The sequence below is a fragment of the Burkholderia stagnalis genome (genome assembly GCF_039848545.1).
Taxonomy (GTDB): Bacteria; Pseudomonadota; Gammaproteobacteria; order Burkholderiales; family Burkholderiaceae; genus Burkholderia; species Burkholderia stagnalis.
Genome location: NZ_CP156685.1, coordinates 566,425 through 789,426, shown reverse-complemented (window position 1 = coordinate 789,426; position 223,002 = coordinate 566,425). Strand labels below are relative to the sequence as shown.

The 223,002-nt window shown below is 68.7% G+C and carries 212 protein-coding genes, 2 tRNA genes and 5 pseudogenes (2 of these 219 cut by a window edge); 108 read left to right on the top strand and 111 right to left on the bottom strand.

Annotated elements, in window-relative coordinates:
• On the top strand, positions 1–1,225 hold the 3' portion of the coding sequence (locus tag ABFO07_RS03755; RefSeq protein ID WP_059922987.1) for a Na+/H+ antiporter. It extends 443 nt beyond the left edge of the window; only the last 1,225 of its 1,668 coding nucleotides appear in the window; its start codon lies off the left edge, out of view; it ends in the stop codon at positions 1,223–1,225.
• A gap of 328 nt (positions 1,226–1,553) precedes the next feature.
• On the opposite strand, the gene ABFO07_RS03750 is transcribed toward ABFO07_RS03755, so the two are convergent.
• The 3 genes from ABFO07_RS03750 to ABFO07_RS03740 all read right to left on the bottom strand — a co-directional run bounded on the left by ABFO07_RS03750 (position 1,554) and on the right by ABFO07_RS03740 (position 8,872).
• Entirely contained in the window at positions 1,554–5,126 is a 3,573-nt protein-coding gene (locus ABFO07_RS03750) for an indolepyruvate ferredoxin oxidoreductase family protein (RefSeq protein ID WP_347468355.1), read from the bottom strand.
• Between the two features lie 2,110 nt (positions 5,127–7,236).
• Positions 7,237–8,268: a hypothetical protein gene (locus ABFO07_RS03745; RefSeq protein WP_124492333.1), complete on the bottom strand. Its 1,032-nt coding sequence runs from the start codon at positions 8,266–8,268 to the stop codon at positions 7,237–7,239.
• A gap of 115 nt (positions 8,269–8,383) precedes the next feature.
• Positions 8,384–8,872, bottom strand: coding sequence for a hypothetical protein (locus tag ABFO07_RS03740; protein ID WP_059906678.1), 489 nt, complete (start codon positions 8,870–8,872; stop codon positions 8,384–8,386).
• A gap of 336 nt (positions 8,873–9,208) precedes the next feature.
• On the opposite strand from ABFO07_RS03740, the gene ABFO07_RS03735 reads away from it, so the two are divergent.
• Complete coding sequence (locus tag ABFO07_RS03735; RefSeq protein ID WP_059566422.1) at positions 9,209–9,823, top strand: glutathione S-transferase family protein; 615 nt, start codon at positions 9,209–9,211, stop codon at positions 9,821–9,823.
• 43 nt (positions 9,824–9,866) lie between these two features.
• Here the strand turns inward: ABFO07_RS03735 and ABFO07_RS03730 are convergent, their stop codons facing one another.
• Complete coding sequence (locus ABFO07_RS03730) at positions 9,867–10,820, bottom strand: ion channel (protein WP_060149073.1); 954 nt, start codon at positions 10,818–10,820, stop codon at positions 9,867–9,869.
• 212 nt (positions 10,821–11,032) lie between these two features.
• Positions 11,033–12,049 carry a sulfate ABC transporter substrate-binding protein gene (locus tag ABFO07_RS03725; protein ID WP_059891212.1) on the bottom strand — a complete coding sequence of 339 codons (1,017 nt, stop codon included), beginning with the start codon at positions 12,047–12,049 and terminating at the stop codon, positions 11,033–11,035.
• 448 nt (positions 12,050–12,497) lie between these two features.
• Between ABFO07_RS03725 and dapA the strand changes: the two genes are divergently transcribed.
• Positions 12,498–13,379, top strand: a complete 882-nt coding sequence (gene dapA, locus ABFO07_RS03720; protein WP_059566420.1) for a 4-hydroxy-tetrahydrodipicolinate synthase — start codon at positions 12,498–12,500, stop codon at positions 13,377–13,379.
• 21 nt (positions 13,380–13,400) lie between these two features.
• Here the strand turns inward: dapA and ABFO07_RS03715 are convergent, their stop codons facing one another.
• The 3 genes from ABFO07_RS03715 to ABFO07_RS03705 form a co-directional block, all read right to left on the bottom strand.
• Entirely contained in the window at positions 13,401–13,781 is a 381-nt protein-coding gene (locus ABFO07_RS03715) for a type II toxin-antitoxin system VapC family toxin (RefSeq protein WP_059985107.1), read from the bottom strand.
• Positions 13,781–14,008 (bottom strand): type II toxin-antitoxin system Phd/YefM family antitoxin, encoded by a 228-nt coding sequence (locus ABFO07_RS03710; protein WP_059566580.1) that lies wholly within the window; start codon positions 14,006–14,008, stop codon positions 13,781–13,783. Before ABFO07_RS03710 ends, ABFO07_RS03715 begins: the two co-directional genes overlap by 1 nt.
• 95 nt (positions 14,009–14,103) lie before the next feature.
• Positions 14,104–15,255: a LysR substrate-binding domain-containing protein gene (locus ABFO07_RS03705; RefSeq protein ID WP_347468351.1), complete on the bottom strand. Its 1,152-nt coding sequence runs from the start codon at positions 15,253–15,255 to the stop codon at positions 14,104–14,106.
• A 105-nt stretch (positions 15,256–15,360) separates the two neighbouring features.
• Between ABFO07_RS03705 and ABFO07_RS03700 the strand changes: the two genes are divergently transcribed.
• From ABFO07_RS03700 to ABFO07_RS03690, 4 genes and pseudogenes are all read left to right on the top strand, one after another.
• On the top strand, positions 15,361–16,626 hold the full coding sequence (locus ABFO07_RS03700; protein ID WP_060016024.1) for an MFS transporter: 1,266 nt from the start codon (positions 15,361–15,363) through the stop codon (positions 16,624–16,626).
• Positions 16,627–16,834: 208 nt separating this feature from the next.
• Positions 16,835–16,957 (top strand): annotated as a pseudogene (locus tag ABFO07_RS34675) (LysR substrate-binding domain-containing protein); the annotation flags it as partial.
• Between the two features lie 164 nt (positions 16,958–17,121).
• Complete coding sequence (locus tag ABFO07_RS03695) at positions 17,122–17,394, top strand: hypothetical protein (RefSeq protein WP_059922995.1); 273 nt, start codon at positions 17,122–17,124, stop codon at positions 17,392–17,394.
• Positions 17,395–17,436: 42 nt separating this feature from the next.
• Positions 17,437–19,554 (top strand): phosphocholine-specific phospholipase C, encoded by a 2,118-nt coding sequence (locus ABFO07_RS03690; protein ID WP_347468349.1) that lies wholly within the window; start codon positions 17,437–17,439, stop codon positions 19,552–19,554.
• Positions 19,555–19,727: 173 nt separating this feature from the next.
• Here ABFO07_RS03690 and ABFO07_RS03685 read toward each other — a convergent pair whose 3' ends face one another.
• Entirely contained in the window at positions 19,728–20,351 is a 624-nt protein-coding gene (locus ABFO07_RS03685; RefSeq protein WP_059906684.1) for an RBBP9/YdeN family alpha/beta hydrolase, read from the bottom strand.
• 180 nt (positions 20,352–20,531) lie between these two features.
• Here ABFO07_RS03685 and ABFO07_RS03680 point away from each other — a divergent pair, with 180 nt between their 5' ends.
• The 5 genes from ABFO07_RS03680 to ABFO07_RS03660 are packed head-to-tail and all read left to right on the top strand — an operon-like array spanning position 20,532 to position 23,598.
• Positions 20,532–20,969 carry a VOC family protein gene (locus ABFO07_RS03680; RefSeq protein WP_059566414.1) on the top strand — a complete coding sequence of 146 codons (438 nt, stop codon included), beginning with the start codon at positions 20,532–20,534 and terminating at the stop codon, positions 20,967–20,969.
• Positions 20,970–20,974: 5 nt separating this feature from the next.
• Positions 20,975–21,916 (top strand): 2-hydroxyacid dehydrogenase, encoded by a 942-nt coding sequence (locus tag ABFO07_RS03675; RefSeq protein ID WP_059883185.1) that lies wholly within the window; start codon positions 20,975–20,977, stop codon positions 21,914–21,916.
• Positions 21,917–21,946: 30 nt separating this feature from the next.
• A complete protein-coding gene (locus ABFO07_RS03670) occupies positions 21,947–22,879 on the top strand; it encodes a hydroxymethylglutaryl-CoA lyase (protein WP_059566412.1) in 933 nt (310 codons plus the stop codon).
• Positions 22,880–22,903: 24 nt separating this feature from the next.
• A complete protein-coding gene (locus ABFO07_RS03665; protein WP_059803371.1) occupies positions 22,904–23,410 on the top strand; it encodes a YbaK/EbsC family protein in 507 nt (168 codons plus the stop codon).
• Positions 23,407–23,598: a DUF1289 domain-containing protein gene (locus ABFO07_RS03660; RefSeq protein ID WP_059566410.1), complete on the top strand. Its 192-nt coding sequence runs from the start codon at positions 23,407–23,409 to the stop codon at positions 23,596–23,598. The genes ABFO07_RS03665 and ABFO07_RS03660 overlap by 4 nt, the downstream gene beginning before the upstream one ends.
• Before the next feature lie 446 nt (positions 23,599–24,044).
• Here ABFO07_RS03660 and ABFO07_RS03655 read toward each other — a convergent pair whose 3' ends face one another.
• Positions 24,045–24,947: a DMT family transporter gene (locus ABFO07_RS03655; RefSeq protein ID WP_060292194.1), complete on the bottom strand. Its 903-nt coding sequence runs from the start codon at positions 24,945–24,947 to the stop codon at positions 24,045–24,047.
• A gap of 113 nt (positions 24,948–25,060) precedes the next feature.
• On the opposite strand from ABFO07_RS03655, the gene ABFO07_RS03650 reads away from it, so the two are divergent.
• Positions 25,061–25,552 carry an Lrp/AsnC family transcriptional regulator gene (locus ABFO07_RS03650; RefSeq protein WP_059886466.1) on the top strand — a complete coding sequence of 164 codons (492 nt, stop codon included), beginning with the start codon at positions 25,061–25,063 and terminating at the stop codon, positions 25,550–25,552.
• A gap of 17 nt (positions 25,553–25,569) precedes the next feature.
• Here the strand turns inward: ABFO07_RS03650 and ABFO07_RS03645 are convergent, their stop codons facing one another.
• Positions 25,570–26,466: an alpha/beta fold hydrolase gene (locus ABFO07_RS03645; RefSeq protein WP_322240371.1), complete on the bottom strand. Its 897-nt coding sequence runs from the start codon at positions 26,464–26,466 to the stop codon at positions 25,570–25,572.
• A 290-nt stretch (positions 26,467–26,756) separates the two neighbouring features.
• Here ABFO07_RS03645 and ABFO07_RS03640 point away from each other — a divergent pair, with 290 nt between their 5' ends.
• Entirely contained in the window at positions 26,757–27,716 is a 960-nt protein-coding gene (locus ABFO07_RS03640) for an NAD(P)H-dependent flavin oxidoreductase (protein ID WP_059566406.1), read from the top strand.
• Positions 27,717–27,820: 104 nt separating this feature from the next.
• Here the strand turns inward: ABFO07_RS03640 and ABFO07_RS03635 are convergent, their stop codons facing one another.
• From ABFO07_RS03635 to ABFO07_RS03625, 3 genes are all read right to left on the bottom strand, one after another.
• Positions 27,821–28,783 (bottom strand): LysR family transcriptional regulator, encoded by a 963-nt coding sequence (locus ABFO07_RS03635; RefSeq protein WP_059803378.1) that lies wholly within the window; start codon positions 28,781–28,783, stop codon positions 27,821–27,823.
• 151 nt (positions 28,784–28,934) lie between these two features.
• Positions 28,935–30,008 (bottom strand): porin, encoded by a 1,074-nt coding sequence (locus ABFO07_RS03630; RefSeq protein ID WP_059803380.1) that lies wholly within the window; start codon positions 30,006–30,008, stop codon positions 28,935–28,937.
• A gap of 343 nt (positions 30,009–30,351) precedes the next feature.
• On the bottom strand, positions 30,352–30,828 hold the full coding sequence (locus ABFO07_RS03625) for a hypothetical protein (protein WP_059803383.1): 477 nt from the start codon (positions 30,826–30,828) through the stop codon (positions 30,352–30,354).
• A gap of 348 nt (positions 30,829–31,176) precedes the next feature.
• Here ABFO07_RS03625 and ABFO07_RS03620 point away from each other — a divergent pair, with 348 nt between their 5' ends.
• From ABFO07_RS03620 to ABFO07_RS03595, 6 genes are all read left to right on the top strand, one after another.
• Positions 31,177–32,205 (top strand): bile acid:sodium symporter family protein, encoded by a 1,029-nt coding sequence (locus ABFO07_RS03620; protein ID WP_347468342.1) that lies wholly within the window; start codon positions 31,177–31,179, stop codon positions 32,203–32,205.
• Between the two features lie 166 nt (positions 32,206–32,371).
• Positions 32,372–34,207, top strand: a complete 1,836-nt coding sequence (locus ABFO07_RS03615; protein ID WP_060016013.1) for an EAL domain-containing protein — start codon at positions 32,372–32,374, stop codon at positions 34,205–34,207.
• A 226-nt stretch (positions 34,208–34,433) separates the two neighbouring features.
• A complete protein-coding gene (locus ABFO07_RS03610; protein WP_059566400.1) occupies positions 34,434–35,450 on the top strand; it encodes a LacI family DNA-binding transcriptional regulator in 1,017 nt (338 codons plus the stop codon).
• The gene (locus tag ABFO07_RS03605; protein ID WP_059566399.1) at positions 35,447–36,727 is read left to right on the top strand and encodes an AGE family epimerase/isomerase; all 1,281 of its coding nucleotides are present in this window, start codon (positions 35,447–35,449) and stop codon (positions 36,725–36,727) included. The genes ABFO07_RS03610 and ABFO07_RS03605 overlap by 4 nt, the downstream gene beginning before the upstream one ends.
• Complete coding sequence (locus ABFO07_RS03600; protein WP_347468339.1) at positions 36,724–37,632, top strand: carbohydrate kinase family protein; 909 nt, start codon at positions 36,724–36,726, stop codon at positions 37,630–37,632. The genes ABFO07_RS03605 and ABFO07_RS03600 overlap by 4 nt, the downstream gene beginning before the upstream one ends.
• Positions 37,633–37,727: 95 nt before the next feature.
• Positions 37,728–37,949 (top strand): hypothetical protein, encoded by a 222-nt coding sequence (locus ABFO07_RS03595; protein WP_059566397.1) that lies wholly within the window; start codon positions 37,728–37,730, stop codon positions 37,947–37,949.
• Positions 37,950–37,968: 19 nt separating this feature from the next.
• On the opposite strand, the gene ABFO07_RS03590 is transcribed toward ABFO07_RS03595, so the two are convergent.
• On the bottom strand, positions 37,969–38,163 hold the full coding sequence (locus tag ABFO07_RS03590) for a DUF2905 domain-containing protein (RefSeq protein WP_017334475.1): 195 nt from the start codon (positions 38,161–38,163) through the stop codon (positions 37,969–37,971).
• Positions 38,164–38,175: 12 nt separating this feature from the next.
• Positions 38,176–39,366 carry a class I SAM-dependent methyltransferase gene (locus tag ABFO07_RS03585; protein ID WP_059906864.1) on the bottom strand — a complete coding sequence of 397 codons (1,191 nt, stop codon included), beginning with the start codon at positions 39,364–39,366 and terminating at the stop codon, positions 38,176–38,178.
• A 13-nt stretch (positions 39,367–39,379) separates the two neighbouring features.
• On the opposite strand from ABFO07_RS03585, the gene ABFO07_RS03580 reads away from it, so the two are divergent.
• From ABFO07_RS03580 to ABFO07_RS03550, 7 genes are all read left to right on the top strand, one after another.
• A complete protein-coding gene (locus ABFO07_RS03580; RefSeq protein ID WP_059891203.1) occupies positions 39,380–40,144 on the top strand; it encodes an SDR family oxidoreductase in 765 nt (254 codons plus the stop codon).
• 55 nt (positions 40,145–40,199) lie between these two features.
• Entirely contained in the window at positions 40,200–40,604 is a 405-nt protein-coding gene (locus ABFO07_RS03575) for a dihydroneopterin aldolase (RefSeq protein ID WP_059566394.1), read from the top strand.
• On the top strand, positions 40,601–41,590 hold the full coding sequence (gene ttcA / locus ABFO07_RS03570; RefSeq protein WP_059566393.1) for a tRNA 2-thiocytidine(32) synthetase TtcA: 990 nt from the start codon (positions 40,601–40,603) through the stop codon (positions 41,588–41,590). The genes ABFO07_RS03575 and ttcA overlap by 4 nt, the downstream gene beginning before the upstream one ends.
• A gap of 135 nt (positions 41,591–41,725) precedes the next feature.
• Complete coding sequence (gene glmU / locus ABFO07_RS03565) at positions 41,726–43,087, top strand: bifunctional UDP-N-acetylglucosamine diphosphorylase/glucosamine-1-phosphate N-acetyltransferase GlmU (protein ID WP_059886471.1); 1,362 nt, start codon at positions 41,726–41,728, stop codon at positions 43,085–43,087.
• A gap of 52 nt (positions 43,088–43,139) precedes the next feature.
• A complete protein-coding gene (glmS, locus tag ABFO07_RS03560; RefSeq protein ID WP_059803394.1) occupies positions 43,140–44,957 on the top strand; it encodes a glutamine--fructose-6-phosphate transaminase (isomerizing) in 1,818 nt (605 codons plus the stop codon).
• Between the two features lie 33 nt (positions 44,958–44,990).
• Complete coding sequence (locus ABFO07_RS03555; protein ID WP_059566390.1) at positions 44,991–45,452, top strand: hypothetical protein; 462 nt, start codon at positions 44,991–44,993, stop codon at positions 45,450–45,452.
• The gene (locus tag ABFO07_RS03550) at positions 45,452–45,670 is read left to right on the top strand and encodes a hypothetical protein (protein ID WP_059566389.1); all 219 of its coding nucleotides are present in this window, start codon (positions 45,452–45,454) and stop codon (positions 45,668–45,670) included. Before ABFO07_RS03555 ends, ABFO07_RS03550 begins: the two co-directional genes overlap by 1 nt.
• A gap of 83 nt (positions 45,671–45,753) precedes the next feature.
• On the opposite strand, the gene ABFO07_RS03545 is transcribed toward ABFO07_RS03550, so the two are convergent.
• Entirely contained in the window at positions 45,754–46,590 is an 837-nt protein-coding gene (locus tag ABFO07_RS03545; RefSeq protein ID WP_059566388.1) for an FTR1 family iron permease, read from the bottom strand.
• Between the two features lie 12 nt (positions 46,591–46,602).
• Complete coding sequence (locus tag ABFO07_RS03540; RefSeq protein WP_347468332.1) at positions 46,603–46,935, bottom strand: cupredoxin domain-containing protein; 333 nt, start codon at positions 46,933–46,935, stop codon at positions 46,603–46,605.
• Between the two features lie 344 nt (positions 46,936–47,279).
• Between ABFO07_RS03540 and ABFO07_RS03535 the strand changes: the two genes are divergently transcribed.
• Positions 47,280–47,480, top strand: a complete 201-nt coding sequence (locus ABFO07_RS03535) for a heavy-metal-associated domain-containing protein (RefSeq protein ID WP_059803399.1) — start codon at positions 47,280–47,282, stop codon at positions 47,478–47,480.
• A 53-nt stretch (positions 47,481–47,533) separates the two neighbouring features.
• On the opposite strand, the gene ABFO07_RS03530 is transcribed toward ABFO07_RS03535, so the two are convergent.
• Positions 47,534–49,024: an aldehyde dehydrogenase gene (locus ABFO07_RS03530; RefSeq protein ID WP_059886475.1), complete on the bottom strand. Its 1,491-nt coding sequence runs from the start codon at positions 49,022–49,024 to the stop codon at positions 47,534–47,536.
• Between the two features lie 91 nt (positions 49,025–49,115).
• Positions 49,116–49,667, bottom strand: coding sequence for a cupin domain-containing protein (locus ABFO07_RS03525; protein ID WP_059566578.1), 552 nt, complete (start codon positions 49,665–49,667; stop codon positions 49,116–49,118).
• A 412-nt stretch (positions 49,668–50,079) separates the two neighbouring features.
• Between ABFO07_RS03525 and ABFO07_RS03520 the strand changes: the two genes are divergently transcribed.
• The 11 genes from ABFO07_RS03520 to ABFO07_RS03470 all read left to right on the top strand — a co-directional run bounded on the left by ABFO07_RS03520 (position 50,080) and on the right by ABFO07_RS03470 (position 62,937).
• Entirely contained in the window at positions 50,080–50,307 is a 228-nt protein-coding gene (locus ABFO07_RS03520) for a hypothetical protein (protein ID WP_081059603.1), read from the top strand.
• Between the two features lie 296 nt (positions 50,308–50,603).
• On the top strand, positions 50,604–51,386 hold the full coding sequence (locus ABFO07_RS03515; protein WP_124490434.1) for a gamma-glutamyl-gamma-aminobutyrate hydrolase family protein: 783 nt from the start codon (positions 50,604–50,606) through the stop codon (positions 51,384–51,386).
• A 28-nt stretch (positions 51,387–51,414) separates the two neighbouring features.
• Positions 51,415–52,752 (top strand): glutamine synthetase family protein, encoded by a 1,338-nt coding sequence (locus tag ABFO07_RS03510; RefSeq protein ID WP_059886479.1) that lies wholly within the window; start codon positions 51,415–51,417, stop codon positions 52,750–52,752.
• 28 nt (positions 52,753–52,780) lie between these two features.
• Positions 52,781–54,208, top strand: coding sequence for an aspartate aminotransferase family protein (locus tag ABFO07_RS03505; RefSeq protein ID WP_347468329.1), 1,428 nt, complete (start codon positions 52,781–52,783; stop codon positions 54,206–54,208).
• A gap of 71 nt (positions 54,209–54,279) precedes the next feature.
• Entirely contained in the window at positions 54,280–55,398 is a 1,119-nt protein-coding gene (locus ABFO07_RS03500; protein WP_059886481.1) for a polyamine ABC transporter substrate-binding protein, read from the top strand.
• 134 nt (positions 55,399–55,532) lie between these two features.
• Positions 55,533–56,687 (top strand): ABC transporter ATP-binding protein, encoded by a 1,155-nt coding sequence (locus tag ABFO07_RS03495; protein WP_059566577.1) that lies wholly within the window; start codon positions 55,533–55,535, stop codon positions 56,685–56,687.
• Positions 56,688–56,697: 10 nt separating this feature from the next.
• The gene (locus ABFO07_RS03490; protein ID WP_059960054.1) at positions 56,698–57,684 is read left to right on the top strand and encodes an ABC transporter permease subunit; all 987 of its coding nucleotides are present in this window, start codon (positions 56,698–56,700) and stop codon (positions 57,682–57,684) included.
• Positions 57,681–58,520 carry an ABC transporter permease subunit gene (locus ABFO07_RS03485; protein ID WP_017334496.1) on the top strand — a complete coding sequence of 280 codons (840 nt, stop codon included), beginning with the start codon at positions 57,681–57,683 and terminating at the stop codon, positions 58,518–58,520. The genes ABFO07_RS03490 and ABFO07_RS03485 overlap by 4 nt, the downstream gene beginning before the upstream one ends.
• Before the next feature lie 106 nt (positions 58,521–58,626).
• Entirely contained in the window at positions 58,627–60,207 is a 1,581-nt protein-coding gene (locus tag ABFO07_RS03480; RefSeq protein ID WP_060016005.1) for a DUF3138 family protein, read from the top strand.
• A gap of 99 nt (positions 60,208–60,306) precedes the next feature.
• A complete protein-coding gene (locus ABFO07_RS03475; RefSeq protein WP_060016153.1) occupies positions 60,307–61,611 on the top strand; it encodes an NAD(P)/FAD-dependent oxidoreductase in 1,305 nt (434 codons plus the stop codon).
• A gap of 24 nt (positions 61,612–61,635) precedes the next feature.
• On the top strand, positions 61,636–62,937 hold the full coding sequence (locus ABFO07_RS03470; protein WP_059960053.1) for an NAD(P)/FAD-dependent oxidoreductase: 1,302 nt from the start codon (positions 61,636–61,638) through the stop codon (positions 62,935–62,937).
• Between the two features lie 78 nt (positions 62,938–63,015).
• On the opposite strand, the gene ABFO07_RS03465 is transcribed toward ABFO07_RS03470, so the two are convergent.
• The 10 genes from ABFO07_RS03465 to ABFO07_RS03420 form a co-directional block, all read right to left on the bottom strand.
• The gene (locus ABFO07_RS03465; protein WP_059566377.1) at positions 63,016–63,681 is read right to left on the bottom strand and encodes a DUF799 domain-containing protein; all 666 of its coding nucleotides are present in this window, start codon (positions 63,679–63,681) and stop codon (positions 63,016–63,018) included.
• Between the two features lie 10 nt (positions 63,682–63,691).
• Positions 63,692–64,108 carry a DUF4810 domain-containing protein gene (locus ABFO07_RS03460; RefSeq protein ID WP_059906867.1) on the bottom strand — a complete coding sequence of 139 codons (417 nt, stop codon included), beginning with the start codon at positions 64,106–64,108 and terminating at the stop codon, positions 63,692–63,694.
• 55 nt (positions 64,109–64,163) lie between these two features.
• Complete coding sequence (locus ABFO07_RS03455) at positions 64,164–64,841, bottom strand: CsgG/HfaB family protein (protein WP_059886494.1); 678 nt, start codon at positions 64,839–64,841, stop codon at positions 64,164–64,166.
• Positions 64,842–65,439: 598 nt separating this feature from the next.
• Positions 65,440–66,795 (bottom strand): glutathione-disulfide reductase, encoded by a 1,356-nt coding sequence (gene gor / locus ABFO07_RS03450; protein WP_347468324.1) that lies wholly within the window; start codon positions 66,793–66,795, stop codon positions 65,440–65,442.
• A gap of 233 nt (positions 66,796–67,028) precedes the next feature.
• Positions 67,029–67,253 (bottom strand): hypothetical protein, encoded by a 225-nt coding sequence (locus ABFO07_RS03445; protein ID WP_059566574.1) that lies wholly within the window; start codon positions 67,251–67,253, stop codon positions 67,029–67,031.
• Between the two features lie 342 nt (positions 67,254–67,595).
• Positions 67,596–68,717, bottom strand: a complete 1,122-nt coding sequence (locus ABFO07_RS03440) for a porin (RefSeq protein ID WP_059566374.1) — start codon at positions 68,715–68,717, stop codon at positions 67,596–67,598.
• 400 nt (positions 68,718–69,117) lie between these two features.
• A complete protein-coding gene (locus ABFO07_RS03435) occupies positions 69,118–69,819 on the bottom strand; it encodes a YoaK family protein (protein WP_059891193.1) in 702 nt (233 codons plus the stop codon).
• 35 nt (positions 69,820–69,854) lie between these two features.
• Positions 69,855–70,196 carry a zinc ribbon domain-containing protein YjdM gene (locus ABFO07_RS03430; RefSeq protein ID WP_059566372.1) on the bottom strand — a complete coding sequence of 114 codons (342 nt, stop codon included), beginning with the start codon at positions 70,194–70,196 and terminating at the stop codon, positions 69,855–69,857.
• Between the two features lie 131 nt (positions 70,197–70,327).
• A complete protein-coding gene (locus ABFO07_RS03425) occupies positions 70,328–70,855 on the bottom strand; it encodes a chromate transporter (RefSeq protein ID WP_059891192.1) in 528 nt (175 codons plus the stop codon).
• A complete protein-coding gene (locus ABFO07_RS03420; RefSeq protein WP_059566370.1) occupies positions 70,852–71,490 on the bottom strand; it encodes a chromate transporter in 639 nt (212 codons plus the stop codon). The genes ABFO07_RS03425 and ABFO07_RS03420 overlap by 4 nt, the downstream gene beginning before the upstream one ends.
• Positions 71,491–71,586: 96 nt before the next feature.
• Between ABFO07_RS03420 and ABFO07_RS03415 the strand changes: the two genes are divergently transcribed.
• A complete protein-coding gene (locus ABFO07_RS03415; protein ID WP_059891191.1) occupies positions 71,587–72,471 on the top strand; it encodes a transcriptional regulator GcvA in 885 nt (294 codons plus the stop codon).
• A 433-nt stretch (positions 72,472–72,904) separates the two neighbouring features.
• Here ABFO07_RS03415 and ABFO07_RS03410 read toward each other — a convergent pair whose 3' ends face one another.
• From ABFO07_RS03410 to flgB, 13 genes are all read right to left on the bottom strand, one after another.
• Positions 72,905–74,212, bottom strand: coding sequence for a solute carrier family 23 protein (locus ABFO07_RS03410; protein WP_059566368.1), 1,308 nt, complete (start codon positions 74,210–74,212; stop codon positions 72,905–72,907).
• A gap of 548 nt (positions 74,213–74,760) precedes the next feature.
• On the bottom strand, positions 74,761–75,996 hold the full coding sequence (flgL, locus tag ABFO07_RS03405; protein ID WP_347468320.1) for a flagellar hook-associated protein FlgL: 1,236 nt from the start codon (positions 75,994–75,996) through the stop codon (positions 74,761–74,763).
• 22 nt (positions 75,997–76,018) lie between these two features.
• Positions 76,019–77,950, bottom strand: coding sequence for a flagellar hook-associated protein FlgK (gene flgK / locus ABFO07_RS03400; protein WP_059566366.1), 1,932 nt, complete (start codon positions 77,948–77,950; stop codon positions 76,019–76,021).
• Between the two features lie 186 nt (positions 77,951–78,136).
• On the bottom strand, positions 78,137–78,892 hold the full coding sequence (locus tag ABFO07_RS03395; protein ID WP_059566365.1) for a flagellar brake protein: 756 nt from the start codon (positions 78,890–78,892) through the stop codon (positions 78,137–78,139).
• A 222-nt stretch (positions 78,893–79,114) separates the two neighbouring features.
• Positions 79,115–80,092: a flagellar assembly peptidoglycan hydrolase FlgJ gene (gene flgJ / locus ABFO07_RS03390; RefSeq protein ID WP_059566364.1), complete on the bottom strand. Its 978-nt coding sequence runs from the start codon at positions 80,090–80,092 to the stop codon at positions 79,115–79,117.
• Positions 80,093–81,298: a flagellar basal body P-ring protein FlgI gene (locus tag ABFO07_RS03385; RefSeq protein WP_059886503.1), complete on the bottom strand. Its 1,206-nt coding sequence runs from the start codon at positions 81,296–81,298 to the stop codon at positions 80,093–80,095.
• Complete coding sequence (gene flgH / locus ABFO07_RS03380) at positions 81,292–81,993, bottom strand: flagellar basal body L-ring protein FlgH (RefSeq protein ID WP_059566363.1); 702 nt, start codon at positions 81,991–81,993, stop codon at positions 81,292–81,294. The genes ABFO07_RS03385 and flgH overlap by 7 nt, the downstream gene beginning before the upstream one ends.
• 17 nt (positions 81,994–82,010) lie before the next feature.
• On the bottom strand, positions 82,011–82,799 hold the full coding sequence (gene flgG, locus ABFO07_RS03375) for a flagellar basal-body rod protein FlgG (protein WP_059566362.1): 789 nt from the start codon (positions 82,797–82,799) through the stop codon (positions 82,011–82,013).
• A gap of 35 nt (positions 82,800–82,834) precedes the next feature.
• Positions 82,835–83,593, bottom strand: coding sequence for a flagellar basal-body rod protein FlgF (flgF, locus tag ABFO07_RS03370; RefSeq protein WP_059566361.1), 759 nt, complete (start codon positions 83,591–83,593; stop codon positions 82,835–82,837).
• Between the two features lie 20 nt (positions 83,594–83,613).
• A complete protein-coding gene (gene flgE, locus ABFO07_RS03365; RefSeq protein ID WP_059803423.1) occupies positions 83,614–84,852 on the bottom strand; it encodes a flagellar hook protein FlgE in 1,239 nt (412 codons plus the stop codon).
• 27 nt (positions 84,853–84,879) lie between these two features.
• Positions 84,880–85,659 carry a flagellar hook assembly protein FlgD gene (locus ABFO07_RS03360; RefSeq protein WP_059886507.1) on the bottom strand — a complete coding sequence of 260 codons (780 nt, stop codon included), beginning with the start codon at positions 85,657–85,659 and terminating at the stop codon, positions 84,880–84,882.
• A gap of 36 nt (positions 85,660–85,695) precedes the next feature.
• Positions 85,696–86,121, bottom strand: coding sequence for a flagellar basal body rod protein FlgC (gene flgC, locus ABFO07_RS03355; protein WP_026045251.1), 426 nt, complete (start codon positions 86,119–86,121; stop codon positions 85,696–85,698).
• 48 nt (positions 86,122–86,169) lie between these two features.
• Positions 86,170–86,658, bottom strand: coding sequence for a flagellar basal body rod protein FlgB (gene flgB, locus ABFO07_RS03350; protein WP_059906701.1), 489 nt, complete (start codon positions 86,656–86,658; stop codon positions 86,170–86,172).
• Between the two features lie 204 nt (positions 86,659–86,862).
• Between flgB and flgA the strand changes: the two genes are divergently transcribed.
• The 4 genes from flgA to ABFO07_RS03330 all read left to right on the top strand — a co-directional run bounded on the left by flgA (position 86,863) and on the right by ABFO07_RS03330 (position 90,563).
• A complete protein-coding gene (gene flgA, locus ABFO07_RS03345; protein WP_430733033.1) occupies positions 86,863–88,131 on the top strand; it encodes a flagellar basal body P-ring formation chaperone FlgA in 1,269 nt (422 codons plus the stop codon).
• Between the two features lie 103 nt (positions 88,132–88,234).
• Positions 88,235–88,573 carry a flagellar biosynthesis anti-sigma factor FlgM gene (gene flgM, locus ABFO07_RS03340; protein ID WP_059563744.1) on the top strand — a complete coding sequence of 113 codons (339 nt, stop codon included), beginning with the start codon at positions 88,235–88,237 and terminating at the stop codon, positions 88,571–88,573.
• Positions 88,574–88,649: 76 nt separating this feature from the next.
• Positions 88,650–89,090 (top strand): flagella synthesis protein FlgN, encoded by a 441-nt coding sequence (locus ABFO07_RS03335; protein WP_059563762.1) that lies wholly within the window; start codon positions 88,650–88,652, stop codon positions 89,088–89,090.
• Between the two features lie 111 nt (positions 89,091–89,201).
• On the top strand, positions 89,202–90,563 hold the full coding sequence (locus tag ABFO07_RS03330) for an SGNH/GDSL hydrolase family protein (RefSeq protein WP_347468314.1): 1,362 nt from the start codon (positions 89,202–89,204) through the stop codon (positions 90,561–90,563).
• A 284-nt stretch (positions 90,564–90,847) separates the two neighbouring features.
• Here the strand turns inward: ABFO07_RS03330 and ABFO07_RS03325 are convergent, their stop codons facing one another.
• Positions 90,848–92,698, bottom strand: coding sequence for a M24 family metallopeptidase (locus ABFO07_RS03325; RefSeq protein WP_347468312.1), 1,851 nt, complete (start codon positions 92,696–92,698; stop codon positions 90,848–90,850).
• Between the two features lie 368 nt (positions 92,699–93,066).
• On the opposite strand from ABFO07_RS03325, the gene ABFO07_RS03320 reads away from it, so the two are divergent.
• The gene (locus ABFO07_RS03320) at positions 93,067–93,864 is read left to right on the top strand and encodes a helix-turn-helix domain-containing protein (RefSeq protein WP_060292186.1); all 798 of its coding nucleotides are present in this window, start codon (positions 93,067–93,069) and stop codon (positions 93,862–93,864) included.
• A gap of 21 nt (positions 93,865–93,885) precedes the next feature.
• On the opposite strand, the gene ABFO07_RS03315 is transcribed toward ABFO07_RS03320, so the two are convergent.
• From ABFO07_RS03315 to ABFO07_RS03300, 4 genes are all read right to left on the bottom strand, one after another.
• Positions 93,886–95,127, bottom strand: coding sequence for a multifunctional CCA addition/repair protein (locus tag ABFO07_RS03315; protein WP_059803435.1), 1,242 nt, complete (start codon positions 95,125–95,127; stop codon positions 93,886–93,888).
• Positions 95,124–95,771 (bottom strand): glutathione S-transferase family protein, encoded by a 648-nt coding sequence (locus ABFO07_RS03310; protein ID WP_059563738.1) that lies wholly within the window; start codon positions 95,769–95,771, stop codon positions 95,124–95,126. Before ABFO07_RS03310 ends, ABFO07_RS03315 begins: the two co-directional genes overlap by 4 nt.
• Before the next feature lie 31 nt (positions 95,772–95,802).
• Positions 95,803–96,762, bottom strand: a complete 960-nt coding sequence (locus ABFO07_RS03305; protein WP_059563737.1) for a complex I NDUFA9 subunit family protein — start codon at positions 96,760–96,762, stop codon at positions 95,803–95,805.
• A 93-nt stretch (positions 96,763–96,855) separates the two neighbouring features.
• Entirely contained in the window at positions 96,856–98,808 is a 1,953-nt protein-coding gene (locus ABFO07_RS03300; protein WP_060015983.1) for a lytic transglycosylase domain-containing protein, read from the bottom strand.
• A gap of 8 nt (positions 98,809–98,816) precedes the next feature.
• Here ABFO07_RS03300 and ABFO07_RS03295 point away from each other — a divergent pair, with 8 nt between their 5' ends.
• Positions 98,817–99,425 carry a 5-formyltetrahydrofolate cyclo-ligase gene (locus ABFO07_RS03295; protein ID WP_059563735.1) on the top strand — a complete coding sequence of 203 codons (609 nt, stop codon included), beginning with the start codon at positions 98,817–98,819 and terminating at the stop codon, positions 99,423–99,425.
• A 118-nt stretch (positions 99,426–99,543) separates the two neighbouring features.
• Here the strand turns inward: ABFO07_RS03295 and ABFO07_RS03290 are convergent, their stop codons facing one another.
• The gene (locus ABFO07_RS03290) at positions 99,544–100,056 is read right to left on the bottom strand and encodes a winged helix DNA-binding protein (protein WP_059563734.1); all 513 of its coding nucleotides are present in this window, start codon (positions 100,054–100,056) and stop codon (positions 99,544–99,546) included.
• 149 nt (positions 100,057–100,205) lie between these two features.
• On the opposite strand from ABFO07_RS03290, the gene pxpB reads away from it, so the two are divergent.
• The 4 genes from pxpB to ABFO07_RS03270 all read left to right on the top strand — a co-directional run bounded on the left by pxpB (position 100,206) and on the right by ABFO07_RS03270 (position 103,153).
• Positions 100,206–100,862 carry a 5-oxoprolinase subunit PxpB gene (gene pxpB / locus ABFO07_RS03285; protein ID WP_059886526.1) on the top strand — a complete coding sequence of 219 codons (657 nt, stop codon included), beginning with the start codon at positions 100,206–100,208 and terminating at the stop codon, positions 100,860–100,862.
• On the top strand, positions 100,859–101,926 hold the full coding sequence (locus tag ABFO07_RS03280) for a biotin-dependent carboxyltransferase family protein (RefSeq protein ID WP_059886528.1): 1,068 nt from the start codon (positions 100,859–100,861) through the stop codon (positions 101,924–101,926). Before pxpB ends, ABFO07_RS03280 begins: the two co-directional genes overlap by 4 nt.
• A 68-nt stretch (positions 101,927–101,994) precedes the next feature.
• Positions 101,995–102,759, top strand: coding sequence for a 5-oxoprolinase subunit PxpA (gene pxpA / locus ABFO07_RS03275; protein ID WP_059886530.1), 765 nt, complete (start codon positions 101,995–101,997; stop codon positions 102,757–102,759).
• Positions 102,760–102,835: 76 nt separating this feature from the next.
• Positions 102,836–103,153 (top strand): hypothetical protein, encoded by a 318-nt coding sequence (locus ABFO07_RS03270; RefSeq protein WP_150999289.1) that lies wholly within the window; start codon positions 102,836–102,838, stop codon positions 103,151–103,153.
• A gap of 154 nt (positions 103,154–103,307) precedes the next feature.
• Here ABFO07_RS03270 and ABFO07_RS03265 read toward each other — a convergent pair whose 3' ends face one another.
• The 10 genes from ABFO07_RS03265 to ABFO07_RS03220 all read right to left on the bottom strand — a co-directional run bounded on the left by ABFO07_RS03265 (position 103,308) and on the right by ABFO07_RS03220 (position 114,729).
• Entirely contained in the window at positions 103,308–104,456 is a 1,149-nt protein-coding gene (locus ABFO07_RS03265) for a TraB/GumN family protein (protein ID WP_059563730.1), read from the bottom strand.
• Positions 104,449–105,468 carry a peptide ABC transporter ATP-binding protein gene (locus ABFO07_RS03260; protein WP_059803442.1) on the bottom strand — a complete coding sequence of 340 codons (1,020 nt, stop codon included), beginning with the start codon at positions 105,466–105,468 and terminating at the stop codon, positions 104,449–104,451. Before ABFO07_RS03260 ends, ABFO07_RS03265 begins: the two co-directional genes overlap by 8 nt.
• Positions 105,465–106,511: an ABC transporter ATP-binding protein gene (locus tag ABFO07_RS03255; RefSeq protein ID WP_059563728.1), complete on the bottom strand. Its 1,047-nt coding sequence runs from the start codon at positions 106,509–106,511 to the stop codon at positions 105,465–105,467. The genes ABFO07_RS03260 and ABFO07_RS03255 overlap by 4 nt, the downstream gene beginning before the upstream one ends.
• A gap of 105 nt (positions 106,512–106,616) precedes the next feature.
• Positions 106,617–107,534, bottom strand: a complete 918-nt coding sequence (locus ABFO07_RS03250) for an ABC transporter permease subunit (RefSeq protein WP_059891181.1) — start codon at positions 107,532–107,534, stop codon at positions 106,617–106,619.
• Between the two features lie 3 nt (positions 107,535–107,537).
• Positions 107,538–108,548 carry an ABC transporter permease subunit gene (locus tag ABFO07_RS03245; protein ID WP_059563726.1) on the bottom strand — a complete coding sequence of 337 codons (1,011 nt, stop codon included), beginning with the start codon at positions 108,546–108,548 and terminating at the stop codon, positions 107,538–107,540.
• A 112-nt stretch (positions 108,549–108,660) separates the two neighbouring features.
• Positions 108,661–110,289: an ABC transporter substrate-binding protein gene (locus tag ABFO07_RS03240; protein ID WP_059906708.1), complete on the bottom strand. Its 1,629-nt coding sequence runs from the start codon at positions 110,287–110,289 to the stop codon at positions 108,661–108,663.
• Between the two features lie 245 nt (positions 110,290–110,534).
• Positions 110,535–111,842 (bottom strand): MFS transporter, encoded by a 1,308-nt coding sequence (locus tag ABFO07_RS03235; protein WP_059803444.1) that lies wholly within the window; start codon positions 111,840–111,842, stop codon positions 110,535–110,537.
• Positions 111,843–112,025: 183 nt separating this feature from the next.
• Positions 112,026–112,343, bottom strand: a complete 318-nt coding sequence (locus tag ABFO07_RS03230; RefSeq protein ID WP_059803446.1) for a high-potential iron-sulfur protein — start codon at positions 112,341–112,343, stop codon at positions 112,026–112,028.
• Between the two features lie 164 nt (positions 112,344–112,507).
• Positions 112,508–113,617: an NAD(P)/FAD-dependent oxidoreductase gene (locus tag ABFO07_RS03225; protein ID WP_059886538.1), complete on the bottom strand. Its 1,110-nt coding sequence runs from the start codon at positions 113,615–113,617 to the stop codon at positions 112,508–112,510.
• A 131-nt stretch (positions 113,618–113,748) separates the two neighbouring features.
• Positions 113,749–114,729, bottom strand: a complete 981-nt coding sequence (locus ABFO07_RS03220; protein WP_017334555.1) for an AAA family ATPase — start codon at positions 114,727–114,729, stop codon at positions 113,749–113,751.
• A gap of 229 nt (positions 114,730–114,958) precedes the next feature.
• Here ABFO07_RS03220 and ABFO07_RS03215 point away from each other — a divergent pair, with 229 nt between their 5' ends.
• The 9 genes from ABFO07_RS03215 (at position 114,959) to ABFO07_RS03175 (ending at position 123,881) form a co-directional block, all read left to right on the top strand.
• Positions 114,959–115,678 (top strand): nitroreductase, encoded by a 720-nt coding sequence (locus ABFO07_RS03215; protein ID WP_347468301.1) that lies wholly within the window; start codon positions 114,959–114,961, stop codon positions 115,676–115,678.
• A 146-nt stretch (positions 115,679–115,824) separates the two neighbouring features.
• Entirely contained in the window at positions 115,825–116,307 is a 483-nt protein-coding gene (locus tag ABFO07_RS03210; protein ID WP_059886543.1) for a hypothetical protein, read from the top strand.
• A gap of 6 nt (positions 116,308–116,313) precedes the next feature.
• Complete coding sequence (locus ABFO07_RS03205; protein WP_059803457.1) at positions 116,314–117,129, top strand: endonuclease/exonuclease/phosphatase family protein; 816 nt, start codon at positions 116,314–116,316, stop codon at positions 117,127–117,129.
• A 248-nt stretch (positions 117,130–117,377) separates the two neighbouring features.
• The gene (locus tag ABFO07_RS03200; protein WP_059563718.1) at positions 117,378–118,025 is read left to right on the top strand and encodes a LysE family translocator; all 648 of its coding nucleotides are present in this window, start codon (positions 117,378–117,380) and stop codon (positions 118,023–118,025) included.
• A gap of 214 nt (positions 118,026–118,239) precedes the next feature.
• A complete protein-coding gene (locus ABFO07_RS03195) occupies positions 118,240–119,010 on the top strand; it encodes a ferredoxin--NADP reductase (RefSeq protein WP_059563717.1) in 771 nt (256 codons plus the stop codon).
• Positions 119,011–119,428: 418 nt separating this feature from the next.
• A complete protein-coding gene (gene rqpS / locus ABFO07_RS03190; RefSeq protein WP_059810392.1) occupies positions 119,429–120,250 on the top strand; it encodes a quorum system sensor histidine kinase RqpS in 822 nt (273 codons plus the stop codon).
• A 7-nt stretch (positions 120,251–120,257) separates the two neighbouring features.
• On the top strand, positions 120,258–120,914 hold the full coding sequence (gene rqpR, locus ABFO07_RS03185; protein ID WP_059810393.1) for a response regulator transcription factor RqpR: 657 nt from the start codon (positions 120,258–120,260) through the stop codon (positions 120,912–120,914).
• 166 nt (positions 120,915–121,080) lie between these two features.
• Positions 121,081–122,487: an amino acid permease gene (locus tag ABFO07_RS03180; protein ID WP_059563714.1), complete on the top strand. Its 1,407-nt coding sequence runs from the start codon at positions 121,081–121,083 to the stop codon at positions 122,485–122,487.
• A gap of 368 nt (positions 122,488–122,855) precedes the next feature.
• Entirely contained in the window at positions 122,856–123,881 is a 1,026-nt protein-coding gene (locus ABFO07_RS03175) for an XdhC family protein (RefSeq protein WP_059810397.1), read from the top strand.
• 25 nt (positions 123,882–123,906) lie between these two features.
• On the opposite strand, the gene ABFO07_RS03170 is transcribed toward ABFO07_RS03175, so the two are convergent.
• The 6 genes from ABFO07_RS03170 to fliE form a co-directional block, all read right to left on the bottom strand.
• The gene (locus tag ABFO07_RS03170) at positions 123,907–124,623 is read right to left on the bottom strand and encodes a PepSY-associated TM helix domain-containing protein (protein WP_059881889.1); all 717 of its coding nucleotides are present in this window, start codon (positions 124,621–124,623) and stop codon (positions 123,907–123,909) included.
• Between the two features lie 142 nt (positions 124,624–124,765).
• A complete protein-coding gene (locus ABFO07_RS03165; protein WP_059563711.1) occupies positions 124,766–125,086 on the bottom strand; it encodes an EscU/YscU/HrcU family type III secretion system export apparatus switch protein in 321 nt (106 codons plus the stop codon).
• On the bottom strand, positions 125,083–126,450 hold the full coding sequence (locus tag ABFO07_RS03160; protein ID WP_347468295.1) for a flagellar hook-length control protein FliK: 1,368 nt from the start codon (positions 126,448–126,450) through the stop codon (positions 125,083–125,085). The genes ABFO07_RS03165 and ABFO07_RS03160 overlap by 4 nt, the downstream gene beginning before the upstream one ends.
• Before the next feature lie 112 nt (positions 126,451–126,562).
• Positions 126,563–126,898, bottom strand: coding sequence for a flagellar protein FliT (locus ABFO07_RS03155; RefSeq protein WP_059563709.1), 336 nt, complete (start codon positions 126,896–126,898; stop codon positions 126,563–126,565).
• Positions 126,895–127,326, bottom strand: a complete 432-nt coding sequence (gene fliS, locus ABFO07_RS03150; protein ID WP_026045260.1) for a flagellar export chaperone FliS — start codon at positions 127,324–127,326, stop codon at positions 126,895–126,897. Before fliS ends, ABFO07_RS03155 begins: the two co-directional genes overlap by 4 nt.
• 131 nt (positions 127,327–127,457) lie before the next feature.
• Positions 127,458–127,802: a flagellar hook-basal body complex protein FliE gene (gene fliE / locus ABFO07_RS03145; RefSeq protein WP_059563708.1), complete on the bottom strand. Its 345-nt coding sequence runs from the start codon at positions 127,800–127,802 to the stop codon at positions 127,458–127,460.
• 256 nt (positions 127,803–128,058) lie between these two features.
• Here fliE and fliF point away from each other — a divergent pair, with 256 nt between their 5' ends.
• The 6 genes from fliF to ABFO07_RS03115 are packed head-to-tail and all read left to right on the top strand — an operon-like array spanning position 128,059 to position 134,845.
• On the top strand, positions 128,059–129,825 hold the full coding sequence (fliF, locus tag ABFO07_RS03140; protein WP_059881893.1) for a flagellar basal-body MS-ring/collar protein FliF: 1,767 nt from the start codon (positions 128,059–128,061) through the stop codon (positions 129,823–129,825).
• Complete coding sequence (gene fliG, locus ABFO07_RS03135; protein WP_059563706.1) at positions 129,815–130,810, top strand: flagellar motor switch protein FliG; 996 nt, start codon at positions 129,815–129,817, stop codon at positions 130,808–130,810. Before fliF ends, fliG begins: the two co-directional genes overlap by 11 nt.
• Positions 130,803–131,486 carry a flagellar assembly protein FliH gene (fliH, locus tag ABFO07_RS03130; protein WP_059563705.1) on the top strand — a complete coding sequence of 228 codons (684 nt, stop codon included), beginning with the start codon at positions 130,803–130,805 and terminating at the stop codon, positions 131,484–131,486. The genes fliG and fliH overlap by 8 nt, the downstream gene beginning before the upstream one ends.
• Complete coding sequence (fliI, locus tag ABFO07_RS03125; protein ID WP_059810407.1) at positions 131,480–133,000, top strand: flagellar protein export ATPase FliI; 1,521 nt, start codon at positions 131,480–131,482, stop codon at positions 132,998–133,000. Before fliH ends, fliI begins: the two co-directional genes overlap by 7 nt.
• Positions 133,001–133,005: 5 nt before the next feature.
• Entirely contained in the window at positions 133,006–133,464 is a 459-nt protein-coding gene (gene fliJ, locus ABFO07_RS03120; protein ID WP_059563703.1) for a flagellar export protein FliJ, read from the top strand.
• A 31-nt stretch (positions 133,465–133,495) separates the two neighbouring features.
• Entirely contained in the window at positions 133,496–134,845 is a 1,350-nt protein-coding gene (locus ABFO07_RS03115; protein ID WP_347468290.1) for a flagellar hook-length control protein FliK, read from the top strand.
• A gap of 17 nt (positions 134,846–134,862) precedes the next feature.
• On the opposite strand, the gene ABFO07_RS03110 is transcribed toward ABFO07_RS03115, so the two are convergent.
• On the bottom strand, positions 134,863–136,500 hold the full coding sequence (locus tag ABFO07_RS03110) for a GMC family oxidoreductase (protein ID WP_347468288.1): 1,638 nt from the start codon (positions 136,498–136,500) through the stop codon (positions 134,863–134,865).
• A gap of 283 nt (positions 136,501–136,783) precedes the next feature.
• Between ABFO07_RS03110 and ABFO07_RS03105 the strand changes: the two genes are divergently transcribed.
• On the top strand, positions 136,784–137,155 hold the full coding sequence (locus ABFO07_RS03105) for a hypothetical protein (protein WP_155631220.1): 372 nt from the start codon (positions 136,784–136,786) through the stop codon (positions 137,153–137,155).
• A 39-nt stretch (positions 137,156–137,194) separates the two neighbouring features.
• The gene (locus ABFO07_RS03100) at positions 137,195–138,637 is read left to right on the top strand and encodes a coniferyl aldehyde dehydrogenase (RefSeq protein ID WP_059563700.1); all 1,443 of its coding nucleotides are present in this window, start codon (positions 137,195–137,197) and stop codon (positions 138,635–138,637) included.
• 72 nt (positions 138,638–138,709) lie between these two features.
• Here ABFO07_RS03100 and ABFO07_RS03095 read toward each other — a convergent pair whose 3' ends face one another.
• Both ABFO07_RS03095 and ABFO07_RS03090 read right to left on the bottom strand, forming a co-directional pair.
• On the bottom strand, positions 138,710–139,738 hold the full coding sequence (locus tag ABFO07_RS03095; protein ID WP_060015960.1) for a serine/threonine protein kinase: 1,029 nt from the start codon (positions 139,736–139,738) through the stop codon (positions 138,710–138,712).
• 49 nt (positions 139,739–139,787) lie between these two features.
• A complete protein-coding gene (locus ABFO07_RS03090; RefSeq protein ID WP_006402972.1) occupies positions 139,788–140,000 on the bottom strand; it encodes a hypothetical protein in 213 nt (70 codons plus the stop codon).
• Here ABFO07_RS03090 and ABFO07_RS03085 point away from each other — a divergent pair.
• The 3 genes from ABFO07_RS03085 to ABFO07_RS03075 all read left to right on the top strand — a co-directional run bounded on the left by ABFO07_RS03085 (position 139,995) and on the right by ABFO07_RS03075 (position 142,026).
• Positions 139,995–140,339 (top strand): hypothetical protein, encoded by a 345-nt coding sequence (locus ABFO07_RS03085; protein WP_347468285.1) that lies wholly within the window; start codon positions 139,995–139,997, stop codon positions 140,337–140,339. The genes ABFO07_RS03090 and ABFO07_RS03085 overlap by 6 nt on opposite strands.
• A 345-nt stretch (positions 140,340–140,684) precedes the next feature.
• Entirely contained in the window at positions 140,685–141,551 is an 867-nt protein-coding gene (locus ABFO07_RS03080) for a DMT family transporter (protein WP_059920397.1), read from the top strand.
• Positions 141,552–141,840: 289 nt separating this feature from the next.
• Complete coding sequence (locus tag ABFO07_RS03075) at positions 141,841–142,026, top strand: hypothetical protein (RefSeq protein WP_059563758.1); 186 nt, start codon at positions 141,841–141,843, stop codon at positions 142,024–142,026.
• Positions 142,027–142,117: 91 nt separating this feature from the next.
• On the opposite strand, the gene mgrA is transcribed toward ABFO07_RS03075, so the two are convergent.
• Entirely contained in the window at positions 142,118–143,161 is a 1,044-nt protein-coding gene (mgrA, locus tag ABFO07_RS03070) for an L-glyceraldehyde 3-phosphate reductase (protein WP_059881900.1), read from the bottom strand.
• Positions 143,162–143,335: 174 nt separating this feature from the next.
• Here mgrA and ABFO07_RS03065 point away from each other — a divergent pair, with 174 nt between their 5' ends.
• Positions 143,336–143,542 (top strand): DUF3185 family protein, encoded by a 207-nt coding sequence (locus tag ABFO07_RS03065; protein WP_059563696.1) that lies wholly within the window; start codon positions 143,336–143,338, stop codon positions 143,540–143,542.
• Positions 143,543–143,705: 163 nt separating this feature from the next.
• Here the strand turns inward: ABFO07_RS03065 and ABFO07_RS03060 are convergent, their stop codons facing one another.
• Entirely contained in the window at positions 143,706–144,476 is a 771-nt protein-coding gene (locus tag ABFO07_RS03060) for a phytanoyl-CoA dioxygenase family protein (RefSeq protein WP_059563695.1), read from the bottom strand.
• Positions 144,477–144,834: 358 nt separating this feature from the next.
• On the opposite strand from ABFO07_RS03060, the gene ABFO07_RS03055 reads away from it, so the two are divergent.
• The gene (locus tag ABFO07_RS03055) at positions 144,835–145,176 is read left to right on the top strand and encodes a hypothetical protein (protein WP_059881902.1); all 342 of its coding nucleotides are present in this window, start codon (positions 144,835–144,837) and stop codon (positions 145,174–145,176) included.
• A gap of 70 nt (positions 145,177–145,246) precedes the next feature.
• Here ABFO07_RS03055 and metK read toward each other — a convergent pair whose 3' ends face one another.
• A complete protein-coding gene (gene metK / locus ABFO07_RS03050) occupies positions 145,247–146,434 on the bottom strand; it encodes a methionine adenosyltransferase (protein ID WP_017334589.1) in 1,188 nt (395 codons plus the stop codon).
• Between the two features lie 226 nt (positions 146,435–146,660).
• Here metK and lpxL point away from each other — a divergent pair, with 226 nt between their 5' ends.
• Complete coding sequence (lpxL, locus tag ABFO07_RS03045; RefSeq protein ID WP_260427436.1) at positions 146,661–147,584, top strand: lauroyl acyltransferase LpxL; 924 nt, start codon at positions 146,661–146,663, stop codon at positions 147,582–147,584.
• A gap of 19 nt (positions 147,585–147,603) precedes the next feature.
• Here the strand turns inward: lpxL and ABFO07_RS03040 are convergent, their stop codons facing one another.
• Together ABFO07_RS03040 and ABFO07_RS03035 are read right to left on the bottom strand one after the other, a co-directional pair.
• Positions 147,604–147,906, bottom strand: a complete 303-nt coding sequence (locus ABFO07_RS03040; RefSeq protein ID WP_059563692.1) for a HigA family addiction module antitoxin — start codon at positions 147,904–147,906, stop codon at positions 147,604–147,606.
• 13 nt (positions 147,907–147,919) lie between these two features.
• Positions 147,920–148,198, bottom strand: coding sequence for a type II toxin-antitoxin system RelE/ParE family toxin (locus ABFO07_RS03035; RefSeq protein WP_060015956.1), 279 nt, complete (start codon positions 148,196–148,198; stop codon positions 147,920–147,922).
• A 414-nt stretch (positions 148,199–148,612) separates the two neighbouring features.
• Here ABFO07_RS03035 and dapF point away from each other — a divergent pair, with 414 nt between their 5' ends.
• The 9 genes from dapF (at position 148,613) to ABFO07_RS02990 (ending at position 157,237) form a co-directional block, all read left to right on the top strand.
• Positions 148,613–149,482, top strand: coding sequence for a diaminopimelate epimerase (gene dapF, locus ABFO07_RS03030; RefSeq protein ID WP_059960034.1), 870 nt, complete (start codon positions 148,613–148,615; stop codon positions 149,480–149,482).
• A gap of 34 nt (positions 149,483–149,516) precedes the next feature.
• Positions 149,517–150,242 (top strand): DUF484 family protein, encoded by a 726-nt coding sequence (locus ABFO07_RS03025; protein WP_059563689.1) that lies wholly within the window; start codon positions 149,517–149,519, stop codon positions 150,240–150,242.
• A 23-nt stretch (positions 150,243–150,265) separates the two neighbouring features.
• Positions 150,266–151,186 carry a tyrosine recombinase XerC gene (xerC, locus tag ABFO07_RS03020; protein WP_059563688.1) on the top strand — a complete coding sequence of 307 codons (921 nt, stop codon included), beginning with the start codon at positions 150,266–150,268 and terminating at the stop codon, positions 151,184–151,186.
• 79 nt (positions 151,187–151,265) lie between these two features.
• Positions 151,266–152,474 (top strand): class I SAM-dependent rRNA methyltransferase, encoded by a 1,209-nt coding sequence (locus ABFO07_RS03015; protein WP_059563687.1) that lies wholly within the window; start codon positions 151,266–151,268, stop codon positions 152,472–152,474.
• 155 nt (positions 152,475–152,629) lie between these two features.
• The gene (locus tag ABFO07_RS03010; protein ID WP_059563686.1) at positions 152,630–153,700 is read left to right on the top strand and encodes a CobW family GTP-binding protein; all 1,071 of its coding nucleotides are present in this window, start codon (positions 152,630–152,632) and stop codon (positions 153,698–153,700) included.
• 484 nt (positions 153,701–154,184) lie between these two features.
• Positions 154,185–154,601, top strand: coding sequence for an RNA polymerase-binding protein DksA (dksA, locus tag ABFO07_RS03005; RefSeq protein ID WP_017334597.1), 417 nt, complete (start codon positions 154,185–154,187; stop codon positions 154,599–154,601).
• Positions 154,602–154,820: 219 nt separating this feature from the next.
• Positions 154,821–155,357: an ATP-dependent protease subunit HslV gene (gene hslV / locus ABFO07_RS03000; RefSeq protein WP_011353540.1), complete on the top strand. Its 537-nt coding sequence runs from the start codon at positions 154,821–154,823 to the stop codon at positions 155,355–155,357.
• Positions 155,358–155,367: 10 nt separating this feature from the next.
• A complete protein-coding gene (gene hslU / locus ABFO07_RS02995) occupies positions 155,368–156,711 on the top strand; it encodes an ATP-dependent protease ATPase subunit HslU (protein WP_059563685.1) in 1,344 nt (447 codons plus the stop codon).
• Positions 156,712–156,769: 58 nt separating this feature from the next.
• Complete coding sequence (locus tag ABFO07_RS02990; RefSeq protein WP_230965561.1) at positions 156,770–157,237, top strand: hypothetical protein; 468 nt, start codon at positions 156,770–156,772, stop codon at positions 157,235–157,237.
• A gap of 15 nt (positions 157,238–157,252) precedes the next feature.
• On the opposite strand, the gene ABFO07_RS02985 is transcribed toward ABFO07_RS02990, so the two are convergent.
• From ABFO07_RS02985 to ABFO07_RS02975, 3 genes are read right to left on the bottom strand one after another with little or no spacing between them, the layout of a single operon-like run.
• Positions 157,253–157,795: a response regulator transcription factor gene (locus tag ABFO07_RS02985; protein WP_017334600.1), complete on the bottom strand. Its 543-nt coding sequence runs from the start codon at positions 157,793–157,795 to the stop codon at positions 157,253–157,255.
• Between the two features lie 13 nt (positions 157,796–157,808).
• On the bottom strand, positions 157,809–159,158 hold the full coding sequence (locus ABFO07_RS02980) for an ATP-binding protein (protein WP_060159165.1): 1,350 nt from the start codon (positions 159,156–159,158) through the stop codon (positions 157,809–157,811).
• Positions 159,159–159,217: 59 nt separating this feature from the next.
• Positions 159,218–159,442 (bottom strand): cysteine-rich CWC family protein, encoded by a 225-nt coding sequence (locus ABFO07_RS02975; RefSeq protein ID WP_059563682.1) that lies wholly within the window; start codon positions 159,440–159,442, stop codon positions 159,218–159,220.
• A 234-nt stretch (positions 159,443–159,676) separates the two neighbouring features.
• Here ABFO07_RS02975 and argB point away from each other — a divergent pair, with 234 nt between their 5' ends.
• The 5 genes from argB to metX all read left to right on the top strand — a co-directional run bounded on the left by argB (position 159,677) and on the right by metX (position 166,598).
• Complete coding sequence (gene argB / locus ABFO07_RS02970; RefSeq protein ID WP_010090348.1) at positions 159,677–160,576, top strand: acetylglutamate kinase; 900 nt, start codon at positions 159,677–159,679, stop codon at positions 160,574–160,576.
• Positions 160,573–161,364 carry a pyrimidine 5'-nucleotidase gene (locus tag ABFO07_RS02965; protein WP_059881924.1) on the top strand — a complete coding sequence of 264 codons (792 nt, stop codon included), beginning with the start codon at positions 160,573–160,575 and terminating at the stop codon, positions 161,362–161,364. Before argB ends, ABFO07_RS02965 begins: the two co-directional genes overlap by 4 nt.
• Entirely contained in the window at positions 161,331–162,014 is a 684-nt protein-coding gene (gene slmA / locus ABFO07_RS02960; RefSeq protein ID WP_059563680.1) for a nucleoid occlusion factor SlmA, read from the top strand. The genes ABFO07_RS02965 and slmA overlap by 34 nt, the downstream gene beginning before the upstream one ends.
• Before the next feature lie 200 nt (positions 162,015–162,214).
• On the top strand, positions 162,215–165,190 hold the full coding sequence (locus tag ABFO07_RS02955; protein ID WP_347468274.1) for an autotransporter outer membrane beta-barrel domain-containing protein: 2,976 nt from the start codon (positions 162,215–162,217) through the stop codon (positions 165,188–165,190).
• A 262-nt stretch (positions 165,191–165,452) separates the two neighbouring features.
• On the top strand, positions 165,453–166,598 hold the full coding sequence (metX, locus tag ABFO07_RS02950) for a homoserine O-succinyltransferase MetX (RefSeq protein ID WP_059563678.1): 1,146 nt from the start codon (positions 165,453–165,455) through the stop codon (positions 166,596–166,598).
• 13 nt (positions 166,599–166,611) lie between these two features.
• Here the strand turns inward: metX and ABFO07_RS02945 are convergent, their stop codons facing one another.
• Positions 166,612–167,664 carry an RNA-guided endonuclease InsQ/TnpB family protein gene (locus tag ABFO07_RS02945; RefSeq protein ID WP_059563677.1) on the bottom strand — a complete coding sequence of 351 codons (1,053 nt, stop codon included), beginning with the start codon at positions 167,662–167,664 and terminating at the stop codon, positions 166,612–166,614.
• Positions 167,665–167,750: 86 nt separating this feature from the next.
• Between ABFO07_RS02945 and metW the strand changes: the two genes are divergently transcribed.
• From metW to ABFO07_RS02930, 3 genes are all read left to right on the top strand, one after another.
• Positions 167,751–168,359: a methionine biosynthesis protein MetW gene (gene metW, locus ABFO07_RS02940; RefSeq protein WP_059563676.1), complete on the top strand. Its 609-nt coding sequence runs from the start codon at positions 167,751–167,753 to the stop codon at positions 168,357–168,359.
• Between the two features lie 198 nt (positions 168,360–168,557).
• Complete coding sequence (locus tag ABFO07_RS02935; RefSeq protein WP_059563675.1) at positions 168,558–169,979, top strand: AmpG family muropeptide MFS transporter; 1,422 nt, start codon at positions 168,558–168,560, stop codon at positions 169,977–169,979.
• Entirely contained in the window at positions 169,969–171,012 is a 1,044-nt protein-coding gene (locus ABFO07_RS02930; protein WP_059882063.1) for a M48 family metallopeptidase, read from the top strand. The genes ABFO07_RS02935 and ABFO07_RS02930 overlap by 11 nt, the downstream gene beginning before the upstream one ends.
• A gap of 12 nt (positions 171,013–171,024) precedes the next feature.
• Here ABFO07_RS02930 and ABFO07_RS02925 read toward each other — a convergent pair whose 3' ends face one another.
• Positions 171,025–171,999 carry an AraC family transcriptional regulator gene (locus ABFO07_RS02925; RefSeq protein WP_059960113.1) on the bottom strand — a complete coding sequence of 325 codons (975 nt, stop codon included), beginning with the start codon at positions 171,997–171,999 and terminating at the stop codon, positions 171,025–171,027.
• Positions 172,000–172,214: 215 nt separating this feature from the next.
• On the opposite strand from ABFO07_RS02925, the gene ABFO07_RS02920 reads away from it, so the two are divergent.
• On the top strand, positions 172,215–173,267 hold the full coding sequence (locus ABFO07_RS02920) for an NAD(P)-dependent alcohol dehydrogenase (RefSeq protein WP_059563674.1): 1,053 nt from the start codon (positions 172,215–172,217) through the stop codon (positions 173,265–173,267).
• An 87-nt stretch (positions 173,268–173,354) separates the two neighbouring features.
• Here ABFO07_RS02920 and ABFO07_RS02915 read toward each other — a convergent pair whose 3' ends face one another.
• The 5 genes from ABFO07_RS02915 to gatC form a co-directional block, all read right to left on the bottom strand.
• Entirely contained in the window at positions 173,355–174,125 is a 771-nt protein-coding gene (locus tag ABFO07_RS02915; RefSeq protein WP_059563673.1) for an exodeoxyribonuclease III, read from the bottom strand.
• A gap of 49 nt (positions 174,126–174,174) precedes the next feature.
• Positions 174,175–175,014, bottom strand: coding sequence for a polyphosphate kinase 2 family protein (locus ABFO07_RS02910; RefSeq protein WP_059881935.1), 840 nt, complete (start codon positions 175,012–175,014; stop codon positions 174,175–174,177).
• 112 nt (positions 175,015–175,126) lie between these two features.
• Positions 175,127–176,599 (bottom strand): Asp-tRNA(Asn)/Glu-tRNA(Gln) amidotransferase subunit GatB, encoded by a 1,473-nt coding sequence (gene gatB / locus ABFO07_RS02905; protein ID WP_060362846.1) that lies wholly within the window; start codon positions 176,597–176,599, stop codon positions 175,127–175,129.
• Positions 176,600–176,602: 3 nt separating this feature from the next.
• The gene (gene gatA / locus ABFO07_RS02900) at positions 176,603–178,093 is read right to left on the bottom strand and encodes an Asp-tRNA(Asn)/Glu-tRNA(Gln) amidotransferase subunit GatA (protein ID WP_059906721.1); all 1,491 of its coding nucleotides are present in this window, start codon (positions 178,091–178,093) and stop codon (positions 176,603–176,605) included.
• A gap of 69 nt (positions 178,094–178,162) precedes the next feature.
• Positions 178,163–178,462 carry an Asp-tRNA(Asn)/Glu-tRNA(Gln) amidotransferase subunit GatC gene (gene gatC / locus ABFO07_RS02895; protein WP_017334616.1) on the bottom strand — a complete coding sequence of 100 codons (300 nt, stop codon included), beginning with the start codon at positions 178,460–178,462 and terminating at the stop codon, positions 178,163–178,165.
• Between the two features lie 364 nt (positions 178,463–178,826).
• Here gatC and ABFO07_RS02890 point away from each other — a divergent pair, with 364 nt between their 5' ends.
• From ABFO07_RS02890 to rodA, 5 genes are all read left to right on the top strand, one after another.
• The gene (locus ABFO07_RS02890; protein ID WP_004189550.1) at positions 178,827–179,870 is read left to right on the top strand and encodes a rod shape-determining protein; all 1,044 of its coding nucleotides are present in this window, start codon (positions 178,827–178,829) and stop codon (positions 179,868–179,870) included.
• Between the two features lie 124 nt (positions 179,871–179,994).
• A complete protein-coding gene (mreC, locus tag ABFO07_RS02885; RefSeq protein WP_347468265.1) occupies positions 179,995–181,041 on the top strand; it encodes a rod shape-determining protein MreC in 1,047 nt (348 codons plus the stop codon).
• Positions 181,038–181,550: a rod shape-determining protein MreD gene (gene mreD / locus ABFO07_RS02880; RefSeq protein ID WP_017334618.1), complete on the top strand. Its 513-nt coding sequence runs from the start codon at positions 181,038–181,040 to the stop codon at positions 181,548–181,550. The genes mreC and mreD overlap by 4 nt, the downstream gene beginning before the upstream one ends.
• Positions 181,551–181,631: 81 nt before the next feature.
• A complete protein-coding gene (gene mrdA / locus ABFO07_RS02875; RefSeq protein ID WP_347468263.1) occupies positions 181,632–183,914 on the top strand; it encodes a penicillin-binding protein 2 in 2,283 nt (760 codons plus the stop codon).
• Positions 183,915–183,925: 11 nt separating this feature from the next.
• Positions 183,926–185,074 carry a rod shape-determining protein RodA gene (rodA, locus tag ABFO07_RS02870; protein WP_059563668.1) on the top strand — a complete coding sequence of 383 codons (1,149 nt, stop codon included), beginning with the start codon at positions 183,926–183,928 and terminating at the stop codon, positions 185,072–185,074.
• A 73-nt stretch (positions 185,075–185,147) separates the two neighbouring features.
• On the opposite strand, the gene ABFO07_RS02865 is transcribed toward rodA, so the two are convergent.
• From ABFO07_RS02865 to def, 14 genes are all read right to left on the bottom strand, one after another.
• On the bottom strand, positions 185,148–185,921 hold the full coding sequence (locus tag ABFO07_RS02865) for a tetratricopeptide repeat protein (protein WP_059881943.1): 774 nt from the start codon (positions 185,919–185,921) through the stop codon (positions 185,148–185,150).
• The gene (locus ABFO07_RS02860) at positions 185,918–186,703 is read right to left on the bottom strand and encodes an HpcH/HpaI aldolase family protein (RefSeq protein WP_060015930.1); all 786 of its coding nucleotides are present in this window, start codon (positions 186,701–186,703) and stop codon (positions 185,918–185,920) included. Before ABFO07_RS02860 ends, ABFO07_RS02865 begins: the two co-directional genes overlap by 4 nt.
• Positions 186,704–186,959: 256 nt before the next feature.
• Positions 186,960–187,412: a 6-carboxytetrahydropterin synthase QueD gene (queD, locus tag ABFO07_RS02855; protein WP_010090320.1), complete on the bottom strand. Its 453-nt coding sequence runs from the start codon at positions 187,410–187,412 to the stop codon at positions 186,960–186,962.
• A 19-nt stretch (positions 187,413–187,431) separates the two neighbouring features.
• A complete protein-coding gene (queE, locus tag ABFO07_RS02850) occupies positions 187,432–188,064 on the bottom strand; it encodes a 7-carboxy-7-deazaguanine synthase (protein ID WP_059906725.1) in 633 nt (210 codons plus the stop codon).
• A gap of 70 nt (positions 188,065–188,134) precedes the next feature.
• Entirely contained in the window at positions 188,135–188,869 is a 735-nt protein-coding gene (gene queC / locus ABFO07_RS02845) for a 7-cyano-7-deazaguanine synthase QueC (protein WP_059563664.1), read from the bottom strand.
• A gap of 341 nt (positions 188,870–189,210) precedes the next feature.
• Positions 189,211–189,286 (bottom strand) — tRNA-Phe (locus ABFO07_RS02840).
• A 60-nt stretch (positions 189,287–189,346) separates the two neighbouring features.
• A complete protein-coding gene (gene esaR, locus ABFO07_RS02835; protein ID WP_059996247.1) occupies positions 189,347–190,048 on the bottom strand; it encodes a response regulator transcription factor EsaR in 702 nt (233 codons plus the stop codon).
• A gap of 13 nt (positions 190,049–190,061) precedes the next feature.
• Complete coding sequence (esaS, locus tag ABFO07_RS02830) at positions 190,062–192,485, bottom strand: sensor histidine kinase EsaS (RefSeq protein WP_347468258.1); 2,424 nt, start codon at positions 192,483–192,485, stop codon at positions 190,062–190,064.
• Positions 192,475–193,065, bottom strand: a complete 591-nt coding sequence (locus ABFO07_RS02825; protein ID WP_059563754.1) for a DUF4390 domain-containing protein — start codon at positions 193,063–193,065, stop codon at positions 192,475–192,477. The genes esaS and ABFO07_RS02825 overlap by 11 nt, the downstream gene beginning before the upstream one ends.
• A complete protein-coding gene (gene rsmB, locus ABFO07_RS02820; protein ID WP_059810459.1) occupies positions 193,062–194,459 on the bottom strand; it encodes a 16S rRNA (cytosine(967)-C(5))-methyltransferase RsmB in 1,398 nt (465 codons plus the stop codon). The genes ABFO07_RS02825 and rsmB overlap by 4 nt, the downstream gene beginning before the upstream one ends.
• 193 nt (positions 194,460–194,652) lie before the next feature.
• Positions 194,653–195,510, bottom strand: coding sequence for a zinc metalloprotease HtpX (htpX, locus tag ABFO07_RS02815; RefSeq protein ID WP_017334630.1), 858 nt, complete (start codon positions 195,508–195,510; stop codon positions 194,653–194,655).
• A gap of 106 nt (positions 195,511–195,616) precedes the next feature.
• The gene (locus ABFO07_RS02810) at positions 195,617–196,258 is read right to left on the bottom strand and encodes a LysE family translocator (RefSeq protein ID WP_059810460.1); all 642 of its coding nucleotides are present in this window, start codon (positions 196,256–196,258) and stop codon (positions 195,617–195,619) included.
• Positions 196,259–196,369: 111 nt separating this feature from the next.
• Positions 196,370–197,353 (bottom strand): methionyl-tRNA formyltransferase, encoded by a 984-nt coding sequence (gene fmt / locus ABFO07_RS02805; protein ID WP_347468255.1) that lies wholly within the window; start codon positions 197,351–197,353, stop codon positions 196,370–196,372.
• Positions 197,354–197,387: 34 nt separating this feature from the next.
• On the bottom strand, positions 197,388–197,891 hold the full coding sequence (def, locus tag ABFO07_RS02800; protein WP_059563753.1) for a peptide deformylase: 504 nt from the start codon (positions 197,889–197,891) through the stop codon (positions 197,388–197,390).
• Positions 197,892–198,080: 189 nt separating this feature from the next.
• On the opposite strand from def, the gene dprA reads away from it, so the two are divergent.
• The 3 genes from dprA to ABFO07_RS02785 all read left to right on the top strand — a co-directional run bounded on the left by dprA (position 198,081) and on the right by ABFO07_RS02785 (position 202,515).
• Positions 198,081–199,307, top strand: a complete 1,227-nt coding sequence (gene dprA / locus ABFO07_RS02795; RefSeq protein WP_059920370.1) for a DNA-processing protein DprA — start codon at positions 198,081–198,083, stop codon at positions 199,305–199,307.
• A 37-nt stretch (positions 199,308–199,344) separates the two neighbouring features.
• Positions 199,345–199,725: a thioredoxin family protein gene (locus tag ABFO07_RS02790; protein ID WP_059563657.1), complete on the top strand. Its 381-nt coding sequence runs from the start codon at positions 199,345–199,347 to the stop codon at positions 199,723–199,725.
• A 192-nt stretch (positions 199,726–199,917) separates the two neighbouring features.
• On the top strand, positions 199,918–202,515 hold the full coding sequence (locus ABFO07_RS02785) for a DNA topoisomerase III (protein WP_059881955.1): 2,598 nt from the start codon (positions 199,918–199,920) through the stop codon (positions 202,513–202,515).
• Positions 202,516–202,652: 137 nt separating this feature from the next.
• Here the strand turns inward: ABFO07_RS02785 and ABFO07_RS02780 are convergent, their stop codons facing one another.
• On the bottom strand, positions 202,653–203,702 hold the full coding sequence (locus ABFO07_RS02780) for a LysR family transcriptional regulator (protein WP_059563655.1): 1,050 nt from the start codon (positions 203,700–203,702) through the stop codon (positions 202,653–202,655).
• Positions 203,703–204,125: 423 nt separating this feature from the next.
• On the opposite strand from ABFO07_RS02780, the gene ABFO07_RS02775 reads away from it, so the two are divergent.
• A complete protein-coding gene (locus ABFO07_RS02775; RefSeq protein WP_059563654.1) occupies positions 204,126–205,139 on the top strand; it encodes a D-2-hydroxyacid dehydrogenase family protein in 1,014 nt (337 codons plus the stop codon).
• A gap of 33 nt (positions 205,140–205,172) precedes the next feature.
• Here ABFO07_RS02775 and ABFO07_RS02770 read toward each other — a convergent pair whose 3' ends face one another.
• Complete coding sequence (locus ABFO07_RS02770) at positions 205,173–206,039, bottom strand: patatin-like phospholipase family protein (protein WP_059881956.1); 867 nt, start codon at positions 206,037–206,039, stop codon at positions 205,173–205,175.
• Positions 206,040–206,049: 10 nt separating this feature from the next.
• Positions 206,050–206,454, bottom strand: coding sequence for a PaaI family thioesterase (locus ABFO07_RS02765; protein ID WP_059563652.1), 405 nt, complete (start codon positions 206,452–206,454; stop codon positions 206,050–206,052).
• Positions 206,455–206,646: 192 nt separating this feature from the next.
• Between ABFO07_RS02765 and ABFO07_RS02760 the strand changes: the two genes are divergently transcribed.
• The 4 genes and pseudogenes from ABFO07_RS02760 to ABFO07_RS34670 form a co-directional block, all read left to right on the top strand.
• Positions 206,647–206,722 (top strand) — tRNA-Lys (locus tag ABFO07_RS02760).
• Positions 206,723–206,913: 191 nt separating this feature from the next.
• A complete protein-coding gene (locus ABFO07_RS02755) occupies positions 206,914–207,906 on the top strand; it encodes an aliphatic sulfonate ABC transporter substrate-binding protein (protein WP_124490766.1) in 993 nt (330 codons plus the stop codon).
• 5 nt (positions 207,907–207,911) lie between these two features.
• Positions 207,912–208,784, top strand: coding sequence for an ABC transporter permease (locus ABFO07_RS02750; protein ID WP_059882073.1), 873 nt, complete (start codon positions 207,912–207,914; stop codon positions 208,782–208,784).
• Positions 208,781–209,251, top strand: a pseudogene (locus ABFO07_RS34670) (ABC transporter ATP-binding protein); the annotation flags it as partial. The gene ABFO07_RS02750 and the pseudogene ABFO07_RS34670, both read left to right, overlap by 4 nt.
• Before the next feature lie 127 nt (positions 209,252–209,378).
• Here ABFO07_RS34670 and ABFO07_RS34665 read toward each other — a convergent pair.
• The 6 genes and pseudogenes from ABFO07_RS34665 to ABFO07_RS02730 form a co-directional block, all read right to left on the bottom strand.
• Positions 209,379–209,588, bottom strand: a pseudogene (locus ABFO07_RS34665) (hypothetical protein); the annotation flags it as partial.
• Positions 209,551–209,754, bottom strand: a pseudogene (locus ABFO07_RS34660) (pentapeptide repeat-containing protein); the annotation flags it as partial. The pseudogenes ABFO07_RS34660 and ABFO07_RS34665, both read right to left, overlap by 38 nt.
• Positions 209,667–209,855 (bottom strand): annotated as a pseudogene (locus ABFO07_RS34655) (hypothetical protein); the annotation flags it as partial. The pseudogenes ABFO07_RS34660 and ABFO07_RS34655, both read right to left, overlap by 88 nt.
• Positions 209,785–210,543, bottom strand: coding sequence for an amino acid ABC transporter ATP-binding protein (locus ABFO07_RS02740; protein ID WP_059810482.1), 759 nt, complete (start codon positions 210,541–210,543; stop codon positions 209,785–209,787). The gene ABFO07_RS02740 and the pseudogene ABFO07_RS34655, both read right to left, overlap by 71 nt.
• Positions 210,540–211,220 carry an amino acid ABC transporter permease gene (locus tag ABFO07_RS02735; protein WP_026045276.1) on the bottom strand — a complete coding sequence of 227 codons (681 nt, stop codon included), beginning with the start codon at positions 211,218–211,220 and terminating at the stop codon, positions 210,540–210,542. The genes ABFO07_RS02740 and ABFO07_RS02735 overlap by 4 nt, the downstream gene beginning before the upstream one ends.
• Positions 211,221–211,234: 14 nt before the next feature.
• A complete protein-coding gene (locus ABFO07_RS02730; protein ID WP_059563637.1) occupies positions 211,235–212,017 on the bottom strand; it encodes an amino acid ABC transporter substrate-binding protein in 783 nt (260 codons plus the stop codon).
• A gap of 330 nt (positions 212,018–212,347) precedes the next feature.
• On the opposite strand from ABFO07_RS02730, the gene ABFO07_RS02725 reads away from it, so the two are divergent.
• The gene (locus tag ABFO07_RS02725; protein ID WP_124490764.1) at positions 212,348–212,626 is read left to right on the top strand and encodes a hypothetical protein; all 279 of its coding nucleotides are present in this window, start codon (positions 212,348–212,350) and stop codon (positions 212,624–212,626) included.
• A 95-nt stretch (positions 212,627–212,721) separates the two neighbouring features.
• Here the strand turns inward: ABFO07_RS02725 and phnY are convergent, their stop codons facing one another.
• Both phnY and phnA read right to left on the bottom strand, forming a co-directional pair.
• A complete protein-coding gene (gene phnY, locus ABFO07_RS02720; protein ID WP_060027658.1) occupies positions 212,722–214,176 on the bottom strand; it encodes a phosphonoacetaldehyde dehydrogenase in 1,455 nt (484 codons plus the stop codon).
• Between the two features lie 29 nt (positions 214,177–214,205).
• Positions 214,206–215,444 (bottom strand): phosphonoacetate hydrolase, encoded by a 1,239-nt coding sequence (phnA, locus tag ABFO07_RS02715; RefSeq protein WP_347468249.1) that lies wholly within the window; start codon positions 215,442–215,444, stop codon positions 214,206–214,208.
• Between the two features lie 158 nt (positions 215,445–215,602).
• Here phnA and ABFO07_RS02710 point away from each other — a divergent pair, with 158 nt between their 5' ends.
• A complete protein-coding gene (locus ABFO07_RS02710; RefSeq protein ID WP_347468247.1) occupies positions 215,603–215,779 on the top strand; it encodes a hypothetical protein in 177 nt (58 codons plus the stop codon).
• Positions 215,779–217,167, top strand: a complete 1,389-nt coding sequence (locus ABFO07_RS02705; RefSeq protein WP_347468639.1) for an FAD-dependent oxidoreductase — start codon at positions 215,779–215,781, stop codon at positions 217,165–217,167. The genes ABFO07_RS02710 and ABFO07_RS02705 overlap by 1 nt, the downstream gene beginning before the upstream one ends.
• Before the next feature lie 121 nt (positions 217,168–217,288).
• On the opposite strand, the gene ABFO07_RS02700 is transcribed toward ABFO07_RS02705, so the two are convergent.
• Both ABFO07_RS02700 and ABFO07_RS02695 read right to left on the bottom strand, forming a co-directional pair.
• Positions 217,289–218,020 carry a phosphonate utilization associated transcriptional regulator gene (locus ABFO07_RS02700; RefSeq protein WP_059882032.1) on the bottom strand — a complete coding sequence of 244 codons (732 nt, stop codon included), beginning with the start codon at positions 218,018–218,020 and terminating at the stop codon, positions 217,289–217,291.
• A 172-nt stretch (positions 218,021–218,192) separates the two neighbouring features.
• A complete protein-coding gene (locus ABFO07_RS02695) occupies positions 218,193–220,358 on the bottom strand; it encodes a phosphocholine-specific phospholipase C (RefSeq protein ID WP_124490761.1) in 2,166 nt (721 codons plus the stop codon).
• A gap of 234 nt (positions 220,359–220,592) precedes the next feature.
• Between ABFO07_RS02695 and ABFO07_RS02690 the strand changes: the two genes are divergently transcribed.
• Positions 220,593–221,498 (top strand): LysR family transcriptional regulator, encoded by a 906-nt coding sequence (locus ABFO07_RS02690; RefSeq protein ID WP_059563630.1) that lies wholly within the window; start codon positions 220,593–220,595, stop codon positions 221,496–221,498.
• A 19-nt stretch (positions 221,499–221,517) separates the two neighbouring features.
• Here the strand turns inward: ABFO07_RS02690 and ABFO07_RS02685 are convergent, their stop codons facing one another.
• Positions 221,518–223,002, bottom strand: the 3' portion of a protein-coding gene (locus tag ABFO07_RS02685) for an L-lactate permease (protein WP_347468245.1). The gene runs 153 nt beyond the window's last position; only the last 1,485 of its 1,638 coding nucleotides appear in the window; its start codon lies off the right edge, out of view — the gene reads right to left on this strand; the stop codon is at positions 221,518–221,520.

Here is a 223,002-nt window from a genome sequence, read left to right as displayed (position 1 = left end):
CGAAGGCGAGGCGCTGATGAACGACGCGTCGGGCCTCGTCGCGCTGAAGTTCGCGGTGGCCGCCGCGCTGACCGGGATGTTCTCGCTGCGCGACGCGTCGGTGACGTTCGTGATCGTCGCCGCCGGCGGGCTCGCGACGGGCGCGGTGGTGTCGTGGCTGTTCAGCGTGCTGTCGACGCGCTTCCTGAACGCCGAGCAGGAGGGCGATCCGGCGCCCGGCATCGTGATGACGCTGCTCGTGCCGTTCGCCGCCTACCTGTTCGCCGAACACCTGGACCTGTCCGGCGTGCTGGCCGCCGTGTCGGCCGGGATGATGATGAATTACACGAGCTTCTCGCGCAAAAGCACGGTCGCCGCGCGCGTGCGTGCGGAAAGCACGTGGGCGATGATCGAGTTCGTGTTCAACGGCATGGTGTTCATCATGCTCGGGCTGCAGTTGCCGCACATCATCGGCCGCGCGCTGGTCGACGCGCACCATACGAGCGACGCGCTCGTCGGCCGGATGATCGTCAACGTGCTCGCGATGCTCGTCGCGCTCTATGCGATCCGCTTCCTGTGGGTGTGGCTGCTGCGCTGGATCGCGAGCCGCCGCGCGGCGCGCCAGGGCCTCGCCGGCACGATGGCGGGGCTGCGCACGATCGCGGTGATGACGGTCGGCGGCGTGCGCGGCGCGGTGACGCTCGCCGGCGTGCTGTCGATCCCGGTCGCGCTCGGCGACGGCACGCCGCTCGCCGGGCGCGACACCGCGATCTTCATCGCGTCGGGCGTGATCCTCGGTTCGCTGTTCGTCGCCGTCGCCGGCCTGCCGCTGCTGCTGCGCGGCGTGCGCTCGACACGCAACCCGCACGAGGAAGAGGAGCGCAGCGCGCGCGCGGCCGCCGCGCAGGCCGCGATCCGCGCGATCGACACCGCGCACGATGCGATCTCGGTCGACCTCGACGAAACCGGCTCCGCGCGCTGCGCGGACATCGCCGCGCGCGTGATGGAGCAGTACCGGCGCCGCCTCGCCGCGCTGTCCGACGGCGACAAGACGCCGCGCGCGCAGGCCAGGCAGTCCGAAAGGATGGAGTTGCAGATGCGGATCGCGGCCGTGCGCGCGGAACGCTCGATGCTGTACAAGATGCGCGGCGATCACCGGATCTCCGACGAGACGCTCGCCAAGCTGCTGCGCGAAATCGACCTGTCGGAAACGGCGCTGTCGACGCGCAAGAAGGGGTTGGTCTGAGGTTGGTCTGAGGTTGGTCTGAGGTTGGTCTGAGGTTGGTCTGAGGTTGGTCTGAGGTTGGTCTGAGGTTGGTCTGAGGTTGGTCTGAGGTTGGTCTGAGGTTGGTCTGAGGTTGGTCTGAGGTTGGTCTGAGGTTGGCCTGAAGTTGGCCTGAAGTTGGCCTGAAGTTGGCCTGAAGTTGGCCTGAAGTTGGCCTGAAGTTGGCCTGAAGTTGGCCTGAAGTTGGCCTGACCGTTGCCGGCGGTGCCGCGATCGCGGCGTGCACGCCCGAATGCAAAACGGCGACGCCCGCTGCCGGGCGTCGCCGTTTTGCCTTGTGCAGGCCGCGCTACTTCGCGACGACCACCGGAATCCCCTTCAGCGTGCCCGCGCCCTTCACCTCGTCGAGCGCCTGCTGCACCGCCGCGCTCGTCGCCGCGTCGATGCCGAGCTGCAGCGCGAGCTCCCGCTCCGCGCGCTTCACGCCGGCGAGGTTGCGCAGCTTCACGTGGCCGAAACCGCGCACGCGCGCATGCAGGTCGGCAAGCTGCGCGACGCGCGCCGCGTTGTCGGCCGTCGTCGCGGCGAGCGCGCGGGCCAGCGTCGTCTCGTAGTCGTCGGCGAGCGCGCGCTCCATCCTGCGCTCGACGGTGCGGCCGAACGGATCGAGCCACGTGCCGCGCAGGCTGCGCACGCGCGCGAGCGCGCCGAGCACCGGCCACATCCACTGGCCGAACACGCGCTTCTTCGGCACGCTGCCGTCGCGGCCCGCCTTCGCGACCGTCGGCGGCGCGAGGTTGAACTTCACGCGATAGTCCTGCCCCGGCACGCCTTCGAACTGCGCTTCGAGCGCGGTGCGGAATGCCCCGTCCGCGTACAGGCGCGCGACCTCGTATTCGTCCTTCACCGCGAGGAGGCGATAGAACGTCGTCGCGACCGCGCGCGTGAGCGCATCGTCGCCCTTCGCGCGCGCGGCGTTCACGAGCGTGCGATAGCGCTCGACGTAGCGCGCGCCGCCGTAGGCATCGAGGCGCGCTTCGCGATCCGCGATCAGCTCGGCGAGCGTCTCGGGCGCGGCGTGCGTCGCCACCGCGTGACGCGCGTTCCACAACGCATCGAGGCCGGCCGGGTCGCCCGCCGCCATCCGGCCGATCGAGAACGCGAGCTTGTTCATCGGCACCGCGACGTTGTTCAGCTCGATCGCGCGCATCATCGCCGCGTGCGACACCGGCACGAGGCCGAGCTGCCATGCGAAGCCGAGCATCAGGATGTTCGCGCCGATCGAATCGCCGAGGAACTTCGCGGCGAGCGCCTGCGCGTCGCAGCTCGACAGGTAGCCGTCGCCGGCCGCGTGATGCATCTTCTCGAGCAGCGCGTCCGCGTGCAGGTTCGCATCGGGGTTCTGCACGAACGACGCGTTCGGGATCCGGTGCGTGTTGACGACGATCCGCGAGCGCTCGTGGCGCACCGTCTGCAGCGCGTCCGCGCTCGCGCCGACCACCATGTCGCACGCGAGCAGCACGTCCGCCTGCTGCGTGTCGATGCGCACCTGGTGCAGCCATTCGTCGCTCGCGGCGATCCGCACGAACGACAGCACCGAGCCGCCCTTCTGCGCAAAGCCCATGAAGTCGAGCACCGATGCGCTCTTGCCCTCGAGGTGCGCGGCCATGCTGACCAGCGCGCCGACCGTCACGACGCCGGTGCCGCCGACGCCCGTCACGAGCATGTCGTACGGCGCCGCATCGAGATGGGTGGCCGGCACCGGCAGCGCGTCGACGCGCGCGGCGAGCGCCGCTTCGTCGAACGCCGCGCCCGCGGCCTTCTTCAGCGCCGCGCCTTCGACCGTGACGAAGCTCGGGCAGAAGCCGTTCACGCACGAGAAATCCTTGTTGCACGACGACTGGTCGATGCGGCGCTTGCGGCCGAGCGGCGTCTCGAGCGGCTCGACCGACAGGCAGTTCGACTGCACGCCGCAATCGCCGCAGCCTTCGCACACCGCGTCGTTGATGAACAGGCGCTTGTCCGGGTCGGGGAATTCGCCCTTCTTGCGGCGGCGGCGCTTCTCGGCCGCGCAGGTCTGGTCGTAGATCAGCACGGTGACGCCCGGCGTCTCGCGCAGCTCGCGCTGCACCGCGTCGAGTTCGCTGCGGTGGTGAAACGTCGTGCCCTTCGGGAACAGCCCGTGATGGCCGTCGTACTTCTGCGGTTCGTCGGACACCACGACGAAGCGCGACACGCCTTCCGCCTCGACCTGCCGCGCGATCTGCGGCACCGAGATGCTGCCGTCGACCGGCTGGCCGCCCGTCATCGCGACCGCGTCGTTGTAGAGGATCTTGTACGTGATGTTCGCCTTCGCGGCGACCGCCTGGCGGATCGCGAGAATCCCCGAGTGGAAGTAGGTGCCGTCGCCGAGGTTCTGGAACACGTGCTTCGTGTTCGTGAACATCGCGTGCGCGGCCCAGTCGACACCCTCGCCGCCCATCTGGATCAGCCCGGTCGTGTCGCGCTCCATCCACGACGCCATGAAGTGGCAGCCGATGCCGGCCTGCGCGATCGAGCCTTCCGGCACCTTCGTCGACGTGTTGTGCGGGCAGCCCGAGCAGAAATACGGCGTGCGCTTCACCGCGTCCGCCTCGTTCGACAGGATCTGCGGCGCGACCAGGTCGACCACGCGCTCGCGGCGATCGAGCGCCGGCTTGTGGCGCGCGAGCCATTCGGCGAACACCGGCAGGATGCGCGACGGCCGCAGCTCGCCGAGCTCGGACAGCAGGCACGCGCCTTCGGCGTCATGCTTGCCGAGCACGCGCGGGCGCGCGCCGTCCGCGCGGTTGTACAGGTAGTCCTTGATCTGCTGCTCGATCACCGGGCCCTTCTCTTCGATCACGAGCACCTCGGCGAGGCCGTCGACGAAGGTTTCGATGCGCGTCGTCTCGAGCGGGTACGACAGGCCGACCTTGTAGATCCGCACGCCGGCCGCTTCGAGATCGGCGACGGTGAGGTCGAGCCGGCGCAACGCTTCCATCAGGTCGAGGTGCGCCTTGCCGCAGGTGACGATGCCGACGTTCGCGTGCGCGGCCGGCGCGATCCACTTGTCGATGCTGTGGGTGCGCGCGAAGTGGCGCACCGCGTCGAGCTTCGCCGCGAGGCGCGCCTCGATCGTGAGGCTCGGCAGGTCGGGCCAGCGATTGTGCAGGCCGCCCGCGGGCGGCGTGAAGCCGGCCGGCGCGGGCCAGTGCGTGCGCAGTGCGTCGAGGTCGACGGTCGATCCCGATTCGACCGTCTCCGAGATCGCCTTGAAGCCGACCCACGCGCCCGAGTAGCGCGACAGCGCCCAGCCGTACAGGCCGAATTCGAGCATGTCGGCGATGTTCGACGGATTCACGACCGGCATGTGCCACGCGATCATCGCGAAGTCGCTCTGGTGCGGCATCGACGACGACACGCAGCCGTGGTCGTCGCCCGCGACGACCAGCACGCCGCCATGCGGCGACGAGCCGTACGCGTTGCCGTGCTTCAGCGCGTCGCCCGCGCGGTCGACGCCCGGGCCCTTGCCGTACCACATCGCATAGACGCCCTCGACCGTGCGCTCCGGGTCGGCCTCGACGCGCTGCGTGCCGAGCACCGCGGTGCCGCCGAGTTCCTCGTTGATCGCGGGCAGGAAGCGCACGCCGCTGCCGTCGAGCAGTTTCTTCGCCTTCCACAGCTGCTGGTCGACCATGCCGAGCGGCGAGCCGCGGTAGCCGCTGACGAAGCCGGCCGTGTTCAGGCCCTGCTCGGCGTCGGCCGCGCGCTGCATCAGCAGCAGGCGCACCAGCGCCTGCGTGCCGGTCAGGAAGATCCGGCCGCGCGTGGCGGTCAGGTTGTCGGTCAGACGATAGTCGGATAGGGCGGGCGTGCCGTCGATGGGCAAGCGGGCGGTCATGGGGACGTCTCCGTGATTTTGTGCTGTTCTGATCGCTGCTCCGGCGGCGGGTCGGGCGACGCCTGTGCCGGCGGCAGCGGAATGGCTCTATTTTTTCGCGCGGAAAGAAGAATGTTTTTTCTTATCTTGCTCAGGCGGCGCTGTGGTGAGAAAAACTACGCATCATTTACGCTGGATTTGAGAGAGATTTCGCGCGTGGCTGCTGTGTGGCGGATTGGGCGGGGGTCCGGGGTTCCCGGGCGGTTTGCTGCGGAAGCAGTTTTCGGGCGGAGCGGCCGGCCCAGGCGACAGGCCGCCATCCGCGCGCCGCTGGACGCGGGTCTTGGCGGCTGGGGCGGGCATCCTCACCGATGGATTGCACAGGGTTTCGATTCGTCGAGCGAGGCGGATATCCACAATGGAAATGCGGCTCGACGCGTGTGATCGGCAGTCATGCTCACCGTTGAAATGCACAGGGCTTCGAGTCGCTTTCGAGGCCGGGGATCGACATCGGGCCTGATGCCTGATCGAGACGGCGGCGCTCGTGCTCACCGTTAGAATCCACAGCGTTCTGAGTGGCCTCCGGGACCGGATATCCACACTCGATCTGGCGACATGTTCGCGCAGGTGCCTGCGCTCACCGATGGAATCCACAGTGTTCCGAGTGATCGGGGAGGCTGGATATCCACACCGAGTTCACCGGCACGTTCGATCGGCACTTCACCCTCACCGTTAAAATACACAGCGTGCCGAGTGGTTCCGTTGAATAGTTGTCCGCACCGGAATCGGCAACACGTTCGATCGCGCGCTCGCACTCACCTTCGGAATCCACAGCGTTTCGAGTGAGCCCGGAGGCTGGATATCCACACCGAGTCCGCAGGCACGTTCGATCAGGGCCTCATTCTCACCGTTAAAATGCACGGCGCTCCGAGTGGTTCCGTTGAATGGTTGTCCGCACCGGAATCGGCAACACATTCGATCGCGCTCACACTCACCTTCGAAGTCCACAGCGTTTCGAGTGACTCCGGAGGCTGGATATCCACACCGAGTCCGCAGGCACGTTCGATCAGCGCCTCACTCTCACCGTTAAAATGCACAGCGCTCCGAGTGGTTTCATAGGGCGGATATCCACATCGGAATCAGCGGCACTTTCGATCGTATGCCTGCACTCACCTTCGGAATCCAGAGCGTCTCGAGTGGCCCCAGAGGCTGGATATCCACACCGAATCTGCCGACGCGGTCGATCAATGCCTCACCCTCACCGTTAAAATACACAGCGCGCCGAGTGGCTTCGGAGAGCGGATATCCACACCGGAATCGGCAACACGTTCGATCGCGCGCTCGCACTCACCTTCGGAATCCACAGCGTTTCGAGTAGCCGCGGAGGCTGGATATCCACACCGAGTCCGCCGACACGTTCGATCAACGCCTCACCCTCACCGTTAAAATACACAGCGCGCCGAGTGGCTTCGGAGAGCGGATATCCACGCCGGAATCGGCAACACGTTCGATCGCGCGCTCGCACTCACCCTCGGAATCCACAGCGTTTCGAGTGGCCCCGGAGGCTGGATATCCACACCGAGTCCGCCGACACGTTCGATCAACGCCTCACTCTCACCGTTGAAATGCACAGCGCTCCGAGTGGTTTCATCGGGCGGATATCCACATCGGTATCAGCGGCACTTGCGATCGCGCGCTCGTACTCACCTTCGGAATCCACATCGTCTCGAGTGGCCGCGAAGGCTGGATATTCACACCGAATCTGCCGACGCGTCCAGCCGTCGCCTCACCCTCACCGTTAAAATGCACAGCGCGCCGAGTGGCTTCGGCGAGCAGATATCCACACCGGGCTCGACAACACACACGATCACGCGACGCCCCTCACCGTCGTGTTTCACAGCGATCCGACTCGTTTCCGAAGCCGGATATCCACACCCCGATCCAGCGACACGTTCGATCAGGCGTCCACGCTCACCATTGAATTCCACAGCATTTCGCGTCGCTTCGGGCGCGGATATCCACAACCGAAAGCGCGGCATTCGCCACGCCCGCTCTCGACGCCGACGAGCGCCGGCCCACCCCGCAGACTCAGCGGATGAACCGGCGCCCCACCCGGCGCACCGGCTTCGCATCACCACCCATCCCATCCGGTCCATGCCTGCGCGCCGGCGCCGTACTTGTTGAGCTTCGCAGCCAGCGCAACCGGCATCGCCATCAGGCCGAGCCCCTGGTCCGGATGTCCGCCGCCGAAGGCGTTCGACGTCGCCGACGCAAAATGGTCGGTATAGATGATGTTGATCTTCGGGTCGCGTTCCGGGTGATACGACCAGCTGGGAACCGGGTTGAGCGGATCGCGGACGAAGAACCGCCTCAGGCGCGGATTGACGTCGTTCGCCGCGCGATCGACGATGCTGGTCATCAGCGATCGTCCCCAATACGTGCAAGTCCACGAGAGCAGGTGCAGCGTGCCCGGCGCGCCGCCCGCCGGATTGGCGGGATAGTTGACCCCGAACTGCGCGGGCGCGATCGTGCGATTGCCGCGCTGCGTCAGCCTCCTGTACTGCGTGGCCGCCATCTCGTCCACGTCGCTCGCGTTCGAATACTGGTCGAACAAGGTCAGGCTGTTCGCCGCCTGGCCGATTACATATTTGTTGATGAGGAAGAAGCCTCTCGGCAAGGTCAATGCCGGGTTGACAAGATACGGCTCCCGGCGCTGATCCATCGCGCCGTCATAGAGAATGGCCACCCGGGATTTCACGGAACGATCGCCGGGATTGACGAGGAGTTGTCCGTAATTGGCGTTGAACAGGTTGATGTTGTCGGCAACCGTCGCGCTGTTCTGCGTGTACTGCACCAGCCTGTCGCCGAGCGTATTGCTCAGGTAATCGATGAAGCGGGCGTGCATGTCGTCGCCCCACTCGCCGTTGAAGTGCGAGATGTTCAGAATGACGAGTTCGCAATCCGCCGCTCGAATGGTCGTGAAGTAGTTGATGATCGCGCGCAGGATATTGTCGAACGAGTCTCCCCAGTAAGGCGCGCCATGGTAGGTCCAGTATGTGCCGTTGCGCGCGATCGCGGGGCGCAGGTCGAAATAGCGTATGCCACCGGCGAGCTGTGCCGCCATGTCCGCAGTTTGCGTGCGCGCCATGCGCGCCAGGCGCATGGAGTTCACGTAGCAGCCGCTGTCGTGCGTACCGGGAATCGTGATCGCGCTCAGCGGCCGGTTCTGCAGGTAGTTCGCGAAGAGTTGGGTCATCCACATGTCGATGTCTCCTCGCTCAGCTGTTCACGATGGTCAACGCATTCAGGTACGCCCCATCCTTGCCTGAAACGAATTGCAGGAGCTTGAATGCGTTGGGCGGCGCGCATTGCACATCCGCATAGACGATCACGTCTGACAGATGGCAGTCCTCGGCGATCTGCAGATAGTCCTTCGTGCTCTTGCCGTCCGGATCGGACAGGGCCGCAGGAGGCGTCTTCGCGTCGCACTGGTTGATCTTCGCAACGATGCTGGCCGACTTCTGCGGATCGAGCGGCACCGTAAAGGTGACGACGATCACTGCCGACCCGGCGCTCCCCGCGACCACCAGGTCCTGCGATACGGATTGGCGCGAAGGCAGCGCAATGTTCTGGAAGGCGGGCGCGTTGCCCTTCCCCCAATCCGACGCATTGGCGTAGGTTGCGCTCATGGACATGTCGTAGGGGGTGGCGTTCTCGATGACCAGGCTGGTCTTGTAATCCTGCGGAATCGGGTTGGACAGAGGCATGGCAAACGTCCTTTGCATGAGGCCGGCGCACCCCGCCGGGGAGACCGGCAGGCATGCGTTCGGGTGAGCTGACCGGTGCCTCCACTTTGTGTTGCGCGCTTCGTCCGGACAATGTGGCAGACGTCATGCGAAGGGCGGAACGGATGGCCCATGACGACGAGGCCATTCGTGGCGCGAGCGACGTGGCGCGATTTATTTCATTACTAGTCTTTACATTACTAGTTATTTATATCGCCCTTATCTATCGACGCTCGACGGCATGCCGGCCGCCCCTGTCCCAACCTCCCCCGCTCGGGTACGCTTGACCATCGACCGACACCGACACGCGGAGGCGCGATGAAGCTCTACTACTGGCCGAAGACCCGGGCGTTCCGGGCGCTGTGGATGCTGGAGGAAATCGGTGTCGGCTATGAGCTGGAGCCGATCGACCTGCGCTCGCACGAACAGGGCAGCGACGCGTTCGTCCAGGTCAACCCGATGGCGAAGCTGCCCGCGCTCGACGACGGCAGCGTGCCGTTCGCCGAATCCGGCGCGGTGCTGCTCTACCTCGCCGACCGCTTTCCCGACGCGCAGCTAGGCGTCGCGCCCGACCATCCGCTGCGCGGCCGCTTCCTGCAATGGCTGTTCTTCACGCCCACCTGCCTCGAGCCCGCGATGGCGGAAAAATTCACCGGCGCGTCGGGCAACCCCGTCGCATTCGGCTGGGGCAACATCACGCGCGTGCAGCGCGCGCTGGCGCAGACGCTCGCCCACAGCCCGTGGCTCGTCGGCGAGCACTTCACGGCCGCGGACCTGCTGCTCGCCAGCACGCTGAAGATCGCGTTCGACGCGCACCTGCTGCCGCACGAAGGCGTGCTCGGCGACTACGTCACGCGCGCGGAAGACCGCGACGGCTTCCGCCGCGCGGTGGCGATCGAACAGCGCGAAGCGGCGCGGCTGCTGCATCCGTGACGGCAGCCGGCCCTCCGGCCCTGCAAACCGGCCGCGCCGGGCCTCACGCGGCCGGCCCCGGCCCCGGCGCCGACACCGTGGCGCCGGGCGTGCCCGCGTCCGGATGGTCGTCGATCGGCACGACCTCGTGGAAATGGGTGTAGTCGATATGCGTGATGCCGCCCTCTTCGCGCATCAGGTCGACGTAACGGTAGAACCACCGGATCTCGCCGTGCAGCCACGAATAGCGCCCCTGCATCACCTGCGAGGTCGTCTCGTCCGAGCCTTCGATCGTGATCAGCAGCGACGCGTCGCGCGCCGCGAGCGATTCCGCCGTCTCGCCGAACAGCGGGCTCGTCTCGTCGATCACGTGCATCAGGTTCCAGCCGAGCAGGAAGATCGGGTGCTCGCTGCGCACGAGCGGCAGGTCGTGGATCTTGCGCAGCGTATAGCCCTCGTGCGTGCCCTCGACGCGCATCAGCCGCAGCTTCGCGCGCGCCTCGGCGATCACGTTCTGGCGAGCGTTCGCCACCCGCACCATCAGCGTCATGCGGCCGTTCAGCGGCCGCACGATCGCGTAGCGCGCGAACAGGATCTTCGCGCGCGGCCGTGAGAACCGTGCGAACACCAGCCCGGTGGCCAGCGCGATCCCCGACATCCCGATGAAGATCTCGAGCGTCGCGACGACGTGCGCATACATGGTCTGCGGATGCATGTCGCCGTAGCCGACGGTCGCGAGCGTCTCGACGCTGAAGAAGAACGCGCCGACGAAACCGGGCGGCGACTGGTTCGCGATCGGCGCGGTGCCGAGCAGGTACAGCGTCGCGAAGCAGCCGTTGATGAACAGGAACAGCACCGCGAGCGACAGGAAGAACACCGGCCAGCTCACCGTCAGCGCGCGGTGGTACAGGTCGCGCCAGCCGAGCGGCGGCATCCCGTAGGCGACCACGTGGCGGGTGCCCGACCAGATCTTGCGGCCACGGCCGCGGTGAGGAGCGGAGGAAGGATCGACGTTCATCGCACGGCGCCGAAAGCGGGAAAGCGCTGAGCGTAGCATGCGGGTCGCGACCGGGCCGGCTGCATGCGCAACGCGGTCGAAACGACCAACGGGATCGTCGTGCGAGGCGCCGATCGCGGAGAAGATGTGTGTGCCGCGCCGCAGGAAGACGGAAGTCATCACGACGCGCGCGGTATGCGGCGTGCCGGCCGGCACGCCGCATCAACCCGGCGTCACTTCCGGTCGACGATCACCTGGTCGAACGTGCCGCCGTCCGCGAAGTGCGTCTTCTGCGCGTTCGCCCAGCTGCCGAAGACCTGTTCGACGCTGAACGTCTTCAGCGCCTTGAACTCGGCCGCGTGCTTCTTCAGCACGTTCGCATCGCGCGGGCGCAGATGGTGCCGCGCGATGATCTCCTGCGCTTCCGGCGTGTACAGGTAGGCCAGATACGCCTGCGCGACCGGCTTCGTGCCCTTCTTGTCGACCACCTTGTCGACGACCGCGACCGGCGGCTCGGCGAGGATGCTCGCCGACGGATACACCGCGTCGAACTGCGCGCCCGACGCGCCGGTGTCCATCAGCGCGACCTCGTTCTCGAACGTGACGAGCACGTCGCCGATGCCGCGCTGCGTGAACGTCGTGGTGGCGCCCCGGCCGCCGGAATCGAGCACCGGCACGTTGCGGAAAATCGCTTTCTCGAACGCGAGCGCCTGCTCGTCGGTCGCGCCCTTCTGCTTCTGGTAGCCCCACGCGGCGAGATACGCGTAGCGGCCGTTGCCCGACGTCTTCGGGTTCGCGATGATCACCTGCACGCCCGGCTTCGCGAGATCGCTCCAGTCCTTGATCGCCTTCGGGTTGCCCTTGCGCACGAGGAACACCATCGTGGTGGAGTACGGCGAGCTGTTGTCCGCGAAGCGGGTGCGCCAGTCCTTCGCCAGCAGCTGCCCGCGCTCGGCGAGCAGGTCGATGTCGTTCGGCTGGTTCATCGTCACGACGTCGGCCTGCAGGCCCTGCAGCACCGACAGCGCCTGCGCGCTCGACGCGCCGTGCGACTGCTTGACCGTCACCGTCTCGCCCGTCTTCTGCTTGTAGGCGGCGATGAAGCCCGCGTTGATGTCCTTGTACAGTTCGCGCGTCACGTCGTACGACACGTTCAGCAGCGACGTGTCCGCATGCGCCGCCGTCGTCGCAACGACGAGCGCCGCCGCGCCCGCCAGCAGCAGCCGGCCGATCCCCTTCGTGTTTGCCATCGTTGAAATGCCCCGCTTCCAGTGGTTGATGCGTGACGGCGCTCGCACGCGCTGTCATCGAAACGTAAGCGGGCATTCTAGCGGCCGGCCGCGCAGCGCCTTCCAATCTGTCGTGGAAAGCAAAGCAGGAATTCTGCTAAACCGGCGGCGGTCGCTCGCGCGCGCGGCCGCAGGAATGCTAAGATCGCCGCTCAGCCCACTTCACGGTTCATCCATGTCCGAAGTCCTGCGCTCGCACCTCATCCTTGCCGCCGTCGCGGCAGGCGCGCGTGCGGCCGGGCTGAAACTGAAAAAACGACTCCTCGACTGACGGGGACGTCGCGTCCCGTCAGGCGAATGCCGGACGGGATGCCCGCAGGTCGTTTTTCTCTCCTCGCTTGCACGCCTCGTTCCGGCACCCCGCCGGCGGAACGGTTCCCACCCTATCCGATTCCACAAGAGGCTTTGCATGCAAACACGTTTCGAAGGTATCTGGCTGCCGCTCATCACGCCGTTTCACGATGGCGAAGTCGATCACGCGGCGCTCGCGCGGCTTGCCCGCCGCTACGCGGCGACCGGCATCGCCGGCTTCGTCGCCGGTGCGACGACGGGCGAAGGCGCGCTGCTCGACGCGCGCGAACAGGATGCGGTGTTCGCGACGCTGCGCGACGCGGCGCCGGACCATCCGATCGTCGTCGGGCTGACCGCGAGCGCGACGCATTTCGCCGCGGCCCGTGCGCGCGAGATCGCGGCATTGCGCGCGGACGGGCTGCTCGTCACGCCGCCCGTCTACGTGCGGCCCACGCAGGACGGGATCCGGCGGCACGTCGAGGCGGTCGTCGAAGCCGCCGGCCTGCCGGTGCTCGTCTACAACATCCCGTACCGCACCGGCGTGAACGTCGAGCTGGACACGCTGCAGGCGCTCGCGCGCGACACGCGCGTCGCGGGCGTCAAGGAATGCGGCGGCAGCATCGAGCGGATGACGCGCCTCGTGCACGAGACGCCGCTCGCGATCCTGTCCGGCGACGACAGCCAGAATTTCGCGGCGCTGTGCGCGGGTGCGCACGGGACGATCGCGAGCAGCGCGCACCTGCTGCCCGAGTGGCACGTGCGCATGTATACGCTGCTGCGCGACGGCAGGCTCGCCGATGCGCGGCGGATCTCGGTCGCGCTGCAGCCGCTCGTGGCTGCGCTGTTCGCGGAGCCGAACCCGGCGCCGGTCAAGGCGCTGCTGGCCGCGCAGGGCTGGTGCGAGGACGGCTTGCGGTTGCCGTTCGTGCCGGCGAGCGACGCGCTGCGGGTGAAGCTGGATGCGCTGCATGCGGCGCTGGAGGCGCCCGCGACGGCGTAGGATGTCGATCCCGAAACCGTTTCAAACCGTCAGGATTCGGGACGAGCCGTACTGCGCGAGGTGGCCATCGGCAGTGACGAGCAACAGCGGCTCGCACCACGCCTGCGCGACGAGCAACCGGTCGAACGGGTCGCGATGATGGTGGGGCAGGTTGCGCACGGCCGCGCCGTGCGCGGCCCGAACGGGCAGTTCGTTGTAACCGCTCGCCCCGATCTCATCGATGAGCCGATCCACATCGACGTCCAGCTTTCCCTTTCCCGCCTTGATCGCCAATTCCCGGATGCTCGCGCTGCTGATGAACACTTCATCGGCGGCGGAGATCAGCGTGCGCGCCGCAACGCTGAGTTTCGGATCATTGGCCACTACCCAGAGAAGGATGTGCGTATCGAACAGCAACCGCATTACTTCCCTTCGAACGCATCCAGCAGGTCGTCGGGAAGCGGCGCATCAAAGTCATCGGCGATCCATATCTGCCCCTTGAGGACGCCAAACGGGTGGATGGGCTTGAGCGGCACGAGCCGGACCGACGGCTTGCCGTCCTGCGAGATCACGACGCGTTCGCCGGCGATCGCGGCATCGACGAGCCGCGACAGATCGAGTGCGGCATCGTGGAGATTGGCGTTCTGCATGATGGACTCCATTGCGGAACCACCATTCTCACGGGATTCCTCAAGCCGATCCAGTCAGCCGAACGGTCGACCGAACGCATGCCGGCCGATCGCAGTCAGGCCGCAAACGCCGCAACCGGCGTTTGCGTCGCCGCGCTCACCGCCTGCGTCATGATCCGCGCGAGGCGCTCGACCGTCGGCGTCGCCGACGACGCCCGGCGCAGCAGCATCAGCGGCAGGCTCGGCAGTTCGGGCAGGCCGAGCGGCGCGGCATCGAGCAGGCGCACCGTCGCAGGCAGCCCGTGGTGCGAACGCACCGTCAGCCCGAGGCCCGCCGCGGCGGCCGCCCACAGACCCGCGAGGCTCGGCGTCGTGAACGCGACGCGCCATGGCACGCCCGCACGATCGAGCGCGTCCGTCGCCGACGCGAAGAAGCGGCACGGCCGGTCGAACATCACGAGCGGCAGCGGGTCGTCGCGCGTGTAAGCGGGCCGCGCGCCGGCTTCACCGCCCCCGGCCGCACCAAAGCCGGCCGCACCTGAGCCAGCCGCACCTGAGCCGGTCGCACCTGCACCGGTCGTCCCGATCCACCGCATCGGCACGCGCGCGATCTCCTCGCTGCCGATCCCCGTGCGCGCGACGAACGCCGCCGACGCGGGATCGCCCCACACCAGCGCGAGGTCGAGCTGGTTCGCGTCGAGCCGCTCGAGCAGATCGGCGTTGCACGCGACGCGCGCCTCGATCCGCACCTGCGGGTGTGCGCGCGCGAAGCGGCCCAGCACGCCCGGCAGGACCGCCTCGCCGAAATCCTCCTGCAGGCCGATTCGCACCCAGCCGTCGAGCGTCGCGCCACGCACGGCGGCCACCGCCTCGTCGTTCAGCTCGATCATGCGCCGCGCGTAGCGCAGCATCGCGTCGCCGGCATCGGTCAGCGCGAGCCCGCGCCCCGCCTTGACGAACAGCGGCGCGCCCGCCTGCTCCTCGAGCTTGCGGATCTGCGCGCTCACCGCCGACGTAGAGCGCGCGACCCGGTCCGCCGCCTTCGCGAAGCTGCCGAGATCCACGCCGGCCACCAGGCTGCGCAGCGCGGCGATGTCGAAGTTCGGCTGGGCCGTCGCCGCTTCGCTCGGCACGGCCTGGGCCGTCCGCGCCGTCCGCGCCGCCTGCGCCGCCTGCGCCGCCTGCGCCGCCTGCGCCGTCCGCGCCGCCTGCGCCTTCGACTGGCCCGCCTGTTCCGCCCGCCCGGGCGTCACATCGTTTCGAGACATCTCAACCATCCCGTTTTATAGAACGATTCATCAAAAACTTTCCGATTTTCAGGATGAATGTACGGCGCGAGACTGTGTTCGTCAACGTCACTTCCCGATCCCGCCATGGATACCTGCGCCACCTTCGTCCGCCCGTCGCCCGCACCCGCGGTGCGCGGCCCCGCCCACCGCTGGCGCGTGCTCGCCGCCGGCGTCGCCGCGAACATGAGCTTCTCCGCCGCGGCGGCCGGCGTCCCGACCACGGCCGTCTGGATGCGCGCCGATTACCGCCTCGACAACGGCGCGCTCGGCATCGTGCTCGGCGCGCTCGGCCTCGGCGTCGCGCTGTCCGAGCTGCCGTGGGGCATCGCCGCCGACCGCTTCGGCGACCGCCGCATGCTGCTGTCGGGGCTCGTCGCGACGGCCGCGATGCTCCTGCTGATGGCCTGCGCACTCGCGCCGTCCGCGCATTCGGTGCCGCCGCTCGCGCGGGTCGCGGCCGCGCTGTTCGTCGTCGGGCTGCTCGGCGGCAGCGTCAACGGCTCGAGCGGACGCGCGGTGATGCGCTGGTTCGGCGAAGGCGAGCGCGGGCTCGCGATGAGCATCCGCCAGACCGCCGTGCCGCTCGGCGGCGGCGTCGGCGCGGCGCTGCTGCCGTCGCTCGCGTCGCACGTCGGGTTCGCCGCGGTATTCGGCGCGCTCGCGCTGCTGTGCGCGGTGTCGGCCGCGCTCACCTGGCGCTGGCTGCACGAACCGCCGGACAGCGCCGCCGCCGCCCCCGCGCAGGCCGCCGCCCACCTTGCGCCGCACGGCCGCTCGCCGCTCGCGAGCGGCCCGGTCTGGCGGGTCGTGCTCGGCATCGGCGTGCTGTGCGCGCCGCAGTTCGCGGTGGTCACGTTCGCGACCGTGTTCCTGCACGACCACATCCGGCTCGGCGTCGCGGGCATCAGCACGGCGATGGTCGCGCTGCAGGCCGGCGCGATGGCGATGCGCGTCTGGAGCGGCCGCCATACGGACCGGCGCGGCAACCGGCGGGCCTACCTGCGCGGCTCGGTGCTCGTCGCGGTGGCGTCGTTCGCGCTGCTCGCGGCCGCGACCGCCGCGCATCCGCAGGTGCCGTCCCTCGCGATCGTCGCGGCGCTGGTGTTCGCGGGCGTCTGCGTGTCGGCCTGGCACGGCGTCGCGTACACGGAGCTCGCGACGCTCGCCGGCGCGAACCACGCCGGCACCGCGCTCGGGATGGCGAACACCTGCGTCTACCTCGGCCTGTTCGCGACGCCGCTCGCGATCCCGCCGCTGCTCGCGCATGCGTCGTGGAGCGTCGTCTGGCTCGCGGCCGCCGCGTGCGCATGCGCGGCCTGGCCGCTGTTTCCGCGCCCGGCGCGGGTGTGAGCCGCGCGGGCCGCGCGTACGACGGCGGCGCCTGCGCGACAAGCGTCGCCCGCGCGCTGGCGCGGCCCGGCCCGGCCCGGCCAAATCGTCAGCGCCCGTCCCGCGCCAGCGCGCGCTGCACGGCCGGCCGCGCAGCGACGCGTTGCGCATGCGCGTGCCACGCATCATGTCGAGCCCGATCGCGACGCCCCGGTGATACGGCACGAGCAGAATCATCGACGTGTATGCACACTACGTCGTGAGGCGCCCCGATCATCCGAAGGAAGCGGCGATCCGCACCTGGCCCGGCTGGCTGCGCAGCGAAGTGCGACGCCGCACGTCGCGCCGCTGACGCGCGCCGCCGCAAACCTTTCGGCAAGCCATTCGGCAAGCCTTTCGTCATCGCGCCGAAAGCGTTTCGAGATCACGCCACGGTCGCAAACGATTCACCGAAACGCCTCATCGGTTCGTCATACTGTCGGACGATCGACATCAGCCCCTGCAGGAGAACATCCGATGCGCCGTTTTGCCACCGCCCTCGCCCTGTGTGCCGCGCTGTCCGCCGCCGCCTGCAGCGACGACGCTTCGCACGGCACGCATGCGGCCGACGGTGCGCAACCGGGCAGCGCGCCGGCCGGCTCCGCAAGCGCGTTCAACCGTGCCGCATCCGGCGGCAGCGCCGCATCGGGCGCCGCGCCGCTCGCGCCGCCCGTCGTCCACTATCCGCCGGACGACGACGAAGGCGGCAAGCCGGCCGCCGGCGCATCGGCGGCGTCGACGCCGGGCTGATCCGCCGCTTCCATCCCCGTTCGCAGAACCGAGGTGAAAAACATGACGTCATCGAGCCGCCGCCGTTTCCTGCACACCGTCGCACAATCCGCGGGCGCCGCCGTCGCCCTCAACGCATTCCCCGAATCGATCCGCCGCGCGCTCGCGATTCCGGCCACACGCGGCACCGGCACGATCCGCGATGTCGAGCACATCGTCGTGTTCATGCAGGAAAACCGTTCGTTCGACCATTACTTCGGACACCTGCGCGGCGTGCGCGGCTACAACGACCGCTTCCCGATTCCGCTGCCGAACGGCAAGCCGGTGTGGAACCAGCCGTCGAAGGCCGACCCGTCGAAACCGGTGCTGCCGTTCCGGCTCGACACGAAGACGACGAGCGCGCAGTGCATCGGCGCGCTCGACCACTCGTGGGCAAAGACCCACGCGGCGATCGACGGCGGCCGCTACGACCAGTGGCTCGCGAACAAGACCGACATGACGATGGGCTATCACGTGCGCGAGGACATCCCGTTCCACTACGCGCTCGCCGATGCGTTCACCGTGTGCGACCACTACTTCTGTTCGCTGCCGGGCCCGACGCACCCGAACCGCGCATACCTGATGACGGGCACGATCGACCCGACCGGCAAGTTCGGCGGCCCGCTGCTCGACAACGCCGACTATGTCGACGGCAACCTGCCGCCCGCGTACCAGCTGCTGTCGTGGCAGACCTTCCCCGAGCGGCTCGACGCGCGCGGCGTGTCGTGGCAGGTCTACCAGCAGGGCCTCACGTGGGCCGATCCGGTCAACGGCAACTACGGCACGAACATCCTGCAGAACTTCGAGAACTTCATCAACGCGCAGCCGGGCTCGTCGCTGTACCAGCGTGCGCAGACGGTGCGCACGCTCGACGACCTGAAGCACGACGTGCTCAACGACCGGCTGCCGCAGGTGTCGTGGCTGCTGCCGCCTGCGGTGTTCTCCGAGCACCCGAAGTACACGCCCGCATATGGCGCGAACTACACGTCGCAGATCCTCGACGCGCTCACCGCGAACCCGGACGTGTGGCGCAAGACGGTGCTGTTCATCATGTACGACGAGAACGACGGCTTCTTCGACCACATCGTGCCGCCGCAGCCGCCGACTTCGGCCGCGCAGGGCGCGTCGACGGTCACGACCGACGGCGAGCTGCACACCGTCGTGAACCCGGGGCGCGGCGGCAGCTACACGGCCGACGGCCTGCCGTACGGCCTCGGCCCGCGCGTGCCGATGACGGTCGTGTCGCCGTGGACCAAGGGCGGCTTCGTGTGTTCGCAGGTGTTCGACCATACGTCGGTGATCCGCTTCATCGGCGCACGCTTCGGCGTCGACGAGCCGAACATCACGCCGTGGCGGCGCACCGTGTGCGGCGACCTGACGGCCGCATTCGATTTCCGCACGCAGGACGCGACGTTCCCGCCGCTGCCCGACACGAGCCAGTACCGTGCGATCGCCGACCGGCAGTGCACGTCGCAGCCCGCGCCGACCGCGCCGGCGCAGCCGGCCCCGATCGACCCGCAGGAGCCGGGCGTGCGGCCGGCCCGGGCGCTGCCGTACGAGCTGCACGTCAACGCGAGCGTGGCCGGCGCGGCCACGCTGCGCATCGAGTTCGCGAACCGCGGCGCCCAGGGCGCACACTTCACCGTCTACGCCGCGAACCGCACCGACGGGCCGTGGCGCTATACGGTCGGCGCGCACCGCACGCTGCACGCGGAGTTCGACCTGGCGACGACGCACGGCGCCTATGCGTTCTCCGTGTACGGCCCGAACGGCTTCGTGCGGATGTTCTCGGGCAACGTGTCGGCCGCGACCGCGCACCGCCGCGATCACGCGCAGCCGGAGGTGAAGGCCGGCTACGACGTCGCGAACGGCAACCTGTACCTGAAGCTGCGCAATCACGGCACGGGCCACGTCACGCTGACGCTCGCCGACAACGCGTATGGCGCGCCGGCGCGGCAGGTGACGCTGCATGCGGGCGGAGAGCGCGTCGAGCAATGGCTGCTCGCGTCGAGTCACCAGTGGTACGACGTGACGGTGAGCGACGGCGCGAACGGCACGTTCTCGCGCCGCTTCGCGGGCCACGTCGAGAACGGGCGGCCGAGCTATTCGGATCCGGCGGCGGTCGCGCCGGTCACCGCATAACGGCGGGTCGGGCCGCCCGGGGCCGCTTCCTGCGCAGCGCCCTGCGGGGCGGGCATCGGCCCGCGCAGCAGGGCGTTTTTCATGACGATGTATGCGGTAGCGGCATCGCGCGCCGCGAGATACGGCGCGGCCTGTCCGGCTCGAGAAACGGCGACGCGCCGGCTCCGGCGCCCTCAGACCGCGTGCGCCAGCACCCCGCCGGCGACGGCCGCATCGAACTCGCCCGCCTCTTCACGAAAGCGCAGCGGCGCCGCGCAATGCACGAGCGTGTCGACGAAATACTTCGCGCGCGGCCACGGCCCGAAGCCGGCCGCGGTGTTGATGTGGCCCGCGTCGCCGAGATTGACGAACGCGCTGCCGAGCCGCTGCGCGAGCGTGCGGGCATCGCCGAGCGACATCCACGGATCGGTCTCGCTGCCGATCACGATCGACGGCACCGGCAGGCGCCGCGCGTCGAATGCGCCGGCGAACGTGAATTTCAGCGGACTGGCCGGCGCGACGAGCAGCACGCCGGCCACGTCGCCCGCGTGCGGCCACTGCGCGAGCGCATGCGCGGCGGCCAGGCAGCCGAAGCTGTGCGCGGCGAGCACGAACGGTCCGCGCTCGCGTTCCAGCAGCGCGCGCACCGACTGCGCCCAGCCCGCGAGATCCGGTGCGTCCCAGTCATCCTGCTCCACGCGCAGCGAACGCGGGAACTGGCGCTCGAGCCAGGTCTGCCAATGTGCGCCTTCGCTCCCGTGCAGGCCGGGGACGGTGATGAGCCGCGGCGGCCAGGCCGATTTGCTGCATGCGCGCATGATTGCCCTCGCTAGCTTGAAGACGAGGCCCGATTGTGGCGCCCCGCGCGCGGCGGCCGAACCAATATTTTGTGCTTTGCATTTCCGCCGCCGGGATCGCACCGCGTACCGCGCGCCGGCCACGGCGACGCAAGCGCCCGCGAAACCGTAGAATGTGAGGTTCCAGAAAGGAGACACCCGATGCCCGCTACGCCCGCCGGCGCGCTGCGCCCGTTCCACCTCGCCTTTCCGGTGTCGAGCCTCGCCGCCGCCCGCACGTTCTACGGCGGCCTGCTCGGTTGCCCGGAAGGCCGCAGCTCCGAGCATTGGGTCGATTTCGACTTCTTCGGCCACCAGCTCGTCGCGCACCTCGCGCCGGACGAAACGGGCGCGAGCACGGTCAACCCGGTCGACGGCGACGACGTGCCGGTGCGCCACTTCGGCGTCGTGCTGGCGATGGACGAATGGCACGCGCTCGCAGGCAAGCTGAAGGCCGCGCACACGCGCTTCGTGATCGAGCCGCACATCCGCTTCAAGGGCGAACCCGGCGAGCAGGCGACGATGTTCTTCCTCGATCCGTGCGGCAACGCGCTCGAGTTCAAGGCGTTCGCCGACATCGGCCAGCTGTTCGCGAAGTAGCCCGCATGAAAGTCCTGTTCTACTCGCCGTTCCAGGAAGCCGACGCATGGCGCGCCGAGCTCGCGCACGCGCTGCCCGAAGCCGACCTGCGCGCGTGGCAGCCGGGCGATGCGGCCGCCGCCGACTACGCGCTCGTGTGGCGCGCGCCGCGCGAGCTGTTCGCGCCGCGCGACGGCCTGCGCGCGATCTTCAACCTCGGCGCGGGCGTCGACGCGCTGCTCGCGCTCGAACGCGCGCACCCCGGCACGCTGCCGCGGCACGTGCCGCTCGTGCGGCTCGAGGATTCGGGCATGGCGCAGCAGATGGTCGAATACGTGACGCACGCGGTGCTGCGCTACCTGCGCCGCTTCGACGAATACGACGCACTGCAGCGCGCGCGCCAGTGGCGCGTGCTGGAGCCGCATCCGCGCGCGAGCTTCACCGTCGCGGTGCTGGGCCTCGGCGTGCTCGGCGCGCAGGTCGCGCAGGCGCTCGCCGGCCTCGGCCTGCCGGTGCGCGGCTACAGCCGCGGCCCGAAGCGGCTCGACGGCGTGGCGACCTATGCGGGCGCGGCCGAGTTCGACGCGTGCATCGACGGCGCGAAGGTGCTGGTGAACCTGCTGCCGAGCACGCCCGATACCGACGGCATCCTCGCCGCGCGCACGTTCGCGCGGCTCGCGCCGGGCGCGTACGTGATCAACGTCGCGCGCGGCGCGCATCTCGTCGAAGCCGACCTGCTCGATGCGCTCGCCGGCGGCCGCATCGCCGCCGCGACGCTCGACGTGTTCCAGCATGAACCGCTGCCGGACGATCATCCGTTCTGGCGCACGCCGCGCATCACGATTACGCCGCACAGTTCCGCCGAGACGCTGCGCGCGGAAGCGATCGCGCAGATCGCCGGCAAGATTCGCGCGTTCGAGCGCGGCGAACCCGTCAGCGGGATCGTCGACTACGCACGCGGCTACTGATCGGCGAATTTCAAATACCAGGAGACAGCCATGACCTTCCCCACCGCCGTCAAGATCGTCGAAGTCGGCCCGCGCGACGGGCTGCAGAACGAAAAGACCTTCGTGCCCACCGACGTGAAGATCGCGCTCGTCGACCGCCTGTCGCGCGCGGGCTTCCGCAACGTCGAGGCCGCGTCGTTCGTGTCGCCGAAATGGGTGCCGCAGATGGCCGACGGCGCCGACGTGATGGCCGGCATCGAGCGGCGTGCCGGCACGATCTACTCGGTGCTCACGCCGAACCTGAAGGGCTTCGAGGGCGCGCTCGCCGCGCGCGCGGACGAAGTGGTGATCTTCGGCGCGGCGAGCGAGGCGTTCTCGCAGCGCAACATCAATTGCAGCATCGCCGAGAGCGTCGCGCGCTTCGAGCCGGTCGCGAAGGCCGCGAAGGACGCGGGCCTGCGGCTGCGCGGCAGCGTGTCGTGCGCGCTCGGCTGCCCGTACCAGGGCGACGTGCCGGTCGCGTCGGTGGTCGACGTGGTCGAGCGCTTCGCGGCGCTCGGCTGCGACGAGATCGACATCGCCGACACGATCGGCGTCGGCACGCCGCGGCGCACGCGCGAAGTCCTGGCGGCCGTCGCCCGCGTGTTCCCGCGCGAGCGCGTGTCGGGCCACTTCCACGACACCTACGGGCAGGCGCTCGCGAACATCTACGCGGCGCTGTTCGAAGGCATCGAGATCTTCCACGCGTCGGTCGCAGGCCTCGGCGGCTGCCCGTACGCGAAGGGCGCGACCGGCAACGTCGCGACCGAGGACGTGCTGTACCTGATGCAGGGCCTCGGCATCGACACCGGCATCGACCTCGCGCAGGTGGTCGCCGCCGGCGAATTCATCTCGAACACGATCGGCCGCGCGAACGCGTCGCGCGCCGGCCGCGCGCTGCTCGCGAAAGCGCAGAGCGCGGCGGACGCTTCGACCTGCGTCTGACCTGACTTTCCACGGATTCCCCCCATGACGACATCTGCTTCACTCGACTCCCTCCCCGACTCCGCGCGCCGCGTCGCGATACTGCTGCGCGAGCGCGGCCACGCGAAAGACATCGTGATGCTCGCCGAAACCGGCAAGACGTCCGCCGAAGCGGCGGCCGGGCTCGGCTGCTCGGTCGCGCAGATCGCCAAGTCGATCCTGTTCCGCCGCCAGGCGGACGGCGCGCCGGTGCTGGTCGTCGCGAGCGGCGTGAACCGCGTCGACGAGAAGAAGGTCGCCGCGCAGGTCGGCGACGTCGGCCGCGCGGATGCGAAGTTCGTGCGCGACAACACCGGCTACGCGATCGGCGGCGTGTGCCCGATCGGTCATCTGGTCGAACCCGTCACGCTGATCGACGCCGACCTGCTCGCGCTCGACAGCCTGTGGGCCGCGGCCGGCCATCCGCATGCGGTGTTCAACCTGTCGCCGCAGGAGCTCGTCGCGCTGACCGGCGCGCCGGTCGCCGACGTCGCGCTGCGGGAGACCGCATGAGCGACGTGCCGGAAAGCGCTGTCGCATCGCCGTGCACCGGCGTGTGCCGGATCGATCCGCGCACCGAATGGTGTGCGGGCTGCCTGCGCACCCGCGACGAAATCAAGGGATGGCGCGCGTCGGACGACGACGCGAAGCGCGAGGTGCTCGCCCGGCTCGACGCCCGGCGGCGCGCGCACGCCGCCTGACGGCCGCGCATAAAAAAATGCCGCTCACCTGACGGGTGAACGGCATCTCGAATCGGAATCCTGTGAACGTGATCAACGTCACAGGTCGCATCATACGAGTGCGGCCAGCGCATCGCATCGGGTGTTTCCCTACAACTTCTTACAGCGCGTTGCACGCTTGCCGTAGCGGCCCCCGTCGCGGTTCCGGTAGCCGTAGCGGTTCCGGTAGCCGCAAGCCGCAGCAATCCCGGTAGCCGCAAGCAGTAGCAGTCCCGGTAGCCGCAAGCCGCAGCAATCCCGGTAGCCGCAAGCCGTAGCGGTTCCGGTAGCCGCAAGCCGCAGCAATCCCGGTAGCCGCAAGCCGCAGCAGTCCCGGTAGCAGCAAGCCGTAGCAGTCCCGGCAGCAGCAAGCCGCAGCGCTCCCGGTAGCCGCAAGCCGTCGCGGCGAACCGAATCGCACGACCGTTTCAGCTTCCCGCCACCGCACGGCGCGCCGGCACGATCCGCCAGCCAAGATTGACGCCGGCCGCCGCGAGCAGGATCAGCAGCGCGCCGAGCACCTGCGTCCATGCGAGCGTCTGCCCGAATGCGACGCGGTCGACCGCGATCGCGACCACCGGATAGACGAACGACAGCGCGCCCGTCATCGCGGTCGGCAGCTTCTGGATCGCGCCGTACAGCAGCACGTACATCACGCCCGTGTGCACGACGCCGAGCACGACGACATCGAGCCACTGCGCGGGCGACGCGGGCAGCGTGTCGAACCGCGCGAACGGCGCGAGCATCACGACGCCGAGCCCGACCTGCAGCAGCGCGAGCAGATGCGGCGGCGTGCCCTTCAGGTGCTTGGCGATGATCGACGACACCGCGTACAGGAACGCCGCGCCGAGCGCGAGCGCGACGCCTTCGAGATACTCGCCGGGCACCGCGAGCACGGCCGGCTCGACGCGCACCACGCAGACGAGCCCGACGAACGCGAGCAGCAGCCACACGACGGTCGACGCGGTGATCCGCTCGCGGAACACGAGCGCGCCGAGCGCGACCAGCATGAACGGCTGCGTGTTGTAGACGGCGGTCGCCATCGAGATCGACGCGCGCGAATACGCGGCGAACAGCAGCAGCCAGTTCGCGACGATCGCGACGCTGCCCGCCGCGGCGAGCACGAGCATGCGCGGCGAGAACAGCGCGCGGCGCAGGAAGCCGAATGCCGCGCAGACGAGCGCGAGCGTCGCGCCGCCGAACACGCAGCGGAAGAACACCACATTGGCGAGCGGCTGGTGCGACGACATCACGAGCCAGCCGATCGTGCCGGACATCAGCATCGCGACGGCCATCTCGGCGGCGCCGCGGCGAATTTCGTTCGAAGCCATGGAAGGGTCCCGTCTGGAGGAATCGATGACTTCGATTCTAGGAACTTGCTTTCGCGATCTCCACGACTAAACTGAAGCAAATCCGCCGTTTCACCTTCGAAAGCAAAGCCATCATGACCAAACGCCTTACCCCGCCCGCGGTCGCCGCGCTCGACGCGACCGACCGCGCGATCCTGGCCGCGCTCGCCGACGACGCGCGCCTCGCCACCAGCGAGCTTGCGCGACAGATCGGCCTGTCGGCGCCCGCGACCGCGGATCGCGTGCGGCGGCTCGAGGCGCAGGGCGTGATCGCCGGCTTCACCATCGAGCTCGATCCGCGCGCGCTCGGCTACACGCTGCAGGCGATCGTCCGCGTGAAGCCGCTGCCCGGCCAGCTGCATCTGGTCGAGGAGCTGCTGCGGCGCATTCCCGAATTCGTCGAATGCGACAAGGTGACCGGCGACGACTGCTTCATCTGCCGGCTCTACCTGCGCTCGATCGAGCAGCTCGACGTCATCCTGTCGAAGGTGACGGAGCGCGCGGAGACGAGCACCGCGATCGTCAAGTCGACGCCGGTGCCGCGCCGGCTGCCGCCGCTCGCGGACGACCATCCGGCGCACCGCTGACGCGCGGTTCAGGTGGATCAGGCGGCCGGGTCGCGCGCCTCGAAGAACGCGAGCATCTCGTCGATCAGGTCGACGGGCGCTTCTTCCGGAATGTAGTGCCCGCAGTCGAGCGCACGGCCGCTGACGTCGCGCGCGACGTGCCGCCATTCGTCGAGCGGATCGAAGCAGCGCGCGACGATCCCGCGCGCGCCCCACAGCACGCGCAGCGGGCACGCGACCTTGGTGCCGCGCTCCAGGTCGGCCTGGTCGTGCTCGAGATCGATCGTCGCCGACGCGCGGTAGTCCTCGCACATCGCGTGCACGGCGCCCGGCTGCGCGAGCGCCGCGCGATACGCGTTCAGCGCCTCCGGCGCGAACGGCGCGAGGCCCGCCGAGCGGTTGCCCATCACGCGCTCGATGTATGCGTCGGTGTTGCCGCCGATCAGCGTTTCCGGCAGCGGCTCGGGCTGGATCAGGAAGAACCAGTGGAAGTACGCGGTCGCGAACGCGCGATCGGTCTTCTCGTACATCGCGAGCGTCGGCGCGATGTCGAGCAGCATCATCCGCTCGACCGCGTCGGCGTGATCGAGCGCGAGCCGGTGCGCCACGCGCGCGCCGCGGTCGTGCGCGCACACGTAGAAGCGCTCGAAGCCGAACTGGCGCATCAGCGCGACCTGGTCGGCCGCCATCGCGCGTTTCGAATACGGCGTGTGCTGCGCATCGCTCGCGGGCTTGCCCGATGCGCCGTAGCCGCGCAGGTCGGTCGCGACCACCGTGAAATGGTTCGCGAGCGTCGCGGCGACGCGATGCCAGATCATGTGGGTTTGCGGATGGCCGTGCAGCAGCAGAAGCGGCGGCCCCGCGCCTCCTTTGACACCGAAGATGTCGGTGTCCTGCACCGTTACTCGAAACGGCGCAAACGCCTCAAACGACATGGTTTGTTTCTCGTGGGTTTGTTATAGGGAGCTATTGTAGGAGCGCGCTCGGCACCGCACAGCGGCGTGGATACCCGAATTCATAGAAAGAGAGCACTCACTCGATTGCCGCCTCCCGGCGCGATTTGATACGCTCGCATACAATCGCACGATCGTTCGTATTAATATGGAGCGCCCGCCTTCCCGGGCGGGAACACCGGATACACTCGAAGCGCCCGCGCACGATCGTTTGGATGAGACCCGCGTAAGCAACCGAAGCGCTCATGCGGGTCGACAATTGGAGACTTCACATGGCATTGCCCGCCGTCCTGCAGCATCTGACGCTGCCCGTCATCGCGTCGCCGATGTTCATCGTCAGCTACCCCGAACTCGTGCTCGCGCAATGCAAGGCGGGCATCGTCGGCTCGTTCCCGGCGCTCAACGCGCGCCCGGCCGAGCTGCTCGACGAATGGCTCACGCAGATCCAGGCCGAGCTCGCCGACCACAAGGCGAAGCACCCCGATGCGGTGATCGGCCCGATCGCGGTCAACCAGATCGTCCACCAGTCGAATGCGCGGCTCGAGCACGACATCCGCGTGTGCGTCGACCACAAGGTGCCGATCTTCATCACGAGCCTGCGCGCGCCGTCGCGCGAGATCGTCGACGCGGTGCACAGCTACGGCGGCATCGTGCTGCACGACGTGATCAACCTGCGCCACGCGCAGAAGGCGCTCGAGGCGGGCGTCGACGGGCTGATCCTCGTCGCGGCCGGCGCCGGCGGCCACGCGGGCACGACGTCGCCGTTCGCGCTCGTCGGCGAAGTGCGCCGGATCTTCGACGGCCCGATCGTGCTGTCCGGCGCGATCGCGAATGGCGGCTCGATCCTCGCCGCGCAGGCGATGGGCGCCGACCTCGCGTACATGGGCACGCGCTTCATCGCGACGCAGGAAGCGCACGCGATCGAGGACTACAAGCACGCGATCCTCAACGCGAAGGCCGCCGACATCGTCTACACGAACCTGTTCACCGGCGTGCACGGCAACTACATCCGCGAGAGCATCGAGAAGGCCGGGCTCGATCCGGACGCGCTGCCGGAATCCGACAAGACGAAGATGAACTTCGGCGGCGACAAGACGAAGGCGTGGAAGGACATCTGGGGCGCGGGCCAGGCCGTCGGCCTGATGGACGACCTGCCGAGCGTCGCGACGCTCGTCGAGCGCCTGAAGCGCGAATACGACGACACGCGGGCGCGGCTCGGCATCGCGCGCTGATACGGCACATCGCGTGCGGCGCGTAGCACCTAAAGCGCCGCACCAAGCAAAAAGCGCGGACCGGCGACGGTCCGCGCTTTTTTTGTCTGCGGAGAAAACGCCGATCAACCCGCGCGCTTGATCCGCGTGATCGGCGTCACGCGCAGGCGGGATTCGATCGACGGGCACAGCGACTGATCCTCGAAGCGCGCGGCGAGGAAATCGACGAACGAACGCACCTTCGCCGACACGTGGCGGCGGCTCGCATACACCGCATAGATCGGCAGCTCGCGCGGCGGCACCGCGTCGAGCAGCACCGGCACGAGACGCCCGGTTTCGAGGTCGTCGCCGACCACCTCGGTGCCGAGCAGCGCGATGCCCGCGCCGCCGAGCACGGCCGCGCGCAACCCTTCCAGGTGATTGACAATCAGGTTGCCGCTGAGCGTCACGCGCGACGCGGCGGCCGCCTCGGTCACCATCGAATCGAGCACGGTCGCATTCGTGTCGCGCCGCAGGTAGTTGTGCTGCGCGAGATCGGCGATCGTGCGCGGCGTGCCGCGCTTCGCGAGATAGTCGGGCGACGCGACGAGCAGGATATGCGCGGTCGCGATCTGCCGCGCGACCAGCGACGACGACTTGAGCCCGCTCGGCGCCGCGCGCACCGCGACGTCGTAGCCTTCGTCGATCAGCTCGACGACGCGGTCGGACAGCGTGATCTCGACCGTCACGTCCGAGTAGCGGTCCGCATAATCGGTGACCGCCTGCATCACGTGCCGCAGCCCGAACGCGGACAGCGACGTCACGCGCAGCCGCCCTTGCGGCACGACGCTCGCGGCGCCCACCGCCTGCCCGGCTTCGTCGAGCTCGGACAGCGCCTGGACGAGGCGTTCGTAGTATTCGCGCCCCGCTTCGGTGGGCGCGACGCGGCGGGTCGTGCGATGCAGCAGCCGCGCGCCGAGCTGCTGCTCGAGATGCATCACGTGCTTGCTCGCCATCGCCGCCGACATCTGCATGCGCTCCGCCGCGCCGACGAAGCTGCCCACTTCGACGACGTAGCGAAACACATTCATGCTGACGAGGGTATCCATCGAACTGGCTCGCAATTGAAATAAAACGTGCAATTACGAACTAGAGTAACAAAGCTGGAAAACCTAAAGGTCAACAATGGCAAAACGGCGCCGCAAAAGAGCGGCGCCGTTCCTGACGAAAAACAGGGGGCGACCGGCGTGCCCGCGAGGGTCAGAACTTCGCGCGGATGCCGGCGCCGAACGTGTTGCCGTTCGACAGGCCGCTGATGTGGTCGTTCATGTACGCGGTGTAGAGGTCGGTGCGCTTCGACAGCGGATAGTCGTAGCCGAGCGCCCATGTCTGGCGCGTCTGGTTCAGGCCGCCGGAGTCGCGCGAGTAAGCGTACGACGCCATCGCGCAGCCCGGGCCGAGCGGCACCGTCACGCCGCCCTGCGCGGTGTTCACGTGCCAGCTGCCCGCCACCTGGTCGTTCTTCGTATACATGTACTGGCCGAACAGCTTCACGAACTTCAGATCGTAGGTCGCGCCGACCTGCGCGATGCCCTGGCTCTTCATGCCGGTCACGAGCGAACTCAGATCGCGCGGGCCGTTGTTGAAGTTCACGTACTGATAGACGGCGGTGGCCGCGAACGGGCCGCTCGCATAGTTGAACTGCGCGCTCCATTTCTTCGCGCCGTTGTCGCCGGCCTGGTTGCCGAACGCGTACATCGCGCCGAAGTTCATGCCGCCGAACGCCGGCGACGTATACGACACCGCGTTGTTCCAGCCCGAATCGCCCACCGCGCCCTGGTCGCTCGGATAGGTCGGGAACGTGCCGAGGCCGAGGAACGTGTGATAGACCATCGGCGAGAACACGTACGAGTCGAAGAACGGGTTGAACAGGATCGTCGACACGAACAGGTGCGTCGTCAGGCGGCCGGCCGTCACGGTGCCGTACGGCGAGCTGACGCCCACGTACGCGTTGCGCGCGAAGAAGGTGTCGCCGTTGAAGCGGCCGAACTGGCCGTTCTGCGCGCGGAAGAAGCTTTCGAGCGTGAAGATCGCCTTGTAGCCGCCGCCGAGGTCCTCGGTGCCGTGCATGCCCCAGTACGACGTCGACATCCCGCCGCCGGACACGCCCCATGCGCGGTCGCTGCCCGGGAATTTCGTTGCGCCGACCCATTCGTCGACCTGGCCGTAGAGCGCGACGTTCGACTGCGCGTGAGCAGGAACGGCGACGACGCAGGCGGTGGCCGCGATCAACGTGGCGGACGTGCGCGACGCACGGCGGGCGAATGCTTTCATGGGATCTCCAGGTATTGTCGAAAAGAAATCGGGCGGCGCGAGCGTTGTTATGTGAGCCGATGCTTGCGTCGTGCAGGGGCGCAGCCATCTTTACGGATCAATAGTCCGGTCAAAAATACGGGCGCTTATTGCGGGTATAGCGGCGGCATTAACTTCGCAGGGGCGAATCGACGGGCTGGCGACGCGCGGCGGCGGCGCGCGGGATCGTCACGCGGCGGCACGGCGCGCGTCATGCGCGAGGCCGGGCGGGAAGATAGCGCAATGCAGCAGGAAAATCAGCGGAAATCTGCGCGCGACTGTGGCGAATTCGCATCAGCCGGCGGGGGACGGAACGCGAGCGCGTTCAGTTTCGGTAGAAAGGCGAGAAATACGGCGAATGCGCAGGCTCTTCCTGCGCGCGAGGCGGCGGCATCGGCCGGCCGCCGCGCTCTTCGTTGTAGCGGGCGACGTCGGCGCGGATCGACCCCGCGCGCAGCGGCACGTTGCCGCCGCCGGGCGGGCGCGGCGCCTGCCGTGCGTCGGCGCTGATCGGGCGGTACGGGCTTTGCGCGGCGTAGTGGCCGTACGACGGCGTCGGCCGCAAGCCCCAGCGGGGGCCGTAGCCGTTCATGCCCATCCGCGGGCCGCCGCCCGCCTGCGGCGCGTGGCGCCAGATCGGCTGGCCGCCGCCGGCTGCCTGACCGTGCGCGCGCAACCCGCGATCGCCGCCGCCGAAGCCGCGCCCGCCATGCGGCGGCTGCGCGAGCGCGAGCGGCACCAGCAGTGCGGCGAGCACGCCTGCCACCCATCGTCCGATCTTCCGTTTCACCCGATCCGTCATCGTTCAGTGCCTGATTTCGCTTGCCCGCCGGCCGGTCCGGGCCGGGCGCAAGGCTTTCAGCAGTAATTTATGAGCGGGGCGAAAGCGTGTCGAGCCAAAAAGTGTTAGGCCTGGGGCATCGGTGTAACACCATGTTACTGCTAGGTTTTTCGACCTCGGGGACGGATCATTGCAGCACATTTTTCTGCCGTTTTCGTCATCGGCATGAAGCGAGAATCCGGTCGTAGCGCATTCGATGGATTCATCAATCGATTCATACAATGAATTTGTGTATTGAATGTGCAGCCCGGACAATACGGCGATCCGCGCGCATGCGCGGCCTCCCCTGTCGCTCCGATCGAGATCCCGATGGCCCGCCCCCGCTACCTTCCCGACAACTTCACGCTCGCCCTCGTCGGCACCGTCGTGCTCGCGAGCCTGCTGCCGTGCCACGGCGCGGCCGCGCACGCGTTCAACTGGGCGACCAACATCGCGGTCGGCCTGCTGTTCTTCCTGCACGGCGCGAAGCTGTCGCGCGAGGCGGTGGTCGCCGGCGCGACGCACTGGCGGCTGCACGCCGTCGTGCTGCTCAGCACCTTCGCGCTGTTCCCGCTGCTCGGCCTCGCGCTGAAGCCGGTGCTGCAGCCGCTCGTCACGCCGGCGCTGTACGCGGGCGTGCTGTTCCTGTGCACGCTGCCGTCGACGGTGCAATCGTCGATCGCGTTCACGTCGATCGCGAAAGGCAACGTGCCGGCGGCGGTCTGCGCGGCGTCCGCGTCGAGCCTGCTCGGCATCTTCGTCACGCCGGCGCTGGTCGGGCTGATGATCGCGACGCAATCGGCCGCGACCGCATCGCCGTGGAGCACGGTCGGCAGCATCGTGATGCAGCTGCTCGTGCCGTTCGTCGCCGGCCAGCTGCTGCGGCCCGTGATCGGCGGCTGGATCGAGCGCAACCGCGGCGTGCTGCGCTTCGTCGACCAGGGCTCGATCCTGCTCGTCGTCTACGTCGCGTTCAGCGAGGCGGTCAACCAGGGGCTCTGGCACCAGATCCCGCCGCGCGCGCTCGCGGGGCTGCTCGCCGTCAACCTGCTGCTGCTCGCGATCTTGCTGCTGCTCACCGCGTTCGTGGCCAAACGGCTCGGCTTCAACCGCGCCGACCAGATCACGATCATCTTCTGCGGCTCGAAGAAGAGCCTCGCCGCCGGCGTGCCGATGGCGAAGGTGATCTTCTCCGCGCACGTGGTCGGCGCGATCGTGCTGCCGCTGATGCTGTTCCACCAGATCCAGCTGATGGCCTGCGCGGCGCTCGCGCAGCGCTGGGGCGCGCGCAACCTGAGCGACGAGCGCGACGCGGCCGCCGCGCCTGCGCAGGGCGCGCTGAACGCCGGCAAGCGCTGACGCGCACGCCCCGGCGCAGGCGGCGGTGCGTGCCGCCCGTCGCGCCGGTCGAGCCTGCCGCACGACGCGATGCACCAACACGGCGCATCGTGTCACGAAATCTTCATTCAATTCTCCCTGCGCGGCGCCGTTAAGCCGGGCGTTCCGTCGATTCGGCCGTCCTGCCATGCCCGCCACCTCCGCCGCCCCCGATGCCGCCCGAACCGCACGCCTGATCGCGGATCGCGCGCTCGCCGCCGTGTTCCAGCCGATCGTCGACCTCGGCTCGGGCACCGTCATCGGCTATGAAGGCCTGATCCGCGGGCCGCACGGCACCGACCTCGAGCCGCCCGCCGCGCTGTTCGCGCAGGCCGCGCGCGAAGGCGCGACCGTCGCGCTCGAGCACGCGGCCGCGCTCACCTGCCTGGACGCGTTCGCGGCGCTCGGCTGCGACGGCAAGCTGTTCCTCAATTTCAGCGCGGGCGCGATCGTGCAGCTCGCACGCGAACGCGAGCAGGCCCGCATGCGGCTCGAGCGCGCGCAGATCGGCGCCGAGCGCATCGTGATCGAACTGACCGAGCAGCACGCGAGCCCGGACCTCGCGCACGTCGGGCCGGCCGTCGCGGCGCTGCGCGACGCGGGCATCCAGTTCGCGCTCGACGACTACGGCACCGCGAACGCCAGCATGAACCTGTGGCTGCGCCTGCATCCCGACGTCGTGAAGATCGACCGCTTCTTCATCCACGACATCGCGCGCGATCCGCTGAAGTTCGAGGCGGTCAAGGCGATGCAGCATTTCGCGCACGCGAGCGGCGCGAAGCTGATCGCCGAGGGGATCGAGCACGAACGCGACCTGATCGTCGTGCGCGACATGGGCATCGGCTGCGTGCAAGGCTTCCTGCTCGGCCGCCCGCTCGCGCAGCCGGCCCGCGTGGTCGCGCCGGCCGCGCGCGATGCGATCCGCGCGCGCCACATCGCGGTGTTTCCGGGCGCGACGCGCGCCGCGCGCCCGAACGGCACGGTCGCCGCGAAGATGCTGGTCGCCGCGCCGGCGCTGCCGCGCGACGCGACCAGCAACGAGGTGCTCGACCTGTTCAACCGGATGCCGGAGCTGCACGCGGTCGCGCTGGTCGAACACGAGCGGCCCGTCGCGCTCGTGAACCGCCGCGGCTTCATGGACCGCTTCGCGCTGCCGTACCACCGCGAAGTGTTCGGCAAGAAGCCATGCCTGCAGTTCGCGAACGACGCGCCGCTGATGATCGAGAACGCGACGAGCGTCGAACAGCTCGCGATGCTGCTCGCGAACAACGACCAGCGCTATCTCGCGGACGGCTTCGTGATCACCGAGCACGGCCGCTACGTCGGGCTCGGCACCGGCGAGAGCCTGGTGCGCGCGGTGACCGAGATGCGCATCGAGGCCGCGCGCTACGCGAACCCGCTGACCTTCCTGCCCGGCAACATCCCGATCAGCGCGCACATCGACCGGCTGCTCGAGCGCGACGCGGGCTTCCACGCGTGCTACGTCGACCTGAACCAGTTCAAGCCGTTCAACGACCAGTACGGCTACTGGCAGGGCGACGAGGTGCTGAAGTACGCGGCGACCGTGCTCGCCGCGTGCTGCGACCCGCAGCGGGATTTCCTCGGCCACGTCGGCGGCGACGATTTCCTGGTGCTGTTCCAGAGCGACGACTGGCATGCGCGCGCAGCCGCCGCGATCAGCCGCTTCAACGAAGGCGCGCAGCGCTTCTACACGCAGGCCGACCATCGCGCGGGCGGCCTGCGCGGCGAGGATCGCCACGGCAACCCGGCGTTCTTCGGCTTCGTGACGATGGCGATCGGCGCGGTCGGCGTGCCGGCGGGCGCGTACCGGGCGATCCGCTACGGCAGCGACGAGATCGCGTCGGTCGCGGCGCTCGCGAAACGGCGCGCGAAACAGCAGCCCGACGGGCTCGCGGTGGTTGATCTCGACGCCGGCCGTGCGGCACTGCTCGCGCGCGGCGAACCCTCCGCGGCGCCGCATTGACTCAGCCGGGCGCGATGCCCGGCCGCACGCCGGCCGCGCATGGCCGCCGATTGACGGCGACCTTGCCTTTTGCCGCGCCTGTTTAGTATTTTTAGTAAATGCGTTCGCGCAGATTAGTGCTTTAAATCAACGGATTTACGGGTATTCCCGGTGAATCCGGCACGATTTTCACGAAGCGTTTTACTATACAATCGCCGTCACCCTAAACAAACCCGGATTCCGAACGATGGGCACCACCATTCGCGACGTGGCGCGGGCGGCAGAGGTCTCGATCGGCACCGTGTCCCGCGCGTTGAAGAACCAGCCGGGGCTGTCCGAAACCACTCGCGCGCGCATCGTCGAGATCGCGCGGCGCCTCGGCTACGATCCCGCGCAACTGCGGCCGCGCATCCGCCGGCTCACCTTCCTGCTGCATCGCCAGCACAACCGGTTTCCCGCCAGCCCGTTCTTCTCGCACGTGCTGCACGGCGTCGAGGACGCGTGCCGCGAGCGCGGCATCGTGCCGACGCTCCTGACCGTCGGCCCGAACGACGACGTGCTGCGCCAGATGCGCCCGCACGCGCCCGACGCGGTCGCGGTGGCCGGCTTCATCGAACCGGAGACGATCGAGGCGCTCGCCGCGACCGGCCGCCCGCTCGTGCTGATCGACCTGTGGGCGCCCGGGCTGCGCTCGGTCAACATCGACAATGCGACCGGCGCAGCGCTCGCGATGCGCCACTTGCTTGCCACGGGCCGCACCCGCATCGCGTTCATCGGCGGCTCGCCCGCGCACTACAGCATCACGCAGCGCGCGATCGGCTACCGGCGCGCGTTCTTCGAGGCCGGGCGGCTGTTCGACCCGGCCTACGAAATGACGATCGATGCGGGGCTCGACCCGGACACCGGCGCCGCGCGCGCGATGCAGCAGCTGCTCGACGCGCCGGGCCCGCGCCCGGACGCCGTATTCGCGTACAACGACGCCGCCGCGCTCGCCGCGCAGCGCGTGTGCCTCGCGCGCGGGCTGCGCGTGCCGGGCGACATCGCGATCGTCGGCTTCGACGACATTCCCGCCGCCGCGCACGCGAGCCCGCCGCTCACGACGCTCGCGGTCGACAAGGAAGCGCTCGGCCGCCGCGGCGTCGAGCTGCTGCTCGCCGATTCCCCGGAACACACCGAGATCTGGCTGCCCGTCGAACTGATCGTGCGGGCCAGCAGCCAGCCCGCCGCGACGCCGGCTTTCGACACGACGCTCACCGAATCATGACTACGCCCCCGGTCCAACCCAGCCCGGCTGCGCCGGCCGCGCACGCGCACCCCGCGCCGTTCGTCGCGAGCTTCCGCGATCCGTCGTTCCTGCTGTCGCACGTCGAGGACACGCTGCGCTTCTACGCGCCGAACGCGCTCGACCCGACGGGCGGCTTCTATCACTACTTCCGCGACGACGGCAGCGTGTACAACCGCACGTCGCGCCATCTCGTCAGCAGCTGCCGGTTCGTCTTCAACTACGCGATGGCGTACCGGCATTTCGGCGATCCGCGCCATCTCGACTACGCGCGCCACGGGCTGCGCTTCCTGCGCGACGCGCACTGGGACGACGCGCTGCAAGGCTATGACTGGGAGCTCGACTGGCGCGACGGCGCGAAGCGCGCGACGCTCGACGGCACGCGGCACTGCTACGGCCTCGCGTTCGTGCTGCTCGCGGCCGCGCACGCGACGATGGCGGGCATCGACGAGGCGCGGCCGCTGATCGCCGCCACCTACGAACTCGCCGAGCACCGCTTCTGGGATGCCGCCGCGGGCCTCTACGCGGACGACGCGACGCCGAACTGGATCGTGTCGAGCTACCGCGGCCAGAACGCGAACATGCACATGACCGAGGCGCTGCTCGCCGCGTACGAGGCGACCGGCCACCTCACCTACCTCGACCGCGCGGAGAAGCTCGCGACGAACATCACGCAGCGCCAGGCGGCGCTGTCGGGCGGGCTCGTATGGGAGCACTACCACGCGGACTGGTCGGTCGACTGGGACTACAACAAGGAGGACAGCTCGAACATCTTCCGGCCGTGGGGCTTCCAGCCCGGGCACCAGACCGAATGGGCGAAGCTGCTGCTGATCCTCGAGCGCCACCGCCCGCTCGACTGGCTCGTGCCGCGCGCGGCCGAGCTGTTCGACGCGGCGCTCGCGCATGCGTGGGACGCCGATCACGGCGGGCTTTGCTACGGCTTCGGCCCCGATTTCACGATCTGCGACCACAACAAGTATTTCTGGGTGCAGGCAGAAAGCTTCGCGGCGGCTGCGATGCTCGGCGCGCGCACCGGCGGCGAGCGCTTCTGGGACTGGTACGACGAGATCTGGCGCTACAGCTGGGCGCATTTCGTCGATCACCGCTACGGCGCGTGGTTCCGGATCCTCACCTGCGACAACCGCAAGTACAGCGACGAGAAGAGCCCCGCCGGCAAGACCGACTATCACACGATGGGCGCGTGCTACGACGTGCTCGCGACGCTCGCGCGCGCGGCGCGCAGCGAACCGACGCAATGAACGACCACGCCTTTCCGGCGTTCGTGTCGGCCGGCGACATCCTGACCGACATGGTGCGCACCGGCGACGCGCACTGGGCGTCGGTGCCGGGCGGCGCCGGCTGGAACGTCGCGCGCGCGGTCGCGCGGCTCGGCGTGCCGAGCGCGCTCGCGGGCGCGATCGGCGAGGACTGCTTCTCCGATGCGCTGTGGCGCGCGAGCGACGCGGCCGGGCTCGACCTGCGCTTCCTGCAGCGCGTCGCGCGGCCGCCGCTGCTCGCGATCGTGCACGAAACGCAGCCGCCCGCGTACTTCTTCATCGGCGACGCGAGCGCGGATCTCGCGTTCGACCCGGCGCGGCTGCCGGCCGGCTGGGCCACGCACGTGAAATGGGCGCATTTCGGCTGCATCAGCCTCGTGCGCGAACCGCTCGCGGGCACGCTCGTTGCGCTTGCCGCCGAGCTGCACGCGCGCGGCGTGAAGATCAGCTTCGACCCGAACTACCGGAACCTGATGACGGCCGCGTACCGGCCGACGCTCGAGAAGATGGCCGGCCTCGCCGACCTGATCAAGGTCTCCGACGAGGACTTGCGGCACCTGTTCGGCGGCAGCGAAACCGACGCGATCGCCGCGCTGCGCGGGATCAATCCGCGCGCGGCGCTGTTCGTCACGCGCGGCGCGGATGCCGCGACGCTCATCGCCGACGGCGGCACGCACGAAGCGCGCCCGCCGCGCGTCGAGGTCGTCGACACGGTGGGCGCGGGCGACGCGTCGATCGGCGGGATGCTGTTCAGCCTGATGGCCGCGCCGCAGCGGCCGTGGCACGAGCATCTGGCGTTCGCGCTCGCGGCGGGCGCCGCCGCGTGCCGCCGCACCGGCGCGCACGCGCCGACGCTCGACGAAGTCGTCGCGCTGCTCGAACGCTGAGGATGCGGGCGGCGGCCGGCCGCCGCCATGCACGCGGCGCTGTACATGTTGCGGCGCAGTGCTACGATGAAGTGTCCTTTTGCGGGAGAGGCATCATGGACACCAACACGTTCACGAAGGGCATCTACACGGCGAAAGCGCATACCCGGCACGCCGGCAACGGCCAGTTCCAGGGTTACGTGATCCTGAGCCGCGACGAAGGCGAATCGCCGGACAACACGGTGTACGACGTCGGCAGTACGAGCACCAACGAGGAAGAAGCGTTCAACGAGGCGAAGGCGCTCGCCCATCGCATCCTCGGCGAGATCGAGCTGTGACGCGCGCGCCGCCCGCGCGTCAGACGAGCCGCGCCACCATCGACACCAGCATCGTGATCACCAGCGTCGACATGAACGGGAACGGGTAGCGCCGCCCGCCGAGCGTGAGCGTCACGTCGCCCGGCAGCCGCCCGACGCCCAGCCGGCCGAGCCACGGCCAGCAGCGCGTGAGGATCATCACGGCCACGAACGACGCCATCAGCCAGCGCAGCATCGGCGGTGCCCGTCAGAGCGCGTGCGAGCGGTCGCCGCGCGCGAACGCGTCGAGCGTGCCGTCGATGCCGCGCGAGAACGCGATCACCTTGAACAGCTCGCCCATCTCCGCCTCCGAAATCAGCTTCTGCACCGCGTTCGCCGCGGGCAGGAACTGCGCGGCGTCGGACGGATCGATCTGCGCGAGCGCGTCGGTGATGCCCGCGTTCAGCAGGAAGCGCGCCTGCGACGTGTAGCCGAGCAGGTCGGCGCCGGTGGCGACGCCCGCCTCGTAGATGCCCGTGAATTCGACGTGCGCGGTGATGTCCTGCAGCCCCGGATAGAGGAACGCATCGTCGTGCGCGCGATGGCGGTAGTGGCACATCAGCGTGCCGCGGTCGCGCTGCGGGTGGTAGTACTCGTGTGCGGGAAAGCCGTAGTCGACCAGCAACACCGCGCCGCGCGCGAGCATCGAGCAGACGGTGCGGGTGAACGCGAGCGCCGCCTCGTGGGTCTCGGTCACGTAGCCGTCGGCGGCATCGAGCGCGGCCAGCGCCGGCGGCACGTCGGCCGGCGCGGCCGGACGATCCTCGAACACGAACGCCTGCCGCGCGTCGAGCGCGACGCCGCGCTCGTGCCACGCGCCGTCCGCCTTCGCGAACAGCCGCACCGGCATCGCGTCGAGCACCTCGTTGCCGACCACGACGCCGTCGAACCGCTCGGGCAGCGCGTCGAGCCAGCGCACCTTCGCCGCGAGGCCCGGCGCGGCGGCCGCGATCGTGTCGCGCTGCCGCTCGCGCAGTTCGCCGGACAGGTCGACGATCAGGTATTCGTCGAGCTCGGCCCCGAGCGCGTCGAGCGCCGCGAGCAGCCCCGCCGCGAGCTTGCCGGTGCCCGCGCCGAACTCCATCACGCGGCGCGTGCCGCTCGCCGCGAGCGCCTGCGCGACCGGCCGCGCGAGCGTCTGCGCGAACAGCGGCGACAGCTCGGGCGCGGTGACGAAATCGCTGCCGTCCTCGGCGCGCCGGCCGAACTTGCGCGCGCCGCCGCTGTAGTAGCCGAGGCCCGGCGCGTACAGCGCGCGTTCCATGAAGCGGGAGAACGGCAACCAGCCGCCGGCCGCCGCGATCTCGCCGCGCAGCTGCGTGGCGAGGGTTTCGGACTGCGCAAGCGCGTCGGGGCCGGGAGCAGGTAAACTAGCGGGTTCGTGAGCTTTCGGGTTCATCCCGGCATTGTAAATGACCGTTTCAGCCGATACGTCGAGCGCACGCGTGGTGCTCATCGCGGGCGCCCTGGACAGCGCGGCCGACGCCGCGTCGATCGGGCGCGCGCTGGCCACGGGGTTCGCCGGGCGCGGCTGGGACGTCGCACTGCAGCGCGGCCGCGACGCGCCGCCCGCGGCGGCCGATGCGCTGGTGGCCGAGGTCCGCGCGCTCGGGCGCCGCGCCGCCGTGCTCGACGCCGATCTGGCCCTCGAAGCCGAGGCCGCCGGGCTTGTCGCGGCATGCGGCGCGGCGCTGGGCCGCCCGGCCTGCGTCGTGTTCCATGGCGTGCCGGCGGGCGCCGACGACGCGCACACGGTGTGCCATGCGTCGCTCGCCGCCGCGCTCGCGCGCAACGTCACCGCGCCGCTCGCGCTGGCCCGTGCGCTGGCGGACGCAACGCCCGACGCCGCGCGCACGGACGAAGCGCTGCGCGCGTGCGCGATCCACGTGCTGGACCAGGCGCTGTTTCACCCGGCGCCCGGGCAGCTGTCGCACGCGCTGATGCAGGCCGCGCTGAACCGCGCGAGCGCCGCGCTGGCGCTGTCGCTGGCGCCGAAGGTGCGGGTCGCGGCGCTGGTGCGCGGGCGGGCGCCGCACGCGGACGACATCGCGGCGGCGGCCTGTTACCTCGCGGACGCGCCCGGCATCACCGGCGCGACGCTGACCGTCGACGGCGGCGAGCACCTGGCGGTGCCGCCGGCCGCCGGCCCGAATGAACCGCGCGGGCGCACGCCGTGATGGCCGCCGCCCGCGCCGCTTTGCGTGCGCGCACGCCAATTTGACTGGAACGACCATGCATTCCGCCCTCCTGCACCCCCGCCTCGCGGATTGCCGCAGGCTCTACCTGCGCGACTACGAGGTGCACATCAACATCGGGGCCTTCGAGCACGAGAAGCGCGGCGAGCAGCGCGTCGTCATCAACGTCGACCTGTTCGTGCCGCTCGCGCGCTCCACCCCCGTCGACGACCGGCTGCACGAAGTCGTCGACTACGATCTGATGAAGCAGAGCGTCGCGCAATGCCTGGCGCGCGGCCACATCCACCTGCAGGAAACGCTGTGCGACGCGATCGCCGCGCACCTGCTGGCGCACGACGCCGTGCGCGCGGTACGCGTCCGTACCGAGAAACCGGACGCCTATCCGGACTGCGACGCCGTCGGCGTCGAGGTCTTTCGCATCAAGGACGAGGAGCGAGCATGAACGCCCCCCATACCCCCCATCTGAATGATTCGGCCGCCGCTGCCGCGCCGGCCGACACCGGCCGCCCCGCGCTGACGCGCCGCGAGCAAAAAGAAGCGTACGAGAACAACAAGCTGTTCAAGCGCATCGTGCGCCAGGTCGGCCAGGCGATCGGCGACTACAACATGATCGAGCACGGCGACAAGGTGATGGTGTGCCTGTCGGGCGGCAAGGACAGCTACGCGATGCTCGACGTGCTGCTGCGCCTGCGCGAGCGCGCGCCGATCGACTTCGACATCGTCGCGGTGAACCTCGATCAGAAGCAGCCGGGCTTTCCCGAGCACGTGCTGCCCGAGTACCTGACGCAGGTCGGCGTGCCGTTCCACATCGAGAACCAGGACACCTACAGCATCGTCAAGCGGCTCGTGCCCGAGGGCAAGACCACCTGCTCGCTGTGCTCGCGGCTGCGCCGCGGGATCCTGTACCGCGTGGCCGGCGAGCTCGGCGCGACCAAGATCGCGCTCGGCCACCACCGCGACGACATCCTTCAGACGCTGCTGCTGAACATGTTCTACGGCGGCAAGCTGAAGGGAATGCCGCCGAAGCTGCAGTCGGACGACGGCAAGAACGTCGTGATCCGCCCGCTTGCATACGTGAAGGAAACCGATCTGGAGAAATACGCGGAGCTGCGCGAATTCCCGATCATCCCGTGCAACCTGTGCGGCAGCCAGCCGAACCTGAAGCGCGCGGAAATGAAGGCGCTGATCCGCGAATGGGACAAGCGCTTCCCGGGCCGCGTCGACAACATGTTCAGCGCGCTCGCGAACGTCGTGCCGTCGCACCTGATGGATACGGGCCTGTTCCCGTTCGCGTCGCTGCGCGCGAGCGGCGAGGCCGATCCGCAGGGCGACATCGCGTTCGACGAGGAGCCGTGCGCGTCCGGCGAAGAGACCGCCGCGCCGGGCGCCGCGAAACCGATCTCGATCGTCCAGTTCGACGACCTGTAAGCAGGGCCCGAACACCCGCCGGAACCGGGGCCCGCGGCCTCGTTCCGGCGCTGTCGCCCCGCCGCGACAGGCCCGGAACGACAGGGGCCGCATGCTAAAATGGACGGCTTCGAACTCCTCTGACAAGCTGGCGCCATGAATATCGTGATTTTGGCGGCAGGCACCGGCAAGCGCATGCGTTCCGCGCTGCCGAAAGTGCTCCATCCCCTGGCCGGCAGGCCCCTCCTCTCCCACGTCATCGCCACTGCGCGCGCACTGCAGCCGTCCCGGCTCGTGGTCGTCGTCGGCCATGGCGCGGAGCAGGTGCAGGCGGCGGTCGCCGCGCCCGACGTGCAGTTCGCGGTGCAGGCCGAGCAGCTCGGCACCGGCCACGCGGTGCGCCAGGCGCTGCCCCTGCTCGATCCCGCGCAGCCGACCCTCGTGCTGTACGGCGACGTGCCGCTCACCCGCGTGTCCACGCTCGAGCGCCTCGTCGACGCCGCGCGCGACGGCCGCTACGGCATCCTGACGGTCACGCTCGACGATCCGACCGGCTATGGCCGCATCGTGCGCGACCCGGCCGGCTTCGTCACGCGCATCGTCGAGCAGAAGGACGCGTCGCCGGAGGAGCAGAAGATCGCCGAGATCAACACCGGCATCGTCGTCACGCCCACCGCGCAGCTCGCGATGTGGCTCGGCGCGCTGAACAACGACAACGCGCAGGGCGAGTACTACCTGACCGACGTGGTCGAGCTCGCGATCGAGGCCGGCTTCGAAGTCGTCACCGCGCAGCCGGACGCCGAATGGGAAACGCTCGGCGTGAACAGCAAGGCGCAGCTCGCCGAGCTCGAGCGCGTCCACCAGCGCACGCTCGCCGACACCCTGCTCGCCGACGGCGTGACGCTCGCCGATCCGGCGCGGCTCGACGTGCGCGGCACGCTGCGCTGCGGCCGCGACGTGTCGATCGACGTGAACTGCGTGTTCGAAGGCAACGTGACGCTCGCCGACAACGTGGCGATCGGCCCGAACTGCGTGATCCGCAACGCGTCGATCGGCGCGGGCACGCGCGTCGACGCGTTCACGCACATCGACGGCGCCGAACTCGGCGCGCACACGGTGATCGGCCCGTACGCGCGGCTGCGCCCGGGCACGCAGCTCGCCGACGAAGCGCACGTCGGCAACTTCGTCGAGGTGAAGAACGCGGTGATCGGCCACGGCTCGAAGGCGAACCACCTCACGTATATCGGCGACGCCGACATCGGCGCGCGCGTGAACATCGGCGCCGGCACGATCACCTGCAACTACGACGGCGCGAACAAGTTCCGCACCGTGATCGAGGACGACGTGTTCGTCGGCTCGGATACGCAGCTGGTCGCGCCGGTGCATGTCGGCCGCGGCGTGACGATCGCCGCGGGCACGACGATCTGGAAGGACGTCGCCGACGGCCTCCTCGCGTTGAACGAGAAGACGCAGACCGCGAAGAGCGGCTACGTCCGCCCGGTCAAGAAGAAAAGCTGAACACCCTGCGGGCGCCGTGGTTGCGCCCGCTTCGACTTACAGGACTGTTTCCATGTGCGGCATTGTCGGCGCAGTTGCGCAACGTAATATCGTTCCGGTGCTGATCGAAGGTCTGCGGCGCCTCGAATACCGTGGCTACGATTCGTGCGGCGTCGCCGTGCTCGAACCGGGCGCGCCGAAGCGCGCGCGCAGTGTCGCGCGCGTCGCCGACCTCGACGCGCAGGTGCGCGAATCGCACCTCGAAGGCACGACGGGCATCGCGCACACGCGCTGGGCCACGCACGGCGCGCCGGTCACGCACAACGCGCACCCGATCTTCTCGTCGAACGCGCTCGCGCTCGTCCACAACGGCATCATCGAGAACTTCGAGCCGCTGCGCGACGCGCTGCGCGCGAAGGGCTACGAATTCGTGTCGCAAACCGACACCGAGGTGATCGCGCACCTCGTGCACAGCCTGTATCGCGGCGACCTGTTCGCCGCCGTGCGCGAAGCGGTGCAGCAGCTGCACGGCGCGTATGCGATCGCGGTGATCCACAAGGACCAGCCGCACACCGTCGTCGGCGCGCGCCAGGGCTCGCCGCTCGTGGTCGGCTACGGCAACGGCGAGAACTTCCTCGCGTCCGATGCGCTCGCGCTCGCGGGCAGCACCGATCACTTCACGTTCCTCGAGGAAGGCGACGTCTGCGAGCTGTCGCTCGACGGCGTGAAGATCGTCGACCGCCACGGCGCGGTGGCCACGCGCGAAGTGCGCGTCGTCAGCGCGTACGGCGGCGCGGTCGAGCTCGGGCCGTACCGGCACTTCATGCAGAAGGAAATCTTCGAGCAGCCGCGCGCGATCAGCGACACGATCCCGCAGGCCGACGCGTTCGACGCGACGCTGTTCGGCGATGCCGCGCCCGCCGCGTTCGGCGAGATCGACAGCCTGCTGATCCTCGCGTGCGGCACCAGCTACTACTCGGGCCTCACCGCGAAATACTGGCTCGAATCGATCGCGAAGATCCCGACCCAGGTCGAGATCGCGAGCGAATACCGCTATCGCGAATCGGTGCCGAACCCGCGCCAGCTCGTGCTGGTGATCTCGCAATCGGGCGAGACGGCCGACACGCTCGCGGCGCTCAAGCACGCGCAGTCGCTCGGCCATACGCATACGCTCGCGGTGTGCAACGTCGCGACGAGCGCGATGGTGCGCCTCACCGAGCTGCAGTTCCTGACGCACGCGGGCACCGAGATCGGCGTCGCGTCGACGAAGGCGTTCACGACGCAGCTCGTCGCGCTGTTCGTGCTGGCCGCGACGCTCGGCAAGCTGCGCGGCCATGTGGACGCCGCGCAGGAAGCGGAATACCTGAAGCAGCTGCGCCACCTGCCGGCCGCGCTGAACAGCGTGCTCGCGCTCGAGCCGCAGATCATCGCGTGGTCGGAAGAATTCGCGCGCAAGGAAAACGCGCTGTTCCTCGGCCGCGGGCTGCATTACCCGATCGCGCTCGAAGGCGCGCTCAAGCTGAAGGAAATCTCGTACATTCACGCCGAGGCGTATCCGGCCGGCGAACTGAAGCACGGCCCGCTCGCGCTCGTCACGGAAGCGATGCCGGTCGTGACGGTCGCGCCGAACGACACGCTGCTCGAGAAGCTGAAGTCGAACATGCAGGAAGTGCGCGCGCGCGGCGGCGAGCTGTACGTGTTCGCGGATGCCGACACGCACATCGTCAACGACGAAGGCCTGCACGTGATCCGGATGCCGGAGCACTACGGCCAGCTGTCGCCGATCCTGCACGTCGTGCCGTTGCAGCTGCTCGCGTATCACACGGCCTGCGCGCGCGGCACCGATGTCGACAAGCCGCGCAATCTCGCGAAATCGGTGACGGTGGAGTAATTCCGCGCCGACGGCGCAACTGACGGAGAAAGCATGGTGAGACTGATCGGATGCGGCTTGCTGGCACTGGCGTTCACGACGCCCGGCATGGCAGCCGACCATTACGTCGAGGTGTGGAATCCGCCCGAGGCGCGCACGGCCGCGCCGCGCCCGCCGGCGGCGCACGCCCCCGACGCGCACGCGGCCGCCCCCGCGAAGCATGCCGCCGCGCAGCAGAAGGCGGCCGTGAAGCCGCACAAGCACCACGTTGCGCCAGCCACGCAGACGCTGAAGACGGGCGCGCATCGCATGCCGGCGCCCGGCGCCGCATCCGCCGCCACGCCGGCCGCGCGCCCCGTCGCTCAGCCCGCACCGGGCCGGCTGACGGTGATGCAGCCTGACGCGCCGGATTCGCCGCATGGTCTCGCCTTCACCGACATCCCGCGCCAATACACGCCGGACGGCAACGTGCTGCGCGTCGGCACCCGCAACGGCCCAGCCAAGGTGACACGATAATGGAAGCGGAAACCTACCACGGCTACCAGATCTGGGGCCACGCAATCCTGCAGCAGGACGAGATCATGCAGCCCGAGCGCTTCGCGGCGAGCGGCACGATCACGCAGAACAACAAGCTCGTCGAAGCGTCGAGCGTGCTCGGCGTGTTCGATACGGAAGACGAAGCGCGCGCCGCCGGCCTCGAATGGGCGCGCGCGTGGATCGACAACCATCGTTGAACGATCGGGCCGAACGGCACCGCGTGACGAAAAAGGGGCGTCAGCCGTAAGCTGACGCCCCTTTTTGCATTCGAGCCCGCGACTCAGGCGGCGCGCCGTGGCGGGTGGATCGCCCCCTGCGGCCGGCCGACGAGCCGGGTCAGCACGACGATCGCGACGAGCGTGCCGACGTACGCGGCGATCTGGATGCCCGCCGGACGCGCCGTATAGCCGATCAGCGTATGCAGCGCCTTGCCGACGAGGCTCGTATCCTTGAGCAGCCAGGCCGTATCCCACACCGCATCGCCCCACGACGGCACGAGGCCGGCCGCCAGCAGGAAGCCCACGCACTGGCTCGCCATCCCGGCCGCGAGCAGGATGATCAGGCCGTTGGTCACGGAGAACAGGCGCTTCATCGGAATCCGCAGCAGGCCCGCATACATCGCATAGCCGAGCCCCGCGCCGCCGAGCACGCCCAGCAGCCCGCCGACGATCATCTGCGGCGTTTGCCCCGGGTCGCCGGCCGCGATCCCGTACAGGAACAGCACGGCCTCGGAGCCCTCACGCAACACCGCGACGCCGACGACGATGGCCAGCCCCGTCAGCGGCTTGCTGCCGGCCGCCACGGCGCGGCCGACTTCGGTCATGTGCATCGCCATCTCGCGGCCGTGCTTGCTCATCCAGATGGTGTGCCACGCGAGCATCAGCGTCGCGACGAACATCACGCCCGCGTTGAACACCTCCTGCCCCATCCCGGACGCCCAGTTCGAGATCACGTCGGCGAACGCCGCGATCAAGCCCGCGCCGATCACGCCGCCGACGAGCCCGCCGCTCACCCACCAGCCGCGGCGCGGCACGCCCTTCGTGGCGGCCATCACGATCGAGACCACCAGCGCGGCCTCGAGCACTTCACGAAAAACGATCAGGGCAGTGGACAACATGGCGGTGCGTGCTTACTTGACGGTCAGTTGCGTCTTCGACTGCGCTTCGTGGTATTCGTCGTGGAACTCGTAGGTGCCGGCCTTCAGCGGCCCGACCAGGATCTCGGCCGTCTTGCCGGCGGGGATCACCTTCTCGGCCTTGAAGTCGTCGCTTTCGAATTCGGCAGGCGTCGCGTCGAGGTTCTGCACGACGAACTTCACCTTCTTGCCGGCCGGGATCGTCACGCCCGCGGGCGAGAACTTGTGATCCTTCAGCGTCAGGTTGACGACGTCGTCGGCGGCGAAGGCGGACGTGGCCGATGCACCCAGCAGGGCGAGCGCGAAGCCGAAAGCGAAACGGTTCATGGCGGAATGGAAATGAGTATCGGAAGTGACTGATATTAAGATCGATTCGCATTTCCGCATCAAATGCCCTTGATTACGCAATGGAGATCACGCTTCACATCGTTTTGCAAACCCTTGTCGGGAAAGGAATTTCCTCATCCCCTTTTCCGGCGCCTTACGGTCAATCAGGATAAATGCCGACTGACGCTTTTGACCGAATCTATATTCGTCTGATTACACGTTTACGAATTGCTGTCGTTATACGGACGCCGCGCACGGTATCCTGCGCATCGTCGCGCGCCCGCTTGACCTTCCCATCGTGGCAAGCTTCAGGCTGTGCACACTCGTCAACTCTGGAGGGAACCATGGAATTCGAAGTTCAGGACATGACCTGCGGCGGCTGCGCGAACGCGATCACCCGCGCGGTAACCGCGGCCGATCCGGGCGCGAAGCTCGACATCGACGTCGCCGCGAAGCGCGTGACGGTCGAATCGACGCAACCGGCGGAACGCGTGCAGTCGATCATCGAGGCCGCAGGCTTCCATCCCGCGCTGCGCGCCGCCTGACGCACGGCGCCGGTTCCCGCGCGACACACGACGCGGGAACCGGCGGCCCGGCGTCAGCGCAGCCGCACGAGCGTCGACTTCAGCTCGGTGTACTTCTCGAGCGCGTGCAGCGACTTGTCGCGGCCGTTGCCCGACTGCTTGTAGCCGCCGAACGGGAAGTTCATGTCGCCGCCCTCGTCGTAGCAGTTCACCCACACGGTGCCCGCGCGCAGGCGCCGCGACACCTCGTGCGCGGTCGTCAGGTTCGACGTCCATACCGCCGCCGCGAGCCCGTAGTCGGAATCGTTGGCGATGCGCACCGCTTCGTCGACGTCGTCGAACGCGATCACCGACAGCACCGGCCCGAAGATCTCCTCGCGCGCGATCTTCGCATCGGGCTGCACCTCGAACACCGTCGGCTCCACGTAGAAGCCGCCCGTCTCCGCCCTCACCCGCGCACCGCCCGTCACGAGCCGGCCTTCGCTGCGCCCCGCTTCGATGTAGCCGAGCACGCGCTCGAGCTGGATCGCGTCGACGATCGCGCCCATCGACACCGACGGGTCCAGCGGGTTGCCGGGCACGTACGCGCGCGCGGCCGCGACGAGCTTTTCGATGAAAACGTCCTTGATGTCGCGATGCACGAGCAGGCGCGAGCCCGCGGTGCACATCTCGCCCATGTTGTAGAAGATCGCGCCGGCCGCGGCCTGCGCCGCGCGGTCGAGGTCCGGGCAATCGGGCAGCACGATGTTCGGCGACTTGCCGCCGAGTTCGAGCCACGCGCGCTTCAGGTTCGACTGCGCCGCGTACTGCATGATCAGCTTGCCGACCGCGGTCGAGCCGGTGAACGCGATGCAGTCGACGTCGCGATGCAGCGCGAGCAGCTTGCCGGGCTCGCCCGCGCCCGGCACGACGTTGAACACGCCCGCCGGCAGGCCCGCTTCGTGCGCGAGCTGCGCGACGCGGATCGCCGTGAGCGGCGACTTCTCCGACGGCTTCAGCACGACGCTGTTGCCGGCCGCGAGCGCGGGCCCGAACTTCCACGCGGCCATCAGGATCGGGAAATTCCACGGCACGACCGCGGCGACGACGCCGACCGGCTCGCGGGTGACGAGCCCGACCAGGTGATGATCGGCCGGCGCCACTTCGCCGCCGATCTTGTCGATCGCTTCCGCGAACCATTCGACGCAATACGCGGCGCCCGGCACGTCGACCGTCGTCGTGTCGCCGATCGGCTTGCCCGCGTCGAGCGTCTCGAGCAGCGCCAGCTCGTCGAGATGCTCGCGCATCAGCGCGGCCCAGCGCAGCAGCACCGCCTTGCGCGCGCGCGGGTTCAGCCCCGCCCACACCTGCGCGTCGAACGCGCGGCGCGCAGCGGCCACCGCCGCATTCACGTCGGCTTCGCCGCAATCGGCGACCTTCGCGAGCACGCGGCCGTCGATCGGGCTCACGCAGTCGAACGTGTTGCCGGTGCACGCGTCGCGCAATGCGCCGTCGATGAATGCGCGCCCTTCGATCGCGAGCGACGCCGCCTTGTCCTGCCAGTCCGCCAAAGTCAACTTACTCATCAGGATGCCTCAATGTTGTGGCACTCGCCGCACGGGCGGCATGCCTGTCGCGCAACGGGCGGCGAGTGCAGTGAAGCGCGGTGAAGCTCGGTCAGAAGGTCGGCGGCGAATTGGCCGAGACGACCTCGCAGACTTGCTCCGCGCTGGGATTGCGAAAACGGTGCGGCAAACGGCTTTCGAAGTAGTAGCCGTCTCCGGGGTCGAGCAGCCACGTCGCGCCGTCGACGGTGAGCTCGAGCCGGCCCGACACGACGACGCCGCCCTCGTGGCCCGCGTGCGCGAGCATCTCGGGCCCCGTATCGGCGTGCGGCTGGTAGATCTCGCGCATGATGCACATGTTGCGATCCTTCACGCCCGCGCCGACCAGATGGAACGCGAGCGCGTCGTTGCCGAGGTTCGGCATCTCGTCGCGGCGCGACACCACGGTGCGCGATTCGACGAGCTCGAACGTGAAGAACTCCGCGAGGCTCATCGGGATGCACTCGAGCAGCTTCTTCAACGAGCCGACCGACGGGCTCACGCGGCCCTGTTCGATCAGCGAGATCGTGCCGTTGGTGACGCCGGCGCGCTTCGCGAGCTCGCGCTGCGACAGCCCGTGCTTGTTGCGCACGTAGCGCAGCCGCTCGGCGACTTCGGTGGACATCGATTCGGTTTCGGACACGATAAGTGCGAGGAAAGAGGGAGACGACGCGTTGAACGGCCGTTGAATATTCTAATCACTTTATGGCGTATATTGACGGGGAAAACCCTGAAAGGCGTTCGAAATAATCGACGGCTTTCAGATCATTCCTTTTACGCATTTTTTATTCGCAGTGCTTGGGGTAAGCCCTGATCGGGGACCGTTAAAAAACATTTGACGCCGTTTTTGGCTCGTATATGCTGGCTCTCAGGTCAGCGTCATCGAGCCGTCATGTGCAACGAATCGCGTTATTGCAACGCAAAAATCGATGCCCGTCGATGTGAATGACGCCCGACCGGCGCCTCGATTATTTAAACGCCCCGCGCGTTCCGGCAATCAGGTGTTCAATACTTTCAACGAACCAGCGAGTGTAATCGTGAGAGTCCGTGGCCCTCTGGTGAGGTGGGATCGTGGCGATGCGCGAAGTCTGCGCAGCGCGGCATCCACCATCTCCGACGGCAGTTGCGGCTGGCATAGTCCTCGCCTGCTGCATCTGTCCATCTACACCATCCTGTCCCGTCGTTCCGTCCGGCGTCACAACGCCGTCTCCGCACGCGCATTCGTCGCCATCCACACCGACGACGTCGCTTCGCTGCTGCCATAGCGCCTCTCTTTTCCCGACGTCGTCTGTTTTGCCCGCATCACGTCCGCCGTGTCGCATGACCGGTGACGGATCGCGCACGCGCGTGCGTTGCCGCATGTCGCGTCGCCACGCAAAACGGACGCCGGCCTGATCGTCGCGCGCAGCGCGGATCGTCCAGATACCCGCTGCGCCCCTTCGTCAGCGGCCATGCGCCTCGCGCACGGCTGCGGGGCCGTGTCGCGCCTGCGATTCGCGCAAGCCGCGCTTGCCTGCGATCGCATCGTGTCACGGCTTGTTTAGGCAACCTGACTATCGCCATGGAAAGGAAACCCTTGGTCGGCATCACCGCCGACCACACCCGGATCGGCGCGCATGCGTCGCACACCGTCGGCGACAAGTACGTCGCCGCCATCGTCGACGGCGCGCACGCGCTCGCGATGGTGCTGCCCGCGCTCGGCGAGCGCCAGTCGGTCGACGACATCGTCGATGCGGTCGACGGCCTGCTGTTTACCGGCAGCTATTCGAACGTCGAGCCGCACCGCTACGGCGGCGAGCCAAGCGCGCCCGGTACGAAGCACGACGCCGCCCGCGACGCCACGACGCTGCCGCTGCTGCGCGCGGCGATCGCGGCCGGCGTGCCGGTGCTGGCGGTCTGCCGCGGCTTCCAGGAGCTGAACGTCGCATGCGGCGGCACGCTGCACCAGCGCGTGCACGACGTGCCGGGCTTCGCGGATCACCGCGAGGACGACGACGCGCCGCTCGACACGCAATACGGCCCCGCGCACGCGGTGCGCCTGACGCCCGGCGGCGTGCTGCAACTGCTCGCCGACGGCCGCGACGAAGTGCGCGTGAATTCGCTGCACAAGCAGGGCATCGCGCAGCTCGGCGCCGGCCTCGCGATCGAGGCGGTCGCGCCCGACGGCCTGATCGAGGCCGTGAGCGTGATCGATGCGCCGGCCTTCGCGCTCGCCGTGCAATGGCACCCGGAATGGCGGCATGCGCAGGACGCGCTGTCGAGCGCGATCTTCCGCGCGTTCGGCGCGGCCTGCCGCGCCCGCCGCGACGCCCGCACCCGCGCCGTGTCCGCCGTGCTCGCCTGAGCACGCCGACCCACCTACGAGAACAATCATGCAAGACATCGAAGATTTCCTGAAGCAACACCGGATCACCGAGATCGAGGCGATCATTCCCGACATGGCCGGCATCGCGCGCGGCAAGATCACGCCGCGCAACAAGTTCACCTCCGGCGAATCGATGCGCCTGCCGCAGGCCGTGATGGTGCAGACCGTCACCGGCGAATACCCGGAGGACGGCTCGCTGACCGGCGTCACCGACCCCGACATGGTGTGCGTGCCCGACACGTCGACGATCCGCCTGATCCCGTGGGCGGTCGACCCGACCGCGCAGGTGATCCACGACTGCGTGCATTTCGACGGCTCGCCGGTCGAGATCTCGCCGCGCTACGTGCTGCGCCGCGTGCTCGACCTGTACAAGGCGAAGGGCTGGAAGCCGGTGGTCGCGCCCGAGCTCGAGTTCTACCTGGTCGACATGAACAAGGACCCGGACCTGCCGCTGCGCCCGCCGGTCGGCCGCACGGGCCGCCCGGAAACGGGCCGCCAGTCGTATTCGATCGAGGCCGTCAACGAGTTCGATCCGCTGTTCGAGGACATCTACGAGTACTGCGAAGCGCAGAACCTCGACATCGACACGCTGATCCACGAAGTCGGCGCCGCGCAGATGGAGATCAACTTCATGCACGGCGACGCACTGTCGCTGGCCGACCAGGTATTCCTGTTCAAGCGCACCGTGCGCGAGGCCGCGCTGCGCCACAACATGTACGCGACCTTCATGGCCAAGCCGATGGAAGACGAACCCGGTTCCGCGATGCACGTGCACCAGAGCATCGTCGACGAGGAGACGGGCGAGAACCTGTTCACGTCGAAGGAGACCGGCGGCGCGACGTCGATGTTCTACAACTACCTGGCCGGCCTGCAGAAGTACACGCCCGCGCTGATGCCGATCTTCGCGCCGTACATCAACTCGTACCGCCGCCTGTCGCGCTTCATGGCCGCGCCGATCAACGTGCAGTGGGGCTACGACAACCGCACGGTCGGCTTCCGCATCCCGCACTCGGGCCCGACAGCGCGCCGCATCGAGAACCGCATCCCGGGCGTGGACTGCAACCCGTACCTCGCGCTCGCCGCGACGCTCGCGGCCGGCTATCTCGGCATGACGCAGCGCCTCGAGCCGACCGAGCCGCTCGTCAGCGACGGCTACGACCTGCCGTACCAGCTGCCGCGCAACCTCGAGGAAGGGCTGACGCTGATGGCCGCGTGCGAGCCGCTCGGCGAGATCCTCGGCCACAAGTTCCTGAAGGCGTATTTCGCGCTGAAGGAAACCGAATACGAAGCGTTCTTCCGCGTGATCAGCTCGTGGGAACGCCGTCATCTGCTGCTGCACGTATAAGCGTGCGCCACCGCCATCTGGAGGAAACATGACCTACCGCACCGAATCCGCCTGGATCCAGCCCGCCGCGCCGGCGGCCCGCACGACGCAAGCCCGCACGACGGCCGAATACCGCGCGCTCGACGCCGCGCACCACATCCACCCGTTCTCCGACATGGGCGCGCTCAACCGCGCGGGCAGCCGCGTGATCGTGAAGTCCGACGGCGTCTACCTGTGGGATTCCGACGGCAACAAGATCATCGACGGGATGGCCGGCCTGTGGTGCGTGAACGTCGGCTACGGCCGCCAGGAACTCGCCGACGCCGCGTACCGCCAGCTGCAGGAACTGCCGTTCTACAACACGTTCTTCAAGACCACGCACCCGCCGGTGATCGAGCTCTCGGCACTGCTCGCCGAAGTCACGCCGCCGGGCTTCAACCACTTCTTCTATTGCAACAGCGGCTCGGAAGGCAACGACACCGTGCTGCGCGTCGTGCACCAGTACTGGCGCGTGCAGGGCCAGCCGCAGAAGAAGTTCGTGATCTCGCGCAGGAACGGCTACCACGGCTCGACGATCGCGGGCGGCACGCTCGGCGGCATGGGCTACATGCACGAGCAGATGCCGTCGAAGGTCGAGCACATCGTGCACATCGACCAGCCGTATTTCTTCGGCGAGGCGGCCGCCGGCGAAACGCCCGAGGCATTCGGCCTCGCGCGCGCGCAGCAGCTCGAAGCGAAGATCCTCGAGCTCGGCGCGGAGAACGTCGCCGCGTTCATCGGCGAGCCGTTCCAGGGCGCGGGCGGCGTGATCTTTCCGCCGTCGACGTACTGGCCGGAGATCCAGCGGATCTGCCGCAAGTACGACATCCTGCTCGTCGCGGATGAAGTGATCGGCGGCTTCGGCCGCACCGGCGAATGGTTCGCACACCAGCACTTCGGCTTCGAACCCGACCTCATCACGCTGGCGAAGGGGCTCACGTCGGGCTACGTGCCGATGGGCGCGGTCGGCATTCACGAGCGCGTCGCGCGGCCGATCATCGACAACGGCGAATTCAACCACGGCCTCACGTACTCGGGCCACCCGGTCGCGGCGGCCGTCGCGGTCGCGAACCTGAAGCTGCTGCGCGACGGCGGGATCGTCGAGCGCGTGAAGACCGACACCGGCCCGTACTTCCAGGCGCTGATGCGCGAAACCTTCGCGCGTCATCCGATCGTCGGCGAAGTGCACGGCCACGGCCTCGTCGCGAGCCTGCAGCTCGCCGAGGCGCCGGCCGAGCGCCGCCGCTTCGCGAACGGCGGCGACGTCGGCACGCTGTGCCGCGACTTCTGCTTCAACGGCAACCTGATCATGCGCGCGACCGGCGACCGGATGCTGCTGTCGCCGCCGCTCGTGATCTCGCGCGGGGAAATCGACGAACTCGTGTCGAAGGCGAAAAAGGCCGTCGACGCAACCGCTCAGCAACTGGGTCTTTCGTAACGGCATCGCCTACGGGCCGCGGCGTGCGCACGGTGCGGCGCCGCGGCCCACATCACCAGGGGAACTCCACCATGCGTGCTCGCACTCTTCGCCAAGCCTGTTCCGTCGCCGCCCTCGCCGCCGCGGCCGCGTTCACGTCGGTCGCCAGCCCGCCGGCGCATGCCGCCGACGAGCTGAACGTCTACAACTGGTCCGACTACATCGCGCCGGACACGATCCCGAACTTCCAGAAGCAGACGAACATCCACGTCAAGTACGACAACTACGACAGCGACGACACGCTGCAGGCGAAGCTGCTCGCCGGCAGCTCGGGCTACGACATCGTCGTGCCGACGTCGAACTACATGGCCAAGCAGATCCAGGCGGGCGTCTACCAGAAGCTCGACAAGTCGAAGATCCCGAACCTCGCGAACCTCGACCCCGTGCTGATGAAGATGATCGCCGACGCGGACCCCGGCAACCAGTACGGCGTGCCGTGGGCGTACGGCACCGACGGCATCGGCTACAACGCGCAGGCCGTGAAGAAGGCGCTCGGCGACAAGGCGCCCGTCGACAGCTGGGCGCTGGTGTTCGATCCGGCCAACATGGAGAAGCTGAAGAGCTGCGGCGTGTCGTTCCTCGACCAGGCCGTCGACGTGTTCGCGGCCACGCTGCAATACATGGGCAAGAACCCGAACAGCACCAACCCCGCCGACTACCAGGCAGCCTTCGAGGTGCTGAAGAAAGTCCGCCCGTACATCACCCAGTTCAATTCGTCCGGCTACATCAACGACCTCGCGAACAACGACGTGTGCGTCGTGCTCGGCTGGTCGGGCGACGTCGGCATCGCGCACCGCCGCTCGGCGGAAGCGAAGCGTTCGTACGACATCAAGTTCTCGAACCCGAAGGAAGGCGGCCTGCTGTGGTTCGACGTGATGGTGATCCCGAAGGATGCGCCGCACCCCGAGAACGCGATGAAGTGGATCAACTACGTGTCCGATCCGAAGGTCAACGCGGCGATCACCAACACGGTGTTCTACCCGACCGCGAACAAGGCCGCGCACCCGTTCGTGACGCCGGCCGTCGCGCAGGATCCGACCGTCTATCCGCCCGAGGACGTGCTGAAGAAGATGGTGCTGATGAAGCCGATGCCGGCCGACATCCTGCGCCTCGAAAACCGTCTGTGGGCGCAGCTGAAGACCGGCCACTGACCCCCTTGCGCGCCGCGGGCTGAGCGCCCGCGCGCCCCGCTCCACCCGGCCCGAGCCGTTGCCGCGAGTCGCCGCCTGCGCCTCGCGCGGGGACGCTCGCGCCTGCAATCCGTGATGAACGAATGGTGAACCCCATGCAATCGATACCCTCTTCCGCCGCTGCGCGCCACGCGCAACCGGCCCCCTCGGCCCGCACGAAGAACGAAGCGTTCGTGCGCATCGAGAACGTCGTGAAGAAATTCGGCGACAGCACGGCCGTCGACAACGTGAACCTGACGATCGCGAAGAACGAGCTGTTCGCGCTGCTCGGCAGCTCGGGCTGCGGCAAGTCGACCTTGCTGCGCATGCTCGCCGGGCTCGAAACCGCCACCTCCGGCAGGATCTATGTCGACGGCGAGGATCTCGCGTCGCTGCCGCCGTACCGCCGCCCGGTGAACATGATGTTCCAGTCGTACGCGCTGTTCCCGCACATGACGGTCGAGTCGAACGTCGCGTTCGGCCTGAAGCAGGAAGGCACGCCGAAGAACGAGATCAAGGAACGCGTGGCCGATGCGCTCGCGCTGGTGCAGATGAGCAAGTACGCGCAGCGCAAGCCGCACCAGCTCTCCGGCGGCCAGCAGCAGCGCGTCGCGCTCGCGCGCTCGCTCGTCAAGCGCCCGAAGCTGCTGCTGCTCGACGAGCCGATGTCCGCGCTCGACAAGAAGATCCGCCAGAAGACCCAGCTCGAACTCGTGAACATCATCGAGAAGGTCGACGTGACCTGCGTGATGGTCACGCACGACCAGGAAGAGGCGATGACGATGGCGAGCCGCCTCGCGGTGATGAGCGAAGGCCGGATCGTGCAGATCGGCTCGCCGGGCGAAGTGTACGAATTCCCGAACAGCCGCTTCTCGGCCGAATTCATCGGCTCGACCAACCTGTTCGAGGGCCGCGTGGTCGAGGACGAGCCCGATCACATCTTCGTCGAGAGCGACGACCTCGAGGCGCGCATGTACGTGAGCCACGGCGTGACGGGCCCGCTCGGGATGCCGGTCGGCATCTCGGTGCGGCCCGAGCGCATCCACGTGTCGCGCGAGAAGCCGCACGCACAGCACAACTGGGCGCGTGGCGTGGTCACCGACATCGCGTACATGGGCAGCTACTCGCTGTATCACGTGCGGCTGCCGAGCGGCAAGACGGTGGTGTCGAACCTGTCCAGCTCGAACCTGCTGCACGACGGCGCGCCCGCCTACAACGACGACGTGTTCGTGTCGTGGTCGCCGGCAAGCGGCGTGGTGCTGACGCAATGAGGCCGACACGATGAGAACCTCCGCTTCCACTCCGTCCGCGCCGGTGCCGACCGGCGCTTCGGCCGCGCCCGCGGCCCCCGTGCGCGCCGGCCGCTTCGCCGCGCTGTCGCGCTTCCTGCCGTCCGGGCGCAGCGTCGCGATCGGCGTGCCGTTCGTATGGCTCGCGCTGTTCTTCGCGCTGCCGTTCGTGCTGGTGCTGAAGATCAGCTTCGCCGACCAGGTGATGGGCATCCCGCCGTATTCGGCGCTGATGCAGATCCAGGACGGCGTCGTGCACTTCGCGGTCCAGCTCGGCCACTACGCGTTCCTGCTGAAGGACGACCTGTACGTCGCGACCTACCTCAGCTCGCTGAAGATGGCCGGCGTGTCGACGCTTTTCTGCCTGCTGATCGGCTACCCGATGGCGTACTACATCGCGCGCTCGGCGCCCGGCACGCGCAACGTGCTGATGATGGCCGTGATGCTGCCGTTCTGGACGTCGTTCCTGATCCGCGTCTACGCATGGATCGGCATCCTGAAGGACGACGGCCTGCTGAACCACGCGCTGATCGCGCTCGGCATCATCCACACGCCGCTGCGGCTCTATCACAGCGATGCGGGCGTCTACATCGGGATGGTCTATTCGTACCTGCCATTCATGGTGATGCCGCTGTACGCGCACCTCGTGAAGATGGACCTCACGCTGCTCGAGGCCGCGTACGACCTCGGCGCGAAACCGTGGGTCGCGTTCACGCGGATCACGCTGCCGCTGTCGAAGAACGGGATCATCGCGGGCAGCCTGCTGGTGTTCATCCCGGCGGTGGGCGAGTACGTGATTCCGGAGCTGCTCGGCGGCGCGGACACGCTGATGATCGGCCGCGTGATGTGGGATGAATTCTTCAACAACATGGACTGGCCGATGGCGTCGGCGGTGACGGTGGCGATGGTGCTGCTGCTGCTCGTGCCGATGGCGCTGTTCCAGTATTACCAGGTCAAGGAACTGGGAGACGCGAAATGATCAAGCCGAGCAAACCGCTGTCGACGGGCGTTCTCGCCTTCGGATTCCTGTTCCTGTACATCCCGATCATCAGCCTCGTCGTGTATTCGTTCAACGAGTCGAAGCTCGTCACCGTGTGGTCGGGCTTCTCGCTGAAGTGGTACGCGTCGCTGTGGCAGGACGACGAGCTGCTGACGGCCGCGTGGCTGTCGCTGAAGATCGGCCTGCTGACGGCCACCGCGTCGGTCGTGATCGGCACGTGGGCGGGCTTCGTGCTCGCGCGCTTCGGCCGCTTCAAGGGCTTCACGCTGTACACGGGGATGATCAACGCGCCGCTGGTGATTCCGGAGGTGATCCAGGGGATCTCGCTGTTGTTGCTGTTCGTTGCGCTGGAGCAGATGTTCGGCTGGCCGAAGGGGCGCGGGATGGTGACGATCTGGATCGGGCACGTGATGCTGTGCGTGTCGTATGTCGCGATCATCGTGCAGTCGCGCGTGAAGGAGATGAACAAGTCGCTCGAGGAGGCCGCGCTCGACCTCGGCGCAACGCCGCTGAAGGTGTTCTTCGTGGTGACGCTGCCGCTGATCTCGCAGGCGCTGCTGTCGGGGTGGCTGCTGTCGTTCACGCTGTCGATCGACGATCTGGTGCTGTCGGCGTTCCTGTCGGGCCCCGGCTCGACGACGCTGCCGCTCGTGGTGTTCTCGCGCGTGCGGCTCGGCCTGAACCCGGAGATGAACGCGCTCGCGACACTGTTCATCACCGCCGTGACGATCGGCGTGATCGCGGTGAACCAGATGATGATCGCGCGCGAACGGCGGCGCGTGGCCGACATGAAGGCGGCATTCGCGGCGGCCTGAGCCCCTTCCTTCAACCATTCATTCGATAACGACACCTTGCGCGCCGCCTCGCGCGGCGCGCGGAACGATTACGCATCGACAAGGCGCACGACAAGGAGAAACCGCAATGAAGAAGAAACTGATCTGCCTGCTGGTGGCCGGCGCGTTGCCGGGCATCGCGCTGGCCGACTCGACATCCGCCCAGATCAAGGCGCTGCAGGCGCAGGTGGCCGCGCTCCAGCAGCAGATGAAGGCGATGCAGGCGCAGCTCGCCGCGAAGCCGGGCGGCGCGCCGCTCGCGCAGGCGGGCGCCGGCGGCGGCGGCGTAAAACCGGTCGCGGCCGTGGCCGCCGACCCCGGTTCGCCGGACTACGGCAAGGCGCCCGCGCTGCTGACCAACGACGACGTGACGGAGATGAAGCAGCAGATCGCGAACCAGCAGCTGAAGGTCGACACGCTGTCGGACGCGGCGAACACCGGGCCGATCGCGGGCCTGTCGGTGACGGGCTACATCGATCCGACCTACGTGTACAACCGCGCGGCGAGTTCGTCGTCGTTCCTGTTCGCCAACCACGAGAGCGTGTACAACTACTTCAACAGCACGTTCGGCGACCTGTACCTCGACATCAAGAAGACCTTCGGCGTCGGCCCGCTGGCGCCGTCGGCCGAGATCACGCTGATGCCGAACCGCGGCAACGGCATCACGCTGCTGTCGAACTCGCGCGGCAACATCGGCAACAACATCCTGAACACGGCGGTCATCAACGTGCCGATCAACGCGTCGACGACGTTCGTCGCCGGCCTGATCCCGAGCTTCGGCGGCTACGAGGTGCAGCAGTCGAACCAGATGCTCACGCTCACGCACAACCTGCTGTACGACTTCTCCGACCCGGGCAGCTACATCGGCGCCGGCGCGAACTATACGAAGGGCAACTGGGCGTGGAAGTTCTTCGTCGGCAACGAGCAGTACCGCACCTACGGTTCGGTCACGCAGACGGGCACCAACGCGCTCGGCGACCCGATCACGACCAGCAACAAGGTGCCGACCTTCACCGCGCGTGCCGACTACACGTGGTCGAGCGCGCTCGATATCGGCGGGTCGTTCAACATCGGCCGCCAGACGCTGGCGAGCGCGACCGACGCGAACGGCGTCGTGCACTACGGCGTCGGCGGGGCCGCGCCGAGCTCGGCCGGCACGTTCTTCTTCGGCGAGCTCGACGCGACCTACACGCTCGCGGACGTGCAGTACAACGCCGAAGTCGACTACGGCCGCCAGCAGCATGCGGCGTTCAACGGCGGGCTCGCGCAGTGGTACGGGCTGTCGCTGCTCGCGCACCGCAAGTTCAACGCGCCGGTGGTCGGCCGCATGGGCGTGACGCTGCGCTACGATGCGCTCGTGAACAGCAAGAACGGCGGCGGCGGCGGCGGCATCGCGCTGAACGGCAACGGCATGGATACGAGCAACGGCTTCGGCGTCGATTCGGACTGCCTCGCGACGTCGAAGGCCGGCGGCGGCCTCGGCTTCGAGTGCAAGGGCGCGATCCGTCAGGACGTCGCGCTCGACCTGCTGTTCTATCCGACCCAGCAGATCACCGTGAAGGTCGAATACCGGCACGACTGGTCGAACAACCGGGTGTTCCTGCGCAACGACGGGTCGTACGGCAAGTCCAACGACCTGCTCGCCACGCAGTTCATCTATTCGTTCTGATGCCGGCCGCGCGGGACGCCGTGCGGCGCGCGCGGCGTCCCGCGCTCGTTTGCTGAATTTTGTTGCGGCGTCGTGTGCCGCATGGAGGAAGTCGGTCTGATGAGCCAGTCTTTCACCCGTCGCGCCGACGCGCTCGCGCGCGACTCGTACTACGAAGCGACCGCCACGCGCCCCGCGGCCGACGACCCGACGCTCGACGGCGCGCTCGACGTCGACGTCTGCGTGATCGGCGCCGGCTTCGCGGGCCTGTCGACCGCGCTCGACTGCCGCGCGCGCGGGTTGTCGGTCGCCGTGATCGATGCGCACCGGCCCGGCTGGGGCGCGTCGGGCCGCAACGGCGGCCAGGCGATCACGGGGTTCGCGAAGGATGAAATCATCGAGCGCCAGCTCGGCGCCGACGGCGCGCGCGCCGCGTGGGCGTTGTCGCTCGACGGCGTCGCGCTGATCGCCGAGCGGATCGCGCGCCATGCGATCGACTGCGATTTCACGCGCGGCTACCTGACCGTCGCGACGAAGCCGCGCCGCATCGGCGACCTGCGCGCATGGATGGAGGCCGCCACGACGCGCTGGGGCCATCCGTCGCTGACGTGGCTCGACACCGACGCGATTCGCTCGCGCATCGCGTCGGCCCGCTATCTCGCCGGAGTATACGACCCGCTGTCGGGTCACCTGCATCCGCTGCGGTATTGCCTCGGCCTCGCCGAGGCCGCGCGCCGCGAAGGCGTGGCGCTGTTCGCGCACACGCCCGCGCTCGACGTCGCGCGCGGCGCACGGCCCGTCGTGCGCACGCCGGCCGGCGAGATCCGCTGCCGCTTCGTCGTGTCGTGCTGCAACGCGGGGCCCGGCGGCGTGCTGCCGGCCGCGACCGCCGCGCGCATCGCGCCGGTCGCGTCGACCATCATCGCGACCGAGCCGCTCGGCCAGGCGCGCGCCGATGCGCTGATCGCGCGGCGCGAGGCGGTGTGCGACAACAACGTCTTCCTCGACTACTTCCGGCTGTCCGCCGATCACCGGATGCTGTTCGGCGGCCGCGCGGATTCCGCGGGCGCGTCGCCGGCCGCGCTCGCCGAGACGATGCGGCGGCGCATGGCCGGCGTGTTCCCGCAGCTCGGCGACGTGCGCGTCGATTACGCGTGGGGCGGCTTCGTCGACGTCACCCGCAACCGCGCGCCGGATTTCGGCGCGATCGACCCCAACTTCTTCTACGTCCAGGGCTTCAGCGGGCACGGCGTCGCGCTCACCGGCATCGCCGGCCGTGCGATCGCCGGCGCGATCGCGGGCGACACGCGCGCGTTCGACCTGTTCGCGCGCCTGCGCCACCGCCGCTTTCCCGGCGGCGACGCATGGCGCCGGCCCGCGCTCGAACTCGGCATGCTGTATCACCGGGTGCGCGAGCTGTTCTGAACCCTTTCATTCGTGTTCCTGACCATGCAGACATTCGCGAACCAGCCGCACGCCGCGTCGTACTACGCGGCCACCGTCAACGATACGACCCGCCATGCGCCGCTCGCCGGCGCGGCCGACGCCGACGTGTGCGTGATCGGCGCGGGCCTGACCGGCCTGTCGGCCGCACTCAATCTCGCCGAGCGCGGCCATTCGGTCACCCTGCTCGAAGCGTCGCGGGTCGGCTGGGCCGCGAGCGGCCGCAACGGCGGCCAGCTGATCGGCGGCTATGCGTGCGACATCGACACCTTCGCGCGCTACCTGCCCGACGCCGACGTGAAGCGCATCTGGGAGATGGGGCAGGAATCGCTGTCGCTCGTGAAGTCGCGTATCGCGAAGCACGACATCGATTGCGCGCTGGTGCCCGGCTACCTGACTGCCGCGAACACCGCGCGCGACGCCGATGCGCTCAAGCGCGGGCGCGACGACCTCGCGAAGCGCTTCGGCTACGACCGCCTGCGCTTCGTCGAAGCCGGCGAGCTCGGCCACTACGTGCAGTCGTCGCGCTATCGGGGCGGCCTGTACGACCCCGACAGCGGCCACCTGCACGCGCTCAACTACACGCTCGGCCTCGCGCGCGCGGCGGCCGAAGCCGGCGTGCGCATCCACGAGGACAGCTGCGTGACGCGCGTGCGCGACATTCCGGCCGGTCACCTGGTCGAGACGGCACAGGGCCACGTGCGGGCGCGCTTCGTCGTGCTCGCGTGCAACACGTATGTCGGCACGCTCGCGCCCGCGCTGTCGAGGAAGATCATGCCGGTCGGCACCTACGTGATCGCGACCGAGCCGCTCGGCGAAGCGCGCGCCGCCGCGCTGATGCCCGCGCGCGCGGCCGTGTGCGACAGCCGCTTCGTGCTCGACTATTTCCGCCCGGCGCCGGACACGCGGCTCGTGTGGGGCGGCAAGGTCAGCTATTCGACGCTGCCGCCGCGCAATCTCGCGCAGGCGATGCGCAACGACATGCTGAAGACGTTTCCGCAGCTCGCGGACGTGAAGGTGGATTACGCGTGGGGCGGCTTCGTCGACATCACGATGAACCGCGCGCCGCATTTCGGGCGCATCGCGCCGACGCTGTATTTCGCGCAGGGGTTTTCGGGGCACGGCGTGAACACGACCGCGCTCGCGGGCAAGCTGATCGCCGAGGCGATCGACGGGCAGGCGGGCCGCTTCGACCTGTTCGGCCAGGTGCGGCACCGCGATTTCCCGGGCGGCGCGCTGCTGCGCACGCCGGCGCTCGTGCTCGCGATGAGCTGGTATCGGCTGCTGGATGCGTTCGGCGTGCATTGAAGCGACGCCGCCAGGCAGGCATCGCCCGATTTGCCGCGCACGCGCCGCGGCAGGCGGCGCATGCGCGGCCGATGCACGTCAGTCCGTGCCGTACTTCGTCGAGCGCGGGCCGTACAGCAGGCCGTTCGGCGGCCCTGCCGTCAGCAGCCGGCCGCTCGTGCGCGCGGCGATGTCGTGGCTCTGGTCCATCAGCGAGTTCGCGATCTGCTTGACCGCGGCCACCACGAGCATGCCGATCAGGCCGCCGCCGCCGCTGTTGTTGCCCTCCTCGCTGCTCGCGCTCGCGGCGCCCTGCCACAGCACGTCGCCGGTGCGCAGGTCGACGAGCTTCGTCGAGGCCGACACCACGGTCGCGCTCGCGAGGATCCGGTAGACGGTGCCGTACTGCGTGACCTTCGTGTACAGCGCGGCGTCCGCGCCGAAGATCTCGCGCAGCTTCGCGGGCGACGTGTTCTGGATGTCGGCGGCGTTGGTGAGGCCGTTCTGCTTGAAGGTCTCGTCCATCACCGCGACCGGCACCACGTAATAGCCGGATTCCGCGATCGGCAGCGTCATCTGCGACAGCATCCCGTAGCTCGCCGATACGTCCGACGTCTCGTTGAGCGGCGGCAGCACGAGGATCGAGCGCGGCTTGCTGTTCTTGAAGGCCGTGTAGTCGGCCCGCTTCACCGGCTGCGCGCACGCGCTCAGCAGCGCGACGATCGACAGCACGGACATCAGCTTGAATGAAAGGGTCTTGAACATAGTGGGCGCGTCACTGTTTGGCGGTTTTCTGGTCGACGTTCTTCTGCTCGGCCGTTTTCTGCTCGACCGGCTTCGGCTGCGCGGATTTCTTCTTCATCAGGAAATCCATGAACGGCGACGATTCCGGAAACAGCTGCTTCTCCGCCTGCAGCTCCTGTTCGGCCTGCTGCTCGCTGCCGATGCTCGCATACAGCATGCCGAGATGCGCATGGAAGCCCGGCGGCGGCGTGTTGCCCTTCGCCCGAATCTGTTGCAGCGCCTTTTCGAGCGCGTCGATCTGCTCCTGCGGCGAGGTCTTGCCCTTGAAATACTCGTACACCTGCGGCTGGTAGCCGTTCCATTGGTAGAGCGGCGGCGTGGGCGGCGCCGCGCAGCCCGCGAGCAGCAATGCGGCGGCCGTCGCCGGCAGCCAGGTACCCCGTTTCATGGTCATTTCTCTTTTAATTGATGTGGTGAATCGGTCGTGCGGTGATGCGCGATGCTTACTTCGCCGGCTTCAGCGCGCCGGTGTCGACCTGGTCGACGAGATGGTTGACGGCCTCCTGGATCGCGAGGTCGAGCACCTTGCCGTTCAGCGTCGAGTCGTAGCTCGCGGTGCCGCCGAAGCCGATGATCTCGCGGTTGGACAGGCTGAATTCGCCCGCGCCCTGGCTCGATGCGATCACTTCCGACGTGGTCGTGTCGACGATGTTCAGGTTGACCTTCGCGTACGCGACCTGCGTCTTGCCGCTGCCGAGGATGCCGAACAGCTGGTGATCGCCGACTTCCTTGCGGCCGAACTCGGTCACGTCGCCCGTCACCACGTAGTTCGCGCCCTTCACCGCCTGCGCCTTCTTCATGAAGCCGGCTTCCTGCTTGATCTCGTCGAGGTTCTCGCGGTCGAGCACGTTGAAGCGGCGGCTCTGCTGCAGGCGCGTGACGAGGATCGTCTTCGCCTGGCCGCCGAGTCGGTCGATGCCGTCCGAGAAGATGCCGCGCATGTAGCTCGAGCGGTTGTCGAACTTGCCGACCGCGATCGCGACCGGTTTGCCCGCATACGGCTTCTGCGCGCTGCTGACGGCGGGCACGTCGAGCGTGCGCGACGATTCGGTCGCGCAACCCGACAGCGCCGCGACGACGGCCGCGGCGACGAGGACATGGCGTCGAGTCTGGATGTTCACTGCTGATCTCCTTGCGTGGAAAGAATGCCCGTGGCGGGCGCGCCGGCGCGCGCACGAGCGTGACTTCAAGGCGGCGGCGCGCACGCGCGCGCCGATGCGTCGCTGGACGCGACGCGATCACGCAACGCGGCAGGCGTCGCCTTGGATGCTGTCAGGAAAATAAAAGCGGATGCGCGCGTGACGAGCGAGCCACGGCGAATGGCGGGCAGGCGGCGAAATCGTCACGATTCGCGCGCGGCGTGGTTACCCGATTGTTCTGATTGCTGCGCTGTTGATCGCGCATGGTCGGCCCCGTTTCTGGTTTGGCGCGATGATAGCAAACGCGTTGCCGAACACGCCTTGTCGTGACTCGACCGGCGCACGGCATCCCGCATCCGCACATCATCGCGGTTGCGCGCGACGCCCCGCGGGAAGCGGGAAAGCGGGCGTCACGGCGATCCGCGAACCCGAACGACGCGGTTGGACCCTGCCGCCGTTCGGGAATATCAGGCATTCGCAAACGCACAGCCTGAATGCCGCCGTTCGGAACCTTGCATATCGTGATAACGGCACGCGGCTCGCATTCTGTAGGGCGCGCGGCGCGCGATCTCCGGCCCGGTCAGTCCGCCGCCTTCTGCCGCATCGTGACGAACTCCTCGGCCGCGGTCGGATGAATGCCGATCGTGTCGTCGAACTGCGCCTTGGTCGCCCCCGCGCGTATCGCGATCGCGATGCCCTGGATGATTTCGCCCGCGTCGCGCCCGACCATGTGCGCGCCCACCACCCGCTGGCTGTCGCGCGCGACGACGAGCTTCATCAGCGTGCGCTCGTCGCGGCCGGACAGCGTGTGGCGCAGCGCCTTGAACGACGTGCGGTAGATGTCGACCGCGCCGTGCACGTCACGCGCCCGCGCTTCGGTGAGGCCGACCGTCGCGACTTCCGGCTGGCTGAACACCGCCGACGGCACCCATTCGTGTTCGGCCGCCGCGCGCCGTCCGCCGAACAGCGTCATCGCGAGCAGGCCGCCGTCGCGCGTGGCGACCGGCGTGAGCTGCGGCCTCGACGTCACGTCGCCGATCGCGTGGATCGACGCGACCGATGTCGCCGAATACGCATCGACCGCGATCGCGCCGCGCACATCGAGCGCGACGCCGGCCGCGTCGAGCCCGAGGCCCTCGACGTTCGGCACGCGGCCGGTGGCATAGAGCACCGCATCGAACGGCCCGTGCCGCGCATCGCCGGCGCGCAGCGTCAACGTGCCGTCGGCGGCGCGCTCGATCGCGTCGAGCGCGGCGCCCGTGTGGATCGTCACGCCCTGCTTCGTCATTTCGTCGGACAGGAACTGCCGGACGTCGTCGTCGAACCCGCGCAGGATCCGCTCGCCGCGATAGAACAGCTCGGTGTGGCTGCCGAGCCCGTTGAAGATGCCCGCGAACTCGACCGCGATATAGCCGCCGCCGACCACCGCGACACGCGCGGGCAGCGCGGCGAGCGACAGCGCCTCGCGCGACGTGATCGCATGCTCGATGCCGGGCAGCGGCGGCAGCGACGGGCGCGAGCCGGTCGCGATCGCGATGTGGCGCGCGCGGATGCGGCGCTCGCCCACCGCGACGGTATGCGCATCGACGAGCGTCGCGCGCCCGGCGTGCATCTCGACGCCCGACTGGCGCAGCAGGTTCACGTAGATGCCGCTCAGCCGGTTGATCTCGCGATCCTTCGCGTCGATCAGCGCCGGCCAGTCGAGCGCGCCCGCGCCGAAGGTCCACCCGAAGCCGCGCGCGTCCTCCACCTCGTGCGGGTAATGCGACGCGTAGACGAGCAGTTTCTTCGGAATGCAGCCGCGCAGCACGCAGGTGCCGCCGATCTGCTCTTCCTCCGCAATGCCCACGCGCGCGCCATATGACGCCGACACCCGGGCGAGCCGGACGCCGCCCGAGCCGGCGCCGATGACGAACAGGTCGTAGTCGAATTCCATCGCATACCCTCATCGCAGTTCGGATGACGGCACGATAGCAAGATTCCGGTTTCCTTGCGGCGCGCGGCGCGCGCGCAAAAAAAACGGCGAGAGACATTGTCTCTCGCCTGTCAAACCCGCTGCCGGGTGAGCCATGCGTCACCGATCGACCGCATGCCCGGCATGCCGGCTGCGCGGCGCCGGCCCGCTCGCCTGCGCGGCATGCGCAGGCGTGGCGCGGCCGGCCGCCATGCTCATGCCTGCGACGTGTCGCCGTCGCTGGCCTGCGTATCGTCCGCCGCTTCCTCGGGCTTCTCTTCCTTCTTCTCGAGCATGTTTTCGAGCGCTTCCGCGCCCTTGAAGCCCGCGACGGCCGCAGCCGCCTTCGTCAGCAGGCCCGCATCCGGATCGACTTTCTCGGCTGCCTCGACGGCCGCGACGGCGCCCGCGATTTCGCCAACGGTGTTCAGGATACCCATCGTCATCCCCTTTCAACGTGAATCGTGAGGCACATCGTCCCACGAAGAAAAACCGGCGGACAGCGCTTGTCATCACCGGATACACAATTTACGGACCAGCCCGGTCGCGCGCATCGCGCGTGTCGGGCAACCCACGCAGATTAGCGGAACGGGTTCGCGCGTACTGTGAAACTATGTTCGGGAATGCCGACGAACGGCTTACGTGCTGCGCGTCGCGCTATGTAGCGCGCGCTGTATAGTCGCGCACGCTTATGACGCCGCGTGCACAAACAAAAAGAGGCTCCCGCAGGAGCCTCGTCGCGCTCGTCGCGCGCCGGGCTTCGCACCGGCGCGGACGGTTCGTCAGAAGATATTGCGCAGACCGATCGCGATACCCGTCTGGTTGCTGCGGCCCGGCAGCTGGACGTTGGCCGCGCCGTTCGTCTTGTTGAAGTCGACGGTGCCGTAGACTTCCGTGCGCTTGCTCAGTGCGTACTCGGCGATGCCGACGATCGCATAGCGGTTGCCGCTCGCGAGCGTGCCGTTCGCGGTCATCGCATTGCGCATGTGGTCGTAGTAGAACGCGCCCGTCAGCGTCAGCGGCGCGCTCACCTGCCAGCTCACGCCGGCGAACGGACCGTCGTCGATACGGCCGGTGCCCTGCGCGACCGTGATCTTCTGCTGCGCGAGCAGGCCGTCGACGAAGCCCGTATCGTCTTTCGAACGCAGGTAGCCCGCGTAGACCTTCACCTTGCTGAACGCGTAGACGACGTTCGCGTGATAGATCGTCTGCTTTTTCGCCGAGTTGTTGCTGTTCTGCTGCGCGCCGGCCGCGATGCTCAGCGGGCCCATCACGTACGACAGCGAGAAGCCCCAGCCATTGCCCTTGCCGAGCGAGCCGGGGATCTGGCCGGAGAAACCGGTCGACGTGGCATCCGTGTAGTTGATGCCCGTCGAGTACATCGCGGTTGCGGTCAGGCCATTGAACGTGCCCGTGTACTTGATCTGGTTGTCCGCGTACAGCCCGCCGCCGAGCGCCACCGGCAGCCACGCGTTCTCGAGGTAGTTACCGACGGTCAGCGGATCGTAGGTGTCCGACAGCAGGTCGAACAGCGGCGTCTTCTGGCGGCCGAGGGTCACGGTGCCGTACGGGCTCGACAGCCCGACGTACGCAGCGCGGTTGAACATGCGGTGGCTGTCCGCGAATGCGCCGTTCTGCAGGTTCACGCCGCTCTCGAGCTTGAACAGCGCCTTCAGCCCGCTGCCGAGGTCTTCCGTGCCGTAGATGCCGAAGCGGCTGTTGGTGATCGCGCCGTTCGACATCGCCAGCAGGCCGTCGTTGTTGGCGTTCGCGTTGGTCAGGTAGCGGACGCTGACGTCGGCCACGCCCCAGAGCGTGACGGAGCTTTGTGCTGCCGCGTATTGGCTGGCGAATGCCAGGATGGCGCCCCCTGCGATTGCTGCGAGTCTGGTGGTCTGCTTCATGAGCGATCCCAAATTTGTTGATGTCTCCGTACATGGCCGGCTGCGCGCGCAGCCGGGTGACGGTCGCGCGCACTCTTGGCGCACGCGACGTGGCCAGAATCATAAGACGACTACGAATCTCGAAAGAAATTGAAATGCGCTGCAAACGCGCGATTGTCGTCAGCACACAACGCCCGGCTTGCGCGACGGGCGGGCCATTCCGCAGGAAACTGGCGCGATGCGGGCGGGCCGAGGGAGATCGACGAGGGGTAAGAGGAGATGCGGTTGGTGCGGCGCAGCAGACGCGCGGCGAGATCGTGAGCGCGACGGCAAGCCGACGACGCGGCGATCTGACCGACGGGGATCCGTTCCACGCCGGCAGTGGATCGCGCCGCAGCATGGAACCGCCCGCGCTTAGCCGTCAGCCGGCTTCGCCCGCTCCCGCTTCCGCCCCCGCGCGCCGCCACGCCCGCCGCACGATTTCGCCGAACGCGCCCGCAAGCAGCAGCACCGCGCCCCACAGCGCAACATCCGGCATGATCCGCGTGACGAACCCGCCCGCCACCGCGCCCGCGAGAAAGCAGAAGCTGATCGTCGCGAGCAGCGCCGAATCGTGCAGCGCGCCGGCGTCATAGCGCGGAATCAGCCCGACGAACAGCTTCTGCGCGGCGCGCCGCAGGTTGCCGGTCGTCATTACCGACGTATAGGACAGCTCTTCGAGATGCGTGAACGACAGCGTCTGCAGCGTCGCGACGAACGAGATGCCGGGAATCAGCCACGCGCTCGACGCGCCGACGAGGCCGCTCGCGGCGATGCCGAGGAACGCGATCTCGACGATCAGGCTCGCGAACGCGGTATGCCGCATCCAGCCGCGCTGCGCGGCGAGGCCGAGCAGGTGCGCGACGAACACCGCGATCGTGAAGCCGGCCAGCGGCGGCACATGATGCAGCGCAGCAGCCCACTCGCCGGCCGACAGGTTGATGCCGAGCAGCGCGACGTTGCCCGTCATCGTGTTCGCGAACACGTGGCCGTGGCCGACGTAGGTGTACGCATCGAGATAGCCGCCGGACAGCGTGAGCAGCGCGGCGACCGTGAGATTGCGGCTGGCGCCGTCGAGATCCATCGATCCTCCCGTGATGGGGTGTGCGGCGGCGATGCTCAGTTCTTCTTCAGGTAGCAGGCCTTCAGCATCACGCTCATCCCGTCGACCTTGCAGTCGACTTCGTGATCGCCGCCGACAAGGCGGATGCTCTTCACCTTGGTGCCCATCTTCAGCGTGATCGACGAGCCCTTCAGCTTCAGGTCCTTGATCAGCACGACCGAATCGCCGTCGGCGAGCACGTTGCCGTTCGCGTCGCGCACGACGCGCGCGGCGTCGTCATCGGCGGGCGCCGCGGCGGCGCTCGACCATTCGTGCCCGCAGTCGGCGCAAACATAGTGCTCGCCGTCGGGGTAGGTGTTTTCCATCGCGCATTGCGGACAGGCGGGAATCGTCGACATGATGCTGGGCCCTGCTGATTGAAACCCGGCAGTATACCGGCGCGTTCCGCCGCACCGCGCCGCCGTGCCTCAACGCGCCATCGAACGACACGCGCGAAGTGCTCCCCGCGCGACACCGCCGTGCCGCGCGCTCACTGCCCGACGCCCGCCAGCCCGACCAGCGCGCCGCCCGCGAGCAGCCACAGCGGATGGATGCGCGTGCGATACGCGAGCACCGCGCACGCGGCGGTGATGCCCCACTGGATCGCCAGGTGATTCGACGCCTCGGCGATCAGCACCGCGCTCGCCGCGACGAGGCCCGCGGTGACGGGCATCAGCCCCTGCTGCACGTAGCGGCGCCACGGCCGGTTCCGGAAGCGCTCCCACGCGTGCAGCGCGAGCACGGTGACGACCGACGACGGCCCGAACTTCGCGAGCGTCGCGACCAGCAGGCCCGACCAGCCGGCCACGTGCCAGCCGACCAGCGACACGATCATCATGTTCGGCCCGGGCGCGGCCTGCGCCAGCGCGAACAGCGCGGTGAACTCCGACGCGCTCATCCAGTGATGCACGTCGACCACCTGCCGCTGCATCTCCGGCAGGATCGTATTGCCGCCGCCGAACGCGAGCAGCGACAGCTGGGCGAAGATGGTCGCGAGCGCGAGCAGCGTATCGTTCATCGCGCGCCTCCCTCGTCCGCGTTGCGCGAGTCGGCCGAAGGCGACGCCGGCCCCGCCGGCACGACCGGCCCGGGGCCGCGCCGCGCGGCGAGCCAGATGCTGAACGGCGTCAGCACGAGCATCGTGGTGAGCAGCGGAATGCGCAGCACGGCGATCGCGACGAACGCCAGCGCCGCGATGCCCGCGGCCGCGCGCGCGTGCCGCAGCGGCTTCGCGACCTTCACCGCCATCGCGGCGAGCAGCCCGGCCGCGGCGGCCGACAGCCCGGCGAACAGGTGCCGCACGGCCGGCTCGTGCTGGGTCTTCGCGTACAGCACGCCGAGCGCGACGACGACGAGCGTCGGCCCCGCGATCAGCCCGAGAATGCCGGCCAGCGCGCCCGGCACGCCGCGAAAGCGCATGCCGACCGCGACCGACAGGTTGATCACGTTGCCGCCGGGCAGGAACTGGCACAGGCCGAGCAGATCGGTGAATTCGTCGGCGGAGAGCCACTTGCGCTCCTCGACGATCGTGCGCCGCGCGAACGGCAGCGCGCCGCCGAACGACATGAGGCCAAGGGACAGGAAGCCGGTGAACAGCTCGGCCAGGCCGATGCTGCGCGGCGCGCCGGCAGGCGGCGGGGAGACGGATTGCATGGGAGTCCTCGTCAAACGGTAAGCCGAGGTTACCGCCGTCCGGGCCGCGGTCAAAACGATTTTATCGGCGTTCCCTTGTGATCTAGAATCACAAGCATGGCACGCGATCTCCCGCCCTTTTCCGCGCTTCGGGCCTTTGAAGCCGCGGCACGACACGAAAGCTTCAGCGCCGCCGGCGACGAGCTGCATGTGACTCATGGTGCCATCAGCCGGCAGATCGCCGGGTTCGAGGCGTGGCTCGGCAGGCCGGTGTTCCACCGGATCGGCAAGCGCGTGAAGCTCACCGACGACGGCCGCCAGTATCTGGACACGGTGCGCGCCGCGTTCGACAGCATCGCGCTCGCCACCGAGCGCCTGCGCCGCACCGGCACCGCGCGCGTGCTGCGCATCAACGCGCTGCCGACCTTCGCGATGAAATGGCTGCTGCCGCGCCTGTCGCGCTTCCAGCGCGACGTGCCGAACGTGGAGCTGAAGCTGTCGACGTCGAACGCGCCGCTCGACACCCTCGACGGCTTCGACGTCGCGATCCGCCGCGGCCCCGGGCACTGGCCGAACTGCGCGAGCGGCCGCTTCCTCGACGAAAGCGTGATCCCCGTCTGCAGCCCCGCGCTGCTCAAGCGCGCGCCGATCGCGCGCGCCGACGACCTGTCGCGGCACGTGCTGCTGCATTCGGATACGCGCCCGGAAGGCTGGCGCGACTGGTTCGCGGCCGCCGGCGTGGCGCCGAAGGGGCGCAAGCGCCAGTCGTTCGACCACTTCTACCTGGCGCTGCAGGCGGCGGTCGACGGGCTCGGCGTCGCGCTCGGCCCGCTGCCGCTGATCGACGACGAACTCGCGAGCGGCCGGCTCGTGATGCCGCTGCCGGGGCCGCGCATCGCGACCCGCAGCTACTGGTGGATCACGCCGCGCGAGCACGCGGACGAGCCGCTCGTCGCGCAGTTCTGCGCGTGGCTGGAGGCGCAGGCGAGCGCCGGCGGGTGACGGGTGGCGGGGTGGGCTTCGAGGTGGGTTGCGAGGCGAGCTTCGAGGGAGGCTTCGAGACGGGCTTCAAGGCAGGCTTCGAGGCGGGCTTCGAGGTGGGCTTCGAGGTGGGCTTCGAGCCGGGCTTCGAGGTGGGCTTCGAGACGGCTTCGAGCCGGGCTTCGAGCCGGGCTTCGAGCCGGGCTTCGAGGTGGGCTTCGAGCCGGGCTTCGAGGTGGGCTTCGAGACGGCTTCGAGCTGGGCTTCGAGGTGGGCTTCGAGCCGGGCTTCGAGGTGGGCTTCGAGACGGCTTCGAGCCGGGCTTCGAGCCGGGCTTCGAGGTGGGCTTCGAGCCGGGCTTCGAGGTGGGCTTCGAGCCGGGCTTCGAGGTGGGCTTCGAGCCGGGTCGCGAGCCGGCAGGCGGCGGCATGCCGCCCGCCGCCCGCGCCGGGCGTCAGACCACCGGGCCCGGTTCCTTTTCCTTGCGCAGCAGCGCGTACAGGATGATCGCGCCGAACGTCGCGGTGCCGATCCCGCCGAGCGCGAAGCCGCCGAACTTCAGCGAGAAGTCGCCCGCGCCGAGCACGAGCGTGACGGCCGCGACGATCAGGTTGCGGTTGTCGGAGAAGTCGACCTTGTTGACGACCCAGATCCGCGCGCCCGTCACCGCGATCAGCCCGAACACGACGATCGACACGCCGCCGAGCACCGGGCCCGGAATCGTCTGGATCACCGCGCCGAACTTCGGCGAGAAGCCGAGCAGGATCGCGATCAGCGCGGCCACCACGAACACGAGCGTCGAATAGATCCGCGTGACGGCCATCACGCCGATGTTTTCCGCATAGGTCGTGACGCCGGTGCCGCCGACGCTGCCCGACACGATGGTCGCAAGCCCGTCGCCGATGAACGCGCGGCCGACGTAGCGGTCGAGGTTCTGGCCGGTCATCGCGCTGACGGCCTTGATGTGGCCGAGGTTCTCGGCAACGAGGATCACCGCGACCGGCGCAAGCATCAGCATCGCGTGCGGATCGAACACCGGCGCGTGGAACGCCGGGATGCCGAACCATGCGGCGTGCGCGACGATCGCGAAGTCGATCGGCTTGCCGAGGCCCATCCCGTTGGTCGCGACCGCGTAGATCGCGTACGCGATCACGAGCCCGACGAGGATCAAGAGGCGCTGCATCATCCCGCGCGCGAACACCGCGACGCCGCCGACCGACAGCACGGTGACGAGCGCCATCGCCGAATCGAAGGTGGACGCGGACACGCCCTTGACCGCGATCGGCGCGAGGTTGAGCCCGATCACGGCGACGATCGCGCCCGTGACGACGGGCGGCATCAGCGCCTCGATCCAGCGCGTGCCGACCGCCGACACGATCGCGCCGAGCGCAACGTACACGACACCGCACGCGATGATGCCGCCGAGCGCGACCGGGATGTTCGGGTTCGGGCCGCTGCCGGCATAGCCGGTCACCGCGATCACGAGGCCGATGAACGCGAAGCTCGAGCCGAGATAGCTCGGCACCCGGCCGCCGACCAGCGCGAAGAACAGCAGCGTGCCGACGCCGGACATGAAGATGCACAGGTTCGGGTCGAAGCCCATCAGCAGCGGCGCGAGCACGGTCGAGCCGAACATCGCGACGACGTGCTGCACGCCCATCGCGATCATCTGCGGCCACGACAGGCGCTCGTCGGGGCCGACGACGCGCGCGGCCGCGCCGGTCGGTTGCACCCGCCAGCGCGGGAAATAGGAATCGGACATCGGGACACGCTCCTGTCTTGTCGGTCGCCCGGCTGCGAGGGATGCGCCGGGTCTGGAATCTGGCGCGAAGTTTAAGGAGCGGGAATGGCGCTGGCAAGCGGCGCGCCGGCGCGGGCGGCAGCGATTCGGAACGCAGCGGGCCCGGTCCGGTCGGGCGGGATGCGGGGTGAAATTCGGGGGTGAAATTCGGGGGTGAAATCCGGGGGTGAAATCCGGGGGTGAGATCCGGGGGTGAGATCCGGGGGTGAGATCCCGGGGGTGAGATCCGGGGTGAGATCCGGGGTGAGATCCGGGGTGAGATCCAGGATGAAATCCGGGGCAGGATTCCGGCCGGCGAACGATCTGCCGCCGCAGAATCTGACTCGTCCCATTCACGGCAGCAGCCAGGTTTCATAAAGTACCCGTGCTGCTGCATCAGGGCAGCTGTTCCACTCTCCGTTGGCCGTTCGGGCATTGCGCCCGAACGGTCTTTTTTTGCGTCCGGCACGGCGGGCAGCCCCGCCGCGCGACGTAAGCGCCCGCTTACGCCGCCGCCGGCGCGTGCCGCATCACGGGTTGATGTACTGGAACAGCGACAGGTTCTGCATCTGGACGAACGCCTTCTGCGCGCCGGTCAGCGCGTTCTGCAACTGCGTGAACTGGCTGATCGTCGTGACCAGGTTGGTGCTCGTCACGTCCGACAGGTTGCTGGCGACCTGCAGCGAGTTGGTCTGCGTGACCGCCTGCACCGCCTTGATTTCCTGCTCGCGGCCGCCGACGCCCGCCTGGATCGTCGTGACGTTGTTCATCGTGTTGCTGAGCTTCGTCGCGCCGGTCGCCATCGCGTTGCTGAACGCGGCCATGGCCACCGGGTTGCCGGTGATCGGCGTCTTCAGCACGGCGATCATCGCATCGAGCGACGCGAACACGTCGGTGCCGGCCTGCGGCGCGGGCGTCACGGTGAAGGTGTCGCCGTTCGCGGGCGTACCCGACACCGGAACCGTCTGGCCGCTGCCGAGCGCGATCGCCGCGCCGGACGTATATGCCTGCGCGGGCGTCGTCGTCGGCGGAACGGCCGTGTTGTCGGTGACCGTATAGGTCGGCGCCGCGGCGGTGCCGCCGAACGTGATCGTGAACTGGTGGTTGTTGGTCGCGGCCCCCGCGCTCGTGGTCGTGACCGGGCCGATCGTGCCCGTGCCCGTGTTCGCCGCGCCCGCCGCCTGCACCGACTGGGTGCCTTGCGCCTGCACCGACTGGAACACGGCCAGGCCGTTGTCGCCCTGCGACAGGCTGCGGGAATCGGCGATCTGCACGTCGCGCGTGCCGGTGTCGCCGACGTAGCTCACGCCGCCGCTCGCGTTGTTCGCGAACGGCTTGCTGCCGTTCTTGAAGCCGGCGAACAGGTAGTTGCCCGCGCCGTCGTCCGAGTTCGCGAGCGTCATCAGCTGGTCGCGGTAGCCCTGCAGCTGCGTCGCGAGCGCCGTGCGGTTGCTGTCGGACAGCGAGCCGTCGCCCGCGCGCACCACCAGCGACTGGACGTTGGTCAGCACGGTGTTGACGCTCGACAGCGCCTGATCCTCGGCCTGCAGCGACGCCAGCGCCGCATTCTGGTTGGTCGTGTACTGCGACAGCGTCGCCGACGTCATCGACAGCTGCACCGCCTGCGCGGCGCCGAGCGGGTCGTCCCCGGGCGTCGTGAGGCTCACGCCGCTCGACAGCTTCTGGTAAAGCTGCGCGAGCTGCGCCTGCTGGTCGTTCATCGTGGCGACGTTCAGCTGGAAAAACTGGGCGCTGGAGATCCGCATCGCTTCTATCCTCGAAATCCGGTCAGTTGAACAGGCCAAGCACGGTCTGGAACAGCGAGGCCGCCGTCTGGATCACCTTCGCGTTCGCCTGGTAGAGCTGCTGGTACTGCATCAGATTGGCCGCTTCCTCGTTCTGGTTCACGCCCGACACCTGCTGCTGCGCTTCCGTGATCTGGCCGACGACCGCGGTCTGCGCGGCGCTCGACGATTTCAGCTGGGCCGCGGTGTTGCCGATCCCGTTCACGTAGTTCGCGTACGCGCCGGTCAGCGTCGTCGTGCCGCCGCCGAGCTGCTTCGCGGTCACGAGCTGCGCGAGCGAGAGCGCGTTGCTGCCGTCGCTGGTGCCGCCCGCGTTCGGCACGATCTTGAACGTGTCGCCGGCGGCGGGCGCGCCCGACACCGTCACCGAGACGCCGCTCGCCAGCGTGATCGGGGTGCCCGACTGGAATGCCTGCGCGGGGCCCGTCGTCGGCGGCGCCGTGGTGTTGTCGGTCACCGTATAGGTCGGTGCAGCCGCGGTGCCGCCCATCGTGACCGTGTAGTTGTACCCGGCGCTGACGGCTGCCGGGTTCGTGACCTTCACCGGCCCGATCGTGCCGGTGCCCAGGTTCGTCGTCGTGGCCGACGACACGTACGGCGACGCCGCCGCGATCGTCGAGCCGTTCGACGTCGTGAGCCCGAACCCGTTGAGCGCGCCGCGCGTCGGCTGCACCGTGAACTTGTCGCCCGCGCTCATCGTGCCGGACGAGAACGAGAAGTTCAGCCCGCCGATCGAACCCGGCATCGCCGTCGACGTGCCGACCACCGAGCCGCTCGCGCGGTCTGTCAGCGTGTAATTCGTGCCGTCGTACGACAGCGTGTAATCGCCCGTCGGCGGCTGCAACGGATTCGCGATCGCCACGTTGAGCGTCGCATTGCCCGTGTTCGCCTGGTTCGCATACACGGTCGGGTTGCCGACCGTGAATAGGTTGCCGCCCGGGTTGCCCGCCAGGTCGACGCCGAGCGCGTTCTGCGCGTTGACCTGCGCGGCGAAGCTGGTCGCGATCGCGCCGAGCTGCGCCTGCGCCGGATCGAGCGTCTGGCTGCGGAACGCGAGCAGGCCGCCGAGCGTGCCGCCCGACAGCGACACATCCGGCAGCGCCTGGTTCGCGCCCGGCGGGGTCGCGCCGGCGATGCCCTGCGACACGATGCTCAGCTCGCTCGGATCGGACGGCGACGTGACGGCCGCGAGCGTATAGCTCTTGTCGGCGACGACGAGCGGCTGCCCGCCCGCGAGGAACACGTTGTAGCCGTCGCTGTTGCGCGACACCTGCACGCCCGCGAGGCCCGACAGCTTCGACACCGCGAGGTCGCGCTGGTCCAGCAGCTGGTTCGGCGGCTGGCCCTGGCTGCCCGCGGCCGCGATCTGCTGGTTCAGCTGCGCGATCTGCGCGGTATACGAATTGATCTGCGAAACGGTGCTGGACAGCTGCGCGTTCACGCTCTGGCGCAGCGCATCGTATTGCGAGCCGGCCGCCTTGATCTGGTCGGCCAGCACCTGCGCGTTGCTCATCGCAGTCTGCCGCACCGACGTGTCGGCCGCCTTGTTCGCGACGTTCTGCAACCCGGTGAAATAGTTGGTGATCGCGGTCGAGATCCCGGCCGTCGGGCTGCCGACGTAGTTGTTCAGCTGCGCGACGAGCGAGGACCAGCTCGACAGCGCGCCGCTTTGCGTCTGCGCACTGTTCAGCTGGTCGCTCAGGTACTGGCTGTACTGGCGCTGCACCGTGACGGTGTTCACGCCCTGCGGCAGGTAGCCGCTGCCGGTGTACTGGCCGCTCGCCTCCGCATAGACGGGGCGCTCGATCGAGTAGCCGGGCGTCGCCGCGTTGCTGATGTTGTTGCTGGTCGTCGTCAGTCCCCAGATCGCGGCGTTCAGGCCGCTGATACCGAGGTTCATGAGAGTGTTGGACATGCGCGATCCTGATGAGCCGGCCGCTCTGCGGCCGCCGGGTTGCGTGACTCCCGGTATAACGGCCGCGGATCGAAAAAATTGAGGAAAAAATGCAGGTCCGCCGCACGGGCGTGCGGCGCTCGCCGGGCCGGTGCCGGCATGCCCGCGCGCGCCCGCAAACGGGCGCGAACGCGGGCGAAACGAAGCTCAGGCGCGCGCGAGCTGGCGGCGCTTCATCTCGAGCTGGGTGATCAGGCGCTGCAGCGTGTTCTCGGCGCTGCCCGGCAGCGACATGAAGCGAAAGCCGAGCTGGAAGCGCCGCGTGCCGTTCGGCAGCTGGGTCGAGCGCTGCGACACGAGCTGCAGGTCGAGCGACAGCTTGCCGTGGCCGTTCAGCTCGAGCTCGACGTCCGGCAGCAGCGTGCCGAGCTCGAGCGCCTCGACGCGCTCGTCGGCCGTGCGCAGCCCGACGCCGCCGAGCGACAGGTTGTGCACCTCGAACAGGAAGCTCTCGCCGTCCGGCAGCTTGCCGCGGCACACGAACGGATCGACGATCGGCGCATCCACGCGGAAATACTCGCGCCGCTGGATGCAGTACAGCAGGTCGGGGAAATCGGCCTCGAACGCGGGCAGCCCTTCGTAGCGGGTCTCGCGCGGCGTGCCGGTGCCGAATTCGACGCGCACGCCTTCCGGCGACGCCGAGAACTTGCAGTGCGGCGCGGCAAGGATGCCGCTGTTCTGTTCGGCGAGCGCACCCCAGTCGAACGTGAAGGTGCGCGCGCCGACGTCGACCTCGAGCAGCCGCGTGACGAGCTGGCCGCCCGGGTACTGAACGGTGAGGAAATCGCCGCGGTTCACGAGGTTGCGCAGCTGCACGCCGATTTCCAGCGGATTGCGGCGTGCGTAGTCGGGCCCGGAATGGCCCGCGTCCTGGCTCGGGTCCGTCGACAGTTCGATATTCATGGCTTGCCGGTCTTTCTTGTCATGGGCGCCCGGTAACCGGTGCGCAAAAAACCGGGCCAGAACGGCGACCCGGTCGCAGGTCTCTCACACTTAGCGGCAGTGCTGACCGAAAGTTTAGATCGATTTCCCGAATTTTTTCGCGCAAACGTTCAAACCGCGCGCGGCGGGGGGCCGGGCGCGGTTCGAGGAAGAGGCAGGCGGTGCGGCGGCGGGCGGGGCCGCTCAGCCGATCTGCTGCATGATCGTGATGAGTTTCTTCGCGTAGTTCGGGTCTGTCGCGTAGCCGGCCTTCTGCAGCCCGTGCGCGAAACCCTCGACGCTGCGGCCGGCGCTCAGCACGCCCGCGTAGCGCGGATTGTTCTTCAGCAGGTTCGCGTAGTCGGTCATCGCGTGCTCGTACGAGTCGTACGCGCGGAACTTCGCGACGACGCGGCGCGGCGCGCCGTTCACGTATTCGGTCGTCAGCGCCGACACCGTGCGGCCCGTCCAGCCCTTGTTCGCCTTGATGCCGAACACGTTGTAGCTCGTCGAGCCGTCGGTCGCGCGGATCTCGCGCTTGCCCCAGCCCGATTCGAGCGCGGCCTGGCCGACGATGAAGCGCGCCGGGATGCCGGTCGCCGCGCTCGCGGCCTGCGCGGGGGCGGCCAGCCGGTCGACGAATGCGTCGGCGTCCGGCGAGCTGCCTGCGCCCTTCACCGGCGGCGTCAGCGCGCTGCCGGCCGAGTAGCCGCGCTCGCGCGCCAGCGCGCCGTTGTTCGCGCCGGCTTCCGCATAGGCCTTCGCCATCGCGTTCATCGCGGCGAGGCCGCCTTCGTTGCCGGCCAGGCCGAGGCCGGCCGCGCCGGCATCCGCCGCGCCGCCCGCGCCCGCGCCGAGGTTCGCGTTGCGCATCAGCTGCTTCATCAGCGCGTCGGCCACGCCGATCCCGCGCGACGACATCTGCTGCGCGAGCTGCTGGTCGAGCATCGACGTGTACATCTTCGACGTGCTCGAGTCGAACAGCCCGCCCTCGGGCGTCGCGTCGCGCATGCTCTTGAGCATCATCTGCGTGAACATCGCGTCGAACTGGCCCGCGACGAGCTTCGCGCCGGCCTGCGGCGACTGCTTGACCTGCGCGCGCAGCGCGTCGAACCCGCGCACGTCGAGCGCGAAGCGCTGCGACAGGTCGTTCCCGTTGGGCAGATTCGCGGAATTCGCCATTTAGATGATCTCCAGATCGGCCCGCAATGCGCCGGCGGCCTTCATCGCCTGCAGGATCGACATCAGGTCCGCGGGCGTCGCGCCGAGCGTGTTGAGCGCCTTCACGACGTCGGCGAGGTTCGCGCCGGCCGTCACCATCTTCAGCGCGCCGTTGTCCTGCTTCAGCTGGATCTGCGACTGCTGCGCGGCGACGGTCTGCCCGTTCGAGAACGGCCCCGGCTGCGACACCACCGGCTGCGTGTTGACGACCACCGACAGGTTGCCGTGCGCAACCGCGCAGCTTTGCAGCGTGACCATCTGGTTCATCACGATCGAGCCCGTGCGCGCGTTCAGGATCACCTTCGCGGCGGCCTTGTCCGGGCTCACGTCGAGATTCTGCAGGCGCGCCATGAACGCGACCTGCTGCGCCGAATCGGCCGGCGCCGCGAGCTGGATCGTGCGGCCGTCGAGCGCGGTCGCGGTGCCCGGGCCGAAGCTCGCGTTCACCGCCGACACGATGCGCTGCGCGGTGCCGTAGTCCATGTCGTTCAGCTGCAGCTGCAGCACGCCGTTCATCTGCGCGACCGCGTTCGGCACCGAGCGCTCGACGATCGCGCCGCCGGCGATGCGGCCCGACGCGAGCTGGTTCACCTGCACGCGGCTGCCGTTCGCGCTGGCGCCCGCGCCGCCCACCGCCATGTTGCCCTGCGCGAGCGCGTACACCTGCCCGTCCGCGCCCTTCAGCGGCGTGAGCAGCAGCGTGCCGCCGCGCAGGCTCTTCGCGTTGCCGAGCGACGACACGGTCACGTCGACCGCCTCGCCGGGCCGTGCGAACGGCGGCAGCGTCGCGGTGACCATCACCGCCGCGACGTTCTTCAGCTGCATGTTCGACAGCGACGAGCCGCCGCCGTTGGCCGAGCCGTTGTTGATCGAGATGCCGAGGTTCGCGAGCATGTTCGCGAGCGTCTGCGTCGTGAACGGCGTCTGCATCGTCTGGTCGCCGGTGCCGTCGAGGCCGACGACGAGGCCATAGCCGATCAGCGGGTTGTCGCGCACGCCCTGGATCTGCGCGAGATCCTTCAGGCGTTCCGCGTGCGCGGCGGCCGGCGCGAGCGCGACTGCGAGCACGCAGGCGGCCGCGAACGCGCAGCGGGCGGCCGCGCGGCGGCGGGACAGGACGAGGTGGCGCATCACGCGCGCGAGCAAGGTACGCATCGTCGTCACCACGGCGCGAGGTTGAGGAAGAAGCGCTGCAGCCAGCCCATCGTCTCGGCTTCGTTGATGTAGCCCTTCGCCGAGTATTCGATCTTCGCGTCGGCCACCTGCGTCGAGAAGACGGAGTTCGCGCCGGAGATCGTGTTCGGGTTGACGACGCCGGAGAAGCGCACGAATTCGTTGCCCTGGTTGATCAGCATCTGCTTCTCGCCGCTGACGATCAGGTTGCCGTTCGGCAGCACGTTGGTCACGGTCACGGTGATCGTGCCGTTGAACGTGTTCGCCGCGCTCGCGCCGCCCGTCGCGTTGAACTTGTTGCCGCCCGTCGCCGACAGGTTCGCCTTGTTGAACAGCCCGCCGAGGAAGCCGGCGGTCGGCACGTCGAAGTTGGTGTTGCCCGCGCGGTTGGTGTTCGCGCCGGACGACTTGGTCGCGTTGATGTTCTCCGCGATCACGATCGTCAGGATGTCGCCGACGTTGCGCGGGCGCTGGTCCTCGAACAGCGGCCGGCCCGCATAGCCCGGGTTGTAGATCGAGCCGGGCGCCTGCATCGACGGCGGGACCGGCGGCTGGGCCGACATCGGCTGCTGGATGATCGGCTCGCGCGGGATCTGCGCGCAGCCGGCGAGCACCGCGAGCGCGAGCGCGGCGGCCGGCGCGCCGATACGGCGCACCCGGAACGAAACGGAACGGACGACCTGCTTCATGGCGACGAGTCCGGCAATCAGCGCGCCATCTGCGTGACGGTCTGCAGCATCTGGTCGGACGTCGTCACGGCCTTGCTGTTGATTTCGTACGCGCGCTGCGTCTGGATCATGTTGACGAGCTCCTGCACGACGTTCACGTTCGACGCCTCGACATAGCCCTGGTTGAGCGTGCCCGCGCCGTTCAGGCCCGGCTGCGACACGTTCGGCGCGCCCGACGACGTGGTCTCGGCGAACAGGTTCTCGCCCTTCGCCTCGAGGCCGGTCGGGTTGATGAAGGTCGCGATCTGGATCGAGCCGATCTGCACCGAGTTGTTCGAACCCGCCTGCTTGACCGTCACGACGCCGTCCTTGCCGATGGTCAGCGCGGTCGCGTTCTGCGGCACGGTGATCGCCGGCAGGATCTGGTAGCCGCTCGACGTGACGAGCTGGCCCTGCGCGTTGGTCTGGAACGAGCCGTCGCGCGTGTACGCGTTGGTGCCGTCCGGCATCACCACCTGGAAGAAGCCCGCGCCGTCGATCGCGAGATCCTTCGAGTTGTTGGTCTGCTGCAGGCTGCCCTGCGTGTAGATGCGCTCGGTCGCGACCTGCTGCACGCCGGTGCCGAGCTGCAGGCCCGACGGCAGCTCGGTCTGCTGCGTCGAGTTCGCGCCGGGCTGGCGGATCGTCTGGTACAGCAAGTCCTCGAACACCGCGCGCGAGCCCTTGAAGCCGTTGGTGCCGACGTTCGCGAGGTTGTTGGAAATCACGTCCATCTGCGCCTGCTGCGCATTCATGCCGGTGGCGGCGATGTAGAGCGAACGGTTCACTTTGACATTTCTCCTTCGTTAGCCGGGCCGGTCGCTCAGCTGAAATTGAGCAGCTGGTTCGCCGACTGCTCGTTCTGGTCGGCGGTCTCGATCAGCTTCGACTGCAGCTGGAATGCGCGCGCGTTGTCGATCATCGACACCATCGCGTTCACCGGGTTGACGTTGCTGCCTTCGAGCGAATTCGGCGTGACGACGACGTTCGGGTCGGCGTCCGCCGGGTTGCCGTCGGCGGTGCGGAACAGCCCGTCGTTGCCGCGCGTGATCGTCGCCGGATCGGGGTTGACGAGCTTCATCCGGTCGACGATCGCGACCGCGGTGGGCGGGTCGCCCGGCATCAGCGCGGACACCGTGCCGTCCTTGCCGATCGTCACTTCCGCGTTCGGCGGCACCGAGATCGGGCCGCCGTTGCCGAGCACCGGCTGGTTGCCGGCGGTGACGAGCTGGCCGTTCTCGTCGACCCGCAGGTTGCCCGCACGCGTGTACGCCTCGTTGCCGTCGGCCGTCTGCACGGACAGCCAGCCCGGCCCCTGCACCGCGACGTCGAGCGGGTTGCCGGTGCGCGAGATCGGCCCCGGCGCGAAGTCCGCGCCGGGCGTCGACGACAGCACGTAGGTGCGGGTCGTCGTCGGGTTGATCGTGCTGCCGTCGCCGAAATTCATCGGCACCGCGCGATAGGTCGCGAGCTGCGCGCGAAAGCCGGTCGTCGACGTGTTCGCCAGATTGTTCGCGACGACCGCTTGCTGGTCGAGCGCCTGCGACGCGCCCGTCATCGCCGTGTATATCAGTCGGTCCATGGCTGCCCGTTATCCGCGCGTCAGAGGTTGATGACCGCCTGGTCGACGGCCTGCTGCGTCTTGATCGTCTGCGCGTTCGCCTGGTAGTTGCGCTGCGCGGTGATCAGGTTGACGAGCTGGGCCGTCAGGTCGACGTTCGAGTTCTCCAGCGCGCTGCCCTGCAGCACGCCGTGGTTCGTGCTGCCCGGCGCGGAGATCTGCGGCACGCCCGACGCGGAGCTCTCGGCGTACTGGTTGCCGCCGAGGTTCGTGAGGCCGTTCGGGTTGTTGAAGTTCGCGAGCGCGATCTGGCCGAGCGTCTGGGTCTGGCCGTTCGAGTAGTTGCCGGTCAGCTTGCCGTCGGCGCCGATCGTGAAGGTCGTCAGCGTGCCGCTCGCGAAGCCGTCCTGCGCGAGGTTGTTCACGCCGTCCTTGCCGCCGTACTGGGTCGTGCCGGTCAGGTCGAGCGTCAGCGGCTGCGGCGTCGCGGAGCCGCCGGTGGCCGGAATCGTGAACTGGAACTGGCCGGTCGAGCCGGTGACGGGCGCGACAGGCGTCGTGCTCGCGATCTGGCCCGACGTGTTGAACGTCACCGCGCCGAGGTCGGTCGTCGGCTGGCCGTGCACGCCCGCGTACGCTTCCCACTGGCCGGCCGTCGCGCTCTTCACGAAATACATGTCGACCTGCTGCGCGCCGCCGAGCGAGTCGTACACCTGGATCGACGTCGAGTAGTTGTACGTCGTGCTGTCCGTCGCGGAGAACGGCGTCGTGGCCGGCACCTTGTCCTGCGAGTTCAGGTTGAACTGGCCGGTGATCCTGGTCGTCGCGGTGGGCGCGAGGTTGGAGGTCGGCGCCTGCATCGGCACGGTCGCCGCGGTGTTGATCACGCCGCCCGCGACCGCGTTGTAACCCATCAGGTTGCGGCCCTGCGAGTCGACGATGAAGCCGTTCTTGTCACGCCGGAACGTGCCGTCGCGCGAATACGTGACCACGCCGTTGTTCGACATCTGGAAGAAGCCGTTGCCGTTGATCGCGACGTCGAGCGCATTGTTCGTCGTGTTGATCGTGCCCTGGCCGAAGCTCTGCTGCACCGACGAGATCTGCGTGCCGATGCCGATCTGGGTGTTGACCGACGTCGCGACCGAGTTCGCGTACATGTCCGCGAATTGCGCGGTGCTCGACTTGAAGCCCACCGTGTTCGCGTTCGCGATGTTGTTGCCGATCACGTCGAGCGCGTTCGACGCCCCCGAGAGGCCGCTCAAACCTTGTTGATAACCCATTTCGGTCTCCGTTTCGTGGAAGCTGAATCAGTTGGTGGTGGAACCGCCGGTCGACGGCGCATTCGGGAAAATCGACGCAACCTGGGTGAGCGGCACCGTCGTGCCGTTCGACAGCACGAGCCCCGCCGTGCCATCCGCCTGCTTGATCACGCTCTGGACCTGCGCGGCCGACAGCACGGTCGGCGCATACGTCTTGCCGTCGGCGCCGGTGTACTGCGCGCTCACCGTGTACTTGCCGTTCGGCAGCGTGTTGCCCGCCGCGTCGGTCGGCGTCCAGTTGAACGGCACGGTGCCGGCCGACTGCTTGCCCGCCTCGATCGTGTTGACGACGACGCCCGCGTCGTTCTTCACGGTGATCGTCAGGTTCGACACGTCCTTCGTGAGCGACACGCCGAACGGCGACGCCGCGCCGCCCTTCACCGCGACGCCGTTGCCCGGCGCGAGCACGTTGGTGCCGATCAGGAGCGCCGCCTGCGTCTGCTGGCCGGCCGTGAGCTGCGTGGACAGCGACGTCAGCGACGTGTTGAGCTGCGCGATGCCGCTCACCGTGTTGATCTGCGCGAGCTGCGAGGTCATCTGCGAGCTGTCGACGGGGCTCGTCGGGTCCTGGTTCTGCAGCTGCGTGACGAGCAGCTTCAGGAACGTCGTCTGCAGGTCGCTCGCCGACGTGGTCGACAGCGTGCTGCCCGTCGACGTGCCCGTGGCCGACGTGCCGTTCGTCGACGTGTTCTGCGTGTTCATCGTGTCGGTCGGCAGGGTCGACATGGACGTGCCGTTGCCGCCGATCGTCGTGGAGGAGGATGCCATTCGTCAGGCCTTCTGTCGGATGAGTGGAGACGCGGCTCAGGTGCCGATCGTCAGGGTCTTCAGCATCAGCTGCTTCGCGGTGTTCAGCGTCTCGACGTTGGCCTGGTACGAGCGCGACGCCGAGATCATGTTCACCATTTCCTGCACCGGGTCGACGTTCGGCATCTGCACGTAGCCGTTCGCGTCGGCGGCCGGGTTCGCCGGATCGTAGGTCGACTTCATCGGCGACGGATCGTCGATCACCTTCGCCACGCGCACGCCGCCCACGCCCTGGCCGGACGCGGTGCGCGCGCGGCCCTGCGGATCGGCCGCGAACACGACCTGCTTCGCCTTGTACGGCTTGCCGTCGGGGCCGGTCGCGCTGTCGGCGTTCGCGAGGTTCGAGGCCGTCACGTTCAGGCGCTGCGACTGCGCGGACAGCGCCGAGCCGGCGACGCCGAAGATGTTCATCAACGAGGGCATGGAGGCTCCTTATTGCGGACTTGCGGTTCGGTTACAGGCGGCGCGCGATCACGAATTCGACGTGATCGCGGCGATCATCGCCTTGATCTGCTGGGTCATCACGGTCATGCCGCTCTCGTAGTGCAGCGCGTTGTCCGCGAACTGCACGCGCTCGACGTCGAGCTCGACCGTGTTGCCGTCGAGCGCGGGCTGCGTCGGCTGGCGGTATTGCGCCCGGCCGTAGTTGTCGGACGGCCCGCCGGTCGGAATCAGCTGCACGGTGCCGGCCATGTGGCCCGCCGCGGTCGACGCCATCGTCATGCCGCTCGTCACGCCGGCCGGCTGCGCCATCGCGAGCGGCGCCGCGTTGCTCGGCGCAAGGCCGCCGCCTGCCTGCTTCAGCGAGCGCGCGAGCGTCGACGAGAAATTGACGTCGCGGGCCTGGTAGCCCGGCGTGTCGGCGTTCGCGATGTTCGACGACAGCAGTTCCTGCCGATAGGCGCGCACGTCGAGCGCCTGGCGGCCGAACGCGAATTCGGCATCGAGTTTGTCCAGCATCTGTGCGTCTCTCCGTTTCAAGCGCTGCACCGCTCTTTCGCCGCGCGGCGGCCAAAGAGGCTTTTTTCCATGACACGCATGGTAGGCGGCGCACGCAACCGGCAATCGGACGAATAACGCGGCAAAGGCCCCCTCTATTCATCGTTTGCGCGGCGGCCCCGCTCCCTAGAATGCAATCCGGAACAACGGATCGAGGACACGGCGATGACCGGCAGCGCACTTCGCAGCGACAACGGACGGCGGCCGCGCATGCGGCGCGCGTTCGCGCTCGCCGCGGCGCTGTGGCTCGGCGCCGCGCACGCGGCGGACGACGGGATGATCGTGATTCCCGGGCGCGGCGAGACGGCCGAGACCGCGCTCTCGGCCGCCGGCGCGGCGAGCGCCGGGCGGACGGCGGGGCCCGCGCAGGCAGGCATGGCGCCGGAGATGGCCCAGGCGGTGCGCGCGACGGGCGTCGGCGCGCAACCGGCGGGCGTCGTCACGGTGGTGCCCGGCATCAACGCCGCAAACGCCACAAACGCCGCGACGATCGCGGCCGGGCAGCCGGCCGGCGCGTCGGCGTTCGAGCCGCGCACCGTCACGGTCCTGCCGGCCGCACCGGCCCCCGCGCCTGCCACCCCGCGCATCGCCGCGCCGCCGGCCGGCAACCCCGCCCCCGCCTATGGCGCCGCCCGCTCGGCCCGGCCGGCCATGGCTGCCGGCGATCCGGGCCGGATCGTAACCGTCGTCGCGGGCACGGCCGCCCAGTCCGGCGCACCCGATCCGCGCGCGCCCCTGCGCCCGGCGCTCGCGCCCCGGCAGCCGGCGCTGCGCGCCAGCCCGGCCGTGCCGGCCCCCGCGACGCTGCCCGGCCAGCAGGATCCCGATGCGATCCAGCGCACGGCGCTCGCCTTCCTTCAGCAGCAGATCGCCGGCCTGCCAGGCAAGACGACCGCGACCGTGTCGCCGTCGCTGCCGCGCGGGCTCGCCGCGTGCACCACGCTCGAACCGTTCCTGCCGACCGGCGCGCGCCTGTGGGGCCGCACCACGGTCGGCGTGCGCTGCGCGGGCGAGCGGCCGTGGACGGTCTACCTGCAGGCGAAGGTCGTCGTGCAGGCCACCTATTACGTCGCCGCGCGGCAGATCGCGCCGGGCGAGCCGCTGACGGCGGCCGACCTGGTCGCGCGCGACGGCGACCTCACCGTGCTGCCGCAGGCCGTGATCACCGATCCGTCGCAGGCGATCGGCGCGACCGCGCTCGCGCGCGTCGCGGCCGGGCTGCCGCTGCGCCAGGACATGCTGAAGAGCGCGGCATCGGTGTCGGCCGGCCAGACCGTGCGGGTCGTCGCGGCCGGGCCGGGTTTCACGATCTCGGCCGAAGGCAGCGCGCTCGCGAACGCGGCGCCGGGCCAGTCGGTGCGGGTGCGGTTGGCGGCCGGACAGATCGTCACGGCGATCGTCAAGGACGCCGGAACGGTGGAAATTCCGCTCTGACACGACAAGTTTCTGATTCTCAAGCGGATTGACCGGGGCCGGGGATGCTAAAGTTTGGCCCCGCCTTGCCGTTATCTGGGTCAAACCGCACAGGAACACCATCGTGAAAATCGATCCGACGCCCAACCCGAACACCCGCGCCCCGGCCGCGACCGGCAACGGCGCGGGCCGCCCGCAGCAAGACGCGCCCGCGACGGCCGCCCCGCAAGCAGGCGCCGCAGGCGCGCGCGGCGGCGATGCGACCGTGAACCTGTCGGGTTTGTCGGGCCAGCTGCGCACGCTGTCGGCGTTCGGCAGCACCGACATCGACACGGGCCTCGTCCAGTCGATCAAGGACGCGCTGAACGACGGCACCCTGACGATCGACGCGAGCAAGATCGCCGACGGCGTACTGAATACCGCCCGCGAGCTGCTGCAGCAGCAGCGCCCGCAGGGCAGCTGATCCGGCCCGCAAGGCCGGCCACCCCGGTTTGCCGGCGTGCGGCCCGTCCGCGCGGCGGCCTGATGAGCGAATGGCGATGAGAGACGAGCTGCTGGCCACGGTCAACGACGAACACGCGACGGTCGAGGCGTTCGCGTCGCTGCTCGCGTATGAAGAAAAGGCGCTGACGACGCCCCAGCCGCTCGCGATGCTGCCGGACATCATCGAAAAGAAGACCGAACTGATCGACCGCCTCGCGCAGCTCGAACGCACGCGCGACACCCAGCTGGGCGCGCTCGGCTTCCCCGGCGGCAAGAAGGGCATGGACCAGGCGGCCGAGCGCGACGCGCGCCTGTCCGGCCGCTGGCAATTGCTGCAGCAGGCCGCCGAACGGGCCCGCCAGGCCAATGCGAACAACGGCATGCTGATCCGGATCCGGATGGATTACAACGAACGCGCGCTCGCGGTGCTGCGCTCCGCGCCCGCGGCGGTCGGCTTCTACGGGCCCGACGGGCGCGTGTCGTCCCTGGTGCGCTGAGCGCCGGCTTCAGAATACTTCGACAGACCGGGCCCGAGCCCGGCGCGAACGTCCTCCGATACACTCAGCGCACCCGCGCTGGGTCGCCAATCACAACAATCGGAGGGCTCCATGCATCATTCCCGTCTTGCGCTCAATGCGTTGTCATCCCGTCTGGCCGCAGCCGCGGCGCTGGGCGCCGTCCTGACGTTCTCCGCCACGCACTCAATGGCCGCCGCCCCCGCGCCGCTGCCGACCCCGACGGGCGACATGTCGCTGTCGCCGTCCGGCCCCGATGTCGCGCCGGCCTCGCCGCCGGGCGGAGCCGCCGCATCGCTGCGCGCGGCGCGCCGCGGCGCCGGCACCTACACGTACCTGCGCTGCTGGTACCGGATCGACGCGGATCCGCTGAAGCCGGCCGCGACCTATGAATGGGCGCGCGATGCGGGCAGCGGCGACTGGTACCGGGTGCCCGGCTACTGGTGGGCCGATGGCGTCACGCAGTGGAAGAACATGTTCTACAGCACGACGTCGCAGGACACGCTCGCCGACGTGTGCCGCAAGACGCTGGCCGCGAAAGGCATCAAGGCCGATCTCACGCAGGCGGTCGCGGCCAACAACGCGCTGTCGTTCAACTACACCGTCTGGACGATCGACGCCGCACAGCAGGACGCGCGCGTGAACAAGCTGATCGTGTTCGGCGACAGCCTGTCGGACACCCAGAACATGTTCAATGCGAGCCAGTGGAAGCTGCCGAACGGCACGAGCTGGCACGCGGGGCGCTTCAGCAACGGGCCCGTGTGGCCGGAATATCTCGCGAACGCGCTGCGGCTGCCGTTCTACAACTGGGCGATCGGCGGCGCGGCGACCGACCAGTACCTCGTCGTGCCGGGCCTCGTGCAGCAGATCGACTCGTGGCGCGAATACATGGAGCGCGCCCCCGACTACCGGCCCGGCAACACGCTGTTCGCGGTGTTCGCGGGCGGCAACGACCTCGTGAACTACAACCGCACGCCCGAGCAGGCGGCGAACGCGGTGCGCGACAGCCTCGACAGGCTCGCCGCGGCCGGCGCGACGCGGATCATGCTGGTGACGCTGCCGGACGTGTCGCGCGCGCCGGTGTTCGCGACGCGCAGCGACACGGCGAGCGTGGCCGCGCAGGTGAAGGACTACAACAGGCGCCTCGCCGACGCGGCCGCCGCGCTGCGCGCACGCTACGGCGCGACGCTGCGGCTCGAGGTGTTCGACGCGTACGCGCTGTTCGACGACCTGCTGAGCCACCCGGCCAAATACGGCTTCGACGATTCGGCGCGCTCGTGCCTCGACATTCCGAAGCCGTCGTCGGTCACCTACATGGTCGCGCAGACGCCGCGCGCGGATTGCCGCGACCCGGCCCGCTTCGTGTTCTGGGACACGCTGCACCCGACCACCCGCACGCATGCGTGGCTCGCGGAGCAGGTCGTGCCGTTCGTGCGGGCGCGGCTGCTGAACTGATCGCGGCGGGCGGCGGGCGGCGGGCGGCGAGCGGCGAGCGGCGAGCGGCGAGCGGCGAGCGGCGAGCGGCGAGCGACGGGCGACGGTCGACGAGCGGCAGTCGACGAGCGACGAGCGACGAGCGGCAGTCGACGAGCGACGAGCGACGAGCGACGGGCGACGGGCGACGGGCGGCGGGCGGCGGGCGGCGGGCGACGAGCGACGGGCGAGGATCGGCGTGGGGCGGCAGGTAGCGCCCCCGCCGGCCTCACCCGCCGGCCCTCATGCCCTCATGCCCGCGCGGCCTACAGCAGCGGGCACGGCGTCACCTGCGTGCCGCGCTCGGCGCACAGCCGCTCGTAGTCGCGCAGGTAATCGCGTTCGTCGTCGGTCAGCAGGTCGACGTCGATCAGATCCCAGTCGTAGCCGACCGTGACGATGTTCTCGAACCGCATCGTGTCCGGCGCGTCGTCGCCCGCGTGGATGATCACGATGTTCTCGATCCGCACGCCGCCCTTGCCCGGCACGTAGATGCCCGGCTCGACCGAGATCACCGCATTCGGCACCAGGCCGTACGTCGAGCCCGGCGCGAACCGCACCCCGCCCTCGTGCACGTGAATCCCGACGCCGTGCCCGGTGCCGTGGCCGAAGTCGTAGCCATGATCGCGGCACACCTGCCGCACGGCCGCATCGACGTCGCCGCCCGTCGCGTCTTTCGGGAACGGCGTGACGAGCCCCTTGATGCACGCCTTCAGCGCGACCGTGTAGATCTCCCGCTGCCACGGCTGCGCGACCGTCTCCGGGCGGGTCCGGCGCAGCACGACGCGCGTGCAGTCGGTCGCGAAACCGCCTTCGTAGTAGGCGCCGCTGTCGAGCAGCACGAGTTCGCCTTCCGTCAGCTCGACGTCGGCGCTCGCCGCCGTGTAATGCGCGGACGCGCTGTTCGCGCCGTTCGCCGCGATCGACGGGAACGTCAGCGCGACCGCCGAGCGCGCGCCATACGCGTCGTTGATCGCGCAGGACAGGTCGTATTCGGAGTGCCGCTGCCCCGGCTCGCCCGCCTTCGCCCAGCGCATCGTCTCGGCGATCGCCGCGGAGCTGCGCACGAACGCGGCGCGGAACTGGTCGAGCACTTCCGGCGTCTTCGCGGCCCGCATCGCCTCGACCGGATTGAAATCGGCGTGCGCCGCCTGCGGCCACACGCGGCGCACCGTGTCGGCGAGCGCGCAGTTGACCGACTCGAAGCCGTAGCACAGGTGCTCGACCGCGAACGGCGCGAGGAAGCATTCGAGCTCGGCGAAGTCGCGCCGGATCACCCGCAGCGCCGGATACGATTCGAGCGCGACCGGGCAGCGGTCGCAGCCTTCCGGCAGGAACAGCACGACCTGCCCGCCCACCACGAACAGGAAGCCGAGATGCGACGACGCGTTCGGGATGTGATAGCCGCGGCTGTTCAGCAGATAGCTGAGATCGTCCGATGCGCAGGTGACGAACGCGGTCGTGCCCTGCGCCGCGCCGGTGTGCGCGGCGAGCCGCTGGTTCAGCGTCGCGATGTTCCGCGCGACGCTCACGCCGGTGATCGATTCCGGCAGCTCGAAGATCGGCCGCTCGACGACCCAGCCGGGCAGCGCGATCGCCCGGTCGATTTCGCGGCCGACGAGGCTCGTCCACTCGAGCGGCGCCGCCTGCGTGCTCGCGAGCAGCCGGTCGCGCTGCGCGACGCTGATCCGCAGCCCGTCGTAGCCGATCCGCTCGAGCCGGCCCGCACGGGCGACCAGCCAGTCGGCCATCGACGTCCAGATCGACGCGTTCAGCCCGAGCTTCTCGACGTGCACGCGCGCCGGATCGCACTGCCGGTCCGCCTGCAGGTGATAGCGCCCGTCGACGAACAGCACGAACTGCGGCACGCCGAGCGCCTGCGCGGCCGCCGCGGCGAGGAAGATGCCGCAGCCCGCCGAGCCGTCGAAGCCCGACAGCGCGTAGCGCGGGTTGTTGCGGCTCGGCAGGTATTCGGTGATGTATTCGTCCTGCGACGTGACGACCACGGCGTCGAGCTGCACGGCGTCGAGCAGGCGCGACAGCCCTGCCTGTGTCTCGTCAACGGATGCATCGTACGGAGGAAGGCCGGAGAAACTGTATTTCAGTCGATCGATCATCGGATGCCCACATTGTTCATTGTTGTCTGGGCGCGCGCGGATGCGCCGGGATGCGCGTGTATCCAGCGTGCCTGCCCATGCGGCAGAGCGAGGAAAATTATGGTGCCACTAAAATTTTTGCGCCGCGCGAGAAAATCTAGAGCAGGTCGGAATCGAGGTCAAGCCAAAATTTTAGCGGGACTAAAATTTTCAGCGCAGGCGCCGTGCGCGGGCACCGCGCGCGGACGCGCCCGAACGAGGCTGCGCGGTACAATGCGCCGGCATCATCGTCCGAGCAGTCGCGCTTCGTGCGATTCACGGAAGGAAACGGCCCGGCGACCGCACCGCGTCCACCGTCGGCCTTCCACTCGTTGCCACGAAGGAGATTCATGGATTCATGCATCATGCATATCGGCCAGCGTATCCGGCGCCTGCGCCGGGAATCGAGGAAGACGCTGCTGGAAGTCGCCGCCGAAGCCAATCTGTCGATCGGGTTCCTGTCCCAGGTCGAGCGCAATCTCACCGGCATCTCCATTTCGTCGCTCGTCAACGTCGCCAATGCGCTGAACGTGCCGCTCGGCGAGCTGATCGAGCAGCCGCGCCAGGCGCAGCCCGATTCGCACCAGGGCAGCCGGGAGTCGTATGCGCTCGACCGGACGCAGCAGCACTACGAGCGGCTCTCCACCACCTTCGACGGCAGCCTCATCAACGCCGTCAAGGTGCGGATGATGGAAGGCTACCGCTCGGAATGGGTCGCGCACGGCGGCGACGAATTCGTCTACGTGCTGGCCGGGCAGGTCTGCTACACCGTCGGCAAGAAGGACTACCCGCTGTCGCCCGGCGATTCGATTCACTTCGACGCGCGCAAGCGGCACCGCGTCGCGAACGTGGGCGACGGGCCCGCGGAACTGATCGTGGTCGGCACGCTGCCGCTGTTCGACGACAGCCGCTCCGAGTTCGCCTCCGCATCGGTCGAGATCATGCCGCCCGGCAGCGACACGGCGCTGCGCGCCGGCGAGCCGCGCGTGAGCCGCCGCCTCGCGGCGGCGCAGCCCGTGCGCGATGCGGACCCGGCGCCGCCCACCGCGCGCAAGGCCAGGAACAAGGCCGTGGACAAGGCCGCATCCGGCAAGCGGCCGGTGGCCGCCGCCGCGGCCAGCAAGCGCACCACCCGCGCGAAGCAATGAGCCGCGCGGGCCGGCGCGGCGTCACTCGTCGACGTTGACCGCCTGCGCCACGGCCCGCACCCGTTCGCGATGCACGGCGTCGCGAATCTTGCCCGGATCGCCCGGGAACCCGCTCGCGATCGCCCCGGCATCCACCGCGCGTGCGGCCATCAATGCCACTCTCAAACGCTCCGCCTGCGGATACGGCTGCGTCTCCAGCCCGAGCCGGCCGCGCGCATCGGCTTCGCACGCCTGCACCATCTCCGCGAAGCGCGCGGGCTTGCGCAGCGCGTCGGCGCGCTCGAACAGCCGCACCAGCGCCGCCGCGCCCATCTCCATCACGCGATGCAGGTTGCCGTGCTCGCGCGCGACGACGAGCGCGAGGTCGCGGCATTCGTTCGGCACCCGCAGCCGCTCGCACAGCGGCTTCAGCAGCTCGACGCTGCGCCCTTCGTGGCCGATGTGGCGCGGCAGGACATCCTCGGGCGTCGTCGCCTTGCCGAGATCGTGCGTGAGCGCCGCGAAGCGCACCGCGAGCGAATAGCCCTGCTTCGCCGCATGGTCGACCACCATCATCACGTGCACGCCGGTGTCGACTTCCGGGTGGTAGTCGGCGCGCTGCGGCACGCCCCACAGCGCATCGACCTCGGGCAGGATCCGCGCGAGCGCGCCGCACTCGCGCAGCACCGAGAACATCCGCGACGGCCGACGCTCCATCAGCCCGCGCGCAACCTCCTGCCACACGCGCTCGGCGACGAGCGCGTCGGCCTCGCCCGCATCGACCATCCGCCGCATCAGCGCGAGCGTGTCGCCCGCGATCGTGAAATCGGCGAAGCGCGCGGCAAAGCGCGCGATGCGCAGGATCCGCACCGGATCCTCGACGAACGCGTCGCCCACATGCCGGAACACGCGCGCGCGCAGGTCGGCCTGCCCGTCGAACGGATCGACCACGGGCCCGACCAGCGAGCCGTCCGGGCTCACCTCGCGCGCCATCGCGTTGATCGTCAGGTCGCGCCGCGCGAGATCGTCCTCGAGCGTCACGTCCGGCGCGAAGTAGAACTGGAAGCCGTGATAGCCGGCCGCCGTCTTGCGCTCGGTGCGCGCGAGCGCGTATTCCTCGTGCGTCTGCGGATGCAGGAACACCGGGAAATCCTTGCCGACCGGCTTGAACCCCTGCGCGACCATCTGCTCGGGCGTCGCGCCGACCACGACGTAGTCGCGGTCCTGCACCGGCGCGCCGAGCAGCGCGTCGCGAATCGCACCGCCTACTGCGTAGACCTTCATGGCAACGACTCGTATTTGGCGATCACGTGCGTCTCGCGGCGCGCATCGTCGATCCATTGCTGCACCGCCGGCAACGCGGTCACGCGCTCGACGTAGCCGGACGCTTCCGGCGACAGGCCCGGCGCATACGTGTTGAAGCGCATCACGACCGGCGCGTACATCGCATCGGCGATGCCGAATTCGCCGAACAGGAACGGCCCGCCGGACGCCTCGAGGCATTCGCTCCAGATCGCGTCGATGCGCGCGACGTCGGCGAGCGATTCGGGCGTCGCGCCGCGGCCCGGCAGCGACGCGCGCACGTGCATCCCCATCTGCGTGCGCAGCGCCGCGAAGCCCGAATGCATCTCGGCGCTGATGCAGCGCGCACGCGCGCGCTCGAGCGCGTCGGCCGGCCACATCGGATGCTGCGGGTAGCGCTCGGCGAGCGTCTCGGCGATCGCGAGCGAATCCCAGATCGCGAAGCCGTGATCGTCGACGAGGCACGGCACCTTGCCGGTCGGCGAGTGCTCGAGGATGCGCGCGGTCGTGTCGTCGCGATCCAGCTCGACGACGATTTCGTCGAACGGAATGCCGAAGTGCCTGAGCAGCACCCACGGCCGCATCGACCACGACGAGTAGTTCTTGTCTCCAATGACGAGTTTCATGACTGAGTTCCCGGAAAACGCAGGGTGAAGGTTAGCGGCGCGAGCGGAACCAGTCGAAGCGCGAACGCTCCGCCGCGTCGCCGAGATAAACCGGCGCAATGCTTTCGAGGCTCGCCGGCTCGATGCCGAGCTCCGGTGCCAGCGGGCCGGACAGCACGTTCGGCACCGACATCGACGCGAGATTGTCGCGGGTGATCACCGGCTCGCCCGGCAGGCATTCGAAGAACGTCGCCTGCAAGCGCGCGAGCGCGTCGGGCAGCCGCACGATCCGCGCCTGCCGGCCGACCAGCGTGCCGCAGTAGCGCACCAGCGCCTCGAGCGTATAGACCGTCGGGCCGCCGAGTTCGTAGGTCTTGCCGTGCGCGGCCGCGAGGTCGAGCGTGTTGACGAACGCGCGCACGACGTCGCCGACGAACACCGGCTGGAACTGCGCGTCGGGCATCGCGAGCGGCAGCACCGGCAGCGTGCGCTGCAGGCGCGCGAAGGTGTTGAGGAACGCGTCGCCGGGCCCGAACACGACCGACGGACGGAAGATCGTCAGCGCGAGCGAATCGGTGGCCGCGATCGCATGCAGCGCTGCTTCGCCGTCGCCCTTCGAGCGCTGGTACATGCTCGGGCCGTGCGAATCCGCGCCGAGCGCGCTCATATGCAGCAGGCGCCGCACGCCGGTCTCGACGCACGCGCTCGCGAACGCGGCCGGCAGCGCGACGTGCGCGCGCTCGAAGCCGGGGCCGTACGGCGTGCCGTGGCCGCCATGCAGCACGCCGACGAGGTTCACGGCCGCGTGCGCGCCCGCGACGAAGCGGGCGAGGCTGCGTTCATCGAACGCGTCGAGCTCGACGATCTCGACCGGCAGCATCATCAGATGGCGCGCATGGTCGCGGCGGCGGGTGCCGATCCGCACCTGCCTGCCCGCTTCGATCAGCGCGTTCACGAGCCGGCTGCCGATGAAGCCGGTGCCGCCCAGCAGCGCAACGGTCTGGCGATCCATGTTCGAGTCTCCACCGGGCCCGTGCCCGCGAATGACGGGCCCTAAAGCACACTGCCGCGTCGTGCGCGGCAGTGTGCGGGTTGCGGTTGCGGATCAGGGCGAGATCGTCCCTAGCCGCTTCTTCAGCGACTGCGGCTTCCCTTCGAACAGCGCCGCGTAATAGACCGTGTTCGACAGCACGTTCTTCACGTAGTCGCGCGTCTCGTTGAACGGAATCGTCTCCGCGAAGATCGCGCCCTCGACCGGCTGGGTCAGCACCTGGCGCCACTGGCGCGGCCGGCCCGGCCCCGCGTTGTAGCCCGCGGTGGCGAGCACCGGCGAGCTGTCGAAGTTGTTGTAGATGTCCGCCAGGTACCAGGTGCCGAGCTGGATGTTGGTGTCGATGTCGTGCATCTGCGCGCGCGAGATCGGGCCGAGGCCGAGCTTCTTCGCGACGAGCTGCGCGGTGGCCGGCATCAGCTGCATCAGGCCGCCCGCGCCCACCGACGAACGCGCGCTGGTGATGAAGCGCGACTCCTGGCGGATCAGCCCGTACGCCCATTCGATGTCGAGGCCGGTCGACTGCGCGTAGCGCTCGACGATGTCGCGATACGGCGACGGGTAGCGCAGCGTGAAGTCGTGCTCGGCCTTCGTGCGGTCGGCGGTGTTCACCGTGCGGTCGAGCAGCTCGACGCGCTTGCCGTATTCGGCGGCCGCGAGCAGCTGGCGGTCGGTCATCCCGCGCAGCGGCCAGTTCCATTCGCGGTTGCCTTCGAGGCGCAGGTTCAGCGCGTAAAAGCGCTGCGCGAGCGCGAAGCCCGGCACCTTGGCCATCTCGCCGATCTCCGCGTCGCTCACCGTGGTGCGCGGCGGGATCTTCGTGCGCTGGCCCAGCTCCTCGCCGGCGAGCTGCCCGTAGAAGTTGAACTGCCCGGCGATCTGCTCGAATTCCTGGTTCGCCTGCAGCGTGTCGCCGCTCTGCTTGAGCGCGCGCGCATGCCAGTAGACCCACGCCGGATCGTCGCGCAGCGACGGCGGCATCTGCTCGATCGACCAGCGCACCATCGGCCAGTTGCCGACCAGCAGCGCGCTGCGCGTGCGCCATTCGTACGCGGAGTTCGACAGCGGCGCGTTCGCCGATTTCGCATACCAGACCGACGCGAGCGCCGAGCGCTTCAGCGCGCCCTGGTAGCCGATCGCGCCCCACGCGATCGCCTGTTCCGGCTTCGTCAGCGACGGCGCGAGCGACGTGAGCATGCCGGCCGCCTGGTCCGGATCGTTGCGCGCCATGCGGCCGATCGCGATCAGCGCGAGCTGGTGCGACGCCGCGTCGGCGCCGACGCCGCGCGCGAGGAACAGCGGCGGCGCGCTCGTCGCCTGGTCGAACCCGGCCGGGCGCGCGCCGAGCGCATCGACGATCTTGCCGCCGAGCGTCGTGTAGTTCTGCTCGAACGCGAGACGCACCTGCTGCCACACGTCGTCGCTCGTGAACTGCTGGTTGACGGCGAGCGCGGTGATCAGGTCGACGCATGCGTCGCCGTAGTTCTTCGGCTCGACGAGCAGCGCGCGCGCCGCATCGGCGACGTTCTCGCCGCGCGCCGCGCGCGACGCGAGCGCGTAGCACTTCACCTGCGTGTCGTCGTCGAGCACGAAGCGCTTGTACTGCTCGTCGAACTTGCGCCAGTCGTGGCGCGCGCCGAGCACGAGCAGGTAATCGTTGCGCATGCGGTCGGCGATCGCCTGGCCGTCGTAGCGCTGCAGGAACGACAGCACGGGCGCGTCCGGCGCATCGACGCGCGCGCGGCCCGTCGCATCGAACAGCTGCGGCTTGATCTGGAAATAGTCGAGGTAGGACGGCACCGGATAATTCGGGATCATCGCGGCGAGCTGCGCGGCCTTCGCGGCGTCGTTGCGGCGCGCGGCCTCGCGCAGCTGCACGAAGGTCTGGTCGTCCCCGGAGAGCAAGTCGTCGGACGGTGCGGCGCAGGCTGCCGTGCCCGCGACGAGCGCGGCGGCCGAAAGCGTCAGCGCGACCGCGCGATATACTCGAAAAAGGCTGTTCGACATCGTTTTGAATGGAGCACGGAGTGAGCGAAAGCATAGCACGCAACCATTTGGCCGAACGGAAGCTGGCGCTGCGCAAGGCGCTGTCCCAGGCCCGTCGCGACGCCGGGTCGCAGCCCGCCGCGAACGATGCGCTCGACGCGCGATTGCGTGCGCTGCTCGAGCGGCTCGCGCCGCGCACGGTCGGGTTCTACTGGCCGCTGCCGGGCGAGTTCGACGCACGCGCGGCGGTGCTCGCATGGCGCGACGCGCAGGCCGGCCGGCAGGCCGCGCTGCCGGTGATCCGGGAACAGCGCGCGCCGCTCGAATTCCATGCGTGGGACACTGAAACGCCGATGCGCGAAGGGCATCACCGGATTCCGGAGCCCGCGTCGGGCGTGGTCGTGGTGCCGGACCTGCTGCTGATTCCGTGCGTGGGGTTCGATACGTGGCTGTACCGGCTCGGGTATGGCGGCGGCTATTACGACCGCACGCTTGCCGCGTGGCCGGGCGACGCGCTGCCGGTGACGGTCGGCATCGCCTACGAGGCATGCCGGGTCGATGCGCTGCCCGCCGAAGACCACGATCTCGCGATGCGCTGGGTCGTGACCGACGAGGAAACCTACGTGGCCGACGCGTGAGCGCGGAAAGCCCGTCGAAAGCCGGCCTCGCCGTCCGGCGCGTGTGCCGTCGCGTCAAACTGCCGTCGCAATCGGCAGCCGGCACGCCTGCCGTCGCCGGCGGCCGCCGCGCGGCCGCCTACAGCGACGCCGCCGCCCGCGCGGCGGTGTCGTACAGGCCGGACGCGTGGCGCAGCAGCTGCGCCGCGTTGCCGATCTGTTCGTTGGTGAGGCCGCTGTCCTTGAGCGTCTCGATCAGGCAGTGTTCGCGCACCTCGCGATACTTCAGGCACAGCTCGCGCCCGGTGTCCGTCGCGAAGAAGAACACTTCCTTGCCGCTTTTCTCGCTCTTGACGTAGCCTCGGGCGATCAGTTTTTTCAGCGCGTAGGTCGCGACGTGCGTATCCTCGATGTTGAGCACGAAGCAGATGTCGGCGAGCTTCTTCTTGCGTTCGCGATGGCTGACGTGATGCAGCAGCGACACCTCGACCGCCGTCATGTCCTTCGCGCCGGCGGCCGACATGCACCGCACCATCCAGCGGTTGAATGCGTTGCCCGCCATGATGAGCCCGTATTCGAGCTCGGACAGCTCCGCGCTCGAATCGGAAACCAGGTGTTCGGAAGAAACGAACTGGGGCGGTTGACGCTTCATGAGGCACTCGGCGCGGGCAGGAGGTCAGGGTGTGCCGAGTGTACGACACCTGCCTGCGGGCACCAGCTAGGCAAAAACGCTTACTGGCAAGTTATCGATATCTTCTTGACAATGTGCGCTAACATGAGCGCCCGAACCGTGCCAGAACGATGACGCATCCACGCATCTACCCGCTCGGCGACGCCGCGCTCGTCTGCGAAGTGCCGCCTCCCGCCACGCTCGATTGCCAGCGCCGCGTCTGGGCCGTTGCCGAGGCCGCGCGCGCCTGGCCGCACGTCGTCGACGTCGTGCCGGGCATGAACAACCTGACGATCGTGTTCGACCTGCTCGCCGCGTCCGCCGAATCGCTGTCGGCCGCGCTGCTCGACGCGTGGGAGAACGCCGACGTCGAGCACGCGGACGGCCGCGAGATCGAGATCCCGGTCGAATACGGCGGCGACGCCGGGCCCGACCTGCAGGCCGTCGCCGCGCACACGGGCCTCACGGTCGACGAGGTGGTCGCGCGGCATGCCGCGGCCGAATACGTGGTGTTCTTCCTGGGCTTCCAGCCGGGCTTCGCGTATCTCGGCGGGCTCGACGCATCGCTGCACACGCCGCGCCGCGCGACGCCGCGCCTCGAGGTGCCGGCCGGTTCGGTCGGCATCGGCGGCGCGCAGACGGGCGTCTATCCGACCACGTCGCCCGGCGGCTGGCAGCTGATCGGCCGCACGTCGAGCGTGCTGTTCGATCCGTCCCGGCAGCCGCCGGCGCTGCTCCTGCCCGGCGACCGGGTGCGCTTCACCATTGCGGGGGTCCACGCGACATGAGCCAGAGCAAAGCGCCGGGCAGCATCGAGGTGTTGCGGGCCGGCCCGCTGTCGACCGTGCAGGATCTCGGCCGCCACGGTGCGCGCCATCTCGGCGTCGCGCAGGGCGGCGCGCTCGACAGCCTCGCGCTCGAGGTCGGCAACCGGCTCGTCGGCAACCGCCCCGACGCGGCCGCCGTCGAGATCACGATCGGCCCGGCCGCCTTCCGCTTCACGCGCGCGACACGCATCGCGATCACCGGCACCGAATTCGGCGCAACGCTCGACGGCAGGCCGGTGTTTTCGTGGTGGAGCCTGCCGGTCGAGGCCGGCCAGACGCTGACGCTGCCGGCCGCGAAACGCGGGATGCGCGGCTATCTGTGCATCGCGGGCGGCATCGACGTGCTGCCGATGCTCGGCTCGCGCAGCACCGATCTCGCGTCGCGCTTCGGCGGCCTCGGCGGCCGCGCGCTGCGCGACGGCGATCGTCTGCCGGTCGGCGCGCCGCCGGCGGGCGCCGGCTGCCTCGCGGCCGACGCGCCCGAGTTCGGCGTCAAGGCGCCGGCCTGGTGCGGGTTCGTGCGCGTCGACGAGCCGCCGCGCCGGCACCGGCCCACGCACGCGCCGTGGGCGATGCCGGTGCGCGTGCTGCCCGGGCCCGACTACGCGTCGTTCGCCGCGGCTGCGCAGCAGGCGTTCTGGGATGAGGAATGGCTGGTGACGGCCAACAGCAACCGGATGGGCTATCGGCTCGCCGGCGCCGAGCTGGCGCGCGAGCGGCCGGTGGAGCTGCTGTCGCACGCGGTGCTGCCCGGCACGATCCAGGTGCCGCCGAACGGGCAGCCGATCGTGCTGATGCACGACGCGCAGACGACGGGCGGCTATCCTAAGATCGGGACGGTGATTCGCGCGGACCTGTGGAAGCTCGCGCAAGCGCGCCTGAACCTGCCGATCCGCTTCGTGCGCACGACGCCGGACGTCGCGCGCGACGCACTCGCCGCGGAGCGTGCCTACCTGCGGCAGATCGACGTCGCGATCGCGATGCGCGAGGAGGCCCGCCAGCGCGCGCAGTCGCGCGCGGCATGACGATACCTGTGCAATAACAGGCGCCGCGTCCAGGCGCCGCATCACGCAATAAGTGGACGAGGAACATCATGGAAATCGATCTGAACGCCGATCTCGGCGAGGGATACGGATCGGACGAGGCGCTGCTCGATCTCGTCACGTCGGCGAACGTCGCGTGCGGATGGCATGCGGGCGGCCCGAACGCGATGCGCGACTGCGTGCGCTGGGCCGTGCAGAAGGGCGTGTCGATCGGCGCGCATCCGAGCTTTCACGATCCGGAGAATTTCGGCCGCAAGGAAATGCAGCTGCCGGCCGGTGACATCTATGCGGGCGTGCTGTACCAGCTCGGCGCGCTGTCCGCGATCGCGCAGGCCGAAGGCGGCCGCATCGCGCACGTGAAACCGCATGGCGCACTGTACAACCAGGCCGCGCGCGATCCGATGATCGCCGACGCGGTGGTATCCGCGATCCACGATTTCGATCCGTCGCTCGCGGTGTTCGGCCTGGCGAACAGCGTGTTCGTCGCGGCCGCGCGGCAGGCGGGGCTCGCGGCCGTGGAGGAAGTGTTTGCCGATCGCGGCTACCGCGCGAACGGTTCGCTCGTGCCGCGCAGCGAGCCGGGCGCGCTGGTCGACGACGAAGACGAGGTGATCGCGCGCACGCTCGACATGGTGCGCGACCGGCGGGTGCGCGCGGTCAGCGGCGAGTGGGTGCCGCTCAATGCGCAGACGGTTTGCCTGCATGGCGACGGGCCGCATGCGCTGGCGTTTGCGCGGCGGATTCGTGCGGCGCTGGAGAAGGCAGGGATCGATGTCGTCGCGCCGGGGGCGTTGCAGGCGGACGAGGGCGCGTGAGCGGCCGGCAGGACTGAGCCGGGACGCGAGAACCACTCACCGAAAAACAAAAAAGCGCCCATAAGGCGCTTTGCTGTTGGCTGAATACGGCCTGCGGCCGACCGTCAACGTCGAAGCCGTCCGAAGACGGCGACCGGAAAGCCATGCTCCGGATCAAAAAACGCCCGCCGCCGCCCGTTACTGCATCCCCCGGCCGGACGACGGAACGTCGCTTATCCGCAAGTCGGACTACATGCGTTTGTATCGGACGATGGTTGGCCCCGCCGTGCATGCAGACTCTCCGCGGCCGGCACGCGAATTACGTGCCGGCAACGCTAACCCCGCGCTTTATTTTTGCTACCCCGTAGAACTTATCTGTTGTTTGCAATTTTTCAACTTATGGGATGAAGAATAGATATTGGCCGAACGGGATGTCAATCGTTTTAAACGCCATTTTCTGAGGAATCGAGGGTTTTCCTTACGGAGGCGCGCCACCGTGCGGGCGTGCGACGCCGCACGCGAATCGGCAATCAAACGGGGGAGGATCAGGGCCGCGCGACGGCGCGCATTCAGTTCGCGTCGACGCGATAGCCCTGCTGGCGCAACAATTCGAGCACGCCGCGCCCGCCGCCCAGATGCAGCGCGCCGATGGCGACGAACAGGGGCCGGTTCGGCGCGGTCATTGTCGCCATCCGCGCAACGAAGCGCCGGTTGCGCTCGAACAGGATCTTGTTGTCGATCGACGCGGACAGCGCCTTCGAGCGCGACAGCCGCTCGCTCTTCGCGACGGCCCACGCGGCGAGCGCGTCGGCGTCGCCGATGCGCCACAGCCGGTGCAGCGCCTTGATGTCGGCGGCGTTCTGCGCGGGCGTCTGCACCATGTCCTGCGCGAGCATCTCGCGCTGCTCGGCGAGCGTGAGGCCCGTGAACGCGCGCATCTGCTCGGCGAGCGTCTCGAGCCCGACCACCTTGCCGCCCTTCTTCTTCAGGAATACGTTCTGCAGCTGCGCCTCGGTGCCGTATTCGGTCTGCAGGCCGGCCGCCAGCGAATCGTAGGTCTCGACGACGAGCGCCGCGAGCCACGGCCGCATCTTGCGGATGCCGGCCAGCGCGGCCGGGTTGCCGCGCAGCCGCGCCGCGAGCTGCTGCCACAGCGGCTCCGGCAACAGGCGCGGCAGGCACGCGTAATTGCAGACGCCGTACTTGGACACGTCGTCCTGCGATTCGAGCAGGTCGTCCGGCGACAGCTCGAGCGCGAGCGTCGGCGATGCCGCGAGCGCCGCGAGGACGCGCGGCCGGAACGGCTGCGCGGCCGGATAGTCGGACGGGTCGCCGGTGTGCAGCGTGCCCAGCACGTAGATCGTCACCTTGCCCTTGGTCGCGACGTAGAACGGCATGCGCGCGGGCTCCGCACGCACCGCGCCGCTCGCCACCGTGCCGTTCGACACCGACGGCGGCGTGTGGAAGCCCGGCAGGCTCATGCCGGGCGGCGGCACCTGCGACGGATGGAGCGGCGCCGTCGCCGGCGCTCGCCCCTCGGCCCGCACGAGGTTGACGGGTACGACGAGGCTGGCCGCCGCGCACGCACCGGCCAGCGCCGCGCCGGACATCGTGCGCACGCTCCAGCGGCGTGCGTTGCGGTACGCGCGACGCACGCGCGTACCGCCGATGCGCACTCGGCGCGCAGACGAATCGCGCGCCGCCAAGCCTTCAGGCATTCGCCTCCCCCACCTCCTCGGCGCGGTGGCAAGCCACGTAGCGCCCGTCGACTTCACGCAGCTGCGGCTCCTCGGCCCGGCAGCGCTCGACTGCATACGGGCAGCGCTGATGGAACGCGCAGCCCGACGGCGGATTGAGCGGCGACGGCAGCTCGCCCTGCAGCTTGATCTGCACGCGGCGGTCTTCCTCGAAGATCGCCGGCGTCGCCGACATCAGCGCACGCGTGTACGGATGGCGCGGATGCGCATAGATCTTCGCCTTGTCGCCGAGCTCGGCCACGCTGCCGAAATACATCACCATCACGTCGTCGGCGACGTGCTCGACCACCGCGAGGTTGTGCGAGATGAACACGTAGCTGGTCTTGAACTGCTCCTGCAGGTCCATGAACAGGTTCAGGATCTGCGCCTGGATCGACACGTCGAGCGCGGACACCGGCTCGTCGGCGACGACGATCCGCGGATCGAGGATCATCGCGCGCGCGATCGCCACGCGCTGCCGCTGCCCGCCCGAGAACATGTGCGGATAGCGCTTCGCATGCTCGGGCCGCAGGCCGACCGTGCGCATGATCTGCGCGACGCGCTGCGCGCGCTCCTGCGCGGAGAGGTTCGTGTTGATCTCGAGCGGCTCGGACAGCGTCTGCTCGACGGTCTTGCGCGGGTTCAGCGACGCGAACGGGTTCTGGAACACCATCTGCACGCGGCGGCGCAGCTCGGCGATCGTCTGGCGATCCGCGCCGGCGACGTCCTTGCCGTCGATCGTCAGATGGCCCGCCGTGGGCGTCTCGATCATCGTCAGCTGGCGCGCGAGCGTCGATTTCCCGCAGCCCGACTCGCCGACGACGGCGAGCGTCTTGCCGCGCTTGAGCGAAAACGACACGCCGTTCAGCGCCTTCACCGTGCCCTGGCCGAACATCCCGCGCTTCACCGTGTAGTGCTTCGCGAGCTGGTCGGCCACCAGCACCGCATCCTCGTCGTGCGGCACGCGAGGCGTTTCGTGGATTGTTGTATTCATTGCGTCCTCCTGTCGACCGGAGTTGGCGCTTTAGCGCTTACTCCGGTCCCATGCAAAGCCGTGAGGTCGGAGTTCGAAAGATTCAGCGGCTTGATGCAGCGCGCGCGCATCGCGTCGTTGCCCGCCACGAGCGTGTCGAGCGCCGGGCGCGCCTTGCGGCAATCGTCGACGGCATACTTGCAGCGCGGCGCGAACAGGCACCCGGACGGGCGATCATCGCGGCCCGGCACCATCCCCGGCAATGCGGCAAGGCGACGCGCCCCCTTGTTGTGCTCGGGAATCGCCGCGAGCAATGCTTCGGTGTACGGATGATGCGGATGCGCGAAGATGTCCGGCACGCGATTGGTCTCGATGACCTCGCCCGCGTACATCACCGCGACGCGCTGCGCGACCTCCGACACCACGGCGAGATCGTGCGAGATCAGCACGAGCGCCATGCCGCGCTCCTTCTGCAGCTTCACGAGCAGATCCATGATCTGCGCCTGGATCGTCACGTCGAGTGCAGTGGTCGGCTCGTCGGCGATCAGCAGCTTCGGGTTGCACGCGACGGCCATCGCGATCATCACGCGCTGGTTCATCCCGCCCGACATCTGGTGCGGGAATGAATCGATGCGGCTCTTCGGGTCGGGAATGCCGACCTGGTCGAGCAGCTCGAGCGCACGGCGGTGAAGCGCGTCGCCGCGCAGCCCCTCGTGCAGCTTCAGCACTTCCTTGATCTGGTAGCCGACCGTGTAGCTCGGGTTCAGGCTCGTCAGCGCGTCCTGGAACACCATCGCGATGTCCTTGCCGATGATCTTGCGGCGCGCCTTCGGCGATGCCTTCAGCAGGTCCACGCCATTGAACGTGACTTCGTCGGCCGTCACCTTGCCCGGCGCGTCGATCAGGCCCATCAGCGCCATCATCGTCACGCTCTTGCCCGAGCCCGATTCGCCGACGACGCCCACCACCTCGCCCGGCGCGATCGACAGGTTGATCCGGTCGACGGCGGGCAGGCCGTTGAAATTCACCGCGAGATTGCGGATGGTCAGTAGGTTCTCGCTCATGTCAGCCTCCGCCGGGCCGTCGGGTGCTTCAATGATTGTGCCCGATGAAGACGGGGGGGCTTCGCCCCCCCGAGCGAACAAAGAGAGCGTGGGGGTCGTTTCATATCAGGCCATCCGTTTCAGTTTGGGATCGAGCGCGTCGCGCAGCCCGTCGCCGAGCAGGTTGATCGCAAGCACCGAAATCAGGATCGACAGGCCCGGCATCGTCACGATCCACCATGCGTTGTCGATGTAGTCGCGCGCGGAGGCCAGCATCGCGCCCCACTCGGCGGTCGGCGGCTGCACGCCGAGGCCGAGGAAGCCGAGCGCGGCCGCGTCGAGGATCGCCGACGAGAAGCCGAGCGTCGCCTGCACGATCAGCGGCGCCGTGCAGTTCGGCAGCACTTGCGAGAACATCAGCCGCAGCGTGCCGGCGCCCGCCACGCGCGACGCCGTCACGTATTCCTTCTGCAGCTCGCCGAGCGCGGACGCGCGCGTGAGGCGCACGTACGCGGGCAGCGCGACGATCGCGATCGCGAACATCGTGTTGGTGAGGCCCGGGCCGATGATCGCGACGACCGCGACCGCGAGCAGCAGCGACGGCAGCGCGAGCAGCACGTCCATCACGCGCATCACCGGCGTGTCGGCCCACTTCTGGAAGAACGCGGCGACGAGCCCGAGCACGATGCCCGGGATCAGCGCGAGCACGACCGACACGAAGCCGATCCAGAACGACATCCGCGCGCCGTACATCAGCCGCGAGAGGATGTCGCGGCCCGCTTCGTCGGTGCCGAGCACGAACTTCCAGTTGCCGCCTTCGAGCCACGCGGGCGGGATCTTCACGAAATCGCGGTATTGCTCGACCGGGCTGTGCGGCGCGATCAGCGGCGCGAACAGCGCGACGACGATCAGCACCAGCACGACGATGCCCGCGCTGACAGCGCCGCGGTTGCGCGAGAAATTGGCCCAGAATTCGCGCAGCGCGAGCGTGCGCCCGCCGACCGGCGCGGTTTCGCTCGGCAAGGTGTTTTGCAGGTTGCTCATGATTTACCTCGTGTGGCGGATGCGCGGGTTCAGCACGCCGTACAGCAGGTCGACGGCCAGGTTCACGACGATCACGAGGGTCGCGATCAGCAGGATGCCGCCCTGCACGACCGGATAGTCGCGGCGGCCGATCGCGTCGATCAGCCACTTGCCCACGCCGGGCCACGAAAACAGCGTCTCGGTCAGCACCGCGCCGGCGAGCAGCGTGCCGATCTGCAGGCCGATCACGGTGACGACCGGGATCAGCGCATTGCGCAGCGCATGCACGACGACGACGCGCACGGGCGACAGCCCTTTCGCGCGCGCAGTGCGGATGTAGTCCTCGCGCAGCACTTCGAGCATCGAAGAACGGGTCATCCGCGCGATCACCGCGAGCGGAATCGTGCCGAGCACGATCGACGGCAGGATCAGGTGGCTGACCGCCGAGCGGAACACGCCTTCGTCCGGCGCGAGCAGCGCGTCGATCAGCATGAAGCCCGTCACGTGCGGAATCTCGTATTCGACCGCGATGCGGCCGGACACGGGCGTCCAGCCCAGGTACGACGAAAACACCATGATGAGGATCAGCCCCCACCAGAAGATCGGCATCGAATAGCCGGTGAGCGCGGTGCCCATCACGCCGTGGTCGACGATCGAGCCGCGCCGCAGCGCCGCGATGACGCCGGCCGGCAGGCCGACCGCGAGCGCGAACACGAGCGCGCACAGCGACAGCTCGACGGTCGCCGGGAAGCGCGCGAAGAACTCGCCGGCCACGCTCGTGTTGGTGATGATCGACGTGCCGAGGTCGCCCGACAGCGCACGGCCGATGTAGTGGAAATACTGCACGGGAAGCGGCAGGTCGAGCCCGAGGCGCTTCATCGCCTCTGCATGCATCGCGGGATCGACGCCGCGCTCGCCCATCATCACTTCGATGGGGTCGCCCGGTATCAGGTGAATCAGCGCGAACGCGAGGATGGTGATGCCGATGAAGGTCGGGATCACCATGCCCACGCGGCGCAATACGAATCGGAACATGATGCGTCTCGTATTTTCTTGTGGGAAATGTGCGACCGGCGACGAGGAGCTCGTGGCCCCTCGCCGCCGGGTGTTTTCAAGCCGGTTTTCGTGACAGCTTACGCCTGCTGCGTTACTTCACGCTCACACCATCGAAGCGTGCGTAGCCGAGCGGCTCGATGCGCATGTCGACGATATTCTTGCGCACCGGCTGATAGACGGTCGAGTTCGCGATCGGCGAGAACGGCACCTGCTGCGCGAACACCTGCTGCGCCTGCGTGTAGATCTTCGTGCGTGCGTCCTGCCCGTTCGTCGTGCGGCCCTTCTGGACGAGCTCGTCGAACGGCTTGTAGCACCAGTGCGAGAAGTTGTTGCCCTTGATCGCCTCGCAGCCGAGCAGCGTGCCGAGCCAGTTGTCCGGATCGCCGTTGTCGCCGGTCCAGCCGATCAGCATCGTGTCCTGCTCGCCGCCATGCGCGCGCTTGATGTACTCGCCCCACTCGTACGTGACGATCTTCGCCTTCACGCCGATCTTCGCCCAGTCGGCCTGGATCATCTCGGCCATCAGGCGGCCGTTCGGGTTGTATGCGCGCTGCACCGGCATCGCCCACAGCGTGATCTCGAAGCCGTTCGGGAAGCCGGCCTTCGACAGCAGCGCCTTCGCCTTCGCGGTGTCGTACGCCGGCATCTTCAGGCTCTTGTCGTACGACCATTGCGTCGGCGGCATCGGTGCGTTCGCGGCCTGGCCCGCGCCCTGGTACACCGATTCGAGGATCGCCTTCTTGTTGATCGCCATGTCGAGCGCCTGGCGCACCTCGAGCTTGTCCATCGGCTTGTGCTCGACGTTGTACGCGAGGTAGCCGAGGTTGAAGCCCGCCTGCGACGGCATGTCGACGTTCGCGTCGGCCTTCAGCGTCGCGATGTCGGCCGGACGCGGATAGGTCATCACCTGGCACTCGTTGCGCTTGATCTTCTGCACGCGCACGCCCGGATCGGGCGTGATCGAGAAGATCAGCTTCGCGATCTTCACTTCGCCCTTCTTCCAGTAGTCAGGATTGCCATCGAAACGGATCGTCGCGTCCTTCGTGTAGCTGCGGAAGATGAACGGGCCCGTGCCGATCGGTTTCTGGTTGATGTCGGCGGCCTTGCCGGCCTTCAGCAGCTGGTCCGCGTATTCGCCCGACAGGATCGACGCGAACTCCATCGCCATGTTCTGGATGAACGGCGCGTTCGGTTCCGACAGCGTGAATTTCACGGTGTACGGGTCGACCTTCTCGACCTTCGTGATCAGCTTGTCGAGGCCCATGTCGGTGAAGTACGGGAACGACACCGGGTACGCCTTGCGGAACGGCTGGTTCGGGTCGAGCATGCGCTGGAACGTGAACACGACGTCGTCCGCGTTGAATTCGCGCGTCGGCTTGAAGAAGTCGGTCGAATGGAACTTCACGCCGTGGCGCAGGTGGAAGGTGTAGACCTTGCCATCCGGGGACACATCCCATTTTTCGGCGAGGCCCGGTTCGACCTTCGTGCCGCCGCGCTCGAATTCGACGAGACGGTTGTAGACGGTGAACGTGGCGGCGGTGAAATCGACGCCGGTGGTGTATTGCGCGGAATCGAACCCCGCCGGGCTGCCTTCTGAGCAGTAGACGAGCGTTTTGTTCGGGATCTGTGCGAATGCAGAGCCCGCGATGCCGAACGATGCCGCTGCCACGCCTGCCATGGCGGTAACACGCAGGGTGTGCAACAGACGGTTGTATTCCATGTTTCCTCCAGGTCTCCAGATCGGAACCGGCCCTCAGGGGGCCGGGTACGCGGATATTACTTGAGCTAGCGATACCGCAACAAGCTGGAGAAAAAACTCCTCTAGGCGCGCCGGCGCGGCTCGCGGCGGATGTTTCCGCTACGTGACACACGCAGCCGCCCGCGCGAGCGGCGGTTTCGATCGTGCGGCGCGTGTTTCCTTCGACAACTAAACAATTTCCGCGCTGCGGCGAACGGGCGCGGCGCTCACGCGCCGGCGTCGAGATCCGCGCTGCGCGCCGGCACGAACGCGACCGCGACGATCGACAGCGCGAGCCCCGCCATCACGTACCAGGTCGGCGCGAACGGCGAGCCGGTGACCTTGATCAGCCACGTGACGATGAACTGTCCGAATCCGCCGAACAGCATCACCGCGACGTTGTACGCGACCGACAGCCCGGTCGAGCGCACGTTGGCGGGGAACAGCTCGGCGATCATCGCGCCGAACGGCCCGTAGTAGCCCGCGAGCGTCACCGACAGCACCGCCTGCACGATGATGAGCCGCCCGATGCTCGGCGCGGCGTCGAGCCACGTGAACAGCGGATAGATCAGCGCGAACGTCAGCACGAGCGACCACAGCGACAGGCCCTTGCGGCCGATGCGGTCCGACCATGCGCCGGCGAGCGGCGACAGCACGGTGAGCAGCAGGTTGCCGACGATCACCGCGTAGAACGACTGCGCATACGGCAGCTTCAGCTGCTTCACCGCGAAAGTCGGCAGGTAGCTGATCAGCACGTAGATCGTCACGGTCAGCGCGATCACCGCGCCGAGCCCGCACAGCACCTCGCGCGAGTGGCGCGCGAACACGTCGCCGAGCGTCGCGCGCCGCGCGCTTTGCTGCGCGTGCAGGAAGGCTTCCGAATCGGCGAGATGGCGGCGGATGTAGAAGCCGATCGGCCCGATCACGAGCCCGAGGATGAACGGCACGCGCCAGCCCCACGCGCGCAGCACGTCGGGCGTGAAGCCGCGCGTGACGGCTGCGCCGACGAGCGCGCCGATCAGCAGCGCCGCGGCCTGGCTCGCCATCTGCCAGCTGCCGTAGAAGCCGCGTTTCGAGAACGGCGCGGCTTCGATCAAGAGCGCGGTCGCGCTGCCGAACTCGCCGCCCGCGGAAAAGCCCTGCAGCAGCCGGCCGAGCACGATCAGGAGCGGGCCGCCGATGCCGATCGCCGCGTACGGCGGCGCGACCGCGAGCAGGAAGATGCCGCCCGTCATCAGCAGGATCACGAGCGACAGCGCGGCCTTGCGCCCGGCGCGGTCCGCATACAGCCCGAGCACGACGCCGCCGATCGGCCGCATGAAGAACGCGACGCCGAAGGTCGCGGTGGTCAGCAGCAGCGACGAATATTCGCTGGACGTCGGGAAGAACAATTCTGCGATCACGACCACCATGAAGCTGAAGACCGTGAAGTCGTACCACTCGAGCGCGTTGCCGATGACCGCCGCCACCACTGCGCGCCGGTTCAGCGCGCGCTCCGGACTGACTGAATTCGTTGAACCCGCAATCGTCGCCATGCGTGTCTCGCCCCTCGTGAAGTCGCCGTGCCGGAGTGCGCCGCGCGGGAGCCGCTGCTGCGCGCCGGTCTGGAGCGAGTGTAGAAAGGTGCGGAACCGTTTTCAAGCATTAAAAAACGCCCGCCATCCATCGATGGCGGGCGCTTCATGATTGTTGCGGCACCGCATGATGCCGCGCGGGCGTCACGCCTTCTTCGAGAATGCGCTGCACCAGCCCTTGGCTGCTACCTGCTTGCCCGGGAACGCGCCGCACGGGCCGGATGCGGAGCCCGGCTTGCCCTGGTACAGCATGCAGGCCGCGCAATCCTGGCCCGCTGCGTACTTCGCATACTTCGCCTTGTCGACCTTGGTGGCGTCTGCCTTGTAGCCGAGCGCCTGCGCGGTCGGATCGCTTTCGGAGAGCATCGGCAGGTCGGCGGCCAGCGCTTCGCGCGACGACAGCGCGACGGCGGACACGGCGGCGACGCTCGTGATCAGGAAACTGCGACGGGATGTTTTCATGAGGACTCGCTCCAACGTTATAAGTTTGAAAGCTGTTCTAGCGACAGCCGTTCGACAGCATAACGCCCGGGCGCGGGAATGTGCGGCCCGAAATGCCGGAGATAAAAGAATTAACACGGATGGTTTCGCCGCTTGCCGCGGCGCCGCCCGCCGCCCGCCTCCCGTCACCCGTACGCAGTCATGTCGCCCACCCGCTGCGCGAGCGCGAGCGCCGCGGTGAGCCCCGGCGACTCGATCCCGAACAGGTTCACGAGGCCGCGCACGCCGTGCTGCGCCGCACCCTGCACGATGAAATCGGCAGGCGCTTCGCCGGGCCCCGCGACCTTCGGGCGGATGCCCGCATAGGCCGGCTGCAGCGCACCGTCCGGCAGCGCCGGCCAGTACGCGCGGATCGATGCGTAGAACGCGTCCGCGCGCGCCGGATCGACGTCGTAGCGCAGCGTGTCGATCCATTCGACGTCCGGCCCGAAGCGCGCCTGCCCGGCCAGGTCGAGCGTCTGGTGGATGCCGAGCCCCGCGCGGTCCGGCAATGGATAGACAAGGTGCGAGAACGGCGCGCGGCCGGACAGGCTGAAATAGTTGCCGCGCGCGAGATAGAGCGGCGGCACCCAGCGCGGATCGAGCCCGCGCGTGCGGCGCGCGAGCGCCTGCGCGCCGAGGCCCGCGCTGTTGATCACGCAGGCCGCCTCGAACTCGGCCGGCGCGTCGCCGCCCGTGCGCACGACGAAGCGCTCGCCGCGCAGCACGTCGATCGATTCGACCGGGGATTTCAATACGCAGACGGCGCCGTCGCGTTCGGCATCGCCGAGCAGCGCGAGCATCAGCTGATGCGAATCGACGATGCCCGTGCTCGGCGAGAACAGCGCCTCGACGCATTCGAGCGCGGGCTCGAGCGCCTGCGCCTCGGTGCGCGTGAGCGGCGTCAGGTCGAGCACGCCGTTTTCCTCGGCGCGCGCGGCGATCGCCTTCAGCTGCTTCACCTGCGTGGCGGAGGTCGCGACGAGCAGCTTGCCGATGCGCCGGTGCGGCACGTGATGCGTCTCGCAGAATTCGTACAGCAGGTCGCGGCCATGCACGCACGACAGCGCCTTCAGCGAGCCGCGCGGATAGTAGAGGCCAGCGTGTATCACCTCGCTGTTGCGCGAACTCGTGCCGGTGCCGATCGCGTCGGCCGCCTCGAGCACGAGCGTGTCGCGGCCGCGCGCCGCAAGTTCGCGGGCGATCGCGAGGCCGACGACGCCTGCGCCGATCACCACACAATCGATCTGCTCCATGGCTTTTCGCGTCGTTATCGCGTCGAGGGAGAGAAGACGATTGTACGTCCCGGCTCGCACGCATGCAGGACACATGTGTAGCCGGATGTATCTCGCCGGTCCCGCGCCGCCGCCCGCCGCGCTCCCGAATGTCAGAACCCGATCGGGCGGCGCTTGGCCGCACCTTCGTCCGCGCGGATGTCGCGCGGCTCGACCGCATCGCGCCCGTCGAGGCGCGCGGCGCCGAACGCATGCAGCAGCGCGCGCCGCATCGTGCGCGGCGGCGTCGCGGCGAGCACGTCGAGCGCGTCGTCGCCGAGCGTGGCCGGGAACCGCCGGCCCCACGCGTGCGACGTGCGGATCTCGTCGTAAATCGTCTGCGCGATGCGGCGCGCGCCGGCCGCGTCGGGCGGCGCGATCTCGTAGATGTTCATCCGGTTGAGCAGCGGCTCCGGAATCGCCTGCGCGTCGTTCGCGGTCGCGACCCAGATCACGTTGCCCGCATCGATCGGCACCTCGGCGAATTCGTCGACGAACACGCGCGCGGTATCGTGCTCGAGCAGCGCATACAGCGCGCCGAGCGGATCGTATTGCGCATCGCTGCCCGCCTTGTCGATCTCGTCGACCGCGATCACCGGGTTCGCATAGCTGCCGTTCACGAGCGCGTCGAACACCTTGCCCGGCTTCGCGTTCTTCCATTGCGACGACGCGCCCGACAGGATCCAGCCCGCGGTCAGCGAACTCATCGGCACGTAGTGATACGACGTGCCCAGCAATTGCGCGAGCGCCTTCGCGAAATGCGTCTTGCCGATGCCCGGCGGGCCGAGCAGCAGGATCGGCATCAGCTCGAGCCGGTCGTCGGTCTCGAGGCACAGCGCGACCTGCTTGCGCACGTCGTCGAGCGGCTCGACGAAATTCGGCAACACCTCGCCGAGCTCGTCGAACGACGGCATCCGGTTCGGCTTCACGCAAAAGCGCAAGTTGCCGGTCTTCAGCATCCGCTCGTAGGTGGCGCGCAGTGCGTCGCTCGCGCCTTCGTTCAGATCGTTCAGCGCCGTCTCGACCTGATCGAGGTCGTACACCGTGCTGAAGGACGCCACCGCCAGTTCCTGTTTCACCATCGCCGTCGTCATACCAACCTCGCTGCCGCTTACGTACCGCACCATCAGACCCTTTCGATTTCAGTGTAGCGGGCCAGCACTCCAGCGCAAGCAAGCAGCCGCGCGCGTGTGCTGCTAGCAGGCCGCGCGCGCTGCACGCCCGCGCGGCGCGGCGTATCATCGACAGCTTGCCGGCCGCCGCGCCGGCCCCGCCGATGGCGCCGCGCGCGCCGCCACCGCTCCCCGCTGCGAAGGAACGCCGATGTCCGTCCCCGCCGTTTCCGCCCGCGCCGATGCCGACGCGATCCGCGCCGTCGACGACGCACTGACCACGCGCCGCGCGATCCGCGCGTTCCTGCCGACGCCCGTGCCGCGCGACACGCTCGAGGCCATCCTCGAAGCGGCGAGCCGCGCGCCGTCGGGCACCAACATCCAGCCGTGGCGCGTGTACGTCGCGACGGGCGCGACGCGCGATGCGCTCGCCGATGCGCTCGCCGCGGCCTACGACGACCCCGCGCGCGACGAGAAGTACGTGGCCGAATACGACTACTATCCGCGCGAATGGATCTCGCCGTACATCGACCGGCGGCGCAAGGTCGGCTGGGACCTGTACAGCCTGCTGGAGATCCGCCGCGACGAGAAGGACCGCATGCATGCGCAGCACGCGCGCAACTTCCGCTTCTTCGATGCGCCGGTCGCGCTGTTCTTCACGCTCGACCGCGTGATGACGCACGGCGCGTGGCTCGATTGCGGGATGTTTCTGCAGGGCCTGATGACCGCCGCCCGCGCGCGCGGCCTCGACACCTGCCCGCAGGCGGCGTTCGTGCCGTTTCACCGGGTCGTCGCCGCGCATCTCGGCATTCCGGACCACGAGCAGCTCGTGTGCGGAATGTCGCCCGGCCATGCGGACCCGGCCGCGATCGAGAACCGCCTCGTCACCGAGCGCGCGCCGGTCGCCGAGTTCGCGCGTTTTTTTGCTTGAAAACGCGTGACGGGCACTTACCTTTCCTGCATGGGCGCATCGCGCGGCGCATTCGCCGCGGCGCATCCGGTCGCATCGTCGACGATGCCGATCGGGCGTAAGATGGGCGTCCGTTTCCCGCAACACCGAGACTCCGGAGAGGCTTCATGCTGAAACACGGCCTGGCCGTCCTGCTGGCGGGCGCCGCGCTCGCCGCCCACGCGCAGAGCCCCGCGCCCGCGGTCGTCGCATGGGAGATCCAGGTGGTGAGCGACGGCCAGACGATCGACACGTTCCAGCAGCACACCACCGTCGGTCAGACCCGCACCGACACCCATCGCTACCCGTCCGCCGTGCCCGTCGGCTGCGGCGACAAGGCGCGCGTCGTGCCGGTCGAGCGCACGCGCGCCGTCACCGTCGCGCCGCTCGCCGCCGACGCGAACGCGATCTCGCTCGCGCTCGACGTGCAGGAGACGCTCGACGATACGAACGCGAAGCCGGCCGACCCGTGCCTGCCGACCTCGCCGCGACAGATCGTCGCAAGCCATCCGGGGCTGTCGGTCGGCGCCGATGCGTGGACCGACTGGACCCTCATCGAGCAGCGCCCGCATCTCGTGTACCGCGTGCGCGCGCACGTCGCGAAGGACTGAGCCGCCATGTCCGCCGACGCCCTGTCCCTGCCGTTCGCCGAGCCGCACGCCGCGCCCGACGAACTCACGGCGGTCAGCTGGAACCTGCACAAGGGCCGCTCGCCGCTCGGCTTCACCGCGTGGAACGCGATGCGCAACTGGATGCAGTCGACGCACGCCGACGTGTATTTCCTGCAGGAAGCGATGGCGCGCCGGATGCCGCGCCCCGTGCTCGCGCCCGGCTTCGGCACGCCGATGGACGACGCGTACGACGACGTCTGGCATTGCCAGGCGACCGAGATCGCGGAGTCGCTCGACTGGCAGATCGCGCTCGGCCCGAACGTGTTCAAGCCGTCGTGGCGGCACGGCAACGCGATCCTGTCGCCGCACCCGCTCGACCTCGGCGGCCGCTGGGACATCTCCGCGCACCGCTTCGAGCGGCGCGGCCTGCTGGTCGCGCGCGCGACGCTCGCCGGGTCGCGCCCGGTCACGCTGCTGTGCGCGCATCTCGCGCTCACGCGCGCGGCGCGGCTGCGCCAGATGCACTGGATCGCGCACTGGATCGTGCGCCACGCGAAGGACGGCCCGCTCGTGCTCGCCGGCGATTTCAACGACTGGCGCAACGACTCGATCCCGCTGTTCGCCGAGATCGGCCTGTCCGAGGTCGCGACGCTGCTCGGCGAGTCGGGGCGCACGTTCCCCGCGTTCTCGCCGGCGCTCGCGCTCGACAAGATGTTCGTGCGCGGGCTCACGCCGCTCGAATGGAGCGCGCCGTCCGGCGAGACCGCGTGGCTGTCGGACCACCTGCCGTACATCGCCCGCCTGCGGCTCGACCCGCAGTGAGCGCGGCGGCGCGACCCTGGTCGGGTTGGGTCGAGTTGGGTCGGCTCGGGTCGGCTCGGCTCGGCTCGGGTCGGGTCGGCTCGGCTCGGGTCGGGTCGGGTCGGGTCGGCTCGGCTCGGCTCGGCTCGGCTCGGCTCGGCTCGGCTCGGGTCGAGTCGCATCGCGTCGCGTCGCGTCGCGTCGGGTCGGCTCGGGTCGAGTCGGTTCGCGCTACAGTAGCGGCTTGCCCCGCCCCGAGCCGCGCCGCCATGAGCTACCTGCCGATCCTGCTGCAAATCGCCGCCGTCTACCTCGTCGCGCTCGTCACGCCCGGGCCGAACATCTTCATGATTTCGCAGCTGTCGCTCGCCGGCCGGCGCAGCCTCGGCGCCGTGTCGGCGCTCGGCGTCGGCACCGCGTCGGTCACCTGGGCGACGCTCGCGATGCTCGGCCTCGCGGCCGTGCTGCACCAGGTCGAATGGCTGTACGAGACGATCCGGATCGGCGGCGCCGCGTACCTCGTCTATTTCGGCTTCAAGCTGCTGCGTTCGAGCACGCGGCGCGATCCGGCCCCGGCGGCCGACGACGCGACAGCGGCCGCGCTGCCCGCGCCGCAGGCGCGCGACTACCTGCGCGCGTATCGCACCGGGCTGCTCACGTGCCTGACGAACCCGAAGTCCTGCGCGTTCTGGACCAGCGTGTTCGCGGCGATGCTGCCCGCGCACGTGCCGCTGTGGTTCCACGGCGCGGCGCTGCTGACGATCGGCTCGATGTCGGTCGGCTGGTATTGCAGCGTCGCGTACCTGTTCGCGAGCCCGCGCGCGCAGCGCGGCTACCGGCGCGTGCGCCGCCCGCTCGACGCGCTGTGCGGCGCCGCGCTGGTCGGCCTCGGCGCGAAGCTCGCCGCCGATCGATGAAAGCAATTTGAAATGAAACGTTGCGCGAAATCCGCGCATTGGCCGGGGTCAAGCGCGCGAAGCACGCAAGCAGGGTAAAATAAGCAGTTCTCCGATCGTCTGTCACAGAGAAGGCGCGTGTTCGGCGCGCCGCCGGCCGATCCCCCGATCGGGCCGACGCCCTCGTTTTTCGCCCGTTACACGCGTTCCGCGACGCGCGTCCGTTTTCAAAGCCATGAGCAAATACGACACCGCCACCGTCCAATCCGTCCACCACTGGACCGACACGCTTTTCAGCTTCACCTGCACCCGTGAGCCGAGCCTGCGCTTCAACAACGGCGAATTCACGATGGTCGGCCTCGAGGTCGACGGCAAGCCGCTCGCACGCGCATACAGCATCGTCAGCCCGAACTACGAGGAGCACCTCGAGTTCTTCAGCATCAAGGTCCAGAACGGCCCGCTGACGTCGCGCCTGCAGCACCTGAAGGTGGGCGACACGGTGCTGATCGGCAAGAAGCCGACCGGCACGCTCGTCGCCGACAACCTGCTGCCGGGCAAGACGCTGTGGATGCTGTCGACGGGCACGGGCCTCGCGCCGTTCATGTCGATCATCCGCGATCCGGACATCTACGAACGCTTCGACAAGGTCATCCTGACGCACACCTGCCGCCTGAAGGGCGAGCTCGCGTACATGGACTACATCAAGCACGACCTGCCGGGCCACGAATACCTCGGCGACATCATCAAGGAAAAGCTCGTCTACTACCCGACGGTCACCCGCGAGGAGTTCGAGAACGAAGGCCGGATCACCGACCTGATCGCGACGGGCAAGCTGTTCACCGATCTCGACGTGCCGCCGTTCTCGCCGGAACACGACCGCGTGATGCTGTGCGGCAGCACCGCGATGCTGAAGGACACGACCGACCTGCTGAAGCAGGCCGGCCTCGTCGAAGGCAAGAACAGCGCGCCGGGCCACTACGTGATCGAGCGCGCGTTCGTCGACTGATCCGCCCCTCGAATTTGTGCGCGGTCAAGAAACCGGAGCGAAAGCTCCGGTTTTTTTTCGCGGGTGCGCGGCGAATTCGTAACAATGGACGAGCGCTCATCTCAAATAGTTACATTTGGACACGGCGCAAGTGGCGGCTCGCGTGTCGGTGTTTTTCCTACAACACATTCGTTCAGATTGTTCACACTTACCCTTAAATGTCCCACCCATCATGACTTTTCGCGAAATTTTGAGATATTATGCGCGGCGCGCGTCCGTAATCCGGACGCACACTGAAGGGTCGGACCAATGTGTTACAAGATGTAAATTTTGTTACCCTGGTGTGTGACAATTGCCGACCGGCCGCCGTCTACGAAAACGGCATCCGGCACGCGCCGCCGATCGGTGTCTGAATCGCTTTCTGACAGCAGGGAGAGTCATGGATACGTCGCTTAACGCGCCCGAAGGCGCCCACGCCCCGTTCCCGTCGCAGCAGCCTGCGGCGGCCTGTGCCCCTTCCACCACCCGGTCTCGCCTCACGAGCGCCGCGAGCCGCGACGCGCTCGACGCGCGGATCGCCGAACTGTCCGCCGCACTGCTGAGCGCCGACGAAGCGGCGCGCCGCCATCTGGCCGGCGAGCTGCACGACGGGCTCGGCGCCGAACTCACCGCCGCGCGTTTCGCGCTCGCGAACGTCGATACCTGGCTGCCCGCCGACGCGCCCGAAGGCTGCCGCCGCGCGCTCGACCTCGCGCTGCGCGCGCTCGACGCCGCGAGCGATGCGAACCGCCGGCTGATCGACGAGCAGGACACCCCGGCGCTCGACGCCGGCCTCGTCGGCGCGCTGTCGGCGTGGGTCGCCAGCCATGCGGAGCGCAGCGGCCTGCGCACGAGCTTCGTGTGCGCCGCCGATGCGCGCCTGCCGCAGCTCGCGGGCCCCGGCGCGCTCGCGATCTTCCGCGTTGCGCAAGAAGCGCTGTCGAACGTCGCGAAGCATGCCCGCGCGACGTCGGCCGACGTGCGGATCGAAGCGGACGGCCGCTTCCTGTCGCTGATCGCGGCCGATGATGGGATCGGTTTCTCCCGCGCGCACCGCCACGGCTATGGCCTCGCCGGCATGCGCGCGCGCTGCGAGGCGTTCGGCGGCAGCTTCGAGCTGACCGAGCCGGCCGCCGGCCGCGGCACCCGGCTCGTCGCGCGCTTCGCATGGGACGCACTGTTCGCGGCGCCGGCAACGGCGCGTCGCGCCTTGCTTTCGTGAGGTCGCGATGAGTCTGAACATCCTGCTCGTGGACGACCACGCAATCGTCCGGCAAGGCATCCGCCAGCTGCTGATCGACCGCGGCATCGCCCGGGAAGTCACCGAGGCGGAAACCGGCGGCGAAGCCGTGGCGGCCGTCGACAAACGCGAATTCGACGTGATCCTGCTCGACATCTCGCTCACCGACATGAACGGCATCGAGGTGCTGAAGCGCCTCAAGCGCAAGCTGTCGCAGACGCCGGTGCTGATGTTCTCGATGTACCGCGAGGACCAGTACGCGGTGCGCGCGCTGAAGGCGGGCGCGGCCGGCTACCTGTCGAAGACGGTGAACGCCGCGCAGATGATTTCCGCGATCCAGCAGGTCGCCGCGGGCCGCAAGTACGTGAGCCCGGCAATGGCCGAGGCGCTCGCCGAATACGTGTCGTTCGAGAACGAGCCGCTGCCGCACGAGAAGCTGTCGGACCGCGAATACCAGACGCTGTGCATGCTCGCGTCCGGCAAGCGGCTCACCGACATCGCGCACACGCTGTCGCTGTCGGTGAAGACGGTGAGCGTCTACCGCACGCGGCTGCTCGAGAAGATGCGGCTGTCGAACAACGCGGAGCTGACCTTCTACGTGATGAGCAACCGGCTCGTCGACATGGCGCCCGCGCCCGGCGCCTGACACGCGCACCGGCACGCCGCCCGGCGTACCGAAGCGCTTGTTTTGCCTGACGATTCCGCCGTCCGGTGCCGCACCGCGGCGGGTCGTGTCGGCCAGATCGGTTAAAATTTCAGGTTTTTCACTCAGTCGACGCGACGCGCCCGCGCGCGCCGGCGATCCATCCGCAATGTCCCTCTTCCGCAAGAAAAACGTCGATCGCATGATCGCCGGCGCACAGGCCGCCGGGCTCAAGAAAGCGCTCGGCGCGATCGACCTCACCTTCCTCGGCATCGGCGCCATCATCGGCACCGGGATCTTCGTGCTGACCGGCACCGGCGCCGTGCAGGCCGGCCCCGCGCTGATGCTGTCGTTCGTGATCGCCGCCATCGCCTGCGGCCTCGCCGCGCTGTCGTATGCCGAATTCGCGTCGACGATTCCGGTCGCCGGCTCGATCTACACGTATTCGTACGCCACCCTCGGCGAACTCGTCGCGTGGATCATCGGCTGGGACCTGATGCTCGAATACGGGCTCGCCGCGTCGGCCGTGTCGGTCGGCTGGTCGGGCTACCTGCAGTCGCTGCTGCAGGGCTTCGGCGTGTCGCTGCCGACCGTGCTGACGGCCGCGCCCGGCGCCGTGCCGGGCGTCGTCACGTGGTTCAACCTGCCGGCGTTCCTGGTGATGATCGTGATCACGACGCTGCTGTCGATCGGCATCCGCGAATCGACCCGCATCAACAACGTCATGGTGTTCATCAAGGTGTCGGTGGTGCTGCTGGTGATCGCGGTCGGCATCTTCCACGTCACGCCGGCGAACTGGCAGCCGTTCATGCCGCACGGCTGGAACGGCGTGTTCGGCGCCGCGGCCGTGATGTTCTTCGCGTTCATCGGCTTCGACGCGGTGTCGTCGGCGGCCGAGGAAGTGAAGAATCCGAAGCGCGACCTGCCGATCGGCATCATCGCGTCGCTCGCGGTGTGCGCGGTGCTGTACGTGACGGTCGCGGCCGTGGCCACCGGCATCGTGCCGTCGGCCCAGTACGCGAACGTCTCGCACCCGATCTCGTATGCGCTGCAGATCGCCGGCGAAAAGTGGGTCGCGGGCTTCATCGACCTCGGCGCGGTGCTCGGCATGCTGACCGTGATCCTCGTGATGAGCTACGGCCAGACGCGCATCATCTTCGCGATGTCGCGCGACGGCCTGCTGCCGGCGATGCTGTCGCGCGTGCATCCGCGCTACGCGACGCCGTTCCTGACGACCTGGCTCGTCGGCCTGTTCTTCGGCCTGATCGCCGCGCTGGTGCCGCTCAACGTGCTGGCCGAGCTGATCAACATCGGCACGCTCGCCGCGTTCTCGATGGTGTCGATCGCGGTGCTCGTGCTGCGCCGCACGCATCCGGAGCTGCCGCGCGCGTTCCGCTGCCCCGGCGTGCCGGTCGTGCCGATCCTCGCGGTCGGCGCATGCCTGTTCCTGATGCTGAACCTGCAGCCCGTCACGTGGGCCGCGTTCGGCATCTGGCTCGCGATCGGCCTCGTGATCTACTTCCTGTACTCGCGGCGCCACTCGAAGCTCGCGCACGGTCGTCACGACGCGCACTGACCCCGCCGCTGCGCGTGCACGCCGCGCGCAGCGGCGCAGCGCCATCAAGCTGCGCAGGGCCGGGACCGGCCGCGCGCGGCGCCCCTCCCCCCGCCCGCATCGGCCGCCGCGCATATGCGCGGCGCGGCCGGGCGCGGCCCGCTACGCCGCTCCCTCTCCCTCTCCCTCTCCCTCTCCCTCTCCCTCTCCCTCTCCCGCTGCCTCTCCCTCTCCCGACGGCTGCCCGATCGTCGCGATGATTTGCCCATTCCTCCGGATTTGCACGGGCCCGCCGCGCGCCGCCGGCATGCTTGCGCCGGGCGGTTCATAATTCCGCCATCGAACGGCGGCCCGCACCGGCGCGGCCGTCCAGCAACAGGAAACGGAAGATGGAAAGCGTCGATCTCGATGTATTGAAAACCAGCGCGCGCTGGCTCGACGAAGGCCGCCGCGTGCTGCTCGTCACGGTCGTGAAGACGTGGGGCTCGTCGCCGCGCCCCGAAGGCGCGATGCTCGCGGTGCGCGACGACGGGCTCGTCGTCGGCTCGGTGTCGGGCGGCTGCATCGAGGACGACCTGATCGCCCGCGTGCACGCGAGCGGCATCGCCGCCGATGCGCGCCCGGAAGCGGTGAAGTACGGCGTGACGGCCGAGGAGGCGCACCGCTTCGGGCTGCCTTGCGGCGGCACGATCCAGCTCGTGCTGGAGCCGCTCACGCGCGACAGCGGCATCGCCGCGCTGTGCTCGCAGGTCGAGGCGGGCCGCCTCGTCACGCGCACGATGACGCTCGCGACCGGCCGCGCGTCGCTGTCGCCCGCGCAGGCCGCCGACGGCGTCGCGTTCGACGGCGAGCGGCTCGTGACGATCCACGGCCCGCGCTACCGGATGCTCGTGATCGGCGCGGGGCAGTTGTCGCGCTATCTGTGCCAGATCGCGGTCGGGCTCGACTACCAGGTGACGGTGTGCGATCCGCGCGAGGAATACACGGATGCGTGGGACGTGCCGGGCACGCGCGTCGTGCACACGATGCCCGACGACACGGTGCTCGAGATGCAGCTCGACGCGCGCTCGGCGGTGATCGCGCTCACGCACGACCCGAAGCTCGACGATCTCGCGCTGATGGAGGCGCTGAAGACGCCCGCGTTCTACGTCGGCGCGCTCGGTTCGCGGCGCAACAACGCGGCGCGCCGCGAGCGGCTGCGCGAATTCGACCTGAACGAAACGGAGCTGGCGCGGCTGCACGGGCCGGCCGGCATCTACATCGGCAGCCGCACGCCGCCGGAAATCGCGATCTCGATCCTCGCCGAGGTCACGGCCGCGAAGAACAACGTGTCGCTGCCGACGATCCTGCAGGTCGAGGGCGCGAAGGCCGCGCGCGAGATCGCGGCGCGCGGCGGCGAGGCCTGCGGCGTCTGAGCCGCGGATGTGCGGGCCGGGGGCGTCAGGCGAGGCCCGCGGCGAGCGCCGCGGCGACCGAGCCGGCCACCAGCACCACGCCGACGGTGCGGCGCTTGTTCAGCTCGGTCCACAGCAGGACGCCCGTCAGCGACAGCAGGATCAGCGAGCCGGCGATCGTGTCCATCAGCAGCACCCAGCCGAGGTTCATCCCGACGCCGCGGTGCAGGTTGTTCAGCGTCGTCATGAACGAATTGCCGGTGCGCTTCACCGACACGTAGCCATTCCCCACCCAGTATTCGGCCTGCAGGTTCTGCTGCGGCCCGAACAGGCCGAACTGCCAGTGCTCGGGCTGCATCACGCGCTTGTCGCCCCACGCCACCGGCTGCGCGGGGTCCTTGCGCACCCGGCCCGGGCGGCCGTCGAAGTGCAGCTCGCGCGCGAGCCACTTCGTCATCGCGGCGGGCGTCGCCGGCACCGGATCCGGCAGCGCGAGCTGCAATTCCTCGACCTGCGGCTCGCCGGTCGGGATCTTCAGCGGCGGCGCGCGATGGTTGAGCACCACGCCCGTCACGCCGAACAGCAGCCCGAGCACCGCGCCCCACAGGCCCACCCAGCCGTGCACCTTGCGCAGCCACTTGATGAAGGTCGCGCGGCGCGAACGCTGGCGGCGCGCGGACAGTTCGTCTTCAGTGAGATGGCGTGCCGGGCGCAGCACGGTAACGCCCGCACGGGGCTTGTCGATCGTTTCGGGCGCGTTCACGCGAGCAATTCCATTCGTTCAAAACAACGGGCGGCGCGCTGGTATCGCGCGCCGCCCGGCGGACATGAAATGAGAATGGATATCATTACATAAATTGCAGCCCGGCTCAATCGCGGCGGCGCGTCACCGCGGCCCGGCGCGCTCAGCGCAGTCTCGGGAGCGGAAACGGCGGCGGCGCGGCGCCGCCCGCCGCGCCATCGGCGCGCTCGAGCGCGTACAGCCACGCCAGCAGGTCGGCCACCGCCTGATACAGCTGCGGCGGAATCCGATCGTCGAGATCGACCTGCATCAGCAGCGACACCATTTCCGGCGCGGTATGCACGTAGAGCCCGGCATCGCGGGCGCGGGCGACGATCATGTCGGCGAGCACGCCGTAGCCCTTCGCGATCACCCGCGGCGCGGCATCGCCGCCCTTCGCGTCGTAGACGAGCGCGGCCGCGCCCTTGCGAGACGGCCCGCTCATCGCGGCCCCCGTTCGTCGGCGCCAACGTCGCGGCCTGCGTCGACCACTTCGTCGGCGACACCGCGTGCATACGCGGCGGCCGCCGCCTTCACGGCGAACGCGTCGAACCCGTCCGGCGCGCCGTCGACCGCGCGGATCGACAGCCCGCCGAGCTGCAGCCCCGACGCCTCCAGCCGCTGCCGCAGCGCCGCTTCATTTCGGGCCAGGCGGCCCGCGCCGGCCTCGTTCGCGCGCAACCGCGCGACGAGCTGCCCGCCGTTCAGCACCAGTTCCGCATCGACCGTGCCGAGCGTCGGCAGCATCAGCGTGAGGCGGGTCCGCCACGCGATGCCGTCGCCGGCATCGTCGCGCGGCGCATGGCCGCCCGAGCCGTCGGGCTCGATCGTCCAGTCGAGCCGCGCGCCGGGCCACGCTTCGCCGATCCAGCGGAACTGGTCGGTCGCGAGCACGTCGAGCTGCTGGCGCACCAGCGGCACGGCGGCCGGATGCACCGGCAGCGGCGCGGATGCCGGCGTGTCGGCCGACGCCGCGCCGGCCAGCGCGGCGCGCGCGGGCGTCCAGCGCGATTCCGGGGTGTCCGGGTGCGGGCCCGTGCCGCCGGCAATGCGCGGCGGCGGCGCATCGGGCGCGAGGAAGTCGCGGGCCGGCACTGCCGCGTTCGCGTGCGGCGCCGCGCCGGCCGGCGTGCCGGGCCCCGGCTGGCCCGCCGTGCGAGGCGCCGGCGACGGCAGCGGCAGGCGGGCGTCGAGCAGCGCGTCGAGCGTGCTGTCGGCGTTGTCGGGCGGCGGGTTCGCGGCGGCGGGCGTCGGCGTGGCCGGCAGGCGCGCCTGCGGCTCGCGCTCGAGCGCGGCGAGCGGCCGCTGGCCGGCCAGCCATTGCGCGAGATGGGATTCGTAGAACAGGCCGCTTTCGCTCACGGCCTGCGCGAGCGCGGCGCGCAGCGCCAGGACCGGCGCGGCGGCCGTCGCGTCGCGCGCGGGGGCCGCGGCCTGCGACGCCGCCGCGCGCGCCGCGTCCTGCGGCGCGACACTGCCCCCCGACGCGGTCGCCGGGGTCGAATTAGTCAGCAGCACGGTCGGGTCGGCGAGCAGCGGCGCCCGTCCGACGACCGCCGGCGTGGCGTCGCCGCCGAACCGCGAGATCGCGTCGAGCGTGAGCCCGACCTCGGACAGCGCCGTCTGCGCGGAGGCCTGCGGCGGTGTGGCGGCGGGAGGGGGCGTGGCAGGCGCCAGCGGCGCGCCGGTGGCCGACGTGCCGACCTGCGCCGTCGCCGCGCCGCCGGCCGGCGGCGTCACGACGCCGTTCAGCAGGCTGTCGAGGCGGCTCGCCAGCAAGGCGGCGGCTACGGAGTCGATACCGGTCATGATCGGAGCGTGCTCCCCTCAGCAACATCGATGCGCATCCGGAAGATGCGGATTCGGGAATCTGCGTCGCCGCCGACGCCACGCGCGGCGCGCATTGCGCGCCGCCGGGCCGTCAACCGCCGCGCGCGCGGTACAGGTCGGTCAGCACCTTGGTCGAGCGGCGCGTCTCGAACAGCGCGGACAGCCGCGCGATTTCCGGGCTGGCGAGATCGCGGATCGCGGCGTCGTCGGCGAGAATGCGGCGGATCAGTTCGAGCTTGCGGCCGAGTTCGGCCTCGTCGAGCGCGACGCCCACCCCGGCGTCCTTCAGCCCGTCGACGAGCTGCAGGTACACCTCCTGCAGCGCCGACAGCGCGCTCCAGTCGGCGCCGCGCGCCGCGCGCAGCATCTGGTCGGACACGTCCGCGATCGCCTCATAGCGCGCGAAGTATTCGTCCTTGCGGTTCATCGCGGCTGGTCCGCCTGTTGGGCGGCCATCCGGGCGACTTCCGGCGCGATGCCCGTCCACGCTTCCTCGAGCGTCGCGAGCAGCCCGTCGACCTCGACCAGGATCGGCTCGCTGGCCTTCGCGTTCGCTTCCACCAGGCGCCGGCCGATATAGCTGTACAGCGCATCGAGGCGCGCGGCGATCTCGCCGCCCTGCTCACGGTTCAGCGCGGTCTGCAGGCCGCTCTCGACGATCCGGATCGCCTTGCCGATCGCCTCGCCGCGCGCGGGAATGTTGCCCTGCTGCAGGTGCATGCGCGCAAGCGCGATGGCCTGCCGCGCGCCCTGGTAGAGCATCGCGATCAGGCGATGCGGTGACGCGCCCATCACCCCCGTCTCGACGCCGACGCGCGCATACGCATTGGCTCCAGCGTGTCCTGGGGAAAACATGCGCTTCTCCTTGTTGATGCGGTGGATCTGGATAGCCCGCGCGCGCGGCGCGGCCTGTTCCCGGAGTTATCGGAAAGGAAATTAAAAGCTTTAGGCAAACCGGATGGGGACGGACGGGCCGTGCGGCCGCGTCAGACCGGCATTTGCGCGATTTCGTTGTACGCGCTGACGAGCCGGTTGCGGACCTGCAGCCCGAACTGGAAGCCGATGTTGGCCTTCTGCATGTCGACCATCACGTCGTTCAGCGACACGTTCGCCGCGCCGACCTCGAACGCCTGCGCCTCGCCGAGCGCGCGCTGCTGGTCGCCGCTGATCTTGTCGAGCGACGCCTTCATCGCGCTCGCGAAGGTGCCGGCCGTCGCCGCGCCCGAGCCCGCGAGCGCCGCGGTCGGGCTGGCCGTGCCGCCGGCCGCCTGCGCCGCCATCGCCTGCATCTGTTGCAACACCGAACCGATTCCGCCGACGCTCGTCGTCATGCCGTTTCCCCATCCAATATAAAGGGCCCGTACGGGCCAGGCCGGGCGGGCCGCCAGCGCATGCCGCGCGCGTCCGCCTTGCCGGATCGCGAAAAAGCATAGCAGCGCACCGTCCGGCAAAGCCGTGAAAGTACGGGGGAAACCCGGCTCTTTTCGGCCGATCGGATCGGGGCCGGCGTCACGATAATCGCATCGTGTCATTGTCCGCCCGCTCGTCCGAGCGGCTCAGTCGTCCCGCTCCGGAGAACCTCGACGCATGGATTCGCAGGCAAATTCGCTGATCAACCCCGACGCCCGCGCGGGCCTCCCCAGCCCGGCTCCCGGCGCCGCCGCGGCGCTGCCGGGCGCGGGCGGCGCGAGCGTGGATTTCGGGCTCGGCGGCTTCGCTGAACGGATTCCGGGCATCGCGCGGATGCGCGGCAACCCGAAGCTGCCGTTCGTGATCGCCGCCGCGTTCGCCGTCGCCGTGATCGTCGCGCTCGTGCTGTGGAGCCGCGCGCCCGACTACCGCGTGCTGTACAGCAACCTGTCCGACCGCGACGGCGGCGCGATCATTGCCGCGCTCCAGCAGGCAAACGTTCCCTACAAGTTCGCCGACGCCGGCGGCGCGATCCTCGTGCCGGCGAGCCAGGTCCACGAAACGCGCCTCAAGCTCGCCGCGCTCGGGCTGCCGAAGGGCGGCTCGGTCGGCTTCGAGCTGATGGACAACCAGAAATTCGGCATCAGCCAGTTCGCCGAGCAGATCAACTACCAGCGCGCGCTCGAAGGCGAGCTGCAGCGCACGATCGAATCGATCAACGCCGTGAAGACGGCGCGCGTGCATCTCGCGATCCCGAAGCCGTCGGTGTTCGTGCGCGACAAGGAAGCGCCGAGCGCGTCGGTGTTCGTCGATCTCTACCCGGGCCGCGTGCTCGACGAGGGCCAGGTGCAGGCGATCACGCGGATGGTGTCGTCCGGCGTGCCCGACATGCCCGCGAAGAACGTCACGATCGTCGACCAGGACGGCAACCTGCTGACCCAGCAGGCGTCGGCCACCGGCCTCGACGCGAGCCAGCTGAAGTACGTGCAGCAGGTCGAGCGCAACACGCAGAAGCGCATCGACGCGATCCTCGCGCCGATCTTCGGCACCGGCAACGCGCGCTCGCAGGTGAGCGCCGACCTCGACTTCTCGAAGCAGGAGCAGACGTCGGAAAGCTACGGCCCGAACGGCACGCCGCAGCAGGCCGCGATCCGCAGCCAGCAGACCAGCACCGCGACCGAGCTCGCGCAGGGCGGCGCATCGGGCGTGCCGGGCGCGCTGTCGAACACGCCGCCGCAGCCGGCGTCCGCACCGATCGTCGCGGGCAACGGCCAGAGCGGGCAGCAGACGACGCCGGTCAGCGACCGCAAGGATGCCACCACCAATTACGAGCTCGACAAGACGATCCGCCACATCGAGCAGCCGATGGGCAGCGTGAAGCGGCTGTCGGTCGCGGTCGTCGTCAACTACCAGCCGGTCGCCGATTCGAAGGGCCACGTGACGATGCAGCCGCTGCCGCCCGCGAAGCTCGCGCAGGTCGAACAGCTCGTGAAGGACGCGATGGGCTACGACGCGAAGCGCGGCGACTCGGTGAACGTCGTGAACAGCGCGTTCACGACCGCCGGCGACCCGTACGCCGACCTGCCGTGGTACCGCCAGCCGGACGTGATCGACATGGCGAAGGAAGCCGCGAAGTGGCTCGGCATCCTGGGGGTCGCGGCGGCGCTGTACTTCGCGGTGGTGCGCCCGGCGATGCGCCGCGCGTACCCGCCGCCCGAGCCGGCCGCGCCCGCGCTGCCGGCGCCGGAAGACGCGGTCGCGCTGGACGGCCTGCCCGCGCCGGAGAAGAGCGCCGCGAACGAAGACGCCGACGCGCTGCTGCTCGGCTTCGAAAACGAGAAGCACCGCTACGAGCGCAACCTCGACTACGCGCGCACGATCGCCCGCCAGGATCCGAAGATCGTCGCAACCGTCGTGAAGAGCTGGGTGAACGATGAACGCTGAAGGCTTGACCAAGAGCGCGCTCCTGCTGATGTCGATCGGCGAGGAAGAGGCCGCGCAGGTATTCAAATTCCTCGCGCCGCGCGAGGTGCAGAAGATCGGCGCCGCGATGGCCGCGCTGCGCAACGTCACGCGCGAAGAGGTCGAGCGCGTGCTGAACGAGTTCGCGAAGGAGGCCGAGCAGCACACCGCGCTGTCGCTCGATTCGAACGACTACATCCGCTCGGTGCTGACCAAGGCGCTCGGCGAGGACAAGGCCGGCGTGCTGATCGACCGCATCCTGCAGGGCAGCGACACGAGCGGCATCGAAGGCCTGAAGTGGATGGATTCGAGCGCGGTGGCCGAGCTGATCAAGAACGAGCATCCGCAGATCATCGCGACGATCCTCGTGCATCTCGACCGCGACCAGGCGTCCGAGATCGTGTCCTGCTTCACCGAGCGGCTGCGCAATGACGTGATGCTGCGGATCGCGACGCTCGACGGCATCCAGCCTGCCGCGCTGCGCGAGCTCGACGACGTGCTGTCGGGCCTGCTGTCCGGCAGCGACAACCTGAAGCGCAGCCCGATGGGCGGCATCGGCACCGCGGCCGAGATCCTGAACTTCATGACGTCGGTGCACGAGGAAGGTGTGCTCGAGAACGTCCGCCAGTACGACCAGGACCTCGCGCAGAAGATCATCGACCAGATGTTCGTGTTCGAGAACCTGCTCGACCTCGAGGATCGCGCGATCCAGCTGCTGCTGAAGGAAGTCGAATCGGAGACGCTGATCATCGCGCTGAAGGGCGCGCCGCCCGCGCTGCGCCAGAAGTTCCTCGCGAACATGTCGCAGCGCGCGGCCGAACTGCTCGCCGAGGATCTCGACGCGCGCGGCCCGGTGCGCGTGTCCGAGGTCGAGACGCAGCAGCGCCGCATCCTGCAGATCGTGCGCAACCTCGCCGAAGGCGGCCAGATCGTGATCGGCGGCAAGGCGGAAGACGCATATGTCTGATCCGGCGAGCGACCGCACGGGCGACGTCACCGCGTACCAGCGGTGGGAAATGGCGTCGTTCGATCCGCCGCCTCCCCCGCCGCCGCCCGACACGGCGGCTGCGGCGGCGGCCGCGCTCGCCGAGGAATTGCAGCGCGTGCGCGACGCCGCGCATGCGGACGGCATGTCGTCCGGCCACGTCGAGGGCCAGGCGCTCGGCTATCAGGCCGGCTACGAACAGGGCCACCAGCAGGGTTTCGAGGCCGGCCAGGCCGAGGCGCGCGAGCAGGCCGCGCAGCTCGCCGCGCTGGCCGCGTCGTTCAAGGAGGCGCTGGCCGCCGCCGAGCACGATCTCGCGGCCGATGTCGCGCAGCTCGCGCTCGACATCGCGCAGCAGGTCGTGCGCCAGCACGTGAAGCACGACCCGACCGCGCTCGTCGCCGCGGTGCGCGACGTGCTCGCGGCCGAGCCGGCGCTGTCCGGCGCGCCGCAGCTGGCCGTGCATCCGGCCGACCTGCCGGTCGTCGAGGCGTACCTGCAGGAAGAACTCGACGCGATCGGCTGGAGCGTGCGCACCGATGCGGCGATCGAGCGCGGCGGCTGCCGCGCGCACGCGGCCACCGGTGAAGTCGACGCGACGCTCGCGACCCGCTGGCAGCGCGTCGCCGCCGCGATCGGCAAGGTGAGCGCATGGTGACGCACACGCCCGAGTCATTCGCGCACGACGGCATGACGCCGCTCGAACGCGAACTCGCGCTGGCGTCGTTCGGCCCGGAGGCCGCGCACGACGCCGCCCCGGCCCTGGCAGGCGACGCGCCGCGCGCGCCGCACAACCCCCATCTGTCGCACTGGCGCGCGCACCTGAACGGCCTGGCCACGCGCAGCCATCGCGCGCTGCCGCTGCGGCCGTGCGGCCGCCTGACCCGCGCCGCGGGCCTCGTGCTCGAGGCGATCGGGCTGCGCCTGTCGGTCGGCGCCGAATGCACGATCGAACTGCCGCCCGGCAGCACGCTGCCGGTCGCGGAAGCGGAAGTCGTCGGCTTCTCCGGCGACCGCCTGTTCCTGATGCCGACCACCGACGTCGCGGGCGTGCTGCCCGGCGCGCGCGTGTGGCCGCTCGAACGCGCACCGGTCGCCGATCCGCTCTCCGGCGCGAAGCGGCTGCCGGTCGGCTGGAACATGCTCGGGCGCGTCGTCGACGCGGCCGGCCGCCCGCTCGACAACCTCGGCCCGCTGGCGTCGACGGTCGACGCGCCGCTGTCCGCGGCGTCGATCAACCCGCTCGAGCGCGAACCGATCCATCACGTGCTCGACGTCGGCGTGCGCGCGATCAACGCACTGCTCACCGTCGGGCGCGGCCAGCGGATGGGCCTGTTCGCGGGCTCCGGCGTCGGCAAGTCGGTGCTGCTCGGCACGATGGCGCGCTACACGAGCGCCGAGGTGATCGTGATCGGCCTGATCGGCGAACGGGGCCGCGAAGTGAAGGAATTCATCGAGCAGATCCTCGGCGAGGACGGTCTCGCGCGCTCGGTCGTGGTCGCGGCGCCCGCCGACGTGTCGCCGCTGCTGCGGATGCAGGGCGCCGCGTACGCCACCGCGCTCGCCGAGTATTTCCGCGACCAGGGCAAGCACGTGCTGCTGCTGATGGATTCGCTGACCCGCTACGCGATGGCGCAGCGCGAGATCGCGCTCGCGATCGGCGAGCCGCCCGCGACCAAGGGCTATCCGCCGTCGGTGTTCGCGAAGCTGCCCGCGCTCGTCGAGCGCACCGGCAACGGCCCGGAAGGCGGCGGCTCGATCACCGCGTTCTACACGGTGCTGACCGAGGGCGACGACCAGCAGGATCCGATCGCCGATTCGGCGCGCGCGATCCTCGACGGCCACATCGTGCTGTCGCGCGCGCTCGCCGAAGCCGGCCACTATCCGGCGATCGACATCGAGGCGTCGATCAGCCGCGCGATGACCGCGCTGATCGACGAGCCGCACCTCGACCGCGTGCGCCAGTTCAAGCAGATGCTGTCGCGCTACCAGCGCAACCGCGACCTGATCGCGGTGGGCGCCTACGCGCCCGGCCGCGACGCGCAGCTCGACCGCGCGATCGCGCTCTATCCGCGCATCGAATCGTTCCTGCAGCAGGGCTTTCGCGAATGCGCGCCGTTCGCGTCGAGCCTCGAGGGGCTCGATGCGCTGTTCGACATCCACGGAGGCTGACGCTCATGGCACAAGGCTTTCCCCTGCAGATCCTGCTCGATCGCGCGAACGAGGATCTCGACACGGCGACCCGGCAGCTCGGCGTCGCCCAGCGCGAACGCACCGACGCCGCCGACCAGCTCGACGCGCTGCTGCGCTATCGCCACGAATATCACGTGCGCTTCGCGCAATCCGCGCAGAGCGGCATGCCCGCCGGCAACTGGCGGAATTTCCAGGCGTTCCTCGACACGCTCGACGGCGCGATCGCACAGCAGCGCCGCGTGCTGGCCGCCGCCGAGGCCCGCATCGACGAGGCGCGCCCGCACTGGCAGCAACAGAAACGCACCGTCGGCTCGTATGAAATCCTGCAGGCGCGCGGCGTCGCGCAGGAAGCCCGCCGCACCGCGAAGCGCGAACAGCGCGACGCCGACGAACACGCCGCGAAGATCCTGCGCATGCGGGCCGACGCGGCGAAATCGACGTAACCGCTCAACGCATCCGAACGAGAGATACGCCATGCCTTCCCTGTCCCTGCTCGGCGCCCTGATCGACACCGCCAGCTCCGCCGTCAAGGCCGGCCGCAAAGCGGCCACCCCGGACGCGTCCGCCACGGGCGACGCGTCCGCGCTGCCGTTCGCGCAGACGCTGCAGCAGAGCGTCGCGTCGCAAGGCGCATCGGCGCAGGCCGACGCGTCGTCGTCAGCCGCCGCGGCGCCATCGGCCGCGACGGGTGCGCCGTCGTCGTTGGCCGGCGGCGCCAAGCCGTCCGGCTCCTCCAGCCCGTCCGACGACAAGACGCGCGACGACGCGAACGCGGCCGTCAACCCGGAAGCGGCCGCGCTCGCCGCCGCGGCCGCCGTGCAAGCGCAACTGCTGGCCCGCCCCGACGGCACGCCCGCCGCGACGGACGCCGCGGCCGCCGACGCGTTGTCGCGCACCGGCGACGCGGCAGCGGCTGCGATCGCGTCCGCCGCGAACGCGACGAAGAACGCCGCGCAACCGGCGGACGCCGCCGAACCCGCGTCCGGCCGCGATGCGCTGCATGCGGTGCTCGATAAACTCACCGGCGGCGCGAACGCGATCGCGATGCCGGCCGCCGCCGGCGCGGCTGCCGCGCCGCAGCCGGCCGCATCCGCGACCGCCGCGCCGCTGACCCCGAAAGCCGCAACCTTCGACAAGACGCTGGCCGACGCGAAGGGCGCGCTCGCCGCGCCGCAGGGTGCGCAAACGCCGTCCACGCAGGCCGAACTCGCAGCAAATTCCGACGCGACGACCCATGTGGCGCAGGCGCTCGCGGCCGCGAAGGATGCCGCCGACCCGGCCCATGCGGCGCTGGCCGCCGCGGCGGCCGCGCAATCGAATGCGCCGGTGGCACCGGCCGCGCCCGGCGTCGCCGCCGCGAACGCGAACGTGCTCGCACCGCACGTCGGCACCGCCGACTGGACGGACGCGCTGAGCCAGAAGGTCGTGTTCCTGTCGAATGCGCACCAGCAGAGCGCCGAGCTGACGCTCAACCCGCCGGATCTCGGCCCGCTGCAGGTGGTGCTGCGGGTCGCGGACAATCATGCGCACGCGCTGTTCGTGTCCCAGCACGCGCAGGTGCGCGACGCGGTCGAAGCCGCGCTGCCGAAGCTGCGCGACGCGATGGAGGCGGGCGGCCTCGGCCTCGGCAGCGCATCCGTCAGCGACGGCGGCTTCGCGCAGCAACAGCAGCAGAACGCCCAGCAGTCGTTCGCCGGCGGACAATCGTCGCGGCGCGGGAACGGCGCACCGTCATCCGGCGACGCGACGGCCGACGTCGCGCCACCCGCAGCGTCGAGCGGCGCGACCGCCAGCCGCACCGGCCTCGTCGATACATTCGCCTGACCTTCCGCACGCGCCGCTCAGCGGCCGTGCAATGCGGCCGCCGCTGCGCTCGGCGCGCCCGCCTTGCGCGCGGCGGCGATGAAATCCGCCGCGCGCTCGCCGATCATCACCGACGGCGCATTCGTGTTCCCGCCGATCAGCGTCGGCATCACCGACGCATCCACCACCCGCAGCCCTTCGACCCCGCGCACGCGCAACTGCGTATCGACCACCGCGCGCGCGTCCGTGCCCATCCGGCAGGTGCCGACCGGGTGGTAGATCGTGTCGGCATGCGCGACGATCGTCGCGCGCAGCTCGGCTTCGGTCTGGTCCGGCCGCGTGTACAGCTCGCGGCCGCCCTGCGACGCGAGCGGCGCCTGCGACAGGATGCTGCGCATCGCGTGCGCGCCGCGCACGAGCAGGTCGAGATCGCGCGCATCGCTGAAGAAGCGCGGGTCGATCAGCGGCGCGTCGCGCGCGTCGCCGCTCGCGAGCGCCACCGTGCCGCGGCTGAACGGCCGCAGCGCGCACACGTGCAGCGAATAGCCGAAGCCCCAGTGCATCTTGCGGTTGTGGTCGTCGACGAGCGCGGTGCAGAAATGCAGCTGCAGGTCGGGACGCTCGAGCGACGGATCGCTCTTGATGAAGCCGCCCGCCTCCGCGACGTTGCTCGTCATCATCCCGGTGCGGCTCGAGAAGTAGCGCGCGAGCGCGGGCGTCATCTTCGCGATCCCGCGCAGGCAGATGCCGACCAGCTCCGACGCATTCACGCGCGTGTTGATGATGAAGTCGATATGGTCGATCAGGTTCGCGCCGACGTCGGGCGCGTCCTGCACGACCGCGATGCCGTGCCGGCGCAGTTGCCCGGCCGGGCCGATGCCCGAGCACATCAGCAGTTGCGGCGAGTTGAACGCGCCGGCCGACAGGATCACCTCCGCGCGCGCGCCGAGCGTCTGCACCTGGCCGTTGCGCGACAGCACGACGCCGACCGCGCGCTTGCCGTCGAAGCCGACGCGCAGCACCGTCGCATCGGGGACCACGTGCAGGTTCGGCCGGTTGCGGCCGTAGATGTAGGCGCGCGCGACGCTGCAGCGCGAGCCGTCGCGATGCGTGACCTGGTAGAAGCCGACGCCTTCCTGCGAGGCGCCGTTGAAATCGTCGTTGAGCGGATAGCCGGCTGCATGCGCGGCCGCGATGAATCGTTCGGAGAACGGATTGCGAAAGCGCAGATCGGACACCGTGAGCGGGCCGTCCGCGCCGTGCCACGCGTTCGCGCCGCGCTGGTTGCCTTCCGCGCGCCGGAAATACGGCAGCACCTCCCCCCAGCTCCAGCCGGTCGCGCCGAGCCGTGCCCATTCGTCGTAGTCGAGCGGATGGCCGCGCGTGTAGATCATCGCGTTGATCGCGCTCGAGCCGCCCATCCCGCGTCCGCGCGGCTGGTAGCCGCGGCGCCCGCCGAGGCCCGGCTGCGGCACGGTTTCGTAGCCGTAGTTGGTGCCGAGCTTGAACGGCACCAGCGCCGCGATGCCGACCGGCATGTTGACGAGCAGGTTGCGCTCGGTGTGCGCGCCCGCCTCGATCAGCGCGATCGTCGCGTCGGGGCACGCATCGGCGAGCCGGCCCGCGAGGCTCGCGCCGCCCGAACCCGCCCCGACGATGATGTAGTCGTATTGCATGCATGTCTCCTTCATGTCATGAATGGCGCCCGGCGCGGCCGTGCGGCCCGAGTCTTCTATCTTCTAGTCCGGGCATTGTAGGAATGGCCGTCGCGCACGCGGCGCGTGGATTCAAGAGCGATTCCTCTAAACGCGCGCGTGAACTAAATTTAAGATGCGTGGATTCGCTTGGTGCGACGCAGCCGGCCGCCAGAAGCCGATCCGTCGCGAAATGGGAGAGACCGTCATGCAGCGTCACGTTCTGCAGGCTTTGCGTCGGCCGGCTTGTCCGGCGTCCCGTCGCATGTCCCCGATTTCATTTCAAACAGCCCCGTGTTCAACCGCGGGTATCGCCGCGTACGCGGCGCGCCGGAATCGAACGGCGGGCCATCCCCCGGATCGTTTGAATTGCATGCCGGCGCGGGCGCGCGGCACGCTGCGCGCGGCGTCGACACGCGTCATGCGATGCGCCGCACCGGTGTACGCGACGCGGCCGGCCACCCGGTTTCGCCGCGCAGTTAACCGCGATGCGCCCCCGTACGTCGGCCCATCATGCGCCGCGCATCACGCCGTTTTCACCGCCGCCGACCGTCGCGCGGATGCGACGCCCGACGATGCCGCCCCGCTCACCCCGATCCGCCACGCCGCGCTCGTCGAGCGGGCGCGGGCGGCCTGACTGCTGGCCGCCGCGCCACGCCCCACTGGAGGAGACGACATGAAGAACGATCTGCCCGAACTCGCGCCGCACGAGAACGCCGCGATCGCCGCGCTGACGCCGCTGCTGCAAGCACAGCGCGCCGCCTACCTGCGCGCGCCGTATCCCGACTGGGAAACCCGCGCGAAGCACCTGCGCGCGCTGCGCACGATGCTGATCGACCATGCGGACGCGCTCGCCGACGCGATCAGCGCGGATTTCGGCCATCGCGCGAAGCAGGAAGTGCTGCTGTCGGAAATCTGGATGGCGAAGGAAGAGATCGACGAGGCGCTCAAGCACGGCAAGCGCTGGATGAAGCCGATGCGCAAGGCGATGAACAAGTGGCTGCGGCCCGCGCGCGCGAAGGTGATTCCGCAGCCGCTCGGCGTGGTCGGCATCGTCGTGCCGTGGAACTATCCGGTGCTGCTCGCGGCCGGCCCGCTGATCTGCGCGCTCGCGGCCGGCAACCGCGCGATCGTCAAGATGTCCGAACTGACGCCGCGCACGTCCGCGCTGTTCGAGCAGCTGATCGCGAAGACCTTCGAGCGCGATCACGTCGCGGTCGTCAACGGCGATGCGGACGTCGGCGCCGCGTTCAGCGCGCTGCCGTTCGACCACCTGCTGTTCACCGGTTCGACGCAGGTCGGGCGGCACGTGATGCGCGCGGCGGCCGAGCACCTCACGCCCGTCACGCTCGAACTCGGCGGCAAGTCGCCGGCGATCGTCGGGCCGAACGCGCGCTTCGACGCGGCCGTCGATGCGATCGTCGCCGGCAAGACGCTGAACGCCGGGCAGACCTGCATCGCGCCCGACTACGTGCTGCTGCCGCGCGGGATGGAAGCCGCGTTCATCGAGCGCGCCCGCGCGCGGCTCGCGAAGATGTATCCGGATTTCGCGCGCAACGCCGACTACACGACGATCGTGTCGGACCGGCATTTCGCGCGCCTGCAGCAGCTCGCGAACGATGCGCAGGCGGCCGGCGCGCAACTGCACCCGCTCGCGGATGCGTCGTCCGATCCGGCAACGCGCCGCTTCGTGCCGTGCGCGGTCACGCACGTGAACGCCGCCACGCCGCTGATGCAGGAAGAGATCTTCGGCCCGCTGCTGCCGCTCGTGCCCTATGAGCGGCTCGACGAGGCGATCGCGTACGTGAATGCACGGCCGCGCCCGCTCGCGCTGTACCTGTTCGACGAAGACGCGGGCACGGTCGATCGCGTGATGCACGAAACGATCTCGGGCGGCGTATCGGTCAACGAAACGCTGATGCACATCGCGTGCGGCAGCATGCCGTTCGGCGGCGTCGGTGCGAGCGGGATGGGCGCATACCACGGCTACGACGGCTTCGTGACGTTCTCGAAGATGAAGCCGGTGCTCGTGCAGGCGCGCCTGAACGCGCGCAACCTGCTCGCGCCGCCGTACGGCAAGCGCTTCGCCGCACTGATCAAGCTGATGCTGAAGTTCTGAACGGCGCGCGCCGCGCGAGCGCGTGGCGGCCCGCACTCGGCGCACTGCCGCGCCGGCGCGGGTGCGCGTGCATCACACGGGCCAGAGCGGCCCTTCCTGCATCGCGCCGATCTGCTCGCGCAGTTCGAGCACGCGCGCTTCCCAGTAGCGATGCGTGTTGAACCACGGGAACGCGGCCGGGAACGCGGGATCGTCCCAGCGCCGCGCGAGCCACGCGGCATAGTGGATCAGCCGCAGCGTGCGCAGCGCTTCGACCAGATGCAGCTCGCGCGGCTCGAATTCGCAGAAATCCTCGTAGCCGGCGAGCAGGTCCGCGAGTGCGCGCGACGCGCCCGGGCGATCGCCCGGCAGCAGCAGCCACAGATCCTGGATCGCGGGCGCCATCCGGCTGTCGTCGAAGTCGACGAAATGCGGGCCCGCATCGGTCCACAGCACGTTGCTCGGGTGGCAGTCGCCGTGGGTGCGCAGCAGGCGAAGGTCGCCCGCGCGCTCGAACGCGGCCTCGACGCCTTCGAGCGCCAGCGCGACCGCGGTTTCGTACGCGGGCCGCACATCGGCGGGAATGAAATCGTGCGCCAGCAGGTAGTCGCGCGGCTCGTAGCCGAACGTGCGGATGTCGAGCGTGGGGCGAGCTACGTACGGCTCGGTCGCGCCGACCGCGTGGATGCGGCCGATGAAGCGGCCGAGCCATTCGAGCGTATCGCTGCGGTCGAGATCGGGCGCGCGGCCGCCGCGCCGCTCGAAGATCGAGAAGCGAAAGCCGTCGAACGCGTGCAGCGTGCGGCCGTCGAACGTGCGCGCCGGCACCGCCGGAATCTCGCGTGCGGCGAGTTCGGCGACGAACGCGTGTTCCTCGAGGATAGCCTCGTCCGACCAGCGTGCCGGGCGATAGAACTTCGCGACGATCGGCGGGCCGTCTTCGATGCCGGCCTGGTAGACGCGGTTTTCGTAACTGTTGAGGGCGAGCAGGCGGCCGTCGGTGCGCAGGCCGGCCGGCATCAGCACGCTGTCGAGCGCGTCGAGCACGCACTCGGGCGTGAGACCGGCAAACGGCGGCTCGGCGGAAGGCGTGGCGGAGGTGACTTCGTTCATGCCCGGCATTGTGCCGCCTGCCGGGCAGAAAGACGAGCGTCCGGCAATGCGCGAACGCTCAGTGAATGGCCGCGCCAGCCGGCAGCACGGATTCGCCCGTGTCGATCAGGTCCTCGAGAAAGAACGGCTCGGTGTTGAGTTCCTTCGACTCGCCCGGCACGCCCGCGTACCAGGTCACCATCGCCATGTCGCCCAGAATGCGCTGGACGATGCCGCGCGCGCCCTTCGGCACCGCGATATGGGTTGTGCAGACAATCGACCCGACATGCATGATGTTTCCCCACTCCTGAATCCCGAGGCCGGCCACGTCATCGGCCGGCAGATGCACGACACGCGCCGCCGTCGATGCGGCAACGCGTATCCCATTGTTCATGGTTTATCGAAGCGCGAAAAGAAGAAGAAGCAGGCAAGACGCCGCGAATTCGTCGAATGTCTCCAATCAACCACTGCGCCGCCCGTGTGCTTGCACCGGCGACACCCCCATCATACCCTGTCGAATGTGACCGCCCGGCGCGCGCGTATTCGGCCGTGGTTCACGCCGTGGTTCACGCCGTGGTTCACGCCGTGGTTCACGCCGCGGTTCGCGCCGTGGTTCGCAGTCGACGCGTGACGTCGACACGCCGGTTGCCGCACGCGTCCGTGTTGCTGTACCTTTGAGCTTCGTTCGCTTTCCACCGTATTCCTCCGCCGCGATGCCTGCTTTCATGCCCGCCCTTCCGAAGTCCCGGTCGCCGCTCGACGCGCGGCCGCGGGCGTGCGCGCATCCGTCTGCACCGCCTCCCCCTGTCGCACCGACGCTCGTCGGCGCGGCGCCGCCTCCCCCGGCGGCGTTCGCCGGCTGACTGCCGGCCCCGGTTTCCGCTTCCATTCGCCAGCCCGCCGTTCGTGCGTCGTGACGCACGGCGCCGCGCGCGTGCGCATGGAACGTTCTCATCCGTTCGACAGGTGGAATCACATGTTCACGTTCAAACGCGCGCTCGCCGCGCATGGGGCGACGTCGCTCTTCGTGCTGCTCTGGAGCAGCGGGGCGATCTTCGCCGAACTCGGTCTGCGGCATGCGTCCGCATTCGCGTTCCTCACCGCGCGCTTCGCGCTCGCGTCGCTCGTGCTGTTCGCGTTGTCCGCCGCGCGCGGGCGCTGGCTGCCCGCGCCGGGCGAACGCCGCATCGCGGTCGCGACCGGCGTGCTGCTGATGGGCGGCTATTCGATCTTCTATCTGCTCGCGCTCGAACGCGGCATCGCGCCTGGCGTGCTCGCGACGATCCTCGGCGTGCAGCCGATCCTCACGCTCGCGTTCGTCGAGCGGCGCTGGCAGGCCACGCGCATCGCGGGGCTCGGCCTCGCGCTCGCCGGGCTGGCGCTGGTCGTGTGCCGCGGCATCGGCGGCACGGATATGCCGATCGCCGGCATCGCCTGCGCGCTCACCGCGCTCGTCGCGCTGACCGCCGGCGCGCTGCTGCAGAAGCGCGTGCGCTCGGCGCCCGCCGACGTGCTGCCGCTGCAGAATGCGATCGGGCTGGCGCTGTGCGCGGCGATCGTGCCGTTCCGGCCGATCGCGTTCGACACAACCTGGGCGTTCGTCGTGCCGCTCCTGTGGCTCGGCATCGTGATCTCGGTGGTCGCGCAACTGCTGTTCTACCGGCTGATGCAGCGCGGCGACCTGGTCAACGTGACGAGCCTGTTCTACCTCGTGCCCGTCGTCACGACGCTGATGGACACCGCCTGGCTCGGCAACCGCCCCGAGCCGCTCGCGCTGGCCGGCATGGGCGCGATCGTCGCAGGCCTGGTGCTGGTGTTCCGCGCACCCGCCGCTCGCGGGTAACCGGACGGGCCGCCTGCCGGCGACGGCGGGCGGCCCGCGGCGCGATGGCCGCGCGCGTTCGGCGGGCCGTCGGGCCGCGAGCCAGGAAAGTCATACGAAAGCAAAGCGCAAGGTTTGCGTTGAATTCGCGGCCGAAATCGGCATTTCCTTGCGTTTTCCCCTAGCTTTTTAATGGTTCGGATAGCGAAAAACGTCGCGGCGTTTCCTATACTCGAAAAGACCAGCCACCCCGCAATCGGGTCGGAGCACAACGAGACAGCCCCGCATGGGCCCGGCCAAGGAGACACGCATGACCACCTATTTCACGATCGGCGATTTCATCCTGCTGATTCCGATGGCGCTTGCCGGCGCGCTGTTCCTCGGCGCGGTGCCGTGCGCGACCCAATTCCGCCACAACCTGCTGCGCGTGCTGGGCATGATGCTCGGCGTCGGCGTCGCGGTGCTGCTGGTCGAAGGCCTGCCTGCGCTGATCTAGCGACGCGTCCCGCGCGCCGTTCCGTCGCCGCGACGGAACGGCCGGTCGAATTCGACGCGGCGGGCATGGCGCACGCCGCGTTTCCTGCCGGTCAGATCGCCTGATCGGTGGACGGTTTTTCCCACAGATTGATGCCGCCTTCCGTCGCGTCGCGATCGATCTCGGCGATTTCCTCGGCCGAGAACGTGAGGTTCTTCAACGCGCCGACGTTTTCGCGCACCTGCTCCGCGCGGCTCGCGCCGATCAGCGCCGACGTCACGCGCCCGTTGCGCAGCACCCACGCGAGCGCCATCTGCGCGAGGCTCTGGCCGCGACGCTCGGCGATCGCGTTCAGCTTGCGAACGTGTTCGAGGTTGTCCGCGCTCAGGTGGTCATCCTTCAGCGAGCCGCCGCCCGGCTTGTTGACGCGTGCGTCGGCCGGCACGCCGTTCAGGTATTTCGACGTCAGCAGCCCCTGCGCGAGCGGCGTGAATGCGATGCTGCCCGTGCCGATCTCGTCGAGCGTGTCGAGCAGTTCGCGCTCGACCCAGCGGTTCAGCAGGTTGTACGACGGCTGATGGATCAGCAGCGGCACCTTGTACGCCGCGAGCAGCGCGGCCATTTCGCGCGTCTTCGCCGCCGAGTACGACGAAATGCCGATGTACAACGCCTTGCCCTGCTGCACCGCCGCCGCGAGCGCGCCGGCCGTTTCCTCGAGCGGCGTGTGCGCGTCGAAGCGGTGCGAGTAGAAGATGTCGACGTAGTCGAGCCCCATCCGCGACAGGCTCTGGTCGAGGCTCGCGAGCACGTACTTGCGCGAGCCGCCGCCGCTGCCGTACGGCCCCGGCCACATGTCCCAGCCGGCCTTCGTCGAAATCAGCAGCTCGTCGCGATACGGCCGGAAATCCTCCTTCAGCAATCGCCCGAAGTTGGTTTCGGCGCTGCCGTACGGCGGCCCGTAGTTGTTCGCGAGATCGAAGTGATTGATGCCGAGATCGAACGCGGTGCGCAGGATCTCGCGCTGGGTCGAGATCGGCGTCGTGTCGCCGAAGTTGTGCCACAGGCCGAGCGACAGCGCGGGCAGTTTGAGCCCGGATCGGCCGCAGGTGCGGTATTGCATGTCGGCATAACGTTCGGAAGCTGCTTCGTAGGCCATGAGAATTTCCGTCAGAACGTCGATTGGCGCGCGCCAGCGCAGGCCCGGCCGGCGGCGAAGGGGTCGTGCGACGGATATGGTAGCGAACGCAGCCAAAGCGCGCACGGCGATGGACGCAGCCGCGACGCTCGCCTACACTGCGGCGTCTCGAATCACCGTTTCAGCGAGGTTTGTATGACCCGGGTCATCTCGGTTGCGCTGCTCGTCGGCGGCGTCGTGCTGCTGTATTTCGGCGGGCAGTCGTTCCACTCGATCAACGACGACGTGTCGCGCTTCTTCACCGGCTCGCCGGCAACGAAGACGATCCTGCTGATCGCCGGCGGCGCCGTCGCCTCGTTCGTCGGCCTGATCGGCCTCGCGATGCCGGGCAAGAAGCGCTGACGCCTGCGCCGCGGCAACGATGCCGCAGCGCAACCGCCCATGAAAAATCCCTGCCGGGCGCAGCCGCCGGGCAGGGATCATATCGAGCGCTTCGCGACGGGCGGCATGCGGCGCCAGCCGCCGCCCGCGCGAATCGGCCTCTAGACGGGCCCCAGCGCCAGCCCTAGAACCGCACTTCCGGCGTCGCCGCCGAGCGCGTGCCCGCAATCGGCCGGTTGCTTTCGCCGTGATACGTGAACACGAGCGAGAACTTCACCTGGTCGGAACGGTTCTGCCCGGCCGAATGCAGCGTGTTGCAGTGGAAGAACACGACGTCGCCGGCGGCGAGCGGCGGGCACGTCGCCGCGTCGATCATCTTCCGGTTTTCCGGCAGGTCGCTGCGGAAGAACTTCGCGTCGTCGAACGCCTGCGCGCCGAACTCGGCGGTATGCGAGCCCGGCACCAGCCACAGCGCGCCGTTCTCGTTCGTTTCCGGCCCGAGCGCCAGCCACGCCGACACCATGTCCGAGCGCTCGAACGCCCAGTAGCGGAAGTCGCGGTGCCAGCCGGTGAGGCTGCCGTACGCGGGATGCTTCGTCATCATGCAGTTGTGATGCGCGCGCGACAGCACCGGCCGCTCGCCGAAATACGCGTGCATCCACTCGCCGATTTCCGGTGCGATCGCACGCTCGGCGAATGCCGGATCGCGCGCGTACGCATCGAGCAGCCGCCGCACCGTGTGACCGCCGGGCGCATGCTTCGACTCGGGCGCGCCCGGATAGCGCAGGTCGGCCTCGAATTCGATCGGCTGCGCAGCTTCCTGCAACTGTCGCTCGGCAATCCGCTTCAGCGCCGCGCACTGCTCCGCGTCGACGAGGCCGCGGGCGATCACGAAGCCGCGTTCGCGCAGTTCCGCCACCTGCGCCCGAATCAAATCCGACTGCAATGAAGACATGGGATGCTCGATGTATTTCTTGTGAATGTTTCGATTGTAAAACGGCGCCGGATGGTGCGCGCAGCATCAATGTCGTGCGCAGGGAATTGCCGGCCGGCAATTTGATCCACAGCAAGGGAACTGTGCGCCGCCGCGGTGGCCTCAGCGACAGGCAGTATGTAATGCATGCCTTGCGGCACAAGGGTTATCCGCGACTTTTGCCCGTCACGAATCCCCTGTAGCCTGACGCGGCCTGTCAGTTCTGGCGGGCGCGGCGCGCAGCGACATTGGATACCATGCGCTGCGCCATCCGAGGCCGTTACATATCAGTGCGCTCGTCAAGGGCGCCATCCATTCAAGCAAGCAAAGCATCGTTCACATGCCATTCCGTCTGACTTCCCGTCTCAGCCGCGCTGCGAAGCGCGTCGTGCCGTCCGCCCCGCTTCGTCCGCTGCGCCATCATCGCGCACGCGCGCAGGCGCTCGCCGTGCACCCGCAGGCGCACGCACGGCTCGACGGCATCCGCGCGTGGTTTCACGCATTCTTCTCGATGATGGGCACGCAGGCGTTCGCGCGCCGCGCGGGCCTGCGCTCGCTGCTGCAAAAGCCGTCGTCGCTGCGCGCGCTTGCGCTGCGCCGTGCGAACGGCCCGCAGCGCCGGGTCAACCGCCCGCGCCGCCTCGCGGCAAGCACCGGCTGGTTCGCGTTCGCGGCACGCTGACTCGCGCGGCGCACGCAGCCATAAAAAAACCCCGGCCTGGCCGGGGTTTTTCGTTTCGGGCAGCGGACGCTTACGCGACGCGCACTGCCGGCTCCACACCGGCCGCTTCGGCCAGCGCGAGCGCCTTGTCGGTCGCTTCCCACGAGAATTCCGGCTCTTCGCGGCCGAAGTGGCCGTAGGCGGCGGTCTTCTCGTAGATCGGGCGCAGCAGGTCGAGCATCTTGATGATGCCCTTCGGGCGCAGGTCGAAGTGCTCGCGCACGAGCTTCGTGATCGTCGCGTCCGACACGCGGCCCGTGCCGAACGTGTTGACCATCACCGAGGTCGGCTCGGCGACGCCGATCGCGTACGACACCTGGATCAGCGCGCGCGACGCGAGGCCGGCCGCGACGATGTTCTTCGCGACGTAGCGGCCTGCATAGGCTGCCGAACGGTCGACCTTCGACGGATCCTTGCCCGAGAACGCGCCGCCGCCGTGCGGTGCGGCACCGCCGTACGTGTCGACGATGATCTTGCGGCCCGTCAGGCCGCAGTCGCCCTGCGGGCCGCCGATCACGAACCGGCCGGTCGGGTTCACCAGGAACTTGATGTCGCCCTTGATCAGCTCGGCCGGCAGCGTCGGCTTGATGATCTCCTCGATCACGGCTTCGCGCAGCGCCGGCAGCTCGATGTCCGGTGCGTGCTGGGTCGACAGCACGACGGTGTCGATCGAATCCGGCTTGCCGTCGACGTAGCGGATCGTGACCTGCGACTTCGCGTCCGGGCGCAGCCACGGCAGGCGGCCGTCGCGGCGCAGGCTCGCCTGGCGCTCGACCAGGCGGTGCGACAGGTGGATCGGCAGCGGCATCAGTTCCGGCGTTTCGTCGCACGCGTAACCGAACATCAGGCCCTGGTCGCCCGCGCCCTGGTCGAGGTTGTCGTCGTGCGCGCGGTCGACGCCCTGCGCGATGTCCGGCGACTGCTTGTCGTACGCGACGAGCACCGCGCAGCCCTTGTAGTCGATGCCGTAGTCGGTGTTGTCGTAGCCGATGCGCTTGATCGTGTCGCGCGCGATCTGGATGTAATCGATGTTGGCCGTCGTGGTGATTTCACCGGCCAGGACGACAAGACCCGTGTTGCACAGCGTTTCAGCGGCAACGCGCGAGTATTTGTCTTGAGCGAGGATGGCGTCGAGAATCGCGTCCGAGATCTGGTCAGCGACCTTGTCCGGATGGCCTTCGGAAACGGATTCGGAGGTGAAGAAATAATCGTTTGCCACTTTTTCAGGCTCCTGTGTGGTTACGGTTGGTATCACGTAGCCAGCTTCGTTGGGGCCTGAAGCGGCGACGCTTTAGCGGATTACCAGTACCGGGCAGCGCGCTTCGCGCCAGCCGGCTTCGCCCCGCAAGTTGTCAGTTAACTCGGCGAAGCCCGTATTATAGCGGCTTTCCAGAATTGTCACAGAGCATTGCCGTGCTGCTTCTTCCGCTGTCATTCAACCCCGTTTGCAATGTGCCGGCCCGCCGGAGTCATGGAGGTTCCGCATGCTAGGCCGCCTCGGCACGTATCTCGCCATCGGCTTCCTGAAACTGCTCGCGCTCCTGCCGTACGGCCTGACCGCACGGCTCGGCGACGGCCTCGGCTGGCTGCTCTACCAGATCCCGAGCCGGCGAAAGCGCATCGTACACACCAATCTGAAACTCTGCTTCCCGGATTGGAGCGACGCGCGCCGCGAGGAAATCGCCGGCCAGCACTTCCGCCACGCGATCCGCAGCTACGTCGAGCGCAGCGTCCAGTGGTTCGGCTCCGCGAAGAAGCTCGAGAAGCTGATCGAGATCGACAGCGCGGTCGACCTCACCGATCCGGACCTGCCGCCGACGCTGTTCCTCGGCCTGCACTTCGTCGGCATCGAGGCCGGTTCGATCTGGCTCAACCGTTCGCTGCAGCGCCGCTGCGGGTCGCTGTACCAGCCGTTCTCGAACCCGGTGCTCGAGGAAGCCGCGAAAGCGGCGCGCGGCCGCTTCGACGCCGAGATGGTCGGCCGCGCGGACAGCGCGCGCGTGGTGCTGCGCTGGCTGCGCGACCGCAAGCCGGTGATGCTCGGCGCCGACATGGATTACGGGCTGCGCAACTCGACGTTCGTGCCCTTCTTCGGCGTGCCGGCGTGCACGCTGACGGCGGTCGGCCGGCTCGCGAAGACGGGCCGCGCGCAGGTCGTGCCGTTCATCGGCGAGGTGCTGCCGAACTACAAGGGCTACCGGCTGAAGGTCTTCAAGCCGTGGGACCACTATCCGACCGGCGACGACGATCTCGACGCGCGACGGATGAACGAATTCCTCGAAGAGCAGATCCCGCTGATGCCCGAGCAGTACTACTGGGTCCACAAGCGCTTCAAGACGCGCCCGCCCGGCGAGCCGAGCGTCTATTGAGCGCGGCATGCAGGCGCCGTCAGGTTCGCGCCTGCGCCCGCATCACTTTCGGCATGCCCTTCGCGCGCGCCTGCCACAGGTCGTAGGCGGCCTGCTGCGCGAGCCAGAGATCCGCGCGGCCGCCGTTTTCCTCGCCTAGCCAGCCCTCGATCCGCAGCGCCATTTCGGCCGAGATGCCGGCATGGCCGTGCAGCACGCGGGATAGCGCCGCCCGGGTCACGCCGAGTTGCGCCGCGGCCTCGGTGACGGTCAGTCCGAGCGCCGGAAGCACGTCCTCCCGCAGCGTTTCGCCCGGATGCGGTGGATTGAAAATGCGTGTCATGCCTTTGGTGACCTCAGTGGTCGTCCTGGTAATCGACCAGAACGGCGTCGGGCCCTTCGAACCTGAAAGTCAATCGCCAGTTGCCGTTGACGCTGACGGCGTAGTGGGCGGCCAGCGAACCCTCGAGCCGGTAAAACCGCCAGCCCGGCACGTTCATGTCGAGCGGCGCGCCCGCCGCGTCGAGCCGGGCGAGCTGGCGCCGCAGCCTCGGTGCATGGTCGGGCCGGATGCCCGCCTTGCTTCCGTTCCGAAAAAACGGTTCCAGTCCCTTGTGTTGCCATGACTTGATCATGGACCTCCTGCACGCAGGTCGCGATGGCCAGTGGCCTCGCACGCGCGAGCGTATAGCCACGCTATACGACCCGCCTCGTTCGTTGGTCAAACTGCCCGCAATCGCCGCACCGCAGGCCGCGCGACACCGGACGCATTGCGCGGCGCGCACGATTTGCCACCAGCGCCAGCGCCAGCGCCAGCGCCCAACGCCCAACGCCCAACGCCCAACGAGCCTAAAACCAGCCTTCCCGTCGCCACAAGCCGCCCATTCGGCCATCGCAACTCCTTCCGACCGCATTGCGCGAAGCCATCCCGCCCCCCGCCCGCGCGGGACGCCCATGGCCGCTGCATGTATCATTCGCGGTTGAGATCAGCACGCCGAAGCAGGCTGCCCGGCACGCTGAGCCCCCCCAATTGCAACGGAACACCCGCAGTGAAGCTCTCGTTCACCAAGATGCACGGCGCCGGCAACGACTTCGTCGTGCTCGACGGCTACTCCAGCGAACTGCCGCCGCTCACCGAAACGCAGGTGCGCGCGCTCGCGAACCGCCATTTCGGCGTCGGCGCCGACCAGTTGCTGCTGGTCGAGAAACCGACCGTCGACGGCGCGGACTTCAAGTACCGGATCTTCAATTGCGACGGCGGCGAAGTCGAACATTGCGGCAACGGCGCGCGCTGCTTCGTGAAGTTCGTGCTCGACAAGCGCCTGACCGACAAGCGCAGCGTGCGCGTCGAAGTCATGAAGGGCCTGATCACGCTGACGATGCAGGACAACGGCGAAGTCGTCGTCGACATGGGCGCGCCCGTGTTCGAGCCGGCGCAGGTGCCGTTCGACGCATCGGGCCTCGAAGGCCGCCCGGAAGGCCGCGATACGCTCTGGCCGCTCGACGTGAACGGCGCCGCGCGCTGGATCTCGACGGTCTCGATGGGCAACCCGCACGCGGTGCAGGTGGTCGACGACGCCGAAGCGTATCCGGTGCTCGCCGAAGGCCCGCTGATCGAACGTCACGCGCGCTTCCCCCAGCGCGTCAACGCCGGCTTCCTGCAGATCGTGTCGCGCCATGAAGTGAAGCTGCGCGTGTACGAGCGCGGCGCGGGCGAAACGCTCGCGTGCGGCACCGGCGCCTGCGCGGCGGTGGCGGCCGGCATCCGGCGCGGCCTGCTCGACACGCCGGTGACCGTGCACACGCACGGCGGCACGCTGACGATCAGCTGGGACGGCGCGCGCGACGAAACCGCCCCGTTGCTGATGGCGGGCCCCGCCACGACCGTGTTCGAAGGCGCGATCGACCTGGCTGCCTGACCCTTTCACCGTCCTGATTGAACGCTCCCGTCCCATGAACGATCGCGAAGTCGCCGACTACCTGCTCGCCAACCCCGAATTCTTCGCGCAGCACGCCGAACTGCTCGCCACGATCCGTCTCGCGAACCCGCACGGCAAGGCGGCGATCTCGCTGCAGGAGCGGCAGATGGAGATGCTGCGCGACAAGAACAAGCATCTCGAGCGCCGGCTCGCGGAGCTGGTGCGCTACGGCCACGAGAACGACAGCCTGTCGGCGAAATTCAGCCGCTGGACCGCGCGCGTGATCGCCGAGCGCGATCCGTACGCGCTGCCGCGCACGATCGCCGACGGCCTCGCCGACGTGTTCGACGTGCCGCAGACCGCGCTGCGCGTGTGGGACGTCGCCGACACCTATTCGCAGGCCGAATTCGCACGCCAGGTCGGCGAGGAAGTGCGCCTGTTCACGAACGGCCTGTCGACGCCGTACTGCGGCGCGAACACGGGCTTCGAGGCCGCACAGTGGCTCGCGCCGGTGCTCGCCGCGCCGGCCGCCAACGCGACGGACGGCAGCGACGCCGCCGCCGTCGGCGACGGCTCGGCCACCTCGGTCGCGCTGCTCGCGCTGCGCGCGCCGCAGGCCGGCGCCGATGCGCCCGCGTTCGGCCTGCTGGTGCTCGGCTCGCCGGACCCGCGCCGCTTCCACGAAGGCATGGCGACCGACTTCCTCGCGCAGATCGCGACGCTCGCGAGCGCCGCGCTTACGCGCCTGCTGCCGCACTGACACCGATCCAGGCCCGCCGCCCGATGCCCGACGATCCGATCGCCGCCTACCTGTCGAACCTGAAGCACGTCAGGCAGCTGTCGGAGCACACGCTGCGCGCGTACACGCACGAGCTCGACGAACTGAAGAAGCTCGCCGCCGGCCGGCCGCTCGAATCGCTGAGCGCCGTCGACATGCGCGGCGCCGTCGCGCGCGCGCATGCGGGCGGGCTGTCGGCGCGCTCGATCTCGCACCGGCTCTCCGCGTGGCGCGCGTTCTACCGCTGGCTCGCGCAGCGCATCGAGATGCCCGCGAACCCGGTGGCCGCGGTGCGGGCGCCGAAGCGCGCGAAAACCTTGCCGAAGGCGCTGTCGGTCGACGACGCGTCGGCGCTGATGGAAGCGCCGCTGCCCGCCACGACCGAAGGCCTGCGCGACCACGCGATCCTCGAGCTGTTCTACTCGTCGGGCCTGCGCCTGGCCGAGCTGATCGGGCTCGACGTCATGTACACGCAGGCGGACGGCTATCGCTCCGAAGGCTGGCTCGACCTCGCCGAAGCCGAGGTCACCGTGCGCGGCAAGGGCAACAAGGAACGCAAGGTGCCGGTCGGCCGCAAGGCGGTCGACGCGCTGAACGCGTGGCTCGCGGTGCGCGGCGAGTTCGTGAAGCACGACCCGCATCCGCTGTTCCTGTCCGTGCGCGGCAACCGGATGTCGCCGGGCGTCGTGCGCGAGCGCGTGAAGCGCGCGGCGCTTGCCGCCGGCATTCCGGCGCACGTCCATCCGCACGTGCTGCGCCACTCGTTCGCGACGCACGTGCTGCAGTCGAGCGGCGACCTGCGCGCGGTGCAGGAGCTGCTCGGCCACGCGAGCGTCGCCGCGACGCAGGTGTATACGTCGCTGGACTTCCAGCATCTCGCGAAGATTTACGACAGCGCGCATCCGCGCGCGAAGAAGCGCGACTGACACGCGCGTCCCGTTTTTCCCCGCCGCGCGCGACGATCGACGTCACGTCCCGTCGCACGCGGCCCCATTCGATCCAGCCATGCAAACCGTCACTCTCAAGCCGTCCAAGGACAAATCGCTGCTGCGCCGCCATCCGTGGATCTACGCCAATGCGATCGACCGCGTCGACGGCAAGCCCGCGCCCGGCGCGACCGTCGTCGTGCGCGCGCACGACGGCCGTTTTCTCGCGCGCGGCGCGTACAGCCCGCACTCGCAGATCCGCGTGCGCGTGTGGAGCTTCGACGAGAACGAGCCGATCGACCACGCGTTCTTCAAGCGCCGCGTGCAGCGCGCGGTCGCGCACCGCAACACGATGATCGCCGGCACCGGCGCGGTGCGGCTCGTGTTCGGCGAGGCCGACGGGCTGCCGGGCCTGATCGTCGATCACTACGTCGAGGATTCCGGCGATGCGTCGCCGCGCGGCCAGCTCGTCTGCCAGTTCATGGCCGCGGGCGTCGAAGCATGGAAGGACGCGATCGTCGCCGCGCTGGTCGGCGCGACCGGCTGCCCGAACGTGTACGAGCGCTCGGACGTGTCGATCCGCGAGAAGGAAGGCCTCGAGCAGACGACCGGCGTGCTCGCCGGCGACGCGCCGCCCGCGACGCTGATCGCGAACGAGAACGGCGTGCGCTACCACGTCGACGTGCCGCACGGCCACAAGACCGGCTTCTACATCGACCAGCGCGACAACCGCGCGCTCGTCGCGCAATACGCGCACGAGCGGGACGTGCTGAACTGCTTCTGCTACACCGGCGGCTTCTCGCTCGCGGCGTTGAAGGGCGGTGCGAAACGCGTCGTGTCGATCGACTCGTCGGGCGACGCGCTCGCGCTCGCGCAGCAGAACGTCACCGCGAACGGCTTCGACGCCGGCCGCGCGAGCTGGCTCGACGCGGACGCGTTCAAGACGCTGCGCCGCCTCGTCGACGAAGGCGAGCGCTTCGACCTGATCGTGCTCGACCCGCCGAAGTTCGCGCCGACGCGCGACAGCGTCGACCGCGCGGCCCGCGCGTACAAGGACATCAACCTGAGCGGCTTCAAGCTGCTGCGCCCGGGTGGCCTGCTGTTCACCTACTCGTGCTCGGGCGCGATCGACATGGACCTGTTCCAGAAGATCGTCGCGGGCGCGGCCGCCGACGCGAAGGTCGACGCGCGGATCCTGAAGCGGCTCGGCGCCGGCGTCGACCACCCGCTGCTGTCCGCCTTCCCGGAAGGCGAATATCTGAAAGGGCTGCTGTTGCAAATCGTCTGATCGCCCGCATGTTGGCGGGCAGCCGCCTCCGCTGGTCGTTCGGACGAAGGGCGGGGGCTTGACAGATATGTTTCAATGAATGGTTGTGTGCCCGGTTCGCCGGGCGCGAGCACATCCTGGTTTTGACCCCGATTCACGAACCACAGGCGACCGACATGGCCACTCCCGTCACCATCCTCACCGGCTTCCTCGGCAGCGGCAAGACGACGCTGCTCAAGCGCATCCTGAACGAACAGCACGGCATGAAGATCGCCGTGATCGAGAACGAGTTCGGCGAAGAGAACATCGACAACGAAATCCTCGTGCAGGATACGACCGAGCAGATCATCCAGATGAGCAACGGCTGCATCTGCTGCACGATCCGCGGCGATCTGGCCCGCGCGCTCGGCGATCTGGCCGCGAAGAAGCGCGACGGCAAGCTCGACTTCGACCGCATCGTAATCGAGACGACCGGCCTCGCGAACCCGGGCCCGGTCGCGCAGACCTTCTTCATCGACAGCGAGATCGCCGACGATTTCCTGCTCGACGCCGTCATCACGCTGGTCGACGCGAAGCACGCCGACGCGCAGCTCGACGAGCACGAGGTCGTGCAGCGCCAGGTCGGCTTCGCCGACCGCCTGTTCATCACGAAGTCCGACCTCGTCGACGACCAGACGGTCGCCGAGCTCAAGCACCGCCTCGTGCACATGAACCCGCGGGCGGCGATCAAGGTCGTCAACTTCGGCGAAGCGGACATCAAGGAAATCTTCGACCTGCGCGGCTTCAACCTGAACGCGAAGCTCGAGATCGATCCGGATTTCCTCGCCGAGGACGATCACGCGCATCACGGCCATGACCACGATCACGACCACGCGCACTGCGACCACGATCACGGCCACTGCGATCACGATCACGCGCACGGCCACCATCACCACCACGCGCACCACGACGACAAGATCAAGTCGTTCGTCTACCGCAACGACCGCCCGTTCGATCCGAACAAGCTCGAGGATTTCCTCGGCGGGATCCTGCAGATCTACGGCGAGCGGATGCTGCGCTACAAGGGCGTGCTGTACATGAAGGGCGTCGACCGCAAGGTCGTGTTCCAGGGCGTGCACCAGATGATGGGCAGCGACCTCGCGGCGAAGTGGCTGCCGATCGAGAAGAAAACCAACAAGATGGTGTTCATCGGCGTCGATCTGCCGCAGGACCTGATCACCGACGGCCTCGACGCCTGCCTCGCCTGACGGCGTGCAGCGCGCCGCCCGCGACGCGTTCCGCGGCGGCGCCCCGGTGGCGGCAAAACGCCGCCACCGGCGAGGGTTTTCGCGTCATCGCTTTTTCGCGATTTGCGCGTTATATTTTCAAGATATTGGCGCAGCCGACGGGGATCGACCCGATACGGCGCAGACTTGCGATTCAGTTACAATACGTGCCCGCTGGAGTACGGCAACAACAGGCCCGGTTCTTGCAGCACGATCATCCGGGAATCGCAAACATGCCGGATCGCGTGTTCGCCACCCGGCCGCGACCGATACGATCTGCCGCGCAGCATTCCGGTTCGCCGCGCGCGCACATCGACGCCAGGCCTATCCTGGTATTTGAGAACCGGTTTTCCAGAGGCTTTCGGCCCCGCAGCGGCAAAACGCAAAGGATTGCAAGCGCGGTTGCGGGTAATCCCAAAGTGCAGGCAATATCTCGTGATTTGCCGCACATTGAAGAAGCAAGCAGATGACGAAGAAACTCTTGACCGAAGCCGAAATCCTGAAGATGAGCGACAAGGATTACATGAATGAGGATCAGCTCGCCTTCTTCAAAGCTCGGCTCGAACAATTGCAGGCGGAAATCCTCCACAATGCGGGCCAGACGACCGAGAACCTGCGTGAGACGGTGATCGTGCCCGATCCTGCCGATCGCGCGACGATCGAGGAAGAGCACGCGCTCGAGTTGCGCACGCGCGACCGCGAACGCAAGCTCCTCAAGAAGGTTCAGCAATCGCTCGCCCGCATCGAATCCGGCGATTACGGCTGGTGCGAGGAAACCGGCGAGCCGATCGGCGTGCCGCGCCTGCTCGCGCGCCCGACCGCCACGCTGTCGCTCGAGGCGCAGGAGCGCCGCGAGCTGCGCCAGAAGCTGTTCGGCGACTGAGCAGCCGGCGTTCCGCCCAGACACGCTGCTTCACGAAAGCGCGCGGCCTGCCGCGCGCTTTTTGTTTTTCCGGCCGGCCCCCTCCCGGCTCCCCCTTGATATCCCGGCGCGCGCCCTAAAATGAAACGAATGCGCGTCGGGCCGCTCCCCGGCGCACCGCGATTCACGCGGCGGCGCGGCGCGCCGCCGCCTCTTCCCCGTTTTTCTCAAGGAACGCAGATGGAGCAATTTCACGGCACGACCATCGTTTCGGTCCGGCGCGGCGACAAGGTCGCGCTCGGCGGCGACGGCCAGGTGACGCTCGGCAACATCGTCATGAAGGGTGGCGCGCGGAAAGTGCGGCGGATCTACAACAACCAGGTGCTGGTCGGCTTCGCGGGCGGCACCGCCGATGCGTTCTCGCTGCTCGACCGCTTCGAGGCGAAGCTCGAGAAGCACCAGGGCAACCTGACCCGCGCGGCCGTCGAGCTCGCGAAGGACTGGCGCACCGACCGGATGCTGCGCCGCCTCGAGGCGATGCTGATCACGGCCGACGCGACGACCACGCTCGTGATCACCGGCAACGGCGACGTGCTCGACCCGGAAGAAGGCATCTGCGCGATCGGCTCGGGCGGCGCGTACGCGCAGGCCGCGGCTCGCGCGCTTGCCGAGAACACCGAACTGTCGCCGCGCGAGATCGTGGAGAAATCGCTCGAGATCGCCGGCGACATGTGCATCTACACGAACCACAATCGCATCATCGAAACGATCGAGTAAGGACCGACCCATGAGCACCATGACCCCTGCCGAGATCGTCTCGGAACTCGACAAGCACATCATCGGCCAGAACAAGGCGAAGAAGGCAGTGGCCGTCGCGCTGCGCAACCGCTGGCGCCGCCAGCAGGTCGCCGATCCGCTGCGCACGGAAATCACGCCGAAGAACATCCTGATGATCGGGCCGACGGGCGTCGGCAAGACCGAAATCGCGCGGCGCCTGGCCAAGCTCGCCGATGCGCCGTTCATCAAGATCGAAGCGACCAAGTTCACCGAGGTCGGCTACGTCGGCCGCGACGTCGACAGCATCGTGCGCGACCTGATCGAGATTTCGGTCAAGCAGACGCGCGAAGCGGAGATGCGCAAGGTGCGCAGCAAGGCGACCGACCAGGCCGAGGACCGCATCCTCGACATCCTGCTGCCGCAGCCGCGCGCGGTCGGCTTCGGCGCGAGCGCCGAGCACGCGAACGACGACAACAACACGACCCGCCAGACGTTCCGCAAGCGCCTGCGCGAAGGCCAGCTCGACGACAAGGAAATCGAGCTCGACCTCGAGCAGCAGACGATCGGCATGGACATCATGGCGCCGCCCGGGATGGAAGAGATGACCGAGCAGATCCGCTCGATGTTCTCGAACCTCGGCGGCGGCAAGAAGCAGCGCCGCAAGGTGAAGATCAAGGAGGCGCTGAAGCTGCTGACCGACGAGGAAGCGGCGAAGATGCTCAACGAAGAGGAAGTGAAGACGAAGGCCGTGCAGAACGTCGAGCAGAACGGCATCGTGTTCCTCGACGAGATCGACAAGATCACGTCGCGCAACAACGAAGGCAGCGGCGGCGAAGTGTCGCGCCAGGGCGTGCAGCGCGACCTGCTGCCGCTCGTCGAGGGCACGACGATCAACACGAAGTACGGGATGGTGAAGACCGATCACATCCTGTTCATCGCGAGCGGCGCGTTCCACCTCGCGAAGCCGAGCGACCTGATTCCGGAGCTGCAGGGGCGCTTTCCGATCCGCGTCGAGCTGGAATCGCTGTCGGTGAAGGATTTCGAGGCGATCCTGGTCGCGACCGACGCCAGCCTCGTCAAGCAGTACCAGGCGCTGCTCGCGACCGAGGACGTGGCGCTCGACTTCGCCGAAGACGGCATCCGCCGCCTCGCGGAAATCGCGTACTCGGTCAACGAAAAGACCGAGAACATCGGCGCGCGCCGCCTGTACACGGTGATCGAGAAGCTGCTCGAGGAAGTGTCGTTCGCGGCCGGCAACCACGCCGGCGAGCGCGTGACGATCGATGCGAAGTATGTCGAGCGTGCGCTCGGCGAGGTGTCGCAGGACGAGGATCTGTCGCGCTACGTGCTGTAACGCGGCGCGCGGCATCGAACGAAAAACGGGCGGCCCCGGCGGGGCCGCCCGTTTTTTCATGGGCGCGTGCAATTTGGAACGCGTCCGATGGCCGGCACCCGGGAGGGCTCCTGGAATCGGGATTCCCCTGGCCACGAACCGGCGCCATCGCCGCCGCCCCTCGATGATCATCTACCCGTCCATCGCCGGCCGATTCGTGCCGGCCTTGCGCACCCTGACGCCGGCCGAGATCCGATCGATCATGCGGCGAATCAGGCAGGATTCGCTGCACCGTTACAACGTCGCGTTTGCGCTCGCGTGGCTCGGCGCGCTCGCGGGTATCGCGCTCACGGCCGTGCCGGTGCATGTCGGCATCTCCTTCGTCGCGCGCTGCGCGTCGGTGAAGCCGTGGCCAATGGCCGTCGCCGCCGTGACCGGCGGGCTCGCGCCGCTGCTCGCAAACGTCTTCTACTCGGCGCTGATCGCGCACCTGCTCAAACGCGACATCGTCGCCCGCATCGCGCGGGACCAGCGACCGCCCGAATGAAGCGCCCGGCCCCGCTTACTGACGCACCGGCTTCTTCGCGAGCTTGCGCTGCAGCGTGCGGCGGTGCATGTTCAGCGCGCGCGCGGTCGCCGAGATGTTGTTGTTGTTTTCCGCGAGCACGCGCTGGATGTGCTCCCACTCGAGCCGGTCGACCGACAGCACGACCGGGTTCTCGAGCGCCTCGTCGGCCTGCAGCTCGCTCGCGTTGGTCTGCAGCGCGGCCAGGATCGATTCGATGTTCGCCGGCTTCGCGAGATAGTTGTCGGCGCCCTCCTTCACCGCCTGCACGGCCGTCGCGATGCTCGCGTAACCGGTCAGCACCAGGATCCGCGCATCGGGCTGCAGGTCGCAGAGCGGCGCGATCAGGCTCAGGCCCGAATCCTCGCCGAGATGCAGGTCGACGGTGATGAACTGGAACTTGCCCGCCGCGGCGAGCTTGAGCGCCGCCTCCTTGTCATGCGCCTGCTGGACCGCGTAGCCGCGGCGCTCGAGGCCGCGCGCGAGCGTGCCCGCGAACACCTCGTTATCGTCGATCACCAGGAAGTTGTTGTCGCTCATGTGGTTTCTCCGTCTACATGTTGGGTGAGGCGGCGGCGGCCGAATGGCGCGCCACCGGCAGGCGCAGCACGGCCCGCGTGCCGCGCCCGGAAGCCGTGCCCGTGGGACGGCCGGCGGCCGCGCCGTTGAGCCGGCCGGACGCCGTGCCTGCGGGCCGCGGCGTCGCGTCGGACAGCTCGATTTCCCCGCCGAGGCGCGCCGCCGCGCTGAACGCGAGGTACAGGCCGACCCCGTGCCCGCCCTGCGTGCTGTCGACCGGCATCGCGCCGAGCGACTCGCGCAACGCGGCCGGAATGCCCGGGCCGTCGTCGCATACCTCGAATTCGATTTCGTCCGCCGCGCCGTCATGCGCGACCTTCGCCGCGAGCGTCACGCGCTGCGGGCTCGCGCGCGCCGCGTTGTCGAGCAGGATCGTCAGGATCTGGCCCGCCGCGACGGTGTCGTCGAGCGCGACGCCGGCCGGCCGCGCGCCGAGCAGCTCGAACTGCACGTGCGGATGCCGCAGGCGCCAGTGCTCGACGAACGTATCGAGCCAGTCGTCCACCGGCTGGCGGCTCGCCGGCGCGCTCGCGCGGCTGCGCAGGCGCGCGAGCGCCGACGTGCACAGCGACATCTGTTCCTCGAGCACCTTCAGGTCGGCCTCGTAGCGCGCCAGCCCCGCGTCGGTGCGCGCGGCGTCGCGCAATTCCTCGGCGAGCATCGCGATCGTCGACAGCGGCGTGCCCATCTCGTGCGCGACCGTCGCCGCCTGCACGCCGAGCGCGACCGCCCGCTCGTCGCGCAGCAGGCTCTGCTGCGCTTCGCCGAGCGCCGCGTCGCGCTGGCGCAGCGCGTTCGACATGCGCGCGACGAACCACGCGATCAGCCCGACGCTGACCATGAAGTTCACCCACATCCCGGTGCGGTAGTAGTCGAACAGGTTCGCCGGATTGTCCATGTTGAGCGGCACCGAATCGAAGCCGAGCGCCGCGTAGCACGCGACCGCGAACGCCGCGAGCCAGATCATCAGGTGCCACGGCAGCACCGCCGCCGCGATCGCGAGCGACGGCAGGTACAGCGACACGAACGGGTTGGTCGTGCCGCCGGACAGGAACAGCAGCGCCGACAGCGCGCCGAGATCCACCCACAGCTGGCCGAGCAGCTCGAAATTGGTCTCGGGCCGCGCGCGCAGCACGCGCACCCAGGTCAGCCCGTTGAAGACGATCTCGAGCGCGATGACCATCAGCATCGCCGGCAACGGCAGATGCACACCGAAATAGGTCTGGACGACGCCGATCGTCGCGAGCTGGCCGATGATCGCGAGATTGCGCAACCAGAACAGGTGGCTGAGGTTGACGCGGCCGGTGGTGGTGATTCGTTGCATCCGCCCAGTTTACCCGTTTAGCGCGCGGCCGCCCTAGCCGGGGCCAGAACGCTCGCGCGCTACGCCGGCTTTCCGGCCACCTGCCGCGCGATCTCGTCGGCGAGGCATTCCGGGCACATGCAGCGCCCGCCGCACGCCGGCTGCGCGCCGTCGGGCAAGCCGGGCATCGCCGCGCACCAGCATTCGAACGGCTGCGTGCGCGCGCCGCAGTCGAAACTGCGGCTGCAGCGCGGGCAGCGGGCGCGCCGCGGTTCGGCGCGGCGGTCGGCAGCGGATTCGGTCATGACGGGGGCGGGAAAGCGGGCACGGCGGCACCCAACGGCACAAGCATAGCGCGGCGGCCGGCGTTCGCACATCGGCCGTTCGGACAACGCCGGCCAGCGGCCGCCGCAAGGCCGCGGCGCCCGGCGCCCGGCGTCGCCCCCGGCCGTCCCGGCCGGGCCAAAATCGCGATGCTGCGCTGCGCCACTCCTGTACAATTCGGCCTGTTTCAACCGTTCCCAGCCAGAGCCGCCGCCATGTCCGAGCCCATCGACCTCTCGCAGATCGCCCCCACGCTGAAAGCCGAAATCCTCGCGGAGGCGCTGCCGTACATCCGCCGCTATCACGGCAAGACCGTGGTGATCAAATACGGCGGCAACGCGATGACGGAAGAGCGGCTCAAGCAGGGCTTCGCGCGCGACGTGATCCTGCTGAAACTGGTCGGCATCAACCCGGTGATCGTCCACGGCGGCGGCCCGCAGATCGACCAGGCGCTGAAGAAGATCGGCAAGCAGGGCACCTTCATCCAGGGCATGCGCGTCACCGACGAGGAGACGATGGAAGTCGTCGAGTGGGTGCTGGGCGGCGAAGTGCAGCAGGACATCGTGATGCTGATCAACCACTTCGGCGGCCACGCGGTCGGCCTGACGGGCAAGGACGGCGGCCTGATCCACGCGCGCAAGCTGCTGATGCCGGACCGCGACAATCCGGGCCAGTACATCGACATCGGCCAGGTCGGCGAGGTCGAGGCGATCAACCCGGCAGTGGTGAAGGCGCTGCAGGACGACGCGTTCATCCCGGTGATCTCGCCGATCGGCTTCGGCGAGGATGGCCTGTCGTACAACATCAACGCCGACCTGGTCGCCGGCAAGCTCGCGACGGTGCTGAACGCCGAGAAGCTGCTGATGATGACCAACATCCCCGGCGTGATGGACAAGGACGGCAACCTGCTGACCGATTTGTCCGCGCGCGAGATCGACGCGCTGTTCGAGGACGGCACGATCTCCGGCGGCATGCTGCCGAAGATCTCGTCGGCGCTCGATGCCGCGAAGAGCGGCGTGAAGTCGGTGCACATCGTCGACGGCCGCATCGAGCACTCGGTGCTGCTGGAAATCCTGACCGAGCAGCCGTTCGGCACGATGATCCGCTCGCATTGAGCGCGCGCCGTCAAACCACCGGCCCCGACCTGCCGGCGTCGCTGCGACGCCGGCGCATCTCCCGCAGCCGGCCGCGCGCCGGCGCCCCCGTCTGGCTGTTCGATCTCGACAACACGCTTCACCACGCATCGCACGCGATCTTTCCGGAGATCAACCGCGCGATGACGCAGTACATCATCGACGCGCTCCACGTCGGGCGCGCTGAAGCCGACCGGCTGCGCACCGGCTACACGCAGCGCTACGGCGCGGCGCTGCTCGGCCTCGCGCGCCATCACCCGATCGATCCGAACGACTTCCTGCGGGTCGTCCACACGTTTTCCGATTTGCCCGCGATGCTGCGCGCCGAGCGCGGTCTCGCGCGGATCATCGCCGCGCTGCCCGGCCGCAAGTTCGTGCTGACCAACGCGCCCGAAAACTACGCGCGCGCGGTGCTGCGCGAGCTGCGCATCGAGCGGCTGTTCGAGCGCGTGATCGCGATCGAGCACATGCGCGACCGCCGCATGTGGCGCGCGAAGCCCGACCACACGATGCTGCGCCGGACGCTGCGCGCCGCGCACGCGCGCCCGGCCGACGCGATCCTCGTCGAGGACACGCGCAGCCACCTGAAGCGCTACAAGCGGCTCGGCATCGGCACGGTGTGGATTACCGGGCATCTGCCGGGCCATCTGCCGAACACCGGGCGCCCGCACTATGTCGACCAGCGGATTCGTTCGTTAAAATCGCTTCGACTGGGCACTCGATCGGGGCGACAAAAATGCAGCCGACTCACCCGCAGGACCAAGCGGTAACGGACGACCAGACATCCCCCACCCGCACCCGCACGCGCCCGAAACCGGGCGAGCGCCGCGTGCACATCCTGCAGACGCTCGCCGCGATGCTCGAGGCGCCGAAGCGCGAGAAGATCACGACGGCCGCGCTCGCGGCCCGGCTCGACGTGTCGGAGGCGGCGCTCTACCGCCATTTCGCGAGCAAGGCCCAGATGTTCGAAGGCCTGATCGAATTCATCGAGAGCACGCTCTTCGGCCTGATCAACCAGATCGCCGCAAAAGAGCCCGACGGCGTGCTGCAGGCGCGCGCGGTCGGGCTGATGCTGCTCAATTTCGCGGCGAAGAACCCCGGGATGACGCGGGTGCTGACCGGCGAGGCGCTCGTCGGCGAGCACGAGCGGCTGGTCGAGCGGGTCGACCGGATGATCGAGCGGATCGAGGCCGCCGTGAAGCAGAGCCTGCGGATCGCCGTGATGGAATCGAATGCGCGCCGCGACGGCAGCCCGCACGCGGCCGGCGCCGTTCCGCTGTCGGCCGACTACGATCCCGCCGCGCGCGCCAGCCTGCTCGTCAGCTACGTGATCGGACGCTGGCACCGCTTCGCGAGGAGCGGCTTCTCGAAAGCGCCCGGCGAACAGGCCGACGCGCAGCTGCGGCTGATCCTGCAGTAATGCGCCGCTGACGCCCGGCCTGCCCCGGCGTCCATGAACCGGCCGTCCGGCCGGATCCGCATGCCCCCGCCCCGAGCCAGGCCGGGTCGGCCGATCGGCCATGCTTCGCGATAGCCCGCAAAAATCGAACTGGTCCAATTTCGCCCGACCACCCGCTTGACGTAATTTTTCGCCTGTACAAGTCAAGTCGAGGTGAACAGGTGAATGCCAAGTTTCGGTTGTATCAAGCGCGCGCCGGCAGGCGGCTCGCGCAATCCGCGCTACTCGCGGGTGCGGTGGTGCCGTGGCCGTCGTCAGTGGCCGAGGCTTCCGATGGCAGCGCACAACGCGCGGACGGCGTCGCGCACGAAGTCGCGCCCGGCGACTATTCGACGACCGCCCCTCTCAGGCCGGTGTTTTCCGCCGTCAACGGCGGCGTGCTGACCACCACCGGCAAGACGCGCCTGTTCTCGTCCGGCAACGGCGCGAGCGGCGCCGCCGTCGAAGGCGCAGGCTCGCGCATCGAAATGCGCGACACCGAAATCCGCACCCGCGGCATCCTCGGCGCCGGCATCGACATCCGCCTGGGCGGCAGCGTGCTCGCCGAGAACGGCTCGATCGATACCGACGGCGACTACGCGCACGGCGTCTACGTCGATGTCGGCGGAAGCCGTGCCGACATCGCCGGCAGCGCGATCGTGACGCGCGGGAGCGAAGCCCATGGCATTGCGGTGAATAACGCGCCCGGCGCCATCGCGAACGTCGCCGATACGCTGGTCCGCACCGGCGGGCAATTTGCCTATGGTGTGTTCGTCAGCTACGACGACGTCCACGCGACACTGGCGCGCACCGACATCCGGACGACCGGCGACTTTGCATCGACGCTGTTCATGCCGGGCGCCTCCGTGGCCACATTCAGCGACTCGCGCCTGGAAACCGACGGCTACGCCGCGACCGGCGTGGACACGCGCAAAGGCCAGGTCGAACTCGCCCGCACGCGCGTCTTCACGCACGGCGAAAGCGCGCATGGGCTTTACACGTCGAAGGAGCAGCAATCCGACCCGACGCCGCTCGTCCGGGCGACCGATACGCACGTCGTCACGAGCGGCGCGCGCTCGATCGGCGCGGTCGCGCGGCTCGGCGGCCGCGTCGAGATGACGGGCGGCGGCATCGCGACGAGCGGCGAGCGAGCCTACGGCATGCTGTCGAGCGGCGCAGGCTCGATCGCCTCGATCGCGGATGGCGTCGTCACGACGGGCGGCCGAGACGCCGCCGCGCTCCATGCAGGCAGAGGCGGCACGATCGACCTGCTGCGCACGGACGTGCGCGCGACCGGCGACGGGGCATACGCCGCGGCAGTCTACGGCGGCAGGCTGACCGTCGATGGCGGCTCGCTCATCAGCGAGCAGCACGGTGCGATCGGCGCAGCCGGCGCGATCGTCTCGCTGCGCAACGGCGCGCGCGCCGCCGGCGGCAACGGCACGCTGCTGTCCGTCGACGCGCAATCCGGCGCGCCGGTCCGGCTGACGCTCGATAGCGGCGCGCAGGCGGCCGGCGACATCGTGAACCAACCGACCGACGACGGCAGCCCGACACTCGCCGTAACCGACGTCGCGCTGTCCCGTGCAGCAGCATGGGCCGGCGCGACGGACGCGGTCCGCGCACTGTCGCTCGACTCCGACAGCCGCTGGACCGTCACCGCCGATTCGACGGTCGGATCGGTCGTGCTGAACGACTCGACCATCGCGTTTTCCGGGCCCGACGCCAGCACACCGCGCGTGCTTGCCGTCACCGGCGACTATGCAGCCCGGAACGGCAGGCTGCTCATCCATACGACGCTACGCGACGACGCATCCCCCACCGACAAACTCGTGATCGACGGCGGGCACGCGTCAGGCAATACGGGGATCGTCGTGAAGCGCACGAGCGGCGACGGCGCGCAGACGACGGTCGGCATTCCGGTCGTCGAGACCCGCAACGGCGGCACGACCGACACCGCGGCATTCGCGCTCGACGCGGCGTCGGACGGTTACCGGAACGGCTTCGGCACGCTTTCCGCAGGCGGCTACGACTACATGCTCGCGCGCGGCGGACAGGGGGGCCGGGCGGAAGACTGGTATCTCGTGTCCACGGCGAAGCCCGAGCCGCCGATCCCCCCTGCCCCCGCGCCCGGCGGCGACGGCGGCGACGAATCCTCGATCGGCAAGGAAACGACACCGCCGCCCCGCGCCATCGCACCGGAACCCGACGCCTATCTGGCCAACGCCGATGCGGCCGCGATGATGGCGATCCATACGCTGCATCAGCGTGAGGACCGCTCGCTCCGCTCGGCCTCCGGCGCGCCGCGCCCGCTCGACGGCGCCGCCTGGCTGCGCGCCGAGGGCCAGTTCACGTCGATGTCGGGAGGCAACCGCGGCGTGTCGGGCAACGGCCGCCTGATTCACGCGGGCGCCGATCTGCTCCGTTTCGACGACGGCCGCGGCGGCAGCATCCGGGTCGGCGCGATGGGCATGTACGGCAGCCAGACGAACTGGTCGACACGCCCGCTGTGGAACGCGATCGAGCAGCGGATCACGGACGCCACCGCACGCGGCAGCGTCGCCGGCTACAACGTCGGGCTGTACGGCACGTGGTACGGCAACCGCGACATCCTGTCCGGCCCCTACGTCGATGCGTGGTTCATGTATGGCGCCTACGCGAACAGCGTCGGCGGCAGCCTCGCGGCCGATTCGTACCGGTCGCGCACCGTCACGGGCTCGATCGAGACCGGCTATTCGCTCCGCTTCTACGAGCGCGGCGACACGCGCTTCTTCGTCGAACCCGAGGCTCAGCTCGTCGTATCCGACTATCGCGCGGACGCGCACGACACCCCCGGCGGCCGCCTCGACGGCCAAGGCGCCACCGACGTGCTCACCCGCCTGGGCGTACGTGTGCATGGCGTGACTGCGATGTCGTCCGGACGCGAACTTCGGCCGTTCATCGAAGCGAACTGGTGGCACGGCCCGGGCTCGCGCTCGCTGACGCTCGACCGAAATGCATTCTCGTTCAGCGTGCCGCGCGACCGGGCAGCAGTCCGGATCGGTGCGACCGGGCAGGTGGCCCGGCAATTCTCGGTATCGGCGAGCCTCGGCGTGGAAGGGAATCTGTCCGACTACTCGGTGGTGAAGGGCCAGCTTTCGGCGAAATACCGCTGGTAACGCCGAGCCGACGGCCCGCGGGGCGCGAAATCCGCGCCTCGCGGAATTCCGCTATACTCTGCCGACCTGCCGCCCCCTTGGCGGCGGGTCGGAAGCGCGCCGATTTGCTGACTCGATTGCGGGCGCGCGAACCGGCCGGAACGTTGATGTGTCTTCGTCCCGGCGGTTCACTACAAATGCGGCTAAAGAGGTCGTCAGCCGCGCATCTTCGACTCCGCGCATCGCCGACACCGTTTAGCCGCCCAGTCATAAGGCGGAACGAATGGAATCGATCGGCATCGTCGCTCCACAGACCATGCACTTCGCCGAACCGCTGCGCTTGCAAAGCGGCAGCGTGATCGGCAACTATCAGCTCGTCGTCGAGACGTACGGCGAGCTCAACGCCGCGCGCTCGAACGCGGTGCTCGTCTGCCACGCGCTCAACGCGTCGCACCACGTCGCCGGCGTCTACGCGGACGACCCGCGCAGCGCCGGCTGGTGGGACAACATGGTCGGGCCGGCCAAGCCGCTCGACACCAACCGCTTCTTCGTGATCGGCGTGAACAACCTCGGCTCGTGCTTCGGCTCGACCGGCCCGATGAGCATCGATCCGTCGACCGGCAAGCCGTACGGCGCGCGCTTTCCGGTCGTCACCGTCGAGGACTGGGTGCACGCGCAGGCGCGCGTGGCCGACGCGTTCGGCATCGAGCGCTTCGCCGCGGTGATGGGCGGCAGCCTCGGCGGCATGCAGGCGCTCGCGTGGAGCCTGATGTACCCGGAGCGCGTCGCGCACTGCATCGACATCGCATCGACGCCGAAGCTGTCCGCGCAGAACATCGCGTTCAACGAGGTCGCGCGCTCGGCGATCCTGTCCGACCCCGACTTCCACGGCGGCGACTACTACGCGCACGACGTGAAGCCGAGGCGCGGCCTGCGCGTCGCGCGGATGATCGGCCACATCACGTATCTTTCGGACGACGACATGGCCGAGAAATTCGGCCGCGCGCTGCGCCGCGCCGACGGCGCGCTCGACGCGTACAACTTCAGCTTCGACGTCGAGTTCGAGGTCGAGTCGTACCTGCGCTACCAGGGCGACAAGTTCGCCGACTACTTCGACGCGAACACCTACCTGCTGATCACCCGCGCGCTCGACTACTTCGACCCGGCCAAGGCGTTCGACGGCAACCTCACCGCCGCGCTCGCGCAGACCAAGGCGAAATACCTGATCGCGAGCTTTTCGACCGACTGGCGCTTCGCGCCGGCGCGCTCGCGCGAGATCGTGAAGGCGCTGCTCGACAACAAGCGCACGGTGAGCTACGCGGAGATCGACGCGCCGCACGGCCACGACGCGTTCCTGCTCGACGACGCGCGCTATCACAACCTGATCCGCGCGTATTACGAACGAATCGCCAACGAGGTGGGTGCTTGACGTCGTCGCCTCTCTAAAGAGGGGCGATTCCCGCTACCGGCGATGCACGTCCGCATCGGAGAATGTTCAATGCGGCATTGGTATCACGATCATGCTCGACACCACACTCACTGCAGGCCCACTCTCTTATTCGCAGTCCCGCGATACCTTTCGGCCGCGTCGTGCTGGCTTTCGACCCGCACGCCGAACAGGACTGGGTAGAACCGCTTTCGTCGACTTCCTCGAACGTGACTCCGTGCGCCATCGCCTTGTAACGGAGCTTGTCTCGAAAGGACGACCAGGATGCGTCGTAGACGCTCTTCGCCATCCTGGTTCGGGCGAGTTTGGCGGCCGACACATTGCCGACCGCGATGTAATCGAAGCGCCGCACCAGATCGAGCGCGAGCTTGTGCTGGAAATCCGCACGGGCATTTGCCACCTTGGCGTGCAGCTTCGCGATATGTCGCCGGTGTTTGCGCGCCCGTTGCGCTTTCGCGAGCTTGTCGGCCGCACACCGGCCGAACTGGTCGTTGGGCAGTTTTTCTCCGGTCGAAAGTGTGGCGAAGTCTTTCAGGCCGAGATCTATGCCGACGCCGGAGCGGATCGGGCGCGCCGGAACATCGGGCATCTCGATCACGATGTTGAGGAACCAGTTGCCGCGCGCATCCTGCGCGAAGTTGGTGCCGTCCTTGATCCTGCCGTCGGGAAGCGGCCGGCTATTGAACACACGGAAAGTGTGGCCGGCAAAGCGAAACGCGTCGCCCTCGCGCTTCAGGTCGCGGCCCTTCAGCGGCACCCAGCCGAGCGATTTCCGGCCGCGATAGCGCAGGTAAGGGCGACGGTGCTGGCTACGCGACTTCGCGTATTGCTCGCACGTTGCGTTGACCGTGCCGGAGTGGATGCCGAGTGCCTTGCTGCTGCCGGTCGTCAGCACGTTCAGATCGAAACCCGTCGGCCACTTCTTGCCCCACTTGAGCGCGTGCTTCTGCGTGTCATTACAGAAGTTCCAGACGTAGTTCACCGCACGGCTCTGCTGGTTCAGCAGTCCGTTGAGCGACTTCACCCGGTAGCGGTAAACAAGGATCATGCCGGTCACTTTAACGCTGGAGTGCTGCCTGTCAACGGCGCTCCTTTTATCCCCGCCTTGAAGGACGGGGCTTTGCGGAGCATCTGATGAACCAGCAGGCGCTGAATTCCCTGTCCGCGCGCGCGGACTTCCGCACGATCGCACGCTGGGTCGAGCCGCGCTCGACCGTGCTCGACCTCGGCTGCGGCGACGGCTCGCTGCTCGCGTTGCTGATGGAAGAACTGGACGTCACCGGTTACGGCATCGAGCTGAACGACGCCGGCGTGCTCGCGAGCGCGAAGAACGGCATCAACGTGATCCAGCAGAATCTCGAGGACGGCCTGCGGCTGTTCGAAGACCACAGCTTCGACATCGCGATCCTGTCGCAAACCTTGCAGACGATCCACCAGACGGCCGCGATCCTGCGCGAAACGGCGCGCGTCGGCCGCGAGTGCATCGTGTCGTTCCCGAACTTCGGTTACTGGTCGCACCGTCTGTCGGTGCTGCACGGCCGGATGCCGGTGTCGAAATCGCTGCCGTACCAGTGGCACAACACGCCGAACGTGCGGGTGCTGACGATCAAGGATTTCGAGGCGCTCGCACCCGAGGTGGGCGTCACGATCCTCGACCGCGTCGTGCTGCACGAAGGGCAGCCGATTCGATGGGGAGCGAACTGGCGTGGTAGTCTTGCTGTCTACCGAGTCAGGCGCAGCTGAGCCGGCGCGCCGCCGTTGACGGACGGTGCGGCCGGCCAGGTGCGGCCGGCTAGGTGCGGCCAGCCAGGTGCGACCGGTCAAGGCATGGCCGGTCAGGTCAGGCCCGGCTGGTCTGGCCCTGCCCGCGCCGCACGGGCGGCCGCCATGTTGCGCCGCCTCCCCCGCCGCCATAACGTCAACGCTACCCAGTTTCTGTCCATGTCGAAAACGCCACACGAGGCGCCCGCACTCACCGCTCACGAGGATCACCCCGGCTGGCGAGCCTTCCTGAACACGCACATGCTGATCTGCGTGTTCCTCGGCTTCACGTCCGGCCTGCCGCTCTTCACGCTCGTCTATCTCGTGCAGGCATGGCTGCGCTCGGAAGGCGTCCAGCTGAAGGAAATCGGCCTGTTCGCGCTGATCCAGTTCCCGTATACATGGAAATTCCTGTGGGCGCCGCTGATGGACCGCTACCTCCCGCGCCTGCCCGGCTGGCGGCCCGGGCGCCGGCGCGGCTGGATGCTGCTCACGCAGGTGCTCGTCGCGGGCGCGATCGCCGCGCTCGGCTTCGTGTCGCCGCGCGATTCGATCTGGACGGTCGCCGCGCTCACCACGCTCGTCGCGTTCTTCGGCGCAAGCGCGGACATCGTGATCGACGCATATCGCCGCGAGTTGCTGCGCGATACCGAACAGGGCCTCGGCAACGCGGTGCACGTGAACGCGTACAAGCTCGCCGCGCTGATCCCCGGCTCGCTCGCGCTGATCCTGTCCGATCACCTGCCGTGGGACGTCGTGTTCGCGATCACCGGCGCGTTCATGCTGCCGGGCATCGTGATGACGCTGCTCGTGCGCGAGCCGGACGTGGTCGGCGCGCCGCCGCGCAACCTGCGCGACGCGATCGTGCTGCCGTTCCGCGAATTCATCCAGCGCGACGGCTGGGCCGGCGCGCTGCTCGTGATCGCGTTCATCTTCCTGTTCAAGATCGGCGACACGATGGCGACGACGCTGTCGACGTCGTTCTTCCTCGACATCGGCTTCTCGCGCACGGAGATCGGCATCGTCGCGAAGACCACCGCGCTCGTCGCGAGCGTCGCCGGCGGGATCATCGGCGGCGTCTGGCTCGTGAAGATCGGCATCGGCCGCGGGCTGTGGATCTTCGGCGCGCTGCAGATGGTGTCGACGCTCGGCTTCGCGTGGCTCGCGCAGGTCGGCCCCGGCTCGGCGGTGCTCGCGACGCTCTACGACTTCACGGTCGCCGCGAGCCACGCGATCGCGTCGGTGCTGTCGGTCGTCGGCATCGAGGTCACGCCGCAGCTCAGCCCGATGACGGTGGCGCTCGCGCTCGTCTACGGCTTCGAAACCTTCACGACCGGCCTGACGATGGCCGCCTTCGTCGCCTACATCGCGAGCACGACCGACCCGCGCTACACCGCGACGCAGTTCGCGCTGTTCACGAGCCTCGCGTCGGTGCCGCGCACGCTCGCGTCCGCGGCGAGCGGCTTCATCGTCGCGAAGACCGGCTGGTTCGACTACTTCCTGCTGTGCACCGTGCTCGCGATCCCCGGCATGCTGCTGCTGTTCAAGATCGCGCCGTGGCGCGGCAGCGCGCGCAATGGCGAGGCGACCCGTGCGCAGTGACCGCTTGCGCCGCCTCGCGCACCTGGCCGCATCGCTGAGCGTCGGCGTCGCGGCGCTCGGCACGGGCGCCGCGCACGCAGGCGATGCGGGTTCCGCCGCGGCGCCCGGCTCCGCACCGTCGGCCACGCCGGCGCCGGCCACGCCCGCGCCATCCGCACCGCCCACCGCCGCCGAACCCGCGCAACCGACCGGCGCCGCCGCGTCTGCAAAGGCCTACACGCCGACGCCGCAGCAGGTGCGCTTCGGCAACGCGGTCGCGTTCCGCACGTTGATTCCGTCGCCGGTGCTCGAGCAGCTGACGGCGAACGAATACGCACAGATCGTGCAGGCGGCCGCGCAAGGCAACCGCCTGCTCGCCGAGAACCAGCCGCGCGTGAAGCGCCTGCGCGCGATCGTCGCGAAGCTCGCGCCGTATTCGGTGAAATGGAACGACCGGGTCAAGACGTGGACGTGGGAGGTCAATGCGATCCGCTCGCGCGACATCCGCGTGTCGTGCCTGCCCGGCGGCAAGATCCTCGTGTACGGCGGCATGCTCGACCGCATCCGCCTGAACGACGACGAACTCGGCGTGCTGCTCGCGCACGGCATCGCGCACGCACTGCGCGAACACGCGCGCGGCAACTTCAGCGATCCGTCGCAGACGTCGCTGCGCGCGGCGACGCTGCCGCCGCTGTTCGGCGTCGGCGACCCGCTGCCGCCGCCGCTGAACCTCGACGGCCGCCTGCAGACGCTGCGCTACGACCCGACCGACGAGACCGAAGCCGACGTGATCGGCGGCGACATCGCCGCGCGCGCGGGCTTCGACCCGCGCGCCGCGATCACGCTCTGGGACAAGCTGGCGGCCGCGACGCGCGCGAACCGGGAAACCGGCTACATCTACACGCATCCGTACAGCACCGCGCGCCGCCAGGATCTGCTGAACCGGCTGCCGGACCTGATGCCGCTGTACGCGAAAGCTACGGCCAAGCGCATCGAGACGCTACCCGACTACGCGGGGATCGGCGCGCAGCGGCGCAAGGTCGCGCGGCGCTGAACGGGGGGCGCGCTATGCGCCGACCTTCGGCTCGACCGACAGATCGACGGCCGCGCGCTCCTCGAGCGTGCGGCTGCCCGACCCGCGCATCCAGCGCACCTCGTCGCCGGGGCTGCGGCCGAACAGCCGCTTGAACTCGCGGCTGAACTGCGACGCGCTCGCGTAGCCGACCCGCGCTGCCGCCGCGCCCGCGCTCATCCCGTCCTGCACCATCATCAGCCGCGCCTGGTGCAGCCGCGCGGCCTTCACGTACTGCATCGGCGACGTCGCCGTCACGCTCTTGAACTGCGCATGGAACACCGCGACGCTCATGCCGGCTTCCCGCGCGAGCGTGTCGACGTCGAAATCGGCGGTCAGGTCCGCGTGGATGCGGCGCAGCGCCCGCGCGATGCGGCCGAAGTGATGCTGCTGCGCGAGCGCCGCGCGGATCGCGTCGCCCTGCGCGCCGGTCAGCACGCGGTATGCGATCTCGCGCATGATCGACGGGCCGAGCACGCGCATGTCGTGCGGCGAAACAAGCGCCTCGAGCAGCCGCAGCACCGCATCGGCAAGTGGCGCGTCGAGCGGCGTCGAATACACGCCGCGCGGCTCGCTGAGCGCGACGCCGCGCGTCTCGTCGAGCAGGATCGACAATTCGGCGATCACCGCGAGATCGATGCGGATCGAGATTGCGAGAAACGGCGCGTCCGCGCTCGCGGATGTCTCGCATTCGAACGGCAGCGGCACCGACAGCACGAGATACTGCTGCGCGTCGTAGACGAACGACTGATCGCCGAGATAGCCGCGCTTGCGCCCCTGGCAGACGACGATGATGCTCGGCTCGTACAGCACCGGCATGCGCGGTATCGGCCGGTTCGCGCGAATGAAGCGCACGCCGTCGATATCTGCCGCCGCCATGCCTTCGTTCGGCGCGAGGCGCGCGAGCAGGTCGATCATGCGGCGCTGTACACGGTTGCCCGTGTCGGCGAAAAGGGGCTGGAAGCTCATCGGCGCGATCCGGTCCGGCAAGAGAAACAGGCTTGCAATGTAGCACTTTGACACCGTTTTAGCGGGGTGTTGGCCGCACTTCGAGAGAAATAGGCAAATCTTCGAGACCTTCAGGTATTTCGTGTCGACATATCGCTCCGTACGATGGCGTCCTGCCTCGCCGCGCCGCCACATGGCGCGACGGCAGCGACTTTTGCCGAACCAGGAGCCCCCGCATGAGCACAACCTATGCCTACGCCGCGACCGACGCCCGGTCGCCGCTCGCCCCGTTCGAATTCCAGCCGCGCGCGCTGCGCGATCTCGACGTGCAGATTGAGATCCTGTATTGCGGCGTGTGTCATTCGGATCTCCATCAGGCCCGCAATGAATGGAAGAACACGATCTATCCGGTCGTGCCCGGCCATGAAATCGTCGGCCGCGTGCGCGCGACCGGCCCGCAGGTGTCGCGCTTCAAGGCCGGAGATCTGGTCGGCGTCGGCTGCCTCGTCGATTCGTGCCGCACCTGCCCGAGCTGCGCGGAAGGGCTCGAGCAGTATTGCGAGAACGGTTTCGTCGGCACCTACAACGGCCGCGACCGCGTGAGCGGCGACGTGACCTACGGCGGCTATGCGACGCAGATCGTCGTCGACGAGGCGTTCGTGCTGCGCGTGCCGGACACGCTCGATCCGGCCGGCGCCGCGCCGCTGCTGTGCGCGGGGATCACCACGTATTCGCCGCTGCGCCAGTGGAACGTCGGCCCGGGCAAGAAGGTCGGCATCGTCGGGCTGGGCGGCCTTGGCCACATGGGCGTGAAGCTCGCGCGCGCGATGGGTGCGCACGTGGTGCTGTTCACGACGTCGCCGTCGAAGGTCGAGGACGGCAAGCGGCTCGGCGCGCACGAGGTGGTGATCTCGAAGGATGACGCGCAGATGCACGCGCACCTGAACAGCTTCGACTTCATCCTGAACACGGTCGCCGCGCAGCACGACCTGAACCCGTTCCTGCACCTGCTGAAGCGCGACGGCACGATGACGCTGGTCGGCGCGCCGGAGCACGACCATCCGTCGCCGCAGGTGTTCAACCTGATCTTCAAGCGCCGCCGTCTCGCGGGCTCGCTGATCGGCGGCATCGCGGAAACGCAGGAAATGCTCGATTTCTGCGCCGAGCACGGGATCACGTCGGATATCGAGACGATCCCGATGCAGCAGATCAACGCGGCTTACGAGCGGATGCTGAAGAGTGATGTGAAGTATCGGTTCGTCGTCGATATGGCGTCGCTCCGCGCGTAACGCGGCCGCTGCACCAAGCAAAACGGGCCGCGACATACGCGACCCGTTTTGCTGGCGACTTGCATCCGCGCCGTACGCGGGCAGCACTTACTTGTAGTCGTAATCCACCGTCAGCGGCGCATGGTCGCTGAACTTGATGTCCTTGAAGATCGACGTGCTTTTCGCAGTGCCCGCGATCCCCGGCGTCGCGATCTGGTAGTCGATCCGCCACCCGACGTTCTTCGCATACGCCTGGCCGCGGTTGCTCCACCACGTGTATTGCTCGGCGCGCGGATCGAGCGTGCGGAACACGTCGACGTAGCCGACGTCATCGAACAGCTTCGTGAGCCACGCGCGTTCTTCCGGCAGGCAGCCGGAATTCTTCTGGTTGCTCTTCCAGTTCTTGATGTCGATTTCCTTGTGGACGATGTTCACGTCGCCGCACAGGATCACCTCGCGCTTCTTCTTGAGCGCAGCGAGGTGCGGCATGAACTCGTCCATGAAGCGGTACTTCGCCTGCTGGCGCTCGTCGCCGCTCGAGCCGGACGGCACGTACACCGACACGACCGACAGCTTGCCGTAGCGCGCCTCGACGTAGCGCCCTTCCGAATCGAATTCGCTGCTGCCGAAGCCGATGATCACGTCATCGGGCTCGTGGCGGCTGTACAGCCCCGCGCCGCTGTAGCCCTTCTTCTCGGCATGGTGAAAATAGCTCCTGAAGCCGTGCGGCTCGACGAATTCGGCCGGCAGGTCGTCGGCCGACACCTTGATCTCCTGCACGCACACGCAATCGGCGTTCTGCTCGCCGAGCCAGTCGAAGAAGCCTTTCTTCGCGGCGGAGCGGATGCCGTTCAGGTTGGCGGTAATCACACGCATCATGTCGGGTTCCCGTTCAGTATTCTCTGGTTTCTATCGTAGCCGGCCGCGCTCAGCGGATCTTCACGCCTTCCAGCTCGGGCTTGGGCGGCGGGAATTCCAGCTTCATGTCGGTCAGCGTGCGCAGCAGCAGCTCGGCGATCATCACGTTGCGGTGCGTCTTCGAGTTCGCCGGAATCACGTACCACGGCGCATGCTCCGCCGACGTCGCGGCGAGCGCGTCGCGATACGCGCCCTGGTACGCGTCCCAGTGCTTGCGCGCGTCGAGGTCGGCGATGTCGAACTTCCAGTGCTTGGTCGGATCGTCGACCCGCGCCTGCAGCCGGTCGCGCTGCTCGTCCTTCGAGATGTGCAGGAAGCACTTGACGATCGTCGTGCCGTTCTCGACCAGCATCGTCTCGAAATCGCGGATCTGCCGGTAGCGGCGCTCGCACTCCTTCTCGTCGATCACGCCCAGCACGCGCGGCACGAGCACGTCTTCATAGTGGCTGCGGTTGAAGATCGCGAGCTCGCCCGCCGACGGCACCTGTGCATGCACGCGCCACAGGAAGTCGTGCGCGGCCTCGATCGGCGTCGGCGCCTTGAACGACACGACGCGCAGGCCGAGCGGATCGACCTCGCGGAACACCGCGCGCACGGTGCCGTCCTTGCCGCTCGTGTCCATGCCCTGCAGCACCAGCAGCACGCGCTTCTTCTGCTGCGTGTGCAGCCGCTCCTGCTGCACGTCGAGTTCCATCGACACGGCCGACAGCCGCTCGCGGTCGGTTTCCTTCGCCCCCGACGAAAACGGCTTCACGGACGGATCGAATGCGTCGAGCGTGAACGCCGCGGCGTCCTTCTCGCGCGTGTGGTACGGCACCCGGTAGTCGTCGAGCGACGGTTGTTTCGCCATGCGTTCCTCCGTGTGACGGCGCGCACGCCGCGTGCGCGCCAGTTGCAACGGGCCGCCCCGAACAGGTTCGGCGGCGGCCCGTCATCAAGCGCGGGTCAGGCGCGTGCGCCGCTTACCCGAGCTTCTTCTTCAGCAGTTCGTTGACCTGCTGCGGGTTCGCCTTGCCCTTCGTCGCCTTCATCGCCTGGCCGATCAGCGCGTTGAACGCCTTTTCCTTGCCCGCACGGAATTCCTCGACCGACTTCGCGTTCGCCGCAAGCACCTCGTCGATGATCGCCTCGAGCGCGCCGGTGTCGGAAATCTGCTTCAGCCCCTTCGCGTCGATGATGCGGTCGGCCGCGCCTTCGTCGGCGGCCTTCTCGTCCCACATCGTCGCAAAGATTTCCTTCGCGATCTTGTTCGAGATCGTGCCGTCCGCAATCCGCTGCAGCACGAGCGCGAGCTGGGCGGCCGACACGGGGATCGCGTCGATCTCGATGCCGTCGCGGTTCAACTGCGACGACACGTCGCCCATCAGCCAGTTCGCGGCGATCTTCGCGTTCGCGGCGCCGGCCTTGGCAACCACTGCCTCGAAGTACGCGGCCATCGCCTTGCTCGACGTCAGCACGCCCGCGTCGTACGCGGACACGCCGTACTGCTCGACGAAGCGCTGCTGCATCGCGGCCGGCAGCTCGGGCATGCCGGCCTGCACGCGCTCCACCCAGTCCGCGCCGATCACGAGCGGCATCAGGTCCGGATCGGGGAAGTAGCGATAGTCGTGCGCGTCTTCCTTGCTGCGCATCGAGCGCGTTTCGCGCTTGTCCGGGTCGTACAGGCGGGTTTCCTGCACGACCTCGCCGCCGTCCTCGATCAGCTCGATCTGGCGGCGCACCTCGTAGTTGATTGCCTCTTCGAGGAAGCGGAACGAGTTCAGGTTCTTGATCTCGGCGCGGGTGCCGAACTTCTCCTGGCCGACCGGTCGCACCGACACGTTCGCGTCGCAGCGGAACGAGCCTTCCTGCATGTTGCCGTCGCAGATGCCGAGCCACACGACGAGCCCGTGCAGCGCCTTCGCATATGCGACCGCCTCGGCCGCGCTGCGCATTTCCGGCTCGGTGACGATTTCGAGCAGCGGCGTGCCCGCGCGGTTCAGGTCGATGCCCGTCATCCCGGCGAAGTCTTCATGCAGCGACTTGCCCGCATCTTCTTCCAGATGCGCGCGGGTCAGGTTGATGGTCTTCGAATACGCTTCCTTGCCGGCCTTTTCATTGGCGGGCACCTGGATCGTGATCTGGCCGCCCTGCACGACCGGAATCTCGTACTGGCTGATCTGATAGCCCTTCGGCAGATCGGGGTAGAAATAGTTCTTGCGCGCGAAGATGCTGCGCGGCGCGATGGTCGAGCCGATCGCGAGGCCGAAGCGGATCGCCCGCTCGACCGCGCCGCGGTTCAGCACCGGCAGCACGCCCGGCAGCGCGAGGTCGACCGGACAGGCCTGCGTGTTCGGTTCCGCGCCGAACTGCGTCGGCGCGCCGGAGAAAATCTTCGAGACGGTCGACAGTTGCGCATGCGTCTCGAGACCGATGACGACTTCCCATTGAGTCATTGCTTACACCCCCGCCGGAACTTGCTTGTGCCAGCCGGTCGCGCGCTGGAACGCGTCGGCGACCTGCAGCATCCGGGCTTCGTTGAAATAGTTGCCGATGATCTGCAGGCCGACCGGGCGCTGCGCATTCGCGCCCGCGCCGAAGCCGCACGGCACGCTCATGCCGGGCAGGCCGGCGAGGCTCACCGACAGCGTGTAGATGTCCGCGAGATACATCGCCACCGGATCGTCGCCCTTCGCGCCGAGATCCCATGCGACCGTCGGCGACGCCGGGCCCATGATCACGTCGCAGGACTTGAACGCTTCCTGGAAATCCTGCGCGATGATGCGGCGGATCTTCTGCGCCTGCAGGTAGTACGCGTCGTAGTAGCCGTGCGACAGCACGTAGGTGCCGACCAGGATGCGGCGCTTCACCTCGGGGCCGAAGCCCTCGGCGCGCGACTTCTTGTACATGTCGAGCAGGTCGCCGTACTGGGCCGCGCGGTGGCCGTAGCGCACGCCGTCGAAGCGCGACAGGTTCGACGACGCTTCCGCCGGCGCGATCACGTAGTAGACGGGGATCGACAGCTCCGTCTTCGGCAGCGACACCGGCACGAGCGTCGCGCCGAGCGCCTCATACTGCTTGAGCGCCGCGTCGATCGTCGCGCGCACGTCGTCGGCGAGGCCGTCGCCGAAGTATTCGTTCGGCAGGCCGATGCGCAGGCCCGCGAGCGGCTTCGCCGCATCGTTGCCCGGTGCCCACGGCTGGCCGAGGTGGCGCGTGAAATCCTCGTCGTCGCGCTCGAGGCTCGTCGAGTCGCGCTCGTCGAAGCCGGCCATCGCGTTCAGCAGCAGCGCGCAGTCGGCCGCGCTCTGCGCCATCGGGCCGCCCTGGTCGAGCGACGACGCGAACGCGATCATCCCGTAGCGCGACACGCGGCCGTAGGTCGGCTTGATGCCCGTCACGCCCGCGAACGACGCGGGCTGGCGGATCGAGCCGCCGGTGTCGGTGCCGGTCGCGGCCGGCGCGAGGCGCGCGGCGACGGCGGCCGAGCTGCCGCCCGAGCTGCCGCCCGGCACCGCGTGGGTGTCCCACGGGTTCTTCACCGGGCCGAACGCGGAGTTCTCGTTCGACGAGCCCATCGCGAACTCGTCCATGTTGGTCTTGCCGAGCGTGACCATGCCGGCCGCCTGCAGGCGGGCGACGACGGTCGCGTCGAACGGGCTCGCGTAGTTCGCGAGCATCTTCGAGCCGGCGGTCGAGCGCCAGCCGCGCGTGACGAACACGTCCTTGTGCGCGATCGGCAGGCCGGTGAGCGCGCCGCCCGCGCCGCGCGCGAGCTCGGCGTCGGCGGCCTTCGCCTGCGCGAGGGTGAGGTCGGCGTCGACGTGGACGAACGCGTTCAGGTGCTGCGCGGCGTCGATCCGTTTCAGGTAGTGCTGCGCCAGCTCGACGGCCGAGCATTCCTTGGCGGCGAGCGCGGCGCGCAGTTCGGTCAGGCTTTTTGCGTGCATTGAGTGGTTTTCCTGGGAATTCTGGGTCGCGCGCCGCGCGAAACGGCGGGCGCGCTTGTCATCGAACGCTTACTCGATCACCTTCGGCACGAGGTACAGGCCGTCCTGCACGGCCGGCGCCGGACGCTGGTTGTCGTCGCGGTTCACCGTTTCCGTGACGGCGTCGTCGCGCAGCCGCTGCGCAACCGCCTGGATCTGCTCGATCGGGTGGGCGAGCGGCGCGATGCCGGTGGTGTCGACTGCCTGCATCTGCTCGACGAGGCCGAAGAATTCATTGAGCTGGCCGAGCGTATGCTCGGCGTCGGCGTCGGCCATTTCGAGCCGCGCAAGGTGCGCGATGCGTTTCACATCGGTCAGGGTCAGGGCCATGCGGTCACCGGAAAACAAGGCGGCGCGGCACGCGAAAACCGGTGCCGCGGCGGGGGGTTGGAGGGTACGATCCCGCCCTCAAAAATCGGGTACGAAGCGGCAAAAATACCGCCCGTTTCGATTCAAATACGGCGAAATTATAAGGTATCATTACGCGTTCGACCCAAACCCGGCAGCCTTTTCCCGCACCGTTTCGCCCTGTTTCGGCCAGCCGTGCGGGCATGGTGCGACTCCCGGTAGACTTCACTCGCAGCTTCGAGCGCCGCGGCGGCCGCTTCCGCCACGATCCGAGGCTGTTATTTTTTCCGCTGCCGCCCTCAGCGCTCGCTATGAAGGGCCGGCCCAGAGCGAAACAGGATTCTGAATGTTCGGTTTTTTGCGCAGCTACTTCTCCAACGATCTGGCGATCGACCTCGGCACCGCAAACACCCTGATCTACATGCGCGGCAAGGGCATCGTGCTCGATGAGCCGTCGGTCGTGTCGATCCGCCAGGAAGGCGGCCCCAACGGCAAGAAGACGATCCAGGCGGTCGGCAAGGAAGCCAAGCAGATGCTCGGCAAGGTGCCGGGCAACATCGAGGCGATCCGCCCGATGAAGGACGGCGTGATCGCCGACTTCACCGTCACCGAGCAGATGATCAAGCAGTTCATCAAGACGGCCCACGAGTCGCGCATGTTCTCGCCGTCGCCGCGCATCATCATCTGCGTGCCGTGCGGCTCGACCCAGGTCGAGCGCCGCGCGATCAAGGAAGCCGCCCACGGCGCCGGCGCGTCGCAGGTCTACCTGATCGAGGAGCCGATGGCAGCCGCGATCGGCGCCGGCCTGCCGGTGTCGGAAGCAACGGGCTCGATGGTCGTCGATATCGGCGGCGGCACGACCGAAGTCGGCGTGATCTCGCTCGGCGGCATCGTCTACAAGGGCTCGGTGCGCGTCGGCGGCGACAAGTTCGACGAGGCGATCGTCAACTACATCCGCCGCAACTACGGCATGTTGATCGGCGAACAGACCGCCGAAGCGATCAAGAAGGAAATCGGCTCCGCGTTCCCGGGCTCCGAAGTCAAGGAAATGGAAGTGAAGGGCCGCAACCTGTCGGAAGGCATTCCGCGCAGCTTCACGATCTCCAGCAACGAAATCCTCGAGGCGCTCACCGATCCGCTGAACCAGATCGTGTCGTCGGTGAAGATCGCGCTCGAGCAGACCCCGCCGGAACTGGGCGCCGACATCGCCGAGCGCGGGATGATGCTGACGGGCGGCGGCGCCCTGCTGCGCGACCTCGACCGCCTGCTCGCGGAAGAAACCGGCCTGCCGGTGCTCGTCGCCGAAGATCCGCTCACCTGCGTCGTGCGCGGTTCGGGCATGGCGCTCGAGCGCATGGACAAGCTGGGCAGCATCTTCTCGTACGAGTGATCGTCTAGCAGTCTCCTGACATGACGCACCCGCGGCGTGGCCGGCTCGCTCGTTTAGAACGAACCGCCGCGCCGTTTGCGCGTCTGAGCTTCATTTAACCGATCATTCGCGCCCGGCGCCGACCATGGAATACAGTCCGCCGCCCCTCTTCAAGCAAGGCCCGCCCGCGCTCGCGCGGCTCATCTTCTTCGTCGCCGTCGCGATCGCACTCCTGGTGTCGGACGCGCGCTTCAACACGCTCGAAATCGTCCGCGGGGTGCTCGGCACCGTGCTGTATCCGCTGCAGCGCGCGGCGCTCGTGCCGCGCGACCTGTTCATGGGCGCGGCCGAGATCGCCACCTCCGGCGCCTCGCTGCGCCACGAGAACGACCAGCTGCGCGCGCGCAACCTGCAACTGTCGACGCAGGCCAACCAGGCCGCCGTGCTCACGCTGGAAAACACCCACCTGCGCGCGGTGCTCGAGCTGCGCCAGCACATCGCGACGCGCTCGACCCCCGTCGAGATCCAGTACGACACGGCCGACCCGTTCACGCAGAAGATCGTGATCGGCCAGGGCATGCAGCAGGGCATCCAGGTCGGCGCGCCGGTGGTCAGCGAGGACGGCGTCGTCGGCCAGGTCACCCGCGTGTTCCCGCTGCAGGCCGAAGTCACGCTGATCACCGACCGCGATCTCGCGATTCCGGTCCAGGTGCTGCGCACCGGCCTGCGCAGCGTGATCTACGGCACCCCGCGCGGCGATTCGCTCGACCTGCGCTTCGTGCCGACGAGCGCCGACCTCGTCGCCGGCGACGAGCTCGTCACGAGCGGCCTCGACGGCGTCTATCCGCCGGGCCTGCCGGTCGCGAAGGTCGCGCGCGTCGACAAGCTCGCCGACACCGCGTTCGCGCGCGTGACCTGTGCGCCGGTCGCCGCGGTGCGCGGCGCGCGGCAGATGCTGGTGCTGCATTACCAGAACGACATCCCGCCGCGCCCCGAGCCGGAGCCGGCCGCCGACAAGAACGCGAAGGGCGGCAAGAAGGCCGCGAAGGGCGCCGCGAAGCCGGCCGACAAGGCCGCCGGCGCCCCGGCCCAGCCGGGCGCGAATGCCGCCCCCGCCGCCCCCGCCGCGCCGACGAAACCCGCCGCCGCGCCCGCGAAGCCCGCGGCAGGGCAGCCAGGAGCCCAGCGATGAACCGTCCGCAATACATCCTGCAGCCGGTCAACCCGTACTTCATCGTCTTCAGCCTCGCCGCCGCGTTCCTGCTGAACCTGATGCCGTGGGGCCGCCTGCCCGGCGTGCCCGACTTCGTCGCGCTCGTGCTGCTGTTCTGGAACATCCACCAGCCGCGCAAGGTCGGGATGGGCGTCGCGTTCGCGCTCGGCATCCTGATGGACGTGCACGAAGCGGGCCTGCTCGGCGAGCATGCGCTCGCCTACACGCTGCTGTCGTACGGCGCGATCACGATCCATCGCCGCGTGCTGTGGATGCCGATCGGCGTGCAGGTGCTGTACGTCACGCCGCTGCTCGTCGTCGCGCAGCTCGTGCCGTTCGTGATCCGCCTGCTGATGGGCGCCGCGTTCCCCGGCTGGCGCTACCTGGTCGACGGTTTCGTCGAGGCCGCGCTGTGGCCGATCGCGAGCCACCTGCTGCTGATGCCGCAGCGCCGTCCGGTCGATCCGGACGACACGCGCCCGATCTGAGCGCGCCCGCGCCGCCAGGACCTGCCTTGAACATCCGCCGCCCTTCCACCCGCCGCGCCGGGTTCGCTCGACCGTAACCGCATGACCGAATTCAACGACACCCAACAGCAGCTCTCGAGGTTCCGCCTGCGCGTCGCGGCGGCGGGCGTGTTCGTGTTCGTCTGCTTCGGGCTGCTCGCGAGCCGCTTCTTCTACCTGCAGCTCTGGCAGCACGGCAAATACGCGCTGCAGGCCGAGGAGAACCGCATCTCGGTCGCGCCGATCGTGCCGAACCGCGGCATCATCACCGACCGCAACGGCGTCGTGCTCGCGAAGAACTATTCCGCGTACACGCTCGAGATCACGCCGTCGAAGCTCACCGACACGCTCGAGAACACGATCGACCAGCTCGCGACGATCGTGCAGATCGACGCGCGCGACCGCCGCCGCTTCAAGAAGCTGCAGGAAGACTCGAAGAACTTCGAGAGCCTGCCGATCCGCACGCGCCTCACCGACGACGAAGTCGCGCGCTTCACCGCGCAGCGCTTCCGCTTCCCCGGCGTCGACGTGCGCGCGCGGCTGTTCCGCCAGTACCCGCTCGGCACGACGGCCGCGCACGTGATCGGCTACATCGGCCGCATCTCGAAGCGCGACCAGGATCGCATCGACGCGATGAGCGACGACAACGACAGCGATCCGGAGCACTACGATCCGCGCCGCGACGCGAACAACTACAAGGGCACCGACTACGTCGGCAAGATCGGCGTCGAGCAGAGCTACGAGACCGAGCTGCACGGCCTGACCGGTTTCGAGGAAGTCGAGGTGACGGCGGGCGGCCGGCCGGTGCGCACGCTGTCGCGCACGCAGGCGACGCCCGGCAACAACCTCGTGCTGTCGCTCGACATCGGGCTGCAGCAGATCGCCGAGCAGGCGTTCGCCGGCAAGCGCGGCGCGCTCGTCGCGATCGAGCCGAAGACGGGCGACGTGCTCGCGTTCGTGTCGTCGCCGAGCTTCGACCCGAACTCGTTCGTCGACGGCATCGACCAGCAGACCTGGGACGAGCTGAACAACTCGCCCGACAAGCCGCTGCTGAACCGCCCGCTGCACGGCACCTACCCGCCCGGCTCGACCTACAAGCCGTTCATGGCGCTCGCGGGGCTGACGCTCGGCAAGCGCACGCCGGGCTGGGGCATCCAGGATCCCGGCTACTTCACGTTCGGCGGCCACACGTTCCGCAACGACGTGCGCGCGGGCCAGGGTTTCGTCGACATGAACAAGGCGATCATGGTGTCGAACGACACCTACTTCTACATGCTCGCGCGCGACCTCGGCGTGAACGCGATCGCGAACTTCATGAAGCCGTTCGGCTTCGGCCAGATCACCGGCATCGACGTCCAGGGCGAGGCGCGCGGGATCCTGCCGTCGCCGGACTGGAAACGCAAGACCTTCAAGAAGGCCGCGCAGCAGAAGTGGTTCGACGGCGAGACGATCAGCCTCGGGATCGGCCAGGGCTACAACTCGTTCACGATCCTGCAGCTCGCGCACGCCACCGCGACGCTCGCAAACGACGGCGTCGTGATGAAGCCGCACCTCGTGAAGGAAGTCGAGGATCCGATCTCGCGCGGGCGCCACCTCACCGTGCCGAAGGAAAGCGCCACGATCCCGCTCAAGCAGTCGGACATCGACGTCGTGAAGCGCGGGATGGAGAACGTGATCGAGAACCCGTCCGGCACCGCGTACAAGGTGTTCCGCGGCGCGCCGTACCTCGCGGCCGGCAAGACCGGCACCGCGCAGGTGTTCTCGCTGCAGGGCGGCAACTACAAGGGCCACCTGCTCGCCGAGCACCTGCGCGACCACGCGCTGTTCATCGCATACGCGCCGGTCGACCATCCGCAGATCGCGCTCGCGCTGATCGTCGAGAACGGCGGCTGGGGGGCGCAGTCCGCGGGCCCGATCGCGCGCCGCGTGCTCGACTTCTACCTCGTCGAGCGCCAGAACCCGAAGAACGAGGCGGCCGCCGTCGCGGCCGCGGCGTCGGCCACCGAGCCGGTCAACGTGCCGGTAACCGGCGATACATCGAAACCCGTCACCGTCGCGGCCGGCTTCAAGATGCTGCCGCAGCCGGTCGTGCCGGGCGCGGCCAGCGCGGCGGACGCCGCGTCGGTGCCCGACGCGTCCGGCGTGCCGGGCGCCGGCGCCGCTCCGGCAGCCCCGACGGTCGCGAGCGCCGCCGCACCGGCCGCCGCGAGCATGCCGCCGATCCGGCGCATGCCGCACCGGCCGCGCCGGCCCGCCAGCGACGCGCAGCCGCTGGCCGCCGCGCCGCGGGACGACAACCGTGCGACGTCCGCCGCGAAATCGGCGGACGACGGCACCGCTCATTAACGGAGAAAGGCATGCAATTCGACAAGCGCGCCTGGCTCGACAAGATCAAGCAGATGTTCGCGGGCTTCGACCGCCCGCTCGCCCTCATCGTGTTCCTGCTGCTGTGCGTCGGCATCGTCACGCTTTACAGCGCAAGCATCGACGTGCCGGGCCGGGTCGAGGACCAGTTGCGCAACATCCTGCTGACGTTCGTGCTGATGTGGGTGATCGCCAACATACCGCCGACGACGCTGATGCGCTTCGCGGTGCCGCTCTACTCGTTCGGCGTCACGCTATTGATCGCGGTCGCGCTGTTCGGGATGACCAAGAAGGGCGCGAAGCGCTGGCTGAACGTCGGCGTCGTGATCCAGCCGTCCGAGATCCTGAAGATCGCGACGCCGCTGATGCTCGCGTGGTACTACCAGCGCCGCGAAGGCGGCCTGCGCTGGTACGACTTCATCGCCGCGTTCGGCATCCTGATGGTGCCGGTCGGGCTGATCGCGAAGCAGCCCGACCTCGGCACCGGCCTGCTCGTGTTCGCGGCGGGCTTCTTCGTGATCTACCTCGCGGGCCTGTCGTTCAAGCTGATCGTGCCGGTGCTGGTCGCCGGCGTGCTCGCGGTCGGCTCGATCGCGGTGTTCGAGGAGCGGATCTGCCAGCCGGAAGTGCAGTGGCCGCTGATGCACGACTACCAGAAGCACCGCGTGTGCACGCTGCTCGACCCGACCTCCGACCCGCTCGGCAAGGGCTTCCACACGATCCAGGCGGTGATCGCGATCGGCTCCGGCGGCGCGCTCGGCAAGGGCTACCTGAAGGGCACCCAGGCGCACCTCGAATTCATTCCGGAAAAGCACACCGACTTCATCTTCGCGGTGTTCTCCGAGGAATGGGGCCTCGCCGGCGGCCTCGTGCTGCTCACGCTGTACATGGCGCTGATCGCGCGCGGCCTGTACATCGCCGCGCAGGGCGCGACGCTGTTCGGCCGGCTGCTGGCCGGCTCGCTCACGCTCGCGTTCTTCGTCTACGCGTTCGTCAACATCGGGATGGTGAGCGGGGTACTGCCTGTCGTCGGCGTGCCGTTGCCGTTCATGAGCTACGGCGGCACCGCGCTCACGACGCTCGGCATCGCGATCGGGATGATCATGAGCGTCGGCCGGCAGCGGCGGCTGATGAAGAGCTGAGCGGGCTGCGCGCCGGACGTTTGCCCGCATATCGAAGCGGCTCGGGATGGCGGCGCCTCGTGCGCCGCTTTTTTCATTGCGATGCGCCGTGCGGGCTGCCTTCGGTCGTCGCGCCGGGGGTGCCGCCGGTCGCCGGGCCCTGCGCCTTCACGCGCGCGCTCAGCTCCTTGAATTTCAGCCCCGCGGTCTCGTCGCCCTGCGCGGCCGCAGCCGCGTAATACGCGCGCGCGATGTTCAGGTTCTGCTCGACGCCGTCGCCGCCGCGCTCGTAGAACGATGCCGTCACGTATTGCGCGGTGGGCTCGCCCGCGTCGGCCGCCTGCTTGTACCACGCGAATGCCTGGCGGTTGTCGCGCGGTGTGCCGCGCCCGTCGAGGAACTGGTTCGCGAGCGACAGCTCCGCCTGCACGTGGCCCTGCTTCGCAGCCTTCAGGAACCAGCGATGCGCCTCGGCCGGATTGCGCGCGACGAATTCGCCGTCGTCGAACATCCGCCCGTACACGTACTGCGCGTGCGACATGTTCGCGTCCGCCGCGCGCTTCAGCCAGCGCAGGCCCTCGTCGACGTTCGCCGTCACGCCTTCGCCCGTGATCAGCATCATCGCGTAGTTGAACTGCGCGAGGCGATCGCCGCGCTCGGCCGCATCGTGAAACTGCACGAGCGCCGCGCGGTAGTTGCCGGCGTTGTAGTCGGCAATCGCGGACGCCGTCTCGCGCGCCGGCTCCGGCTGCGCATGCGAACCCTGCGCGAGCGCCGCGCCGCAGACGGCCCACAGGCCGAGCGCGGCGCCGCCTGCCCGCATCGCGCGCGCGCAGCCGTGGCGGCCCGCGCCGTCGATTCCGTTCATGACCGCACCTCCTGCAACGCCTGCCGCGTCGCGCGCAGCAGCCAGGTTACGTCGGCGGACAACGCGATCACCCGGTAGCCGGCGTCGCGGTATTGCCGCGCGGCCGCAGTATCCGCCGCGAAAATGCCGACCGCGATGCCCGCCTGCCGGCCCGCCGCGAGCACGCACGCCATCGCGGATTCGACATCCGGATGCCGGGCGTCGCCGAGATGCCCGAGGCTGGCCGCAAGGTCGGCGGGGCCGACGAACAGGCAGTCGATACCCGGCGTCGCCGCGATCCGCTCCACGTCGTCGACGCCGCGCGCCGATTCGATCTGCGCGATCACCGCGACCTGCGCGTTCGCGGTCTGCAGGTAATCGCGCCGCATCCCGAACGCCGCTGCGCGCACCATCCCCGCCACGCCGCGCAAGCCGTCCGGCGAATCGGGCGACGGATAGCGGGTGAGCCGCACCGCATGCGCGGCGTCGTCGGCGGTCTCGATGTTCGGGAACATCAGCGTGCGCGCGCCCGCATCGAGCGCGCGCTTCACGAGCCACGGCTCGCGCGCCGGCACGCGCACGACGGGCTCGCTCGGCAGATGCGCGGCGGCCAGCGCGCGCAGCTGCGACGCGACGTCGTCGCTGTCGTTCGGCGCGTGCTCCATGTCGATGCACAGCCAGTCGTAGCCGGCGTGCGCGAGCGCCTCGGCGGCGGCGTCGCTCGCGAGCGTCAGCCACAGGCCGTACAGCGGATCGTCACCGTCGTGCAGACGTTGTTTGAGGGAATTGGTGAGCGTGCTCATCGAAACGGCCTCCTGGCGGACAGGCAATCGAACGGGGCAAGCAATGGGCGGGGCGCGATGCGCCGGGCGGCGGCGAAACGGTACGGCGGCGCACGCGAACCGTCCGGCCGATGCACGGAAACGGACGCGCGTCACGACGCCACGCAACGATCATAGCGCGGCGCAGGGCGGAATGTGGGGAGGGACGGCGGGCGCCGGGCGTTCGGCCCGGCAGCCGGCGCAGGCGGGATTCGGCTGACGAATCCCGCAGCCGGATTCAGCGGCCGGGCTCGCGCTCGACGTCGGCCCAGCAGTTCGGGGTTTCGTACAGGCGCACGCGCTCGAGGCGCAGGTTGATGCCGTAGTGCGCGTCGTACACGTTCGCGAGGATGTCGAACGCGATCGCCGCGAGGTTCTCGACGGTCGGGATCCGGTCGATCACGACGGTCTTGTGATCGGCCATCTGCTCGAGGAACGAACGCACGACCTCGTCGCGCGCGTAGACGAGGAACGCGTGATCCCACTTGCTGACCAGATGCTCCATCGCGAGCGCCTTCACGTCGGCGAAATCCATCACCATGCCGCGGTCGGGCGCGCCCTCGGTATCGACGAGATCGCCGCGCAACGTGATTTCGAGCACGTAGCGATGGCCGTGCAGGTTCCGGCACTGGCTGCGGTGATCGGGGATGCGGTGGCCCGCGTCGAATTCGAGTTTTCGGGTAATCAGCACGATGTCAAAAAGCCGTGGCTCAGGGAATGTTCAGATACTTGTGGGTCTGCATCGACAGGCGCCACTGCGGATGGCGCTTGCACCAGTCGATCGCGAGCTTCGTATTGAGGTCGCGCGACGGGCCGTCCATCGGCTGGACGAGGAAATAGTCGAAGTCGAGCTTCGCGTAGTCGGCGAGCCGCTGGTTGTCCTGCGGGATCACGACCTTCAGCTCGTTGCCCTTCGTGACGACGAGCGGCGCGTCAGCCTTCGGGCTCACGCAGATCCAGTCGATCGACTCGAGCACCGGCAGCGAGCCGTTGGTCTCGATCGCGATCTCGAAGCCCTGCGCATGCAGCGCGTCGACGAGCGGCTGGTCGATCTGCAGCATCGGCTCGCCGCCCGTGCAGACGACGAAACGATGCGCCTCGCCGTCCGGCCACAGGCTCGCGATCTTCGCGGCAAGCTCGGCGGCGTCCCTGAACTTGCCGCCGTTCTCGCCGTCGGTGCCGACGAAATCGGTGTCGCAGAAGCGGCACACCGCCTCCGCGCGGTCCTCTTCGCGGCCGGACCACAGATTGCAGCCGGCGAACCGGCAGAACACGGCCGGACGGCCCGCATTCGCGCCTTCGCCCTGCAACGTGTAGAAAATTTCCTTGACCGCGTAAGTCATCGTTCCTGGTGCGGCATGCGCCGCGCGTTGTCGATCAGTTCATCCATTGTGCGCTGCCGGCGCGCACGCGTCACAGCGGCGCTTCCGTCACCCGCTCGCCCTTCAGATAGGCCTCGTAGCCGCGCTTGCGCAGCTTGCAGGCCGGGCATTCGCCGCAGCCGAAACCCCAGTCGTGCAGCTCGGCGCGCTCGCCGACATAGCACGTATGCGTCTCGACGCGGATCAGCTCGACGAGTGCCGGGCCGCCGAGCTGCTCGGCGAGCTGCCAGGTCTGCGCCTTGTCGAGCCACATCAGCGGCGTCTCGAGCACGATCCGCGTATCCATCCCGAGGTTCAGCGCGACCTGCAGCGCCTTCATCGTGTCGTCGCGGCAGTCCGGGTAGCCGGAGAAGTCGGTCTCGCACATCCCGCCGACCAGCACGCGCAGCCCGCGGCGGTAGGCGACAGCCGCGGCGATCGTCATGAACAGCAGGTTGCGGCCCGGCACGAACGTGTTCGGCAAGCCGTTCGCCGCGGTCTCGATCTCGATCGCACGCGTCATCGCGGTGTCGCTGATCGCCCCGAGCACCGACAGGTCGACCATGTGATCGTCGCCGAGGCGCTCCGCCCATGCGGGGAACTGGCGCTTCAGCGCGTCGCGCACGCCTTCGCGGCACTCCAGCTCGACGCGATGGCGCTGACCGTAGTCGAAGCCGAGGGTCTCGACCGTCTGGTAGCGTTCGAGGGCCCAGGCCACGCACGTGGCCGAGTCCTGCCCGCCCGAAAACAACACGAGCGCGCCGTCTTTAGCGTCTGTCCGAATCACCGTGATACTCCGTGAATGTGTAGGCTCGCGTCGCGCTGCGCGCGGACGGCCGGCTGCCGCCGAGCGGCCCGACGCGTGCCGGCATGCGCCGGCTCGACCAGTATAGGCAGCGCCGCTCGCCGCGCAGGCGACGGGACGCTTATACCGCCCATCGTGCGCCATCGGCGCCGCGCACCGGCGCACGGCCGGACCGCCAGCCTCGCGATGCACGCGAAGCGGCGCGCTAAGTCATTGAGCGGGCAAGGATTTTAACACGCCGCCGCCAATGCCGCCGGGCACGTCGTGCCACCACAAACGAAAAACCCCAAGAATCTGGCGATTCTTGGGGTTTTGGAAACTGCTGGTGGCCTGGGACGGAATCGAACCATCGACACGCGGATTTTCAATCCGCTGCTCTACCAACTGAGCTACCGGGCCAACGAAGAAGCAAAGTATATCGAGCTTTGTTGTGCCGCACAAGGGGTTTCGTGAAATTTCTTATACGGCCCCTTCCGACGGCTTCTTGCCGAGCTCGACGCCGAGCTGCTTGAGCTTGCGATAGAGGTGCGTGCGCTCGAGGCCCGTCTTCTCCGCGACGCGCGTCATGCTGCCGTTCTCGCGCGCGAGGTGATACTCGAAGTACGCGCGCTCGAACGCATCGCGCGCTTCGCGCAACGGGATGTCGAACGGAATCGCCGCCGTCTGCCCGGCGAGACCGAGCGCGGCGGTCATGTCGTCGCCGAGCGTCGGCAGTGCCGCCGCGGATGCGATGGACGCCGGCCCGGCGGTCTGCCCCGCCGTGGTCTTCGCTGCCGCGTTGACGGTCATCGGCGCCGCGCCGCGCGCGAGGCCGTGCTCGACCGCCTTCAGCAGCTTCTGCAAGGCGATGGGCTTCTCGAGGAAATCGAGCGCACCGATCTTCGTCGCCTCGACGGCCGTGTCGATCGTCGCGTGCCCGGACATCATGATCACGGGCATCGTCAGCAGCCCCTGCGCCGCCCATTCCTTGAGCAACGTGACGCCGTCGGTATCGGGCATCCAGATATCGAGCAGCACGAGATCGGGCGCCTGATCGAGACGGTATTCACGCGCGGCCTGCGCGTTTTCCGCCGCCTCGACGACATGTCCTTCGTCGCTGAGGATCTCCGAGAGCAATTCCCGGATGCCCATTTCATCATCTACCACCAGGATGGTTGCCATTTACGCTGCCCTTTTATGCTGCCCTTGTCTGCACACTTGCTTTTGTCTTTGCGGGGGTCGTTCCGCCCTGCGCGCCCGATTCGGCGCCTGGCGCATCGCTCGCCAGCTGCAGGAACAGGATCGACACCTGCGCACCCTCGACGGCCTCGCCGTGCATGCGATTGCGCAGATCGATCCGCGCGCCGTGCTCGTCGACGATTTTCTTCACCGTGGCCAACCCGAGGCCCGTGCCTTTCGCCTTGGTCGTCACGTAAGGCTCGAACGCGCGGGTGAGGATCCGCGCCGGAAAACCCGGCCCGTTGTCGGACACGGTCAGGCGAACCGCGACGCGCGTTTTGCCCTCGGCGTCGGGATCGCCATATTCTACTGTCTTGGTTTCGATCAACACACGCGGCTGCGCGACATCCGCAACCGAATCCTGCGCATTCTGCAGCAGGTTGTGGATCACCTGGCGCAGTTGCGTCGCATCGCCGCGAATCACCGGCAGCGGCGCGAGCTCGACGGCGATCGGGCTCTTGCCTTCGCCGACGCCATACAGCCCGAGCACTTCGCTCACCAGTTCGTTCAACTGCAGGTTCGCGAGCACCGCGGGCGGCGTGCGCGCATATTCGCGGAAATCGTCGACCATCCGCTTCATCGCGGCGACCTGGTTGACGATCATCGTCGCGCCGCGCTTGAGCACGTCCGCGTCGGGCGGCGCGAGCTTGTCCGACAGCTTCATCTGCAGGCGCTCGGCCGACAGCTGGATCGGCGTCAGCGGGTTCTTGATCTCGTGCGCGAGCCGGCGCGCGACTTCGCCCCAGGCCACCGAGCGCTGCGCGGAAATCACGTCGGAGATGTCGTCGAACACGACGACGTAGCCGGCCGTCTGCGCGTCGTCCACCTTCCCGTCCGCCTGCCCCTCCACCGTCGACACGAGACGCGTGCCGCGCACGAGCAGCGTCAGCGGATCGGCTTCGCCCGGCACCTCGACCGCGAACTGCTGCTGCCAGTGGCCGCGATCGCCGCTGCCGTTGTCCGACGCCGCCTCGCGATCGGCGAACGCCTTGCGCACCATCGCGCCGAATTCCGCGACCACCCCGACCTGGTCGAGCGTCGTGCCGATCAGCGCAGCGAACGGCTGCCGGAAGATCCGCTCGGCGCCGCGGTTGGCCGTCGTCAGCCGGAACTGGCGGTCGAGCACGAACACGCCCGCGGTGAGGTTCGCGAGAATGCTCTCGAGATACGTCTTCGAATGCTCGAGCGCGACGCGGTTCTTCTCGACCGCGAGCCGCGCCTCGGACAACTGGCGCGTCATCGCGTTGAACGACTGCGTGAGGAAGCCGAGCTCGTCGCGCGTCTTGATCTCGCGCTTCGGCGTGTAGTCGCCCTCCGTCACCTCCTTGGTGCCCTGCGCGAGCAAGAACAGCGGCCGCGCGAGCTGCTGGCCGAGCGCGAGCGCGAGCATCATCGCGATGAAGGTCGCGAGGAACAGCGCGAGCGTCAGCGTGCCGATGTACATCTTGCGCAGGCCGGTGCGCCCGAGCGCCTTCTCCTGGTATTCGCGATACGCGCGCTGCACGGCGTCCGCGTTGTGCGCGAGCGTCGGCGGCACCGGCTGCGTGAGCTGCAGGAAGCGCTCGGCCGGCTGCAGCATCGACGTGGTGGCGTCGGGAATCGGCCGCACGACGCGCAGCCGCAGCGCGCCCTTCGCGCCGTGCGCGTGCGGATCGCCGTCGACCTCGCCCTCGATCGCCGCGTACACGCCGTGTTCGCGCGCCTGGTTCAGCATCATCGGGCTTGGCAGGTCGTCCGGAATCAGCGCCGCGAAATTGCCCGACGCCTGCGCGACGATATGCAGGTCCGGCGCGGCGCCCGCGCCGCTGCGGCCTGGCTCGACAATCGTCGCGTCCTGCACGCCGAACTGGTCGCGCAGGCGCAGCAGCGTGAGCGTCGTGCCGTTCGTGTTCGCGTCGACACTTGCGAGCTGGTCCGACATCAGGCGCGCCTTGGTCTGCAGGTCGGACAGCGATGCGTCGAGCATCCCGCGGCCGAGGTTCAGGCCGGCGGTCAGCGCGGTCTCGACGTTCACGTCGAACCACGATTCGATGCTGCGCGACACGAACTGGTACGACACGACGTAGATGATGCCGCCCGGCACCACGCCGACGAGCGCGAAGAACACCGCGAGCTTCGCGAGCAGCCGCGTGCCGAACTTGCCCTTCCTCAGCCGCACGACGATCATGCCGATCAGGCCGAGCACGACGAGCAGGAACACCACCGCGACGATGATGTTGGTCGCGTACAGCCACGAGTAGTAGCGGTCGAAGAATTCGGTGTTCGCGCTCGCGGCCGCCAGCAGCACGAGCAGCAGCAGCGCGGTGAGCGCGACGGTCGAGACGATCACGCGGATGAGGAGGCTCTTCCCGCTGGCCGCGCGGCGCACTTTATTTAGCACGTTCGGTCACCGTGAAGATAAAGCGCTTCCAGTCCGACGACAGCGTCCAGTCGCGGTTGTTCACCGCGTCGACCTGGAACGGCTTCGGCATCAGCGCCGTATCGAGCTGCATCCGCACCGAGGCCGTATAGGTGTCGCCCTGGCGCACCTGGTTCTTGTCGATCACGTGCCAGGACGTGACGTGCTTGACGACGGCGAGCGCGTCCTTCAGCGAGCTGAAGCCGAGCTGCAGGCCGCCCGTCGACACGCGGTATTCGCGCGTGAGCGGCTGGAACGACAGGCGGAACGTCTGTGACACCGACACCGGCTGTTCGTCGAACCAGTACCAGCGCGCGCGGCCCAGCTCGAAATCGGTGGTGAAGTAAAGCGGAATGCCCTTGTTGACGGCGTCCTCGAGGTTCGGGTTCAGCTCGAAGTCGAAGCGCGCATCGAGGCTCCAGCCGCTGCCGTCGGCTTGCAGCGACGCGCGCTGCACGGCGATCGATTCGGCGCGCGCCGGCCTCGCGAATGCGATGCACAGCGTCAGCGCGACCAGCAGGACGGCCGCGAGCCGAAGTGGAAAGAGGTGTTTGATCGTCACCGTTTCTGAAACCGCGCGTAGAAAAATCCGTCGTGATCGGTGTTCTGGTCGAGTCCGCCCGCGCCTCCCTGCGCGTCGTCCGAGACGGCGCGCGGCAGCAGCTGGCCCGGCGCGTCCAATCGTACCGCATCTTCACAGGCCGCTTCAAACCAGCGCGCCTGCAGTTCGCCTTCTTCCGGAAAGATCGAGCAGGTCACGTACAGCAGCTCGCCACCCGGTTTCACGAGCGGCCACAGCGCCGCCAGGATGCGGCGCTGCTCGGCGACGAGCGCCGGGATGTCGGTCGCGCGGCGCAGCCAGCGGATGTCCGGATGACGGCGCACGATGCCGGACGCGGAGCACGGCACATCGGCGAGGATGCGATCGAACGGTCGGCCGTCGTGCCATGCAGCGGGCGCGCCCGCGTCGCCGACGCGCACGTCCGCGACGAGCGACAGCCGCGCGAGATTCTCGCCGATGCGCGCCGCGCGGGCTGCGTCGCTTTCGAGCGCCACGACCTCCGCGTCGGCCAGTTCGAGGATGTGTCCGGTCTTGCCGCCGGGTGCCGCGCACGCATCGAGCACGCGCATCCCGTCGGCCGCGCCGAGCCATTCGGCGGCGAGCTGCGCACCTGCGTCCTGGACCGATACGACGCCGTCGGCAAAGCCCGGAATGCGCTCGACCGGCAGCGCCGATGCGAGCCGCACCGCATGCCGGCCGATCACCGCTGCGTCGATTCCGTTCGCGCGCAGCGTGTCGAGATACGCATCGACGGTCGTGCGGCGCGCGTTCACGCGCAGCGTCAGCGGGCCAGGCCGATCGCCGGCCGCGAGGATCGCCTGCCAGCCGTCGGGCCACGCGGCCTTCACCGCGTCGCTCCACCATGCGCGGTAGTTCCAGCGCGCGACCGGGTCGTCCTGCATCGCCGCGACGAGCGCTTCGCGCTCGCGCAGGAAGCGCCGCAGTACCGCATTGACCATCCCTTTCGCGAAGACGAACTCGCGGCGCGCGCCGATCGCGGTCACGGCCTGGTCGACGACGGTGAAGGCGGAATACGCAGCGTCGTCGGCGTCGTCGAGCAGCAGCGCGACCGCGCATGCGAGCGTCGCATGCACATGAGCGGGCGGCGCCTTGCTGACGAGCCGGCCGATCAGCCAGTCGACGCTGCCGAGGCGGCGCATCGTGCGATACGCGATGTCCTGCGTCGCACCGCGCGCCAGCGCCTGCGCGCCGGGCACCATCCCCGCGAACACCGTCGCCAGCGCAGCCGGCAGCGCGGTGCCGCGGCGCACCGCGTCGACCGCCTGCGCGGCCGCGTCGAGCGCGAAGGCAAGCGAATCGGGCGCGAGATGCAAGGCGGACAGTCGAGCCGGACGGCCTGACGAAGGTTTGGCGGAGGTGCGGGTTCGTGTCATCGGGTCGAGGCGTCGGCAGCAGCGGGAGCCGCGGCGGCCGCGTGGCCGCCACGATCCCAAACCGCGCATTGTAGCGTGTGACCATGCGCCCCTTTTTCGGGCCGCACAAATAGAACACCCCGCAGTGCGAGACATGCGGGGTGGGTCGAGCGTGCATGCCGGTGATGGCCACGCACGTTGCGACAGGGGGGACTTAGTCGAAGCGCCCCGTCCGCGCCATTTCCATCAGGCGCGCGATGCGTTCCTCGGTGGCCGGGTGCGTCGAGAACAGGTTCTGCAGGCCGCCGCCGTGCAGCGGGTTCATGATCATCATCTGCGCGGTGGCCGGATGCGCTTCGGCCGCCTGGAACGGAATGCCCGCCGCATAGCGATGGATCTTGTCGAGCGCCGTCGCGAGCGCTTGCGGATCGCCCGAAATCTGCGCGCCGCCGCGGTCCGCCTCGAACTCGCGGGCCCGCGAAATCGCCATCTGGATCAGCGCGCCGGCGATCGGCGCAAGCAGCGCGACCGCGATGCCGGCGATCGGATTGGCCGGACGGCCATTCTCGTCGCGCCCGCCGAAGAACATCGCGAAGTTCGCGAGCGCCGAGATCGCGCCGGCCATGGTTGCGGTGATCGTCGAGATCAGGATGTCGCGATGCTTCACGTGCGCGAGCTCGTGCGCCATCACGCCGCGCATCTCGCGCTCCGACAGCACGCGCAGGATGCCGGTGGTCGCCGCGACCGCCGCGTGCTCGGGGTTGCGGCCCGTCGCGAACGCGTTCGGCGCGTCTTCGTTGATCAGGTAGACGCGCGGCATCGGCAGGTTCGCGCGCGTCGCCAGCTCGCGCACCATCCGGTAGAACTGCGGCGCCGTGTTCTCGTCGACTTCCTGCGCGTTGTACATGCGCAGCACCATCTTGTCGGAGAACCAGTACGAGAAGAAATTCATGCCGAGCGCGAACAGCAGCGCGATCGTCATGCCGCGCGATCCGCCGATCATCCCGCCGATCACGATGAACAGGGCCGTGATCGCGGCCATCAGCATCGCCGTTTTGACCCAATTGAACATACGTCCACTCCTTATCCGAATGCAGCACCCGCCGGGTGCCCCGAACGGGCGCGGCGGAAATTTGTAAGCGATCTGTTAGATAAGTGCACTTCGGAAAAATTCAATCTCAACGCTGCGAAGTTGCCAGCTTGAGGCCCAGCCCGACGAACGCGCTGCCGACCGTGCGGTCGAGCCACTTCTTCACGCCCGGCTTGCCCGAGAAACGGCGCGTCACGCTGCCCGCGACCCACGCGAGCATGCTGTTCCAGAGCGTGCTCATCACGACGAACACCGCGCCGAGGGTCAGGAACGCCAGCGCCTTGTGCGCGCTGGCGGCCGACACGAACTGCGGGAAGAACGATACGAAGAACAGCACGACCTTCGGGTTCAGCACGTTCGTCCAGAAGCCCTGCATGAACAGCTGGCGCAGCGGCTTGGCGGCCACGGCGGCGGCGGCCGGTGCGGCTCCTGCTCCGGCCGCGGGCTTCGCGAGAAGCATCCGCACGCCCAGATAGATCAGGTAGGCCGCGCCCACCAGCTTGATCACCGTGAACGCCGTGGCCGACGCGGCCAGCACCGCCGTCAGGCCGAACGCGCAGGCCAGCGCGTGCACGCAGCAGCCGGCGGAGATCCCGAGCGCGGACATCAGCCCCGCGCCGCGGCCCTGCGCGACGCTGCGGCCGATGATGTACGCGGTGTCGGGGCCCGGCGTGACGTTCAGCAGGAAAACCGCCAGGAGAAAGAAGCCGAAATGGGTGATGCCAAGCATGTGGACCTCGGAACCGGGGAAGCGCAGGGAAATTCTACGCGCGCCCGCGATGCCGCGCGACTCGGCCGTTCGGCCGATTGCGCGCGGCCGGCGGGCCGGGTCGAATGGCGGTCAGGACGCGTCGGGCAGCGTGAATTGCTGGCCGGCGGAGAGCGGCGCGCCGGCGAGGAATTCGCGCGCCGGCAGCCGCTTGCCGCCGGGTTTCTGCAATTGCGTGACGCACAGCGCGCCGCTGCCGCAGGCGACGACCACGCCATCCGGCCCCGCTTCGACGATCGTGCCGGGCGCCGCCTCGCCGCGCGCCGCCACGGGCGCCGCCGCCCACAGCTTGAGCGCCGCGCCGTCGAGCGTCGCGACGCCGCCCGGGAACGGATCGAACGCGCGCACCTGGCGCGCCAGCACGTCCGCGGGCTTGCGCCAGTCGAGCGCGGCCTCGTGCTTGCCGATCTTTTCCGCGTACGTCACGCCGTCGGCCGGCTGCGGCGTCGCCGGCAGGCTGCCGGTGCGCTCGAGCTGCACCAGCGCGTCGACGATCAGGCGCGCGCCGTCGGCCGCGAGCCGGTCGTGCAGGGTCGCCGTCGTGTCGTCGGGCGCGATCGTCACGCGCGCCTCGTCCAGCATCGCGCCGGTGTCGAGCCCGGCGTCCATCTGCATCAGCGTCACGCCCGTCTCGGCGTCCCCGGCCTCGATCGCGCGATGGATCGGCGCGGCGCCGCGCCAGCGCGGCAGCAGCGACGCATGGATGTTGATGCAGCCGTGGCGCGGAATGTCGAGCACCTCCTGAGGCAGCAGCAGGCCGTAGGCGGCCACCACCATCACGTCGTGCGGGGTCGCGCGCAACTGCTCGATCGCTTCGGCCGCCTCGGCCGGGTACTTGCCCGCGCGGCGCAGCGACGGCGGCTGCGCGACGGGCATGCCGTGCTCGACCGCATAGCGCTTCACGGCGCTCGCCTGCAGCTTCATGCCGCGCCCGGCGGGACGGTCGGGCTGCGTGAGGACGAGCGGCACCGGAAAGCCGGCCTCGTGGATCGCGGCGAGCGCGGCCGCGGCGAATTCCGGCGTACCGGCAAAAATGACGCGCAACGAATGTGTCATGACAACGGATCGGGGTCGGGCGGGAGAACGCGCGTCACATCGCGCGTTCGAGTTTCTTCATCTTCGTCTTGATGCGGCTCTGCTTGAGCGGCGACAGGTATTCGACGAACACGCGGCCCATCAAGTGATCCATCTCGTGCTGGATGCACACGGCCAGCAGCCCCTCACAGTCGAGCTCGAACGTCTCGCCCTGCTCGTTGAGCGCGCGCACGCGCACGTGGTCCGGACGCTCGACTTCGTCGTAGATGCCCGGCACCGACAGGCAGCCTTCCTCGTAGACCTGCTTCACATCGCTCGACCACACGATCTCGGGGTTGATGAACGCGCGCAGCTCGTTTTTCTCGTCCGACACGTCGATCACGATCACGCGCTCGTGCACGTCGACCTGCGTGGCGGCAAGGCCGATGCCCGGCGCGGCGTACATGGTTTCGGCCATGTCGGCGACGAGCTTGCGAATCCGGTCGTCGACCTTGTCGACGGGCTTGGCGACCTTGTGCAGCCGCTTGTCGGGGTAATGAATGATGTTCAGCAAAGCCATGGTGTTCGTCATCGGTAACGCGGCGGGGCGTCGCGTCGGCCATCCGGCCGACTGGCCCAGCCGCGGGGATGCAATGAAGATGAGGCGGACGCACGGCGTATCAACGCCGGCGGATCACGCCTCCTGCAATCGGCCGCGCGCCTGCGTGCGCGGCTTCATCGGGTTATTTCGGATGATGAAAATTTTATCATGGCAGCCCGCGGCCCGCTGGCCGTCGCGTTCGACGGTTTCCTCATGTCGCCGCACGCGCTGAGCACCGCCGAGCTGCGCGCGTGGCTGCAGCTCGCGGATGCCCCCGGCCTCCCGCCCGCCACGCTGCGCGTGCTGCTCGACGCGTTCGGCTCGCCGGGCGCGCTGCTCGACGCGCCGGACGACGCGATCGCCGCCGCGAGCAGCCCGGCGGCGGCGCAGGCCGTGCGCGGGAGCGCGCGGGGCGACCTCGACGCGCGCGCCGACGCCGCGCGTACGTGGCTCGACGGGCCGGGAAACGCCATCGTCACGCTGGGCGATCCCGCGTACCCGCCACGGCTGCTCGACCTGCACGATCCGCCGCCGCTGCTATATGTAAAGGGCCGCGTCGCACTGCTGCACGCGCGCGCGATCGCGATCGTGGGCAGCCGCCACGCGACGCCGCAGGGCCTCGCGGACGCGACGCACTTCGCGCGCACGCTGTCCGACGCCGGGTTCGCGATTGCGTCCGGGCTCGCGCTCGGCATCGACGCCGCCGCGCACCGGGGCGGGCTGGACGGCCGCTCGGGCACGATCGCGGTGATCGGCACCGGCGCCGACCTCGTCTATCCGGCGCGGCATCGCCCGCTCGCGCACGAGATCGCCGCGCACGGCGCCATCGTCTCCGAGTGGCCGCTCGGCACGCCGGCCCGCGCGGCGCACTTCCCGCAGCGCAACCGGCTGATCGCCGCGCTGGCCAGCGGCGTGCTGGTCGTCGAGGCCGCGCCGCGCTCCGGCTCGCTGATCACCGCGCGGCTCGCGAACGAAATGGGCCGCGACGTGTTCGCGATGCCGGGCTCGATCCACGCGCCGCTCGCGCAGGGCTGCCACGCGCTGATCCGCGACGGCGCCAAGCTCACCGCGGCGCCGGACGACGTGCTCGAGGAATATGGCCCGGTCGATCGGCCGGCCGCCACGCCGGGCGACACGGGGCCGGCCGTGCGCGCACGCGCGCTTGTCGATCCGCACGGCCCCGAACACGCCGTCCTCGCCGCGCTCGGATACAGCCCCGTGACCTACGAATGGCTGGCCGAGCGCAGCGGCCTGCCCGACGACGCGCTCCACCAGGCGCTGCTCGCGCTCGAACTGGCCGGCCGCGTCGCGGGCTTGCCTGGCGGGCGCTTCGTCCGGCTCGACGCGCCCGCCTCGCCGCAGCCGCCGCCCGGCATGCTACAGTCCCCCGCATAGGAGCGGCCGTGCCGCCCGCCGACTTGCAAGGAAAACCATGCCCGCGCTGAATCTCGACACCGACGCGGATCGGATCGCCGAGCGCCTCCGCGATCCCGACACGCTGCTCGTCGCCTGCCTGTGCGCAGAATGGTGCGGCACGTGCCGCGACTACCGCACCGCGTTCGACCTGCTCGCCGACGCGCATCCCGACGTCTGTTTCGCGTGGATCGACATCGAAACGCACGCCGACCAGCTCGACGATCTCGATGTCGAGAATTTCCCGACGATCCTGATCGAGGACGCCAACGCCGCGCGCTTTTTCGGCACGGTGTTGCCGCATGCCGTCATCGTCGAGCGGATGCTGGCCGACCTGACCGCCGTGCCGGGCGCGCCGCATGCGCCGAAATTGCGCAACATCCTGAACGTCGAGGCCTGAGCCGAGCCCCGGCGCCGCGGTTTTTCGCGCGTTTGCGCATCGCACCGCGCCGGGCGCTTGCCGCCGGTGCGCCCCCCCACTATGATGGGCCGCTTTTTACACGCCGCGCCGCCGTCACGGCGCCGTGTGCTATAAAGCCGTCGTAAAAGGGACCCACAACCGGCAACTCCGGTCTACCAACACACACCTGTCATGTCCAAAGCTCTGATCATTGCGGAAAAGCCTTCTGTCGCGAACGACATCGCGCGCGCTTTGGGCGGCTTTACCAAGCATGACGAATACTACGAAAGCGACGAATTCGTCCTTTCGTCGGCTGTCGGCCACTTGCTGGAAATCGCTGCCCCCGAGGAGTACGAGGTCAAGCGCGGCAAGTGGAGCTTCGCGCACCTGCCCGTCATTCCGCCGCATTTCGACCTGAACCCGATCGCGAAGAGCGAGTCGCGCCTCAAGGTGCTGACCAAGCTGATGAAGCGCAAGGACGTCGACCGGCTGATCAACGCATGTGACGCGGGGCGCGAGGGCGAGCTGATTTTCCGCCTGATCGCGCAGCACGCGAAGGCGAAGCAGCCGGTCCAGCGCCTGTGGCTGCAGTCGATGACGCCGCAGGCGATCCGCGACGGCTTCGCGAACCTGCGCAGCGATGCGGACATGCAGCCGCTCGCCGACGCCGCCCGCTGCCGCTCGGAAGCGGACTGGCTCGTCGGGATCAACGGCACCCGCGCGATGACGGCGTTCAACAGCAAGGGCGGCGGGTTCTTCCTGACGACGGTAGGCCGCGTTCAGACGCCAACCTTGTCGATCGTCGTCGAACGTGAAGAGAAAATCCGCCGCTTCGTCCCGCGCGACTACTGGGAAGTGAAGGCGCAGTTCGTCTGCGCAGGCGGCTTCTACGAGGGCAAGTGGTACGACCCGAAATTCAAGCGCGACGAATTCGACCCGGAAAAGCGCGACTCGCGGCTCTGGAGCCTGCCGGCCGCCGAAACGATCGTCGCGGCCTGCCGCGACCAGGTCGGCACGGTCTCCGAGGAATCGAAGCCGTCGACGCAGCTGTCGCCGCTGCTGTTCGACCTGACGAGCCTGCAGCGCGAGGCGAACAGCCGCTTCGGCTTCTCCGCGAAGAACACGCTCGGCCTCGCGCAGGCGCTGTATGAAAAGCACAAGGTGCTGACCTACCCGCGTACCGACGCGCGCGCGCTGCCGGAAGACTACATCGGCACGGTCCAGTCGACGCTCGAGATGCTCAAGGAGAGCCACAACTACCTGCCGCACGCGAAGCAGGTGCTCGACAAGGGCTGGGTGAAGCCGAACAAGCGGATCTTCGACAACTCGAAGATCAGCGACCACTTCGCCATCATCCCGACGCTGCAGGCGCCGAAGTCGCTGTCCGAGCCGGAGCAGAAGCTCTACGACATGGTCGTGAAGCGCTTCCTCGCAGTGTTCTTCCCCGCGGCGGAATACCGCGTCACGACGCGGATCACCGAAGTCGTCGGCCATACCTTCAAGACCGAAGGCAAGGTGCTCGTCGAGCCGGGCTGGCTGCAGGTGTACGGCCGCGACGCCGAAGGCGCGGACGCGAACCTCGTGCCGGTGCAGAAGAACGAGAAGGTGAAGACCGACGAGATCGCCGCGGTGGCGCTCGTGACGAAACCGCCCGCACGCTATTCGGAAGCGACGCTGCTGTCCGCGATGGAAGGCGCGGGCAAGCTGGTCGAGGACGACGAACTGCGCGAGGCGATGGCCGCGAAGGGGCTCGGCACGCCGGCCACGCGCGCGGCGATCATCGAAGGGCTGCTCGGCGAGAAATACCTCGTGCGCGAAGGCCGCGAGCTGATCCCGACCGCGAAGGCATTCCAGCTGATGACGCTGCTGCGCGGGCTCGGCGTGAAGGAACTGACCGCGCCGGAGCTCACCGGCGAGTGGGAATACAAGCTGTCGCAGATGGAACGCGGCAACCTCGGGCGCGACGCGTTCATGCAGGAAATCGCCCGCATGACGCAGCAGATCGTCAAGCGCGCGAAGGAATACGATTCCGACACGATCCCCGGCGACTACGCGACGCTCGAGACGCCGTGCCCGAACTGCGGCGGCCAGGTGAAGGAAAACTACCGCCGCTTCGCGTGCACGAAGTGCGAGTTCTCGATCTCGAAGATCCCGGGCAGCCGGCAGTTCGAGATCGCGGAAGTCGAGGAGCTGCTGCAGAAGAAGGAAATCGGCCCGCTGTCCGGTTTCCGCAGCAAGATGGGCCGGCCGTTCTCGGCGATCCTGAAGCTGTCGTTCGACGACGAGACGAAAAACTACAAGCTCGAGTTCGATTTCGGCCAGGATCAGGGCGGCGAGGAAGGCGAAGCGCCGGACTTCTCCGCGCAGGAGCCGGTCGGCGCCTGCCCGAAGTGCAAGGGCCGCGTGTTCGAGCACGGGATGAGCTACGTGTGCGAGCACTCGGTCGCGAACCCGAAGACCTGCGACTTCCGCTCGGGCAAGGTGATCCTGCAGCAGGAAATCACCCGCGAGCAGATGGGCAAGCTGCTCGCCGACGGCCGCACGGACCTGCTGCCGAGCTTCAAGTCGTCGCGCACCGGCCGCAACTTCAAGGCGTACCTCGTGAAGCAGCCGGACGGCAAGATCGGTTTCGAGTTCGAGAAGAAGGAGCCGAAGGCCGCTGCCGCGAAGAAGACGGCGAAATCGGCGACGAAGGAAGCGGAAACGGTAACGGAAGGCACCGACGAGAAGCCGGCACCGGCCCGCAAGACCGCCGCGCGCAAAACCACGGCGCGCAAGACCGGGTCGTAATGGCCCGGTGGGCCCAAGGCCTGTTGGGCCCACCGCCCGGCGCACGCCACCGGGCCGGCCAACAAAAAACGCGGATCGATCGCTCGATCCGCGTTTTTTATTGCTCGGGCGGTTCGATCACCACCCCGCCTGCGCCGTTACAGCGGTGACGGCACCGCGACCCGCGTGCGCGGCGACCGCGTCAGGCGCGACGACGCCTTCGAATCGACCGCATCCGGCCGCTCGGCGTGCATCTCGACGCCGATCGGGCCCGCCACGGCGCTCTGCGCCGCCCACTGTTCGCCCATCATCGCGTCCGTCGAATGGCTGAAGTGCTCGACGAGATGGTCGATGAAGGTACGCACCTTCGCCGGCAGGTGGCGGCGGCTCGGGTACGCGATGTTGATCTCGACCTGCGGCAGCCGGAAATCGGACAGCAGCCGCACCAGCGCGCCGCGCGCGATGTCGCCGCCGATCAGGTAGCTGGGCAGGATCGCAACGCCCATCCCGAGCAGCGCGAACTGGCGCAGCATCGCGGTGTTGTTCGCGACGACCACGTTGGTCGGCCGCACCCGCACTTCGCCGTCCGGCCCCGTAAACACGCGATCGTCGCCCCAGTATTCGGTCGGCAGGCTCAGGCTCGGGTGCTCCGCGAGATGTTCCGGATGGGTCGGCACGCCGTGCTTCTCCAGATAGCTCGGCGTCGCGCAGACGGTCATGCAGCCGGTGGTCAGCCGCCGTGTCACGATGCTGGCGCTGCGCATCTGGCGCGTGACCACGATACCGACGTCGAAGCCTTCCTCGACCAGGTCGACCTGCCGGTCGACCAGCGTCAGATCCGGCACCACTTTGGGAAACTGCTCGGTATAGGTCTGCAGGACGGGCGCGAGATTGTGCAACCCGAACACGACCGGCGCGACGATGCGCAGCGTGCCGACCGGCTCGTGGTTGCGGGCGACGACCATCTGCTCGACGTCCTCGAGCTCGTCGAGAATCTGGCGCGCGCGCTCCAGATACACCTGGCCGGACTCGGTGAGCGAAAGGCTGCGCGTGGTGCGGTTGAGCAAACGCGTGCCGAGACGGCCTTCCAGATCGGCGACGTGACGGGTCGCGACCGCGTTGGAGATATCCATTGCGCTTGCGGCCCGCGCGAAACTGCCGAGATCCGCAACCTTGACGAACACTCGCATCGACTGCAAATGATCCATAAACGACTCCTGCCGCTGTTACAACTTCAAAAAGATGAAGCAAATGCGTAATTCTCCTACGACAGCGGATTTGATGCAGAGTTGCTCAACAAGCCCCGTTGCCCCGATAAAAATAGTCAAACATCCTCGGCCAATCCGGTTAATTGATCCAATTATTCTGATTCGAGCAACAATTGGGTGAACCTCGGCGGCGAAGCGACGGAATGAGGAATGACGCGTTTGATGCGGCACGGCATCGCAGGCCGCCGGGCCGCGCGGACGCGGCGCCCCGGCAGGCCGGCGCCAATTGCGGCAGGGCGTAACAACCTGTTAAAAAGACACCATGCGGGCGCCCGTCATAGCATCATGTCGGCCCCGGCCGGGCGGGGCGCTGCGCGACCGGCGCCGCCGCCGCCCCTGCTTTCAACGCGCGACTCCCGAACCATGAAAATTGCCATCCTCGACGACTACCAGGACGCCGTCCGCAAGCTGAATTGCTTCCAGATGCTTGCCGACCACGACGTGAAGGTCTTCAACAACACGGTGCGCGGCCTGGGACAACTCGCGAGCCGCCTGGCGGAAGTCGAAGCACTCGTGCTGATTCGCGAACGCACCCCGATTTCGTCGCAACTCCTGTCCAAGTTGCCGCATCTGCGCATGATCAGCCAGACCGGCCGCATCGGCGGCCACGTCGATCTCGAAGCCTGTACCGAGCGCGGCATCGCGGTGCTCGAAGGCACCGGCTCGCCGATCGCGCCCGCCGAGCTGACCTGGGCGCTGATCATGGCCGCCCAACGCCGCATTCCGCAGTACGTCGCGAACCTGAAGCAGGGCGCGTGGCAGCAATCGGGCCTGAAGACGTCGGCGATGCCGCCGAACTTCGGCCTCGGCCAGGTGCTGCGCGGCCAGACGCTCGGCATCTGGGGCTACGGGAAGATCGGCCGGCTCGTCGCGGGCTACGGCAAGGCGTTCGGGATGAAGGTGCTGGTGTGGGGCCGCGAGCACTCGCTCGAGGCCGCGCGCGCGGACGGCTATGACGCGGCCGACAGCCGCGAGGCGCTGTTCGAGCAGAGCGACGTGCTGTCGCTGCACCTGCGCCTGCACGACGACACCCGCGGCATCGTCAAGCAGGACGACCTGATGCGGATGAAGCCGACGTCGCTGCTCGTCAACACGAGCCGCGCCGAGCTGCTCGAGGAAAACGCGCTCGTCAACGCGCTGTCGCACAACCGGCCGGGGATGGTCGCGATCGACGTGTTCGAGAGCGAGCCGATCCTGCAGGGCTACAGCCTGCTGCGGATGGAGAACGTGATCTGCACGCCGCACATCGGCTATGTCGAGCGCGAGAGCTACGAGCTGTATTTCAGCGCGGCGTTCAGGAACATCCTCGCGTTCGACCAGGGCGACACGTCGAGCGTCGTCAACACGGACGCGCTGACGCCGATCCGCAAGCGCTGACCGCCCCCGGGCGCGCCCGCCGCCGAATCATCGTCAGGCAACGGCGCGGCCGCCCGTCATCGCGTCGACGCGGGTCAGGAAATGCTCGCCGTCGCGGCGGCCGAGATCGTAGGCGTGCCGCATCTGCGACGGGCTCGTATAGTCCCAGCTCGAAATCGGCACCTTGCTCGACGGCTGCACGTAGAGGCGCTGCTGGTCGCCGTGCGCGACCGTGAACATCTGCGGCCGCGGATACAGCCGGGTGACGAGCACCAGCACGTGGCCCGGCGACGCGTCGAGCGCGCCCACCGGCACGTTGTCCACCATCCCGCCGTCGAGCACCGGCCGGCCATTGCGGCGCAGCACCGGCGTGAACGGCGGCGTGCACGACGACTGCAGGATCAGGTCGGCGAGTTCCTCGACGCCCGCGCAAGCCTGCGCGCGCACGAATTCGGGCCGGAAACCGAGCGTCCGGCCGAGCGTCGGATGCAGCGTCTTGCGCAGGTATTTCTCGATGTTGTACGCGACGAGGCCCGCGGCGACTGCGCTGCGCGCGCCGAGCCAGCGCGGCACGTGCGACACGCCGATGCGGATCTCCGGTGCGTCGGCCAGCTTCGCGAACGGCTCGCCGTAGATGTCGAGCAGCGCCTGCCGGTAGATCCGGTAGTGCGGAAACACCGGTTCGCGGCCGAACAGGTTGCCCCAGTACGCGTTCTTCCGGTTGTGGCGCAATGCCTGCTCGTAATAGCGCATCACCCAGGCCGCATCGCGCGTGTACAGCATGCAGGCCGTCGCGGCGCCCGCCGAGATGCCGGCGATCACGCGCGGCCGCAGTGCGAGCGCGGGCTGCGCGACGTCCCAGAAGCCGGCCTGCCACCAGCAGCGGTTGCCGCCGCCCGCGAACACGATCTGGTCGAACATCGCGCGGCGCTCAGCTGACGAGCGCGTAGGTCGACGTCGCGTGGACGGCCATCTTGCCGTCCTCGTCGAACAGCTCGACCTCGCCGAACACCAGGTTGCGCCCCATCCGCAGCACGCGCGCGGTGACGAGCACGTCGCCCTTGCGGACCGGACGCATGAAGTTCGTATTCAGCGACACGGTGGTCATCGGCTGGAATTCGCCGAGCGCGCTCGAGATCGCCACCACCATCGCGGTATCGGCGGCGGCCGTGAACACCTGGCCGCAGATCATGCCGCCGGAATGGCGGAACTCGCCGGAAAACGGCAGGCGCAACGTGACGCTGTCGTCGGAGATCGATACGGGGACCAGACCGAGCGAGCGGACCCACGGCGCCAGCAACCGGTCGAGCAATTCGCGGACTGCGTTTTCGTCCATCTTCGAATGTCCAGGAAATGTTGCGCGACCGCCGCGCAACAGGTGTGGGCGTCATCATACCGGGAGCGCGCCAACTGCGATCTCTCGTTGTTACCCGGACTCGCCCCGCCGGCCGTGACGAAATATTTTCAGGAAATTCGCAGAAAGGGCTTGCAAGCCCGAGAAAAGCCGTGCATAATCCTTCTTCTGTTGGGGGCGTTAGCTCAGTTGGTAGAGCAGCGGACTCTTAATCCGTAGGTCGAGTGTTCGAGTCACTCACGCCCCACCAGGAACTTCAAAGGCCGGTCAGCGCAAGCTGACCGGCCTTTTCCTTTTCCGGCGTCGCATGCGGCAACCCATGATCGCCGCCGATATCGCCCGCGCCGATTTCCTTGTGACCTTTCGTTGGTTCGTCCGCCGGCGTCCGTTCATTACATTTGACGGTCCATCCCCATTCGCCCCCTCGCCGGGAGACCTTCGATGAAGCCGTTCTGGAATCGCGCGCTGCGCGGCATCGCGCTGTTCGCCGCCGTGCTTGCGACCGCCGCCACCGCCCACGCAGCCACGCCGCCCGAGATTCGCGTCGACTACGCGTACTACTCGCCGGAAAGCCTCGTGATCAAGCGCTTCGGCTGGCTCGAAGACGAATTCCGCGCCGATCGCACGCCGATCAAGTGGGTGTTGAGCCTCGGCAGCAACCGCGCGCTCGAATACCTGAACAGCGGCGCGGTCGATTTCGGTTCGACGGCGGGCCTCGCGGCCGTGCTCGCGCGCGCGAACGGCAACCCGATCCGCGCCGTCTACGTGTTCTCGCGCCCCGAATGGACCGCGCTCGTCGTGCGCAAGGATTCGCCGATCAAGACGCTCGCCGATCTGAAGGGCAAGAAGATCGCGGCAACGCGCGGCACCGATCCGTTCCTCTTCACGCTGCGCGCGCTGCATACCGCCGGCCTCACGCGCGACGACGTCGAACTCGTGAACCTTCAGCACCCGGACGGCCGCACCGCGCTGGCGAACGGCCAGGTCGACGCGTGGGCCGGCCTCGATCCGCACATGGCCGCCGCGCAGATCGAGGACGGCGCGCGGCTCGTCTATCGCAACGTCGCGTTCAACACCTACGGCTTCCTGAATGCGCGCGAAGCGTTCATCGCGCAGTATCCGCAAGCGGTCGCACGCGTGCTGAAGGTCTACGAGAAGGCGCGCGTGTGGATCGTCGCGCATCCGGACGACACCGCGAAGATCGTCGCCGAGGAGTCGAAGGTGTCGCTGCCGGTCGCGAAGCTGCAACTTCAGCGCACCGATTTCACCCAGCCCGTGCCGGGCGCGCAGCAAAGCGCCGCGCTGAAGGCCGCCGCGCCGATCCTCGTCAGCGAGCAGCTCGTGAAGCCGAACACCGACCTGCCGAAGATCGTGGATACGCTGATCGATCCGCAATTCGCACAACCCGCCGCGACGGCCGCGAACAAGCCGTGACCCGCATCGTGGCGACCGACGACACGCTGACGCTCGACGCACGCGCGCCACGCGCCGCGCCGCATGCGCGCGCCGCCGCACCGAAGCCGCTGCGGCGCTGGCACATCGCGGGCGTGCTGCTGCCGGTCGCGCTGCTCGTGCTCGTCGAGGCGCTGGTGCGCGCGCAGATCGTGCCGCGCCATCTGCTGCCCGCGCCGACCGACATACTCGACACGCTCGTGCAGATGGGCGCGGCCCGGCTCGCGCGCCACATCGGCGCGAGCACGCTGCGCGTGTTCGCGGGCTTCGGCATCGGCGCGGCGCTCGCGCTGCTGGTGGGCGCGGCGATGGGCCTGAGCCGGCGCATCGACGCGTTGCTCGAACCGTCGTTCCAGGCGCTGCGCGCGATCCCGTCGCTTGCATGGGTGCCGCTGCTGCTGCTGTGGATGGGCATCGACGAAGCACCGAAAATCACGCTGGTCGCGATCGGCGCATTCTTTCCCGTGCATCTCGCGGTCGTCGCGGGCATCCGCGGCGTGGACCGCAAGCTCGTCGAACTCGGCGCCGTCTATCGGCTGCGCGCGCCCGCGCTGTTCGCGCGGATCCTGCTGCCCGCCGCACTGCCGCAGATCTTCACCGGGCTGCGCACTGGCCTCAATCTCGCGTGGATGTTCATGGTCGCGGCCGAGCTGATCGCCGCGACGCGCGGCCTCGGCTTCATGCTGACCGACGGCCGCGAGACTGGCCGCCCCGATCTCGTGTTCGGTGCGATCCTGCTGCTCGCGGTGTTCGGCAAGCTGACCGACGGCGCGATGCGCTGGCTCGAACACCGGCTGCTCGCCTGGCGCGACACGCTCGGCACGACACATTCGGCAACGCACGCGGGAGACGGCGCATGAACCACGCGCCTCATCCAGCACCGCTGCTCGACGTGCGCGTCGAGCACAAGCAATACGCGGCGCGCACGGTGCTCGCCCGCGTCGCGCTGCAAATCGGACGCGGCGAGATCGTGAGCCTCGTCGGGCCGAGCGGTTGCGGCAAGAGCACGCTGCTGCGCATCGTCGCGGGGCTCGACCGCGCGTATCGCGGAGAAGTCCGGCTCGACGGCGTCGCGCAGCACGAACCGTCGCCGCACATCGGCGTGATCTTCCAGGAGCCGCGCCTGCTGCCGTGGCTCAGCGTGGCCGACAACGTCGGCTTCGCGGCCGGCCGCCACGGCGGGCGCGATCCGCGTGTCGCGCCGCTGCTCGACGAGGTCGGCCTCGCCGCATTCGCGCACGCGCTGCCGTCAGCCTTGTCGGGCGGCATGGCGCAGCGCGCGGCGCTCGCCCGCGGCCTGTTCTCGCAGCCGGCGCTGCTGTTGCTCGACGAGCCGTTCAGCGCGGTCGACGCGATGACGCGCATGCGGCTGCAGGCGCTGCTGCAGGCGCTCGTCGCGACGCACGGCACGAGCGCGCTCGTCGTCACGCACGATCTGGACGAAGCGCTTTACCTCAGCGATCGCGTGCTGCTGCTCGCCGCCGACCCGGGACGCATCGACCGCGAAATCCGCGTCGACCGGCCGCGCCCGCGCGAGCGGCACGATCCACTGCTAGCGCAACTGCGCCTGGAATTGCTGGCCAACCTCGACCGGCAGGCGTTGGCGGCCGACTGAGCTGAGCTGAGCTGAGCTGAGCTGAGCTGAGCTGAGTCGAGCCGAGCTGAGCCGAGCTGAGTCGAGCTGAGTCGAGCTGAGTCGAGCTGAGTCGAGCTGAGTCGAGCTGAGTCGAGCTGAGTCGAGCTGAGTCGAGCTGAGTCGAGCTGAGTCGAGCTGAGTCGAGCTGAGTCGAGCTGAGTCGAGCTGAGTCGAGCTGAGTCGAGCCGAGCCGAGCCGAGCTGAGTCGAGCCGAGCCGCATCGCTCAGAACACAGGCACACCCTGCGCCAACGTCGACACGAAGCGCGCGGTACGCGGATCGCGCGGCCGCGCAAACAGCTCGCGCGACGCCCCCGCCTCCACCACCCGCCCGTCGGCAAGAAACACCGCATCGTTGGCGATCGACGCGGCGAGCCTGAGATCGTGTGTCGCCATCAGCATCGTCGTGCCTTCGAGCGCGAGCTGCCGCAGCACCTCGACCACCTCGACCGACAGCTCGGGATCGAGCGCCGACGTCGGCTCGTCGCACAACAGCACCTGCGGCGACGGCGCGAGCGCGCGCGCGATCGCGACGCGCTGCTGCTGGCCGCCCGACAGCGTCGACGGCCACGCATCGGCCTTGTCCGCGATGCCGACCTTCGCGAGCAGCGCGAGCGCCCGCTCACGCGCGCGTTCGCGCGGCCACTTCTGCACGGTCACGAGCCCTTCCATCACGTTCTGCACGACGCTCAGGTGCGGAAACAGCTGGAAGTTCTGGAACACCATCCCCGTCTGCCGGCGCACCGCGAACACGTCGTCGCGCGACGGCTTGCGGCCCGCCGAGAACACGACGCGCGCATCGCCGACCGCGAGCGCGCCCGATTCGGGCACCTCGAGCAGGTTCACGCAGCGCAGCAGCGTGCTCTTGCCGCTGCCGGACGGGCCGATCAGCGCGGTGACGCTGCCGGGCTGCAGCGCGAGATCGACGTCGGCGAGCACGCGATGCGCGCCGAACGACTTGCCGATGCGTTCGAGCCGGATCATCGCAGCTCCGCCTGGAACAGCGCATGCCGGCCGAAATGCGCTTCGAGCCGGCGCTGCGCGGTGGACAGCACCGAGCTGAACAGCAGATAGATCAATGCGGCCTCGGTATAGAGAATCAGCGGCTCGTACGTGACGGCCGCGATGCGCTGCGCGGCCTGGAAGATCTCGGGCACGGTCAGCACGGCCGCGAGCGACGTGTCCTTCACGAGCGAGATGAACGAGTTCGACAGCGCGGGCAGCGCGACGCGCGCCGCCTGCGGCAGGATCGCGCGGCGCAGCGCCTGCGCGCGCGTCATCGCCATCGAGTACGCGGCCTCCCACTGCCCTTTCGGAATCGATTCGATCACGCCGCGGATCACCTCGGCGTTGTACGCGCCGACGTTCAGCGAGAAGCCGATCACGGCCGCCGTCAGCGGCTCGAGCACGATCCCGACGTTCGGCAGCCCGTAGAAGATCACGAACAGCTGCACGAGCAGCGGCGAGCCGCGAAACAGCCAGATGTAGAAACGCACGGCCGCCTGCGCCCAGCGCGGCCCGAACAGGCGCGCGAGCGCGGCGGCGAACGCGAGCAGCAGCCCGATCGCGAACGACGCCAGCGTCAGCGGCACCGTGAATACGAGCCCCGCGTACAGCAGCGGCCACAGCGACTGCGTCATCAGGTGAAGCCATGCCGGCATCGTTCAGCCTCGCGTCACTGCTGCGACACGTCGCGGCCGAAGTACTTCTGCGAGATCTTCGCGTAGGTGCCGTCCGCCCGGATGTCGGCGAGCGCCTTGTCGATCGCCGCGCGCAGCTCGGGGCTGCCCTTGCGGATCAGCACGCCCGACTGGTCGCCCGCGCCGGACGTGTCGGTCGCCGCGATCTTCAGCTTCGCGTCGGGCTTGTGCTTGCGGAAGTCGAGGTACGACAGCGAATCGTTGATCGTCGCGTCGACGCGGCCCGACGTCAGCAGGTCGATCGATTCGTTGAAGCCCTGCACGGGCACGACGTCCGCGCCATGCGCGGCCGCGAGCTTGCCGAAGTTGCTGGTCAGCGTGTTCGCCGATTTGCGCCCCTTCAGGTCGTCGAACGAGCGGATCGTCGCGTTGTCGGCGCGCACGATCAGCACGGCGCGCGACGTGATGTACGGCGTCGAAAAATCGTATTTCTGCTTGCGCGCGTCGGTGATCGACACTTCGTTGACGACCGCGTCGTAGCGGTTCACGTCGAGGCCCGCGATCAGCCCGTCCCACTTGCCTTCGACGAACTGCGGCTTCACGCCGAGGCGCTGCGCGATCGCGGCCGCGATGTCGACGTCGAAGCCCGTCAGCTTGCCCGTCTCGTCGTGATACGTGAACGGCGCGTAGGTGCCTTCGGTGCCGACCCGGAACACGCCGGACGACTTGATCTGCGCGAGATCGTCGGCGGCGAATGCGCTCGTGGCCGCGACGGCCTGCAGCAGCGCGACGAGCAGAATGGAGCGGATGATTTTCATGGTGCGGACCCCGAACGATGGAAGGGATTAAACCCGCCGGCCCGAGCGGCCGCGCGAGAGGTCCGCGAATTCTACCGACGCGCCGATGCCCGGCAAAAACGCAAATCCGCTAACGATATGAGCGCGTCGAATAACGCGCCGGCCGGCCTCTCGCGCATTCCGCTGATGAAACCCGTCGCAATGCGGCGCGGCTATTGTCCGACGATTCGTTACCGGCGGTTACAGAAGCGACACTGCGGTATCACCCGTGCGGCGCGCGCTACGTACCATGAAGACATCGTGAACCGATTGCTCGCGGGCCCCGCTGCCCGCGAACGGAGTGGACGGCAAATGAAACACATCCTGGTGTCCTGCACGCTCGGCATCGCGGCCGCCTGCCTGCCGGCAAGCACGTTCGCGCGTACCGACATCGGCGTGTATTTCGGCGCGCCGGGGCCCGTGATCGAGGCGCCGCCGCCTGTGTACTACGCGCCGCCTCCGCCCGTCATTTATGAGCCGGCACCCGTGTATTACGGCCCGTACTACGGCGATTACCGTTACCGCTACTACCGCCACGACAACGGCTGGCATCGCGGCTGGCGTCATCACCGCCATCACGACGACGACTGAGCGCCGCCTGACGACCGCCGCGCACGCGTCCCGCCGGGGAATCCGTTCAATGCGCGCGCCGGCTCCCGAGCCGGCGCGTGCGCATCATGCGCCGCTCACCACGGCAACGAATACGTCTTCGTATTGGTGAAGCTCTTCATCGCTTCCTGCACGCCTTCCTTGTAGCCGAGCCCCGAATCCTTCACGCCGCCGAACGGCGTCAGCTCGAGCCGGTAGCCGGGCACCTCGCGCACGTTCACGCTGCCCACTTCCAGCTCGGTGATGAAGCGCGTGATGTAGTCGAAGCGGTTCGTGCAGATCGACGACGACAGCGCGTAATCGGTGCTGTTCGACATCCGGATCGCCTCGTCGATGTCGCGAAAGCGCATGATCGGCGACACGGGCCCGAACGTCTCGTGCTTCACGAGCGGCATGTCGGGCGTCACCCGATCGACGACGGTCGGCGCATACAGCGCGCCGTCGCGCACGTTGCCGGCCAGCAGGCGCGCGCCGCGCGCGATCGCGTCGTTTACCTGCTGTTCGCAGAACCGTGCGGCCGCCTCGTCGATCACCGTGCCCATGTCGACCGACGGGTCGGCCGGATCGCCGTACGACCACGCACGCGTTTTCTCCACCACGAGCTCGGTGAAGCGATCGGCCACCGCCTCGTGCACGAGCATCCGCTTGATCGCGGTGCAGCGCTGCCCCGAATTCTTGTACGAGCCCGACACCGCGAGCGTGCTCGCCTCGTCGAGGTCCGCATCCTCCATCACGATGATCGGATCGTTGCCGCCCAGTTCGAGCACCGCGCGCCGGTAGCCCATCCGCGCGGCGATCGACTTGCCGATCGACACGCCGCCGGTGAACGTGATCAGGTCGATCGCGGGATGCGTGATCAGCTCGTCGGCGATCTCCGTCGGGTCGCCGGTGATCACCTGCAGCATCTGCGGCGGCAGGCCCGCCTCGTACAGGATGTCCGCGAACAGGTAGCACGACAGCGGCACCTTCTCCGACGGCTTCACGACGATCCGGTTGTTGGTCGCGACCGACGGCACGACCTTGTGCGCGACCTGGTTCATCGGGTGGTTGAACGGCGTGATCGCCGAGATCACGCCGAGCAGTGGCTCGCGCTGCGTGTACACGCGGCGCTTCGTGCCGTGCGGCGTCAGGTCGCACGAGAAGATCTGCCCGTCGTCCTTCAGCACTTCGCCCGCGCCGAACGTCAGCACGTCGGCGACGCGGCCCGCTTCGTACGTCGAATCCTTGATGCAGAGGCCGGCTTCGGCCGTGATCAGCGCCGCGATCTGCGCGGTGCGCGCACGCACGAGGTCGGCCGCGCGCCGCAGGATCGCCGCGCGGTCGTGGCGCGTCAGCGACGGCCGGTACGCGCGCGCCACCGCGAACGCGCGCCGCACGTCGTCGAGGGTTGCCTTCGGCACGGTGCCGACCCGCGCGCCGTCGTACGGATTGCGCACCTCGATCACTTCATCGCGACGGACCTGCTCGCCGTCGATCCGCAACGCCTCGTGGCGGATCTCGCTTGCGGCCGTCGGTGCTGCAATGGCGTTCATGGCTGAGTCCCTTTGCGGTTTCGGATGCGTCACTGAAGATGGTTGAGCGCGATGTCGATGATGTCGAAGTTGCGCAGCCGCACGCGGCCCGCGACGTCGGCATCGACCGGCTTGCTGAAGATCAGCGGCACGATCTGCTCGGAGATCCCGCCGTGCGAGCGCAGCGGCACGTCGAGGCCCGACAGGTCGTGCTTGATGCGCCGCGTGCCGAGCACGACGTGCTGCTTCGAGATCACGATCAGGTCGCCCATGCGCGCCGGCGGCAGCTCGAAGCGCGCGCAGCCTTCGGCGCCCGTCAGCACGACTTCGATCCCGTCGACGGCGGCCAGCCTTGCACGCAGCGCATCGAGACCGGCCGAGCCGGGCACGTAGACGGTCGCGAACGAGCCGAGCGCGCCGTGGTGCACGACGTACGGATCGGTGATCGGCAGGATCACGCGCGCGGCGTCGTGGCCGAGCCAGTCGTCGAACAGCTCCTGCAGGTAGATCACGTTCGGCTCGCCGGTCACGTCGTCGTGCTTCGCGTTCATCCCGTGATCGGCCGTGATCGCGACGATCGCGCCGAGCGCGTCGAGCCGCTGCAGGTACGTGTCCATCATCTGGCAGAACGCGTTCGCGCCGGGCGTGCCGGGCGCGCACTTGTGCTGCACGTAGTCGGTGGTCGACAGGTACATCAGGTCGATCGGGCGCGTCTCGAGCAGGCGCACGCCCGCGGCGAACACGAACTCCGACAACTCCGCGCTGTACACGCTCGGCACCGGCTTGCCGACCAGCGCCGGCACGTTGTCGATGCCGTTCTCGTCGATGCTCGCCTCGTCGGCCTTCTCCGACGAGAAGCAGATGCCCTTCAGCCCCTTGCCGAGCAGGCTGCGCAGCTTGTCCTTCGCGGTGACCACCGCGACGCGCGCGCCCTGTTCGGCGAACGCCGCGAGCACGGTGGGCGCGACGAGGTACTTCGGGTCGTTCATCAGCACTTCCGCGCCGCTTTCCCGATCGTAGAAATAGTTGCCGCTGATGCCGTGTACCGAAGGCGGCACGCCCGTCACGATCGACAGGTTGTTCGGGTTCGTGAAGCTCGGCACCACGCACTCGCCCTTGAGCGCGGTGCCGGGCTTCAGCAGCGTGCGCAGGAACGGCGCGACGCCGGCCTCGGCGGCCCTCTCCAGGTATTCGTATGCGCAGCCGTCGACACACACCACCACGAGCGGCCGGCTCATCCAGTTGTAGCGGCGGCCGTTCACTTCCACGGAATCAGGCGTTTCGGTCATGACAGTCCTTTCAGTTCGGAGGGGTTGAGCCGCTGGCGCCCGCACCCTGTGGCGATTTCCATGCTTGACATTAAAATTGATGATTTGTAGATTGTCAACAACATGCAAAGAACAGAAGGCAAAGTGTCGTCGCAGAGAGAGGGCTGGTCGTCGTGCGCGTGAAGACGTCGCCGCCCGTCTGCACCGCGCTCGAACACGAGGCGATGGAGCCCGACAAGGACGCGTTCGAGATCAGGACGTTTTATCCGGCGGTCAAAAAGCGCGGCTATTTTCCGTATCCAGGCGGCCGCACGCAGGCCGCCTTTCCAGCCATTTCCTTCGAGCGAAACACGTGATGCGTCCCTTCTGGATCGAACAAGCGCTGATCGGCGACGGCGAACTCGCGCCGGCCCTGCAAGGCGCGGCGCAGGCCGACGTCTGCATCGTCGGCGGCGGCTTCACCGGGCTCTGGACCGCGATCCAGGCCAAGCAGCAGAACCCCGCGCTCGACATCGCGATACTCGAAAGCGACCTGTGCGGCGCCGGCGCGAGCGGCCGCAACGGCGGATGCCTGCTCACGTGGTCCGCGAAATTCCTGACGCTGCGGCGCCTGTTCGGCGAGGCCGAGGCGATCCGGCTCGTGAAGGCGTCCGAGGCGGCCGTGCAGCACATCGCCGAGTTTTGCCGCACGCACGGGATCGACGCGGAGCTGCGGCTCGACGGCACGCTGTACACCGCGACGTCGCCCGCGCAGGTCGGCACGCTCGCGCCGGTGCTCGACGCGCTCGCCGCGTGCGGGATCCACAGCTACGAGGCGCTGCCGCCGGCCGAGGTCGCGCGCCGCTCGGGCTCCGCGCGCAATCTCGACGGCGTGTACTCGCCGATCGCCGCGACCGTGCATCCCGGCAAGCTCGTGCGCGGGCTGCGCCGCGTCGCGCGCGCGATGGGCATCCGCATCCACGAGCGCACGCCGATGCTCGATTTCACGCCGGGGCCGCGGGTCGTCGTGCGCACGCCGGCCGGCAACATCACCGCCGGCAAGCTCGTGTTCGCGATCAACGCGTGGATGGCGAGCCGCTTTCCGCAATTCGCGCGCACCATCGCCGTCGTGTCGAGCGACATGATCATCACCGAGCCATGCCCGGCGCTGCTCGCGCGGGCGGGGCTCGTCGACGGCGTGTCGGTGCTCGATTCGCGGATCTTCGTGTACTACTACCGCAGCACGCCCGACGGGCGGCTGATGCTCGGCAAGGGCGGCAACACGTTCGCGTGGCGCGGGCGCATCGCGCCGGTATTCGACCAGCGCTCGCCGTACGAAGCGCAGCTCACGCGCAGCCTGCACGCGTTCTTCCCGTCGCTCGCCGGCGTGCCGATCACCACGAGCTGGAACGGCCCGTCGGACCGCTCGGTGACGGGCTTCCCGTTCTTCGGCCGCCTCGACGACGCGCCGAACGTGTTCTACGGCTTCGGCTATTCGGGCAACGGCGTGGGGCCGACCTACATGGGCGGGCAGATCCTGTCGTCGCTGGTGCTCGATCTCGACAACGCGTGGACGCGCAGCCCGCTCACGCGCGGCCCGCTCGGGCACTTCCCGCCGGAGCCGTTCCGCTACGTCGGCTCGCACGTGGTGCGCAACGCGATCCGCCGCAAGGAACGGGCCGAGGATGCGCACCGGCAGCCGTGGATCGTCGATACGTGGCTGTCGAAGCTCGCGAGCGCGGCGGGGAAGGCGGACAAGGCGTAAGGCCGCAGATTGTGCGCGACGTCGCGTCGCGCACCATGAGAAAAGGGCGCCGCAGCGCCCTTGCTTCAGTTCCTCGGTTCCCGCCCGGCGCGCCGCCGCTACGGCTGCGTGCGCGACGCGCTCACACCCGCTCCGTCTTCGCGCGCGCCGCCGCGCTGCCTGCCGCCGGCACGCTCTGCCCGTGCGTGCGGCGCATCCGCGCGAGGCCGTGCGCGACGTGCTCGCGCACGAGCGCGACCGCCTTCTCCTCGTCGCCGCCGCCGAGCGCCTGCACGATCTTCTCGTGCTCGGACACCGACACCGACAGCGCATCCTCCTCGGCCTCGATCGCCGCCTGCCGCAGCAGGCCGAGCTGCCGCACGAGGCGGCGATACGTATCGGTCAGGTGCGTGTTGCCGACGCCGACCACCATCGCGTCGTGGAACTGCACGTTGAGCTCGGTATAGCGCGTGACGTCGCGCGCCTTCGCCGCCGCCTTCATCGACTGGATGATGCCCTTCAGCACCTTCAGCGTATCGGGCGAGATGCGCTTCGCGAGCGCGCGCGCGACCGACTCGTCGAGCATCGCGCGCACTTCGTAGATTTCCTCGGCCTCGCGCAGCGGCACGACGCGCACCGTCACGCCGCGGTTCTTCTCGTTGCGCAGCAGGCCGGCCTGCTCGAGCGCGCGGAACGCCTCGCGCACGGGGCCGCGCGACACGTTCAGCCTGGTGGCGATGTCGACTTCGTTGAGCTTCTCGCCGGGCACGTATTCGCCGGACACGATCGCGCGCTCGAGCATGTCCTGGACGAGCATCGCGAGCGACTGGCTCTGCAGGAGTTCGATGGCGTTGAGCGCGTTCGGGGCAGTCATGGTCGGGCAGGCAGCAGGGCTGCGGTGGAAGACGAAGGCGCCAGATCGGCGAATGACCGTTGTATACGCCCGAGCCCGCACATTGTCAACAGTTTTCAGTCTCCAAACTGCCGCTCCATTGGCCGCCGCGATGCCGGCAGGCTGCCCCGCCCGGCATCGCGGCATGCGCCCGTCAGCCCTTCACCGGCCCCGGGTCGCTCTGGCTCGGCCGGCCCGTCTCGACGTGCCCGGCGAAGCGGCGCACGACCTTGTCGTTCGCGCCGCCCGTCGTGGTCGCGACGATGTTCAGGTCATACCAGCCGTGGCTCGAGCCGAGCTCCCAGTGATCCTCGACGTGCTGGCCCGGCGCCAGCGTGTAGCTGCGCGCGTGCGCGTGGCTGTACGCGTTGTCGACCACCACGCGGCACGTCGCGCGGCCGCTGTTGCGCAGCCGCAGGTACACGTGGCGGTTGCGCACGTCGTAGCCGAGCTTCGCTTCGGGGTTCGCGTGACGGCCGTCCATCGCGCGCTTCGTGTTGCCCTGGAATTCGCAGAAGTAGCCGTTCGGGCCGTACACCGCGAGGTGATAGTCGCCCTGCGCGGCCGACGTGTTCCAGCAGTCGGCGAGCTTGTCGCCGGCCGACACCGCATAGCGGCGCGGCAGGCTCGACGGGTTGCCGCGATCGTACACGTAGAACGCCGCGCCCGCGTCGCCGGTGTTCGCGAAGTCGAGCCACACGTTGCCGTCGTGGCTGTTCACGCGGCTGTGCACGAACAGTTCGTACGGCAGCGCGCGCGCCGGCCGCGTGCCGGGCTCCTGCACCGGCATCGCCTGCTGCGCCGGCACCTGGTACGCGTGGCCGGCCGTCGCGAGGTGCTGCGGCACCGGGAAGCTCACCGTCGCCGTATCCGGCTTGCCGGAGAAGTCGAACGCCGACGTCAGGTCGCCGCACACCGAACGGCGCCATGCGCTGATGTTCGGCTCCTTCACGCCGAAGCGCGCCTCGAGGAAGCGCAGCACCGACGTGTGGTCGAACGTCTCCGAGCACACCCAGCCGCCCTTCGTCCACGGCGAGATGATGATCAGCGGCACGCGCGGCCCGAGGCCGATCGGCTGGATCCCGCCCGGGTCCGCGCCCGGCACGAGCGGGCTCATCTCGCCCGGGTACTTGTTCAGGTCGAGGAATTCGTCGCCGAGGTTCGACAGCAGGTTCGCGGACACCACGCCCTGGCCGTTCACGCCGCTCGTGACGGGCGGCACCGGCGGCACGACGTGGTCGAACAGGCCGTCGTTCTCGTCGTAGTTGAGGATGAACACCGTCTTCGCCCACACGTCCGGATTCGACGTGAGCGCCTCCAGCACCGTGTTGATGTAGAACGCGCCGTCGGTGGGCGACGCCTGCGGATGCTCGCTGTACTTGTACGGCGCGACGATCCACGACACCTGCGGCAGGCGGTTCGCCTGCACGTCGGCCTTCAGTTCCGCGAGCGTATGGTTCGACGCGCCCTTGTCGACGAGCGGGCCGCTCGCGCCTTCCTGCACCTGGAAGCGCTTGAAGAACATCAGCGAGTTGTCGGTGTAGTTGTCGGTCGGGTCGCCCGGGATGCCGGTGCCGCCCTGGTACACCTTCCAGCTCACGTTCGCGTTCTCCAGACGTTCCGCGTAGGTCGTCCACGTGTAGCCGTTCACATTGTTGCGCTCGCCGATGCCGGGGCCGTTCGGCTGCGTGCCGTACACGTTGCGCGAATCGACCGTGCCGGTCCACAGGTAGATGCGGTTCGGCGCGGTGTCCGCGTGCGCGGAGCAGAAGTACGCGTCGCAGATGGTGAACGCGTCGGCGAGCGCGTAGTGATAGGTCAGGTCCTGGCGCTTCAGGTAGCCCATCGTCAGCACGTCCTGCTTCTGGTTCACCCACTGGTCCCACTGGCCGTTGTTCCACGCGAGGTGGCCGCTGCTCCAGCCGTGGTTGGTGCCCGGCTGGAATTCGGTGGTCTGCTTCGGGTCGAGGTAGAACGGCAGCACGTACGGCGCCGCCGGGTCGAGGCCGCGCGCATGGTAGTTCTTCGTATGCACGGCGGCCGGCGGCTGGCGCCAGACCGGCGCGCCGTTCGGCAGCAGGTGCGGACGCGGGTCGTCGAAGCCGCGCACGCCGCGCAGCCCGCCGAAGTAGTGGTCGAACGAGCGGTTTTCCTGCATGAAGATCACGACGTGCTCGACGTCCTGGATCGTGCGCGTGCGCGACGCGGCAGGCATCGCGAGCGCCTTGCGGATCGCGGGCGGGAAGCCCGCATAGGCGGCCATCGCCCCCGCCGACTGGGCGGCGAGGCGCAGGAAATCGCGTCGATTGTTCGAGGACATGAAGAAGATCCTGTGGGTCGGTGGGGAATGTGGACACCGGCGCCGGCGTGGCCGGCGGCTCGGTGCGCATGACCGTCATTACCCCGCACCGGCGTGTCCCCGACATGACCGGTTCCCGCAGGTTTCTTGCGGTCACCCCCAGCTTTTTTTCGAAGCGGCGCACGCGGTTCCTTTCACGCAGCCGACACAAGCGTACGCTACGCTCGCGCGCATGACGAAGGAAAAGGCGATGTCGTGTTCGATCAGCTGAAGGCGTTCCACGCGACCGTCCGGCAGGGCAGCATCACGCGCGCGGCGCGCCATCTCGGCGTGAGCCAGCCGACCATCGCCGCGCAGATCCGGCAGGTCGAGCAGGTGTACGGCGTCGAGCTGTTCCATCGCAGCGGCCGCCGGCTCGAAGTCACCGAGACCGGCGTCGGGCTGCTGCCGCTGGTCGAGCAGATGATCGCGCTCGAGGCGCAGGCCGACATCATGCTGCGCAACGTCGGCGGGCTGTTCGAAGGCCACCTGCGGCTCGGCGCGACCGGGCCGTACTACATCATGGAGGCGGTCGGGCGCTTCTCGAACGCGCATCCGTCGATCGCGCTCACGTGCCGGATCGGCAATTCCGAGGAAATGCTGCAGGCGCTGCACGAGTTCCGCATCGATCTCGCGGTGTCGTCGCAGCTCAACGACACGGACGGCCTCGAGCGGCAGGTGATCTCCACCGACCCGCTGGTGCTCGTCGTGCATCGCGCGCATCCGCTCGCGCGCTTCGAGGCGATCGACGCGGCGCGGCTCGCCGACGTGCGGCTGCTGTTGCGCGAGGAAGGCTCGGTCACGCGCCGCTGCACCGAGGCGATCCTCGCGGCGGCCGGCGTCGCGCCGGTGTCGGTCGCGGAAATCGGCAGCCGCGAAGCGATCCGCGAGGCGATCCTGCATGGCGTCGGCGGCAGCCTGTTCCCGCGCGGCGAGGCCGAATCGCATCCGGACCTGCGGATCGTCGCGCTGCGCGGCGTCGACACAACGATCGACGAATACGTGTACTACCTGAAGGCGCGCCGCCACAGCCCCGCGATCGCCGCGTTCCTCGCGTGCATCCTGCCGGCCCGCGACGAGGCCGCCGCCGCGCCGCGCATGCGCCGCGCGACGGCGCGCTGAACGCGGGCGGCAATCGCATTCATTTCGGCAGCGCCGGGATCATCCACGTCAGCACGTGCTGCTGCAGGAACACGAGCACGCCGAGCAGCAGCGTGAGGATCACGCTGTGCCAGAAGGTGCGCGCGAACACGACGCCCTCCTGCCCCTTCAGGTCCGTCGTCGACACGCCCGTCGCGATGTTCTGCGGCGAGATCATCTTGCCCATCACGCCGCCGGACGAGTTGGTCGCGGCCATCAGCACCGGATCGAGGCCGAGCTGGCGCGCGGCCACCACCTGCAGGTTGCCGAACAGCGCATTGCCCGACGTGTCGCTGCCGGACAGGAACACCGCAATCCAGCCGAGCGACGCCGACACGAGCGGGAACAGCGCGCCCGTCGATGCAACGCCGGTGCCGAGCGTGTAGCTGATGCCCGAGTAGTTCAGCAGATAGCCGAGCCCGACGATCATCATCACCGTGACGATCGCGATGCGCGTCTGCCGCCACGTCTTCGCGACGCAGGCGAGGAAATCGCCGGCGCCGGTGCGCGTCCACGCGGCGGTGACGATCGCCGACAGCAGGATCGCGGTGCCGGTGCCGAGCGGCTGGAAGTCCCAGATCGCCGCGTACGGCTTGTGATAGAGCGTGACGTACACGGCGTTGTGCAATCCGGGCCACTGAATCTTCACGTCGCCGATCGCCGCGATGTTCGCGCGCACCCAGACGATCACGACCGCCGACACGATGAGCCACGGCAGCCAGCCGCCGTAGCCGATGCGCGCACCGCCGTTCGCGGGCGTGCTGCGCGCGATCGTGAATTGCGGATCGGGTTGCGGCTTCCACATCCGCAGGAAGCCGATCGTCACGATCAGCGACGTGAGCGACGACAGCACGTCGGTGAGCTGGTAGCCGAGGAAGTTCGACGTGACGAACTGCGCGATCGCGAAGCTGCCGCCCGACACCAGCAGCGCGGGCCACAGCCGCGCGATCGAGCGCATGCCGCCGTACGCGCCGACCACGTAGAACGGCAGCAGCAGCGCGAAGAACGGCAACTGCCGGCCGACCATCGCGCCGAGCGTCGCGGGCGGCAGCGACGTGACCGCGCCGAGCACGGTGATCGGCACGCCGAGCGCGCCGAACGCGACCGGCGCGGTGTTGAACAGCAGCGTGTACGTGAGCGCCTCGATCGCCGGGAAGCCGAGCGCGATCAGCAGCGCGCTGGTGATCGCGACCGGCGTGCCGAAGCCCGAGATCCCTTCGAGCAGGCAGCCGAACGAGAACGCGACGACGAGCAGCACGAGGCGGCGGTCGTCGGGCAGGTGGTCGAGCATCCATTGGCGGAACTGGTCGAAGCGGCCCGATTTCACCGCGATGTTGTAGAGCAGCAACGCGTTGAAGACGATCCACATCACCGGCACCACGGCGAGCGCCATGCCCGCGGCGACCGCGTCGAGCGCAAGGCCGGCGGGCATGCCCCACGCGCCAATCGCGACCGCGAGGCCCGCGATCAGCCCCGCGAGCGACGC

What these genes read in the sequence shown, in the direction of transcription:
- ABFO07_RS03750 (WP_347468355.1), bottom strand. Translation starts at nt 5,126, where the DNA reads ATGACCGCCCGCTTGCCCATCGACGGCACGCCCGCCCTATCCGACTAT.
- ABFO07_RS03745 (WP_124492333.1), bottom strand. Translation starts at nt 8,268, where the DNA reads ATGCGCCTGGCGCGCATGGCGCGCACGCAAACTGCGGACATGGCGGCA.
- ABFO07_RS03740 (WP_059906678.1), bottom strand. Translation starts at nt 8,872, where the DNA reads ATGCCTCTGTCCAACCCGATTCCGCAGGATTACAAGACCAGCCTGGTC.
- ABFO07_RS03735 (WP_059566422.1), top strand. Translation starts at nt 9,209, where the DNA reads ATGAAGCTCTACTACTGGCCGAAGACCCGGGCGTTCCGGGCGCTGTGG.
- ABFO07_RS03730 (WP_060149073.1), bottom strand. Translation starts at nt 10,820, where the DNA reads ATGAACGTCGATCCTTCCTCCGCTCCTCACCGCGGCCGTGGCCGCAAG.
- ABFO07_RS03725 (WP_059891212.1), bottom strand. Translation starts at nt 12,049, where the DNA reads ATGGCAAACACGAAGGGGATCGGCCGGCTGCTGCTGGCGGGCGCGGCG.
- dapA (WP_059566420.1), top strand. Translation starts at nt 12,498, where the DNA reads ATGCAAACACGTTTCGAAGGTATCTGGCTGCCGCTCATCACGCCGTTT.
- ABFO07_RS03715 (WP_059985107.1), bottom strand. Translation starts at nt 13,781, where the DNA reads ATGCGGTTGCTGTTCGATACGCACATCCTTCTCTGGGTAGTGGCCAAT.
- ABFO07_RS03710 (WP_059566580.1), bottom strand. Translation starts at nt 14,008, where the DNA reads ATGCAGAACGCCAATCTCCACGATGCCGCACTCGATCTGTCGCGGCTC.
- ABFO07_RS03705 (WP_347468351.1), bottom strand. Translation starts at nt 15,255, where the DNA reads ATGTCTCGAAACGATGTGACGCCCGGGCGGGCGGAACAGGCGGGCCAG.
- ABFO07_RS03700 (WP_060016024.1), top strand. Translation starts at nt 15,361, where the DNA reads ATGGATACCTGCGCCACCTTCGTCCGCCCGTCGCCCGCACCCGCGGTG.
- ABFO07_RS03695 (WP_059922995.1), top strand. Translation starts at nt 17,122, where the DNA reads ATGCGCCGTTTTGCCACCGCCCTCGCCCTGTGTGCCGCGCTGTCCGCC.
- ABFO07_RS03690 (WP_347468349.1), top strand. Translation starts at nt 17,437, where the DNA reads ATGACGTCATCGAGCCGCCGCCGTTTCCTGCACACCGTCGCACAATCC.
- ABFO07_RS03685 (WP_059906684.1), bottom strand. Translation starts at nt 20,351, where the DNA reads ATGCGCGCATGCAGCAAATCGGCCTGGCCGCCGCGGCTCATCACCGTC.
- ABFO07_RS03680 (WP_059566414.1), top strand. Translation starts at nt 20,532, where the DNA reads ATGCCCGCTACGCCCGCCGGCGCGCTGCGCCCGTTCCACCTCGCCTTT.
- ABFO07_RS03675 (WP_059883185.1), top strand. Translation starts at nt 20,975, where the DNA reads ATGAAAGTCCTGTTCTACTCGCCGTTCCAGGAAGCCGACGCATGGCGC.
- ABFO07_RS03670 (WP_059566412.1), top strand. Translation starts at nt 21,947, where the DNA reads ATGACCTTCCCCACCGCCGTCAAGATCGTCGAAGTCGGCCCGCGCGAC.
- ABFO07_RS03665 (WP_059803371.1), top strand. Translation starts at nt 22,904, where the DNA reads ATGACGACATCTGCTTCACTCGACTCCCTCCCCGACTCCGCGCGCCGC.
- ABFO07_RS03660 (WP_059566410.1), top strand. Translation starts at nt 23,407, where the DNA reads ATGAGCGACGTGCCGGAAAGCGCTGTCGCATCGCCGTGCACCGGCGTG.
- ABFO07_RS03655 (WP_060292194.1), bottom strand. Translation starts at nt 24,947, where the DNA reads ATGGCTTCGAACGAAATTCGCCGCGGCGCCGCCGAGATGGCCGTCGCG.
- ABFO07_RS03650 (WP_059886466.1), top strand. Translation starts at nt 25,061, where the DNA reads ATGACCAAACGCCTTACCCCGCCCGCGGTCGCCGCGCTCGACGCGACC.
- ABFO07_RS03645 (WP_322240371.1), bottom strand. Translation starts at nt 26,466, where the DNA reads ATGTCGTTTGAGGCGTTTGCGCCGTTTCGAGTAACGGTGCAGGACACC.
- ABFO07_RS03640 (WP_059566406.1), top strand. Translation starts at nt 26,757, where the DNA reads ATGGCATTGCCCGCCGTCCTGCAGCATCTGACGCTGCCCGTCATCGCG.
- ABFO07_RS03635 (WP_059803378.1), bottom strand. Translation starts at nt 28,783, where the DNA reads ATGGATACCCTCGTCAGCATGAATGTGTTTCGCTACGTCGTCGAAGTG.
- ABFO07_RS03630 (WP_059803380.1), bottom strand. Translation starts at nt 30,008, where the DNA reads ATGAAAGCATTCGCCCGCCGTGCGTCGCGCACGTCCGCCACGTTGATC.
- ABFO07_RS03625 (WP_059803383.1), bottom strand. Translation starts at nt 30,828, where the DNA reads ATGACGGATCGGGTGAAACGGAAGATCGGACGATGGGTGGCAGGCGTG.
- ABFO07_RS03620 (WP_347468342.1), top strand. Translation starts at nt 31,177, where the DNA reads ATGGCCCGCCCCCGCTACCTTCCCGACAACTTCACGCTCGCCCTCGTC.
- ABFO07_RS03615 (WP_060016013.1), top strand. Translation starts at nt 32,372, where the DNA reads ATGCCCGCCACCTCCGCCGCCCCCGATGCCGCCCGAACCGCACGCCTG.
- ABFO07_RS03610 (WP_059566400.1), top strand. Translation starts at nt 34,434, where the DNA reads ATGGGCACCACCATTCGCGACGTGGCGCGGGCGGCAGAGGTCTCGATC.
- ABFO07_RS03605 (WP_059566399.1), top strand. Translation starts at nt 35,447, where the DNA reads ATGACTACGCCCCCGGTCCAACCCAGCCCGGCTGCGCCGGCCGCGCAC.
- ABFO07_RS03600 (WP_347468339.1), top strand. Translation starts at nt 36,724, where the DNA reads ATGAACGACCACGCCTTTCCGGCGTTCGTGTCGGCCGGCGACATCCTG.
- ABFO07_RS03595 (WP_059566397.1), top strand. Translation starts at nt 37,728, where the DNA reads ATGGACACCAACACGTTCACGAAGGGCATCTACACGGCGAAAGCGCAT.
- ABFO07_RS03590 (WP_017334475.1), bottom strand. Translation starts at nt 38,163, where the DNA reads ATGCTGCGCTGGCTGATGGCGTCGTTCGTGGCCGTGATGATCCTCACG.
- ABFO07_RS03585 (WP_059906864.1), bottom strand. Translation starts at nt 39,366, where the DNA reads ATGAACCCGAAAGCTCACGAACCCGCTAGTTTACCTGCTCCCGGCCCC.
- ABFO07_RS03580 (WP_059891203.1), top strand. Translation starts at nt 39,380, where the DNA reads ATGACCGTTTCAGCCGATACGTCGAGCGCACGCGTGGTGCTCATCGCG.
- ABFO07_RS03575 (WP_059566394.1), top strand. Translation starts at nt 40,200, where the DNA reads ATGCATTCCGCCCTCCTGCACCCCCGCCTCGCGGATTGCCGCAGGCTC.
- ttcA (WP_059566393.1), top strand. Translation starts at nt 40,601, where the DNA reads ATGAACGCCCCCCATACCCCCCATCTGAATGATTCGGCCGCCGCTGCC.
- glmU (WP_059886471.1), top strand. Translation starts at nt 41,726, where the DNA reads ATGAATATCGTGATTTTGGCGGCAGGCACCGGCAAGCGCATGCGTTCC.
- glmS (WP_059803394.1), top strand. Translation starts at nt 43,140, where the DNA reads ATGTGCGGCATTGTCGGCGCAGTTGCGCAACGTAATATCGTTCCGGTG.
- ABFO07_RS03555 (WP_059566390.1), top strand. Translation starts at nt 44,991, where the DNA reads ATGGTGAGACTGATCGGATGCGGCTTGCTGGCACTGGCGTTCACGACG.
- ABFO07_RS03550 (WP_059566389.1), top strand. Translation starts at nt 45,452, where the DNA reads ATGGAAGCGGAAACCTACCACGGCTACCAGATCTGGGGCCACGCAATC.
- ABFO07_RS03545 (WP_059566388.1), bottom strand. Translation starts at nt 46,590, where the DNA reads ATGTTGTCCACTGCCCTGATCGTTTTTCGTGAAGTGCTCGAGGCCGCG.
- ABFO07_RS03540 (WP_347468332.1), bottom strand. Translation starts at nt 46,935, where the DNA reads ATGAACCGTTTCGCTTTCGGCTTCGCGCTCGCCCTGCTGGGTGCATCG.
- ABFO07_RS03535 (WP_059803399.1), top strand. Translation starts at nt 47,280, where the DNA reads ATGGAATTCGAAGTTCAGGACATGACCTGCGGCGGCTGCGCGAACGCG.
- ABFO07_RS03530 (WP_059886475.1), bottom strand. Translation starts at nt 49,024, where the DNA reads ATGAGTAAGTTGACTTTGGCGGACTGGCAGGACAAGGCGGCGTCGCTC.
- ABFO07_RS03525 (WP_059566578.1), bottom strand. Translation starts at nt 49,667, where the DNA reads ATGTCCACCGAAGTCGCCGAGCGGCTGCGCTACGTGCGCAACAAGCAC.
- ABFO07_RS03515 (WP_124490434.1), top strand. Translation starts at nt 50,604, where the DNA reads ATGGAAAGGAAACCCTTGGTCGGCATCACCGCCGACCACACCCGGATC.
- ABFO07_RS03510 (WP_059886479.1), top strand. Translation starts at nt 51,415, where the DNA reads ATGCAAGACATCGAAGATTTCCTGAAGCAACACCGGATCACCGAGATC.
- ABFO07_RS03505 (WP_347468329.1), top strand. Translation starts at nt 52,781, where the DNA reads ATGACCTACCGCACCGAATCCGCCTGGATCCAGCCCGCCGCGCCGGCG.
- ABFO07_RS03500 (WP_059886481.1), top strand. Translation starts at nt 54,280, where the DNA reads ATGCGTGCTCGCACTCTTCGCCAAGCCTGTTCCGTCGCCGCCCTCGCC.
- ABFO07_RS03495 (WP_059566577.1), top strand. Translation starts at nt 55,533, where the DNA reads ATGCAATCGATACCCTCTTCCGCCGCTGCGCGCCACGCGCAACCGGCC.
- ABFO07_RS03490 (WP_059960054.1), top strand. Translation starts at nt 56,698, where the DNA reads ATGAGAACCTCCGCTTCCACTCCGTCCGCGCCGGTGCCGACCGGCGCT.
- ABFO07_RS03485 (WP_017334496.1), top strand. Translation starts at nt 57,681, where the DNA reads ATGATCAAGCCGAGCAAACCGCTGTCGACGGGCGTTCTCGCCTTCGGA.
- ABFO07_RS03480 (WP_060016005.1), top strand. Translation starts at nt 58,627, where the DNA reads ATGAAGAAGAAACTGATCTGCCTGCTGGTGGCCGGCGCGTTGCCGGGC.
- ABFO07_RS03475 (WP_060016153.1), top strand. Translation starts at nt 60,307, where the DNA reads ATGAGCCAGTCTTTCACCCGTCGCGCCGACGCGCTCGCGCGCGACTCG.
- ABFO07_RS03470 (WP_059960053.1), top strand. Translation starts at nt 61,636, where the DNA reads ATGCAGACATTCGCGAACCAGCCGCACGCCGCGTCGTACTACGCGGCC.
- ABFO07_RS03465 (WP_059566377.1), bottom strand. Translation starts at nt 63,681, where the DNA reads ATGTTCAAGACCCTTTCATTCAAGCTGATGTCCGTGCTGTCGATCGTC.
- ABFO07_RS03460 (WP_059906867.1), bottom strand. Translation starts at nt 64,108, where the DNA reads ATGAAACGGGGTACCTGGCTGCCGGCGACGGCCGCCGCATTGCTGCTC.
- gor (WP_347468324.1), bottom strand. Translation starts at nt 66,795, where the DNA reads ATGGAATTCGACTACGACCTGTTCGTCATCGGCGCCGGCTCGGGCGGC.
- ABFO07_RS03445 (WP_059566574.1), bottom strand. Translation starts at nt 67,253, where the DNA reads ATGGGTATCCTGAACACCGTTGGCGAAATCGCGGGCGCCGTCGCGGCC.
- ABFO07_RS03440 (WP_059566374.1), bottom strand. Translation starts at nt 68,717, where the DNA reads ATGAAGCAGACCACCAGACTCGCAGCAATCGCAGGGGGCGCCATCCTG.
- ABFO07_RS03435 (WP_059891193.1), bottom strand. Translation starts at nt 69,819, where the DNA reads ATGGATCTCGACGGCGCCAGCCGCAATCTCACGGTCGCCGCGCTGCTC.
- ABFO07_RS03430 (WP_059566372.1), bottom strand. Translation starts at nt 70,196, where the DNA reads ATGTCGACGATTCCCGCCTGTCCGCAATGCGCGATGGAAAACACCTAC.
- ABFO07_RS03425 (WP_059891192.1), bottom strand. Translation starts at nt 70,855, where the DNA reads ATGAACGATACGCTGCTCGCGCTCGCGACCATCTTCGCCCAGCTGTCG.
- ABFO07_RS03420 (WP_059566370.1), bottom strand. Translation starts at nt 71,490, where the DNA reads ATGCAATCCGTCTCCCCGCCGCCTGCCGGCGCGCCGCGCAGCATCGGC.
- ABFO07_RS03415 (WP_059891191.1), top strand. Translation starts at nt 71,587, where the DNA reads ATGGCACGCGATCTCCCGCCCTTTTCCGCGCTTCGGGCCTTTGAAGCC.
- ABFO07_RS03410 (WP_059566368.1), bottom strand. Translation starts at nt 74,212, where the DNA reads ATGTCCGATTCCTATTTCCCGCGCTGGCGGGTGCAACCGACCGGCGCG.
- flgL (WP_347468320.1), bottom strand. Translation starts at nt 75,996, where the DNA reads ATGCGGATCTCCAGCGCCCAGTTTTTCCAGCTGAACGTCGCCACGATG.
- flgK (WP_059566366.1), bottom strand. Translation starts at nt 77,950, where the DNA reads ATGTCCAACACTCTCATGAACCTCGGTATCAGCGGCCTGAACGCCGCG.
- ABFO07_RS03395 (WP_059566365.1), bottom strand. Translation starts at nt 78,892, where the DNA reads ATGAATATCGAACTGTCGACGGACCCGAGCCAGGACGCGGGCCATTCC.
- flgJ (WP_059566364.1), bottom strand. Translation starts at nt 80,092, where the DNA reads ATGGCGAATTCCGCGAATCTGCCCAACGGGAACGACCTGTCGCAGCGC.
- flgH (WP_059566363.1), bottom strand. Translation starts at nt 81,993, where the DNA reads ATGAAGCAGGTCGTCCGTTCCGTTTCGTTCCGGGTGCGCCGTATCGGC.
- flgF (WP_059566361.1), bottom strand. Translation starts at nt 83,593, where the DNA reads ATGGACCGACTGATATACACGGCGATGACGGGCGCGTCGCAGGCGCTC.
- flgE (WP_059803423.1), bottom strand. Translation starts at nt 84,852, where the DNA reads ATGGGTTATCAACAAGGTTTGAGCGGCCTCTCGGGGGCGTCGAACGCG.
- ABFO07_RS03360 (WP_059886507.1), bottom strand. Translation starts at nt 85,659, where the DNA reads ATGGCATCCTCCTCCACGACGATCGGCGGCAACGGCACGTCCATGTCG.
- flgC (WP_026045251.1), bottom strand. Translation starts at nt 86,121, where the DNA reads ATGCCCTCGTTGATGAACATCTTCGGCGTCGCCGGCTCGGCGCTGTCC.
- flgB (WP_059906701.1), bottom strand. Translation starts at nt 86,658, where the DNA reads ATGCTGGACAAACTCGATGCCGAATTCGCGTTCGGCCGCCAGGCGCTC.
- flgA (WP_430733033.1), top strand. Translation starts at nt 86,863, where the DNA reads ATGACCGGCAGCGCACTTCGCAGCGACAACGGACGGCGGCCGCGCATG.
- ABFO07_RS03335 (WP_059563762.1), top strand. Translation starts at nt 88,650, where the DNA reads ATGAGAGACGAGCTGCTGGCCACGGTCAACGACGAACACGCGACGGTC.
- ABFO07_RS03330 (WP_347468314.1), top strand. Translation starts at nt 89,202, where the DNA reads ATGCATCATTCCCGTCTTGCGCTCAATGCGTTGTCATCCCGTCTGGCC.
- ABFO07_RS03325 (WP_347468312.1), bottom strand. Translation starts at nt 92,698, where the DNA reads ATGATCGATCGACTGAAATACAGTTTCTCCGGCCTTCCTCCGTACGAT.
- ABFO07_RS03320 (WP_060292186.1), top strand. Translation starts at nt 93,067, where the DNA reads ATGGATTCATGCATCATGCATATCGGCCAGCGTATCCGGCGCCTGCGC.
- ABFO07_RS03315 (WP_059803435.1), bottom strand. Translation starts at nt 95,127, where the DNA reads ATGAAGGTCTACGCAGTAGGCGGTGCGATTCGCGACGCGCTGCTCGGC.
- ABFO07_RS03310 (WP_059563738.1), bottom strand. Translation starts at nt 95,771, where the DNA reads ATGAAACTCGTCATTGGAGACAAGAACTACTCGTCGTGGTCGATGCGG.
- ABFO07_RS03305 (WP_059563737.1), bottom strand. Translation starts at nt 96,762, where the DNA reads ATGGATCGCCAGACCGTTGCGCTGCTGGGCGGCACCGGCTTCATCGGC.
- ABFO07_RS03300 (WP_060015983.1), bottom strand. Translation starts at nt 98,808, where the DNA reads ATGTCGAACAGCCTTTTTCGAGTATATCGCGCGGTCGCGCTGACGCTT.
- ABFO07_RS03295 (WP_059563735.1), top strand. Translation starts at nt 98,817, where the DNA reads ATGGAGCACGGAGTGAGCGAAAGCATAGCACGCAACCATTTGGCCGAA.
- ABFO07_RS03290 (WP_059563734.1), bottom strand. Translation starts at nt 100,056, where the DNA reads ATGAAGCGTCAACCGCCCCAGTTCGTTTCTTCCGAACACCTGGTTTCC.
- pxpB (WP_059886526.1), top strand. Translation starts at nt 100,206, where the DNA reads ATGACGCATCCACGCATCTACCCGCTCGGCGACGCCGCGCTCGTCTGC.
- ABFO07_RS03280 (WP_059886528.1), top strand. Translation starts at nt 100,859, where the DNA reads ATGAGCCAGAGCAAAGCGCCGGGCAGCATCGAGGTGTTGCGGGCCGGC.
- pxpA (WP_059886530.1), top strand. Translation starts at nt 101,995, where the DNA reads ATGGAAATCGATCTGAACGCCGATCTCGGCGAGGGATACGGATCGGAC.
- ABFO07_RS03265 (WP_059563730.1), bottom strand. Translation starts at nt 104,456, where the DNA reads ATGCCTGAAGGCTTGGCGGCGCGCGATTCGTCTGCGCGCCGAGTGCGC.
- ABFO07_RS03260 (WP_059803442.1), bottom strand. Translation starts at nt 105,468, where the DNA reads ATGAATACAACAATCCACGAAACGCCTCGCGTGCCGCACGACGAGGAT.
- ABFO07_RS03255 (WP_059563728.1), bottom strand. Translation starts at nt 106,511, where the DNA reads ATGAGCGAGAACCTACTGACCATCCGCAATCTCGCGGTGAATTTCAAC.
- ABFO07_RS03250 (WP_059891181.1), bottom strand. Translation starts at nt 107,534, where the DNA reads ATGAGCAACCTGCAAAACACCTTGCCGAGCGAAACCGCGCCGGTCGGC.
- ABFO07_RS03245 (WP_059563726.1), bottom strand. Translation starts at nt 108,548, where the DNA reads ATGTTCCGATTCGTATTGCGCCGCGTGGGCATGGTGATCCCGACCTTC.
- ABFO07_RS03240 (WP_059906708.1), bottom strand. Translation starts at nt 110,289, where the DNA reads ATGGAATACAACCGTCTGTTGCACACCCTGCGTGTTACCGCCATGGCA.
- ABFO07_RS03235 (WP_059803444.1), bottom strand. Translation starts at nt 111,842, where the DNA reads ATGGCGACGATTGCGGGTTCAACGAATTCAGTCAGTCCGGAGCGCGCG.
- ABFO07_RS03230 (WP_059803446.1), bottom strand. Translation starts at nt 112,343, where the DNA reads ATGAAAACATCCCGTCGCAGTTTCCTGATCACGAGCGTCGCCGCCGTG.
- ABFO07_RS03225 (WP_059886538.1), bottom strand. Translation starts at nt 113,617, where the DNA reads ATGGAGCAGATCGATTGTGTGGTGATCGGCGCAGGCGTCGTCGGCCTC.
- ABFO07_RS03220 (WP_017334555.1), bottom strand. Translation starts at nt 114,729, where the DNA reads ATGACGACGGCGATGGTGAAACAGGAACTGGCGGTGGCGTCCTTCAGC.
- ABFO07_RS03215 (WP_347468301.1), top strand. Translation starts at nt 114,959, where the DNA reads ATGTCCGTCCCCGCCGTTTCCGCCCGCGCCGATGCCGACGCGATCCGC.
- ABFO07_RS03210 (WP_059886543.1), top strand. Translation starts at nt 115,825, where the DNA reads ATGCTGAAACACGGCCTGGCCGTCCTGCTGGCGGGCGCCGCGCTCGCC.
- ABFO07_RS03205 (WP_059803457.1), top strand. Translation starts at nt 116,314, where the DNA reads ATGTCCGCCGACGCCCTGTCCCTGCCGTTCGCCGAGCCGCACGCCGCG.
- ABFO07_RS03200 (WP_059563718.1), top strand. Translation starts at nt 117,378, where the DNA reads ATGAGCTACCTGCCGATCCTGCTGCAAATCGCCGCCGTCTACCTCGTC.
- ABFO07_RS03195 (WP_059563717.1), top strand. Translation starts at nt 118,240, where the DNA reads ATGAGCAAATACGACACCGCCACCGTCCAATCCGTCCACCACTGGACC.
- rqpS (WP_059810392.1), top strand. Translation starts at nt 119,429, where the DNA reads ATGGATACGTCGCTTAACGCGCCCGAAGGCGCCCACGCCCCGTTCCCG.
- rqpR (WP_059810393.1), top strand. Translation starts at nt 120,258, where the DNA reads ATGAGTCTGAACATCCTGCTCGTGGACGACCACGCAATCGTCCGGCAA.
- ABFO07_RS03180 (WP_059563714.1), top strand. Translation starts at nt 121,081, where the DNA reads ATGTCCCTCTTCCGCAAGAAAAACGTCGATCGCATGATCGCCGGCGCA.
- ABFO07_RS03175 (WP_059810397.1), top strand. Translation starts at nt 122,856, where the DNA reads ATGGAAAGCGTCGATCTCGATGTATTGAAAACCAGCGCGCGCTGGCTC.
- ABFO07_RS03165 (WP_059563711.1), bottom strand. Translation starts at nt 125,086, where the DNA reads ATGAGCGGGCCGTCTCGCAAGGGCGCGGCCGCGCTCGTCTACGACGCG.
- ABFO07_RS03160 (WP_347468295.1), bottom strand. Translation starts at nt 126,450, where the DNA reads ATGACCGGTATCGACTCCGTAGCCGCCGCCTTGCTGGCGAGCCGCCTC.
- ABFO07_RS03155 (WP_059563709.1), bottom strand. Translation starts at nt 126,898, where the DNA reads ATGAACCGCAAGGACGAATACTTCGCGCGCTATGAGGCGATCGCGGAC.
- fliS (WP_026045260.1), bottom strand. Translation starts at nt 127,326, where the DNA reads ATGTTTTCCCCAGGACACGCTGGAGCCAATGCGTATGCGCGCGTCGGC.
- fliE (WP_059563708.1), bottom strand. Translation starts at nt 127,802, where the DNA reads ATGACGACGAGCGTCGGCGGAATCGGTTCGGTGTTGCAACAGATGCAG.
- fliF (WP_059881893.1), top strand. Translation starts at nt 128,059, where the DNA reads ATGGATTCGCAGGCAAATTCGCTGATCAACCCCGACGCCCGCGCGGGC.
- fliG (WP_059563706.1), top strand. Translation starts at nt 129,815, where the DNA reads ATGAACGCTGAAGGCTTGACCAAGAGCGCGCTCCTGCTGATGTCGATC.
- fliH (WP_059563705.1), top strand. Translation starts at nt 130,803, where the DNA reads ATGTCTGATCCGGCGAGCGACCGCACGGGCGACGTCACCGCGTACCAG.
- fliI (WP_059810407.1), top strand. Translation starts at nt 131,480, where the DNA reads ATGGTGACGCACACGCCCGAGTCATTCGCGCACGACGGCATGACGCCG.
- fliJ (WP_059563703.1), top strand. Translation starts at nt 133,006, where the DNA reads ATGGCACAAGGCTTTCCCCTGCAGATCCTGCTCGATCGCGCGAACGAG.
- ABFO07_RS03115 (WP_347468290.1), top strand. Translation starts at nt 133,496, where the DNA reads ATGCCTTCCCTGTCCCTGCTCGGCGCCCTGATCGACACCGCCAGCTCC.
- ABFO07_RS03110 (WP_347468288.1), bottom strand. Translation starts at nt 136,500, where the DNA reads ATGCAATACGACTACATCATCGTCGGGGCGGGTTCGGGCGGCGCGAGC.
- ABFO07_RS03105 (WP_155631220.1), top strand. Translation starts at nt 136,784, where the DNA reads ATGTCCCCGATTTCATTTCAAACAGCCCCGTGTTCAACCGCGGGTATC.
- ABFO07_RS03100 (WP_059563700.1), top strand. Translation starts at nt 137,195, where the DNA reads ATGAAGAACGATCTGCCCGAACTCGCGCCGCACGAGAACGCCGCGATC.
- ABFO07_RS03095 (WP_060015960.1), bottom strand. Translation starts at nt 139,738, where the DNA reads ATGCCGGGCATGAACGAAGTCACCTCCGCCACGCCTTCCGCCGAGCCG.
- ABFO07_RS03085 (WP_347468285.1), top strand. Translation starts at nt 139,995, where the DNA reads ATGCATGATGTTTCCCCACTCCTGAATCCCGAGGCCGGCCACGTCATC.
- ABFO07_RS03090 (WP_006402972.1), bottom strand. Translation starts at nt 140,000, where the DNA reads ATGCATGTCGGGTCGATTGTCTGCACAACCCATATCGCGGTGCCGAAG.
- ABFO07_RS03080 (WP_059920397.1), top strand. Translation starts at nt 140,685, where the DNA reads ATGTTCACGTTCAAACGCGCGCTCGCCGCGCATGGGGCGACGTCGCTC.
- ABFO07_RS03075 (WP_059563758.1), top strand. Translation starts at nt 141,841, where the DNA reads ATGACCACCTATTTCACGATCGGCGATTTCATCCTGCTGATTCCGATG.
- mgrA (WP_059881900.1), bottom strand. Translation starts at nt 143,161, where the DNA reads ATGGCCTACGAAGCAGCTTCCGAACGTTATGCCGACATGCAATACCGC.
- ABFO07_RS03065 (WP_059563696.1), top strand. Translation starts at nt 143,336, where the DNA reads ATGACCCGGGTCATCTCGGTTGCGCTGCTCGTCGGCGGCGTCGTGCTG.
- ABFO07_RS03060 (WP_059563695.1), bottom strand. Translation starts at nt 144,476, where the DNA reads ATGTCTTCATTGCAGTCGGATTTGATTCGGGCGCAGGTGGCGGAACTG.
- ABFO07_RS03055 (WP_059881902.1), top strand. Translation starts at nt 144,835, where the DNA reads ATGCCATTCCGTCTGACTTCCCGTCTCAGCCGCGCTGCGAAGCGCGTC.
- ABFO07_RS03040 (WP_059563692.1), bottom strand. Translation starts at nt 147,906, where the DNA reads ATGACACGCATTTTCAATCCACCGCATCCGGGCGAAACGCTGCGGGAG.
- ABFO07_RS03035 (WP_060015956.1), bottom strand. Translation starts at nt 148,198, where the DNA reads ATGATCAAGTCATGGCAACACAAGGGACTGGAACCGTTTTTTCGGAAC.
- ABFO07_RS03025 (WP_059563689.1), top strand. Translation starts at nt 149,517, where the DNA reads ATGAACGATCGCGAAGTCGCCGACTACCTGCTCGCCAACCCCGAATTC.
- xerC (WP_059563688.1), top strand. Translation starts at nt 150,266, where the DNA reads ATGCCCGACGATCCGATCGCCGCCTACCTGTCGAACCTGAAGCACGTC.
- ABFO07_RS03015 (WP_059563687.1), top strand. Translation starts at nt 151,266, where the DNA reads ATGCAAACCGTCACTCTCAAGCCGTCCAAGGACAAATCGCTGCTGCGC.
- ABFO07_RS03010 (WP_059563686.1), top strand. Translation starts at nt 152,630, where the DNA reads ATGGCCACTCCCGTCACCATCCTCACCGGCTTCCTCGGCAGCGGCAAG.
- dksA (WP_017334597.1), top strand. Translation starts at nt 154,185, where the DNA reads ATGACGAAGAAACTCTTGACCGAAGCCGAAATCCTGAAGATGAGCGAC.
- hslV (WP_011353540.1), top strand. Translation starts at nt 154,821, where the DNA reads ATGGAGCAATTTCACGGCACGACCATCGTTTCGGTCCGGCGCGGCGAC.
- hslU (WP_059563685.1), top strand. Translation starts at nt 155,368, where the DNA reads ATGAGCACCATGACCCCTGCCGAGATCGTCTCGGAACTCGACAAGCAC.
- ABFO07_RS02990 (WP_230965561.1), top strand. Translation starts at nt 156,770, where the DNA reads ATGGGCGCGTGCAATTTGGAACGCGTCCGATGGCCGGCACCCGGGAGG.
- ABFO07_RS02985 (WP_017334600.1), bottom strand. Translation starts at nt 157,795, where the DNA reads ATGAGCGACAACAACTTCCTGGTGATCGACGATAACGAGGTGTTCGCG.
- ABFO07_RS02980 (WP_060159165.1), bottom strand. Translation starts at nt 159,158, where the DNA reads ATGCAACGAATCACCACCACCGGCCGCGTCAACCTCAGCCACCTGTTC.
- ABFO07_RS02975 (WP_059563682.1), bottom strand. Translation starts at nt 159,442, where the DNA reads ATGACCGAATCCGCTGCCGACCGCCGCGCCGAACCGCGGCGCGCCCGC.
- argB (WP_010090348.1), top strand. Translation starts at nt 159,677, where the DNA reads ATGTCCGAGCCCATCGACCTCTCGCAGATCGCCCCCACGCTGAAAGCC.
- slmA (WP_059563680.1), top strand. Translation starts at nt 161,331, where the DNA reads ATGCAGCCGACTCACCCGCAGGACCAAGCGGTAACGGACGACCAGACA.
- metX (WP_059563678.1), top strand. Translation starts at nt 165,453, where the DNA reads ATGGAATCGATCGGCATCGTCGCTCCACAGACCATGCACTTCGCCGAA.
- ABFO07_RS02945 (WP_059563677.1), bottom strand. Translation starts at nt 167,664, where the DNA reads ATGATCCTTGTTTACCGCTACCGGGTGAAGTCGCTCAACGGACTGCTG.
- metW (WP_059563676.1), top strand. Translation starts at nt 167,751, where the DNA reads ATGAACCAGCAGGCGCTGAATTCCCTGTCCGCGCGCGCGGACTTCCGC.
- ABFO07_RS02935 (WP_059563675.1), top strand. Translation starts at nt 168,558, where the DNA reads ATGTCGAAAACGCCACACGAGGCGCCCGCACTCACCGCTCACGAGGAT.
- ABFO07_RS02925 (WP_059960113.1), bottom strand. Translation starts at nt 171,999, where the DNA reads ATGAGCTTCCAGCCCCTTTTCGCCGACACGGGCAACCGTGTACAGCGC.
- ABFO07_RS02920 (WP_059563674.1), top strand. Translation starts at nt 172,215, where the DNA reads ATGAGCACAACCTATGCCTACGCCGCGACCGACGCCCGGTCGCCGCTC.
- ABFO07_RS02915 (WP_059563673.1), bottom strand. Translation starts at nt 174,125, where the DNA reads ATGATGCGTGTGATTACCGCCAACCTGAACGGCATCCGCTCCGCCGCG.
- ABFO07_RS02910 (WP_059881935.1), bottom strand. Translation starts at nt 175,014, where the DNA reads ATGGCGAAACAACCGTCGCTCGACGACTACCGGGTGCCGTACCACACG.
- gatB (WP_060362846.1), bottom strand. Translation starts at nt 176,599, where the DNA reads ATGACTCAATGGGAAGTCGTCATCGGTCTCGAGACGCATGCGCAACTG.
- gatA (WP_059906721.1), bottom strand. Translation starts at nt 178,093, where the DNA reads ATGCACGCAAAAAGCCTGACCGAACTGCGCGCCGCGCTCGCCGCCAAG.
- gatC (WP_017334616.1), bottom strand. Translation starts at nt 178,462, where the DNA reads ATGGCCCTGACCCTGACCGATGTGAAACGCATCGCGCACCTTGCGCGG.
- ABFO07_RS02890 (WP_004189550.1), top strand. Translation starts at nt 178,827, where the DNA reads ATGTTCGGTTTTTTGCGCAGCTACTTCTCCAACGATCTGGCGATCGAC.
- mreC (WP_347468265.1), top strand. Translation starts at nt 179,995, where the DNA reads ATGGAATACAGTCCGCCGCCCCTCTTCAAGCAAGGCCCGCCCGCGCTC.
- mreD (WP_017334618.1), top strand. Translation starts at nt 181,038, where the DNA reads ATGAACCGTCCGCAATACATCCTGCAGCCGGTCAACCCGTACTTCATC.
- mrdA (WP_347468263.1), top strand. Translation starts at nt 181,632, where the DNA reads ATGACCGAATTCAACGACACCCAACAGCAGCTCTCGAGGTTCCGCCTG.
- rodA (WP_059563668.1), top strand. Translation starts at nt 183,926, where the DNA reads ATGCAATTCGACAAGCGCGCCTGGCTCGACAAGATCAAGCAGATGTTC.
- ABFO07_RS02865 (WP_059881943.1), bottom strand. Translation starts at nt 185,921, where the DNA reads ATGAACGGAATCGACGGCGCGGGCCGCCACGGCTGCGCGCGCGCGATG.
- ABFO07_RS02860 (WP_060015930.1), bottom strand. Translation starts at nt 186,703, where the DNA reads ATGAGCACGCTCACCAATTCCCTCAAACAACGTCTGCACGACGGTGAC.
- queE (WP_059906725.1), bottom strand. Translation starts at nt 188,064, where the DNA reads ATGACTTACGCGGTCAAGGAAATTTTCTACACGTTGCAGGGCGAAGGC.
- esaR (WP_059996247.1), bottom strand. Translation starts at nt 190,048, where the DNA reads ATGGCAACCATCCTGGTGGTAGATGATGAAATGGGCATCCGGGAATTG.
- rsmB (WP_059810459.1), bottom strand. Translation starts at nt 194,459, where the DNA reads ATGACACGAACCCGCACCTCCGCCAAACCTTCGTCAGGCCGTCCGGCT.
- htpX (WP_017334630.1), bottom strand. Translation starts at nt 195,510, where the DNA reads ATGTTCAATTGGGTCAAAACGGCGATGCTGATGGCCGCGATCACGGCC.
- ABFO07_RS02810 (WP_059810460.1), bottom strand. Translation starts at nt 196,258, where the DNA reads ATGCTTGGCATCACCCATTTCGGCTTCTTTCTCCTGGCGGTTTTCCTG.
- fmt (WP_347468255.1), bottom strand. Translation starts at nt 197,353, where the DNA reads ATGACACATTCGTTGCGCGTCATTTTTGCCGGTACGCCGGAATTCGCC.
- def (WP_059563753.1), bottom strand. Translation starts at nt 197,891, where the DNA reads ATGGCTTTGCTGAACATCATTCATTACCCCGACAAGCGGCTGCACAAG.
- dprA (WP_059920370.1), top strand. Translation starts at nt 198,081, where the DNA reads ATGGCAGCCCGCGGCCCGCTGGCCGTCGCGTTCGACGGTTTCCTCATG.
- ABFO07_RS02790 (WP_059563657.1), top strand. Translation starts at nt 199,345, where the DNA reads ATGCCCGCGCTGAATCTCGACACCGACGCGGATCGGATCGCCGAGCGC.
- ABFO07_RS02785 (WP_059881955.1), top strand. Translation starts at nt 199,918, where the DNA reads ATGTCCAAAGCTCTGATCATTGCGGAAAAGCCTTCTGTCGCGAACGAC.
- ABFO07_RS02780 (WP_059563655.1), bottom strand. Translation starts at nt 203,702, where the DNA reads ATGGATCATTTGCAGTCGATGCGAGTGTTCGTCAAGGTTGCGGATCTC.
- ABFO07_RS02775 (WP_059563654.1), top strand. Translation starts at nt 204,126, where the DNA reads ATGAAAATTGCCATCCTCGACGACTACCAGGACGCCGTCCGCAAGCTG.
- ABFO07_RS02770 (WP_059881956.1), bottom strand. Translation starts at nt 206,039, where the DNA reads ATGTTCGACCAGATCGTGTTCGCGGGCGGCGGCAACCGCTGCTGGTGG.
- ABFO07_RS02765 (WP_059563652.1), bottom strand. Translation starts at nt 206,454, where the DNA reads ATGGACGAAAACGCAGTCCGCGAATTGCTCGACCGGTTGCTGGCGCCG.
- ABFO07_RS02755 (WP_124490766.1), top strand. Translation starts at nt 206,914, where the DNA reads ATGAAGCCGTTCTGGAATCGCGCGCTGCGCGGCATCGCGCTGTTCGCC.
- ABFO07_RS02740 (WP_059810482.1), bottom strand. Translation starts at nt 210,543, where the DNA reads ATGATCCGGCTCGAACGCATCGGCAAGTCGTTCGGCGCGCATCGCGTG.
- ABFO07_RS02735 (WP_026045276.1), bottom strand. Translation starts at nt 211,220, where the DNA reads ATGCCGGCATGGCTTCACCTGATGACGCAGTCGCTGTGGCCGCTGCTG.
- ABFO07_RS02730 (WP_059563637.1), bottom strand. Translation starts at nt 212,017, where the DNA reads ATGAAAATCATCCGCTCCATTCTGCTCGTCGCGCTGCTGCAGGCCGTC.
- ABFO07_RS02725 (WP_124490764.1), top strand. Translation starts at nt 212,348, where the DNA reads ATGAAACACATCCTGGTGTCCTGCACGCTCGGCATCGCGGCCGCCTGC.
- phnY (WP_060027658.1), bottom strand. Translation starts at nt 214,176, where the DNA reads ATGAACGCCATTGCAGCACCGACGGCCGCAAGCGAGATCCGCCACGAG.
- phnA (WP_347468249.1), bottom strand. Translation starts at nt 215,444, where the DNA reads ATGACCGAAACGCCTGATTCCGTGGAAGTGAACGGCCGCCGCTACAAC.
- ABFO07_RS02705 (WP_347468639.1), top strand. Translation starts at nt 215,779, where the DNA reads ATGCGTCCCTTCTGGATCGAACAAGCGCTGATCGGCGACGGCGAACTC.
- ABFO07_RS02700 (WP_059882032.1), bottom strand. Translation starts at nt 218,020, where the DNA reads ATGACTGCCCCGAACGCGCTCAACGCCATCGAACTCCTGCAGAGCCAG.
- ABFO07_RS02695 (WP_124490761.1), bottom strand. Translation starts at nt 220,358, where the DNA reads ATGTCCTCGAACAATCGACGCGATTTCCTGCGCCTCGCCGCCCAGTCG.